Below are 230,686 nucleotides of genomic sequence, written 5' to 3' on the forward strand. Positions count from 1 at the left end.
AGGAGTTCCGGAGCATGTCCCTCGCGGTCTAGGGCTGTATCCTAATTAACAACGTCCAACAAACGGGGCGCAGTTCACTGCAGTGCCGGGATTTTTATTTTCTGACTTGGGTTATCTTCTGACGCGTTGGGGGAGCTCGTCGATGGCGCGGCTCATGCCCAGCATGGTGTTGTAGGGATTGGTGGCTTCGACCATTGGGTCGATAAGTTGCAGGATGTTCATGACTGCGAAAAGCGAGTCGGTGTGTGGGGATGGGTGGCACGTCCGGTTTGCGGGGCACAATGGAACCTATGACTGAAGCTGAAAACACCAAACCAGAACTTCCTGAGAATGTTCGCGTGCGCTTCTGCCCGTCTCCGACCGGCATTCCGCACGTCGGCATGGTCCGTACCGCACTGTTCAACTGGGCTGAGGCCCGCCACACCAAGGGCACGTTCGTGTTCCGTATTGAAGATACGGACGCCCAGCGTGACTCCGAGGAAAGCTACAACCAGATCATCGAAGCCCTGAATTGGCTGGGTATCGACTGGGATGAGGGCATCAACGTGGGCGGTCCCGACGGTCCGTACCGTCAGTCCGAGCGCGGCGACATCTACAAGGACGTCGCAGCCAAGTTGCTCGAAGCCGGCTATGCGTACGAATCCTTCTCCACTCCGGAAGAAATCGAAGCCCGCAACGTGGCTGCAGGCCGTCCGAAGGCATTCGGCTACGACGGTTACGACCGCAATCTCACCGAAGAGCAGAAGGCCGCGTTCCGCGCCGAAGGCCGCAAGCCGGCACTGCGCATCCGCATGCCCGACGAGGATATCGCGTTCGACGATCTGATCCGTGGCCGCATCGAGTTCAAGGCCGGTTCCGTGTCGGATTACGTGATCGTGCGTCCGAACGGCGATCCGCTGTACACGCTGACCAATCCGGTCGACGACGCCATGATGAACATCAACGTGGTGCTGCGCGGCGAGGATCTGTTGAGCTCGACCCCGCGTCAGATCGTGCTCTACCGTTACCTGATCGAGTTGGGTGTGGCTAAGGAAATGCCGCTGTTCGGCCACATGCCGTACGTGATGGGCCAGGGCAACAAGAAGCTTTCCAAGCGCGATCCGGAATCCAACCTGTTTCTGCACCGCGACAACGGTTTCATTCGCGAGGGCCTGTTGAACTATCTGGCACTGCTGGGCTGGTCCATCGCCGCCGACCGCGACGTGTTCTCCATGGAAGAGATGATCGAGAAGTTCGACGTGCGTGACGTCAAGGCCAATCCGGCCCGTTTCGACATCGACAAGGCCATTTCCATCAACGCCGAACACATTCGCATGCTCGAACCGCAGGACTTTCTGAACCGTGCCGTGCCGTATCTGAACCGTGACGGCGTGGTTTCCGCTGATTCCTGGGATGCGCTGACCGACCGTGAGCGCGAAGTGCTGTCCGCTTCCGTGAAACTCGTGCAGCCGCGCGTGCGCCTGCTGGGCGAGGTTGCGGGCATGGTCGGCTCGCTGCTCTCCACCGAGGGCTATATCGAGCCTGACGACGATGCCAAGAAGCAGTTGAAGGATTCCGCTCCGGCGGTGCTCGACGCTGCTATTGCCGCGCTTTCCGCTGTCGATGAGGCTGATTGGAAGACCGACTTCCTGCATGAGACGCTGAACAAGGCGCTGATTGAGGATGGCGGTTACAAGCCGCGTCTGGCATTCGGCCCTGTGCGCGTAGCCATGAGCGGCCGTCGTGTGTCTCCGCCGCTGTTCGAATCCATGGAGATCGTCGGCAAGGAGATCACCGTCGCTCGCCTGCAGGGTTTGCGCGAGCACCTGTGATGTGCTGATTCGTGCGTTTGCATGATTGCATGACTATTGACCCGCTGGAATGTTTTGTTCCAGCGGGTTTTGTTGTTCTTGGGATGATGTTCAAAAATGGTGGAAAATGGCGCGACACGCCGTGACTTGCGTACTCATGCGGATTCGCGTATATTTATCACTCGTTGCGGTTCACGGCTTAGCTGAGAATCACAGCAATAACTCAAGCCCCCGTCGTCTAGCGGTCTAGGACTACGCCCTCTCACGGCGCCAACACCGGTTCAAATCCGGTCGGGGGTACGACGGACAACTTTTCGAAGTTGCCACGCCTGCCAAATTGGGATGTGGTGTAATTGGCAACACAGCTGATTCTGGTTCAGCCATTCTTGGTTCGAGTCCAGGCATCCCAGCCAATGACCCTCGCAGATGCGAGGGTTTTTTGTTTTTCACAAGTATGTCTGCCAGTACAGCATAGTTCACGAAAATTGCACTACCCTAGGAAACATGACTGAATTGCAGAACGCAGCAAAAGCCGCGGCCACGCGACCGCGCATCCAACCGGCGGAAGAAGGCGACAATCGCCCGCTTTCCGTATCCGCGCGACTGGGACGACTGCAATTCCACCAATCCGGCAAATTCCGGGTTTTGCAGCTTACCGACATTCAAGACGGGCCGAAAGTCAGCAAAGACACCGTCAAACTCATCGAAGCGTCGCTGGACGCCACACGGCCGGACATTGTTATCTTCACCGGCAATCAGATCGCAGGATACGATCCCGCATACGCGCAAACCACACGTAAACGCCGGTGGAGCGCGTCTGCCGAAACTGCGCGCGAGACCTCCTCATCCAAGTCCTCCGAGGCGTCCGAACGTTTCGAAGCCGCATTAGAACGCACCCGCACATCCGTGCGCGCCACCATCGAACAGCTCGTGCATCCGCTCGTCGACCGTAGCATTCCGTGGGCGGTGACCTTCGGCAATCATGATTTTCAGTGCGGGTTGGGCAATGCGGAAATCGAAAGCATTTGCAGGGAATTTCCCGGATGCCTGAATCCTGATCCTACGGGAGAAGAGAGCAACGCTGAAAGCGCAGATTCTGCGGAAATCGTGGATTCCGCGAAAGGTACGGATTCTGCGCGACTTCAGGCGGAGCAATATTTGCCGAGCCAACGCGTGTTTGCCTGCGAGTCGGGAACATTCGCGTTGCCGGTTTCCGACGTGGATCGTACGACGTCCGTGCTTGGCCTGGTATTGCTGGATTCAGGCGATTATGCACATTCCGGCGGGTACGGAAGTCCGTCCGCGGAGGCGTTGCGATTCCTTGCCAAAGTGCCGGGAATGATGGCCGCGCAATCGCAGGAACAGGTAGGATCGCACGAAACCGCGCAATCTCAGGAACAGGCGGTGCCGTGCATGGTATTTCAACATTTTCCGGTGCAACAGTATTACCAACTGTTGAAGCCGGCTGCGGCGAATGCGGCACGCGCGATCGAAGGCTACCGCAATTTCGCCGGAAAACACTACGTTTTGGACGAGGAGAAAACGCTTCCCGGCAGTTATTTGGGGGAGGGCATCAGCTGTCCCGATGCAGACAGTGGCGAATTTGCGATTTTGGAACAATACGGGTATTTCGCGATTTCCGCGGGGCATGATCACCGCAATGCGTTCGTTGGAACGGTACCTGTTCCGCAAAATTCCGATGATGCGCGGACGGTGAAGGTTTTGCCGAAGACGATTGACGGGCTGATGATGATCGCGTCGCCCACCAGCGGTTTCGGATCGTACGGTCCGGTGCCGCAGAAGAGGGCCGCACGTCTGATCGAGTTCGACATTCGACATCCGTACGAGCCGCGCACACAGCTACTGGAATACGGCGAATTGGTAGGCAAGCCGAGCGCGGGCAAGGCGTACGCATACGGTATGACCAGCGAGTCGAAGCCCGAATCCGAAGGTGTGGACCTGCTGCATAGGTCAACCTGGTGGAGCAAACTGCTGTCCTGGCTGCGCAAGTAAACGGCAATCGCGGCAAATGAAAACCGCAAATGAAAACCGTGCCTTGCATGCGTTGCAAAGCACGGTCGAAAAGCTTGCGAAGCCGTACGGTCATAAGACCGTAACTGCCTGTCAGCGGCCGGAAGAAGCCTTAATCAGGGCGTCAGTCAAATATTTGCCGGCAGCCATGACCAGCGGGGCGTAACGGCGTCCGGGATTGGATCCCATACGACCGTCCGGGCCGGAAATCGAAATTGCGGCAATCACCTGACCGGAAGCATTGCGAATCGGCGCGGAAATCGAGCATACGCCCTCATCGCGTTCGTTCACGGATTCGGCCCAACCGCGCTTGCGTACGGCGGTAAGTTTGGCCGCGGTGAACTTGGCGTGACGCAACCCCTGATGCAGACGTTCGGAATCCTCCCAAGCCAGCAGAATCTGGGCTGCGGAACCGGCCTCCATCGACAGCATCGCACCAACCGGAATGGAATCGCGCAAACCGGACGCGCGCTCCACAGCGGCAATGCATACGCGCATATCGCCCTGACGGCGGTAAATCTGCGCGGATTCGCCGGTACGATCCAGCAACGTCTGCAAAATCGGCGCGGCTGCGGTCAGCAAACGATCCTCGCCGGCAGCTGCGGCCAATTCCGCAAAACGCGATCCAAGAACGAAACGACCATGCTGATCACGCAACACAAAACGGTGGCGTTCCAACGCAATCGCCAGTCGATGCGCGGTCGGTCGGGCCAAGCCCGTCGAGGAAACCAGCTGCCCGAGCGTTGCCGGGCCGGATTCGAGCGCGTCAAGGATCTTGACGGTCTTGTCAAGCACACCCACACCGGAATGAATCTCGTTGCTTTGAGAAGACATCGTGCGGTGGTTTTCAGCTTGAAGCTCAGTCTCATTCGACTGCGATTCAGGCATGGCGGTGCTTGTATTCGAAGAAGTCATAAGAGGGATTATGCCATCTCACATATTGAAATGCAAAATGTACGCAATGTCGGACTGCGGTAAAGCAGAAATTTTTTAATTCTTACTCGGTAATGGAAAAGTTGGGAAAATGTTGAATTATCAACGATTATGTTGGCGCGTGCGGGGAAGTGTGGGGAAGTATGTCGCATTTCGCGTGTTTTGAGCGTGAATTGACATGAACTCAACGCATACATGATACGTGCGTTGCGTGCAAGTATCTCATATACCGGCATAGACACATTCGAACCAGACTCAAACACCATAGGCTTGTAGCACGAATAATGCGGGTTGGCAATACCCGCGAGGAAAAGTGAGGAAACTCGAGGAGGTCCCGCAATGGGAACGACATTGGCCGAGAAGGTCTGGGCCGATCATTTGGTACGCAAGGGCAGCGAGGGGGCTCCCGACTTGCTGTACATTGATCTGATGCTCATGCACGAAGTCACCAGTCCGCAGGCGTTCGAAGGCTTGCGACTGGCCGGACGCAAGCCGCGTCACCTTGACCAGCTGATCGCAACGGAAGATCACAACACTCCGACTGCCAACATCGACCGCCCGAATCCGGATGAGATCTCCGCACTGCAGCTGAGCACGCTCGAAAAGAACTGCAAGGATTTCGGCGTACGTCTGTGCCCGCTGGGAGACGCCGATCAGGGCGTGGTGCACGCGTTCGCGCCGGTGCTGGGTCTGACGCAGCCGGGCATGACGATCGTGTGCGGCGATTCGCACACTTCCACGCACGGCGCGTTCGGTGCCATGGCCATCGGCATCGGCACCTCCGAAGTCGAACATGTTATGGCAACGCAGACCCTGAGCCTGAAGCCGTTCAAGACCATGGCCGTGAATATCGAAGGTGAACTGCCGAAGGGTGTCACCGCAAAAGACATTATCCTTGCGATCATCGCAAAGATCGGCACCGGCGGCGGCCAAGGGCACGTTATCGAATATCGCGGCGAAGCCATCAAAAAACTGTCGATGGACGCACGCATGACCATCTGCAACATGTCAATTGAAGCAGGCGCCCGCGCCGGCATGATCGCACCGGACGAAGTGACGTTCGAATACCTGAAAGGACGCCCGCACGCACCGGAAGGCGAAATGTGGGACAAGGCCGTCGAATACTGGAAGACGCTGAAAACCGACGACGACGCCGTGTTCGACAAGGAAGTGACCATCAAGGCTGAAGACCTCGAACCGTACGTGACTTGGGGCACCAATCCGGGCCAGGGCATCAAAATCTCTGGCGTGGTGCCGGATCCGGCCTCGTTCAATGACGAAACCGAGCGTACTGCGGCCGAGCGTGCCATCGCCTACATGGGCTTGACGCCGGGCATGCGCATCAAAGACATTGCCGTGGATACCGTGTTCATCGGCTCCTGCACCAACGGACGCCTTGAAGATCTGCGCGTGGCCGCCTCCATTATGAAGGGGCATCACAAGGCCGAAAACATTCACCGCGTGCTCGTGGTGCCGGCCTCCTCTCGCGTGCGTTTGCAGGCGGAAAAGGAAGGACTCGACAAGATATTCAAGGACTTCGGTGCCGAATGGCGTAACGCCGGCTGCTCCATGTGCCTGGGCATGAACCCCGACAAGATGGTGGCTCGCGAACGTTCCATTTCCACGTCGAACCGCAACTTCGAAGGCCGTCAGGGCAAGGGGTCGCGCACGCACTTGGCATCGCCGGCAGTCGCCGCAGCAACCGCCATCCGCGGTACCATCTCGTCTCCGGCCGACCTGTGAATCCTAGGAAATCCCTGTTTTTCGGATTCCGGAAAATCGTAGGTGATGTCGAATCTTGAGAATTATTGATCTGAAGAAGTTTCGAATCCTTGATAAATCCGGAATCCTTGAAAAACTTGATTTTCTGGCATCCTGTGAATCGTAAATCGAAAGAAATGTTGAAATGGAAAAACTGACTACTCTTACCGGCGTGGCCGTGCCGCTTCGCCGCTCCAACGTCGATACCGACCAGATTATTCCCGCCGTGTTTTTGAAGCGCGTGCAGAAGTCCGGTTTTGACGACGCGCTGTTCTACGCATGGCGTCGCGATCCGGAATTCGTGCTCAACCAGCCGGAATACAAACAGGGCAAGATTCTCGTGGCCGGGCCGGATTTCGGCATCGGCTCTTCGCGTGAACATGCCGTGTGGGCGCTGCACGATTACGGTTTCCGCGTGGTGATTTCGTCTCGTTTCGCCGACATTTTCTACGGCAACACCGCAAAGAACGGCGTGCTGGCTGCGATTATGCCGCAGGAATCCGTTGAGCTGCTGTGGAAGCTGCTCGACGAGGAGCCGGGCCGTGAAATGACCGTGAGTCTGGAAGATCGCACGGTGACGTGCGGCGACGTGACGCTGCCGTTCGAGGTGAACGACTACACCCGTTGGCGCTTGATGAACGGCTACGACGATATCGATCTGACGTTGCAGTATGAAGACGATATCGTGGCATACGAGAAGATGCGTGCCGAAAAGTTCCCGTTCAAGCCGAAGACGCTGCCGGTCAAGCGCGAACCGGAGCAGACGATCGCTTCCGCACGCGAAGGCGAATACCCGGATTGGCAGGGTCCGCTTGCCGATCGCGGCATTATCTGAGTTGGCGTCTGGCTAGCTGCGCGGGCTGTTTGTGCGGGGTGATTCCTCCAGTGGGTGGAAGGATCACCCCGCTTGCGTTGTTGCGCGGGCTGTTTGCGGGAGGATTCCTCCAGTGGGTGGAGGTTTTGGGACTTTGAGACGGTCCGTAGCGGGAGGATTCTTCCAGTGGGTGGATGTTTTTGGACGATTGGGGGACTCATATTGTCCGGATTCCTCCAGTGACTGGAGGAATTGGGACGTCGGGATTGCCGATTATGTGAGATTTGCGCGGGTTTTGCATATAAGACGCGCTATGGTGGGCTTATTGGTTTGCGCTTTCGTAGCTTTCGGAGAGAAATATGAGTCAGGGTTTCGCGCCGTTTTATGATGTCAATCGCACGTATGAAGACAATTATTTGCAAGGGCCGTTTGGCGCGTTTGCCGAAGCGCTGAAGGCTGATTCGTCTGATTCTGCAGATTCGGTCGCTCCTGTTGCTGTGTCTGCGTCCAATTCTTCCAGTGAAGATCAGACTGCCCATGTTGTTCAGGCTCAAGCTCAGGAATTCCTTGGTTTTCGTGTGAATCTGCCGTTCGGCATTCCGGCAGGTCCGCTGCTGAACGAGCGTTTCACTACGGCTGCCTTCCGTATGGGTTTCGATTTGGCCGTGTATAAGACGGTTCGCTCCCGCGCATGGGGCTGCAATGCGTTCCCGAACGTGCTTGCCGTGCATCCGAGGAATGCTGACGGTTCACTGGTTCCCGGCAGTGCCGAACTTGACGAGGGTGTGCTTGCCGACACCCGCTATGAGCTTCCGATTTCGATTTCCAACAGTTTCGGCGTTCCCTCCCGTGATCCGGACGAGTGGCAGCCGGATATGCAAAAGGCGATCGCGGCGGCCGGCGATGGTCAGCTGCTGGTGCCGAGCTTCCAAGGTTCCCGCGTGGAAGGCATGGATCGCGAGGCATACATTGCCGATCACGTCACCACCGCGCATTTGGTTGCCGAAACTGGCGCTGGCCTGATGGAAATGAACACCAGTTGCCCGAATGAGGGGCATAATCGTCTGCTGTGCCACGATCCGCATTTGGTTGGCGAGATTACGGAAGCGGTGAAGAACGAAATCGGCGATCGTCCGCTGATTGTGAAGCTCGCATACATTCCGAACGATGCCGATCTGGAGATCATGGTGCGGGAAACCGCCGGTCATGGTGCGGTGCAGGGCTTTTCCACGATCAACACGATTTCCGCGAAACTGGTGGATGCGAACGGCAATCAGGCGTTGCCTGGTGCGGGTCGTGACCGTTCGGGCGTGTGCGGCAATGCGATTCGTGGCGCCGGTCTCGATATGGTCGGCCGTTTGAGTGCGATTCGTGAGAAGTTGGGGCTTGATTTTGCGATCGTCGGCGTGGGCGGTGTGATTCGTCCGGAAGATTACAAGGCGTACCGTGAGGCTGGTGCGAACGCGGTGATGAGTGCCACGGGTGCCATGTGGAACGCTCATCTGGCTCAAGACATTAAAGCTTCGTTGTGATCGTTGTGATTACGGCTCCATCTGTGGCTGATTTGTGATTTGGCGTCCATTCTTCCCAGTGACTGGAGGTTTTTGGACGCTGAGGTGCGGTTTGGCGGGGTGATTGTTCCAGCGACTGGGGAAATCTTCCCGCTGAGATGGCTGTTTGTGGGTGGAATGTTCCAGTGACTGGAAGTTTTGGACGAAAGTCGAACGAAATTGGGAGACACTGCGCTAAACGCGGCATTTCACGAGCCCACTACATGCCTTATGGCAAACTGAAGGTTAGTGTGTTTCAAGCTTGAACCGTGTAAGGGAAGCGAAAGAGGTTGAGCGTGTCTGACAATAACAACGACATTCTGCACGTCGAAGGTGGCAAGCCGCTGAACGGCACCATCAAGGTGCGTGGCGCGAAGAACTTCGTGAGCAAGGCCATGGTGGCGGCGCTGCTCGCCCCGGGCACGTCCGTGTTGAAGAATGTTCCGGAGATTCGCGACGTGCATGTGGTCTCCGATCTGCTGCGCCTGCATGGCGTGGACGTTACGGTGGACGGCGATCATGGCGTGGTCACGATCGACGCCACGAATGTACAGCTTGCTGACGTGGCCGACGTGGATACGCTGTCCGGCTCGTCGCGCATTCCGATCCTGTTCTCCGGTCCGCTGCTGCACCGTTTGGGTGAAGCGTTCATTCCGGCTCTCGGCGGATGCAATATCGGCGGTCGTCCGATTGATTTCCATCTGGAAACGTTGCGCAAGTTGGGTGCCAATGTCGATAAGGAACATAAGGACGGCATTCATATCACCGCTCCGAACGGTTTGCATGGCGCGAAGATTCATCTGCCGTACCCGTCGGTAGGCGCTACCGAGCAGACGTTGCTTGCCGCAGTGCTTGCGGAAGGCAAGACGGAGCTTTCCGGCGCTGCCACCGAACCTGAGATCATGGATTTGGTGTGCGTGCTGCAGAAGATGGGTGCGATTATTTCCGTGGATGTGGATCGTACGTTCCGCATCGAAGGTGTGAAGGAGTTGAAAGGTTACACGCACACCTCGCTGACCGACCGCATCGAGGCCGCTTCTTGGGCTTCCGCGGCATTGGCCACGCATGGCGACATTTTTGTCAAGGGTGCCACGCAGCCTGAAATGATGACGTTCCTGAACGTGTTCCGCAAGATCGGTGGTGAGTTCGACATCACCGATAACGGCATTCGTTTCTGGCATCCGGGCGGCGATTTGAAGCCGGTCGCAATCGAAACTGATGTGCATCCGGGCTTCATGACCGACTGGCAGCAGCCGCTGGTGGTGGCGTTGACGCAGGCGAAGGGCCTGTCGATCGTACACGAAACGGTGTATGAGAATCGTTTCGGTTTCACGAAGCCACTGGTGCAGATGGGTGCCACGATTCAGCTGTATCGCGAATGCCTTGGATCGTTGCCGTGCCGTTTCCAGCAGCGCAATTACAAGCATTCCGCGGTCATTTTCGGACCGACCCCGTTGACCGGCCGCGATATTGACGTGCCGGATCTGCGCGGTGGCTTCAGCCATCTGATCGCCGCATTGACGGCGAAGGGTCCGTCCAACGTGCAGGGCATTTCGCTGATTGACCGCGGTTACGCTGATTTCCGTGGCAAGCTCGAAGCTCTCGGCGCAGATTTCGACTGATTTGTTGCCTGTTTTATCGCTGATATAGCTTGATTGGCTTGGTAAGGCCGGTGTTCACAACAGTGGACACCGGCTTTTTGCTTACATGTTGTCGTTGCTCGTTCTCAAAGAGCATAGTAATTCAGTGTACAAATTGTTGCGCTTAATTTAGGGAGAAGACATGGTGATCTTCTCTAAGCCGTCCACCTCCGTCATCGGTCCGACGGCCCGATTGCCTACCCTGCAGGCTCTAGTGACATGAACTTCGAGCCGGAAGTGGCTGTGGTCATCAGCCGCGTGGCGAAGAATGTCACCGTCGAAAACGCTATGTATTACATGCTCGGTTGCACCTGCGTCACCGATGTGACGTTGCGTGACCTGCAAGGCCTCGACCCATGTGGACGCGCGTCAAGGGCTTCGACACTTCCGGCTCGCTCGGCCCGTGGATTGTAACGTGCGACGGCCTCAACTGGCGAGGTACCAAGATTTCGTTCACGCTGAACGGTGAGGCCGTGCCGGTGGCATCCGGCACCAACCGCGAACATGATCCACGGCATTCCGGAGCAGATCGCCGCGATTTCGTCGTTTGCCACGTTGCTGCCGGGCGACGTTATTCTGACCGGCACGTCGAACGCGTCCGGGCACTTGGGGCCGGGCGACGAAGCGGTGGTAGCCGTGGAAGGCATCGGCGCTCTGCGCAACGTTGTGGTGCGTGCATGAGTTCGGCACCTGCATCATGTGGGATGTACCATCCGATTCGCGCTGCTGCCGTACGCGATTTTGCGCGTACGAAAAGCCGCACCCGCGATTAATCGAATCCGGGTTTCCCGGACCGGCGATCGGGGTGCGGCTTGTAAGCGCGGAACGCCCGCGGCATCGTCAAGCGTTGTCCTTGCTTCCGAGCTGGCACTCGAGAAGGTTGACGATTCGCGCATGTTCCTTTTCGTCAATCTTCACGGTGAATAGGAACACGAGCAGACTGACGACAATGAACGCGAGAGGTGTGTAGAAGGCGAACGTCTTGAAAGTCTGAATATCATGCGCGGTCATGTCGGCCGCGGTGGCGGTGTTGAGCATGCCGGCGGACACCGCCACGAATCCGACGATGCCGTTGGAGAGGGCGCCCGCAATCTTGTCAAGCATGGGCCTGACGGAGAGGATTACCGCCTCGTTGCGCTTGCCGGTTTTCAACTGACCATATTCCACAGTGTCAGTCATAGTGAGGATGGCCGTGGTTTGTATCAGAGTTGACGGCAGGTAGAATAGCACGAGTGCGATGATGACGGCGGTCAGATTCGTGGAGGCGAGGATAAACACCAGATACGCCGCGATCATCAGACCCATGCCGGTGATGAACAGGTAACGGCGCGGAATGAATTTGTTGATCACAGGGTACAGTGGTGTGATCAACAGACCAGTGACGACGGGGATGATTCCTGCAATGGAGAATGCCGCTGGCTTGTCGAGTACGAATTTGAACAGATAGAACAGCACGCCTGCTGTCGCGACGTTCGCCACGGCATAGAACACGTAGGACAGGGCGACCCATAGCAATTGATCGTTCTTCGCCAGCGCCGCGAAGGCCTGAAGAGGGTTGCCGTTATCTTGGGCCTTGGCGCGCAGCGCACTCTGGCGTTCCCGGGTACCGAACGCGCCGGACATGGCCGAAATGATGGCGAGCATGGCGACGATGAGCGCAAGGGCGGTCCAGCCGCTCTGGTTCTGTTCGTTTCTGCCGGTGAACTGCATGCTGAAATAGGTGACCACGGGTACCACGATGACCGTCAGCCCGTTAAAGCCGAGGGAGGCTCCGAACGAGCCGAGGGAAGTGTACAGCGCCCTCTCCTGTGAATCTTCGGACAGTGCGGGAATCATGCCCCAGAACGAGATGTCACGCAGGGAATAGAACACGTCGAGGATAATGAACACCGCAATGAACAGAACGATAAACCATGTCTGATTCACGTTGACGAAACCGAACAATCCGGTGAACACCATGAACAGAAGGATCGCGCTGACAAGGCCTCCGATAAATTGCCAAGGGCGAAACCTGCCGATTCGGGTGTTGGTGTTATCGATAAGGTTGCCGAGCAGTGGGTCGATGAAGATCTCTCCGATGCGGATGATCACAATGGCTCCGGTGATAATGCCAACGAGCTTGGTCGCGATGTCTTTATCCACTCCGGCGAAAAGGGCGGAAGTGACGTATACCACGAAATAGGTGCTCATCATGTTGTAGAAGACAGCTTGGCCAAAACCACTGAAGGTGTAGGCCATCCGCTGTCCAAGTATGTGCTTTGGCTTCATGTCCGTTGAGGATGCTGAATGAGACATAGGTATCCCTTCGTAAGGTGAGGAGTATTCAACCGGTGCACCCGCGGTGCGACGTTGCAGATTGCAGGTGCGGAGGATCGGATGAGGTGGAATCGGATTGGCGTTATGCGCCAAGCAGTGCGGCGAAGCGGGGGGCCAGCAATGCGGCCATGCGGTTGTAGCCCTGCTGGTTGGGGTGGATGGAATTGCCAAAAAGTTCGCGCCTCTGATTGATATTGCGAGCATAATCGATGAAATGCCAGCCGTTCACCCGGCACATGCGGCGGTATGCTTCATTGAGCAGATCGATGCCGTGATTGATCTCCACAATGTCTTCCAACGTGAAGCGTTCGCGGAAAATTGGTTCCTCAACTGCGAATTGCAGCACGGAAAGCACCGCTACTGCCGGATGCTGCTCGGATAGGCCGAGTGCTTCGTCCATGAGGTCCTCGAAACGAGAGACCACAGGTTTCACCGTTTCCTCCGTGCGTGCATTCTCCAAGTCGACGTCGTTGGTGCCAAGCCCCACCACGATCAAATCCGCGTCGGGAAGATGCAGCTTCGCCATTTCCCACTCCGGGTATGTGCGGTAGTCCACGGTGCTTGCACCATCATGGCCAAACCCTTGAACATCAATGTTCAGTATGGCACCCACCGTTTCCGGCCATGGGTGCGACACGTGGTACCCCAGTCCGGTGTCCCCGTGGGTAATGCTGTCTCCGAGACATACGACGTGTGCCATGGAGGAGGGCATGTGGATGTCGTTGATTTTGGTTTCGTGTGTGGAGGTCATGAGATCATTCTCCCTGTTCCAGTTTCCCCCGACTTCGACGTCGGGCCTTCGTCTCGCGGTCCATGGTGGCCGCTGACGATATGGTATGCCCTCGCGCTTGTTGTTTTCGTGGCATCTCGGTTTCAATATTTATGAAATCTTGGCTTTGCTGGGCTTTCAGGATTGGAACGGCTGGGATAGTTCTGCACGATATTGCGATGGGGATTTGCCGTTCGCTCGTTTAAAAGCGGCGCAGAACATGCTTTGGCTGTGGAAGCCGCAGTCGGCGCTGATGGCGCCCACCGGCAGCGTCGTGGTGTGCAGCAGGAACTTGCCTCGTTCGAGCCTCGCATTGAGTATGTACTGATGTGGCGTGGTCCCGGTGCGTTCCTTGAAGCGTTTGGAGAAATAGTATTTGTCGATACAGAACACCGTCGCGAGGGAATCCAGTGAGAGGTCGTCATTCAGGTGTGCCGTGATGTACGGCAGCGACCGGTCGATGACGTTCAGGGCGTCGCCGTGCGGGCCGCTCGACTTGCCTGCGGACGCAAGTGAAGCCAACACACCATCGATGTGATGCGATAGTTCGGCCTCCCTTGCCCCTCTTCCCGCTTTGAGCATGTCGAAAATGGCGTGCATCTCGTGGAGACCATGTCCGCTTCTCCCAACGTCGATGATGTTACCGGAGCGTTCCACGATGTATTCGTACATGTTTCTCGCCGCCGGCCCGTCATAGTGGAGCCAGATATCCTGGCAGGATTCATCAGTGGAGAAGCGATGTGGCTCATAGCAGTCGACGATAAGGAATTGGCCTTCATGCGCAATGGCGTCGACGTCCGCGAAACGGATGCGGAATGATCCTTCGCTGATGTAGGCGATGAGGAAGTTGTTCATCGGGGCTCGGCTCAATCTGTACCCGGGCATAAAATCGCCAAGCCCAACGCGATGGGGATAGTACATGCAGTTGCGCATCTTCGGTGTGGCGGAGTAGAGGAAATACTCTGAGCGGCATGAGATCATGTTTGCTTCAGTGAGGTGCATTTCCGCCTCCCGGTCTCGGATGCGAGGGGTTTGTGGGTCGAAGTGTGCGTAGATGCGACGAACGCGGCGCATGGGAATGGTTGGGCCGTTGATTGCCTGCCGGGCTCTCCGGATTCATGATAGCGCGTGCCGTTAACGATCCAGGACTCCCGTAATCGTGCGGCTTTCGTCTGATATGACGGGCGGATTCTAGGGGCGGTTGCAACACCTGTTGTGTGCCGCTTGGTTGGTGTGTTGATGAGTTCGAGGATTTTCCCGCTGGGTTTCATGTATTCGAGGGTTTTGCGTGGCCGGATCGCAGCGCGTTGTTCAGTTCGCGGCCCAGTTCGCCCTTGCCTTGGATGTAGATCGTTTGGTAGATGGTTTCCGTGCATGCGTGCATGTCTTCAGTATCGGGGAAGTCCATGTCCAGTCGGTGGCTGATCTATTCGGGTCTCCAATGTTGTTTGACGCCGGCTTTAATCTCGTCTCATAGTCGCGTGCCTGGTCATGCCTTGCGTGTCTTGGGTCGTTTGAATCGGTCCGCTGACGTTTGTTGAGTACAGTGGGGCTCGTATTCGCCGGTGACGCGGTTATGGTTGGCGCGTATTTTACGGCTGACCGTGGATGGCTCCCGGTCCAGTAGGAGTGCGATGGCTCGTATCGAGTCACCGGCCTTGAGCCTGTCGGCGATCAGAATGCGTTTGGCCTGGTCGAGGTAGCATTATGTAGTTTGGTGGGTTTGTTCACGGGTGAACGGTACCAGTCCACGCTCGGCTTTTCATTGCACCCAGTGGCGCGCGTGTGCTCGTTGCGCCATACCTTGCCGGTGCGTTTGGACACGTCCACGGCGCGGGCGGCCTGTGTGAAGTTCAGTCTCGCGTTCAACGATGCCACGTACCGTTCGCGTCTCGTCCGACACATCTCGCCACGCGTTGGATACGACACGCCATCGAACACCCAGCGGCCATCGGCGGCCCGTCTCGTCTCGTCGCCCACTTGATTCTCCCGGAAATCGACCAAGTGTTGCAATGATCACTAGACCCCATCCTCTCCTCACAGACACAGGCAGTTAGGGAGGGGTGAGCTGAAAGGCGGCGACGCAAATGAAGCAGTGTCGTCCAATCTCATAAAGACGGAAAACGGCGGAACGGGTGGAAGGTGAATCGGCCCCTGGTTCCGCCTTTTCATATATTCGCTTCGTATATTCCGCGTTTTTTGTATTTCGTGTGTGCGTCGTGCATGAGCGCAATCGCCCCAACCAAGCGGAATGGGTGGTGGCAGAATGGAACGCATGGCATCCAAAGGAAAACCCTCGCCGCGTTCCGCGGTCAAACCGTTAAGCGACGAACAGGTCGCAAAGCTCGCACAGCATCACCATCTCGTTGATCCAACCCATGATTTTCCATGCGGGCCACGCAAAGCCAACACCGCGGAAATCGAAGCGCAGAATCCGAAAGCGACCCACCGACTGCTCACCGGATGCGACATCGTATTCCGTAATCGCACCAAACTCAAGGCGTGGGGCATCGAACATGTGCCGGAAACCGGTCCATTCATCACCGCGGCCACGCACGTCACCATGTTCGACGTGTTCGTGCCCATGATCTCCATATTCCACCAAGGCCGCCGCCCGCGTTATATGGCCAAAGCCGAAATGGCCTCGTGGCCGCTGATTGGCAAATGGTTCCAGCTGGTAGGCATGCAGCCCGTGCAACGACGTGCTGGCAAGGCGAAAGCCATCGAGGAGACCTCCGTGGAAATCCTCACCTCCGGCCGACCCCTAACCGTATGGCCGGAAGGCACGGTAACGCGCGACCCGCAGAAATGGCCGATGAGCATGAAAAACGGCGTGGGTGTGATCGCACTTGAGGCCTCACGCCGACTCGGCTATCAGATTCCGCTGTATTGCGCGGTAACGTGGGGTGCGGCAAGCATCAACCATTGGTGGCCGTGGCCGCGTAAAAACGTGGTCATGTGCTACGATGAGGCGCTTGATTATGCGGATCTGCTCGCCGATTGCGATTCCTGGGGTGAGGAAGTGCCGGAAGATCTCGCCAACGAACTCACTCGACGCATTCGCGTACGCATGACCGAAGTCATGGCCGAAATCCGCGGCGAACAAGCCCCCGACGGATATTGGGATTATCGCACGATGAGCCGAGTGAAGGACTGAATCGAAAAAAGACCGAACACTCGATTGCTGAAATGAAGTAATCGAAATACTGCCGGCCGATTGCGCGTACGTGTTGCGCGTATTGCGGTATGCATCGCGGTGTGCGTAGCCGGCGGTAGCATAAGGAAAGCAATTTTTGAGCCAAGACTCCGGACTATGAATGGTGCCTGGAGCAATGCAAGGAGCAAATATGACGAACGTGACGGTACTGGGCGCAGGAGCTTGGGGAACCGCTTTCGGTCAGGTGCTTGCCGATGCAGGCAACAATGTGACCATGTGGGCCATCGAACCGGAGATCGTGGAAGGCATTCGTGACCACCATCACAACGGTGTTCGCCTGCCCAGCGTGAAAGTGCTGCCAAGCAACATGACTGCCACCGGCGACCGTGCCGAAGCCGTAGCCAACGCCGACATTATCATCGTGGCCATCGCGGCGCAGTTCGCACGCGTCGCGCTCGCCGAATTCAAAGAGCTCATTCCCGAAACCGCGCTCGTGGCATCCCTGATGAAAGGCATTGAACGCACTACCGGCAAGCGCATGGACGAAGTCGTTATGGAAACGCTCGACCTGCCGGCCGACCGCTTCGCCGCCATTTCCGGACCGAACCTGAGCAAGCAGATCGCCGACCGCGAGCCGGCCGCAACCGTGGTTGCCTGCGAAAATCTCGACAATGCACGCAAGATCGCAGCCGCCTGCACCACCGACTATTTCCGTGCGTTCGTAACCCGCGACGTAATCGGCTTGGAAATGTGCGGATCGCTGAAGAACGTGGTCGCGCTGGCTGTGGGCATGGCCCGCGGCGCCGGCTACGGCGAAAACACCGCCGCCATGATCGAAACCCGCGGTCTGGCCGAATTGACCGCCCTGGGAGAGGCGGCAGGCGCCGATCCGAAGACGTTCGCCGGTTTGGCGGGCGTGGGCGACCTGATCGCCACCTGCGGATCCCCGTTGAGCCGCAACTACACGTTCGGCTCCAACCTGGGCAAGGGCCTGAGCGTTGAGGAAGCCACCAAGGTGAGCAACGGCGTGGCCGAAGGCGTGCCGACCACCGATGCGGTAGTGGCGCTCGGCAAGCAGTATGGCGTGCCCACGCCGCTCGCCACCGCCATGAGCCACGTGCTTTCCGATGGCATCTCCTGCGCGCAAATGCTGTCCGAACTTTTCGGCGAAGGCATCAGCGAAGAATAATCTTTCCGCAATATCGCAATTGCAAATAAGACCGCACTTTCAGGTGCGGTCTTTTTATTTTTTCGAGACATGCGATTGCGTAAAACGTCAATCGGAATTTGTTAATCGTCAATCGCCATATATTCGGCAATAATAGTAAATCTGTATAAAAATAGTCTAATCGTAATTAGTCTAATCGTAATTAGACAAAGCGCTTAAGCTCGGTTTTTCAGGCTGCAATCGCATCATTCCAACGTTTGATTCCGTATTCTATGATTCATGAAAATAGGACATGAGCGACGGGCGTGTGTAATCATGGTTCGTCGCGTGTGGCTGTGGGGTGCGGTTTGTATACTGAACTGCGATATTGCGAACGTGCGATATCGCAGGCGAACAGTAGTGCAAACCGGCGCGATATTGCGAGAACAAACAGTATTGACAGACGGTATTGGGCGCGTGTGCGTTCAACGGACCAATTTATGGAGCATAAGACAAAGATGGCAAAACAGCGCATTGTGGTGATGTATGGCGGCAAAGCCGACGAGCATTCGATTTCCTGCATCTCTGCGGCGGGCGTGTTGCGCGCGTTGGATACTGACAAGTTCGAAGCCATTGAGGTGGGAATTACCAAGAACGGCGAGTGGATCGTAGACGGCGAGGATCCGCGCAAGTGGAACATGAGCGAAGGTATGCCGACGGTGGAGAAGACGGATTCCTCCAAAGATGTGGTGCTGGATGTGGCACTCGGTCAGGATGGTTTCTTCGCTCGTGAAGATGACGGCACGTTGACTTCGCTTGGCCACGTGGACGCCGTGCTTCCGGTATTGCATGGTCCGTACGGTGAGGATGGCACGATTCAGGGCCTGTTCGAAATGATGAACGTGCCGTACGTTGGCTGCGGTGTGCTCGCTTCCGCCGCGTGCATGGACAAGCATTATACGAAGGTTTTGCTGGCTGCGGCCGGTATTTCCGTGGCTCCCGGCATCACGTTGGATGCGCGCGATTATGATGCCGCTTCCGAATTCGCCGCAGACGCGGACGAGATGCTTGCCGCGGTGCAACAGGCCGGATTGCAGTACCCGCTGTTCGTGAAGCCGTCCCGCGCCGGTTCCAGCTTCGGTGTGACCAAGGTCGAACATGAGGGCGATGCGGCCGAGCTTGCCGCCGCCGTGTTCGAAGCGTCCCACCATGATTGGCGTGTGCTCGTGGAACAGGGAATCGACGCACGCGAAATCGAATGCGCCGTGCTCTGCCCGAAGGCCGGCGAGGCTCCGCAGGCCAGCTGGCCGGGCGAAATCGTGCTTGACAAGCGTGCCGAGGGCGACGACCAGTTCTATGATTTCGACAGCAAATACATGAACTCCGACGCAAGCCATGTGGAAGTGCCCGCAAGTCTGCCGGAAGAAACCCTGAACCGTGTGCGCGAAACCGCCAAAAAAGCGTTCATCGCGGTCGACGGCACCGGCCTGAGCCGCGTCGATACCTTCGTGACGGCCGACGGCGAAGTGATGGTCAACGAAATCAACACCATGCCGGGCTTCACCCCGATTTCCATGTATCCCAAGGCATGGGAGGCGACCGGCGTGAACTACACCGACCTGATCACCATGCTGATCGAAGGCGTGCTGCGCTGATTTCGAGTGTGTGGCGGATCCGCGCCCGATCGTAGTGCTCGCCATGTGATCCTTTTCGTTGCGGACGCTTATGGCGACGGTCGTGAGATTGTAAGCTGATATTCAGCATTCCTGTACTAAGGTGCTGAGTATCAGCATTTTCATATATGCACTTCCGTGCACGTCGTCGCAAAGGCAGATATGACGTTTCCGCAGTACCCCCAATATCCGCAGCGGCCGCAACAACCGCAGCCGCGGCAGAATCCGCAACAACCATCCCAATATCAGCAATATCCGCAACAACCGCAGTATCCGCAGCCGCAAGCCAATCCTTATGAACTTTGGCTCAGGCGCGTGAAAAGCGTGTTCTCCCGCATCGGCGGAAGCATGTGCCTGATGGTGGTGATCTGGTATGCGCTTGCAACGGTGCTTTCCAGCGTGCTCTATCAGGTACTGCACACCACGAATCTGCCGAATTGGGCGGCGTATGTGGCATCGGATGTCCCTTTGTATCTCGTGGCCATGCCGCTCGCGGTACTGATCATGGGCAAATCGTCGGTCATTGCAACACGCAAGTTCGACATGAAACCGAGCCAATTCTTCAAACTGCTGGTCATGTGCTTCCCGCTCATGTATGCGGGCAGCCTTATCGGCAATATGCTGTCGTCGCTGCTCTCCGGAGGCAACGCCAGCAATTCGGTAAGTGACCTGGCCATGCAATTCGACGTGTGGAACGTGGTGTTCCTCGTGATTCTCGGACCGTTGTTCGAAGAATGGATCTTCCGCAAGGAACTCATCAGCCGCACGCGCAAATACGGCGAAAAAACCGCGATTGTGTTCTCCTCGCTGTTCTTTGGCTTGGTGCACATGAACCTGTTCCAATTCTTCTACGCATTCGCATTGGGGCTTGTGTTCGGCTACGTGTACGTGCGTACCAGCAAACTGCGTTATTCGGTGGTCATGCACATGTTCGTCAACTTCATGGGCGGTGTGGTCGCGCCGTGGGTGGTGAAGAACATTGACATCGACAGCCTGATGAACGTGCTGACAAGTGCGGAAAACGGCGACGGAACGGCCATGATGCAGTGGATAGATCAGAATGCGACGGGAATGATGATATTCGGCATCTATATGCTGCTGTATTACGGTCTGATCATTGCGGGTGTCGTGCTGCTTATTCGTGAACGTAAGAATTTTGAATTCTATACCGCGCCCGAAGAATTGCCTCGCGGCGTTCGCACGGGCACGGCAATAATGAACGTCGGTGTAATTACTTACATTGTAGTGACGGTTATTATTACGGCAATCAATCTAATGATGTAATAATTTCAGCATAAAAAAGTGCCGCATGTGGAATACTGCATGCGGCACTTTTTATGTATGGGCCAATCGCGATTTCCTCTGTTCGCGAGGAGATCACGATTCCTCGTTAATGGCGCGATTCTCAAGAAAATCAGCATTGGCGATGGAACGTGCCACGACGTTGATCATGTCGGAAAGTAACAATCCCGGCTTGGCAAACGCGCACACTTCGGCATTGATGCCGTAAGGGGAGTAGCCGGTCAGCCTCACTTTCGGAGGGAAGCGCGGATCAGCCAAATCGGCGGTGTCGCGCTGCACGGCCTCCACCACCTGACGGGTCATCTCGTCGATGTCAGTGCCGGCCTTGGCGGTGAACGGCACACGAACCATCATCTCATTGGACGGATTGAGTTTTTCCAGCGACGCGGTGTTCAGAATCGAATTCGGAATGATTTTGATATTGCCGTTGCGCTCGCGCACCACGGTCTGACGCCAGTTGATGTCTTCGACCACGCCATCGGTGCCCGCAACGTTTACCAGATCGCCCGGCTGGATCACACGGCCAAGCATCAGACCGAAACCGCCGATGATGTTCGCGATCGTATCTTTCATACCGAGCGACACCGCAAGACCGCCGATGCCGAGCGCGGTGAAAATCGTGGTCGGATTAATGCCGAACACAGGCTGCAGCACAGTGCCCACAGCCAACGTCCACACCACCGCACGCAGAATATTGATGAAAATCGAAGCGTTCGGCACTTGCGAACGGTCCAGCACCTTGCTCACGATTCGGGTGAGCAGTTTGTCGATAACGGCCGCGAGTACTGCGATGACAATCAGCAGAATGATTTTTCCGGAATTGGTTCTCAGCCAATCCACAACAATTCCAATCGGTTCCATGGTGTTCTGGAGCGTCCCTTCATAAGTTCGATTCGCAAGTATTACTGGTGCGCGACTTGCGTTCACTGCACCTGCGATGTGTGTTCGCAACTTGCGTTCGCACATATCCTACAGTGTGTGGCTGAGTCGGTTTGAGCGTGGGCGTGCGGGGAGCGCGTGCGAACATTTGGGGGAATGCGCGTGGTGACATGTGGTCGGAACTGCGGACGGGCTAGAGTTGAGGCATGGGCAATGTTGTGGATTATGTGCGCCGCGAGTTTCGCGGGTTCGGCGAATTGGCGTTCAGCAATGTCGATTCCCTGGTGCTTTCCGAGCTTTCCTACATGCGATTGCTGGGTTTGGTTCCGGCATTCGGCGAGGCCAAGTCGGTGGCGACCGTGCCGATCCGTGAATTGCTGCGCGCCGAAAGCTACGATGAGATGTTTGTTTCGAATTCCTCTGAAATGAACGATTATCGGCTTTCGATACTGCGTGCGGTTTGCGAATCGCCGCGATTCCGCGGGTTGCGGGTGGGGGAGTATGCCGAACGTTTGGATGAGGGCGAGCAGCAGCAATTCGCTGCGATGACTTTCGATTTGGGTGCTGATTTCGGCTTATATGTTGCATTCCGTGGCACTGATGGCACGCTCGTCGGTTGGAAAGAGGATTTCAATATGGCGGTGCGCTGCCCAGTGCCGTCGCAAGAATCGGCATATCGATATGCGGACTCAATTTTGGATAGGACGGAACGTTTCCTTTCGGCGAAGGAATCGCCCGGCATTATGCTCGGCGGGCATTCCAAAGGCGGCAACATGGCGGTATATGCGGCCATGCAAATCACGCAAAGCGATATTGAAGCGACCAACGAGCGTGCGCAACGGCTCGGACTGCTGCCGGCGCTCGGCGGAAGCGTGCCGGGACGCAACTGCAGAATCTCCCGCATTTTCTCGCATGATGGGCCTGGAATGTCTCAAGTCATGGTGCATAGCCGCGCATATCAGGCAATCGCGGCACGAATCGACAAAACCGTGCCGGAATCCTCCATCATCGGCATGCTGTTGCAATCGCAAATCAAACCAACCTTCGTCAAAGCCGACGCCATAAGCATTCTGCAGCATATGGGATCGAGCTGGCAGGTGACGCAATCCGGCGAATTCGAGCGGGCAGGCGAGTTGACAAGCGGTGCGCAACTCATCGGCAAAACCATCGACGGATGGTTCGACCGCGTAAACCAGGAACAGCGCGAGCGGGCCATCAACCAGATATACGACATCTTCGCAGCAGCAGGGTACGGTAATATCGCTGATTTGGTGGCGAATTGGACGGATTCGCTGCCGAAAATCGTGGCGGCCGCCAGGGGCACCGACGTTGAAACGCGCGAGCTCATCAAAGATGTGCTCAAGGCGATTCCGGCCAGCGCAGCGAAAGTCGCTGTCGGTGAACTGCGCAACGACAAGGAGGGGGATGCGTGATGGGCAACATTATTGACTATGCGCGCACGGAAACGCGCAGTTTCGAAGCATTGCCATTCCGCGAAGCCGACGCATTGGTGTTGGCGCAGCTTTCGTACGACGAAGTACCGGAATGCGTGCTGCTATTGGACGATTTGGTGGCGAAATACGGTACGTTGCAGGCGCGTGCGAAACAATTCGACATTCGGCGTCCGATCGCATCGTTGCGTATGTTGCGCAAGCCCCCGTTTGGCGGTGTGACGATTGCGCGTGCCGATGACGAGCTGAACCACGACAAGCCCGTGGCCGACCATGATGTGGAGAACGTAGGATTGGTCGATCCGCAGGTGACGCACGACTTCTACCATGCTGTGGCGGCGAATCCGCGGTTTTCCGACGTTGAGATGAGTGCGTACTGCGAGCAGTTCGATGGTGGTGCGCAAACGCAGTTCGCGGCGGTGACTTTCCGGCTGCCGTCGGGAACGCTGGTTGTGGCGTTTCGAGGCACCGATGATTCGCTGGTCGGATGGAAGGAAGACTTCAACATGGCCTTCCAATACCCGGTTCCAGCACAGGTTTCCGCAGCTGAATACCTGAAAAAAGTCGCCTCGCTGTGGGATGGGCCGATACTGCTGACTGGTCACTCCAAAGGCGGTAATCTGGCCGTATATGCGGCCATGAACGCCGAAGACGAGATCAAGGGTCGAATTGAACGCATCTACTCGCTCGACGGGCCGGGTTTCCCCGAGGAAGTGGTGAAAAGCTTCGAATATGCGAGCGTGAGCGATCGCATTGTGAAAATCGTGCCGGACTCCTCGGTGGTGGGCATGGTGCTGGAAACCCCCGAACGTTGTGTGGTGGTGAAATCCGACGTGGATGGCATCATGCAGCATTTCGCCTTCTCGTGGCAGATGCACGGGGGTGAATTCGCCAAGGCCGAAGACGTGGCCGATAGTTCCGTGGTGTTCAACAAGTCACTGAACGGCTGGCTTGCGGGACTTTCCAAAGAACAGCGAGAGCATGCGGTCGACGCGCTGTTCTCCGTGCTCGAGGCTTCCGGAGCGGGCAGTATTTCCGCGATTGTGGCGGCCGGGCCAAAGGTGATTCCCGAAATGCTCGGCACATATGTTGGCTTGAGCGGTGAGGATCGACGCAACATCAATCAGGCGCTGGTGATTCTGTTGCAGGCGGCGCTCGCGCGCAACCCGAAGGTGCAACGCAAGTAGGGCGCGGGCGGGTGCCGTGGGTGGCGTGCATATGCGACGTGCGTGACGTGCGCGACGTAAGTATGGTACTGCCGGCTGCGTTGTATTTGTAAATTCGTATGCGACATTCGGTGAAAAATGGTCTAGACAACTTGTACAATAAAACGTGGTTATGAGGCAACGTGACTAATTATCAGGGGGTACTGATGCCACGACCACGTAGGGATTCGGAAATCCTGCCAGCGAAAGATCGTCTTGAAAACGCTTTCTGGGAGCTGCTTTCGGAACGCGAGTACAACAAAATCACTGTCACCGACATCGTGCGCACGGCGGACGTGAATCGCAATTCCTTCTACTACCATTTCTCCGGATTACCGGAACTGGCCGATTCCGCCATTCTGCACGCCGTCGAAAACACGCCAATGCCGGGTGTGCCAGGGCGAGATTTCGATCCTGACACCGAATGGCGCAAGCACGTCACCGCGCTGATGCGTGACCCCGAACAGCGCCAGCGTCTCGACCGATTGGCATTGCTTGCCGGTCCGCACAGCTCACCGGAACTCGTTTCGTCGCTGAAAGAATTCGGGCGTTTGACCATGATTTCCGTGCTTGGACTGGATGCGGACCATCTCGATCTGAAAACCGATCTTATGCTCGACTTCACTGTCGGAGGTATGTTGGCGGTGTTGCAGCGCTGGCCGAAGTTGCATGAGAAACTGCCACTCGACACCGTATTCAACGAGGACGTCGCCGTGCTTGCGGCGGGCATGTTCATGTCGATGTCAAAAGCGGACATGTTTGAATATTGGCGCAGAATCTTCAGCAACGGTTTCGTGCCCGGCATGGAGGCCGCGCAGCGCAATCGACTGAGGGAAGCCGGGGAAGTCGAGGAAGCTAAAAGGACTGTCGAATAATACCGTTACATGACACCCTGCCCGCGATTGTGACAAAGCAGTGGTAGAAACGAAAGTGTTGCACGTTCGCCGCCATGAGGTGAATTCGCGATTGACTGACTGAATTGAGCCGGGCGCGGGCGTGCATGATATATGCGTCAGAAGTACGACAGTACGACAGGGAGGTTGTTCATGATCAACGAAGCCTACAAGGCCATGCTTGGCGGAAAGTCCGTGATCCGCGAGCTGAGTGAATACGCGACCGCGCGTGGCGCCGAAATCGGCTACGAGAATGTGTTCGACTATTCGCTGGGCAATCCAAGCGTGCCCTGCCCGCAAAGCTTCACCGACGAAATGATCGCCCTGTATAAGGATGCGGAACCGGTCGCACTGCACGGATACTCGCCGTCGCTGGGTATTACCTCAGTGCGCACGGCCATTGCGGAAAGCCTCAACCGCCGCTTCGACATGGACTATACGGCCGACTACATCTTCCCGACCACGGGTGCGGCCGGAGCACTGGCCCACGCGCTGCGCGTGGTGACCAAACCGGGCGACGAAGTTATCACGTTTGCCCCATACTTTCCGGAATACCAGCCGTACGTCAACGGAACCGGCGCGCACCTGACCGTAGTGCCGGCCGACACCGAAAACTTCCAGATCAATTTCGACGCATTCGAACAGGCGTTGAACCCGGAAACCGCAGCGGTGCTCATCAATACGCCGAACAATCCTTCCGGAGCCGTCTATTCCGCCGAAACGCTGACTCGACTGGCTGAAATACTGCGGGCCAAGCAGATTGAATACGGGCATGACATCTTCCTGATCTCCGACGAACCGTACCGCGAAATCGTATTCGACGGGGGTGTGCAGCCGTATCCGAGCAAGTTCTACGACAACACGCTTTCGTGCTACTCGTACTCCAAGTCGCTGTCGCTGCCGGGCGAGCGCATCGGCTATGTGGCGGTGAACCCGCGTGCCACCGACGCCGAACTGATCGTGCCCATGTGCGGCCAAGTCAGCCGCGGAACCGGACACAACTGCCCAGGATCCAGCGTGCAGCTGGCCGTGGCCAAGGTGGTGGATGAGACCAGCGACCTTTCCGTGTACGAAAAGAACATGAACCTCTTGTACGACGCGCTGGTACGCCTCGGATTCGACGTAGTACGACCGGGCGGTACGTTCTACATTTTCCCGAAGGCGCTTGAGGAGGATGCGAACGAGTTCTGCATGAAAGCCAAGGACTACGACCTGATTCTCGTTCCGTCCGACAGTTTTGGCGTGCCCGGCTACTTCCGCATGGCGTACTGCATCGACACGGAGAAGGTGGAGCGTTCCATCGCCGCGCTCGAAAAGTTTGTGCACGAAGTCTACGGCCGCTGAGTTCCTGACTGGAACCTCTGACTGGAGCAATCCGGACGCAAATATGCTAAGGGGCGTGTATCTGCCTTATATATGGCAGATACACGCCCCTGTTCGGAGCTATCTCGCTTATATATGGCAGTTCGGTTGGCTAAAACCTGCCAAATCGTGCCCTCGAAGTGCTGTTTCGCCGAGAGCGTCTGCCATGTATAAGCGAAATAGGCGTTCTTAAGCTGTGTGGAGTGTCCGTTTCTGCAGAATCGGACACTCATGGGCTGGTTTTGGGTGTTTGGATGTCCGATTCTGGTGAATCGGACACATTTGGACCGGTGGATGGTGGATTAGGAGGCCTGGGTTGCGGTTTGGGCTGCCGCGGTTGCGGCCACGGTTGCCGCATAGGCGTTCAGCGCTTCGATGGCACGGTCGATCATTTCGTCGACGCTGCCTTCGATGGAAATTTCCACGCCGTTCTCTTCGGAGGCGAGCGGCTCAAGAATGGCGAACTGGCTTGGCAGTAGCGCGGGTGGCATGAAATGTCCCTTGCGTTCGCTGAGCCTCTGCTGAATGAGCTCGTGGCTGCCGTTGAGATGAATGAAGAATGTGGGCACGTCTTTGGCGAGCACCTCGCGGTAGCTGCGCTTCAACGCGGAGCTGGACACCACGGTGTTTTCGTCGAGCGCCTCGCGTGCCACCATCCAGGAGTTGATGACGTTCAGCCATGGCCAGCGGTCCTCATCGGTGAGTGGAATGCCGGCTGACATTTTGTCGATATTCGCTTGCGGGTGGAAGTCGTCGCCTTCCGCGTACACGTATCCGAGTCGTTCGTGGATAGCTTCTGCGACGGTGGATTTGCCACATCCTGCAACGCCCATCACCACTACGTGAATGCTCATGTTGCTCTCCTTGCTGTTGACGATCCTGTGCCGCTTCGCACCAGGAATAAGACTACTATAAACCATAAAAGTAGTATCAGTCAAATAAAAAGTACTACGAATTGGAAAAATCGTGTGACTTGCTATGCTGGAGATAGTGCAAAATAGCGGTAAATCACGCAATCGTAGATATACGATCATCTGCGATTTGTGATTGCCGTGCATGTCGCAGAATATGTGAAACATACCGTGAAACAAAGCAGGCATGTTATGGAGTGAGCGAGGGAGGAACGGTCGATGGCTGAAGACACGGTAATCGCAGAAAATGCCGGCGGTGAACTGATGCAGGATTCGGTGAGCCGAACGCTTGCCATCGAAATGCTCGACGGCGTGTGGAAGGCTGGCGAAAGCCTTACGTTGGAAGACCTGCAAAGTCGTTTCGGTATTTCCAGAACCGTGGCGCGAGAAGTCGCGAAAACACTTGAATCCATGAACGCGGTACTTGTCAAACGTCGCATCGGACTTGTCGCACGCCCATTCGGCGAATGGCAGGCGCTCAACCATCAGGTGATCGAATGGCGTCTCCACTCCACGCAACGCGAGCAGCAGCTGTCATCCCTCACCGAACTGCGGCTAGCGGTCGAACCGGCTGCAGCGGCTTCCGCTGCACGTCTTGCCCCCATCGACGTCAAGGCGAAATTCCCCGTGTATGCGGCGAAAATGCGGCAGATCGCCGAATCCAACAAGGAAGGCGAAGCCGGACTTGCGCAATTCCATGATCTCGACGTGGAATTCCATACGTTGATCCTGCATGAAAGCGGCAATGAGCTGTTCGCCGCGCTTTCCGACACCATCGCCACCGTGCTGCGCGGACGCGTGGAACTCGGCAAATACCCGATGAAGCCGAAGCCTGACGCGCTCGACGCACATGATGCCGTAGCCGACGCAATCGCCAAGGGAGAGCCTGAACGTGCGCGCAGCGCCATGCTTGACATCGTCGACGAAGTGGCACGTGCCCTCAACTTTTTCTGATTTTCGAATCAGCATTGCTTTTCCCCGTAGACCCTGAAGAAGATTGCAATTGCGATTACTATGCGATCGACTCTTGCCATGCATGACTTTTCAGACGTGAGGCGACATCGGAAATACGACATGAAGGCGGCTGGTTGCCGAAAAACAGACAGAAGTTAAACGGCGAAACTACTTGCGGGTGGGGTCTTTTTGCACCAGGAGGAAGATGAGGGCAACGATCAGCAGGATTGCGATTGAAAGCACGCCTACAGAGGCGTTGCCGGTCAGCGAAGTGGTGGTCGCAACAAGGAAGGTGCCGATAATCGAAGCGGTTTTGCCGAAAATATCGTAGAAACCGTAATATTCATTGGCACGATTCTTTGGAATGATCTTGCCATAATACGAGCGAGACAACGCCTGAATGCCACCTTGGAACAAGCCGACAAGAATCGCAAGAATCCAGAATTCCGTAGCGGAACGCAAGAAGAACGCGGCAAACAGCACAATGCAGATATAAGCGATCACGGCGGTGGCGATCATGGTTTTTGCGCCAAAACGCCCAGCCAGCTTACCGTACGCGATCGCGCTCGGGAATGCCACGAACTGCGTGACCAGCAGTGCCATTACCAGATGCGTGGAGTCGATGCCCAACTGCGTACCGTATGAGGTGCTCATGGAAATCACCGTGTTCACCGCGTCGATATAGAAGAAGAACGCGATCATGAACATCCACAGCGGCTTGTTGCGACGGATCGCGCGGAACGTGGTGCGAAGTTCGTGGAATGTGCCGCGAATCGCCTTGCCGGCCTGGTTCGCGGTAGCGCGGTAATGCACCTGCTTATAGCTGGTGAGCAGCGGAATGGTGAACGCAACCCACCACAATGCGGTGATTACGAACGAAGCGCGCGTGCATGCCACCGTGGACCATCCGAACAACGACGGACCGCCGAAAATCAGCGCTATGCAGGCAATGAACGGAATCGTGGAGCCAATATAGCCCCATGCGAAACCATGCGAGGACACGCGGTCCATACGCTCATTCGACGTGATATCGACCAGCATGGAATCGTAGAACGTGAGCGAACCGTTCAGTCCGACCGTGGCGAGAATGCACACCACCAAGAAAACGAGCCAGCTGAGCGGCAGCGCCATCGCACAGCAGGCGACCACGCCCGTCAGGAAGAATCCGGTGAAGAACTTTACCTTCATGCCCTGCACGTCGGCCATGGATCCGAGCACAGGCATCATCACCGCGATGATCAGCGATGCGATGGTTTGCGCGTACCCCCATGTCGACACGATATTCGATTGGCCGGCGGACTGCAGCAGCGAGTTCGCGTAGATTGGCACGACGGCGGTCGATAGCATTACGAATGCGGAATTGCCGACATCGTAGACGATCCACTTTTTTTCGCGTGTGGTGAGTTTTTCGTTGGGTTCTGGCAGATTTTCTGCAGATGTTGCAGACGTTGCAGACGTTGTGGGCGCGGAAGTTGCGGCAGGCGCAGTTGTGGGCGCTGTTGCGCGTTCAGACATGATTGTTGACTCTTTCGAATAAACCGTCAATTCACTGTTGTATACACTACAGTTCATCTTAAATGGACGTAAGGGATGCGCTCTGCCGTTACGTATGAACAATGCATGAACATTGCGACTGATGTGTGATTGATGTCCAGTTTTTTGAACAAGCGCCATGATTCCGGGGAATCCAAGGCGATTTCTATCCACAGGTCTGCAATCTGGTTTGCGATTGGCTGGGGCTGGTTGTATAGTTGAGAAGTTGTGTGTTCTGCCATGCATTCAGTTGCATGGTGTCGAACGCGCAGACTTGCAAGTCAATAGTAATTTATAGGGAGTCCATTATGGCAGCTCGTTGCGCAGTGTGCGGCAAGGGACCGCAGACCGGTTTCACCGTTTCGCACTCACATATTCGCAATAAGCGCACCTTCCGCCCGAACCTGCAGCCGGTTCGCACCACCATCGACGGCGAGAACGTTCGCGTTCGCGTTTGCGTCAAGTGCATCAAGGCTGGCAAGGTTCAGCGCGTTGAAGCGTGAATCGCGAAATAACAGCTTGAAACCCCGGTAGACCGCTGGTCGCCGGGGTTTTGCTTTATGCGCCCAGGTCGTGAGTGTCCGGATTGTTCCAGTGGGTGGAGGTTTTGGGACGTTGGCAGGGCTCTGGGTGTCCGGATTGTTCCAGTCGGTGGGGAATTTTGCCCGCTGAAGCCGCATCTGTCGGCATAACTGGGGAGAATGGTGCATTATGAGCACCACACTGGAAACGCCGATTTCATCAATCGAAAGCAACCGCCGCAGAGTTGGTGCGCTGAAATCGCTTGGCGTGGTGTCCGTAGGCGACGCCCTGAGCTACTATCCGTTCCGCGTGACCGATCCCATTCCAGCGCACGCACTGCACGAGGCGAAAATCGGGGAAAAAATGGCATTCGCAGCGCACGTGCTCGAAACGCGTGTTTTCCCCATGGCTCGTCGTGGCTTCCGCCTGATCGCAACAGTCACCGACGACGATTCCGCAGCCCGTCGCAACACCCCAAAATCGTTGGCGTCACTGGTTTTCTTCTCATATCGCAAATCGTATGTCGATTGGGTGCAGCGCAAATTGCACACGGGAGCGCTGCTGGTCGTCGCAGGCGAGCCAAGCGTGTATGACAATCGTTTGCAATTCACGCATCCCGATCTGCTTACCATCAATCCCGTGCAATCGCAGGCAGAAAGCGGGGAATGGAATGACGGTTTCGGCGATCCTGCAAATCCACCGCTTGGTAATCTGAAATACGATGCGCAAACTGTTGATGAAGCATTGAAACGAGTCTGCCGTCCGCGACCGGTATATCATGCGAATTCCAGGATTTCCAGCGAACATATTCACGAATCGGTATTGAAATACATGGATGCGTTGCGTGGAAGCGAATATTTGGCGGCGCCAACGGCAAGTAATTCCTCAGATAATATCGCGCAAGAAGGGGAGTTTGACGCTCCTCAAGTAAATCGTGAAGTGCAGATTAAAGCGTTGTCCGTCGCTATTCCCGACATTATTCCGGAAGATTTTCGCGAGGAATATGGGCTTATGCATCGCGCTGAAGCATTCATGGCGATTCATGATCCGGTCGATCGCAAGAATTTCGACAACGCCCTGCAAACGTTGCGATACGAGGAAGCGCTGATCTGCCAGACCGCACTCGTCAAAACACGCGACGCATCACGCAAAAACAAGGCGACCGCATGTTCCGCAACGCGGTTGAAAGACGACTTCATTGCCTCACTGCCGTTTGCTCTGACGAGCGGTCAAAGGCAGGTTATTGCCGATATTTCCGCCGATATGACGCGCGACTACCCCATGCAACGATTGCTGCAGGGCGAGGTTGGATCCGGCAAAACCGTGGTCGCGGTCGCAGCCATGATGCAGGCTGTGGGATCGGGCGGGCAGGCCGTGCTTGTAGCGCCAACGCAGGTTCTTGCCGAGCAGCATTATGCGAGCATTTCCAAAATGGTGGCGAAACTGACGGATGCAGACGATAAAACGGCTTCCGAAATCCGGGAAAATACGGCGCCAACTCAAGTGTCAGCAATCCAACAAACCGGGGAATCCGCACAAAAAACTATCAACAATAATGCTGTGGATAAAGGTGTACAACCCGCCGATCTGTTTGAGATAGCCCAAATTTCCAATGTGGATAACTCGAATAACGACGATTTGATTACATTGCGAAGTGAGCAATCGCATATTTCAAATACGCAAAAAAAGGGTATTCCAAGCAAAGGAAACGATATATTCGGCACAAAAGATGGGGAGATTCCCGTATTTCTTCTTACGGGAAGCATGCGACTGGCCGAACGCCGTCGCGTACTTGCCGCAGCCGCATCGGGCATGCCCTGCATCGTCGTGGCGACGCACGCCGCATTTTCCAAGAATTTCCAGGCACCGAACCTCACACTGGCGGTAATCGACGAACAGCATCGCTTCGGTGTGGAGCAGCGCGAATCGTTGAATTCCAAGGGGACTACTGCGCCGCATCTGCTGGTCATGACGGCCACGCCGATTCCGCGCACCGCAGCCATGACCTGGTTCGGTGATCTTGATATTTCCGCGCTGACTGAACTTCCTGGCGGCCGCAGGCCAATTCGCACATTCGTGGTGCCGGAAAGCAATGCGTCGCTGATGAGCGAAATGTTCGCCCTGATCCGTAAACGCATTGACGCGGGGGAACGCGCCTACGTGGTCTGCCCGCGCATCGACGATGATTCCGAAAATGCGGACGACGCGTTGGCGGCGTCGGCTGCTTCGGATTCGAAAACCGCAGGCTCGCCGGTTCCCGCCTTTGACGAGGCATACGATCTTGGCGAAGACGACGACCAGCGTGCGCAACGCCCCCCGTTGCATTCCGTCGCAGAAATCGTGGAGCGTCTGCAATCGTTGCCGCAATTCGAAGGCATTCGATTCGCAACATTGACCGGGCGCGACGATGACACCACAAAATCGCAGGTTATGGCCGATTTTGAAGCCGGCATAACGCCGATTCTGGTAGCGACCACGGTAATCGAGGTCGGCGTGGACGTGGCGAAAGCCAGTTGCATCGTGATTTTCGACGCAGATCGGTACGGACTTTCGCAATTGCACCAGTTGCGAGGGCGCGTTGGCCGTGGTGGTACTGATTCGGGGGCTTTTCTGATTTCGCGTGCGCCTGCGGACAGTGATGCCGCCCGCCGTCTTGACGTGATTCAGGGCACGTTGGATGGTGCCGAAATCGCACAGGCCGATTTGGAATTCCGTGGAGCCGGCGACGTGCTCGGAGATGCGCAATCCGGCGGGAAAACGGGATTGAAGCTGCTGCGCGTGGTCAAGGATGTGAAGATCATCGAACAGGCACGGGCCGAGGCCACGCAGCTTGTTGCGGCCGATCCCGATTTGCTTGGATTTGTGCAGTTGGCTGGAGCGGTATTGGATTTCACGCGCGGCAACGAAATGTTCCTGACCAGCAATTAGTTTGGCACGCCTAAAAGAGCCGGACACACCTAAATTAAGCCCGCCACGCTAGAGTAGTGCGTATGCGCGTAATTTCAGGACGATTCAAAGGTGTGGCATTGACCACGCCGAAGTCGGGTACCCGACCGACTACAGATCGCACCAAAGAGGCGATTTTCTCGCACCTTGATTCGTGGGGAGTGTTGGACGATGCCCGCGTGCTCGATTTGTTTGCAGGAACCGGCGCTTTGGGCATCGAAGCATTGAGCCGTGGCGCGCGAGAGCTGGTGGCGGTGGAATCCTCCGCTCCGGCGGCCGCATTGATCGCGCAGACGCTGACCGCGTTGAAGCATAACCGTTCGTGGGAACATGGCATGAGCGCCCGCGTGGTGAAGGCCCGCGCGGAAAAATACGCGTCTTCGGCTTCGGCCGTTGAACCGTTCGACATGGTGTTCATCGACCCGCCGTACGCCTTCGAAACGAATGATTGCAACCAGCTGCTCGCCGATCTTGCCAGCCGTGAACTGACTTCCAGCAACACGGTGATCATGCTGGAACGATCCACCCGTTCCGAAGCTCCCGCGGCCCCCGCAAACTGGGAAATCACCGATCGGCGCGACTATGGCGAAACTGCCGTCTACTACATTGAACCCAGCGAGCCAATCTCCGATAAAGGTCAGCACTGATCGCAAGAAAAACTTGCGATCATTCCGCGTAAAACAAACGTTTGAAAGCTAGCGTTTGCGCGGGTGAGCGGCGGAAACCTCCCAACCGAGCGCCATCAGCGTCTTGCGATCGGCTTTGTCGAGTTTGGTGCAATCCAGCGCTTCGATCAGATCCGGACGCAACTCGTCGGTTTTCTGGAGCGCCTCATCACGGCGGAAACGATCCACTTTCGCATGATTGCCGGAAAGCAACACGTCCGGAACCTTGATGCCACGCCATTCGGCAGGCTTCGTGTACTGGCGATGCTCCAACAGCGCGTTCTCGCCCGTATACGATTCCTCAACAATCGATTCTGCATTGCCCATAAAACCGGGCAGCAGTCGCGTAATTGCCTCCAACATGACCGAAACCGCGACTTCGCCGCCGTTCAACACATAATCGCCAATCGAATACTCGCGCACATCAATGCCTTGCGCACGGTAATACTGCGGAATACGCGCGTCATACCCCTCGTAACGGCCGCAGCCGAACAGCAGATGATCGGCATGACTCAATTCCGTCGCATCCTGCTGTGTGAACAGTGGGGCGGAAGGATTCGGAAAAATCAACACAGGACCTGCGGAAGATTGTGCAATATTCGTTTTTTCGGAATCGTCGGATTTTGCGGGAACTGCAACAGTTGCAGAATTGCCAGAATCGCACGTATCGTAAGTATCGCAAGAAACTGCAGAATCCTCAATATTTTCCGTATTCTCAACTACCGCCGGCTCAAGCTGCAGCAGCTCGTCGAGGCACTCGCTCCACACTTCCGGCTTCATCACCATGCCTGCGCCACCGCCAACTGGAGTGTCATCGACGGAATGATGCACGTCGTGCGTCCAGTCGCGCAAATTATGGGCGGTCACTTCCACAAGACCTTTCGCCTGCGCTTTGCCGAGCAGACTGAGGTTCAGCACTTCGAAATATTCCGGGAAAACGGACACGATATCAATCTTCATAATGGTTCCAGAATACCGGTATGTCTGCCAAATAGCAGAAAACAAAAGGTGGGCATGGAAATCCAATGCCCACCTGATAAGTAATTGCGATCACAGTCCCGGAATAAGGCCTCCGGGCGGATCGAGGGTCAGATAGCCCTCTTCAAGGTCGATGTCTGGCACGAGCTCGTCCACAAACGGCACGAGCGCGCTGTTCTCAACCACAACGCCGTCGGCATCCTTCACCGGATTGGCGAGACGAATCTTCAGCAGCCATTGGGCTACTTCTATCACGTCAACGACTTTGCCTACCACCATGCCCGGTTCAAGGCCAAGCATATTGTTTTCAGCCAGTCGCGCCTCAAGGCCAATAAGGTCTTTCGGATACCATTCGTCGGCTTCAAGCATGTCTTCCGGATCGTCCGCCTCGCCATACAGCACAATGCCGTTGGCCGCTTCGGACTGGTCGCGGTTGTCAATGCCTTCGAACTTGATGATCCAACGGTTTTTGAAGGTACGGGAGTGTTCTACCACGTACTCTTCTTCGCCGTCTTTCGTATACAACACAGCACCGGGAGCGAACCGGTATTCCGGTTCGTCCGTATAGATCTGCACGGTGACTTCGCCTTTGAGTCCCTGCGCACGCCCGATACGACAGACCCTCAGCAGCTCGGGCTGTTGAGGGTCGTCAGAATGCATATCACGCACCACGCTAGGATCTCACCTGCGCACGTCCATGATGTCGACGCGCACCTTGTGGTCGGCCAGTGCCTGTACCACGGTGCGAATCGCATTTGCCGTGCGTCCGCTGCGTCCGATGACGCGACCGATGTCTTCCGGGTTGACGCGCACGCGAATGAGTTCGCCGCGCGCGTTCTCATGGGACTTCACTGAAACATCGTCGGGGAAATCGACGATGTTCTTAATCAGATGTTCCACAGCCTGGGCGAGCATGATCACTCAGCTTCCGCAGCCGGCTCTTCGGCCGGAGCTTCCTCGGTAGCGGCGGCTTCGGCTTCAGCCTTGGCCTTGGCATCAGCTTCGGACTTTGCAGCCTTCAGCTTCTGAGCCTGAGCCTCAACGGCCTCAACGCGAGCGGCGGCATCCGGGCCAGCCTCAACGGTCTTCAGAGTGCCTTCAGCACCTTCAAGGCCCTTGAACTTCTGCCAGTCGCCGGTGATCTTCAGCAGGTGCAGCACCTGTTCGGTCGGCTGGGCGCCGACGCCGAGCCAGTACTGAGCGCGCTCGGAATCGATGACGATGGTCGAAGGCTGGGTGTTCGGGTTGTAGGTACCGATCTCTTCGATGGCGCGGCCATCACGCTTGGTACGGGAATCCATGATCACCACGCGGTAGAACGCGTAGAACTTCTTACCCATGCGCTTCAGACGAATCTTGGTTGCCAAAATGGCTCTCCTTGTATAACTAGGGGTGTGCGTTTCGTTTTCTGTGTGGGGCACGGAATCCGAAACCCACGTGTTCCTCACGTCACGCGATAGTTAGAGGGCCTCGCGCGCGCGAATAACTTGCCAATTATAACCGTGAGGTACGGACGGATGGGGCTTAGGACGTTTCCCGAGCTGCGCGACTTTTCGAATCCATGCAAAACCGGGAAGTCGTTTGTCTGATTCTGCGGAAACGGTCAATTATGCGGCGAATATAATGCCTTGAATGACCGAATCGGCAGAATCGGACATTGTTGTGGCATTCGTGAGATGTTTGCGTGGGTCTACATGGCGGAATCGTCGGAATCAGGCAGGCTGGCTACACTTGGAGGTTCCGAGTTTGCGTATATCCGTTCGGAGTGAACGGTTTGCATAGGGGGAGTTGCCTGAATGATTATCGCGCTTTGGATTGCGTTGATTATTTGCGTTGTGTGGATTGCGCTTGGTGAGATGCCGGCTGGTTGGGATGGTCATCTGCCGTTGCCGTACCTGATTGCGTTGATTCCGTTGCTGTGGATTCCGACGCTTGTGATTACCGTCGCCGGTTTCGCGTTGCATGAGCCGGCTCTCGGAGGAGTCGCCGCGGTGGTCTGTCTTGCGTCGCTGCTGCGCAAAATCGCATATTGGATGGAAAATCTCAATTCTCCCAATACTGCACAGAGAGTTGCCGAAAAACTTGCGAACAATCGTGAAACATCTCGTGAAACAGGCAATGAAGCTGTTGTGGAATCTGCGAGGCATGGCCGTTTCCGTGTGATGACGTTGAACTGCCGATTTGGTCGCGCTAACGCCGCGGCAATCGTCAGTGCGGTCAAAAAGCACGATATTGCGGTACTTGCATTGCAGGAATTGACGGACGATCTGGTTGCGCAATTGGATGCTGCGGGATTGTCTGATTTGCTTCCGTACCGTCAGTTGGGGGAGAACAAGGAAACGGATAATGGCGGATTCAATGGTGTGTGGATTCGCATTGAACCAAGCGACATGTCTCCGGTCACTGCGGTGATTCCCGCGGCCGATGTGCCGGGTGTGTGCTTCCCGATCGATTCGATGCGTGGCATCACGTTTGTTTCCGCACATCCGAAGTCGCCGATGCGTGGATGCAAGGAATGGTCGGCGGGCATCATCGGCTTGGGGGAATTGGCGACCACGCAGAAGCGGGACGATATCACCGTTGTGTTGGGTGATTTGAATTCCGGTACCGATCATCCAAGCTTCCGCAAGCTGCTGGAGGCGGGATTCAAGGATGCTGCCTTGTGCGAGGCGAAGGGCCGTCATGCCACGTTCCCGTCATGGCTGCCGTGGCCGCGCATCATTCTCGATCATGTGCTTTTCACCAAGGGATTGGACGCGTCTGATGTGCGTTCGTTCTGCGTTGAAGGCAGCGATCATCTTGCGCTTGTTGCCACGCTGACTTTGAAGTCAGTTAATGGCGATTTTGCGGTAGTCGATTCAGTTGAAAACAACTGATTGGAGTACGCAAAAGGGGATGTGATTCGTATTGAACCACATCCCCTTTTTACGTTGCTGTTTTTTGTGCCGCTTGCTTTAGTGCAGCAAGCCGGACAGTCCGCCACCAAAGTTCGGCGGCAGCTCACCGGCATCGCCCATCATGTCTTGCAATCCGGCAGGAAGCGCAGGATTCTGCGGCTTCTTGGCAAAAGCGGAACCACCGGAAGACTTACCGTCGGAGTTCTTACCGGCAAGCTTGTCGCGCAATGCCTTCTCTTCAGCCTCGCGCTTCATCGGATTTCCGGACTTGCTCTTCTTCTTGCCCTTTTTGCCTTTGCCCTTGCCTTTGCCGCCGCCCATGGCAGGACCGCCAAAGCCAGACATACCAGCGCCAACTTTGTTGCTCATACGCTTCATCATCTTTGCAGCCTGCTCGAAACGCTGCAACAGCGCGTTCACCTGCGAAACGGTCACGCCGGAACCGTAAGCAATACGAGCGCGACGAGAACCGTCAATAATCGAAGGGTCACGACGTTCCGCAGGAGTCATCGAACGAATAATGGCCTCAGTACGATCGATTTCCTTCTCATCGAACTGTTCAAGTTCCTTACGATGCGCAGCCATACCCGGAATCATGCCAAGCAGATTCTTCATCGGACCAAGCTTGCGCACCTGCTGCAGCTGATCGAGGAAATCATCCAAACCAAAGGAACCATCGGAAATCTTGACAGCGGCCTTACGAGCCTCTTCCTCATCGAACTGCTTCTGCGCCTGCTCGATCAGGGTAAGAATATCGCCCATATCGAGAATACGGGAAGCCATACGATCCGGGTGGAAAACCTCGAAATCCTTCAGACCTTCGCCAGTGGAAGCGAACAGAATCGGCTTGCCGGTAACGGAGGCGACCGAAAGCGCGGCACCGCCACGGGCATCGCCATCAAGCTTCGAAAGCACCACGCCGGTGAAGTCCACGCCCTCATCGAACGCCTTCGCCGTCTGTACGGCATCCTGACCGATCATCGCGTCGATTACGAACAGGATTTCGTTCGGCTGCACGGCATCGCGAATATCGCGAGCCTGCTTCATCAGCTCTTCGTCAACGCCGAGACGGCCTGCGGTATCGATGATGACCGTGTCGTACAGCTTCTGCTTGGCCAACGCAACAGCGTCACGCGCCACCTTCACCGGATCGCCGGTAGTCAGACCCGGGGAAGCGACGGCTTCGCCACCGTCGGACTGCACACCCTTTTCCGGAGCGTACACGGGTACGCCTGCACGCTCGCCAACCACCTGCAGCTGCGTCACTGCGTTCGGACGCTGCAAATCGGCTGCGACCAACAGCGGAGTATGGCCGGAATCCTTCAACCAGTAGCCGAGTTTGCCTGCGAGGGTGGTTTTACCAGCACCCTGAAGACCGGCGAGCATGATGATGGTCGGCGGATTCTTGGCAAAATTCAGCGGGCGGTCAACGCCAGCGCCAAGCACGGCCGTCAACTCTTCGTTGACGATCTTCACGACCTGCTGGGCCGGATTCAGTGCCTGGGAAACCTCGGTGCCGAGCGCACGCTCGCGGATTCGGCCGGTGAAGGAACGCACCACGTCGAGCGCCACATCGGCGTCGAGCAGCGCACGGCGGATTTCGCGGATCGTACCGTCGATATCAGCCTCGGAAAGCTTGCCTTTGCTCTTCAAATGCTTGAACGCAGTCGAGAGCCTATCTGTCAAAGAACTAAATGCTGCCATAATGTTCCTCAGTCTAGCCGTCCCGCGGGAAATTTCGCATCGGCGTTCGGGCTGTCAATAGTGTAGACTTGCATATATGCAAGCCGATGAACTGTTACGAGAGCTTATGAAGAACGCCGGTCTGAATGCGGCGGATTTTTCGCGTGCTTCGAACATGGCTGAATCCGTTGTTTCGAGAACGTTGAGTGGCAAAACCGTTCCCACCCTCAATAAGGTTGATGCTGCGGCGCGTACTTTGGGATATGAGCTGACGCTTTCCCCCTTGGAGCGTGCGACTGTTCGCGTAATCGGCCCTGCAATGAGTGATCTCATGCAGTCGATCCAGCAGTATTCGGGAACGGAAGAGCAATGGACCCGTGTTTCAGCTGGAATGCGCAATCTGATGGAATTTCCTGATGATGAGCCTGCCGATTTTAAGAAAGTCACTAAGGGGATGGACGTGCATTGGCAGGCCTTTATGGCTGGGCTCTATGACTATCAGCACTGGAGTAAAGGGAACGTGTCCCCTCAATCGCTGAAACTTGATGCCGAGTGGACCCCGTTGCGAAAGATTTATCGGTCCGCCACGCCTCCGGATGAGTTCTTTGCATGGTACAACGTAATCATTCCGCGAGGTGAACTGCTATGGAAATGACCAGACAAAAACTGATGCAGCTTCTTAATGAGCTGATTGAAGAGTGTCATACTCGCGGAATCGAAGGAACTATCGCCATTTATGGCGGGACCGCGATGGTCTACTACGTTCCGGAATTGCGGACTACACAAGATGTCGATTCCATGTTCCGTCCTTTTTCTGAAATTCAAAGCGCGGCAGAAGTTGTCGGGAATCGTAATAATGCGCCAAATAATTGGCTTAATATGCAAATCCATGATGTTATGCCGCCCATAGGGGATGACAATCCGGAAGTAAAGATAGATTTAGGAATGACTTTTAGGTTTCTGATATGAAATTGGCCGGTCTGGAGTAGACCGGCCAACGTTCCTCTAAAAGAAGACGGAGAGGATTATTTGAGAGTCCAAGTAGAACCTTGGGGGGTGTCTTCGATGGTGATTCCGGCGGCGCCCAAGGCGTCACGGATGGCGTCGGCGCGGGCGAAATCCTTGGCCTTGCGGGCTTCGGCACGTTCTTCCAACTGTTCGGAAACCAAGCGGTCAAGCGCGGTGTGCTCAGCGGAATCGGCACCAGCTCCGGCAGTGCCGCCGGCCGCACCCTCGCTTACCCACGGTTCCGCCAACGGATCCAGACCAAGCGTATCGAGCATCGCACGCACATTCACCAAAACAGTACGCACTTCACCTTTCGCAATATCCGAATCAACACGATCGGCAAGCTTCGAAAGCAACGTGTTACCGAAACGAATCGCAGTGAAAATCGCAGCGGAAGCGCCGGAAACATTAATATCGTCATTCAGCGCGGCAACGAAATCAGCCGGCAGATCATCGGCGGAAATCGAAACGATCTCCTCACGAGACGGCTGCTCGCCAACAGCGGCACCGGCACGTTCGATGAAATTCGACACACGATCGTACGCGGACTGCGCTTCGGCCAACGTTTGATCCGACCATTCCAGCATGGAACGATACTGTACGGAACCAAGCGCATAACGCACCACCCAAGCGGAATTTTGAGTCAAAACCGCAGGAACGGACAAGCCGTTGCCCAGCGACTTCGACATCTTCTCACCCTTGGCTGTAACCCACGCGGAATGCATCCAGCGAGCTGCCGAATCGTAGCCGGCAGCGCGAGTCTGCGCCATTTCGTTCTCATGGTGCGGGAAACGCAAATCCAGTCCGCCGCCATGAATGTCGAACATATCCTTCAAATAACGGTGGCTCATCGCCGAGCATTCAATATGCCAACCCGGGCGACCCGTGCCGAACGGAGTGTTCCAACGTGCGTCAAGCGGATCGGAATCCTTCGGAGCCTTCCACAATGCGAAATCACGTGGATCATGCTTGTCTTCCGACATGTCCGCAGGATCCACCGGATTGTACTTGTCGTTGCCCGCATTGTCGACAGACGGACCCATGGCATCGGCCACCTCGGAAGCAGCATCAGCCACAGCGGTCTGCTTCTGATGCGTCAACTCGCCATAGTGCGGCCAGCTGGCAACGTCGAAATACACGTTGCCGGTAGGATTGCCGTTCTCGTCAGTCACCACGTAGCCGTGGCCATTGTCGATGATCTGCTTGATCAGATCGATCATGTCGATCATGTGGCCGGTCGCACGCGGCTCATACGTAGGCGGCTCAACACCCAACGTGTTGTAAGCCTCGGTGAACTCGCGCTCGTAGATGTACGCACGTTCCCACCACTGCTGGCCGGCGGCCGAAGCCTTATCGAGAATCTTGTCGTCGATATCGGTGACATTGCGCACGAACGTGACCTTGTAGCCCAAACGCTCGAACCAGCGGCGCACCACGTCAAACGCGACAGCCGCACGAATATGGCCGATATGCGGCGAGCTTTGCACGGTGGCGCCACACACGTACATGCCGACCTGACCGGGCTTGATCGGCTTGAAATTCGACACGGCGTGCGATGCGGTGTCGTACAGCTTCAGATCGGCAGCGGCGCTCGCCACTGCGTCAACTGCGGTTGCGACGCTAGAAATGTTGATATTCTGCGGTTCTTGCGTGTTCGTCATAACCACGAGAGTATTGCCAGAATCGGACATGCATGCGAGATAAAAATGAACGTCAAAACGGTTTTTGTTGGATTTGTGAACATTGTTTACGTAGGTAATGCAACAATAGAACGTATGACGCAATCACAGGTGCTGATTTTGCAACACGTTCCGTGGGAGAAACCGGGACGCATTTTAGACAGTCTGGATGATTTGGGACTGCAGTATCAAATCATCAATGTGGCCAATCAGAAGAAACCGGATTTGCCTGATTTTGGCGAGGTTTCCGGCGTGGTGATCATGGGCGGTCCGATGGGTGCGCTCGACTACGACAAGTATCCGGGATTGAAGGCCGAGGCCAAGCTTGCGCGGGCTGCGGTTAGCGTTGGCAAGCCGGTGTTGGGCGTGTGCCTGGGGCATCAGATCATCGCCACCGCGCTGGGCGCAAAGCTCAAGTCGGGAGAGGCGCCGGAAATCGGTTTTGCGCCGATCAAACGCATTGACAAGCATGATTATTTTTCCATGTGGAACAAAACCGTGGACGTGCTGCACTGGCATAACGATGTGGTGACGCTGCCGGAGGGCGCGCAACCATTGGCGCGATCCGAGAAGACTAAGGTGCAGGCGTTCCGTTTTGGTTCCGCTCTGGGCATGCAGTTCCACTTGGAGGTTACCCCTACCTTGTTGGAGGAGTGGCTTGACGAATCAAGCATGGTCAAGGATTTGAAGGCTGCCGGTGGGTCGAAATCGCAGTTGCGGGAGGCGTTTGCCGAATATAATCCGCAATTGCAGCCGCTCGCGGATCAGGTGTTTTCAGGTTTTGCCGCCCGTTGCAATTCGTATGGGCAGGGTTTGGCTTAGGCGCAGCAAGGCTGATTTCCGAGTTGCGTGCGGTTCCGATCGCTGCGTAGCACTGGCGGCGATTCGCAAGTTGCGGCATTGACTGTAAGTTTGGGAGATGTTCCCGCTACATTGGTGACTTATGCCGACTTATGATTTGGGACTTGAACACGTTTCGCTTGCTTTTGCGACCAAGAATATTTTCAACGATGTAACGCAGGGTGTTTTTGAAGGCGACCGCATCGGCATCGTCGGTAAGAACGGCGACGGCAAGTCCACGTTGTTGCATTTGTTCAAAGGCACGCAGGAGCCGGATTCCGGCCGCGTGACCATTCGCGGCGGGCTCACGTTCGGCATGCTCGACCAGCGTGATCCGCTCGACGACAATGCCACCGTGCGCGAAGCTGCGCTCGAAGGCCGTGAAGACTACGAATGGGCCGCGGAAACCAAGTCGCGCGAAATCGTCGAAGCATTGCTTGGCGGCATCAGCTTGGAAGCGAAAATCGGTTCGCTTTCCGGCGGTCAGCGTCGCCGCGCCGATTTGGCACGCCTGCTGCTCAAGGATTGGGATATTCTCGCGCTCGACGAGCCCACGAACCATTTGGACGTGGTGACCATTCACTGGTTGGCGGAACATTTGAAAAACCGCTGGTCGGCCGGATCCGGCGCACTGCTGCTCGTCACCCACGATCGTTGGTTCCTCGACGAAGTGTGCGAATCCATGTGGGAGGTGCACGATGGCGAAATTGAGCCGTTCGAAGGCGGCTATTCCGCATACATGCTGCAGCGTGTGGAGCGTGATCGCCAAGCCGACGTGCGCGAAACGAAGCGTCGCAATCTGGCTCGTAAGGAACTTGCATGGCTTACCCGCGGCGCCCGCGCCCGTTCCACCAAGCAGAAATTCCATGTGAAGGCCGCGCGTGAGCTCATCGCCGACGTGCCTCCGGTGCGCAATACGCTGGAATTGAAGCAAATGGCCACATCCCGCTTGGGCAAGCAGGTGGTTGACCTGATCGACGTGACGCAGATTTTCGAACATGTGCAAGGCGAAGCCGATATCGATCCTGATGTTGCCGAAATGGAAGCGTCGGCATCACGCGTCGATGTGGTGCCGGCCATGTATGCCGAGCCGCAAGTGCATGGTTCCGTGGAAGTTGCCGTCGATGATCTGACTGATCCGCGATTGGTGGATGCCGGTGTTGCAGCGGCGCAAGTAGCTGCAGCTGCACAAAAATCGCAGGAAATTCAGGGATCGCAAGAAAACAATAATGATTCTGCAGAAGAAATTACTTCTGCAGCACAAAAAATTACTGTTACCGGTCGTAAGATTCTTGACGACGTGACATGGCTGATCGGGCCTGGCGATCGTTTTGGCATTGTCGGCGCGAACGGTGCCGGAAAATCGACGTTATTGAAGATTCTTGACGGCACGATCACCCCTACTGTAGGTCATGTGAATATCGGCAAAACCGTGAAATTCGCGGTGCTTTCACAGCGTCTCGACGAGTTGGAGAAGCTCGGTAAATACAAGATCAAGGAAGTGCTGAGCCGTTATAAGCCGAGCTATATCGTTGACGGTAAGGAAACGACGCCGGGGCAGATGATGGAGCGTCTCGGATTCGAGTCGGCGCAGCTGATGACGCCGATCAAAGACCTATCAGGTGGTCAGAAGCGCCGTATGCAGCTGCTGCTGATTTTGCTGGACGAGCCGAATGTGCTCATCATGGATGAGCCCGGCAACGATCTCGACACCGACATGCTTGCAGTTATGGAAGATCTGCTCGATACGTGGCCGGGCACGCTGATCGTGGTTTCGCACGACCGTTACCTGCTGGAACGCGTGACCGACCAACAGTTCGCGTTGATCGGCGGCAAAGTGCGTCACCTGCCCGGTGGCGTGCAGGATTATCTGGACATGACTGAGGCAATCAAGAACGGCAAGGATCCGTTTGCGGGCGAAAAGGCAGGTGCCGGCAAAGGCAAGAAGAGCGGTTCCGCTGGGGCTGGTGTTGCCGGTTCCACAACCGAAGACACCGCAGGTAACTCCGCAAGTGGGTCTGCAACTGCTGAAGCATCTTCTGCGCCTTCTACGCCGAAGCTTTCCGGCAAGGCCTTCCATGAAGCCTCCAAGCGCGTATCGGCAATCGAGCGTAAACTCGCCAAACTCGAAGAGCAGAAAGCCGATCTTGAACAGCAAATGGCTGCGCACGACCCCAGTGACTACGAGGGCTTAGGCAAGCTCAACGAACAGCTTCAGGCCGTCACCGACGAGTCCGAAGAACTCGAACTCGAATGGATGGAGCTTTCCGAACAGCTCGAGTAGCATTCGTATCGCCCGCGCCAATTACCGGACAGGGTGTGCATGTTGTGGCGGCGGCGTAGCTCCTCCAGCGTTTCCGGTGAATGTTGACCATTCGTGCGACAGTGATGCGTGGCATTCCATGTGCCAATGTCATATTCTTGTTATTGCAGGAAACCTTAGCTGTTCTTGCCGGAGAGACCAATGGAGGTGTCTTATGAATCAAGTGATGCGAAGAAGCGCCTGTTGCTTGTTGTCCACCTTGTTGCTGTGGTCATGCGTTGGCTGCACGAAAGCTGCACATGAAAGTTCCGGTGATGGCTCCGTACAGAGCAGCAGCGAGAATGATGATGCCGCAAAACAGGCATATAAAGCATTTACTGTGGACGCTCTGGACCGTGTCGCCGTCGATGATCTCAATAGCTCGGGCAAACTGGTTCTAGTGAACAAGCTGGGCGCGAAATCCGTGCGCGGCGATGATGCTATTCCATTTGCCAAAAAGATCGATGAAAACAATATGTATTATGTCGTCTCCATGTGCAAGCAGAAGACGCAGGCTCCTTATTCGTTTGTTCTCTACAAAGATGGACAGCCATACACCCTAACCACTAGGGAGGGCTGTACACCTAACGGAATAGAAACGATCTCTCTTCCGGCGAAGAATTTCCCAGATGCCACCTCATTGTCCATTATCAATATCGGCAATACGGATCTTGTTGTTTCCGTATATGAAGTAAAGGAGCACCATCATGAATAAAAGGAAAAAGCAATTGCAGCAATTACCGGTGTTATATTAGCTGGCTCTCTGGCGTTCCTCTCGGCTCCTGCGCAAGCGGTGCAAAATACTGGCATTGCGCCTACTTCTTGTCCGGAAATCGGCCATCACCAGTCTGTTTCTAACAAAAGTCGTATATTCAGCGTTTTCCAACCAGTAGGGGTGTGGATTCTTGTGTTTTCAAACAAAAAGGGCTTTCCCGGGGGAGGGGAAAGCCCTTGGAAGTGGAGTGATGAGGCAATTTAGCGGCCGGTGATTTCGGAACCGATCACCTTTTCGCTCAGCGCCTTCGGACCTCGCGTCACGGCGACCGCACCGGAACGAACCAGCTCGATAACGCCGTAATGCTCCAAAAGCCCCAGCAGTGCGTCGATCTTGCCTTCGGCACCGGTGGCCTCGATGGTCAACGACTCCGGATTCACATCGACCACGCGCACGCGGAACAGGCGCACGATCTCAAGCACGTCGGAACGGTTGGATTCGTCGGCAGCCACCTTGATAAGCACCAGTTCGCGCTCCACAGTGGTGTCCGGATCCAAATCCACGATTTTCAACACGTGCAGCAGCTTGTTAAGCTGCTTGATGATCTGCTCGAGCGGCACTTCATCCACATCGGCGGTCACCGTGACACGCGAGATGTCAGGGCGCTCGGTGGGGGAGACGGACAGCGAGTTGATGTTGAACGCACGACGGGCAAACAGGCCAGCGATACGCGCCAGCACGCCCGGACGATTCTCTACGAGCACAGAAAGCGTATGGCGCTTGGAACCCGGCTGAGATGCAGGATACATTGGTAGACCCTTTCTTACTACTTACCCGATACTCGTTTACTCGTTGTCGGCAACAGCATTCGGACGCTGCAGCGGCTTGATTCCGGGCATATACGTGACATTGTCGTTGGAGTCGCCAGCTGCGACCATCGGCCACACCATGGCGTCCTTCCATACGCGGAAGTCGATAAGCACCGGACGATCGTTGATTTCGTTGGCTTTCTTGATCGCTTCGACGGCTTCTTCTTCCGTGAACGCACGCATGCCGACGCAACCATATGCTTCGGCAAGCTTCACGAAATCAGGAACATCCACGATTTCCGGCGCATTCTCGCCATCCATCAGATTGGTGGCGGAATAATGCTCGCCGTAGAACAGGGTCTGCCACTGGCGAACCATGCCATATACGGAATTGTTCAGCAGCGCGATCTTGACCGGCGTGCGGTCGTGGAATGCGGCTGCCAGCTCTTCAGACGTCATCTGGAAGGAACCGTCGCCGTCGATCAGCCACACCGGCTTTTCGCCCTCATGGAAACGTTCGGAACCGACACGAGCGCCGATGGCGGCCGGCAGTCCGTAGCCCATGGTGCCAAGGCCGCCGGAGCTCAGCCAAGAATGCGGTTTCTCGAAATCGATGAGCTGCGTGGCCCACATCTGATGCTGGCCCACACCGGTAACCCAAATCGTGTCAGGATCAGCCAGGTCGGAAAGCTGCTTGATGACCCACTGCGGGGCGAGTGAACCATCGGTCGGCTCGTCCCACTTGATCGGGTACTTTTCACGCCAATCATTGATGATTTCCCACCAATGCGAAGTGTCAGGCTTGCCATGCACAGCCTGTTCGCGCTTGATTTCTGGAATGAGATCCTTCAGCACGGTTGCCACATCGCCAACAATCGGCACGTCCGGCTGACGGTTCTTGCCGATTTCCGCCGGATCGATATCAATGTGAATCACACGTGCACCCGGAGCGAAAGCGTCAAGCTTGCCGGTCACACGATCGTCGAAACGAGCGCCGATCGCAACAAGCAGATCGCAACGCTGCACGGCGCCGGTAGCGGCAATCGTGCCATGCATGCCAAGCATGCCGAGCACCTGCGGATCGGAATCAGGCACAACACCGCGTGCGGGCAGCGTAGTGACAATCGGAGCGTTCGTGACTTCCGCCAGTTCCTGCACGAACTTGCCGGCATCGGAACGTGCCGCACCGCCGCCCACATACAGCACCGGACGGTACGACTGCTCGAACAGCTTCGCAGCGTCGGAAAGCACACGGCCGTGCGCTTTCGTAGTGGGGTTGTAGCCGGGCAGAATCATGCGCTGCGGCCACGAATAGTACATATCGCCGGTCTGCGCGGTCTTGGTGACGTCAACCACCACCGGGCCGGGGCGGCCGGAACGTGCCACATAGTGCGCTTCAGCCAGCACGCGTGGAATATCCTGTGCACGCGTGACCAGATAGGAATGCTTGACCACCGGGTAGGTTGCGCCGACGATATCGGCTTCCTGGAAAGCGTCGGTACCAATGGCGTTCACGCCGACCTGGCCGGTGATGACCACCATCGGCACGGAATCCATGTTCGCGTCAGCGATCGGGGTGATCATGTTCGTGGCGCCCGGGCCGGACGTGACGATGCACACGCCGACCTGGCCGGTCGATACGGCATAGCCTTCAGCCGCGTGGCCTGCGGCCTGTTCGTGGCGCATCAGCACAAAACGGAAACCGGTCTCATCATTGATCGCATCGTAAACCGGCAGAATCGCACCGCCTGGAACGCCGAAAACATCCTTGACGCCCAGATCTTCCAGCGAACGTACCAGCGCTTCGGCGCCGGTCATCTTCTCGCCGTCAACAATGGTCTGCTTTTCAGTGGTTGCGGCTGCTTTGGGCATGCCGCTGAATGCCTGCAGAGGCGTAGGTAACACCATGTTCCCTCTCATGTTCGTTCGTGGAACTCTCTTACAGGGGTATGCTTCCGCGTTTCGGTGCACGCAATCAGCCGAACCCCATCATCGGAAAGCGGCGCAATCGCTTGTGGCGACTTGCGAATCGCAATCCTTCGCTAATAATCAGTCTATGCTATCGGCTGACAGGAGAATATGCCGGATTCGTGCCATATTCTGGCGCTTTGCGTTCCACGGTGGTATGAGAGGGTGGATTCGTAGCTGTTTTGTCCGCTTGCGACTACTTATTGTCGTTGCTGTCGTTGCCGTTGTTGCCGTGCTTGTGATGATGTTTGCGATGCTTACGGACGTTTTGTGCTTCAGACTTGCGATTATCCAGCGCCTTCCAACCTTCTTCAGCTGCGGCGAGTTGCGCCTTGCGTTTGCTGGTGCCTGTGCCGGTGCTGATGATTTCGTCGCTTTCGCCCAGCATGACGTTCGCGGTGAACACTTGCGCATATTCCGGACCGGAAACCGACATCTGGTAGCGCGGCTCGCCGAAACCCATTCCATGCGCTTTGACGGTAAGCGAGGTTTTCCAATCGAGGGCAGGGCCTTCCGTGGCGACTTCCGCAAGCGTTTCGTCAACAAGATGATGCACAACGCGACGTGCCTCGTCAATGCCGTGCTGAATGAACGTTGCACCGATCAACGATTCGACGATATCGCACAAAATCGAGCTCTTATCGGCGCCGCCCTGATCGCTTTCGCCATGACCGAGCAGAATGTACGGGCCCGCATGTAGCTTTTCGCGGGCGATTTTGCTTAGGGATTCCTCGGAAACGGCTTTCGCTCGCATTTTCGCAAGCTGACCCTCGTTCATGTCGGGGTGCGCCTTGTAGAGGGTTTCCGTGGAAACGAGCTCAAGCACGGCATCACCGAGGAATTCCAAACGTTCGTAGTTTTTCGCGCCAGGATTCTCATGCGAGAAGGAGCGGTGGGTGAGCGCTTCGACCAGCAGGTCGGGTTCGAGCGTGGTGCCAAGCGCCTCAAGCAGCGCGTTGGCGGTCACCTCGCCTTCGGAAACGGCTGATGCGTCGATGTTGTTCTTGGTCATATTCGTCCTCGGTTTCGTAGTGGGTATGGGGCGGCGAAGCTCGCCGCACGGTTTCGGGACGTTGCGTACGTGGCAAAATGCCAGCGAATCTGGCCGATTGCTATGCAAACAACGATCTCGTTCAGTTTACTCTCTGCCCACGCCTAGGCGGAATAGGGCGGAAGCAGGGCAGGAAATAGGAAAGGGACAAGCGGAAAGGGACAAGTGGAAAAGAATGGGAATGAGACGGGTATGGCCGTGCTCTCAGCCTGAATCCGGCCTGAGATATGCAAAAACCCTGCCACCCGTCGATGGCAGGGTTCTCATGCTTTATGCCGTTACTCGGCAGCCACTCACTTGGTGTGGATGGAGCGGACAGCCTCGCGGTACACGCGGCCGCGGTAGGCGCCGCAGCTCGGGCAGGCCATGTGCGGCAGCGCCGGAGCGCCACAGTTCGGGCAGGTAACGGTCTGGGCGGCCTTGGCCTTCCAGTTTGCGCGGCGAGAATGAGTATTCGCGCGCGAGGTCTTGTACTTAGGCAGTGCCATTGTGTTTCCTCTGTTTCGTTCGAACGATTGAGCTTAAGCGTTCAGTATCTTAACTTGTGCTCCGTACAAACTGCAAAACTCGATCAGAAACCCATGTAAAAACCAAGTAAAATCAGCCTTGCCTGTACCCTGCTCGTATCCCGCCTGACTCCTAGTTGCACTAGGCCGAGCCTTTATTCGTTGCCTTTCAGCTGGGCCTTCAACCCCTCCAAAGCGGCGAAACGAATATCGGTCACATCATGATGATGGTCCGGTTCCTCGTTCAAATCGGCGCCGCACTGCGAGCACAATCCCAAGCAATCCGGTTTGCACAACGGCTGCAGCGGCAGTTCCTCAACCAACGTGTCACGCAGTAAAGCCTCGATGTCGGCCCAGGAGCCGCCTTCAAGCAGCGGATACGAATCCTCCGACTCGTCTTCGCCGGCAATAATGTCGACTTCCTCTTCCTTGGCGCAGCCCTTGCCGTTTTTGCCGCCCTTACCGGATGCAACGTTTGCGGACTTGTCTTCATAGGGGAAGAACGAGGTGACGTTCACCGTCCAATCGCGCTTGATCGGTTTCAGGCAACGGGTGCATTCCGCATGCACGGGGGCGCTGATGCGGGCGTTGAAAATCAAGCCGTCAACAATCGAATCAAACGATCCGACAACAGTAACGTCAGCACCCTCTTCAACGCCGACGATCTCATCGCCGATGCCGCTCGGCGCGGGGAAAGTCGCGTCGATCTCCTTGCTTTGCCCGGCTCGTGAAGCGACCTGCGCCACGGAAATCGCCCACGGGGAATCTTCGATACGTGCCATGTTCAGCCTTCCATTCAGCTTTCCGGATAGTCGTTTACGTCAAGATGCGGCACATGCGTGCTCGCTTCGCGCTGGCGATCATACAGTACGTTCAATCCCGCCTGCACGTCGTTGCCAAGCTTGCCGAGCTGCTGTTGCAGCGTTTCCATCACCGTGGTGCAGTACTTGTCGGCTCCCTGCGTGAGATGGTCGGCCCTGGCTTGCGCCTGGTCGAGAATAGCACGTGCCTTCTGCCGTGCGATCTCGGTCACATTTTCCTGACCGGCGAGGAACTGCGCCTGTTCGTTGGCCTCACGTATAGTGTCGGCCGCACGCGATTGCGCGGATGACACGATGACGTTGGCTTGCGTCTGAGCGCTTTCCAAGCGTCGTTCCGATTCGCGCATCAATGCCGAGGCGCGTTCCAGCTGCACCGGCATCATTCTCTTCAACTGGTCGAGCTGTTCGGTGAACTCGTCACGGTCCACGCGCACGGTGCCGGGGGAGAACAGTATCGGTTTTGCCTCATCCAACGCCGATTCGAGCTTGTCGATGATGTCATACACGGTGGTGAACTCGTCACGGCTCAGATTGCCGGAATCCGTCAAAGGCGCGTCCGGGTCGAACGTGGTGCGCAAATCTGGCAAATCAGACATGGCGATCACCGGTCGCTGCGACGTCGTGTCATCGTCGACGCCGTCCGCAAGCGGATCGTAGCTCGTGGTCTTTTCACCCATCATGCCCTCTTTTCATTGTTGAGCGCTTCGCCGAGCAGCGGAATCACGCAATCGGGCACCATGCCAGTCACATCGCCGCCGTGGCGAGCCACATCTTTCACTATCGAACTAGAAATATGTTCCAAATCAGGTGCCGCCGGCAAAAACAGCGTTTCCACATCGGCAAGCTTGCGATTGACCAACGCCATACCCAACTCGGCCTCATAATCGCCATTCTGGCGAAGACCCTTCACAATAACCGTCGCGCCGACCTTTTTGCAATAGTCGGTAATCAGTCCGGTTGTTGAAGAAACCTTGATATTGCGGCAATTCCGCTTTTCAAGCGCCTTACGGATGATCTCAACGCGGGTCTCTTCGGAAAACATCGGTGTTTTCGCCGCGTTCACCGCCACCACGACATGCACTTCATCGAAAAAACGCGCGCAACGTTCGATGACGTCCAAATGTCCGGCGGTTACTGGGTCGTACGACCCGGGGCAAACTGCAATTGTCATAGCCTCAAGCGTACCGCGGTTGCGTGAAATTACGCGAAGTGTCGGCGAATATGTGGGTTTTCATGGCTATGATGGAGGCAGTGGTGCCGCGGTTGCGGCGTATTTGAGGAGTTGATTATGGCATTTTCGATGTTTGGAGATCGCGACGGCTTCATTGACGAGGCTGATCCGGTCTCGCCGCTTTCCAATCCGGATGCTGGTACCGGCACTGCGGTGCTGGAACGTCCCGAAGAGGAGACGAAGCTGGATGATGGCGGCAATGGTGATGCGGATCGTTTCGCACATTATGTGTCGCGCGATCGCATTGCCGAGTCCCGTCGCACCGGCCGACCGGTGGTGGCGTTGTGCGGCAAGGTGTGGGTGCCGAAGCGTGATCCTTCGCAGTTCCCGGTATGCCCGGATTGCAAGCGCATCTACGACGAAATGATGAACTCCGACTTCTGATCGTTTTTCTCGTCGTATGGTGATGTTGGAATTTCACTGAAATTTCCGAAGATTGCCGAACGTGATTACATATAAAAAATCTGCCGAGATGGTCTCTGTGTCGAAGTTATTTTCGATAATTCAGATTGTCTCGGCAGATTTTTATTGCTGTTGTATTTTATTGTCGGCTTGCTTTTTTGAAATATCCGCGCTTAGCGCAGCGAGATTTCGTCGATGCGACGCAGTTCCTCATCGCTGAACGTGGTGTTCTTCAACGCGCCGATATTGTCGAGCAACTGCTGCGGGCGGGACGCGCCGACAAGCACGGAGGTCACGTAACCGTCGTGCAGCAGCCATGCGAGCGCCATTTCGGCAAGCGTCTGACCACGTTCGGCGGCAAGGTCGTTCAGATCGCGGATTTGCTGCAGACGTTCCGGCGTCAACGCGCTTTCCTGCAAGAATCGGCCGTCATGTGCGATGCGGCTGTCTGCGGGCACGCCGTTGAGGTAACGGTTCGTGAGCAGGCCCTGTTCGAGCGGTGAGAACGTGATGAGGCCTTTGCCGAGCTTTTTGGCGGTTTCCTTCAGTCCGTTGCGTTCCACAGTGCGGTCAAAAATGTTGTAACGGTTCTGGTTGATGATGAACGGCACATGCAGTTCGTCAAGGATCGCGGTGGCTTTTTCGAGCGTCGGACCGTCGTAGTTGCTCAAGCCAACATATAGCGCTTTGCCGCTTTGCACGGCGGTTGCCAGTGCGCCCATGGTTTCTTCGAGCGGTGTGGAGGAATCCATGTGGTGATGGTAGAAAATGTCGACGTAGTCGAGGCCGAGACGTTCGAGGCTCTGATCGAGAGAGGCGAGCAGATATTTGCGGCTGCCGAGATCGCCATAGGGGCCGAGCCACATTTCGTAGCCGGCTTTGGTGCTGATGATCAGTTCGTCGCGATGATGATGGAAATATTCGTGCAGCAGACGGCCGCAGTTCTTCTCGGCGCTGCCCGGTTCGGGACCGTAATTGTTGGCGAGGTCGAAATGCGTGATGCCGTTGTCGAATGCGGTGAACACAATGTCACGCATGGTGGCGTATGGCGTAATATCGCCGAAATTATGCCAAAAACCGAGTGAAACCGCTGGGAGTTTCAGACCGCTTGTGCCTACATGGTTGTAGGTCATGGAGTCGTATCGGGTGGGTGACGGCGTGTAGACGGTGGTCGGTTCGAGCATTGTTCCTCCTTGAAGACTCTGCGCATTTCGCTGTGCGCCGTGCTGCTTGAGTTGGCGCATATCGTGAGTTTGTCGACGATACTATCGTCGCACTTCAAGTAAACTTGAATGCAAATATCGTCGATAGTGTGTTTTTCGATGATTGTCGTTCGCAGGAAATCGCAGGAAACTGCCGATATGGCAATCGCAAGAAATCGCACAATCGCAGAAAACGTAGAAATGAGACGGGAAGATGGCAACATATACGATTCGTGAGGTTGCACAACGATTCCATGTGCAGACGTCAACCTTGCGCTATTACGAGGATCAGGGGCTGCTGTGCAATGTGGAACGCGACGATGCTGGGCGGCGCGTGTACACCGACGCGCATATTGGGCGGCTCAAGGCGATCGCCTGTTTCAAGCATGCGGGCATGAGCATCGATGAGCTCAGGCGCTTCTTCGCATACGAAAAAGACGAGCGCGCACATATCGCGGACATGTTGGAATTGTTGGAATCGCGGCATCAGGCGATTTTGGAGCAGCGGGCCGCGCTGGAAGAAGCGTATATGCATGTGTTGCGCAAACTGCACTTGTATCGCGATATTCAGCGCAGTATCGAAACCGGCGGGCCGCACCCGGATTGGGCGAATTACGATGGCAAGGATTTTCGAGCCGACGATCGGTGAGGATTGGCGACGGTTGGTGAAGATCGGTGCCGTCCGGCGGCGTCCGGTTGGCGAAGGCCAAAACGGTGAGGTTCGGTGACGTCCGGTGAAAATCAGCAAACAAAAGGTGCGGAACCGTAAACTACGGTTCCGCACCTGATAGCAATTGTTGCGTCTTGTCTTGCGGCGGCTTGTTCGAGTTGCGGCGGCTTGTTCGACCCCGCGTCGGCCTTGCTTCTCTTACTTCAGCAAGGTGGCTACGGACGGCAGCAGAGCACGCAAGGCCTTGCCGCGGTGGGAAATGGCGTTCTTTTCGGCCGGTTCCATCTGTGCGGACGTGAGTTTCTCGCCGGCTTCGATGGCGCGGGCGGGCTGATCGTCGGGCACGAACAGCGGGTCATATCCGAAACCATGCTCGCCATGAGGCTCATGCAGCAGCACACCCGGCATTTCGCCGGTTTTCACAGTCTCGCTGCCAATCGCATAACGGCCGTTTGCACCGGCGCCAGCTTCGGTTTCCGGCATCACCAGCGCGGCCGCGCAACGGAAACGCGCAGTACGCTTGGCGTCCGGAATGTCGGCCATCTGCGCGAGCAGCAGCGCATTATTGGCTTTGTCGTCGCCATGCCTGCCTGCCCAACGTGCGGAAAGAATGCCGGGAGCATTGCCCATCACGTCCACAATCAGGCCGGAATCGTCGGCAATCGCCGGGCAGCCTGTGCGCGCGGCCACGTCACGGGCCTTGATCAGCGCGTTCTCTTGGAAGGTCACGCCGTCTTCCACCGGATCCGGCAGATTCAGCGAACCGGCGGAAACCAGCTCCACCCGAGCCGCGTCCGCACCTAGGCAATCTTCCAGAATGCGATTGATTTCAGCGAGTTTGCCTTCGTTATGGGTTGCGACGATGATTCTCACGTTCCGATTCCTTTCGTTGCTTCGTTGATGTCAGCTTGCCTGACATGCGTCTGACGTGCCTGGCCGACGGTCGGCCTGCGGAGGCCAGCCTACAGTCGGATTGCGTTCGGCTTGCGGCCGTTTCAGTCCTGTGCGAGCGCGGCCTGCTGCGCGGCCTGCAGTTCCTTGTTGCCCTTTTCCGCCAGATCAAGCAGCACGTTAAGCTCGGTGCGGTTGAACGGGCGATGCTCCGCGGTGCCCTGAATCTCAATGAATTCGCCGGAGCCGGTCATGGCCACGTTCATGTCGGTCATAGCCTTGCTGTCTTCGATATACGGCAGATCAAGCATCGGCTTGCCGTCGATTACGCCCACGGACACGGCGGAAACGCTGTCTTTGATCACGCGGTCGGCAGACTTGATGTGCTTGTGCTTCTCGGCCCAATGCATGGCGTCCACGAGCGCCACATATGCGCCGGTGATCGATGCGGTTCGGGTGCCGCCGTCAGCCTGCAGCACGTCGCAGTCGATCTGCACCTGGTTTTCGCCGAGCGCCTTCATGTCGACCACGCCACGCAGGCAGCGTCCGATCAGTCGGCTGATCTCGTGCGTGCGTCCGCCGATCTTGCCGCGCACAGATTCGCGATCAGTGCGGTCTGCGGTGGCTCGCGGCAGCATCGCATATTCTGCGGTGACCCAGCCCAGGCCGGAGTCCTTGCGCCAACGAGGCACGCCTGCGGTGAACGTAGCCGTGCACATCACGCGTGTATTGCCGCATTCCACAAGCACGGACCCCTCCGGAACGTCTGTGAAATGACGGGTGATACGCACCGGACGCAGCTCATCCACCTTACGTCCGTCCGCGCGAATTATCGTCTGCCCGTCCAACATGTCTTTAATCGCTACCATCGCTGATTTCTCTGCTTTCGATTGATTACACGATCAACAATCGCTTGTATTTTCCGAAAAAACAGTATCACCAGCCGAAAACCCATCTTGAGGTGCGTGAATCGTTCGTAATTGTCTTGCGATCATTTTGCGTCGTTTTCCGCGTTTATCTCACGTAATACAGGCATTCAAGCACGTATGATGGAGTGAAAACCTGTGCTTGGCCACAGTGAGGCCTACGCTCATGGTCAGTTTCACCAAAAGTCAGAAAGGCTTTGGAAATGCTGGATTATTCACCTGCGCTCATGACCGACATGTACGAATACACCATGCTTGACGCGTGTCTGAGGGACGGCACCGCCAATCGCAAGTGCGTATTCGAAATTTTCACCCGTCACCTGCCGATTGGCCGCCACTACGGAGTAGCCGCCGGGCAAGGACGCATTCTTGACGCGCTTGAAAACTTTCATCTTGACGATAATGATCTGAAATTCCTTGCAGATCGCAAGGTGGTGGGCCCTGAAACCATCAAATGGCTTGAGAATTTTCATTTCTCCGGTTCAATCAAGGGCTATCGCGAAGGTGAGATGTTCTTTCCGAATTCGCCGATTCTGCAAGTCGAAGGCACGTTCGGCGAGTGCACGCTGCTGGAAACGCTGCTGCTGAGCATTTTGAATTACGATTCCGCGGTTGCGTCGGCGGCGTCCCGCATGGTCAGCGCCGCGAAGGACCGCCCGTGCATGGATATGGGCGGTCGCCGAACGAACGAGTGGGCCGCCGTTGCCGCAGCCCGCGCCGCCGTAGTGGGCGGTTTCAAAGGTACGGCCAATCTGCTGGCCGCGCAAATGTATGGCTTGAAGGCCATTGGCACGGCTGCGCACTGCTTCACGCTAGTGCACGATGACGAGCGGAGCGCGTTCGAATCGCAGATCGCCGCGCTTGGCAAGAACACCACGCTGCTGGTCGACACGTACAACATTGAAGAGGCTGTGAAGACGGCGGTTGAAGTGGCCGGCCCAGAATTGGGCGGCGTGCGCATCGATTCCGGCGACTTGGCGTCGCTGGCGCAGCGTGTGCGTAACCAGCTGGACGCGCTGGGAGCCACCAATACGAAGATCACCGTCACCAACGATTTGGACGAGTATGCGCTCGCATCGCTGCAGACTGCGCCGGTCGATTCGTATGGCGTGGGCACCATGCTCGTCACCGGATCGGGCGCTCCGACCTGCGCGATGGTGTACAAGCTGACCGAACGCGAAAATTCCGCTGGCGACATGCAGCCGGTGGCCAAGAAGTCGAAAGACAAGGCCACGGTTCCGGGACGCAAGCTCGCCTTCCGCTCGTACGAATATTCGCTGGCCGACTGCGAACATGTGATTTCCGGATCCGAAAAGCAGCTTGCCTCCTATCAGCCGGAAGAAGGCTGGAAGGATCTGCTGGTCGACTATGTGACCGACGGCGAAATCAACTCCGACTATCAGGGGCACGAAGCCATCGTCAACGCGCATAATTATCGTGCTCAGGCACTGGCCGAACTGCCAATCGGCGCGCAAAGCCTCATGAAGGGCGATCCGGTGATCCCCACCGAAATCACAGTCCTTTGACTCGTGCTACCATCATGCTGGTTGCGTACGGCAATCAATCTCGTAATCAACCAGCATGAAGGGGTAGGATTACATGCGAGCATTTTCTCTGGTTACGTTGAGTCCGGAGGCGTTTGACGATTTTTCCGCACACCACCCGGACGGCAACTTCCAGCAAACCTCCGCTGCAGGCCGTCTGCGTGCCGCCCAAGGAATCGAAGTGGAATATCTTGGCGTTCAAGAAAACGGCAAAATCGTTGCGGGATCGCTGTTCGAAACGCATCGCAGCCGCCTTTCCACATTCAGTGTGGTGCATGACGGACCATTGTGCGACTATCGTGATCGCGAATTGACCGAATACTTCATGACCCAGCTGAAGCAGCATGCGAAGGCGAAAGGTTCCGCACAGATGGAAATCGTGCCGGAAATGCCATACTGCCTGCATGATTCGCGCGGCGGTGAACTGCCAGCTGACCAAGGTGGTGCTCCTGCTGAGGATGCCGTGGAAACGTTGAAAAACCTCGGCTTCATACATGACGGCTTCACGATCGGCTACACCGCAGTGCCGCGCTGGCGCTACTTGAAAGACCTGACTGGCATTACCGACGAAAAGTCACTGCTCAAGTCGTATGACAAGCGCACGCAGTGGAGCGTGAAACGTGCCGCATCCATGGGCGTGCATGTGCGCGAACTGGGTGAAGACGAGCTGCAGGTGTTTGCCGACATCGAGCAGGCCACCGCCGAACGTCGCAATTTCGAATATCGCGGTGAAGCGTACTTCCGCAAGTTCAAACAAGCCTATGGCAGCAAAGCTCACTTCATGGTGGCGCAGATTCACATCGGCGAATACATTGCCGACATGGAATCCAAGCGTGATGTCTTGCAGAAGAAGGTCGATACGCTGCAGTCCAAATACGATGAGCATCCGACCACCAAAACGGGACGTCAGCTAGGGGAGGAGTCCCGCAACCTTGCGGCGGCGGAAAAGCGTTTGGCTGAAGCGGCCGAGTATGCCAAAGATGGTGACGTGCTTCCGGCGGCGGCCTCCCTGTTCGTGGAACATGCGCGTGAAACGGTGTATCTGTTCTCTGGCAGCGTGGAGAAGTACAAGCCGTTCTACGCTTCCGCGCTTGTGCAACATGACGCCATGCTGCACCTGTGCGTGGAGCGTGGCGTGACCCGCTACAACTTCTACGGCATCGACGGCGTATTCGATGATCCGAACAGCGAAGGCCGTGGCGTGCTCGAATTCAAGCAAGGCTTCAACGGGTATGTTGAGGAACTTATGGGTTCGTTCGTGCTTCCCGTGCGCCCGTTGGCGTTCAAGTTCAAGACTGTCGTACGCAAACTCCTTCGCCGCTAGCTCGTCATTCGCATGGAGGTCTCTGGGCGCGGACTTATAAGCGCGCGAGGGTTATGTGAACGTGGTTGACGGCGGCTGCAGGTCAGACTAGGTTATCTCCCTTGGGAAATGGGGCTTTTAGCCGGTTTGAATAATGAAAGGCAGCGCGGATCATGGTGCGAGAAATGGATGTGAGTGAGGAACAAGAGCGAGAATCGTCTGAATGGAATGTGCGTGAGCTGAGCGCCGATGAATTTGATGCGCTTTCTGCTGCGAGCGAGTACGACGGATTCCAGCAGACTTCCGAAATGGCGGTTTTGGCGCAATCTGAAGGCATGCAGACGCAATACGTTGGATTGGTGGATTCGCACGATGCTCCGGTGGCGGGAGCGTTGGTGGCCTTTTCACAAGGGCGTTTCGGCATGGAAGGTTCGTTGTGGCTTGGCCCGTTGTGCAATGGGAATGACAGCGAGCGGATGACCGCGTTGACCGACGGTTTGCGCGAGGTTGCCGAACGGGTTCACGCCATCAGTCTGACGTGCTGGCCCAACCAAGTGTATTGCGTTCGTGATTCGCAAGGCAAGGCTGTGACCGAACCCAATGATGCGATGGTGCGGGAGTACGAGCGGCTGGGTTGGAAGCATGCTGGCTTCACCCGTGGGTACGATGCCCTGATGAACCGTTGGAATTACGTCAAGGACCTGAGTGAGTTCTCGGACGCCGGCGGACTGCTCGCTTCGTATGCGAAGAACACACGTCGTAACGTCAAGATCGCGCGGAACAGCGGCGTGGAGGTTCGACGCCTGAATCGCAGAGAGTTGAATGTGTTCCACGATATTTGCGAGCTGAGTAGCGAACGCCAGCATTTCGCCAACCGTAGCCTTGATTATTTCGAACGCGTATATGATGCGTTTGGAGACAAGGCCGAATTCATGGTGGCGGAAGTGCATCTTGACCGCTATTTGCAGTCCTGGGAAGAAAAGCTGGCGAAGTTCTCGAAAGACGTGGAACGCTTGGAGCGTTCGCTTGAGCATACGAAGTACCCGGATGATGTGCGCAAGAAGCTCGATACGGCTCAGAAGAATGTGGAGTCCGCACGACGCCGCATTGAGGATGCGAACGAGCGCATCGCTCGTGATGGCGAAGTGGTACCGGTCGCCGTAGGTCTGTTCATGTGGCATGAGCGCGAGCTGGTGTATTTCTCCAGCGGATCTGACGATCGTTACGCCAAGTTCTACGCGCCCACCGCCTTGCAGCATGAGATGATGTCGCGTTGTTTGGAACGCGGAGTGACGCGGTACAACTTCTATGGCATTTCGGGTGTATTCGACGATCCGGAAGACGATGGACGTGGCGTGTTGGAGTTTAAGCAGGGCTTCAACGGCTATGTGGAGGAGTTGCCGGGCGAATTCACGCTTCCTGTGAGCAAGCTGCGCTACGGCGTGAACGATTTGGCCCACAAACTCCTTCGCCGCTAGCTCGGGGGTGCTGGGGCTGCTTGGCGCGACGCGGATTTGCGCGGGGTGAGTTTTTCTGATACGCTTTGTGTCCTGTGCGCGGATGGCGTGTGCTTACCGGGCATTGCCACTTTAGCTCAGTCGGTAGAGCGGCTCACTCGTAATGAGCAGGTCGACAGTTCGATTCTGTCAAGTGGCTCCAGTGCCCTAGATGTGAAAGCATCTAGGGTTTTGCATATCAGGAGCATTTCGCTCCGGTATGGCTACTTGCGCGAGTGGCGGAATTGGTAGACGCGCAGGATTTAGGTTCCTGTGTCTTTGACGTGTGGGTTCAAGTCCCATCTCGCGCACTTTCAGAAAATGGCGGCAGCCTGCCTGTTCTTGGCCATCGCAGACCATTCAATAAGCCTTTTTGAGAACATTTTGAGAACATTTCGCACGTTTGCGTCCCGATTCTTCCAGTGACTGGGGGATTTGGGACGTTGGGGAGCCTGCGAGCGGGTGGATTGTTCCAGTGGGTGGGGAATCAGGACGTTGAGAGGCGCGCAAGCGGGAGGATTGTTCCACTCACTGGGGGATTCGGTGCGCTGAGGGGCTTGTTGGCGGGATGATTCCTCCAGTGAGTGGATGTTTTTCCCGCTGGGGTGGCTTTGGGCGGGTGGATTCTTCCAGTGGGTGGGAAATTAGGGCGCGGCAGGGAGTCGGCTTGGTGGCGGGGGATGCTCCTAAGATGACTGTGGGTAGGAAGAGGAAGAGAAGCTTAAGGATTAGGGGGAGTGTTGTGTCTGCACTGATTCAGCCTGTTGCGTTGCTGCTGATTATCCTTGCCGGATATTTGTTCAAGCGTGCCGGTCTGTTCAAGGATCGCGATTATCGCATTATGCAGACCGCTATTTTCAATTTGGTGCTGCCGGGTGCGATCGTCTATTCGTTTGCTACGAATCCGCATGATTCCAGCCTGTTGCTGATTTCGCTGTTCGGCCTGATCGTTGCGTTCATTCCGCCGGTCGTGGTTTTCCTGACGTCCCGCCATCGTCCGGTGCAGGATCGCGCGTTCATGATGTTGAATGGCTCCGGCTTCAACGTTGGCTGCTTCTGTTTCCCCGTAGTGCAGGCTTTTCTTGGCACAGGCGCGATCGTGCCCGCCGCCATGTTCGACATTGGCAATTGCGTGATGGTTGCCGCCGGCACGAATGTGATGACGCAAACGCTGTTGCATATCAAGCCTGGCACGCCGCTTATCGAGCAGTATCAGGGCAATGCGCCCACGCTCCCGCATGTGAAGCTGAAAGACAAGGATGCCAAGTGTCTTGCCCGCAAGGCTTTGGCCCGCAATGTGTTCAAGGGGTTCTTCGGCTCGGTTCCGTTCGATACGTACTTGGTGATGATTATTCTCACGCTCGTTAACGTGAAGATTCCTGACATTATCGCCACGCTTGTGCAGCCGCTTTCGAACGCGAATTCGTTCTGCGCGATGCTGATGGTGGGCATGCTTATGGATTTGCCGTCTGGCAGGCAGGATGTGTTGAAGCTTCTCAAGGTGATTGGTTGGCGACTGCCGTTCGGTATTGCGTTTGCCGCTGCGGCTTGGCTGCTGCTTCCGTTCAGTGCTGAGATTCGTGAGACGGCCGCCATGTGCTGTCTGGCGCCGATTGCCGTGTTTTCCACGCTGTTTACCGACAAGGTGCTTGGCAATGCGAAGCTTGCTGGTTTTACGCTGTCGATTACTGCGATTATCAGTTTGCTGATGATGACCGGCGCTCACTTCTTGTTCGTCGCGCTCGCATGAGAGCGGCAAGAAGATTTTTACCGGGGCCCATGCTGAGCGCTTTGGTCTGGTCGGGTTCTGCGGTGGGGATTTGGTGCCGACGTACGGTCGATTGCGTAGAAGTGTGACGAAGGCTTACGGCGGAACTGTGCATACGATTTCAGTAAGCGTCAAAAGTATGCTTGGCGAAGATGGAAGTGGTCGGAACCGCGCTATATTGCGAATCCTAGCGAATGTGTTAACTCGGGAAACATTTTTGTGTTGTTCTGTCTTATTTTGTGAGTATCTTGTGAGGTGAAGAGATACGGAATGCGACGTACGGAAATCTACGAAGATCCGTAGCTTGTTCCGCTTCATAGTGATGATGAAAGGACCTAATACCATGGCCATCAATCCTCCTGTTGACGCCACCAAGACCCCGGAGTGGGCCGCACTGCAGAAGCACTACGATGAGCTGCAGTCCGAAGGCATCAGCCTCAAGCAGTGGTTCGCCGATGACGCCGAGCGCGTCGAGAAGCTGAGCTTCGATGCGGGCGACCTGCACTTCGACCTATCCAAGAACCTGATCAAGCCGGAAACCCTGCAGCTGTTCGCGGACCTCGCCAAGGCCGTCAAGCTCGACGAGCGCACCAAGGCCATGTACACCGGCGTGCACATCAACAACACCGAAGACCGTGCCGTGCTGCACACCGCACTGCGCCGCCCGGCCGAAGACGAAGGCAAGTACATCGTTGACGGACAGGACACCGTCAAGGACGTGCGCGAAGTGCTCGGCCGCATCTACGCCTTCGCAGACAAGGTTCGCTCCGGCGAATGGACCGGCGTTTCCGGCAAGAAGATCGAAACCGTGGTCAACATCGGCATCGGCGGTTCCGACCTGGGTCCCGTCATGGTGTACGAAGCGCTGAAGCCGTACGCTGACGCAGGCATCTCCGCACGCTACATTTCCAACATCGACCCGAACGATTTGGCTGAAAAGACCAAGGGCCTCGACCCGGAGACCACTCTGTTCATCGTTGTTTCCAAGACCTTCACCACCTTGGAAACCCTGACCAACGCTCGTGAAGCCCGCACCTGGCTGCTCGACGCCCTCAAGGCTGCCGGCGCAGTCGACGGCTCCGACGAGAAGAACGCCGAAGCCATCAAGAAGCACTTCGTCGCCGTCTCCACCAACCTGGAGAAGGTCGCCGAGTTCGGCATCGACCCGGCCAACGCCTTCGGCTTCTGGAACTGGGTTGGCGGCCGCTACTCCGTGGACGCCGCCGTCGGCACCTCCCTCGCTGTGGTGTTCGGACCGGAACGTTTCGAAGAGTTCCTGCACGGCTTCCACGAGATCGACGAATACTTCGCCAACACCCCGTTCGAGAAGAACGTGGTCGTGCTGCTCGGCATGCTGAACGTGTGGTACCGCAACTTCTTCAAGGTCGCCTCCCACGCCGTGCTGCCGTACGACCAGTACCTGCACCGCTTCCCGGCCTACCTGCAGCAGCTGACCATGGAATCCAACGGCAAGTCCGTGCGTTGGGACGGCACCCCGGTCACCTCCGAAACCGGCGAAATCTTCTGGGGCGAGCCGGGCACCAACGGCCAGCACGCCTTCTACCAGCTGATCCACCAGGGCACCCAGCTGATCCCGGCCGACTTCATCGCGTTCGTGAACACCCCGAACCCGACCAAGGACGGCGATCAGGACGTGCACGAGCTGTTCCTCGGCAACTACTTCGCACAGACCAAGGCTCTGGCCTTCGGCAAGACCGCTGACGAAGTGCGCGCAGAAGGCACTCCGGAAGAGATCGTTCCGGCCCGCGTGTTCACCGGCAACCGCCCGACCACCTCCATCTTCGGTGTGGCACTGACCCCGTTCGCACTCGGCGAGCTCATCGCCCTGTACGAGCACATCACCTTCGTTGAAGGCACCGTGTGGGGCCTGGACTCCTACGATCAGTGGGGCGTTGAGCTGGGCAAGCAGCTCGCCAAGCAGATCACCCCGGCCATCTCCCAGGATGACGAGGCTCTGGCTGCTCAGGACGCTTCCACCCAGTCCCTGATCCAGTTCTACCGCGCAAATCGCAAGTTCTGATTTCTAGGGAAACCGGAACGCTGCGTTCAGCGACATGCATAGCGCCGTAGCGCAATAACTTCCAAAGGGCTCTGCATTTCAGTGCAGAGCCCTTTTCATTACCCCTGAATCATCATTTTCAAATATCCAAGTTTTGCATTTCGTGCGAAATCAGCACCATGAAGTTCTGCATATCGTACATGGAAGTAGCGTTTTCCGCAGAAAATAGCCATTCTTTAAATAATCAATCATCAAGAACTTTTGCGGCGAGTTTTGGACGGCATGAGGTCTGGTGGATGAGGTATTTTTGAGTATTGCTATGCCGGGACTCAGGACGCCGCATAATCCTGAATCCCTTCGGGTCCAGCCGAAAACGATCGCAAGATTGAGTGGAATATTGCACGAACGCAAGTTGCCGCGATTTTCGGCGGATTGGCAATCCTTCGCAGGCAGACCTGCGAAGAACATACCAGGCAGAACGATTTTGCGAAAATCGTGAAGCCCTTACCTGTGCGCTGATATGCGGCGGCGACTCGAGGAAACACAATGGTTAACGCTATTGAGGCATTTGACGCCAAGCACATGAAGCCGGCCGAGGAAATTCCGGCATTCCGTCCGGGTGACACCGTTGAAGTCAACGTGAAGATCCAGGAAGGCAACAACTCCCGTATTCAGGCCTTCACCGGCGTTGTGATCGCTCGTCAGGGCGGCGGCGTTCGTGAAACCTTCGTTGTGCGCAAGATCAGCTTCGGCACCGGTGTGGAGCGCCGCTTCCCGCTGCACTCCCCGGTCATCGACTCCATCAAGCTGGTCCGCAAGGGCCGCGTGCGTCGCGCCAAGCTGTACTACCTGCGCAACCTGCGCGGTAAGGCCGCTCGTATCGCCGAGCGCCGCGACAACTCCGAGAAGTGAGTTTCAAACGCAAATAAAGCGTGAAATTGGCCCTCAGCCTTACGGCAGGAGGGCCTTTTGCTATTCTTAGCCGCTATGATAAGGGTCAGTGTGCAAACCGGACGATAAAGGAATCATGTATGAAGCATGCCGAAGAAAAAAACAATAGCGGCGAAAGCTTTGGCTTGCGCGACACCCTGGTTTGGTGCGGAATTCCTGTTATCGTCGTGCTGCTGATACGTGTTTTCCTGATCGGATTCTACGTGATTCCTTCCGAATCCATGATGAACACCATCGAACCAGGCGACCGAGTGATCACCTCGAAACTCACCCCGAAAGTCTTCGACCTGAAACGCGGCGACGTGGTGGTGTTCAAAGACCCCGACCACTGGCTGCAGCAGGAAGACAACAGCAAATTCGGCGGCGACTACCTCATCAAACGACTCATCGGACTGCCAGGAGACACCGTAGCTTGCGAAGGGCCGGGCAAGCCGATCACCGTCAATGGCGTGGCGATTGGCGAAAGCTCATACATTCGCCCAGGCGTGGACCCCAGCTCATTCGCGTTCAGTGTGACCGTGACCGAAGGACACGTGTTCGTTATGGGCGACAATCGCGCCAATTCCGCCGATTCTCGCTACCATCAGAACGATTCCTCACATGGACTCGTGCCTATTTCCGACGTAGTGGGTGTTGGACTCGCGAGATATTGGCCATTGAACCGCATCAGCGGACTCGATTCGCACCATGAAGTGTTCGCCGACGTTCCGGAAGGAGGCTCGGCGGTCTGATGGCGGTTTCCGTAATTCCCACATTGGATTTGGAACGCGCTATTGCCGAACAGGGCTACGATGTGATCGTCGGCTTTGACGAGGTAGGGCGTGGATCTCTCGCAGGGCCGGTAATGGTTGGTGCGGCTGCGATTTGGGCGCGTGACTTGGATGGGTCGGCTGGAGCTTCGCAAGGAGACTCGCAGGAATCTTCGCCTCTGGAAGTGCCGAAAGGCGTGGCCGACTCCAAAATGCTGACCGAACACAAACGCGAAGCCATCTTCGACGAACTCGAACAATGGTGCGCCGCATGGGCGGTCGGAGCAGCCTCCAATACGGAAATCGACGAATGGGGTATTTCGTACGCACTCGGCGTGGCGGCACTGCGGGCGCTCGCCGAAGCGGAACGCAAGCTTGGCATTGGCGGGAGTGGATCTGCTGGAATTGCAGGATCTTCTGAATCATCGGAAGCATTGAATAATCTGAAAATCGGCGCGATTCTTGACGGTCCGAACGACTACATCACCAAAGCACTCAACACCTTCGACGCACCCGACGTGCCAATTCCGGCGGACGTGACCTGCAAAGTCAAAGGCGACCGGCATTGCGCGACCGTGGCGACGGCGGCCGTCATCGCCAAAGTCACACGAGACCGACTCATGGTCAAACTCGCCGCGCAGCCGCAATATGCGCCTTACGAATGGGCCAACAACAAAGGCTACGGATCGGCGGCCCACCGCGAAGCCATCGCCGAACATGGACCCAGCGACCTGCACCGCCTTTCCTGGCACCTCGTCTGACATACGGCATCTCATCCGCAGTCCGCGATTACGCTAATCCTTGCGGATGATGCATGCCGGAAGGAAACCTGTAAGTTCATCCCGCCGTCTGATGGCCGGCACCAATCCGTTTCCGTACCGTAGGAAACATGGAACACATACTTCAGGCGACCGATCTGGTCATGGATTATTCGACCCAACAGGCGACACCAAACGCCACACACATGCTGGCGCTCAATCACGTGGATTTCGGCATCCAGGCAGGCGAAAGCATCGCGGTCATGGGACCGTCCGGTTCCGGCAAATCGACGTTACTGCACGCACTCGCCGGCATCATCACCCCGACAGCCGGCAATGTGATGTTTCGCGGTGCCAACCTGGCGCGGCTGAGCGACGCTGACCGTACCAAACTGCGCCGCAGCGCCTTCGGTTTCGTCTTCCAATCCGGACAGCTGCTGCCGGAACTGCCGGCCATCGAAAACATCGCGTTGCCGATGATGCTGGGCGGCGCAAGCTACCAGCAGGCCACCGACACGGCCATGCTATGGCTGGAACGATTGGGATTGCGCCAGCTCGCGCAACAACGTCCCGGCGAAATGAGCGGCGGCCAGATGCAGCGCATCGCCATCGCACGTGCGCTCGCCGCGCAGCCGGCAGTCATCTTCGCCGATGAACCGACCGGCGCGCTCGACCAGGCCACCGGCCACGAAATCATGAGCATTCTCATGCGGACCGCACAACAGACCGGCGCGGCCGTGGTCGTGGTGACGCACGATTCGAACGTGGCCGCATTCTGCGATGCCACCGTTACCCTGCGTGACGGCAGGCTGAGCTCGCCGCAGCAATCCCAGCCTACCGCCGGAGGCGCACGATGAACATGTTCCGATTATGGCGATTGTTCCACCGCTCCGGCACCCGCGGCACATCCGGCCGCACCTCTGCGCTGGCCATCGTTGCCTTCGCATCCGCCACCGCCGTCTTCCTAACCGTGCTCGGAGGCCTGCATGGCTTCATCTGGCGGGCCTCCGCCGACCACACGTTCGGTTGCATGATCGATTCCAACAAGTGCGCGCCCGGTACATACGAAACATGGTCCAAAGCCCTGGCGCACGCCGACAAGCTCGTTGCCACGGTCGGCGACGGCCATTGGACGGCCGACCAGGCCACAGCCGTCATGAACACCTATTCCGACGGCTATGTGATGCTCGCCGCATTCGCCAGTCTGCTACTCATCGTGCCGTTCGTGGCGCTCGCCGGCTCGGCGGCCCGTCTCGCGGCCTCCCGCAGGGACGCACGTCTCGCCGCACTGCGACTTGCGGGCGCCACCACCGCGCAGGTCACGAAACTCACCGCGCTCGATGCGGGTGGCCAGGCTCTGCTTGGCGCGCTGGTTGGCATGGCCGGCTACTTCGCGCTGATACCGGCGATCATGCTGCTCGACTTCCAAAACCAGCATTTCACCTTCGAACAGTTGTGGGTGGGACTGCCTGCCCTGGCGGCTGTGACCGTCGGAGTCACGCTGCTTGCCTTGGTCTCCGCGCTGGTCGCCCTACGCCGCGTGTCCATCACCCCGCTTGGCGTGATGCAACGTACCGGACAACCCATGCCGTCCGCATGGCGCGCACTGATTTTTCTTGCCGTGTTGGCCGTAGGCTACCTGCTGCTCAACAGCATCTCCGCATTCGCGCACTTGGGTCAGATGGTGGTCTACGCCATCATCTTCGGCGTCTTCTTCCTCGGCTTCGCCATGGTGAACGTCGTCGGTACCTGGGTGGTGGCGATGCGCGCCAGATCGCGTGCGAAACACCCGAAGGACGCGGCCACTATGATTGCCATGCGCCGTATCCTCGACAATCCCAAGCGTGCTTGGCGCAACGTGTCCGGTGTGGCGCTCGCTGTGTTCATCGCGGGGATGACGTCGGTGTGCGGATTGCTCGCCACCGGAATCGGAGGCAACCACGACCCGTTCGACCCATCTATGCTGTACATGCGCGATATAGCGATGGGTGGTTTCCTGACGCTCGCCTTTGCCGCGGTGCTCGCCGCCGTCAGTTCCGGCGTGATGCAGACGGGCAACGTCTACGACCAGGCCGACGAGTACCGCATGCTTGCGTTGGAAGGCACGGATGAGGCGACGCTCGACAAGGCACGCATGATGGAAGTGATCACCCCGCTCAACACGGTGATGGCCGTTTCGTTGGGGTGCTCGGTGTTGTTGCTGTTTCCGATTCTGGCAACGTCGTTGCTCAATCCGGCTTCGTTGCTTACGTTGGCCGCGGGAATCGGCTTGTGTTATGCGCTGATGGTGCTCGGAGGGTGTGCCGCGAATCATGCGGCGCACGAGCTCGGTCATGCCGGCTACCGTACGGACGATTGATGGCCTCGCCGCGGCGGTCGTGGATACCGCGGCAAGGACTGGCGAGGTCAGCCGAGCAGCACCGCGATGATTGCGATGAAGATCGGTGAGGTCAGTGTCGAGAAGAGAATGCCGTCGCGTGCGAACGAGAGACCCACGTTGTACCGCGCCGCGTAGTTATAGACGTTCTGCCCGGTCGGCAGGGCGGCGAGCACCACGCACGCGTACAATGTGGCGCCGCGGAAGCCCATCACGAAATACGACAGCAGGAACGCGATGATTGGCATCACGATGTTCTTCAACGCCGCTACCGTGAACACCGCGGGAATGTTCGACTTGTCCTGCAGCGGCTTCGTGCCGTGCAACGACATGCCGAATGCCATCAGAATCATTGGCACTGCGGAATCGCCGATCATGTCGATCGGATCGTAAATACAGTCCGGCACCACGAAATGACCGGCTTTTGCGGAAATCGCGGATACGGCGATGCCCAGCAGCGAACCGATAAGCAGCGGCTGATGCAGCGGCTGCTTCAGAATCTCCCTCGTGGAGACCTTGCCTTTGGTGGTCACATCGAGCACGGTCAGGCCGATCGGTGTGAACACCGCCTGTTGCATGACCAGAATCGGCGCGACCAAAGCGGGATTGCCCAGAATGTATGTGGCGATCGGCAGACCGATGTTGTTGGAGTTCAGATACAGCGAATTCAACGCGCCGATGGTGGCATCCGCCGCCTTCAGATGGAAGAACAGCCTATTGAGGATCAGAAACACCAATCCGACCAGCACGGCCGAGAAGAACGCCACGACAATGGAGGAGTGGAATATCTCGAAGATTCTCTCCTTGGACAGGATGGCGAACATCAGGCACGGGCTCGATACGAAAAAGCTGAACCTGTTGAGTACCATCTGCGCGGTAGGTCCGCCTATGCGCATGCGCGCGGCCACGTAACCGGTGCCGATGACGATGCCAATGACGCAGAAGCCTTCCAATGCGCTTAACAGACCCAGCATGACAATCTTCCTTTCGCTCTCGGCCGTTGGTTTGGCCGCTATCCAGTGTTGCACCATGCATATGGATAACATCCGACCCGTCTCAAAAGCGTTGTTGAACGGCGATGTCGGTTCCGGTGGTGCTGGATAATGGACGGTATGAACGAACTTGAGATTGGATTTTCCGCTTCCGCCACCAGGCAGGAGCAGCTGAACGGGCTGATGGAACAGATCATGGGCTCCTATTCCGTGAGCGACGACGAAGGCCCTCTGACCGATGCCGTCGAAGTGTTTCTGAACAAACAGCAGCATCTGACAGTGCGCAGGCATGGCGATACGCTGGTTGCGTCCACGAATTTCGGACGTGAACGCCGCGTGATTCTCGCCGGGCATCTCGACACGGTGCCGGTGATCGACAATTTTCCGCCGCGATGGCTGGAACCAGGTGATCCGCTGATTCGCGAGGATGTTGCCGACGGCCATGAGCATGAGCGCGTGATATGGGGGCGTGGCGCCACCGATATGAAGGGTTCCGACGCGGTGATGCTCTATTTGGCGGCCACATTGACGGATGCGGAATACGATCTGACATACGTGTTCTACGATCACGAAGAGGTTGCTGCCGAACAGAACGGCCTGCGTAAGGTGGTTGAGGCGCATCCTGATTGGATTTCCGGCGATTTTGCGATTATTGGCGAGCCGACCGATTGCGGTATTGAGGGCGGTTGCAATGGCACGATGCGTTTCGACGTGATCACGCACGGCATTGCGGCACATTCGGCACGCGCGTGGATGGGCAGGAACGCCATTCATGCGGCCGCAGAGATTCTGAACCGGCTGAACGCGTATGAGAATCGTGCGATCGAAGTGGATGGCCTCGCGTACCAGGAGGGGCTAAATGCCACGCTGATTTCAGGCGGCAAAGGCACGAATGTGATCCCCGACGAATGCCGCGTGCACGTCAACTACCGTTTCGCACCGGACAAATCACTGGCTGAGGCGAAGGCGCTGATGATTGGCGCGGATGCCGGTGCGGAATTGGGCAACGGCGAGCATGTTGCCACGGGCGGCGTGTTCGAAGGCTTCGGCATTGAAATGAAGGACGAGTCGCCTTCCGCGCGCCCGGGGCTGACGTCGCCGCTCGCGCAGTCGCTGGTGGAATTGGTGCGCGAGCGCACTGGGCGTGAGCCTCTGGCCAAGCTTGGCTGGACGGATGTGGCGCGATTCTCGATGCTGGGCATTCCCGCAGTGAATCTAGGCGCGGGCAGTCCGTTGCTGGCACACAAGCACGACGAGCAGCTGCCGGAATCGGATTTGCTGTTGATGACCAATCTGCTTGAAGACTGGCTAAAGTAGCCGTTTCGTGACTGACGGCTGTCTGCTTGACTTGCTGATTTTGCTTGCTTTGGATTGAAATAATCAGAGATAATCAGATTTCTGCATTTGCTGTCTGCGCAAGTCTCGTCCCGTGTCTGCACAAGTCGGGAATAAGGCCTGATTGTGACTTGTGCAGACGGGAAATGCAGGTTGCGCAGGTGCAGATTGTGACTTGTGCAGACGAGGACTGGGATTTGCGGACGGGGAACGTGGGAGTCGGAAAATTTCCCGTCATGTCATGTTCCGTTATTTTTTGTGCCATACTTATAGACGGTGGTTCTGCAAATCACCAATGCATCCGATGGCGTTGATCCCCTCGCGTGAAATTCATGTGTGCCCGCGAGCGCCGGTGTCCGCCGTCGCATGATGAAGACTTTTGACGGAAGTTGCTTCCTACGGGCGCCATGATGCGCGGCCACGGTGAGAGCGTGGTGTGAGAACCGTATGAGGCCTAAGCATGGACGGCGCGATTGCAGCGTGCCGTCGAGGAGTCATTGTGCCTGATATCAATGAGGGCTTCGATCAGGTCGAAGCCGCGGCATCGCCTGAGCATGCCGTGAATGTTGTGAAATTCGAATCGTCCCAGTCCGATTCTGCGCCGCGTCGCCGTCGTGGCGGTCGTCGTGTGGTGCGTGGGGTTGGAGCTGCCGGCGCGTCTTTGGAATTGAAGGTCGAGGAGCATGCCGCGACCCCGCTGTTCGAAGAGCCGAAGTTACCGGTTGCGCAGCCTGTGCATGGTGTTGGCGACGACGCTGTTTCCAGTGATGATGGCGATTCCGATGTCGTGTCTCGCCCGTCTCGTCGCCGTCGTCGTTCGGCCCAGTTCGACGATGATGTTCGTGAGATTGCCGATGAGCAGTCGACACATACTCGTCGCCGCCGCGCGGTGCAGGTCGAGGATGAGCGTGATGAGGATCGTCCTCGTCGTCGCCGTCGTTCCGTTGAAGATGCGGATGAGTATGGCGAGATGCCTCGTCGTCGCCGTCGCAGTGCCGTCGATGATTCCCGCGATGAGGAATCGTATGAAGAACGTGCGCTTGATGCGGTCGATATGTTGCCGGAAGGCCATGAGGTCCGTCATAATCCGCGTCCGATGATGTCGCTGCTGTTCCAGGAGCCGGTTTTGCCGTCTGCTGCGGATTCTCGTGACGGGTCCGATGACGATCGTGACGATTCCCGTGAATCTCGCAATGATCGCAATATGCGGGATCATGACGATGCGCAGGATGAGGACCGTCCGACCCGTCGCCGTCGCCGTCGTAATCGTGACGTTGCCGACGAAGAGCGTTCCGAAGGCAATCGCAGTGAACGCAACGATCGTGACAATCGTAATGATGATGCGGAAAACGATGAGGAAGGCGGATCTCGCAAGTCCCGTCGTTCCCGTCGTTTGAACGCGCAGGAACGTCGGGCTGCGGCCGAGGTCGAGCAGATTGAAGAGGATTTGATCCTCGACGATATCACGTACGCGCCTATCGACGACGAAACACGTGGCAATCGTGGTGACGATGATGATGACGAGCAGCCGACGCGCACCCGTCGTCGCCGTCGTGGTCGTGGCAATCGTGAGGAAGCTGACGAACAGCAGCAGGAGAACGTCGAAGGTGAGTCTCGCCGTCGCCGTGAGGAGGATGACGAGGAAGAGGGCACGGTGACCCGTCGCCGTCGCCGTCGCCGTGGCGGCGCGAAGACCGAGGAGCAGGAGGAGCCGCTCGTACGCCGTTCCCGTAAGCAGCAGTACATCGACGAGATTACCGATGTCGAGGGTTCGACCCGACTTGAGGCCAAGAAGCAGCGTCGCCGTGACAATCGCCGCGAACGTAGCCGCCAAAGCCAGCTCATGGAACAGGATTTCCTGGCTCGCCGCGAGCATGTGGACCGTCTGATGGTGGTGCGCGAGCGCGAACGCCACACGCAGATCTCCGTGATCGAAGACAATGTGCTTGTCGAACATTACGTGTCCGACATTCAGGAAGTCGCCACCGTGGGCAACATCTATCTTGGCCGCGTGCAGAACGTGTTGCCGAGCATGGAGGCCGCGTTCGTCGACATCGGTCAGGCTCGTAACGGCGTGCTGTATGCGGGCGAGGTGAACTGGGATTCCGCACGTTTGGAAGGCCAGCCTCGCCGCATCGAACTCGCGTTCAAGTCGGGAGACCCTGTGCTTGTGCAGGTCACCAAGGATCCGATTGGGCACAAGGGCGCACGACTGACCTCGCAGGTGACTCTCGCGGGCCGTTTCCTGGTGCTCGTGCCGTCCGGTGGCATGACGGGCGTGAGCCGCAAGCTTAGCGAGCGCGAGCGTTCCCGCCTCAAGAACATCGTGTCGAAGGTAGCTCCGAAAGACATGGGCGTGATCATTCGTACCGCTGCAGAAGGCGCTTCCGAAGAGGCGATCACCAAGGATCTCGAAAGCTTGGTGCGCCAGTGGGAACGCATCACCGCCAAGCGTGACGAATTCCTGCATGGCAAGCGTCCGAAGCTGCTGCAAGGCGAACCGGACGTGGCGATCCGCGTGGTGCGAGACATCTTCAACGATGACTTCTCCAAGATGATTGTTGAAGGTGAGCGCGTGTACGGCCGTATCGAGGAATACCTCGACACCATGGCTCCCGACTTGAAAGACAAGCTTGAAAAGTGGGATCCGGCCGAACATGAAGGCAAAGACGTGTTCGACAAGTGGCAGATCGACTCCCAGCTGCGCAAGGGCATGGAACGTCAGGTCTACCTGCCGTCGGGCGGCTCGATCGTGATCGACCGCACCGAAGCCATGACCACCATCGATGTGAACACCGGCCGTTTCATCGGCCGCGGCAAGAGCCTTGAGGAGACGGTGACCCGTTGCAACCTCGAAGCTTCCGAAGAGATCGCACGTCAGCTGCGCCTGCGTGACATCGGCGGTATGGTGATGATCGACTTCGTCGACATGGTCATGCCGGCCAACCGTGATCTGGTGTTGCGCAGACTGGTGGAATGCCTGGCCCGCGACCGTACCAAGCATCAGGTGGCCGAAGTCACCTCGCTTGGCCTGGTGCAGATGACGCGAAAGCGCATCGGACAGGGCTTGGTGGAGGCCTTCTCCGAGGAATGCCCGACCTGCAAGGGTCGCGGATTCATTCTTCACGACGAGCCAACCGTGTCCGCGGATTATGACGATCCGTACGCCCTGAAGGGCGGTGACCCGTTCGTCAAAACCAACAAGCATGGTCACGGCACGGACGTGCAGGTGCCGAAAGGCTCCTCGCCGGACGTGAAGGCCAAACTCGCGCAGATCGCGGCGGCGGCTGTAGCAGCCAACAATGCGGAACTGGGCGAGGAGATATAGAAGAATAAATGATTATTCCGGTCTGTCAACCTGACACGCCGGGAACAGACTTGCGGTTGTACGCGGGTATGTGTAGATTAGATTGCTGGTGTCTGGCCGCGAGGCTCGAACGTGCCGGGCAGTAAGCTTTCCAAGTTAATAAAGGAACGGATATGTACGCGATTGTGAAGGCCGGCGGCCATCAGGAAAAGGTTGAGGTCGGTGACGTCATCTACGTCAACCGTCTCGAGGCTAAGAAGGGCGAAACCGTGGAATTCCCGGTTGCTCTCGTTGTGGACGGCTCCAAGGTTGTCCTCGGCGCCAAGGATCTCGCCAACGTCAGCGTCAAGGCTGAGGTTGTCAACGATGAGGCCAAGGGTCCGAAGATCAGCATCATGAAGTATAAGAACAAGACCGGCGTTGCTCGTCGCAAGGGCCATCGCCAGCAGCTGACCGCTGTCAAGATCACGGCTATCGCCTGATTGACGCAGGGTTAGAGTCAAGGACCGAAAGGAACAGACATGGCACATAAGAAGGGCGCGTCCAGCTCGCGCAACGGTCGCGATTCAAACGCGCAATACCTCGGTGTGAAGAAGTTCGGCGGCGAAGCTGTCGTGGCCGGCAACATCATCGTTCGTCAGCGTGGCACTAAGTTCCACCCGGGCGAGAACGTCGGCATGGGCAAGGACCACACCCTGTTCGCCCTCAAGGACGGCAGCGTGCAGTTCGGCGTTCGTCGTGACCGCAAGGTCGTCGACGTGATCGCCGCCTGAGATACGCGCAATCAACGCTTATAAGATAAAGCCGCGCCCGTTGTGGACGCGGCTTTTCTTTATTTTGATGATCGCTGAGGATTGTTTTCCTCCAGTCCGTCCCAAACGTCACGTAACGTTGCATGCAGAACATGCATGCAGACTTGCGAACGGACAATAAATCGGACCGTTTCGAACAAACGATTAAGGTAGATACATGAGTGATTTCGTCGATCGCGTGACCGTCCATGTGAAGGGCGGCGACGGCGGCAACGGTTCCGCCGGCATCCGTAGAGAAAAATACAAGCCGTTGGCAGGCCCGAACGGCGGCAACGGCGGTGACGGTGGTTCCGTGATCTTCATGGCCGACCAGAACGCCAACAGCCTGCTCGATTACCGTTTCATGCCCCACCGTGAGGCTGGAAGCGGCACCATGGGCTTGGGAGATACCAAAGACGGTTCCAAAGGTGCCGATCTGATTCTGCCAGTTCCCGTGGGCACCGTGATTTTCGAAGCCAAAGGGCCGCAAGGCAAGCCCAAGCATCCGGGCGAACAGCTCGCCGATCTGCGCCACGCCGGAGACAAGTTCGTAGTGGCGGCCGGCGGCAACGGCGGCCTTGGCAACGCCGCACTGGCCAACCGCACACGTCGTGCTCCAGGCTTCGCGCTCTTGGGTGAGCCGGGTGAGGAACGAGATGTCATCCTCGAACTCAAATCCATCGCCGACGTGGCTTTGGTGGGCTTCCCGTCCGCAGGCAAATCCAGTCTGATCGCCGCCATGAGCTCCGCCAAGCCGAAAATCGCCGACTACCCGTTCACCACACTCGTGCCGAATCTTGGCGTGGTCATGGCGGGAGACATGCGTTACACCATCGCCGACGTGCCAGGCTTGATTCCGGGAGCCTCGCAAGGCAAAGGCCTCGGCCTTGAATTCCTGCGCCACATCGAACGCACCGAAATCATCGCCCACGTAATCGACTGTGCCACGCTGGAACCCGACCGTGATCCGATGAGCGACTACAAGGCGCTCGAACACGAACTGGCCGAATATGCAGACAAGCTGGAACTGCCATTGGGCGCGATCCCAATCCCCGAACGCCCCCGCATCATCATCCTCAACAAGGTCGATATGCCGGAAGCCAAGGAATTGGCTGAATTCGTCAAACCGGAATTCGAAAAACTCGGCCTCAACGTGTATGTCATCTCCACTGCATCCCATGAAGGTTTGAAAGAACTCAACTGGGCGTTGGCAGCCATGGTCTCCGACATGCGCAAGGAAGTCGCCAAACGCGAACAGGCCGAAGAAGAGGCGCGTGTGGTCATCAAGCCGCTTGAAGAGCCTCGCAATCGTCGCCGTCGCAACGACGAAGGCGGCACCGCGCTTGACTTCACCGTGGAACGCAAGGAAGCCGGCAACGGCGACGTCTGGTATGAAGTGCTTGGCACCAAGCCGGAACGTTGGGTCATGCAAACCAACTTCGACAACGACGAAGCGGTCGGCTACTTGGCAGACCGCCTCGCCAAGCTCGGCGTTGAAGACGAACTGCGCAACAAGGGCGCCAAGCCGGGTGACGAAGTACGCATCGGCAAGGGTGCGCGAGCCGTGGAATTTGATTGGGATCCGACCATTGCGGCAGGTGCGGAAATGCTCGACGGCGCCCAGCTTGGCGCACGAGGAGTCGACCTGCGACTGCAGGAACAGGACGGCCGTTCTCAGCGCCGCACCAACGCGGAACGCCGCCGCCAATACCACGAAATGATGGACGCACGCCAGGCCGTGCGCGAAGCCATGATGGCCGAGCGCAAGGCCGGACACTGGGCCGATCCTTCCGTGGATGACGACCGACACGACGAAACCAGCCTCTTCGGACGCGGCGAAACCACCGAATCCGAAAACGTGGAACAATAGAAGCAGCAATACGCCCGCTGATGTGCCGATCGGCATATCAGCGGGTTTTCTTTTCGGCCATTCGAACGCCTGGAGGAACCATGAACACGCCATCGCAAGCCCAAGTGCGCCGAGCCATCGCCGAAGCGCAAACCATCGTGGTGAAAGTGGGATCCAGCTCGCTGACCAAGCCAAGCGGCCACCTCGATCCGGAACGGCTCAACGCGCTCGTGGCGGCCATCGCACGCGTACGACTCATGGGCGGGCGCGTGGTGCTCGTCTCCTCCGGCGCCATTGCAGCCGGATTCGGCCCCCTTGGCTTTGAAGCGCGACCAACCGATGTGGCTGACCAGCAGGCATGCGCGGCCGTAGGCCAAGGCCTGCTCATGGCACAATACGAAAACGCCTTCGCGCGCTACGGACTGCGCGTCGGGCAGATCCTCATCACCGTATCCGACACCATCGCGCCACAACAATACCGCAACGTACGACGCACTCTCGAAAGACTGCTCGACCTGGGCGCGGTGCCAATCATCAACGAAAACGACTCGCTCGCATCCAACGAAATCCGATTCGGAGACAACGACCGCCTCTCCGCATTGATCGCCAACATCGTTGTCGCCGACGCCCTCGTACTCCTCACCGACGTGGACGCACTCTACACGGCACCCCCAAGCGAACCCGGATCGAAACGCATCAGCTACGTACCGAACGTGGAAGACGCGCTCGCCAACGTGCAGGTCGGCGGCACAGGATCAAATGTGGGCACCGGCGGCATGGTCACCAAAATGGAAGCAGCCCGCGTGGCGGCAGTTTCCGGCATTCCCGCAGTGCTCACCTGCGCGTCGAACGCAGGCCCGGCCATGATGGGAGACCCGGTCGGCACCGCATTCGCACCAATCAACGACCGTGGCTCTTCGCGCCGCCTATGGATTGGCTTCGCGGCCCACCCGCAAGGTACTCTGGTGGCCGACGCGGGCGCATCCAACGCGGTGCGTGGGGGAGCGGCCAGTCTGCTCGCAGCCGGAGTGCTCGAAGTGAAGGGCAATTTCGCCGCCGGAGACGCGGTATGGATCGACAATGAAGCGGGAGAGCATCTCGCAAAAGGCCTCGTAGGATTCGACTCCGAAGAGATCCCGCAAATGCTCGGCCGTAATACCGCCCAGCTCAAGCGTTTTCTCGGCGAAGAATACGCCCACCCCCTAGTTCACCGCGACAATCTTGTCTTAGTCTAAAAAATTTATCTGCCAGTCCCTGCCGGACACCAGATGCAGGAAAGAAAAAGGAAGCAGAACAATCGATCAAAATGTGCCGAAGGCTGTTGTTTTTCGGGTGGGAGAGTTAGCATGGCAAGCATGACTATGGCTGACTGGCAGACTCTTTCCGAACGTATTAACCACGTGGCTCCGAGCGCTACTCTGGCCGTTGATTCCAAAGCGAAAGCGATGAAAGCCGAAGGAATCGACGTCATTGGATTTGGCGCGGGCGAGCCGAATTTCCCGACTCCGGCTCCGATCGTCGCGGCTGCGGCCGAAGCGGTGCAGGATCCGAAAAACTATCGTTACACTCCAACGGCAGGTTTGCCGGAACTGCGTAAGGCAATCGCAGAAAAAACGTTGCGCGATTCCGGTTACGAAGTCGATCCGAACCAGGTTATCGTAACCAACGGCGGCAAGCAGGCCGTGTATTCGGCATTCCAAATCCTGCTTGACGAAGGCGACGAAGTCATCATTCCGACGCCGTATTGGACGAGCTATCCGGAAGCGGTGAAACTGGCCGGAGGCGTGCCTGTCGAAGTGTTCGCCGGCGCCGACCGCAATTTCGAACCAAGTCTTGAAGATCTCGAACAAGCGCGTACCGAACGTACGAAAGCCATCATCGTGAACACGCCGAACAATCCGACGGGTGCCGTGTGGAAGCCGGAAACCGTCAAAGCGATCGGTGAATGGGCTGTGGAACATCATGTGTGGGTGATTTCCGACGAAATCTATGAGCATCTCAACTACGATGGCGCAAAAACCACGTATGTCGGCGCTGCAGTGCCCGAAGTGCGTGGTCAGCTGCTGGTGCTCAACGGCGTGGCCAAAACGTATGCCATGCCCGGCTGGCGTGTCGGCTGGATGATCGCTCCCCTCGACGTGGCCAAGGCCGCGTCCAAGCTGCAGGGGCATATGACGTCCAACGTGAACAATATCTCCCAGCGCGCCGCAATCGCGGCCGTATCCGGCTCGCTCGATGCCGTGTACGAGATGCGCGAGGCTTTCGACAAGCGCCGTCAGACCATCGTCGCCGCGCTGAACGATATCGAGGGTGTGAACTGCCCGACTCCGACCGGTGCATTCTATGCGTTCGCCGATGTGAGCGCCCTGCTGAACAAGCCACTCGGTACAAGCAAGGCCTCCTATGCGAGCACGTCCGAGCTGGCTGCGGCATTGCTTGACGAAGGCCATGTGGCAGCCGTGCCAGGTGAAGCGTTCGGTGCTTCCGGCTACCTGCGATTCTCGTATGCGCTTGCCGACGACGATTTGGTCGAGGGCATGAAACGCATGAAGCAGTGGGTCGAAGCCTGATACTGACCTGACTGAAACTTTTCGTACGATTCGCACCACGGTGACATGCCGGGTGCGAATCTTTTTTTCGTTGGAAAATAGCGGTTTTGAAAGGTTTCTTCAAAAACCGGTTGGACTAAGTCGCAAATACCCGCTATTATTTCGACTTGGCAGTTTTGCCGCTTACTTCTTGCGTGGTTTTTCGCATAAAATCCTCGCCAGCAAGTAGAAACGGCAGAGTACACCTAGGGAAGTGGCGCAATTGGTAGCGCAACGGTCTCCAAAACCGTAGGTTGTGGGTTCGAGTCCCGCCTTCCCTGCCAAGCTTCTTGCAACAAGCTCAGCGGAGGATTATTATGGCGAAGGCAGAGAATAGCGAAAAGGCCATTAAGCCGAACATCTTCATGCGAATTGGCTTGTTCATCAAACAGATTATCGACGAACTCCGCAAGGTCGTGACCCCGACCAGCAAAGAGCTGTTCTTCTGGGCACTCGCCGTGTTCATCTTCGTGCTGCTCCTGATGGCACTGGTCACCGGCATGGACTTCGGTCTGGGCAAGCTGACCCTGTGGATCTTCGGCTGATCAACAACTTGAAGGTGAAACTGCATGACTGACGAAGTGTTTTCCGACAACCTCGATGAGGCTCCCGAAGCTGATCTCGAGGCCGTGGCCGCCGTTGAGGCGCTACCGGCCGAAGGTGAAAGCGTTCAGGAAACTGCCGATGAGACCGTTGAGGCAGAGCCGACTGCTGAAGTCGCTTCCGACGAGTCCGAAGAGGGCGAGGAAGACGACGAGCAGGATGCCGGCGCCAAGGCCGTCGAAGACTTCTCCAACAGCCTGCGCACCCTCGAGGGCAAATGGTATGTGCTGCACACCTATTCCGGCTATGAGAAGCGCGTGAAGACCAACGTCGAATCCCGTGTGGCGAGCTTCGGCATGGAAGACAAGATCTTCCAGATCGAAGTGCCGATGGAAGAGGTCGAAAAGCACACTGAAAAGGGCAAGAAGGTCATCACCCGCGTGCGTGTTCCCGGCTACGTGCTGATTCGCATGCTTCCGGATGAGAACGCCCGTCGTATCGTTCGCGAGACCGAAGGCGTTACCGGCTTCGTCGGCCCAACCAAGGAACCGGCGCCGCTGAGCCGCAAGGAAGTCGTTTCCATGATGGCTCCGATGATTGCTTCCGAAGCGCTCAAGAAGGCTGGCGACAAGCCAGCCGCCAACAAGAAGCGCGTCCTCGAAGTCTCCTACGCAGTTGGCGATCAGGTCACCGTTACCGACGGTCCGTTCACCACCATGGCAGCTGTCGTTTCCGACGTTGAGCCCACCACCCAGAAGCTCACCGTGCTCGTGTCCATCTTCGGTCGTGACACGCCGGTGGAGTTGGGCTTCAACCAGGTAGAGAAACTAGCCTGAATTTAATAATGGAGCGTTAGCTGCGCTGAGCCGTTAAGCAGACAATCCAGTGGACAGTCTGTAGGCGGAGTGAGCAGCTTGCCGTGAAGGCGCACGCATTATTGAATTTCAGTAAGTAATAAGGATTTTGAAAGACCCCGCAATGTGCGGGGTCTTTTTTTGTCTGGGGGAAGTGGGCATAATAGGAAGGCTTGTGTCTGGAGGGTTTGGCGTGCCTGAATGAGGGTACGGAATCCGCTAGCACAGCACAGCAATATACGTTGCGGAAGGAACCGGACGCGGGAGACCTACTCCGGTGCCGCTACCACCGCTTCTACAGAAAGAAGAACCATACAATGGCTCCTAAGAAGAAAGTCTCGGCGCTTCTCAAGCTCCAGATTCAGGCTGGCAAGGCCAACCCGGCCCCGCCGCTGGGCCCGGCACTGGGTTCCCATGGCGTGAACATCATGGACTTCTGCAAGCAGTACAACGCTGCCACGCAGGACAAGATGGGCCAGGTCATCCCTGTTGAGATCACCGTTTTCGAAGATCGTTCCTTCACCTTCATTCTGAAGACCCCGCCGGCGGCAGCTCTGCTGAAGAAGGCTGCGGGCATCCAGAAGGGTACCGAAAACCCGCTGACCCACAAGGTCGGCTCCGTCACCAAGGCCCAGGTCCGTGAGATCGCCGAAATCAAGATGGCTGATCTGTCCGCACGCGACGTCGAAGCCGGCATGAAGATCATCGAGGGCACCGCCCGCTCGATGGGTATCACGGTTACCGACTGAGAGGAGAGGGACAAATGGTAAAGCGTTCCAAGAAGTACCGCGAAGCTTCTGAGAAGATCGATCGCAACAATCTTTACACCGCCAACGAAGCCATCGCTCTCGTCAAGAGCATGCCGGAGTACAAGTTCGATCAGACCGTTGAGGCCGTGCTGCGCCTGAACGTCGATCCGCGCAAGGCCGACCAGCTGGTCCGTGGTTCCGTCAACCTGCCGAACGGCACCGGTAAGACCGCCAAGGTCCTCGTGTTCGCCCGTGGCCCGAAGGCCACCGAGGCTCTCGAGGCTGGCGCCGACATCGTCGGTGACGATGATCTCGTGCAGAAGGTCGCCGACGGCTTCCTTGACTTCGATTCCGTGGTGGCTACCCCGGACATGATGGGCAAGGTCGGCCGCCTCGGCCGCGTGCTCGGTCCGCGTGGCCTCATGCCGAACCCGAAGACCGGCACCGTGACCATGGATGTCACCAAGGCCATCAAGGACATCAAGGGCGGCAAGGTCGACTTCCGCGTCGACAAGAACGGCAACCTGAGCTTCCTCATCGGCAAGCTCTCCTTCACCGAGCAGGCTCTCGACGAGAACTTCAAGGCTGTTGCCGACGAAATCAAGCGTCTGAAGCCGTCTACCGTGAAGGGCCGCTACGTCACCAAGGCGACCATCACCTCCACGATGAACCCGGGCGTCCCGGTTGATCCGACGGTCATCGCCTGAGCAATATAGCTTGCAAATAGCTTCTATATAGCTTGCAAAAGACCCGCATCCTGCCTCAACGCGAGATGCGGGTCTTTTCGTATATATCTTGTGATTATCCATCTCATTTAATAAATAATGATTCTGCAATCGCTGAATATCAAGGAATTTCAATGAAACTAGATATCAGACAGATATTAAAAACAGAAAAGTAATTTCAACGATCGCGCATACGGCCGATTGCAAGCGCGGTCGTCAACACGTATGCGTCGCGCGGATCGGTCGCATCCCAACCAGTCGTTTCCGCGGCACGCTTCAAACGATAGCGCACCGTATTCGGATGCACGTTCAAATCCTTCGCGGTGTTCTCCAAAGAACTGCCGTTCCTCAAAAACGTGGAAACCGTCACAAAAGTCGGATCGTCGGGATTATCGCCATGAAGCACCCGATACACGTTCTGATACAGCTCCTCACGAGCGTAGTCATCGCCCAAAAGTGCCCTCTCAGGCAGCAATTCGTCGGCACGCAATGGGCGGGACGGCGAAGCCAAAGCGGGAGCGGCCTGCAACGAGAACAAGGTTTCACGCAACACATGCGAGGCGCCGATGACACCGGAACGTACCGGACTCAAATACACCGGCTCATCCTCGCTGAACGCGGAAATGACAGACGTGCACGTCACCTCGGCGGTGGCGGCCCCCATCTGGCAGACCAGCACCAGCAGAAAACTGCCGTACGTGCCGACGATCGCGTGCTCCCCACCCAAATCACGCACCGCATTGCGCGCGACAAGCGAAGCCGAGGCGGGACTTACCTTCGGTGTGCCGCCAATCGCAAAGCAATCGAAATTTCCGCGCCATCCGAGCACATTCATCAACGAGGCGACGCGATCATCCGTAAGATTCGTCATCAGGCATTCGAAAGCGAGCCGCTCGATAGTTGAATCGTCGGTGTGCCCTGCCAGAAGGTCGAGAATGTCTGCCTGATCGGAGTTCATAAGTGTCAAGTGTAGCCGCCTATCCAACGAATCGCTGAACAGGCGGTGACAACAAGGTGAGGCTCATTCGGGGAGTGCCGCTATTATGCCGCTTATGAGCGAAGTCAAAAAAACCGGAAAGCGTGGCGAAAAGGTCGGCACATTCCTCAGCTGGACGCTGGCCGTGCTGGCATGCCTGTGGGTGGCGTGGTGTTGCGCCATCGGGCCGTTGTATTGGTTCGGTGGCGGACTTTCCGACTTCGGCTGGCTGAACGTGCTGTATTTGGCGGTCGCTTTCGCAGTATGGTTTTCGATTGTCGTCGCGCTGGTCAGATTCGGACGCGGCCGTCGCGTGCTTCCGCGATATTTCGTACGTCGGCATGAAAGACTATGCGACGAGATCGCAGGAACGCCCACCACTGTGCTTGGCATTATGTTGCGACACCTGCATGACGTCGCGCACAGTCGCCCAGGGCGTGCCCTTCATGCGATGATCGTATGGTTTGGGCGCAAACTTACGCGTTGCACCGACTGCTGGTGGAAACTCATGCTGGTGTTCGTGACCGGCTGGCTGTGGGTGCCTACCACGCTATTGGCCGCATTCGGCGCCGACATACGTTCGCAAATCCGAGAATTCAGCTGGGCGTTGAACCAGTGGACGGGTCTGAAGCAGCCGTATATAGGCTTCTTCTCGTTCGTGCCCATGGATATCTACCCGACCGCGCATTACATGTGGCCGGATAATCCTACGTACCTGACCGACCAGCATAACGTTGTGCTCACCGTGTTCTACGGCGCGGTGGCGTCGGTTTCCCGCTATTTCACCGACTCCAACGATGCGGGCATTGTGGTGCTCGCCGCATTGCAATGGCTATTCGCCGCATTCTGCTGTTCGGCGACCGCCAACCGATTCTTCAACCTGCCGTGGCGCAGGCTGGGCGTCGGCACATTCGACTTCTCGCATCCGGAACGCCACGATTGCTGGAATATGCGCGATTACACGCATCCCGAAGCGGGCGTTGTGGCACGTCCTTCCAGACTGCGTGCCGGTGCGAAAACCCGATTCGTGATACTTCTGTTCTTCATGGTGTGCCCTCTTGCGGTGTTCGCCACGATTTCCCTGACGAAATCGCCGTTGTTCGCTTTCGCATTCGTATGGTGGTTCGGCGTGTGGTACGAACTGCATATGACGCACATCAAAGCGCTGCCTACCATCAACGGCAAACCGACTCGTCTGCGCAAACGCTCGATCATGGCGTTCACCATCTCAAGCTGCGTGATGCTCGTCAGTGCGAAATACGCGTGGTACATCATTCTCTTCGCTCTGATCCTGGCGCTCATCAATGATCGAAAGCGTTGGAAAACCTATCTTGTGACATTGCTGCTGCCGATCATCCTCATTCATGGCGGCATCATATTCCTCACCAACACGGGTGCCATCATCGGCGGCGACCCGATCGAAAGCCGGGGTATCCAACTGCAGCAGATCGCGCGCGTCGCCAAATACAATCCAAAAGGCATTCCGGCGGACGCGGCGAAAAAGCTCGACCCCATCTTCAACCTCGACCAAATGGCCGAAGCATACTCCCAGCAGGACGCCGACCCGGTGAAATCCTCCGGCATCCAATCGAAAAAAGTCAGCTACAAGTGGCGTACCGTCACCGAAGACGACATGAAGAACTTCAACGAGGCATGGCTTGAAATCGTCGTCGCGAATCCCGTGATTGCGCTCGACGCGTTTTTCGCGGAGTGTTTCGGCTATTTCGACGTGACCGACATGCCGTACGTGTCGATGGACTACTACGTGAACAACGATTACGTGCAGAGCGGCAATGCGTGGATCCACCTGTATAACCATGATTGGCGCGATGCGGTGGCCGGTTTCGCCAAAGGATGGGGCAATATTCCCGTGATCGGCTGGGTGACGCACGGCAACCTGTACGTAACGCTGATGCTGCTGGTCGGCGCCGCCGAAGTGGTGCTGCGACGGTGGCGCTCGCTGTCGTGGCATTTGCCTTTGCTGCTGCTCATGGGAGTGATGATCACCGCTCCGGCCAACAATTTCGAACGGCATATGCTACCGGTCGCGTTCGTGTTCGGTTTCGTATGTCTGCAATTCTGGCGCGAGTCGCGTAATGCGCGGCAGACGGTCAAGGCGAACGTGGTCAGCGAACATGAGGCCAGCCAAGTGCGGCAGGACGAATAGCAGCTGCATGGTTGTTGCGTTGGCTGTTGCGTTGCGTCGAACATGCCACAGTAGATAAGGAGTAATGATGACGATTTTGGATTCGGCAGTGGTTATGCCGCGTACTTGTGCTGTGGCGGATCAGGTGCTGTTGCTCGACACCGTGGGATCCACGAATACGTATGCCGCGGATTTGGTGCACGAGGGATTGCTGTTCGGTGTGCACGGCGTGAATGGTGCGAGTAGCGCGAATGGCGTGAATGCAGGGAAGTCTGCGAGGAGCGGGCATGAAATCGTGGTCATTGCGGCGAATAAGCAGACGGCCGGGCGCGGGCGGCTCGACCATACGTGGACGAGCGTGCCCGGCGAGTCGTTCATCGTGTCGCTGGTGGTAAGCGTGCCCGTTTCGATTATGCGCGATTCGTCCGTCAATGGTTGGCTGCAGATGATCGCCGGCTGCGAGATGCGTGAGGCGATTGTTGGTGCGGTACGCGATTGCGGCGGCGGCTTTGACGAGAATATCGAGGATATTGCATTGAAATGGCCGAACGATATTTTCGTGGATGGACAGAAACTCGGTGGCATGCTCGCCGAAATGGTGCCGATTGCGGGTTGCGAGGATCGCGTCGCCATTGTGATCGGCGTCGGCTTGAACCTTGCCGTCGCACAGGAGCGGTTGCCGATAGACAAGGCCACGTCGTTGCAGTTGATTGCGCACGATCTGCCGGATGTTGCCGTTATGCGCGATGCGATCGCCGCACGTTGGGTGCGAGGCTTGCGCTCGCGGTTGGCTGATTTTGAGGAGGATTCCCATCGTGAGGCTGTGCGTGCCAGAGAGGCCATGATTCCGATCTGCTGGACGCTTGGCAAGTCTTGCGAAGCGCATTTCGTGGACGGAACCACCCTGCGGGGCAAGGCCGTCGCCTTAAACGACGACGCCTCCCTGACCATTGAGGATCAGGAAGGCGTGTTGCATCAGGTCAGCACGGCCGATGTGGGCGTGTTCGGCAAGTGAGAAAACGTTCGTAACGCGTTCTATTCACTTCAGCTTGGCAAGACCTGCTACCACGGCGGAAGCGATGACGGCCTTGACCGCGTCGCCGGCAATGAATCCCATGGAAGCTACCGCAACGATCGGCAGCGCAACGCCGGTAATGGCGGACTGTACGATGAAACCAAGTAGATAGTCAAGTACAATGCAGCCGGCGACGCAGGCGAACAGATAACGTGCGGCGGTCAGTGCACCGTGCTTCAGCGAATCGGTGCGGGCCTCGCCCTTGAGCAGCGAGGTGACGACGGCCGCCGGCAGGAAGCCGATCAGGAAGCCAGCGCTCGGGCCGACCAATGCCATGGTGGAAGCGCCGCCTGCGAACACCGGCAGACCGACCGCGCCTGCCGCCAGATACATGAGCATCGCGGTGCCGGCCTGCTTCCACGGCAGCATCAGCGCGGCCAGCATCACCACAAACGTCTGCAGGGTGATTGGCACGGGCGTGCCCGGAATCGGCACGGCGCCGGCCGCGGAAGCCGCCCACATGAGCACGGCGAACAGTGCGGGCTTGAGCACGGATCCAAGAGTGCCGCTGGTAGCGGTTTTCAGTGTGGTCTTGAGCGTCAGCATTGCGTTACGCACGATAATTCTCCTTGAATTTGATTGCATTACTGTTGATGAATCGACGATTATTGGCAGCCGAAATGACGGCGATCGCAAAAGTGACGAAAATGCAGGATTTGTCAACTTATGCCCCCAATCGTAGGCTTGCTGAGTTTCGGTAACGTTTGTGGAGCCTTACAAAAAGTTTGCGTGTCTTTTGTGGGAAACGAGTTCGCGATTTTTCGTTCGTTTGGCCAAACTTGACGTTATGCCTAAAAATGTCAACAAACTTTTGGTGGCGAATCGCGGCGAAATCGCGCTTCGCGTAGTGCGCACCGCACGCGAGATGGGGATTCCCACGGTTGCGGTGTACGCGGAACAGGATCGCCATGCGCAATATGTGCAGATGGCTGACGACGCATATCTGCTTTCCGGAGATACATACAAAGACACGTATCTCAACGAGGATCTGCTGATCGACATTCTGCAGCGCAGCGGTGCCGACGCAGTGCATCCCGGCTACGGATTCCTTTCCGAAGTCGCTACATTCGCACAGAAAGTGATCGACGCGGGCGCGGCTTGGGTTGGTCCCAATCCGAAAGCCCTCGTGGATTTGGGAGATAAGATCACCGCACGTCGTGTGGCGACTTTTGCAAAAGTTCCGCCGGTTCCCGGCATTTCCCAGTCAATTTCCGACATGCGATTGCTGCTTGATTTCGCACACACGCACGGTTATCCGCTGATGCTCAAGCGTACCGATGGCGGCGGTGGTCGAGGCATCACGCTGGTACGTAATGATGATGAGCTGCGCGGCTTCTACATGAATCATGACGCTCTGCAGGGCGGTGATTTGAACGAATATTTCGTGGAACGATTCATCGACAAGGGACGTCACGTCGAAACGCAGTGCGGTCGTGATTCGCACGGCAACTTCACCGTGTATTCCACGCGCGACTGCTCCGTGCAGCGCCGCAATCAGAAGCTTGTTGAAGAGGCTCCGGCACCGTTCCTTCCCTCCGAGGTGACCGACCAGCTGGAAGCCTACTCCCGCCGACTGTTCGAAGCGGTCGATTACGAAGGCCTTGGCACCTGCGAATTCATGGTGACCGAACAAGGCAAAGTGTACTTCCTGGAAGTCAATCCTCGCCTGCAGGTTGAGCATACCGTCAGCGAGGAGGTTTGCGGACTCGACTTGGTGCGCGAGCAGCTGACCATCGCCAACGGCGGGGAATTGACCGTGAATCATCCGCTTCGTGGACACAGTTTCGAATTGCGTCTGACCTGCGAAGATCCGGCAAAGAACCTTGCGCCAAGCTCCGGCACGCTGACTTCTCTGCGTTGGCCGTCCGGGCCGGGCATCCGTGTGGATTCCGGCGTGGTCGAAGGCGACACCATCTCGCCGAAATTCGATTCGATGATGGGCAAACTCGTGGTCACCGCTTCCGACCGCGCAGCGGCCGTGGCACGTGTGCGCCGAGCATTGAGCGAACTGAAAGTGGAAGGCGTGCCGACTCCGGCAAGCCTGTTCGAACAGATCTTCAATGACGACGAATTCACCGCCGAACACGGTGTCGCATACGATGCCAGCACCAAATGGCTGGAACGCAAGTACCTCAACAAAGCAGCCGCATCGTCCCAAGGCGGGCAGCCGGCATCCGTGTCTGGCGCGACGGGCTCTCTTGACGTCGACAAGAAGGAATCCAGCGAAACCTTCGTTATCGAAGTCAACAATCGCCGAGTGTCGCTGACCGTGCCGAACGACATCGTCGCCAACCTGACGGGCGGTGCCAAAGCGCGTGACGCGAAACGTGCCATCCAGCCTCTGCGCGGTCAGGGACTGCATCATGCGCAGAAAAAACAGCAAAGCGACGACGGCCAATCCGGTGTGATCGCAAGCCCGATGCAGGCCGTCGTGACGCGCGTCAACGTGGCCGAAGGCCAGCAGGTGGCCAAGGGCGACCTGCTCGTCGTACTCGAATCCATGAAGATGGAAAACTACGTGTACGCGCCGGTCAAGGGCGTCGTCACCAAGATTTTCGTGGGGCCTGCGGCGGGCGTGGAAGCCGGCGAAACATTGATGACCATCGATGTGACCGGAGCGAGTGGCGCGAGCGGTAACGGGAAGCAAACTGACGGAACCGCTGTTGGCGACACTGTGGAAGGGGGTGAGTGATGACTGATATCATCGCAAGCCCGGCCGTTAAAGAAGCCGTGAAAATCGTGATGGAACAGCAGGAGCGACTCGGCAAAAACTCAGCCGAAGCCGTCTCCGCGGCCGACATGCCGGGCGCGTCCCAGCCAATCCGCGCATCCGTACTGCGAGCGGCGCAACTTGCGCACGAAGCGGAAGACCATGCACGCAATCGCCAGCACGTCAAAGGCAAGCTGACGGCGCGCGAACGTCTCGATCTGCTGCTCGACACCGGTTCTTTTGAAGAGATCGGACGATTCTGCGGCGGCGACATCAACGGTGGTCGTGCGGGAGCGGCGGTCATCACCGGTTTCGGCGAAGTGTTCGGGCGCAAAGTCGCCGTCTATGCGCAGGACTTCTCCGTGCGCGGCGGCACGCTAGGCGTTGCGGAAGGCCGCAAGATCTGCCGATTGATGGACAAGGCGCTCGACCTGAAGGTGCCAATCATCGCGCTCATCGATTCGGGCGGCGCCCGCATTCAGGAAGGCGTAGCCGCACTGACGCAATACGGGCATCTGTTCCGTAAAACCTGTGACGCCAGCGGTTTCGTACCGCAGCTTTCGCTGATTCTCGGCCCTTGCGCGGGCGGAGCCGTGTACTGCCCGGCGCTGACCGACCTGATCATCATGACCCGCGAGAACTCCAACATGTTCGTCACCGGTCCTGACGTAGTCAAAGCGGCCACCGGCGAAGTGATCAGCATGGACGATCTCGGTGGCGGCTATGTGCACAACGCCACCTCCGGAGTGGCACACTATTTGGGCGAAGACGAAGCCGACGCGATCGACTACGCGCGAACCGTGCTCGCCTACCTGCCATCCAACTCCGACCTGCAGCCGCCCACCTACGCGTACGCCGCAACCCGCGCCGACCGTGACGTGTCCAAACGACTCGCCACCATCGTGCCCGACAACGATCGCCAGCCATACGACGTGCTCGACGTGATCCGCTGCATCGTGGACTACGGCGAATTCGTGCAGGTGCACGAGCTGTTCGCATGCTCCGCAGTGGTGGGATTCGCCTGCGTGAACGGGCATCCGGTCGGCATTGTGGCCAACCAGCCGAACGTCAACGCGGGCATCCTCGACGTGGATTCCTCCGAAAAAGTGGCACGATTCGTGCGTTTGTGCGATGCGTTCAACCTGCCGGTCGTCACCTTGGTGGACACCCCCGGATACAAGCCGGGAGCCGAACAGGAACATGCGGGCATCATCCGCCGCGGTGCGAAAGTGATCTACGCCTACGCCAACGCGCAAGTGCCGCTGGTCACCGTGATCCTGCGAAAAGCCTTCGGCGGTGCCTACATCGTAATGGGATCCAAAGCCATTGGAGCCGACCTCAACTACGCTTGGCCATCCAGCCAAATCGCAGTGCTCGGCGCGGCCGGAGCGGTGAACATCATCCACCGCAAAGACCTGCAGAAAGCCAAAGACTCAGGCAAAGACGTCGAAGCGCTCCGGGCCAAATACGTGGCCGATTACGAACGCACCACCGTCAACGCGAATCTTTCGCTGGAAATGGGTGAAATCGACGCCATGATCGACCCCGAGCAAACGCGAGAAACCATCATCGAATCGCTCAAACTGCTCTCCAGCAAGAAGCGCGTGCGTAAAACCACCAAACACCATGGCAACCAGCCATTGTGACAGGTGCAAAGTGCGCGGATGAATCGTAAGCAAACGTAAACGCAAGAATCAATCGCTAGAACACATCGCAAGATTTTTAAAACAAGTAAGGAACATCATGAATACTTTTTTTCTTGATCGACTGAACGGTGAGCCGCACGCGCTTGCCTTCGCCGGACAATCCACCCCATGGCCGGTGGCGCTCGCCGACCAAAGCGCCAATCCAATGCTCAGCGAAGCGCTGCACGCCCATGTCGACGCAGCCCAGGCGCTGCTGTACCCGGTGGCAGCCGACCTGCTCGCCACCACCGGCCGCCCGGTCGACCTGTTCGGATTCGAACCGAATCCGGCGCGACTCGGCGCTGCCGCGGCGGCTTCCGCCAGCGTCCCTGGCATTGCGCTCGCCCAGTTGGGTGCGCTGCTTGACGCTACTTCTCTCGGCTACAATCCCGCCGTTGCCAAGCCGGTGGCCGTGCTCGGCCACTCCCAGGGCGTGCTCGCCGTGCACATGGTGCAGGCGATCGTTGAAGCAGGTTCCGTTGAGGCGGCTTCCGTACAAATCGATGAAATTCTTGCGATTGCCACGCTGATCGGTGTTGCCGGCACCCGTCAGGCACGTCAGCTTGGTCTTGCCGCACGTCACGGCGAAGCCACGCCGATGCTGTCGGTCAAAGACATCACCCGCGCGCAGGTGGACGCGCTGATCGAGCGTGTTTCCGGCGCTCGCGGCCCGATCGCAGTGGCCGTCACCAATTCCGCCACGCATTATGTGCTCTCCGGCTACCCGGAGGACCTGGCCGCGTTCGGCGTGGAAGTGGCCAAGGAACACAAGCACCAAGCCAAGCTGCGCGAAGAGAAGGTGCGTGGCGGTCGCGTGTTCGAACCGGTGCTCGAATACCTTGACGTAACCCTGCCGTTCCACAGCCCGCTTATGGCCGAGGCTGTTTCACAGGCTGTTTCATGGGCGGAATCCTGCGGAATCAACGTCGACCACGCTCACGAGCTTGCTGCCGAAGTGCTGCTCAACCATGTGGATTGGGCCGCCCGCGTGCGCGCGCTCATGAAATCCACCGATCCAAGCGCCCTGTGGGTGCTGGATTTCGGTCCGGGAACCACCGTCGGCAAGCTGTTCTCCACCGTTGCCCAAGGCACTGGTGTTGGCGTGGTGGAAGCCTCCACCGTGGCCGATCGTGGCACGCTCTCCACGTTGGAAACCCTGCCTGAGCGCACCCAGAACTGGACCCGCTTCGCACCAAGCATCATCCACACTTCCGCCGGAGACAAGGTGCGTACCGCATTCACCGAACTGACCGGCAAGGCTCCGGTACTGCTCGCCGGCATGACCCCGACCACCGTGGAACCGGAAATCGTGGCAGCGGCCGCCAACGCCGGCTACTGGGCAGAACTCGCAGGCGGCGGCCAGGTGACCGCCAGCGTGTTCGACCGTCATGTCGCCAAGCTGGAAGAAGAGCTTGAAGAAGGCCGTACCGTTGAGTTCAACGCAATGTTCATGGACCGCTACCTGTGGAACCTGCAGTTCGGATCCCAGCGCATCGTGCCGAAGAAGCGTGCCAGCGGCACCCCGATCGACGGCGTGGTCGTGTCTGCAGGCATTCCGGAACTTGACGAGGCCGTGGAACTCATTCACAATCTCAACGCCGACGGATTCCCGTATGTGAGCTTCAAGCCGGGCACCGTCGACCAGATTCGCCAGGTGGTGCGCATCGCCAAGGCTGTTGCTCCGGTCAAGGTGCTCATCGAAGTTGAAGGCGGCTCCGCAGGTGGCCACCATTCGTGGGAATCATTGGACGATCTGCTGCTGAGCACCTATGCCGAAGTACGTGAACAGACCAATCTGGTGCTTGTGGTCGGCGGCGGTATCGGCACGCCGGAACGCGGCGCCGACTACATCACCGGCGAATGGTCCGCAGAGTACGGCCGTCCGCTCATGCCAGTGGATGGCGTGCTCGTTGGCACTGCCGTGATGACCGCCAAGGAAGCGCACACCAGCCCTGAAGTCAAGCAGATGCTTGTCAACACTCCGGGTATTCCCGCCAAGGGAGCCGACGGCGATCCGTTCGCTCCGTTGGGCGAGCAGTGGGTGCCGAGCGGCCAAGCCAAGGGCGGCGTCACTTCCGGCCTGAGCCATCTGCATGCCGACATCTACGAGCTGGAAAACTCTTCCGCACGTTGCGGACGCCTGCTGGTGCGCGTGATGAAGCATCCGGAAGAGCTGGAAAGCCGCCGCGAGGAAATCATCGAAGCGTTGAACGCCACCGCAAAGCCGTATTTCGGCGACCTGAAGGCCATGACATATCTCGCATGGGCGCAGCGTTTCGCCGATCTCGCCTTCCCGTGGGTCGACGAAACCTACGCCGATCGCTTCCTGCACTTGCTGCAGCGTATTGAAGCCCGCGTCACCACGCAGGAAAGCGGCGAATTCGTATCGCTGTTCGCATCCCGCGCCGATGTGGAAGCCGATCCGCATGCGGCCATCGCCAAGCTTGCCGAAGCCTATCCGCAAGCCGACGAACTGACCGTCACCCCGATGGATGAAGCCTGGTTCCCGGTGCTCGTGCGTGAATACCCGAAGCCAATGCCGTTCGTGCCCGTCATCGACAACGACCTGCTGCGTTGGTGGGGCCAGGATCAGCTGTGGCAGTCCGAAGACTCCCGTTACTCCGCCGATTCCGTGCGCATTATTCCTGGTCCGATCTCCGTTGCGGGCATCACCACCGTTGACGAACCTGTAGCCGACATTCTTGGACGCTTCGAAGCGGCCATGGTCAAGCGCGTTTCCGCAGAATCGCCAAGCGCGGACAAAACTGCGTTCGCACAGCTCGGAGCGGCATCTTCCGCAGAAGAATTCATTCGCAAATCCCCGAACATCTCGTGGGTGGGCCATCTCATGGCCAACCCGGCGTACGGCACCGCCAACGGCGACGCCAACTACGAGATCCGCAAGGTGGCCGTTGAAGGCAGCGTCGAAAAGTACGACCTCGACATCCATCTCGACACCTTCTGGGACAACGATCCGGACGGCGGCGCCTCCAAGCACGCCGTACGCGACATCGTCATTCCGCTGAACGTCGACGGCAACGAATCCGGCCTGTTCCCGGTCGTGGACCGCGACCGTCTGCCGGAGCACGTCTACCGCATGCTCGCCGACACCGCGGGCATCGGCAACACCGCCATCACCGGCGACAAGCTCACCGCCATGCCGCAGATCGAGGAAGTGTCCGACAAGACCGCCTTCCCGTTCGGCCAGGCGCATGCCAGCTACACGCTGTCGGCCAACCTCGGTTTCGACCATGAGGCCGCCACCGGCGGCGCGCTGCCGAGCGACCTTGTGCCGTCCCGCATCGCCCCGGACGCGCTCGTCGGACCGGCTTGGCCCGCCATCTACGCGGCCCTCGGCTCCGTGTACGTCAACGGCTTCCCGGTCATCGAAGGCCTGCTCAACGCCGTGCATCTCGACCACCTCATCGAACTCGAGGTGAGCGAGGACGAGCTGCTGAAGCACACCGGCGAGCGCATCGAGCTCACCAGCTGGGCCGACGATTACTTCGAATCCGCTTCCGGCCGTGTGGTGACCATCCACGTCACGCACACCGCTCAGGACGGTACGCTGCTTGCCAACGAAACCGAGCGTTTCGCCATCCGCGGCCGCGCGTACTCCGACGCGCTGCCGCCGGAAGCGCCCGACTATGGTGGAATCGAAGCCGAAATCGAAAGCACTCCGCGCCGACTGCTGCGCCGCGTCAAGGTGACCGCTCCACACGAGATGACCGCTTTCGCCCGTACTTCCGGCGATTTCAACCCGATTCACACCTCTCATCGCGGTGCCGCCGTCTCCGGTCTCGCCGCGCCGCTCGTGCACGGCATGTGGCTGTCCGCCACCGCCCAGTACGCGGTGCAGGCGCTCGACGAGAAGGGCGCGCATTACGAGATCGCAGGCTGGACGTACAACATGTACGGCATGGTGCAGCTCGACGACGAGGTGGAGATCTCCATCGAACGCGTCGGCCGTGTGGCCCACGCCGGCATGGTGCTGGAAGTGACCAGCCGCATCGACGGCAATATCGTGTCCCGTGGCACCGCCATCGTGCGTGCGCCGAAGTCCGCCTTCGTCTACCCGGGCCAGGGCATACAGCAGCAGGGTATGGTGCTCGACGAGCGTGCCAAGTCCCCGGCCGCACGAGACGTGTGGAAGCGCGCCGACAAGGTGACCCGCGAGAAGCTTGGATTCTCGATCCTTGCCGTCGTACGCGACAATCCGAAGGAACTGACCGCCAACGGCGTGACCTACCGCCATCCGGAAGGCCTGCTCAACCTGACCCAGTTCACGCAGGTGGCGCTCGCCACCGTGGCATTCGCCCAGACCGCACGTCTGCGCGAAGCCGGCGCCGACATTTGGCCCGCTTATTTCGCAGGCCACTCGCTGGGCGAATACAACGCGCTGAGCTCCTTCGCCAACGTGATTCCGCTGGAAACCGTGATCGAACTCGTGTTCCACCGCGGCTCCACCATGCATCACCTCATTCCGCGCGATGAGAAGGGCCGTTCCAACTACCGTATGGGTGCGTTGCGTCCGAACCAGTTCGGTGTGGGCGATGACGGCGTGCGCGAGTACGTCGAATCCGTGTCGAAGGCTTCCGGCGAGTTCCTGCAAATCGTGAACTACAACCTGGCGGGCCAGCAGTATGCCGTGGCAGGCACCATCGCCGGTCTAAAGGCGCTGAAGGCCGATTCCGCCCGCCGTGTGGCCGAATATGGCGGCAAGCCCGCGTTCATGCTGGTGCCGGGCATCGATGTGCCGTTCCATTCCACGCTGCTACGCAAGGGTGTGCCGGAATTCCGTGACAAGCTCGACGCACTCCTGCCTCAGACCATCGATTACCGTGGCCGTCTGGTCGGACGCTATATTCCGAACCTGGTTGCGGCGCCGTTCGAAATGACGAAGGAATTCGCGGCCAAGATTCTCGAAGTCGTGCCGTCCGAGCGCATTCAGGCCGCTTTGGATGATCCGCAGATTTGGGATTCCTATGCTGCTGATGATCAGAAGCTTGGTCGTTTGCTGCTTACGGAACTGCTGTCTTGGCAGTTCGCTTCTCCGGTGCGTTGGATCGAGACGCAGGCTCTGCTGTTCGGTTCCGCCGAGCAGGGCGGTCTTGGTGTGGAAGAGTATGTGGAGGTTGGTCTTGGCAATGCTCCGACGCTCGCCAATCTGGGGTCCAAGACGTTGCGTCTGCCGCAGTTTGCCGGTCGCGATGTGACGGTGTACAACGTTGGTCGCGATGAAGGCCGCGTATACATGACCGATTCCGATTCGCTGGTTCCGGAAGAAGATGCTGACGATTCTGCAGTTGCGACTTCTGCCTCTTCTGCGGCTGCTGCTCCGGCTGTTGCCTCGGCTCCTGCAGCTGCTCCTGCTGCTGTTGCGGAAGTTCCGGTTGCTGCAGCTCCCGCCGGTGCTCCGTCTGGCGCTGCTGTCGCGGATATTCCATTCAAGGCATCCGATGCGATTGCCACATTGCTGGCTTACTCGGCTAAGGTTCGCCCCGATCAGATCGGTGAAAGCGATACCACCGATACGCTGACCAATGGTGTGTCTTCTCGCCGTAATCAGCTGCTTATGGACATCAGTTCCGAACTGGGTGTGGCTTCCGTGGATGGCGCTGCCGAGGCGACGGTCAAGGCACTGAGCGCTCTGGTCAACAAGGTCGCTCCGAACTACAAGGCGTTCGGTCCGGTGCTGTCTGACATTGTGCGCGACCGTGTGCGTGGCATGTTCGGCGCCGCCGGTGTGAAGCTCGGCCAAATCACTAAGCGTGTGACCGACATTTGGCAGCTTGGCGAAGGCTGGGCCAGCCATGTGGTGGCTGCTCTCGTGCTCGAAACCCGTGAAGGCGCAAGCTCCCGCGGTGGCGATCTTGCCTCCCTGAGCACTGACGCGGCTTCCAATGCGGCCGCAGCCAATGCGCTGATCGATGCGGCCGTGCAGAAGGTTGCCGCCGATAAGGGCATCACCGTTGCCATGCCGAGCGCTGGTGGTGCCGCCGGTGGCGCAGTTGTCGATTCCGCTGCTTTGGACGCATTCGCGGCCAAGGTGACCGGCGCCGATGGCGTGCTCGCCTCCACCGCGAAGTTCGTGCTGAACCAGCTGGGCGTTGCCGCTCCGGTTGCCGAAGACGCAACCGACGAGAATGCCGCTGTTGTGGCCGCGGTCGAAGCTGAACTTGGCGCCGACTGGCCGAAGCAGGTCGAACCTCGTTTCGACGAGCGCAAGGCCATTCTGTTCGACGATCGTTGGGCTTCCGCACGTGAGGATCTGGCACGCGCCTACTACAACAACGACGAATCCGCGTTGAACGGCAGCTTCATCGGTCTTGGTGAGACCATTGCCGACGAAGCCGCCTGGTATGCAGACAAGAGCGATAGTGCGGATCTGAAGGCTGCTTTCAAGCGTGTTGCCGACGAAGCCGTTCAGAACGCTTCCGAATCGGCGGAAACCAGCCGTTTCGCTGGAGATATCGCCGTGGTGACGGGTGTTGCCCCGAATTCCATCGCAGCGCAGGTGGTCAACGGCCTGCTTGCCGGTGGTGCCACCGTGGTTGCCACCTCGCACAGCTTCAAGCCGAGCGTGAAGGCGTGGGCTAAGCAGACCTACCGTGAGCATGCGGCGGGCGATGCCAAGCTGTGGCTGGTTCCTGCGAACCTCTCGAGTTACCGTGACGTGGACGCGTTGGTCGCTTGGGTTGGCAATGTGCAGAAGAAGACTTCCGGTGCGACCACCACGATTCTCAAGCCTGCTTACGAGCCGAGCCTGTTCTTCCCGTTCGCGGCTCCGCCGGTGCATGGCAGCCTCGCTGATTCCGGCGAGCTGTTCGAATCTCAGGCTCGCCTCATGCTGTGGGGTGTTGAGCGTGCGATTGCCGGACTTGCGAAGATCGGTGCCGACACTGATGTGCAGCATAAGTTGCATGTGGTGTTGCCGGGCTCTCCGAACCGCGGTATTTTCGGCGGAGATGGTGCTTACGGCGAGGTGAAGAGCGCATTTGATGCGATTGTGAACCGTGCTCGTGCTGAAAAGGTGTGGTCGAGCCGTGTGACCTTCGCCCATCCGAAGATCGGTTGGGTGCGTGGCACCGGCCTGATGGGCGGCAATGATCCGCTGGTCGAAGTGGTGGAACGTCACGGTCTGAAGACTTACTCCACCGCCGAAATCGCGGTTGAACTGCTGAACCTCTCCACCCGCGAATCCCGTATCGAAGCGGCCAAGGCTCCGCTCGACGTGGATCTGACCGGCGGACTCGGTAACGAGCCGATCGATATCAAGGCACTGCGTGCGGAAGCCATGGAAGACGCGGCTCAGGCGGAAGCGGCGAATGCCAAGAACGCAATCGCAGGCAACGAATCCGATACTGCGGTCAAGACGCTCATCAAGGCGCTGCCAAGCCCGCGTGCTCCGCGTCAGGCCAAGGTCGATCTTGCCGATTGGCAGAACGTCAGCGCACGTCCGGAAGACGAAATCGTCATCGTGTCCGTGGGTGAACTTGGCCCATGGGGCTCCGGCCGCACCCGCTTCGAAGCCGAACTCGGCATCCATTCCGACGGCCAAGTGGATCTGTCTGCCGGCGCGGTGCTCGAACTGGCGTGGAACATGGGCTTGCTGGCGTGGAACGACAGTCCCAAGCCGGGCTGGTACGACGTTGACGGCAACCTCGTGCCTGAGGAGGATATCGCGGAACGCTACCATGACGAGGTTGTGGCCCGCTCCGGCGTGCGTCCGTTCGATGAAGGCATGGGCAACGACTATAAGGACGGCACCGACGAGGAAGAGGCCGAGGTGTTCCTTGACCACGATGTGACCTTCTCGGTTCCGACTCGTGAGATCGCCGAAGAGTACGTCAAGCTCGACGAAGCCCACACCAGCTTCGCGGCCGATGTCGAATCCGGTGAATGGAACGTCACCCGCCATGCTGGCTCCATGATTCGCGTGCCTCGTCGCGCGGCAATGACCCGCACGGTCGGCGGCCAGTTCCCGAAGGGCTTCGACCCGGTCAAGTGGGGCATTCCGGCTTCCATGGTCGGCGACGTCGACAAGATCGCCCTGTGGAACATCGTCACCACGGTTGATGCCTACCTGTCCGCAGGCTTCACGCCGACCGAAATCCTCGAAGCGGTGCATCCGTCGATGGTCGCCTCCACGCAGGGTACCGGTTTCGGCGGCATGGCCTCTATGCGCAAGCTCTACCTGGATCGCTTCCTCAACCACGAGATCCCGACCGACATCCTGCAGGAAGCCCTGCCGAACGTCGTCGCGGCGCACGTGATGCAGTCTTACATCGGCGGTTACGGCAACATGATCCAGCCGGTTTCCGCCTGCGCCACCGCCGCCGTCTCCCTTGAGGAAGGCGCCGACAAGATCGCGCTCGGCAAGGCCGACTTCGTGGTCACCGGCGCAATCGACGACATCGGCGTCGAATCCGTGATCGGCTTCGGTAACATGAACGCCACCGCCAACTCCGAGGAGATGTACGCCAAGGGCATCGACGCGCGATTCTTCTCCCGTGCGAACGACCGTCGTCGCGGCGGATTCGTGGAATCCCAGGGTGGCGGCACCATTCTGCTGACCCGTGGCGATATCGCGTTGAAGCTCGGCCTGCCGGTTGCCGGCGTGATCGGATTCGTGCACTCCTACGCCGACGGCGCGCACACTTCCATCCCGGCTCCGGGCTTGGGCGCGCTTGCAGCGGGCATGGGCGGCAAGGATTCCAAGCTGGTGCGCGATCTGGCCCGTCTCGGCGTCACTCCGGACGACATCGCCGTGGTTTCCAAGCACGATACGTCTACCAACGCCAACGATCCGAACGAATCCGAACTGCACAACACGTTGGCCCACGCCATTGGCCGTGCTGACGGCAACCCGCTGTTCGTGATCTCGCAGAAGACGCTTACCGGCCATGCCAAGGGCGGTGCCTGCATCTTCCAGGTCAACGGTCTGACCCAGCTGTTCAAGTCCGGTGTGATCCCGGCCAATGCCGCCCTTGACTGCGTTGATCCGAAGCTCATGCGCGACGACCACATGGTCTGGCTGCGCGAGCCGCTGAAGGTCGGCTCCGTTAAGGCAGGCCTGGCCACGTCGCTCGGTTTCGGTCACGTATCCGGCTTCGCTGCGATCGTCAATCCGGGCGCATTTGAAGCTGCGGTGGCCAACACCGCGGGCGTCGAGGCGCTGAATGCATGGCGTGATCGCGCCAACGAGCGTCTGGCCGCTGGTCAGCGTCGCCTTGAGGAAGGCATGATGGGACGCGCCGCGCTCTACGAGCCGATCGACAACCGTCGCTTCCATGAAGATGGCCGCGGCTACAACGCGCACGAAGTGGAGAAGGCCATGCTGCTCGATCCTAACGCGCGTCTGAGCGCCTCCGGCTACTTCGAAGCCTGATCCCCGCGTCTGAGCGCCTGAAATTTCTGGCGCTCAGCGCACGATTATCAATCCCGTATCTGTCGCAATCTCAGCATTTCGCGGCAGATACGGGATTTTCATATTCTTGAATCACCTTACTGCCCGTCTGCACAACTCCCGTTCCATGTCTGCACAGTGCGGACGACAGAGGATGAAGCGCTTAAGTATGATGGTATCCTTGCATGAAAACGAAGTGTCGCCCGCCTGTTTTGCGGAAGTCGACATGGCTCGTTTCTTCCTGAAAACTTTCGAAAGGCTGGAAAATGCTGGGTTTGGGGCATGACGTCGTGGATGTGCCTGCGTTCGCCGAGCAACTGGGCGAACCTGGGTCGCGCATGCGAAACCTGTTCTCCGCGCGCGAGCTATGGCAGACCGCTCAACGGGCGCGGGTCAAGCGGGATGGCGAGGCGGTGCATCTTGCGGCCCGCTGGGCGGGCAAGGAGGCCTTCCTCAAGGCGTGGTGCGAGGCGATTTCGTGTAGGGCGAAAGGAGATGGCGACATTGCATATCCGTACACGCTTGACGATTTTCCTTGGTCGCGCATCGAAATACTTGACGATTCCCACGGCGTGCCCCACGTCATGCTCTCACCCGAGGTGCGATGCAAGTTGCGGCAATCGTTGGGGTTGCCGGTTGACGGGGATGGCCAATCGTGCGAAATGCATATTTCCATCAGCCATGACGGAGCTGTTGCATCCGCGGTGGTGACAATAGAAGCGTGAATGGCGATTGCGCAATCGCGGGCAATCGCACAATAACCAGTAATTTCGTCAATCGATTGACATTGGTCGTCAAAACGCCTCGAACCGGTTTGATAAAACCGTTGATTCACGTTACACTTGTGCCAGCATCGCAGCAATGAAAGCAGTGAAACCCAATACTCATAACAACGAGGTTCCCTGAGAAGAGGAGTAGAGGAATGGCACGTTCCAAGTCCGACCAAGCGTTTGACGAGCGCATCGCGAAGAACAGCGAAGAACTGCGCGAACTATTGACGGATCTGTATGGGGAACAGGCCGAAGAAGCCTTCCAAAACCTCACCGAGTTGATGAAGGCGTCGCATGCGGCACGCCCCGCCGATCTGAAACGCCTCGACACCAAGCGTCTCGCCGATCCGGAATGGTACAAGCGCGGCAACATGTTCGGCATGACCATGTATACCGACCTATTCGCCGGAGATCTAAAGAAACTCGCAGGCAAGGTGCCGTACCTGAAAGAGCAGAAGCTCACGTATCTGCACCTTATGCCACTGCTGAAAATGCCGCATCCGCAGAACGACGGCGGTTATGCGGTGGAAGATTTCGACACCGTCGATCCGTCGCTCGGTACGAATGAAGACCTCGCGGCGCTCACCAAAAAACTGCGTGCGGCCGGCATCAGCCTGTGCCTCGACTTCGTGATGAACCACACCGCATCCAGCCATCGTTGGGCTAAGGCGGCCCAAGCGGGCGATCCGAAATATCAGGATTACTACTACTGCTACGACGACCGCACCATTCCCGACCAGTACGACGCCGTGGTGCCGGAAGTCTTCCCGGCCACTGCCCCCGGCAACTTCACCTGGAACGAACAGATGCACAAGTGGGTGCTCACCTCGTTCTACCCGTTCCAGTGGGATCTGAACTACCGCAACCCGAACGTGCTCGTGTCGGTGCTCTCCAGCGTGCTCGGCCTCGCCAACCTTGGCGTCGAAGTGTTCCGCATCGACGCGGTGCCTTACATCTGGAAGGAACTCGGCACCAACTGCCGTAACCTGCCGCAAGTGCACACCATCGTACGCATGTTGCGCATCGTGCTCGAATGCGTCTGCCCGGCAGTAGTGCTGAAGGGCGAAGTGGTGATGGCCCCCAAGGAGCTCGCCGCCTACTTCGGTACGCCGGAAAAGCCGGAGTGCCACATGCTCTACAACGTGTCGATCATGGTGAATCTGTGGAGTGCGCTTGCCAGTGGGGACGTGCGCCTACTCAAAGACCAGCTCGACAAGCTGAACGCGCTGCCGGAGAACTGCTGGTTCGTCAACTACCTGCGCTGTCATGACGACATCGGCTGGGGCTTGGACGAGCCGATGGAGGAGAGCCTCGGCATCGACCCGCTCAAGCACAAGGAATTCCTGTACCACTTCTACGAGGGCTCGGTGCCTGGCAGCTGGGCCATGGGCGAGCTGTACAACTACGACGAGGCGTCGAAGGATGCGCGCAGCTGCGGCACCACGGCCAGTCTGTGCGGTGTGGAACGCGCTCTGATCACGCATGACAAGCCGTTGCTCGACATTTCGATGAAACGCGATTTGATGATGCATTCCGCCATGTCGTTCCTGCGTGGCTTCCCCATGTTGAGCTGCGGCGACGAAATCGTGCAGCTCAACGGCTGGGAATACAAGGAAGATCCTGACCGCGTCGAGGATTCGCGTAATCTGCATCGCAGTCCCTTCAATTGGGAGAATGCGGCCAAGCGCAAGCAGACTGGCACCCTGCAGAAGCAGATGTGGGACGGATTGAAGAGCGTTCGTGAGATGCGCGACGATCCCGCTTTCGCGCCCGAAGCGTGGGTCACCACTTGGGACGCGCATAATGATGCGGTTCTTGCGGTGGTGCGCCATGTTGAAGGACGCACTGTTCTCGGATTGTTCAATTTCTCGTCCGCGCGTCAGATCGCACGTCTTGATTCGGATGGCGACATCGTGCTTCCCGCTGAGGTCGCGTTGGAACCGTACCAGGTTTGCGTGGTCGAAAAATAATTATTGCGATTTCGACTTGCGATTGTTGAGGGAATGTGTATAATAGCTCGAGTCGTTTCGTGTTGACTTCGGTCGGCATAGACGGTGCGCGGATGTAGCTCAATGGTAGAGCCTCAGTCTTCCAAACTGATTACGCGGGTTCGATTCCCGTCATCCGCTCCACACAATCGTTAGAGAAGAAGAAAGGCGTGCTTAATGGCACGCCTTTTGCATACCTGCCGTGCGATTGCTTCGACGACTGGGTATGCTGGACGTGTCGTGACAGCGGCGTGACGGTCGCAGCAGGCGGTAATCGCAATACAACGGAGCGGGTATGGCACAAACGCAAGGCAACAAGGTGACGGAAGTCGTCGACGGCGTGATCGAACAGGTCGACGTTTCCAAGCATCCGACGGCGTCCATTGAAGCGTCTGATCTTTCCTTGGCCGACATCGAGCGTCGTAAATCGCATCCGGCACACTGGGCGCTGTTCATCGCGCTGGTGCTGGTGGCTCTGATCGTGCCCTACTGGTGGGGACGTTTTCTCGCGGTCAAGGATGCGGCTTGGATTGTCGACAACCTCGGTTTCCTTGATCCCAAGGGTGTTGCGTTGATTTCGTGGACCGTCACCATCATGGCGATGACCGGCTTGGGATTGATGGTCGCCGATGTGAAGAAATGGCTGTGGGGTACGGTTTTTGTGGTGGGACTCGCCGCCGAGCAGTTCGTTGCCGGCATGTGCCTGCTGAGCTTCAACTTCTGGAACGCCACTTATGTGATGTATGGCGATTCCTCGGGGCTTGCCAACGCCGCGAATCTTGGCATTATCGCGGCCGGATGCGGTGTCGCCGTCTACGCGGTGCTGTGGGTTGGACTGCTGGTCTGCATCAAAAAGGAATCGAAATTCAATGTGCTTACGCGCAGTTGGGCGTCGTTTTTGCTGTTTTTCGTAATTGAGAGCATTTCGCTCGCGGTGGTGCTGTTCGGCGGGCTGCTGAACGTGGTCTGAAGCGTCGCTTGCGGCATGGTCTGATTTGGTCTGCCCCTCGTGTATGATTTCCCTTTGGCGTATTTCGCCCGCGGATAGAGAGCGCGTCGGTATTGGACCGGCAGCACCGCGCAGCAACATAAGGAGGATGCCGTGGCACTTACGGCTGAGGAAAAGCAGGAAATCATCAAGACTTACGCTACCCACGAGGGTGACACCGGCTCCCCGGAGGTCCAGGTTGCTCTGCTGACCAAGCGTATCGCTGATCTGACCGAGCACCTCAAGGAGCACAAGCATGATCACCACTCCCGTCGTGGTCTGCTGCTGATGGTCGGCGATCGTCGTCGTATGCTTGATTACCTCAAGCGCGTTGACATCAACCGTTACCGCTCCCTGATCGAGCGTCTGGGTCTGCGCCGATAGTTAAATTCTTTCGCCCGAATGCCTTCCTTGGCGTTCGGGCGTTTTTGCATGACAGCCGCGTTGAGGAAAAGACAGTTTGAAAGCCCAAGGTTTAGGGCGCATGAGGTCTAGAATCTAAAGATGAGGAAGCGACGAAGGTAACGTCGCGTCACGCATGCAGAAATCGGTTGGAGTCCGCTGAAGAGGACTGCCGATAGTTGGTAAAAGAAAAGAAAAAAAGGAGGAACCCTATGGAGGGTCCCGAAATCAAGGCTGTTGAAGCCGTAATCGATAATGGTTCATTCGGTAAGCGCACGTTGCGCTTCGAGACTGGTCGTCTCGCCCAGCAGGCGGATGGTGCCGTCGCCGCCTATCTTGACGATGATTCGATGATTCTGTCGACCACCACCGCCGGTTCCAGCCCGAAGGAGAACTACGACTTCTTCCCGCTTACCGTGGACGTGGAAGAGAAGATGTACGCCGCCGGCAAGATTCCGGGATCGTTCTTCCGCCGTGAAGGCCGCCCGAGCTCCGAAGCTATTCTCGCTTGCCGTATCATCGACCGACCGCTGCGCCCGCTGTTCCCGCACACGCTGCGCAACGAAGTGCAGGTTGTGGAAACCGTGCTCGCCGTCAACCCGGACGATGCTTACGATGTTATTGCTCTGAACGCTGCTTCCGCTTCCACCATGATTTCCGGTCTGCCGTTCGAGGGTCCGGTTTCCGGCGTTCGTCTGGCTCTGATCGACGGTCAGTGGGTCGCTTTCCCGCGTTGGAGCGAGCGTGAGCGCGCCGTGTTCGAAATCGTGGTTGCCGGCCGCGTGGTGGAGAACGGCGATGTTGCCATCGCTATGATCGAAGCTGGCGCAGGTAAGAACGCCTGGCACCTCATCTACGACGAAGGCCAGACCAAGCCGGACGAGGAAGTCGTTGCCGGTGGTCTTGAAGCCGCCAAGCCGTTCATCAAGGTGATCTGCGAGGCTCAGGCCGAACTCAAGAACATCGCTGCGAAGGAAACCAAGGAATTCCAGCTCTTCCCGGAGTACACCGAAGATCTGTACAACCGCATCGACGAAATCGCCCACGCTGATCTCGACGAGGCTCTCTCCATTGCCGAGAAGCTGCCGCGTCAGGATCGCATTCATGAGATCAAGGAAGGCGTCAAAGCCACTCTCGCCGGTGAATTCACCGACATGGACGATGCCGAAAAGGAAAAGGAGATCGGCAATGCGTTCAAGGAGCTGCAGCGCCAGATCGTGCGTCGCCGCATCCTAACCCAGGATTACCGCATCGACGGCCGTGGTCTGCGCGACATCCGCACCCTGTCCGCTGAAGTGGACATCGTTCCGCGCGTGCACGGTTCCGCACTGTTCCAGCGTGGCGAAACCCAGATTCTGGGCGTCACCACCCTGAACATGCTCAAGATGGAACAGCAGATCGACGCACTGTCCGGTCCGCAGTCCAAGCGTTACATGCACAACTATGAGATGCCGCCGTACTCCACCGGTGAGACCGGCCGTGTCGGCTCCCCGAAGCGTCGTGAAATCGGTCACGGTGCTCTGGCCGAGAAGGCTCTCGTGCCTGTGATGCCGAGCCGTGAAGAGTTCCCGTACGCCATCCGTCAGGTCTCCGAAGCCATTGGTTCCAACGGTTCCACCTCCATGGGTTCCGTGTGCGCCTCCACCCTGTCGTTGCTCGCCGCAGGCGTGCCGCTGAAGGCTCCGGTTGCCGGCATCGCCATGGGCCTCGTGTCCGGTGATGTTGACGGCCAGCACATCTTCAAGACCCTGACCGATATTCTCGGTGCCGAAGACGCATTCGGCGATATGGACTTCAAGGTCGCAGGCACTTCCGAATTCATCACCGCCCTGCAGCTTGACACCAAGCTCGACGGCATTCCGGCAGACATTCTTGCCTCCGCTCTGCAGCAGGCCAAGGAAGCCCGCACCACCATTCTCGAAGTCATCAACGAGTGCATCGACGGCCCGGCCGAGATGAGCCCGTATGCTCCGCGCATCATCACCACCACCGTTCCGGTCGACAAGATCGGCGAGGTCATCGGCCCGAAGGGCAAGATGATCAACCAGATCCAGGAAGAGACCGGTGCGGAAATCGCCATTGAAGATGACGGTACCGTGTTCATCTCCTCCGAGGGTGGCGACGGCGCTGAAAAGGCCAAGCAGATCATCGACCAGATTGCCAACCCGCACGTTCCTGAAGCCGGCGAAACCTACAACGGTAAGGTTGTGAAGACCACCTCCTTCGGTGCCTTCGTGAACCTGACCCCGGGCACCGACGGCCTGCTGCACATCTCCCAGATCCGTAATCTGGCCAACGGCGAGCGTATCGACGCCGTCGAAGACGTGCTCAAGGAAGGCGACACCGTTGAGGTGGTCGTGCAGGGCGTTGACGATCGTGGCAAGATCTCCCTGGCCATTCCGGGCTACGAAGATCAGGAATCTTCCGCTCCGCGTCGTGAGCGTTCCGATCGCGATGACCGTCGCGGCAGCCGTGGCCGTCGCGATGACCGTCGCGATGACCGTCGTGATGACCGTCGTTCCGATCGTGACGATCGTGATTATGATGATCGTCCGCGTCGTCGTCGTTCCGATCGTGACGATGACCGCGACTACGATGATCGTCCGCGCCGTCGTCGTTCCGACCGCGATGACCGTGATTATGATCGTGATGACCGTCGTTCCGATCGTGACGATCGTGATTATGATGATCGTCCGCGTCGCCGTCGTTCCGATCGTGACGATCGTGATTATGATCGTGATGATCGTCGTTCCGACCGTCGCCGCAGCAGCCGCCGCGACGACCGCAATCCGCGTTACGCAGCCGATGAGAACTACGACGAGTACCGTGCCGATCGCGAAGAGCGTTCTGAGCGTCCTCGCCGCCGCGTCCGCCGCGACTTCGATCCGTTCGAAGACTGACGTCCTCAAGAGGATCCCTCGCAGCATAACTGCATAACTGATTGACTGAAGTGCCCTGTGCCGAAAGGTGCGGGGCACTTTTCGTTTCGTGCAGAATGTATGAAAATGAGATACGGGGGCAGGGGTTTTGTCATAACATGCCTAGGTGCATGCAAGAATGGTTTGAAGAGTCATTAACGAAGGAGTCATCATGGTCGTTGGCATCATCATTGCCGTCGTCGTTGTTCTCATCGTGCTTTGGGCCGTTAGCGCCTACAACGGGCTGGTCACACTGCGCAATCGTGTGAAGAACGGCTGGGCGCAGATCGATGTGCAGCTCAAGCAGCGTGCCGATCTTATTCCGAATCTGGTGGAAACGGTCAAAGGTTATGCGGCCCACGAATCCCAAGTGTTCACGCAGGTCACGCAGGCCCGTGCCGGCGTGGTGCAGGCCGCGCAAAGCGGTGACGTGGCGCAGCGCATCGCCGCGGAAAACCAGCTGAGCCGCGCGCTCATGAATCTGCAGGTTGTATCCGAAAACTATCCGCAGCTGCAAGCAAATACGAATTTCATGGATCTGCAGAGTCAGCTGAAATCGTTGGAAGAGAAAATCGCTTACGCACGCCAGTTCTACAACGATGTCGTGCAGAAGTACAATACCCGGATTGAAGTCGTGCCAACCAACATCATCGCAGGACTGTTCCATTTCGAACAGGCCCCCTACTTCCAGGTGGACGAAGCGGATCGTCAGGTTCCGCAAGTCAAGTTCTGACATGCACGTAAAGCCCCGTCCGATAACGATGGGGTTTTACTGTTCAGTTCGACTTGTACGGCCGTCTGTTGTACGGACATCTGAGAGAAGAAGGAATGAGAAAGAGGGATCATGGCGGCCAAACAATACGCATCACGAGGAGTGCGCAGCGTTTTTATCGCGATTGCCGCCACCATCGGCGTTGTGGCGATCATGTTGCTGGCAATAGCGCTGGATGATGGCAGCGCCGACTTAAGCTACAAAACGCTCGACTACGATGTGCAGGTGCAAAGCAATGGCGATTTGAAGGTCACCCAGCATATCGACATGAAACTCGCTGACCGCAGCGATGACGACGGCGATCATCCGTGGAAGCAGCTGTACCAGCAGTACATGCTGAAGGAAAGCGATCTGACCAATATCACCGATATCAGTGTGCGCAATGCGACAACGGGGGAAACCTATCAGCAGGGCGATATCGCAATCCCAAGCAGCTACAGCACCGGCGAATGGAATCAAGAACATGCGAAGCAGTGGTATATCGCCGATGTTTCGCAAGGTGACAGCAATCCGCAACCGTTCGATCCAGCAAAAGACGGTCTTGTTGCCGGCAATACCGACGATCGTTCCAAGAAGATCGAAATCGGATGGAACATTCCCGTCACCACGTCGGCAAGCAGCATGAAATTCGACATCACCATGACCATGCAGGGCGTGACCACCGCCTATCAAGACGTGGCCACGTTCCAATGGGAGCCGTTCGGCGCGAACAATCAGATTCCCATCGGCAAAGTCACCGGCACCATCACGTTCCCGAACGACATCACAGCAGATAATTCATGGGCTTGGCTGCACACCGAACGCACGTCAACCACTGAACGTGGTGATAAAGGGTCGTTGCAGTTCACCGTGCACGACGTTCGTGCCGGCGACTATGTTGACGTGGTCGCCATGTTCGATGTCGATGCGACCAGCGGTGTGGCACGCACTCGTGATACCACCATCAAAAACGGCATCATGAAAAGCGAGGCCCGACAGGAGCGGCAGTGGCGTGATCAGCAGCGCAAAAAAGCGCGTATCCGCTTGATCACGTGGATCGCCATCGCTGTGATCGGCCTGGTGTTGTGTGTGATCGCCGTTGCGCTTGCATTGCGCAGTTTCAATCGTTCGCAATACCACGGTGACATCGAGTATTGGCGTGACGAGCCGGAAATGAGTCCTGCCAGTGCTGCGGAGTTGCTGCATATGGTCGCCGACAAGCATTCGAAGACATTGTCGAGCAGAAAAATGTCGGCTTCCGTGCTCTCGCTCGCTTCGCGTGGAGCGATCGCCATCTACCCGGGTGTGGCCGCCATGTATCAGGGCATTGATATGAGCCAAGCGAACAATGCCGATATTGCACGGCTGATCGCCAACGATCCCGCTCGAACCCGCGATGTGGGCAAAACCAGCACGGTGGTGATACTTCCCGTGGTGTTTGACAACGTGCAATCGTTGCGGTTGTGCCCGAGCGAGCAGGCTGCGCTCGACTTGCTGGTGACGGCGTCCGAACGCATCGGCTCTCCGGTGTTCGATTTGGATCAGATGAACGAGAATTTCTCCGATTGGGAGAACGGTTACAAGCTTCAGGAGAAGTTCACGAATACGTGCGACAATGAATTCGCCATGCTGGGTGCCACGTCGATATGCGGTGGGGGAGCGTTTGCCGCGGGCATTTGCGCTGTGATGCTGGCATTCCTGTCCATGCTGTATTTCGGAGCCATCGGCAATCTTGCGTTGCTCGCGGTAATTTCCGTGCCGATGATGTTCGCATCCGTGTTTGCGTTGAGCTACCTCAAATTGAAGGGGCTTACCGATAATGGGCAGTATCTTGCTGGCCAGGTGCTCGGATTGAAGCATTATATGGAGGATTTCAGTGAATTCAAGGATCGCGGTGTGGCCGATATGACGTTGTGGGGCCGGTACATGGTGTATGCCACCGCGTTCGGCATTTCCGAAAAGGCGATGAAGCAGATGTTGAAGGCGTATCCGCAATTGGCTGATCCGAATTGGCTTGATGCCAACGCTTCCGATTCGTTGCTCTACTGGAGTTACCGTTCATGGTATTTCAACCATCGTTACGCCGGTCCTGCTTCGGTTGAGACGAATTCGATGGATTTCTCGCAATTCAGCGCCAATTTTGGTGATATTGGCGCGCAGTTGGAATCAGGTTTCGCGGATATTCAATCGACGATTTCGGCGGCGTCTCCGTCCGGAAGTTTCAATGGTTCCGGCGGCAGTTTCTCCGGTGGCGGTTTCGGCGGTTCGTCCGGCGGTTCCGGTGGCGGTAGCTTCGGCGGTCGCTGACCTGCGGCATTACGCGCATGTTTGGTGGGTTTGCTGTCTGCTGAGGCGAGTCGGCTGGTAAGGTTGCATTCGGAAAGACACTCTGTACGTTGTTGAAGGAGATCGGGATGGCTTTGTTCCGTAATCTTGGACCGTTCCACACCACGGCCATCGGCCATGGCGAAATGCCATTGACCATTGAAAACAATCGTGGTCACGATGTCGGTATCGAAACATTGCACGCCTCGTTGGATGCCGGATGCCGTCACATCGACACCGCTTGGGCGTACTACACGCCGGGCGAAGAGGAACAGACCGGCGAAAAGCTGGTGCGTGAGGCGCTTGACTCGTGGAAGGGCCCGCGTGAGGAAGTCACCGTGGCCACCAAGGTGGGCTTGCGCCGCGCTTGGGAGGGTGACAAGCCGGTTTGGCCACGAGACGGCAAGCCGGAGCATCTGATCGAATACGGCAAGCAGTCCGCGATGGCGCTTGGCGTTGACAGCATCGATCTGCTTTACCTGCACCGTCATGATCCGGAAGTGCCGTACAACGAGTCCTGCGAAGGCATCAAGGCGTTGCTCGATCAGGGTGTGGCCCAGTGGGCGGGCGTTTCCAACGTGAGCATCGAACAGTTGAAGATCGCGCAGGAGATCCTCGGTGACAAGCTTGTGGCCGTGCAGAACCAGTATTCTCCGATTCATCTGGACACCCAGGACACGCTTGACTATTGCGCCGAGCAGGGTCTGGCATTCGTGTGCTGGAGTCCGTTGGGCGGTTATCGTCACCCGTATGACGAGCACCTGTTCGATCCGTTCCGCGAGGTGGCTGAAGCCCGTGGCGTGAGCTATCAGCGTGTGGTGCTCGCTTGGGAGCTGGCCAAGGGCGACCATATGTTCGTGATTCCCGGCGCTCACCGACCGGAAACCATTCTTGATTCCCTCAAGGCCGACGAGCTTGAACTCACCGAAGAGGAACTTGCCAAACTCGGCTGAGTGCCATATTCGCAACGATTTGCATAAAGGCGTCCGTCTTATCGATGGACGCCTTTGTTTTCCGCATGTGTTTTTCCATGCATGTATTTCCCGGATGCGGCAGAAGTGTCCCGTGAATAGTTGAGAATATAGAGCGACAAAATCGAGCAAGAGGAACAAGCGTGCAAAGAAGAAACAAGCCTGAAGTATTGGCTCCAGCAGGCAATCTGCGAGGACTGAAAACCGCCGTCGATTACGGTGCGGACGCCGTTTATTGCGGGGGCAAGGCGTTTGGCATGCGTTCGGCGCCGAAGAACCTGAGCTTGGAGGATTTCGAGGAAGGTTCCCGTTACGCGCATGAGCGTGGCGCTCGCGTGTACGTGACCTGCAATGTGCTTCCACGCAACAATGAAGTCGAAGCGATGCGCGAATACATTGGCCAGCTCAAAGACACCGGCGTGGATGCGCTGATCGTTTCCGACATTGGCGTGATGCTTATGGCTCGTGAAGTGGCGCCGAATCTGGAACTGCATGTGAGTACACAGGCCGGGGTCACCAACTATCAGGCGGCGAACGCCTTCTACCAGCTGGGCGCACGCCGTGTGGTGCTTGCCCGCGAAATGGATCTGCAGGCCGTGCGAGACATTCGCGCACGCATTCCCGACGATCTTGACATCGAATGCTTCGTGCATGGCGCGATGTGCATGGCGTTCTCCGGTCGTTGTCTGTTCTCCAACTATCTGACCGGACGTGACGGCAATCATGGTGAATGTGCGCAACCGTGCCGCTGGAAGTATTCCATCGTCGAAGAAAAGCGACCCGGCCAGTATTTTCCGATAGAACAGACCAAGGAAGGCGCGTATCTGTTCAATTCGCAGGATATGAACATGCTTGCGCATATCGACGATCTGCTTGATTCGGGCGCTACCAGTCTGAAAATCGAAGGTCGTTCCAAGAGTGCCTACTATATTGCGGCGATGACGAACGCTTACAAGACCGCCGTTGACGCTTATATGGTGCAGCGCGGTTTTGAAGACGAGGATGGCACTGTGCTGAAGCCGTTCCACGATCGTGTGATTCGTCCGTCCGATCCGGATTACGGCAAGCCGGAAATCACGGATTCGATTATGGAACATGCGGATGGCGCGTTCGCGGGGAAGCCGGATATTGCAGCCGTTCCTATTACGTCTGCTGGCGAACCCGATGATCTGAGCTATCACGCCCGCAGTACAAGGCGTAAGTCGAACACGGCTGCCGAAATTCTGCCGAAAGGCTGGTATCACGCCGGAGTGCGCCCCGCGGAGCATGTGTCTTTGCCTGACTGGCTGCTGGACGAGCCAGACAAGGTGGCACACCGCGACTATTCCACCGGCTTCTATTATCCGGAACACAAAGTGCAGCAAAGCACCGATCGTTCCGCGTATTTCCGCGCATGGCTGGTGGTCGGCGAAGTGCTTTCGTGGAGTCCGGAAGACGGCGGTCGCGTGACCATTATGAGCCGTAACAAGATCGAAGCCGGCCAGGAGGTTGAATTCGTGCTTCCGGGTGCGGCGCCGCTCGCTTATACCATTCCGGCCGGCGGATTCCGCGACGCGGAAGGTCACTGGGTTGAAGCCATCAACAATCCGGCGCATGTGTTCTCCATGCCATGTCCGCAGGAAGTGCCGGTGAACGCTGCCATCCGATCGCGCACCAAAAAGCCGACGCTCAAAGCGGAATAATTGCGAAAAATATCGTGTAGACGCAGAAAATCATCAGAAATTAGTTGAAATAATCGTAGAACAATCAAGGAAAACAGAAAAATGACCGACAAGCAGTATGATGACGCGATTCTTGACAGCAATGCGATCGACCCGACCGACGTGGACGGCAATCCGATTCCGGTGACCATTCCGATCATGCTTGCGCCGGGCGTCAAAGTCGTGTACACCACGCGACTTGGCGGTACCAGCGAAGGCGACTATGCGCACTGCAATCTCGGTGGTAAAAGCGGCGATGATCCGAACCATGTGCTCGCCAATCGCGTGGCGCTCTCCAATGCCATCAATGCGAAACTGAGCTTGGTCAGCCAGGTGCATTCCGGCATTGCCGTCGATGTGGACGAATCGTTCGTAATGAACCGTCCGTTCGGCTTCGACGTGTCCGGCAGCAAGGGTGAAAACGCCCAGCAGATGACCGAAACCGCGGATGAGCCGGCAGTGGTCGAGGCCGACGGCCAGGTGACCGCGCAGAAGAACGTGGCGCTCGGCATGTTCGCGGCCGACTGCCTGCCGGTGCTCATGGCCGATGCGGAAGCCGGTGTGATCGGTGCCGCGCATTGCGGTCGTCGTGGCCTGCAGAACGGTGTGATCGGCGCCACCATCGAGAAGATGGTGGCCAAGGGAGCCAAGCCGGAACGTATTGTCGCCACGCTCGGTCCGTGCATCTGCGGCGACTGCTACGAGGTTGGCGGAGACATTGCCGACGAATTCGACGCGCAGTTCCCGGGAACCTTCACACTGAGCCGTTTCGGCCAGCCGGGCATCGATATTGCGGCCGCTGCGCTACAGGAGCTTGCCAAGGCCGGAATTCCAGCCGACAATGTCATGTCTTCTCGCCCCCGCGTCAACGCGGCCACCCAGTATCTTTCCGAAGATGAGGAATTGGCGGAAATCTGCCAATCCGATGGCGAAGGTGAACCGCAGCTCGCGGAACGTTTTAAGAAAATCCGCCGTAGCCTGTGCACGCTGGAAAATCCGCTCTGGTTCTCGCATCGCCGTGCCACCATCGCAGGCAAAGCTCACGAAGGCCGTATGCTTGCGCTGATCGTACGCGAATAGTGGGAGAGCGACGCGCTGTTGCGGATTGCGTGCAGAACGTGAGGCAAAGCGCGTTGCAAACCGATTCGGGGGTTTACGGTGGGATGTATGAGTGAGAGAGAGCAGATGCAGGAACAGAAGATGCCGGTTGTGGCCGTGGTGTTGGCGGCCGGTTTCGGCACGCGATTCGATGAGAACAATCCCAAACAGTTGGTCTCGGTGGAAGATAAACCGATCGTCTGCTGGAGCATTGAGGCGTTCGAGTGCAACGATCGCGTGAGCGACATCATCGTCGTGGTCAACGAGCGTGTCGGCAACATGGTGAACATGCTGATCGACGAAGCCGGCTATACCAAGGTACGTGCGGTGATTCCGGGTGGCTCCGAGCGTGTGGACAGCACCCGCGCCGCGCTTGACCTGCTCAAGCAGGCGGGCATTCCCGATGGTGCGAAGATCCTCATCCACGATTCCGTGCGACCGTTCGTCGAACAGCAATCCATCGACGGCTGCATCGACAGTCTCGATCAGTTCAACGCGGCGACCGTGGCATACGCGTCCACCGACACGATTCTGCTGACCGAAGATCTTGGAGAGCGTAAGGTGGTGCGCTCCGTGCCCGATCGTACGAACGCATTCCGCGCGCAAACTCCGCAGGCCTTCCGTTTCGGCACCATTACCAAGGCTTACGAGCTTGCCACCGCCGATCCGGACTTCCACCCGACCGACGACACCCGCGTGGTGGTGGACTATCTGCCAAACGAGCCGGTCGCCATTGTCGCCGGATCCGAAACGAATCTCAAAATCACCACACAGGCCGACATGCCGATCGCCGAGAACATCGCGCGCAGCCTCGACCCGGAACACGCCAAACAAGAAGCGAAAGCACGCATGCACGCGGTGTTCGCCGAAGCGTTCTCGCAAATGCATAAGCACTGATCGTAAACGAACCTACCTTTCGACCACGTACACTGGAACACATGCAGCAGATCAACATCGTCATCTCAGGTTTCACCCCGTACGACGGCATCGACGTGAATCCGGCCGTACTTGTTCCTGCGGCGCTCGCCGAATATTGGAATGATCCATCTCAATCCGTGGCGTTGTCCGACGATCTTCTGCAGGATGTTTCCATTAGCGTGACGACGGTGACACTTCCGGTCAGTTTCGCCAACGCCTGGCCCATGCTGTTGAACGCCATCGAACAGGCGAATCCTGACATTGTTATCGCCACCGGTTTGAAGCGTTCTGCCCGTGGCGTGCTGTTGGAACGATGCGCCACGAATCTGATGGACGCGGCCAAGCCTGACGCCGACAATGTGATTCCGCCTCGCCGTCCGATCAATCCGGAAGGCCCGGCTGCATATTGGACGCGTTTGCCGTTGCGTTCGATTCTGCGCGATTTCGCCAAACATGAGATTCCCGCCGCATTGAGCTCGGATGCGGGCACGTTCGTCTGCAATTCGCTGTTCTACCATCTGCTTGACTGGTCGGCAGCGCAGGAAAAGCGCATTCTGTCGGGTTTCGTAAGCCTGCCGATCGTCAACGAGCAGCCGCATCCGCAACATGGACTGTCGATTGCGCAGCAAATCACCGCAGGCAACGATGTGATCCGCGAATCGGTGCGTTATTTTCTGCAGCCATCCTCAAGTGAGATCCTGCTCGGCTGAACGGCGTCGGCGTTTCCTCGAACGATTTCTGTGCTCTCTGTGAGAATTATGCAACTGCCGTGTGCCGAACGTTTTTCCTGCGCTAAAGTTCAAGACGGACAGGCGCGGGCAAGATGCGCGATGGAAGGGAATTCGTGAAAGGAATACCATGGTTGAGCAGTTCCCAATCGTGTTGAGGGGGTATGACAAGGAAAGGGTCGATGAGGCGTTCGCTTCGGCTCAGGAGACGGTGAACCGTCTGCGTGAGCAGGTCAAGACCGACGATCAGACCATCCTTGAACTGCAGGCACAGCTGCAGGAAGAGAAAAACAAGAAAGCCAACCCGAATTCGTTCGCATCTCTGGGCGCTAATGCGCAGCAGATGCTCGCCAGCGCGGAACAGACCAGCGCCGAGCTGCTTGACCGTGCCAAAAAAGACGCTTCCGCGGCACGTGCCACGGTGCAGCTGCAAGCCGAAACCCTGCTGAACAATGCCAAGCTCGACGCCAAGCGTATTCTCGACGAGGCTAACGCCAAGGCCGAAGCGGTGCTGTCGAAGGCCAATAATGATGCCGACACGTTGAAGTCCAACGCCCAGCGCGAAGCGGACCAGCTGCGTGGCGAAGCGCAGAAGGCCGTGGTGGCGCAACGCCAGACCGTCGACCTGGAATTGACGAACTCCCGTGAGGAGCACGACAAGCGTCTCGCATCGGAGCGCGCCACGCAAGAGCGTGAGCTCTCCGATCTGCGCGCCGAAGCCACCGAGCAGATCGCGGCGCAGCGCAAGAACGCTAATGACGAGATCAACCGCATGAAAAGCGAGACCAACGACCAGATCGAATCCGCGTTGGCCGAAGCCAACAAGAAGCTGGCCGACGTGCGTGAACAGGTGTCCAAGATGATGACGGACGCGCAGCGACGTGCCTCGGAAATCACGGATACCGCCAAAGCCAAGGCGCAGGAGATCACCGACGAGGCCGAAGTGCATCGCACCAAGACCATCAGCCAGGTCAATGCCGAGGTGGAGCAGATCCGCGCCGATATTTCCGCCCAGCAGGATGAGGCTACGAAGAAGGTCAACGAGCTGCTCGCCGACCTGAACGAACGCCGTGAAACCGCCAAGAAGCAGTCCGACGAGCTGATTTCCGAAGCCCAGCATACGCGCGATGAGGCCGAGGCATACGCTTCCGACAAGCGAGACGCCGCCGACAAGCAGGCTGCCAGCATTCTCAAGCAGGCCACCGAAGAGGCCGACGAGCAGATCAACGAGCGTCGTGAGGCAGCCAAGAGCGAATTGGAAGGCGTGCAGAAGCGCATCGCCGACCTGCAGACCCGCGAAGCGCAGATCACGCAGCGTGTCAGCGAACTGCGTGCCATGTTTGCCAACGCGTTCTCCGGTTTCGGTGCGAACGGCCTGTCCGTGGTCAATTCCATCGACGGCGAACAGCATGATTCCGCAGCTGAAGCTGAAACTCCGGAAGAATCGTACGACGAGGGCGAGCCCGTTGAGAACGAACCGGAAGTGACCTTCGACGAAGACGTTGTCTCCGACGAACAGCAGAATAATGACGACTTTGAAGAACCGTCCGAAGACGAGCAGTCTGACCAGGGCGAGGAAGCACAGGAGGAGCAGAACAATGACTGACATCACGCCGTTGAGCGCTGATGCATTGGCAACGCTGGTTGAGGATTTCGAAGCCAGCGACCACAACCGTATGGCCATGAACGCGGTCACCGCGGCGGGTATCAACAAGGTGGCGCGCAACTATGACCGCGCCCGCCTCATGCAGCGCAGATTCTCCACCATTGTCGACAATGGCACCGCCACCCATCAGGATCGTTCCGGCCGTTGCTGGCTATTCAGCTCGCTGAACGTGGCCCGCTTCGTGGCCAAGAAGAACATGGGTCTGAAGGAGTTCGAGTTCTCCCAGAACTATGCCATGTACTACGACAAGCTTGAGCGCGTCAACTACTTCCTGCAGGACGTGGCCGAACTTGTGAAGGCCGGCGAACCGTCCGACTCCCGTCTGATTCAGCATCTGCTCGCCGACGTGATGGGCGACGGCGGTCAGTGGACCATGGCCATGAACGTGTACAAGAAGTACGGTGCCGTTCCGAAGGATCTGTTCCCGGAAACCGAATCCTCCAAGAACACCGGCGAAATGAACGTGCAATTGCGTCGCCTGCTGCATACCGCCGTCGCGCACATGTATGCCGATCCGGCTTCGATTGACTCGGTGATCGCCGAAGCGACCGCCGCCGGCCACCGCATTCTGACGATTCACTTGGGCGAGCCGCCGAAGAGCTTCGACTGGGAGTGGACCGACAAGGACGGCGAGTTCCACCGCGATGGTGAGATCACGCCTGTGGAATTCTGGCAGAAGTACGTCGGTTCCGCCGATTTGGAAAGCTACGTGTGCCTGGTCGACGATCCTCGTCAGGAGCATGCGAAGGGCAAGAAGATCGGTATCGAGCACTTGGGTAATGTGGCCGGGGGAGACCCGACCGAATACCTGAACGTGCCGAACCAGTTCATGAAGGATTGCGTGCGTCAGATTCTCGAAGAGCAGGGTATTCCAGTATGGTTCGGTGCCGACTGCCACCCGATGATGGATCGTGAAAACGGCGCTTGGGCTACTGATCTGTTTGAATACGGCAAGGTGTATGGCGTCGACTTCGATCTGAACAAGGAAGATCGCGTGCGTTTCGCCGATTCCGCAATGAACCATGCCATGGCGTTCGTCGGTGTGGACGTGGCCGAAGACGGCACGACCACCCGTCGTTGGCGCGTGGAGAACTCCTGGGGAGACAAGATCGCAGACAAGGGTTACTTCACCATGAGCGACGACTGGTTTACCGAATACGTGTACGAGGTCGCTGTGCCGAAGGCGCTGCTCCCTGCCGAATATCAGGCCGCTCTTGACGAGCCGGCCACCATGCTCCCCGCATGGGACCCGATGGGCGCGTTGGCTATGTAGCGTGCGAAGCGCGCGTAGCCAACACGCGCCGAGCGTTAAGCGAGAGCCCAGTGGGCTCTCGTAGCGAGGAGAAAACGCCGACAGGCGTTTTCATTTAGATTTAGCCCGGGTCAACCAGCCCGGGTTTTTCTTTTGTCTTTCCCACGTCACCCCCACCCATTCCACCATGCAGTCGTCCATCCCCATATTCCGTCCCCATCCGTTAAGGTAACGACGGTGGCGCTATCGCGCTACGCAAGCATAATGATGCAGGGGAGGAGCAGAAGAGATGTCAGGTCTTCGCGGTCCAGATAGTTCGAGGGATGCACAATTGTTGGATAACGCTGTGTTTCCGGAGACCGTGGATGTCAATATTCGACAGTTGGACCCGATTCCTGCTCCTCGATATTTTCTAAAGGAAATCCCGCTTACCGACGAGATGAGCGATCTGGTGTTGAAGTCCCGTCAGGAAATTCGCGATGTGCTGAACGGCAAAGACGATCGTCTGCTCGTCATCGTCGGTCCCTGCTCGATTCATGATCCGAAAGCCGCGCACGAATACGCCGCAAAGCTCGCGGCCGTCAAAAAAGAGCTGGAAGACCAGCTGGTCATCGTGATGCGCGTGTATTTCGAAAAGCCGCGCACCACCATCGGGTGGAAGGGACTGATCAACGATCCTGATCTCGACGGCCAGTTCAACATTCGCAAGGGCATGTGGCTTGCACGCAAGGTGCTGGCCGATGTGCTGAGCCTTGGACTCCCGGCAGCCACGGAATGGCTGGACCCGATCACCCCGCAGTACATCTGCGACCTGATCAGCTGGGGTGCGATCGGCGCTCGCAACACCGAAAGCCAAGTGCATCGCGAGCTCGCGTCGGGCATGTCGATGCCAATCGGCTTCAAGAACGCCACCGACGGTTCGATCAAGCCGGCAGCCGACTCCTGCTTCGCGGCCGCCTTCGAGCATCATTTCCTGTCCATCAATCTTGACGGACGTGTGATTTCCGCCGAAACCAAGGGCAATCCCGATTGCCACCTGGTGTTGCGCGGCTCCTCGCACGGCCCGAACTACGATACCGAATCCGTGGCGAAGGCGTTGGCCGATCTGAAGGTTTCCAAGGCGTCCGGCCCGAGCGAACACGGTCTTGTCATCGACGCGGCGCACGGCAACTGCGGCAAGGACGAAGTGCGCGAAGCTGAAGTGATCGAAAACATCGCCTCCCGCATCGCAGCAGGCGAACAGGGCATCAGCGGCATCATGATGGAAAGCTTCCTGAAAGCCGGCAATCAGAAGCCCGCTCCGCTCGACCAGCTCGAGTACGGCAAATCCATCACCGACGCCTGCGTGCCGTGGGAACGTACCGAACAGTTGCTGCGAACGCTTGCCGAAGCGGTCGAAAGCCGCCGCAAGCTTGCCGAATAATCGCGAATAAGCGTAAATAAGCTAAATAGAAAACCGTGCAAAAACCGCGTAATCTGCGTGATCGCACGGTTTTTGCATTGTGATTGCTATTCTTGGGAAAGATAGTGATTTGGAAAGATAGTGATTTCCAAGGAGAGCAGTGAGATGCAGCAGCAGCTGAACACGCCTGAAGAGCTTCGTGCCATCCGTCAGGCCATGGATGAAGGTAAGAATCCGCTGGTGGTTACGGATGTGCCACGATGGGAAGATCAGGTTGGCATCAGCCGCATTGTAAACCGCCGAGTGCTTGAATTTGAGGTGCTTCCCACACCGGCGCAAGTGTTGGGCGATCTGCCGCTCAGCGATCAGGCTCAGGAAATCGTCGCCTATTCTCGAGATGAGATTCGCGCCTGCCTATATGGTCAGGATGATCGATTGCTGGTGATTGTAGGCCCATGTTCCGTGCATGATCCTGCGGCAGCGCTCGACTACGCCCGTCGTTTGGCCGCGTTGAAAGACGAGTTGGCCGGCGAATTGCTGATTGTGATGCGCGTGTATTTCGAAAAGCCGCGTACCACAGTCGGTTGGAAGGGCCTGATTAACGATCCCGACATCGACGGCAGCTGCAATATCAAGAAAGGCTTGCTGTTGGCCCGCCGTACACTGCTTGGCGTATTGGACGCCGGTTTGGCTACGGCCACGGAATTCCTGGAACCAACCAGCCCGCAGTACATTTCCGATGCGGTCAGCTGGGGTGCGATCGGCGCTCGCAACACCGAAAGCCAAGTGCACCGTCAGCTCGCTTCGGGCATGTCGATGCCGATTGGCTTCAAGAACGCCACCGATGGTTCCATCAAAGCGCCGACCGATTCATGTTTTGCTTCGGCTCAACAGCACACGTTCTTCGGTGTCGATCACATGGGTCGCGCGGCCGTGGTCAAAACGCTCGGCAACCCCGACTGCCATGTGGTGTTGCGTGGTTCGAGCAGCGGCCCGAACTATGACTCCGAATCCGTGGCGAACGCCATGAAGCTGATCCGTGAGGAAATGCCAGCTGAATCCGCGGCCGCGCACGGCCTGATCGTGGACTGTTCGCATGGCAATTCCGGCAAAGACGAGCATCGTCAGGCCGAAGTGGTGCGCAATATCGCAAGTCGCATCGCCGACGGTGAAGAAGGCATCGCCGGCATCATGATGGAAAGCTTCATCGAAGGTGGCAGCCAAAAACCGGCGCCGCTTGCCGAACTGACTTACGGTCAATCCATCACCGACAAATGCTTGAGCTGGCAGACCACGGAACAGCTGCTGCGCGAACTTGCGCAAGCCGTGGGCAAGCGCCGCTGGAAGTGAGCGAAGCAAAAATAAGCGAAATCGAGCGAAAAGCGTGAAGCAATCGAAAGGAACGGACGTATGAGCACAATCGCCATCATCGGCGCCATGGACGAGGAAGTTGCCAATATCGCATCCGCATTGAGCGACATCACCGTAACGGAGGAAGCCGGCGTCAGTGTGACGCGCGGCGCCATCGAAACCAACAAGGGCACGCGCGTCAACGTTGCGGCAACGGTTGGCGGCATGGGCACCGTCAATATCGCCGCCACTACGCAGCATCTCATCGACGCAGACCAGCCTGACGCCGTGATCTTCTCCGGCATTGCAGGCAATCTCAACACGCATTTGCACATCAACGACGTGGTGCTTGGTGGTACGCTGCGCTACCTCGACACTGACATGCGTCTCGTCGGCCAATGGAAGCCAGGCACTGCGGATCAGCCGGTGGAGGAATTCCACTCCGACGGCCGTCTGATTGAAGTCGCCGATAAAGTGCTGACCGATCTGAATGTGCATCACATTACCGGCATCATCGCCACCGGCAACTATTTCGTGGATGATCCGAAGAAAGTGGAGCTGGTGATTCGCGAAACCGGTGCGGACGCGGTTGAAATGGAAGGCGCTGCAGTGGCGCATGTCGCGGCACGCAATGACCTGCCCGTGCTGGTCATTCGCGCGTTGAGCGACAATGCCGACACGGATTACGTGGAATTCAAGGAATTCGACATTTCAGAATATGCCGACACTGCGGCGAAAATCGCAGTGAACATCGTCAAGCGCATGTAGTCGCAACACGGCCCGTCCAGCGCGTCGACTGCTGGACGGGCCGTCTCATATTTCGATATGGCGAATCTCATGAAAGTGAACTGCAGGGAAACTTCCGATGGCGTAAGGGAATCACGTACGGAAATCGCTTTTCGGAACCGCTACTGTTGAAGAAGAATGACGGATTATCGGAAGGTTAACGTATGACGCTGGAGCACGTGGCGATGGCGATTGTGGTTGTCGCCGTCGCTGTGGTCGCCTTTCTGCTGGGGCGTGCCCGGGGCGTGCAGCTCAGGGAGGATGAGATCGATCCGAACGATCCAAGCCTGTTCGGCGCGCAGAAAAACATGTCGCTGTTCGGTCCGCGTGTGCCTGTGCAGTCCACGGAACGTCAGCTTATTGCCGTCATGCCGGAGGCGTTGATCGTCGTCGATTCGCTGGCATCGGTCAAATATGTGTCCCCGGGCGCGCAATGTTTCGGCATTGTTGAAGACCGTGCGGTGACGCTTGCCGAAATCCGCGATATTCTGCGATTGGTGTCGACCGACAGCGTGGTGCGTGAGCGTGAATTGTCGATTCCGTTGGATCGCGCCGCCCGTGCGGCCGCGAAGAACACCGACGGCAAGGGCATTGAGGCAGGCAAGTTCCGTCCTTCCGACACGCTGTATCTGCATGTGCGCGTCGGTCAGATTTCCGATGATCTGTTTGCGATTTTCATTTCCGACATGAGCGAGCAGCGTCGTTTCGAAATCATGCGTCGTGATTTCGTGACGAACGTTTCGCATGAATTGAAAACCCCGGCAGGTGCGATTTCCCTGCTTGCCGAAACGATTGGCGATGCTGCAGATGATCCCGATATGGTGAAGTATTTCGCTGGTCGTGTGTCCAAGGAATCCGAACGATTGACGGAATTGGTACATCGCTTGATCGACTTGCAGAAGGCGCAAAGCGCGGCTGCGGTGCTGAATGCGGAACGGCTTTCCGTGCTTGCGTTGGTACGCGAGGCGATCGTCGAAAACCAAGTGAAGGCCGAATCGAAGCATATCAATCTGGTGCTTTCGTTGAATGGCAAGCAGAAGCTGGTGCACGTCGAGGGTGCCGTAAACGCTGTCGATGAGGATGATGTGTTCATCAACGCCGACCATGAAACCATCAAAACCGCGGTGAAGAATCTGGTGGAGAACGCCGTCAACTATTCTCCGGACCACACTACCGTCGCGGTCGGTGTCGGCAGTGGCGATGGCAAGGTCGCAATTCGTGTCGTCGATCAGGGCATCGGCATTCCGGAATCCTCGCTGGACCGTATTTTCGAGCGATTCTACCGTGTCGATCCCGCGCGCTCCCGCGAAACAGGGGGTACAGGATTGGGTTTGGCCATCACCAAACATTGCGTGCAGGATTGCGGAGGCACTATCGCCGTGTGGTCGCGTGAGGGTGAAGGTTCGACCTTCACCATCACTTTGCCCCAGGCACAATCGGAGCAAGACGAGAAATCTGCGAAATCTGAAACCGCGGAAATTAGTGAATCAGAGCAGCTTCCAATCGAATAATTCAAGAAAAACGAATAATTCAAGAAAATAACCAAATCAGTCAACGTTCCAATCAACAAGAGCACACAGAGGAGAAGCATTGATGACGCGCATTCTGATCGTCGAGGACGAGGAATCGTATCGAGAGCCGCTGGTTTACCAGCTCACCCGCGAAGGGTACGACGTGTCCGCCGCGGCCACCGGTGAGGAAGGACTGGAACTTTTCACCAAAGGCGGCATCGATCTGGTGCTGCTCGATCTGATGCTGCCCGGGCTCGACGGCACCGCGCTATGCCGCAGAATTCGTGAACAAAGCCGTGTGCCGATCATCATGCTCACCGCGAAAAGCGCGGAAATCGACAAGGTGGTCGGTTTGGAAATCGGCGCGGACGACTACATCACCAAGCCGTATTCGTTCCGCGAGCTGCTGGCGCGGGTGCGTGCGGTGCTGCGACGTAACCAGATGGTGGCCGACGCGACGGAAACCTCCGATGGCGATATTCCGCTGATCTGCGGCGACATTTCCATGAAGATCGGCCAGCATGAGGTGATGGTGCGCGGAGAGAACGTGTTCTTCCCGCTGAAGGAATTCGAGCTTCTCGAATATCTCATGCAGAACAAGGGACGTGTGATGACCCGCCACCAGCTGATCGACCGCATTTGGGGGTCCGATTACGTTGGCGATACCAAGACGTTGGATGTGCACGTCAAGCGTGTCCGCTCCAAAATCGAGGAGGATCCGGCGCATCCGAAATATCTGACCACCGTGCGTGGTTTGGGCTACAAAATCGACGTTCCTGCGGAATAAAGCGAAAATATCGCGATGGCTGAAAATATATATTATAAAATGCTGCGATTCCAGTAATCATCGCAAGTTGCCGAAGTGTTGATTATCGATTAATAACTGAATGTAAAACCGTTGCATCGCAGTGGTCGCCGAAGATCGGTGAATGGAAATGACGAAAACGTCCGAAGTGTCGTAGAGTGTTCATCTTCCGTTCACCGATTTTGGTTATGCAGGCCCCAAACCACCAATAGGCTTGACATTGTCATGAAGAACGATGGCGACAACAGAACATGAAATATCAGAAACATGCGCCATCAGAAGGTTGACAGAGGGAAAAGAATAATGCGTAATTCCATTCTCGTACGTTCCATTGCAGCTGTGTCCGGCATTGTGATGCTGGCTTCCGTCGCGGCTTGCGGCGACAACACTGCTTCCACCACTGATTCTTCAGCCAGTACCAACACCAAGACCACCGAGACCGTGTCCGGCAACTTCTCCGGCGCTGGAGCTTCCTCCCAGCAGGCTGCTGTGGAAGCTTGGATCGCCGGCTTCCAGGGCACCAACCCGGATGCCAAGGTCGCTTACAACCCGTCTGGTTCCGGCGCTGGCGTTTCCACCTTCCTGACCGGCGCCACCGCATGGGCCGGCTCCGATGCCTCCCTGTCCGATGACGAGGTCGAGCAGTCCAAGAGCGTATGCGCTTCCGGCAACGCCTTCGACATCCCGGTCTACATCTCCCCGATCGCAGTGGTCTTCAACCTCAACGGCATCTCCGGCAAGGGCAAGACCCTGAACATGGACGCCGACACCATCGCCAAGATCTTCGACGGCAAGATCACCAAGTGGAACGATGACGCCATCAAGCAGCAGAACCCGAAGGTTGACCTGCCTGATCTCGACATCACCGTGGTGCACCGCTCCGACAAGTCCGGCACCACCAAGAACTTCCTGAGCTACGTCAAGGATGCCGCTGGCGACGCTTGGAGCTATGAGCCTGGCGAGAACTGGCCGAACGAGGTTGGTCAGGGCGCCAAGGGCACCTCCGGCGTGATCTCCACCGTGCAGCAGGCTGACGGCACCATCGGCTACGCCGACGCTTCCCAGGCTGGCGAGCTCGGCACCGTTGCAGTGAAGATCGGCAACGATTACGTGCCGTTCTCCGCTGAAGCCGCCGCCAAGGTCGTGGACGCCTCCCCGCTCGACGAATCCGCCACCGGCGACAACCGTGTAGTCGTCAAGCTCGACCACAACACCACCGAGGCCGGCGCCTACCCAATCGTGCTTGTCTCCTACGACATCGCCTGCCCGGCATACAAGGATGCCAACACCGCCAAGTTCGTCAAGTCCTGGCTCACCTACGTGGTCAGCGACGAAGGCCAGAAGACCGCTGCTTCCGCAGCAGGCTCCGCCCCGCTGTCCGACACCATGCGCCAGAAGGTCCTCAAGTCCATCGACGCCATCGAAACCAAGTGAGCTTTGATACAGTAAGCGATAAGCTCTCGGTGAACGGCAACTGACCGTCTGTTTCAGGCCGCAGCCGCAACATGAAAGCGGGTGCGGCCTGAAACGGTACCTGTAGATGAAACGGAAATCGTAACCATCGAACGTCATCATCGCCAGTCATCGAACGTCATCGTAGACCTGTTCAAGCAATCGCAAGTTAAGGAGAACCCGTGAGTTCGCAAAGCAAAACGGCACAGCAGCCGGTAAGCGGCAAAAACGCGGACAAGGTGTTCAAGGGCGTGGCCTACGCCTGCGGCATCCTGATCCTCGTGGTGCTTGCCGCCGTCGCGCTGTTCCTGCTGTTCCGCGCATGGCCGTTGATCGGCGGCGATCAGCAGGCCAATAGCGAAACCATCAGCAACTTCACCGGCGGCAAGGCCTCCAGCTTCTGGAGCTACGTCGGACCGTTGCTGTTCGGCACCGTGCTGATCTCCGCGCTGGCACTGTTGATTTCCTTCTTCGTGTCGGTCGGCATCGCACTGTTCATCTCGCACTACGCGCCGAAGAAGCTCGCCACCGCCTTGAGCTATGTGGTCGATCTGCTTGCCGCAATCCCGTCCGTTATCTACGGTCTGTGGGGCGGCTTGGTGCTGGTGCCCGCCATCTACCCGTTCTGGAATTGGGTGGCCAAGTATCTTGGCTGGATTCCGCTGTTCGCAGGTCCTGCCGCCAATCCTTCCCGTACCGTCGCCACCGTGGCCGTGGTGCTCGCAGTCATGATTCTGCCGATCATCACCTCCATGTCTCGCGATATCTTCCTGCAGACCCCGCGCCTTCAGGAAGAGGCCGCGCTCGCATTGGGTGCCACTCGTTGGGAAATGGTCAAGCTCGCGGTGCTGCCGTTCGGCAAGTCTGGTGTGGTGTCCGCTTCGATGTTGGGCTTGGGCCGTGCTCTTGGCGAAACTATGGCCGTGCTCATGATCCTGTCTCCGGGCCTCAACTACTCCATCAAGCTGCTGCAGGCCTCGCAGAACCAGACGATCGCAGCCAACATCGCCGCGCAGTATCCGGAAGCCAACAATCTCGGCGTGTCCGTGCTGATCGGCACCGGCCTGGTGCTGTTCCTCATTACTTTCGTGGTGAATTTCATCGCCCGTAAGCTTACCGAGAAAGCGAGTGTGTGATGACCGCAGTGAATGACAACGCTTCTCCGATGGACGGTGCCCCCGTCATCGATTTCGACAAGTTCAAGCCGACCCGTTCCTTTACCGCTGCACGTAAGCGTAAGGATCTCGCGATGCGCGTGCTGATCGCGCTTGCGTTCATTGTGGCGCTGATTCCGCTGTTCTCGGTGCTGATCACCACCATAATCAACGGTGTCAAGAGGCTGAATCTCAACTTCCTGAGCTATAACATGACCGGCGTGGTCGGCGGCAATCCGACACCGTCCGGTGGTTACGGCGGTATTCAGCACGCCATCATCGGTACGTTGGAAATCACGTTCGGTGCTATGGTCATTTCCATTCCGATCGGTCTGATGTGCGCCGTGTACCTGGTTGAATATTCCAACCGTGGCAAGTTGGCTCGCGTCATCACACTGCTGGTCGACGTGATGAGCGGTATTCCGTCCATCGTCGCCGGTTTGTTCGCGTTCTCGATGTTCGTGATTCTGATTGGACCTGGCACCATCAACGGTTTCGAAGGTTCCGTGGCATTGTCGTTGCTGATGCTGCCGACCGTGGTCAAGTCTTCCGAGGAAATGCTGAAGATCGTACCTCACGATTTGCGTGAAGCGTCGTACGCTTTGGGTGTTACCAAGCAGCGCACGATTACGAAGATCGTGTTGCGTACCGCTTTGCCGGGCATTGTTTCGGGTGCGATTCTCGCCGTCGCCCGTGTGATTGGTGAGACCGCTCCGTTGCTGATGACCGCAGGCTATATCGCTTCCACGAATGTCAACCTCTTCTCCGGCCAGATGACCACCCTTCCGGTGTACGTCTACCAGGAGTACTCCAAGCTCAACGCGAACTGCCCGGCTTCGGCCGACGCTTCTTGCGTGACCACCATCCCGATGGAACGCGCATGGGCTGCGGCTCTCGTGCTGATCCTCATCGTGCTTATCCTCAACCTTATCGGTCGACTCGTGGCGAAGATCTTCGCAGTCAAGTCGGAACGATGAGCGGTAGTCTTACATACAGAAACAACATATAAGGAACCAAAATGGGACAACGTATTGATGTCAATCATCTGAACATCTACTACGGCGACTTCCTGGCCGTTGAAGATGTGAACATCAACATCGAAGCCAACAAGGTCACCGCTTTCATCGGACCTTCCGGCTGTGGCAAGTCCACGGTGCTGCGCACGCTCGACCGTATGCACGAGATCATTCCGGGCGCCCACTGCGAAGGCGAGGTGCTGCTGGAAGGCAAGAACCTGTACGACAAGGACATCGACCCGGTTGCCGTGCGCCGCGATGTCGGCATGGTGTTCCAGCGCGCGAACCCGTTCCCGACCATGTCCATCCGCGAGAACGTGCTCGCCGGCGTGAAGCTCAACAACCGTAAGATTTCGAAGTCCGATGCGGACGATCTGGTCGAGTGGGCTCTGCGTGGCGCCAACCTGTGGAACGAGGTCAAGGATCGTCTTGATAATCCGGGCATCGGCCTTTCCGGTGGCCAGCAGCAGCGTCTGTGCATCGCCCGCGCCGTGGCCGTGCACCCGCAGGTGCTGCTGATGGACGAGCCGTGCTCCGCTCTTGACCCGATTTCGACGCTGGCTGTCGAGGATCTGATCAACGAGCTGAAGAACGACTACACCATCGTGATCGTGACGCACAACATGCAGCAGGCTGCTCGTATTGCCGATTACACCGCCTTCTTCAACCTGAAAGCCGTCGGCCAGCCGGGTCACCTCGAGTATTTCACCGACACGACCACCATGTTCAATAACCCCCAGAACGAAGAAGCCGAGCGTTACGTATCGGGACGCTTTGGCTGATCGGCAAAGCCGATCTGCCAAAGCGTAGCGTCGGTCCAGTGGACCGACGCAAGCGAGCTTTAGCGAGCCAGCGGATTGTGCTTCGCTTTGCGAAGCTCCTTAATTGCACGCGGCTGATCGGCAAAGCCGATCTGCCAAAGCGTAGCGTCGGTCCGGTGCGACGCCGTTAAGCAAACAGTCCGGTGGGCTGTTTGTAGGCGGCGCCGAGGTGCGACAGCATCGAGGCAGGGAATAGTGCCTTGCCTTGGTAGGCGACGCCGTTAAGCAAACAGTCCAGTGGGCTGTTTGTAGGCGGCGCCGAGGTGCGACAGCATCGAGGCAGGAAATAGTGCCTTGCCTTGGCAGGGCTCCTTTTCCTGCGAGCTTGCACGCTTTGGCTGATCGGCAGATCATCTCTTACTCCCGCTTGCGGGGAATTGTCGTACGAATGTGCGGTCGAAAGCGGTTACTTCGCTAACCATTTCGATTCCGTTCGTGGCGGCCGTTCCCTGAGCGGGAGTTTTTGTATGTGATGCTTGATCACGACACGCCCTATTGATAATGATTCTCAATTTAGGTTATGATGGCGTTGTATCACGTTAGGGAGGATCTATCATGCACCGTATTGCGAGAATTGCGATTGCCGCACTTGCTTCTGTAGGAATGCTTGCGTCGGTTGCTGCGTGCGGAAGAGGCCAATTAACATCCGAAAAAAACGGAACCATCGAAGTGGTCGCTTCCGTGAATCAGTGGGGTACCGTGGCGAAAACCTTGGGCGGTGGCAACGTCAACGTAACCAGCATCATCAATTCCACCAATGTGGATGCGCATGATTACGAGCCAACGACGTCGGATATCGCCAAACTGCAGAAAGCGCAAGTCATCATCGTCAATGGAGCCGGCTACGACGCATGGGCGGTCAAAGCGGCGCAATCCGCCAACGCAACCATCGTCAATGCCGCTGCAGTCGGCGGGGTGAATGACGGCGAAAATCCGCATGTTTGGTTCTCCGCCGATGTGCGCAAGGCAGTGGCACAGGCGATCACCGAAGCGTACGAACAGGCCGACGCCGCGAAAAAGAGTGATTTCGACAAGCTGCACGATCAGTGGAAATCTGAAGAAAACAACGTCGAAAGCAAAATCGCCGAAGTGAAACAGAAATCGGATGGATTGGCGTACGCGGCAACGGAATCCGTGGCAAGCTATCTGGCGGAAGACATGGGTTTGACCGACGCAACGCCAAGCGGGTACGCGCGAGCCACAGCGAACGAAAGCGAGCCGACGCCAACGGATATCAGGCAGTTCGCCGACGCATTGAAATCAGGTGAAATCAAACTGTTGATCGTCAATACGCAGGAGGAAAGCGAGCTGACGGGCAAAATCACGAATGCCGCGAAATCCGCAAACGTGCCCATGGTTGAACTGACCGAGCAAATGCCGGAACAATACGATTCCTTGACGGCCTGGATGGAAAGTCTGGTTGACGCCTTCTCGCAAGCCATCGCGTAAGTCAGTTCAATAAAAAGTAATACAACAAACAAGCGATACAACAATAGGGGCGACTCCGCAGTGAGAGCGGAATCGCCCCTATTTCATTTGCCGAATTTAAATTTATTTACTGAACCAGTAATTTCGGCTGGTGGTCAGGTTGAACCTGACGTTCAGAACTACAGGATCGCGGTGATGACGAAGTCCAGAATGAACAGCAGAGACACGATCCAGATCACCGGATGCACTTCCTTGGCCTTGCCCTTGCAGGTCTTGATCAGGCAGTAGGTGATGAAGCCGCCGGCGATGCCGTAGGAGATGGAGTAGCTGAACGCCATGAACACGGAGGCGAAGAACGCCGGGACGGCCTCGGAGATATCGCTCCAGTCGATTTCCTTCAGCGAGGATGCCATCATGCAACCCACCACCACGAGCACGCCTGCGGTTGCGGCGGATGGAATGGCGGAGATGACCGGGGAGAGGAAGGCCGACAGGGCGAAGCAGATGGCCACGATCACGGAGGTCAGGCCGGTGCGGCCGCCGGCTGCGATACCTGCGGAGGATTCCACATACGTGGTGGTATTGGAGGTGCCGCAGATGGCGCCGATGGAAGTTGCGATCGAATCGGCGAACAGCGCCTTGTCCATCTTGGAGGAGAAGCCGGAACCATTTTCGAGGGCTTCCTCGTCTTCCGCGGAGAAGATGCCGGTGCGGCGGCCGGTGCCGATGAACGTGCCGATGGTGTCGAAGGTGTCAGACATGGAGAATGCGAAGATCGTCAGCAGAATGATCGGCAGCTTCGACACGTCGGAGAACAGAGCGGGGAAGCCCTCGGCGCTGAAGATCGCACCAAAAGTCTGCGGCAGCTGGGCGAAGGTGTCGCCGATGGAGATGGAGTTGGCCATGGTGGTCTGACCCATCGGAATGCCGACGATGGCGGTGACCGCGATGGCGATCAGCATGCCGCCGCGCACCTTGAGCACGGTGAGAATGATGGCGAGGAACAAGCCGATGATGAACAGCCAGATGGTCGGATTGTTCATGACAGCAAGGCCCGGGGTCGCCTGCACGGTGTCGCCGTTCTTGGCATCGGCCTTGGTGGTGAAGGTGAAGAAGCCGACGTTCAGGAAGCCGACATAGGCCACGAACAGGCCGATGCCGCCGCCGATGGCGTTCTGCAGCACTTCCGGAATGGCCTGGATGATGATCTTACGAATCTTGGTGACGGTGATCAGAATGTTGATCAGGCCGCACAGGAACACCATGCACAGGGTCTGCTGCCAGGTGAAGCCGAGACCGAAGCAAACGGTGTAGGTGAAGAACGCGTTGAGGCCCATGCCGGCGGCCTGAGCGTACGGAACGTTGGCGAACAGGCCCATGACGAGCGTGCCCGCAATGGCTGCGATGATGGTTGCGAGGAACACGCCACCCCACGGCATACCGGTCTGCGACAGGATCTGCGGGTTGACGATGATGATATATGACATTGCGAAGAACGTGGTCAGACCGGCCATGACCTCAGTGGACACGGTGGTGCCGTTCTCCTTCAGATGGAAGAATTTTTCCATTTTCTCTATCTCTATCTCTTGGGTTGGTAGGAACGTTCCGGCTGGTGCGCGGCGCGTTCCGGCGAGAATTGCGACTCGCCTCATGGAATCGTGGGATTCCAAACAAGGCCTAACCGTAACACCTGAGTAAGTCATGAGGATTCGTGAAGTGCGACACGCCCGAATGATCGTAAGTCCAAGCATGGCCGTAGGTTATTCATCTGTAAACCACAGACCGTTGGTTGGGGCGCATAAGCGCTCACGAAGTTTGGTTCGCCAAGCCAACGCAGGTTGAAGAACATACGCCCACCAAGGGCTTTCCGCTTAGCGGTCGAATGTTGCTCTGCCTGCGTGCAGGGCTTTTTTATTGCCCGGCGAAACGTTCCTGCTTCACAGTCAATGGTTGACTAAGGAAGGAACGCCATGAAGAGGCCCGAAAAGGAAGCGGTGGTCGCCCAGCTTACGGATAAGTTCCGTGAAGCTGACGCTATCTACCTGACCGAGTACCGCGGGCTTACCGTTCCGCAGATCTCTGAACTGCGCGAAAAGCTAGGCCGCGATACTTCCTACACTGTGGCTAAGAACACGCTGGTCCGCATCGCAGCCAAGGAAGCTGGCATCGAAGGTCTCGATGAGATCCTCGCCGGCCCGACCGCTGTAACCTTCGTGAAGGGTGACTTCATCGAAGCTGCGAAGACCCTGCGTGACTTCGCCAAGACCAATAAGGCACTGATCATCAAGGGCGGCTTTGCTGATGGCACCGTCTACGATGCTGAAGGCGCCAAGAAGCTGGCAGACCTCAAGTCTCGCCCGCAGCTGCTCGCCGAGTTCGCCGGCGACATCAAGGCTACGATGTCCAAGGCCGCGTACCTGTTCAACGCTCTGCCGACCAAGGCTGTGCGTACGATCGATGCGCTCCGCGAGAAGCAGGAAAAGGCCGCCTGATTTCATTGCGGTTAGCCGCGTGAATGATAGTGACCATAAAAGAAAAAAATAATTGTTTTAGGTGGCGGTCACCTCTTCAATCAAACCGTCGCCAAGAATGAAAGGAAGCCATTATGGCTAAGTACACCAACGATGAGCTGCTCGAAGCTTTCGGTGAGATGACCCTGGTTGAGCTCTCCGAGTTCGTCAAGGCTTTCGAAGAGAAGTTCGACGTCGAGGCTGCCGCTCCGGCTGCTGTCGCCGTTGCCGCTCCGGGCGCTGCTGCTCCGGCTGAGGAAGAGAAGGACGAGTTCGACGTCATCCTCTCCGCCGTTGGCGACAAGAAGATCCAGGTCATCAAGGCCGTCCGCGCTATCACCTCCCTGGGTCTGGCTGAGGCCAAGGCTCTGGTCGACGGCGCTCCGAAGGCTGTCCTGGAGAAGGCCAAGAAGGAAGACGCTGAGAAGGCTAAGTCCCAGCTCGAAGAAGCCGGCGCTACCGTCGAGCTCAAGTGATTCGCGCGGCTTGAAGCCGCATATCACGATTTTGAGTAGAAACCCCGTTCGCCACAAGGCGGCGGGGTTTCCGCATATTCACGGGATTTTCTTTCGCTGACAATCCAATAAAACCCGATTTGAGCGTGAACGCTTCCATATCGTGCCATACAATGGGGGAAATAGGCGAAAGTTGTCAATTAATCGCGTCATAATCCCGAAATACGTGGCAAGGCATGACACAATGGCAAAGAGTGTTGTGTGTGAAAGGAAGGCCGACAACGGTGAGCGAAGATCAACGAACGGCGCAGCAGTGGACCGTCAAGGTTGATGGAACCGAACTCAAGAAGCTGGGCAGCGGCGAAAGCGTGGAAATCGGCCGCAAGCCGTTACGCCCTCTGGTGGATGATGGATTCGCGCGCCTCGACATTATGGATGCAAACAAATCCATGTCGAAACGGCATGCCATTTTTTCAGTCGATGCGCAGGGCAATGCTTCCGTGCGCGATCTCAAGTCGACCAATGGTTCGTTCGTGGTGGCCGATAATGGTCAATTGATGCGTCTGCCGGCGGATGAAGATTTCAGACTGCCGTTCGCGCCGATGACGCTGCAGTTCGGCGACGTGCGCGTCACCTTCGAGCACGGCAGCGAGCACGCCGTTCCCGAAACCGAAAACAATGCGTCCGCTCCGGTCTCCAACCTGTTCTCCTACGCGGTGTCCGACGAGGTGCCGCAGGAGCCTGATGCGGCGGATATGTCAGTCGATGATATTCTCAACCTGCGTGCCGGCGAGCCGACCGCATTGTTCAACGCGCGTAATGTTGCCAATCGCGTCAATTTCATGCAACGTGCCGAGCATCAGTCTTTTGCTCCCGTACGTTCCAACGAGCCAGATTATGGAGATCTGCCATCCGTTTCGCTGGTGCAGCATAACGTGGTCGCAGACAATACTCCGCGCGACCTGTTCGCGGATGCCGTGGCGGAACAGCATGCCGCGGAAGAGGCCGCCAAGAAGAACGCTGCGGAAAACGAAAATGAAGCGAATCAGCCGGAATTCGTGCAGGAAACCGCATTGCCGACTCGAACCGCAACAGGCAACGAAACCAAGCATGACACGATTCCCGTGAGCAAGCTGTTCAGCGCGCGTCCAAGCAAGCCGATTATCGTGGCGTTGCCGGCTGAAGAAAACAATATGCCGGAACATATGCCGGAACAACAGACGGAGACATCGCGCGAGCAGTCCAACGACGAAATAGTGGAACAGGCTGCCACGGTTGCGCAACAGACAAACGAAACTCCAAGCCAGGAGGAAACAGCGCCGCAGCAGGCCGATGATGAGCGTTTCAGACCACATGCTGCACAATCGCAGGTTGCGGATGAACCGTCGCCGGACGAAACCAGCGTGTTCAAGCCCACTTTCGAACCCGGATCAGTGTTCGACCGTGTTTCCAAGGGCGAGCTCGCCAAGCAGGAGCAGACCATCGAAGTTGACGGGATGACTTCGGACGATGCCAAGCGCACCGACGATTTCACCGTGCAGTTCGAGATGGCGCGTCATCCGGAACTGCTGCCATTCCTTGCCATGAACCCGTCGCTGTATGACGATCTGTATGCATGGCTGGGCGCATTGGGTAATACAGACATCGACGCGGCCCTGTCACATAATCCGGGGTATGCGGAATACCGTAAAGCGGTAGGGAAGTGAGCCAACACATGAGCGAAAGCAATGAGAACGTCACTGAGCTGGATCGTATTCGTGGGTGGCGTGAGAAGTACCGTCTTGGCCTATCGCCGTCGCCGCTTGAGGATGTGACGCAGCTGAGCGCCCAGCTTGATATGACGCACGCGCACCCGTCCGGCATCGCACAGCTGTTCGCCAGCGGGCATGTTCAGCTCAATTCCTTGTTCCGTGACAACGGCATGTTGCGCGCCGCTGGTCGTCGCGTGGAACGTGTGCTTGACGACCGTGAGGCGAAAAGCCGCGTCAGCGGCGTGGGTGAATTGTCTTTGGTAGTCGGCGTGGCCATCTGGAAGGGCAATCAGATGCCGGTGCTCATGTACCCGGTCGAAGTGCGCAAAGAGGGCCGCAATATCGAAAACGGCACGGTGATCGCATTCACAGGGCGTGTGCGTCTGAACGCGGCTTTCGCGGCCGTGCTGCGTGAGAACAACGTCGTATTGGATGAGGCCAAGCTGTTTGACGGTTCGAACTATGAGAGCGGCACGCCAGAGACGTCCGCGGTGTTCGCGGCCATTACGGATCGTGCGGCCAACGCGTTCCCCGATTTCGAGATTGAACGGCACATTATTCTCGGGTGCTTTATGGATCCGGCGTCGCAGATGCTGGTGGAAAGCCAGAAGATCATCGATCAGTTGGCTCAAGGCCCGACCGGCAATACCGCTTTGGACGCTTTGGCTGGAGACAGGGCCGCCGCGGAAGCATTGGAGGGGGCTGAGATTCCGGAATACAGTCCGTTCGATGCCGATCCGCATGGCGAGTATGAGGTCGGCGATATCGACAATACCGTCCGATACGCTTCGCAGCTTGCGTCCGCGGGCCATTCGCTGTTTGTGGATAGCCCGATTGCCAACAATACCGCCGAGCAGGCTGCCGCGATCGCGTCCCGTTGCGTGATGAACGGACGTTCCGTGCTTTATGTGCCGTGCGTGACCGATCAGAAACGTCGATTTGTGCAGTCCGTTGCCGCGAATGAGATGAGCGGACAGTTGTTGGATATCGCCGATGATGGTGCCAATGCGGCGATTGATCGTCAGTTGATTGCCGCGGTCGGCTTCCAATCGGGTGTTGCTTCGTCCCGTTTTGATCAGATTGCCGATGAATTGGTTGGTGTGCGCTCCCGTTTGACCCGTTATCTGGGTGATCTTCACGGCGTGAGCCCGGAGTGGGGCGTATCCGCCTACCAGACGATTCAGAATCTCGCGCAGATCGCGGCGCTACCCACCCATCCGACCACGCACGTGCGTTTGAGCAAGCAGACCGCGCATTCCATTGCAGACAAGATCGAGGATTGGGCTGCGAAACTGCAGCGTGCGGGTGAACTTGGAGAATACACCATCACGGAGAACGATACCGCATGGTACAAGGCTTCGCTGTATTCCGAAGAGGAAGCGGTGAGCGCATACCAGCGTGTGGTCGAACTGTTGCGCAAGGTGCTGCCCGCCACCCGTGAGCAGGTGGCCAGCACGGTGCAGACCTGCGGATTCCCGATTCCAACGACCGCGCAGGAGTGGGGCCGTCAGGTCATGGTGCTGAAGAACCTGCGACGAGTGCTTGACGTATTTCAGCCGGAAATCTTCGAACGTGACATCGCATCCATGATCGAGGCGACCAAGCCGAAGGCCGAACGCAAGGCCGAAGGCAGTTCCATGGGATTCTGGGAGCGTCGCCGCCACATCAAGGAAGCCAAGGGCATGCTGCGCGTCGGCGCACAGGTGGAGAACCTGCACGAGGCGTTGCTTGTGGTATCCAAGCAGGCCGATCAGTGGCATATGTTCGTGCCTCATGGCGGTTGGCCAGTACTGCCCGCCAAGCTGGACGATATCATCGAAACGCAAGAGAATCTCAATCGTGACATGACCGCGTTGAATGCGGTGCTTGCCACAACCCCGCAGGGAGGCAATCTCGAAACCGTTGATTTCAACCAGGTCGAAGAGCGTTTGAAGGCCCTGTATGACGACAAGCAGGCGCTCGACAATCTGCCGGAGCGCGCTCGCTTGGAACGTGACTTCCACTCGGTCGGTCTTGACGAGCTGGTTGAGGATCTGAACAATCGTGGTATTCCCAACGATGCCGTTGCAGGAGAGCTGCAGTTGGCATGGTGGACCACGGCGTTCGAGGATATTGTGAAATCCTCCGCCATCATCTCCAACCAAGATGGTTCGGCATTGCAGAGCGCTGCGGAACGCTTTGCCCAAGTCGACGTGGAGCACGTGCGTTCGGTCGGGCCGATGGTGGCGCAGGAATCCATGCGTCGCCTATGCGACATGCTGTTCTCGCGTACGCAGGAAGCCAATCTGCTGCATACCATGCTTGCCGGCTCCCGTAATGTTTCGTTGAATCGCCTGCACAAGGAGCATCCGCAGATTCTCGCAGCGGCGAAACCGATTCTTGTTGCGACGCCCGCCACGCTAGCGGCGATTACCGATCCGGCGCCGTTGGCTGACGTCGTCATCATCGATGCGGCCTCGCATATCCAGTCCATCGAATTGCTGAGCATCATTAGCCGTGCCAAGCAGGTGGTGGTGATCGCACATCGTGAAACGGTCACATCCGATGGTCTGAAGCGTCTTATTGCGCTGCTGCCGAGCGTGAAAATCGCCAATCGTCCTGTTCGACGCGCTCCGAAACTCAATGCGTTCCTGGAATCGGAAGGCTACGGTTCCGTACCTTTCGACGTGGCAAAAGAAGGCGCACAAGGCGAGATCGCCTACCATTTCGTGGCTGACGCCAACGGTGTGCCGGTCATCACTTCGGGGTTGGTGGAAAGCAGCCAGCAGGAGATCGACGAGGTGATCAGGCTGATCACCAAGCGTGCCGCCGGTTTTACCATTGTGCCCGCATCATACATGCTTACAGTGGTGACGCTTACGCATACGTTCCGCACCCGACTGGGGGCAGAGCTCAAGGCCATCGCCAACAAGAACAAGGCCATGGGCATGTTCCTTCGCCATGTGCGCATCGTGGACATTTCCGACGTGGCCGGTGCGCATGCCACTGACGCGATTCTTGCGATGTGCTATGCGAAAACCTCCCATGGGCGACTGCTGCAGCAGTTCGGAGCGTTGGAATCCGAAGGCGGGCGAGGCATGTTGTTGGACGCATTGGCCGTGCCGGACCGCCATCTTGACATCGTGTCCGCGTTCTCGTCGTCCGACATGGACGACGAACGTCTGCACCAGGCCGGTCCGAAGATGCTGAAGACCGTGCTTCGTTGGGCGGAGCAGCTTGATGACAGCGTGGTGCGTCCCGCCGTCAAGATGACCGGCTCGAACGTGCTTCTCAACGATCTTGCCGATCGCATTCGAGCCCGTGGACTGAATGTGGCCGTCGATTATGGTTTCGACAATGGATCCAAGCTGCCGCTAGTGGTCGGTCTGAACGACAAGCCGTTCGCGTTGGCGGTGCTCACCGACGACGCGCAATTCATGGGATTGCAGTCCACCAGGGAACGTCACCGCGTGCTTTTGCAGAACATCGAATCGCTTGGCTGGTCCGTTATGACCGTGTGGAGCGTCGGCGCGTTCGTGAATCCAGACAAGGAAGTGGACCGCATCGTGGCACGCTTGAGCGACCTGTATCAGGAGGTCAGATGATCGTCCAGATGAGCGTCGACGAGCATTCTCCGCAGGAGTCTTCCCAGGAAACCGACCAGTCTGCCGTTCGCGTGGTGTCCGGCTATTGCGCCACTCGCCGAACGGCACGCAAGCACAAGCGTGTGGTCCGCCAGGGCACGGAGCTGTTCGATGCGGACGGCGTTAAGCTCGAACCGTCCGATGTGCTCACCGAACGTCAGCGCAATGCGGACGACGACAAGCGTATTCTGGGCGAATTGCCGCCGCATTGGGGCGTGTTCTCCGAGCGGGGACACTGACATTCGCCTGGGATTCGCCTCGCTGTCATCACGAACTGACGATGGCGATAATCGCGCTGTATTCTTGGGCCTGCAGAACGGTCGCCGCTTCATGAGGAGGCATGGCAAACACCGCAAGGGTGTTGCCGTCCGCATCGCGCGAGGGTTTTGCGGTCAGGATCGCGCCCGAGCATAGTTCGCGCAATGTCACGGCATCCGTATCCGGTGATGTTTCCGGTGTCGCCTCGCCGAATATCGTGGCGCTGGAAAGCGTCACGATATCGCCAAGCGACAGATTGTCGGCGGAACTCGCCAATCGCACTTCGATCGCCGTGTATCCTTCGGGAACAACGGGAGAGGCACGCGCCATGGTCGACGTGACGATGCCGCCTTCCGCAACGTCCACTTGGGCGATTAGCCCGACGGCATCGTCGCAATCCTGGAAAACGTTACGTAAGGCCTCGTCATACGGAAGATCGCGCAATGCGAGCGAATCCGCGGTAATCACGCTGCCTTTCGCAATGGTCTGCGCGGCGATGACAACCGGTTGCGTGGAAATCGTCAATCGCACGCACTGCAGGGCTGCGAACATGGCAAGTCCGGCACAGACCGCGGCGAGCAGCCGGTGCAATCGCGCGTTCCTTCGTCGCCGATAGGGCGCAGTCCGCGTGCCGTCGGTCGTTCGCCTGCCATCCGTGCCCTGCAGACGTTGCAACAAATCATGGAAAAAGGTCACCATGCATGCATGATGACCTTACGAATAGTTGTTGCGCAAGCCGGATCAAGGGTTGTGGTCGGAGGATGTGAGTTATCCACAGGCTTCGGCATGTCGCCTTGTTTTCCAAGGGGTTGAGCTTGTTTGAATTATGTGATTGAGCTCACTTGGATTTATCGGTGCGGTAGAAACCAGATCCCTTGAATTCGATTGGCGGCGCGGAATACACCTTATGGACCTGTTCCTCGCCACATTCGGGGCAGATGGTGATCGGATCGTCGGTGAACGACTGCTGCTCGGTGAAATCGTAGTTGCAGTTCTTGCAACGGTAATGATAAGTAGGCAAAGTATCCTCGCTTCAACCAGATTCTCAAATTTCTTAACGGGACATATCCTAGTACGCTCCCTGAGACGGCCGCATGAACGTCTTATTCACGAATGGTTTATTGGCGAACCTCCGTGAATCCATTCGGCGTAAGTACTCCGTTGACGGGAATGTCGTGCGCCTCATGCGGCACTGGCTCGTCGGTCGGCTCCCAAGGCCAGCAGACCGCCACCACGCGCGCTCCGATTGCACGGTATTCAAGCGCCCGGTCGTACCATCCTCCGCCGCGCCCCAAACGGAATCCCTCATGATCGACGGCAAAAGCGGGAACGATGATCAGTCCAGCGTCTTTCAACGCTTCGGGCCCACATGCGCTGTTGCTGGGTTCCTGCGGACGATGCGTGTTGATGGAGCCGTCGCTGTTGGTCTGATCGTGCAGATCGTGGATGCTGTCAAGCTCGCTCCAACCAATATCCGTGCCTTTTCCAAGCCGTGGAACGAGTATGCGGCAGTTCGAATCGAAAAGCGTCTGCAGCATCGGTGTCATCGACATTTCGCTGCCCATGGATGCGAATGCGGCCACCGTGGTGAATGAATGGATGAGATTCGCCTGCCGTGCCTGTTCGGCCAGTTTTCTGCCGGCTTCCAGCCGTTCCTCAGGGTTCGTCCGTTTTCTTCTTGCGATTGCGGTCTTGCGCCATTGCCTTTTCAGCTCGCGTTGTGCTAAGGCTTCGTCACGCGTGCCGTCGCCTGCGACATCGGTTTGCATATTCGGGGTCATATCGCATGTTCTACCACGGGATGGTTGCGCGAAAACGAAAATGTTATGCGCATGGCAGAATGAAGGCGTGACGATTTTGCAATCTTTGCGCGGCATGATGCGTTCGGAATCCAATACCATCGATGTTCCGCGTTTCATCCAATCGCATGGGCTTCACGTTCCCATAATTCTGCGGCCGCTGACCTTCGACGACTGCGATGAATGGAACGACGTCCGTTGGCGTAATGACGACTGGCTGAAGCCGTGGGAATCCGGAGACCCGTTGCATGGCGCGTCGATGTCGTTCAATGAGTGGGTGCGCGCGATGCGGCGCAACGAGCGAAACGGTACCGGAGTGGTGTTCGCCATCGAGCATCATGGGCGTATCGTCGGCCAGATTTCGTTGGGAGCGATCTGCTATGGCGCCATGCGTACTGGCGTGGTCGGCTACTGGATCGACGAGCGTTGCGCAGGTCGTGGATATGCTCCTATGGCCGTCGCGTTGTTGGCTGATTGGGCGATGTTCGACCCCTCCGGACCGCAATTGCATCGTATGGAAATCGACCTGCTTCCCGAAAACGAGCGTTCCCGCAAGGTCGCGCTCAAGGTGGGAGCATGTTATGAGGGTGTGCGCAAATCGTACATGTTCGTCAACGGGCAATGGCGTGATCATGAATCGTATGCGCTGCTGCCGGAGTGCGCACCAAACGGTTTCACCGCACGGTTGATGGGCGAGTGAGTCGTTGGAGAGGTTCGACACGCACTTTCGACGAACATGTTCGAGACACGCGGGGGCGTGTGCCCCGGAGAATGTCGGAATGTCTCCTATTCTTGTGAGTTATGGGTTATGAATCGTTAAGCACGGTTGTGGTGCTTGCGATTGTGATTATTCTCATGGCTTTCTGGCTGCCCAAACGGACGGTCAAAGGCATGAAGCGGGTAATCGAGCACCGAGAGGACCGCTTTTCGCCGTCGCTGCATCTGGTGGATGCCGACAGTGGAACGCGATTCTCCGATGAGACCGCCGCAAAGGCGAAAGGGGCAATAATGCAGTCCAACGAGACGCATGAGGGCAAGCTGACCGACGAAAGGATTGCGCATGTCCGTGCCCTTCGTCGTGCCGCGATCCGCAGAAGGCGGATTATTGTTGTCTCGATGCTGGTGATCACAATCGCCGTGTTGGTGTGCGCGTTTGTGTTGCATTTCAGTCCGTCGTTCGCTTTGATTCCCGCCGCGTTGCTTGCCGGAGTGCTCGCTTTGGGGGTGAGGGCCGCCAAGCAGGCCGCAGCGTGGGAGCACAAGGTCGCCAAGTATCGTTCCAAGATGAGGAAGCGGGCTATGGCGGAGCGCAAGCGTGCCCAGGAGGAGCAGGCGGAACGTGCTCGTTTGCAGGCGCAGGAGCTTGCTGAAATTCGTAGGATTGCCGAATCTCAAGTGCCGACCGATGTCATGCCGGAAGGTGAGATTCGTCAGGCGATCGATCGTGGCAAGGCCGACCGTGATGCCGCCGTAAGCAAGCGCAAGGAGGAATCCGAAGCGAAATCCGCTGCGGAACCGAACGTTGTGGATGCGCAGGTCGTGTCGGATAAGAAGAACGGTCTGTCCATCCACGATGAGCGTGATGAAATCGCCAAAGCCGAGGGCGCGGATGCATACGATACGGATTCGTCCGCCGTGGCCGGTGCGTCGCAGGATCTGATTTCGTTTTCGCTGGGCGCGCCGCGTAATGGCAATGATATCGCGCCAGCCGCTCCGGAAAGCATGGAGATCAAATCCACCCGTCAGGTGGCCAAGGCTGTGCCTCCGGCTGAGAGTGCGGTTTCCGACAATGTCGAGCCGTTGATTGTGCCTTCCGACGCGATGAGCAGCATGGATGCCGACGAGGCGGCCGCCCGCGTGGAGGCCGGCGTTCATCTGCAGGACGTGGATGCCGTGGGATTCCACGACTCCGAGGTCAGCGCCGACGTTGAGGCTCCCAGCGTCACCTCCGATTCCTTGGGCGTGGGTTTGGCGTCCATCATGGCCCGTCGTGGGGCGTGACGGAGGGAAGCGAACGCGCGAAACGCACGAAACGTGCAAACAAGCGTAAAGAACATCAGCCTGAAACCGTATGGTTTCAGGCTCTTTTCGTAGATTTAGCTCTCGGCGTTAGCACTCGAGTTGGCAGAGTGCTAATAATCGCGCTAGGATATGTTTCAGCGCGAAAGGACGACGCCGTAAGTGATCGTCAGCCTCTTGCAAGCGGGTCCCGGCGCGGTAAGTAACGATTTCTCTTAGAAAGAGGAGGTCCACAGTGTCGATCTCACTCACACCGTTGGAAGACAAGATCATCGTCAAGCAGGCGGAAGCCGAAACCCAGACCGCATCCGGTCTGTTCATTCCGGACAATGCCAAGGAGAAGCCGCAGCAGGGTGAAGTCCTGGCTGTTGGCCCGGGCCGTCGTAACGATGCCGGCGAGCGCATTCCGGTCGACGTCAAGGTCGGCGATAAGGTGCTGTACTCCAAGTATGGCGGCACCGAGGTGCACTATCAGGGTGAGGATTACCTGATCGTTTCCTCCCGCGATATTCTGGCCATTCTCGGCTGAGCGTAGCGCGTAGCTGTTTGAAGACCCCGTCAGCGGACGATTGGTGAACAATCGTTGCGGTGACGGGGTCTTTTTTACCTTCAAGCACTCGAAGTTTCTGCAATGGGATGCGTGTCGGCCGTCCAGGTGTGCAAGGTGTGCGATTGTCTGCGCAATGGCGATTGCGATATCGACGATGATTCTGCGCATCGCATGCCTCGAAGGTTGGTTTGACGCTGCGTGCGCTGTTCCCGACATCGCTGTTTAGTCGGTCCAGGGAGGAGGGCCGGAAGAAAAACTCATGATTTTTCCTTCCGGAAAGTTTTTTCGTGAGGATTTGCCCTGATTTGCGCACATATGCGGCTGATAGCTATGAAACGTTGGAATTCCAACGATTGTGAGCATTTCTGGTTTCCGCGACACGCCGTATTTGCGTTAATCGCATGGTCTGTGGCATACTAAACGGGTTGCCGGTTCGGGTTCAACCAAACAGGCAGCACGGCGGATTTCCCAAGCGGTCAAAGGGAACTGACTGTAAATCAGTCGCCTCGTGCTTCAGTGGTTCGAATCCACTATCCGCCACGCCTCGATAGCTCAGTGGTAGAGCACTTCCTTGGTAAGGAAGAGGTCGTGAGTCCGATTCTCACTCGAGGCTCTCATGGCGGGATAGCTCAGCTGGCTAGAGCGTACGACTCATAATCGTAAGGTCAAGAGTTCGAGTCTCTTTCTCGCTACAAAGGTCGACGGAACGTCGGCATAGCAACGAACCACAAGAGGTGAACTTAGATGGCAAGCAAGAGCGCCGACATTCGTCCGGGCATCACGCTGGCATGCACCGAGTGCAAGGAGCGTAACTACATCACGACGAAGAACCGCCGTAATACGCCGGATCGTCTTGAGCTGAAGAAGTTCTGCTCCCGCTGCGGCAAGCAGACCGTGCATCGCGAGACCCGCTGAACGAGTTCAAAGCTTTCAACCCGACCAATTGGTCGGGTTTTTTGTTTTTTCCGAAACCCTCTTAGCACTTTTCCAACTGCCTTCCCCGCACGCTAAGCTAATCACCATGACCAATTTCGCAGATCTCACCACTATCGCCGTAGGCGGACCAATTGCATCCTTTATCGAACCGACTTCGCGTGTCGGCGTTATCGAAGCCGTCGAGGATGCCGACGTCAAAGGCTTGCCGTTGTGCGTGATCGGAGGCGGATCCAACATGCTCGTGGCCGACACGCCGTTCAATGGCGTCGTGGTGCGTGATGCGCGACGCGCCGTAAGCGTGCTTGATGAGGCAGCGCCTGCCGAAAACGACGAAAAAATCGTGCATGTCAACGCCGAAGCCGGCTGCAATTGGGATGATTTCGTTGACTACTGCGTCGGACTTGGCTTGGAAGGCGTGGAAGGACTTTCCGGAATTCCAGGCACCGTCGGCGCGTCGGTGGTGCAGAATATCGGCGCATACGGCCAGGAGGTCGCATCCAGCGTCGAAAGCGTGGAAGTCTGGGACCGCAAAGACAAGCAGATCAAAGAGCTCACCAATCAGGAACTGCATTTCGGGTACCGTATGAGTGCGCTCAAAGCCAGCATGTACAGCGCTCCGGCAACGCCTGCGGCCGACTTCTTCCCGACACCGCGCTACGTGGTGCTGTCCGTAACCTTCGCGCTGCATCACAGCGCAACCGGCGTGGTAGGATACGGGCAGCTTGCCAAGGCATTGGGCGTGGAAGTGGGCGAACGCATGTCGACAACGGATATTCGTCACGCGGTATTGAAAGTACGTGCCTCCAAGGGCATGCTTGAGGATTCCCACCGTTACCTGACCGAGGCCATGCGCGGCACCAAAAAAAGCGAACTGGTCGCCATTGCCCATAATGCGCAACGCACACAGGCAGGCAATGACGAACCCGACTACAATCGCCATAGCTGCGGCAGCTTCTTCATGAATCCAATTCTGAGCGAAGAGCAGGCGGCCAGACTTCCCGAAGACGCGCCTCGATTCAGTGCGACCCTGCCGGATGGCACACCAGGAGTCAAAACATCCGCAGCATGGCTTATCGATCATGCAGGCTTCCATAAAGGCTACAAAACCAGCGAAAACGCTACTGCGGGGCTGTCCACCATGCATACGCTGGCATTGACCAACCGAGGAGGAGCTTCGGCAGCCGACATCGTGAAACTTGCCAAAACCGTGCAGGATGGTGTCGAACAGACGTACGGCATCCGTCTCGTTCCGGAACCGGTCGTCATCGGCATGAGCCTCAAGTAAACGTAAGAACGAAGGGAGAAGGGAAACATGATGAACGTATTACGTAAGAAATCCGTCGAACAGACATTGGCGGAAACGGGGGAGTCGGGGCGCTCCCTGAAACGAGACCTGACCTGGTGGGATCTGGCCATTATGGGCGTGGCAGTGGCCGTCGGCGCGGGCATCTTCTCCATCGGCGCCCAGGCGGCAGCCTTCCATGCGGGCCCAGCCGTGATCATCAGCTTCCTCATCGCCGGCGTGGTATGCGGTGCGGCCGTAATGTGCTACGCCGAATTCGCGTCCATGATTCCGGTTGCGGGATCTGCCTACACCTTCACCTACACCACTGTCGGTGAGATCGTCGCATGGGTGATCGGCTGGGATCTGATCCTTGAAATGCTGATGGCAGGCTCCGTCGTATCCAAATATTGGGGCGTTTATCTCAACGATTTCTTCCGACTTGTCGGATGGAACATCAATACCAACGTCACCTTCGGATCATTTAATTTCGATTTCGCGCCAATCATCGTCGTGGCCTTCTTCACGACACTCTTGGTATGCGGCACGAAAATCGGCGCACGCGTAGACGGCGCGCTCACTATACTGAAAATCGCCATCGTGCTATTCGTCGTGATCGTCGGCTTCTTCTACGTCAAAGCCGAAAACTTCACCCCATTCATCCCACCGAGCGAACCGGCAGCCACCACCGGATCAGGCTTGACCGCAACCATGGAACAGCCATTATGGCAGTGGGTCACCGGCATGACCCCCAGCATCTACGGCATCACCGGCATCATTTCCGGCGCGGCCCTCGTGTTCTTCGCGTTCCTCGGCTTCGATGTGGTCGCCACCACCTCCGAGGAAACCATCAACCCGAAGAAGAACGTTCCGCTGGGCATCGGCGTGGGCATGGGACTGATCATCGTGCTCTACACCCTCGTCGCCATCGTCACCACCGGCATGGTCTCCTACAAAGACCTCGCCAAGCAGAAAGACCCGTCGCTCGCCACAGCATTCGAAATGGTCGGCGCTGACTGGGCCGCCAAAATCATCAGTTTTGGCATTGTGATCGGTCTGGCCACCGTGGTCATGGTGCTGCTGCTCGGCCTGACCCGCGTGGTGTTCGCCATGAGCCGAGACGGCCTGCTGCCGCGCCCGCTCAGTCACACAGGCAAGCACGGCACTCCAGTACGTCTGCAGATTGCCGTCGGCGTGCTCATGGCACTCATCGCAGCCAGCTGCAACGTCAGCATCCTTGCCGACATGGTGAACATCGGCACACTGTCGGCATTCACCCTTGTTTCCATCTCTATTCCGATCATGCGCAAGAAGCGCCCCGATCTGAAGCGAGTCTTCAAAATCCCCGGCAATCCATGGGTCCCTATCCTCATCGCGCTCGCCAACATCTGGCTCATGCTCAACCTGAGCGTGCTCACCTGGATTCGATTCGTGGTCTGGCTTGCGGTCGGCTTCTGCATCTACTTCGGCTACGGCTACCGCCACGCCCGACTCGGCACGGGAGAGCTGGAAGTTGACAATCAAGAGTAATCTTGAGCGGTAAGTGTTAAGGAGGTAACCATGCCATACGTTGTCGCTCAGCCGTGCGTCGATGTCAAAGACAAGGCCTGCGTGGACGAATGCCCGGTCGATTGCATCTACGAGGGCTCCCGTTCCCTGTATATCAATCCGAACGAATGCGTGGATTGCGGCGCATGCGAACCGGTGTGTCCGACCGAAGCCATCTTCTATGAAGATGATCTGCCAGACGAGTGGGCCTGGTACAAGGATGCCGCAGTCAGCTTCTTCGCTGAAGTCGGCGATATGGGCGGCGCTTCCGCAGCCGGTCCGATCGGCAAGGATCCGGGGCAGGTAGCTGCTCTGCCGCCGCAAAATCAGTGATTGGCATTTGAACGCGGCCTTTTCCCGTTGGAAGAGGCCGCATATTTTGTTTATAGAGGGTTATTAAGGAGTTTTCACGATGGGCTTTCATGAGTTTTCTTCGCCATACGATTGGTCGCGTATCGCAGCATACAAGCGCACGGCAAAAGCCGCGTTCGGAGGCATGATCGACCTGTCCGTGGGGTCTCCCGTCGATCCCGTGCCCGATTCGGTGCGCAAGGCGCTCGCAGTGGCGGCGAATGATCCGAATGCGTATGGATATCCGGTTACTGCAGGTACTGCCGATCTGCGTGCTGCGATTGCTGAATGGTTTTCGGTGACCCGCAATGTTGATTTGCAGGCGATTCATGCTGATGTGGTGCCTACCGTTGGTTCCAAAGAGGGCGTTGCGTTGATGGCGTCGCTGTTGCATTTCGGCGAGAATGATGTTGTGGTGCAGCCGAAGGTTTCGTATCCGACGTATGAGATCGGCACGCAGTTGGCTGGGGCGCAGGTGCTTAAGGTCGACGATGTGGCTGATGTCGCGTCGTGGCGCAATGTGCCTGGAGTCAAAGCGGTGTGGGTGAATTCCCCTTGCAATCCGACGGGCGAGGTGTATTCGGCTGAGCAGATGGCTGGCATTGTCGCAGCTGCGCGTGAGATCGGCGCGGTGGTGCTTTCCGACGAATGCTATGCGCTGATGCAGTGGAGGGACGCCGTGAATGGTGCTGAAGGTGATGCTGATTCTCTTGCGTCGACGCCGTGCGCGCTGCGTGACGATGTGTGTTTGGGCTCCGCAGAGGGCGTGCTGGTGCTTTATTCGTTGAGTAAGCAGAGCAATATGGCTGGGTATCGTACCGCGTTCATTGCCGGAGATGAGTCTTTGATTGCGTCGATGAGTGCATATCGCAAGCAGATTGGTCAGATTATTCCCGGTCCGGTGCAGGCTGCGATGGCTGCCGGATTGCGTGATCTGGAATCCGTCAAAGTTCAGCATGCGCGCTATCGGGAACGTCTCGGCGTGTTGGTGGGCGCGTTGCGTGCTTACGGATACTGTACCGACATGCCGGAAGGTGCGTTGTATGTGTGGGTGAGAGCCAAGTCGGGCGATTGCTGGACCGATATGGAACAGCTTGCCAAAATCGGCATCATCGCCAGCCCCGGCGAGTTCTACGGTGCGCCGGAATATCTGCGCTTCTCCGCCACCGCCAGCGACGGGGCGATCGCTTCCGCCGCTGAACGCTTGGCGCGCTAAAGCCAATACGCAAAAGGGCTTCCAGCGATCGCTGGAAGCCCTTACCTGCGGAGTCAGAGGGATTCGAACCCTCGAGCCGCTAAAAACGACTAACACCTTAGCAGGGTGCCCCTATCGGCCACTCAGGCATGACTCCACTGTTTTACCGTTTTCGCGGCGCAACAGCATGTAACTATACCATCTATCTGTGAGCGAAACACCATATCTCGAAAAAAAGATGGAAGAACGTTGGAGCATCAAGGAAAAATCCGTGATGTATGCATGTGTGCCGTATGGAATCGCAACTGTCGACACGCCGGTTTCATAAGATAAACTGCGATATTCGAACATTTGTTTCAACAGAACATGAAAACAGCTATCATGGAATCATGAGTACCGCACCGAGAATCGCAGCAGCCAAACGTGACTGGGGTCATGACGAGGCTGGATGCACGGTGCTGCATATCGACATGGACGCCTTCTACGCATCTTTGGAGGTGGCCAGGCATCCGGAATATCGCGGCAAGCCGGTGATCATCGGCGTGGGCAATCGTTCGGTGGTGTCTGCGGCCAGCTATGAGGCGCGGCAATACGGCATCAACTCGGCCATGGCAAGTTCCAGGGCTCAAAAGCTATGCCCGAACGGAATTTTCCTTCCGGTCGACATGCGCTACTATCGCGCGATGTCGCATCGCATTTTCAAGGAAGTGTTCAGCCGGATTACCGACCGCATCGAACAGGTATCGGTCGACGAATGCTATATGGACGTTTCCGGAGCGTTGCTGCAGTGGGGCAGTCCCAGTGCCATTGGGGCGTGGATACGTGAACAGGTGGCCTTGCGCTACAACATCACCTGTTCCGTCGGCATCGCGGCGAACAAGCTGGTCGCCAAAATGGCATCCACCAATGCCAAGCCCAACGGCATGTTGATGATTCCCGTGGCGCGGCATGCACAATTCGTGCAGATGATGCCATTGCGTGGCATTCCCGGCATCGGACCTTCTCTGGAAAAGCGTCTGAACGCGTGGGGCGTCAACTCGGTCGCCGACCTTGCATGCATGAGTCTCGAATCTCTGGAACAGGCCACCGGATCTGCTCTTTCCGCACACGGCCTGTATCAGGCGGCCCGAGGCCTGGACGATAGGCCCGTCGTGCCATACACGCAGGAAAAATCGATTGGCGCGGAACGCACCTTCGATGCGGATACGCAAGACATGCGGCAGGTGTGCTCCATGCTCCGCTGGTGTTGCGATGACGTGGCCACGTCTTTGCGCAGGAGGGGTTTCCTCGCTCGTAAAGTCATGGTCAAACTTCGGTTTCCGGATTTGAGCTACGCAACAAAAGGGCACACACTGGGCTGTCCTACGGATGCGGCAAGCGTGCTCTACCCGCAATGTGCCAATCTGCTGCTCTCCATGATGGGCATGGCTCCGGAGTCTGCGCATGCCATTTCCCTTACGCGCCCCGTGCGTTTGGCGGGAATGAGCGCCAGTGGGCTTGTACTTGCTGAAGAAGCTGTGATTCAGCCTTCGCTGGATGATCTACTCGAAGAAAACGAAGTCGAACAGCGTGCTGAAATCTCCGGCGGCAGCGCCCAGGCGCAGACGCATTCGGCGCGTTTGCGTGGCGCGGAGGCGGCGCTTGATGCGGTGCGTCGAAAATACGGTAACAATATCGCCAGCTTCGGGGTGTAGAAGCAAGGGCATATCCGTTATTCTTGAAGTGATGAGTTGAGAAGGTCCAGAGGAAGGCAGGGGTGCCATGAAATACAGGAAAGAGGCGGTACACGCGACCAATCCGGAAGTGCTTGCGGCCGGCCGTCGCAAACTTGTGTTTGCGGCATTGGCGGTGCTTGCCGTCGTGCTTGTGGCGGGAACTTGGCTGTTGGTACATAGTCTTCAACCGAAGCAGAACGATGCTGCCGTGAAGCCGGAGACGGCGGTAAGCCAGCCGAAAACGGTTGAAAAGAAGCAAGCGACTGAGCCTGCGGAGCATCATGGCAATTCTCCGGATTGCCCCGACACCGACTGCATCGCCATGCTTGTCAACGGAGATCTGCTGTTCCATGAGGGATTGTGGAACCAGTATGCCAGCGCCAACACCGCGGCCGCCGACGGCACCGCATTCGATTTCACCGGTCTGTTCGAGCCGATGCGCAAGTATATCGAAGCTTCCGACATCGCCGTATGTGAGTTCGAAACACCTATCGCACAACGTGGCGGTCCATATTCCGCCTATCCGATTTTCAATATTCCTCCGGAAGTGGCCGACGCCGCGAAAAACGTGGGGTATCGCGCTTGCACGCATGCGTCGAATCATTCCTGGGACCAAGGTGCTGACGGCATCGCGCGCTTGTGGGACACACTTGATCAGGATGGCATCGCCCAGACCGGCTCCTATAAAACCGAAGAGGATTCGTATAAGCCGTTGGTCATCGATTCGCCTACCGGTGGCGGCAAGCTTGGTCTGATTGCGGGAACCGTGTCGTTGAACGCGCAGACGCCTGACTACGACTGGCGTGTGGATCGCCTTCGCGAATCCGGAGATCCGAACCATCAGGCCGATATCGACAAGGCCGTGGCCAAGGCGAAGGCCGCTCGGGAACAAGGCGCCGACGTGGTGGCCATGGCCATGCATTCCGTGCAGGAATACTTGGATTACGCCGATTCCTGGCAGCAGGAGGAAGCGCACGAGCTAGCTGATACGGGTGCATTTGATGTGATCTATGGTGCCGGTTGCCATTGCGCGCAGCCGATCGAGAACTATAACGGCACTTGGATCATCTACGGTTTGGGCAATGCCGTAACCGAATCGGCCAATACGGCAGACACCATCGTAAACAACCAGGGTGTGACCGCGCGTATTCAATTCGCAGGCAAAAAAGGTGTGGCGGGCTCGTGGCGCGTCAACCGTATCGACTGGGTGCCCAGCGCCAATGAGACGCAAGGCAAATACCAATGGTGTTCGCTGGCAAGCGACCATCCGGACGGCACCTGTTGGGATGAAACGCAAGACGCGAATGTGCGCCAACGCATCTGGGACGTGCTCTACTCCATGGGCGCCGACCAAAACGTGGTCAAGGAATGGAATATAACCGCAGAGCGGGCAAGTTCATCTGGTGAATAGTTTTCCGTGGCACAATATGCCTCGTACCGTTGGTTGAAAACGTGGAAGAACCGCTTGAACGTACAGTGTGAGGTGAAAGACATGGATGAAATCTACGAAACCCAGCCGGAACGCACCGATCTGCCGCTGGTGGTTATGCCTGTCATCATCGAATCGATGATCGAACCGTTCGAAAAGCACTTCGAGCTGTTCAAAGACATTGCCCGCGTACGCATGTACAGGGATTTCACGCTCGATGAAGACACCATCGTCGCGCGTTGCGCCGAAGCCGACGCCATCATGGTGGTCGGATTCCACTGCACCGACTCAATCCTCGACCGTCTGAACGCCAAATGCTACGCTTTCGGCGGCACCGGCGTGGCCAGCTACATCAATCTAGACAAAGCAAAGGAACGTGGCATCCGCGTATGCAACGTGGTGCACTACGGCGACCATGCCGTAGCCGAACACACCATCGCACTGCTCATGGAACTCGCCAGGCAGGTCGGCAAGCTCGACAGGCAAGTCAAAGAAGGCAACTGGGGTGGTGCCGACGGCTACGAACTGTACGGTAAGAAGCTTGGCATCATCGGCCTTGGAGGTATCGGCCAAACCGTGGCGCGTATCGCCGGAGCGTTCGGTATGAACGTGTCCGCATGGAACTCCCACGTTCCCGAGCGGGTGTTCACCGATCTGAACGTCACTCCGGTTGACGACATGAACGAACTGATTGCCGGATCTGACGTGGTGTCCATCCACCTGCCGTTGTTGGACTCCACAAAAGGCATCGTCACCGCACAAAACCTTGAAGCCTTGAAACCGGAAACCATGTTCATCAACACGGCTCGCGCGGAAATCATCGAGCCGGGCGCGTTGCTCTCCAGACTCCAGCGCGGCGACATTCCTGCGGCACTTGACGTGTTTGACCATGAGCCGCTCGCTGTCGACGATCCGCTGTGCTCGATTCCAGGCATCATTCTCACCCCACACACCGCCTGGCGTACCGACGGCGCATATGTGGGCATCACCGAACAGGTGGTCCAATCGGTCGCTGCTTACTTTAAGGGCGAGGATTTCAACGTCGTCGTGTGAGCGATCGTACGAAGCGGTATAAGAAAAACGTACGGACGGTCGGCGTGATTAGGTAGGTTGAAAGACATGCAGACCATACTCGATTCCGCCGATCAGCCCGCACATGATGCGTTCGTCGAGAAGAAATCGGAATTCATTGGCGACGCCTGTCATATCGATTCCTTGGATGAGGCGATCGCGTTTGTGCAGATGATTCGCGATCAGCATCCGAAAGCCCGTCATGTTGCCTATGCTGCGGTGTGCGGCGGTTCCGACGGTCGTTTGGCCGAACGTATGAGCGATGACGGCGAGCCGTCGGGTACGGCCGGCAAGCCGATTCTCGACGTGCTGCGCGCCAACGAGATGACGGATTGCGCGGTTGCCGTCACCCGGTATTTCGGTGGGATCCTATTGGGTTCCGGTGGCCTGATCCGTGCATATTCCACGGGCGCGTCCATTGCCGTCAAAGCGGCGACCAAAGCGAAAATCGTGCCGTGTAGCGAATATCAGGTAACGCTCGACTACTCACAATTGGGCAGTTTTCAGAATCTTCTCGCCTCGGTGCAGGGTGAGCAGGCGGACGCGCAGTATACCGATCGCATCGTATTGGCGGTTGTCGTGCCGCAGGAGCAATCGCAGCAATTCGAATCGCGTGTGGTTGAAACGTTCAATGCAACCGTGACTCCGCAAAAAACGGGAACTTCCAATCGTCCGGTGAAAATGTGAATCCCGGAAGGCAATGGCGTAAGGTGGAAACTATGACCGATGCTGAAATCAAGCAAGACGGCAATGCCGAGAACGAATCCGCACAATCGCAAGACCAGAAGATTCCTTTGGATTTCGAGCCTCTGACCGCGACCTACGAGCGTTTGCGGCATTCCACGGATGCCGCTGAACTGAGTGAATTCGCGCGCCGGCCATTGCCTGACCGTTCCGAACAGGCTGCGTTCTCGCGCGCCACGGCACTGCTGGAGGCTGTCGCAGGCAATGCACATACGCCGTTGGAAGATCGTGTTTTCCTTGCGGAAACCATGCCGTTTCCGAATATTCTCGTTAAACTGTCCACCGACGAATCCACTGAGGTGCGCAAAGCCGTTGCCGGCAATGCCAATGATAAGAATTGGCTAGTGGGGCGTCTCACCAAGGATGAGTCCCTCGAAGTGCGCGATGTCGCGTTGCGCAACAAGCGGACATCTTGGAAGATGAGGCTCGAAGGCGCGCAGGATCCGGATATGGATTCGCGAACCCTTGATTTTTTGGGATCCTTGGGAACCGAGATCGAGCCGAATGCTCCGGCGGTGCTCGCTTCCATGGTGCGCAGGGCCGTTGCGTTGAACCCGAATGCATCCGATCAGATGCTGGAAAAACTTGCGCAGGATGCGTCGGGAGAAGTGAAAAGGGCTGCTGAAAAGCGTCTTTCGGAAAAATAGTTGCATACGTTGTCATGTTGTGAGATTCTTGCGCGTGGTGTGTGTGATTGGGGCATAGACTGTTGCTTATGACAGAACAGACCGAAAATGCAACGCGTCTAGCCCGTCCGCTCATTCGTCTGGCAAAGTTGGTGGGTGTCGCTACCAGTTATGTCGGTATGAGCCGTGATTACCACGAAATCGAAGACGATGTTCTTGTGGCGGTGCTCAAGGCGCTTGGAATCGACGCTTCCAACGATGATGCAATCGAACAGTCCATCGCCGCCATTCAGCGTGAACGTAACATCCGAATCATTCCTCCGACCGTGCTGCACATTGTCGGTAAGAAAAGCAAGATAGAGGTTCATGGCGGCGCGCTTGACGTTCCCGAAGCTTCCATCACGTTGGAAGATGGCGAGACGTATGCCGGCAAAATCGAGCATGAGGGCGGCAACGGTGCCGCGGTCGAGGTCGATGGCGGATTTGTGTGCACATCGTACCTGGTGCTTCCGGAAGACCTTCCCGAGGGATATCACACCCTTGAGGTCACCGTGGGCGGCAAGACGGAGTCTGCAACCGTTATCAGTGCTCCGGAGAAGATCGAACTGCTCGACGAGATGAAGGAAGGCTCCCTGTGGGGCTGGATGAGCCAGCTCTATTCCATCCGTTCCAGCGGTTCTTGGGGAATCGGCGATTATGAGGATCTGAAGGCCCTGCTCGTCGAATCCAAGAAGAAGACTGGTGCCGACTTCATGCTGATCAACCCGCTGCATGCCGCCGAGCCGGTGCCGCCGATCGAGCCGTCTCCGTATCTGCCGATTTCGCGCCGTTTCATCAACTTCAGCTATATTCGTCCGGAATCCATGCCGGAATATGCCGCGCTTTCGCCGGAAGACAAGGCGAAGGTCGACGCGCTGCACGAGCAGGTCGAGCCCCTCAACGGCGATGCGCAGGTTTTGGACCGTGAAACGATGTGGCGCACCAAGATGCAGGCGTTGTGGATCATCTACAAAGCAGGTCTTTCTGTACAGCGTCAAGCTGAGTTCGACCGGTATCTCGCCGAAGTGGGCGATGAGATCGAATCCTATGCCACGTGGTGCCTGTGCTACGACAAGTGGGGCGCCTCCAATGGCAGTGACGACGATTGGGTGCGTAAATACAATCGTGATTCCGAAGAGGTCGCGCAGCTTCGCGCGCAGTATCCTGACACGCTCGAATTCTACCGTTGGCTCGAATGGATCGCCACCGAGCAGCTGCATGCGGCCCAGCAGGCGGCTCGTGACGCAGGCATGAAGATCGGCATCATCGCCGACATGGCGGTGGGCGTGCACCCGGCCGGTTCCGACGTGTGGTGGAATCCTGAACGTTTCGCCAAGGGTGCCACGGTCGGCGCCCCGCCAGACATGTTCAACCAGCAGGGTCAGGATTGGAGTCAGCCGCCGCTGAACCCGATCGCCCTTGATCAGACCGGTTACAAGGTGTACCGAGACATGGTGCATGGCATGTTCTCCAATGCGGGCGCGGTGCGTATCGACCATATTCTTGGCTTGTTCCGCTTGTGGTGGATTCCGGAAGGCAAGAAGGCCATGGACGGCACCTACGTGCATTACGATTCTGACATCATGCTCGGCATTCTCGCGCTGGAAGCGTCTCGCGCCGGTGGCGTGGTCGTGGGCGAGGATCTTGGCGTGGTTCCGGCTTATGTGTCCAAGTCGCTGTCCGAGCACGGCATTCTCGGTTGCGCAGTGGAATGGTTCGAACAGTTCGACGGTGTGTTCCGTGCGCCGAAGGATTGGCGTCCGTATGCGCTGGCTTCCGTCAACACGCACGATTTGCCTCCGGCGGCAGGCTACTTGGAGTATGGGCATGTCAAGCTTCGCGAGCAGTTGGGATTGTTGTCCGGTCCGGTCGAGGAATTCCAGAAGTCCGCGGAAGCCGAGCATCACGCCATGCTGAACATGCTTGTCAAGGAAGGCTATCTTGACGCTGACGTGCTGGAAGACGAGCTTGCCAACGAAAACGAAATCGTCGACGCCCTGTACCGCGGTCTTAAGGGATCGCCATGCAAGCTGATGGCAGCATCCATCGTCGATGCGGTCGGTGAAAAGCGCACGCAGAACCAGCCGGGAACCAGCAACGAGTATCCGAATTGGCGTATTCCCCTGGCTGACGGAGATGGCAATGTCGTGCCGCTGGAAGAGTTGTTCGGCAATGCTCGACTGCAGGAGATCGCGGCGATTATGCGCGGCTGATCGCATTTGGCAGCAGCTTTTAGATATATAAAACCGGCGATATGAAACGGAACGTCCGTTTGTGTATCGCCGGTTTTTCGCTGCTGTGCAAAAAGGGGTATTTTGCGCTGATTTTGCTATGCGATGTGTCGCAAATGTCAAGGCTGGCGATATACTAGTAGATTGTTGTGTTTCCCTACGGGGTCCTTCAAAGCGCTTTTCCCACTCGCCATCGAGGACTTTCAGGGAGCCCACGGATAATGAGACCTGAAAACGGCATCATTCCGCGCTTAACCAACGCATTGATGTTGATGGAAGGTCCGGAACACAATATATAGAAAAGGTACATCGTGAAAACTTTCACTCCGAAGCCAGCTGATCTGACTCACGACTGGTACGTTATCGACGCCACCGACGTGGTGCTCGGCCGTCTCGCTTCCCAGGCAGCCATCCTGCTGCGTGGCAAGAACAAGCCGACCTACGCTCCGCACGCCGATTCCGGCAACCACGTGATCATTCTCAACGCCGATAAGATCGCTCTGACCGGCAACAAGTTGGGCAAGGAACTGTACATGCACTCCGGTCGTCCGGGTGGCCTGCGTCGCGATAGCTACGGCAAGCTGCTCAAGACTAACCCTGAGCGCATCATCAAGTCCGCTATCAAGGGCATGCTGCCGAAGAATCGTCTGGCCAAGGTCCAGCTGGATCGCCTCCACATCATCTGTGGCACCGAGCATCCGTACGCTGGCCAGAAGCCGCAGGTTTTCGAGATCGCTCAGGTCTCGCAGCAGGCTAAGTGAACCGAAGGGAGATAAGAAACATGGCTGAAAACACCAACGACTCCGCGGTTCTCGAGACCGAAGAGGAGCTCACCTCGTACACCACCGAAACCAACGCTGGCGCTGGCACCGGTACTTCCGCTATCGCTCCGGGCTACGGCACCGGTCGTCGCAAGGAAGCCGTCGCTCGTGTTCGTCTGGTTCCGGGCACTGGCAAGTGGACCATCAACGGTCGCACTCTGGAAGAGTACTTCCCGGCCAAGCTGCTGCAGCGTGAGGTCAACTCCCCGATCGTGCTTCTCAAGCTCGAAGGCAAGTTCGACGCTATCGTCCTCGTTGACGGTGGCGGCACCACCGGCCAGGCTGGCGCAATCCGTCTGGGCGTTGCCCGCGCTTTGAACGCCATTGATCGTGATGCGAACCGCGCAGCCCTGAAGAAGGCTGGCTTCCTGACCCGCGACGCTCGCGTCGTGGAACGCAAGAAGGCCGGTCTGCACAAGGCACGTCGCGCTCCGCAGTTCTCGAAGCGCTAAAGCTTTACGGCTTATACGAAACCCCTCGGAAATTCGTTTTCCGAGGGGTTTCTTGGTATTTGAGCGATTCAAGCAGCTCTTGATGGAATCAAGCGGTCGGCATCTGCTTCATCGCACTGATACTCAACGCCGGAAGCGTCCACAATGTCGGATCGTCTTCCGACAATCCATCGTCGGCGGATTGCAGATTTGCTTCATCGTCTTGCGTCTGCCAGTACATCATATTGATGCGGTGCAGATGATTGCGCAATCTGCCTGCCGGCTTGTTTTCCGACTCCTCGTCGAATTCCGACACCCGTTCGATGGACGTTCCCAAACCGGGATATTCTCCAACAATCTCAGCCGAGGACCAGACCATCTCCCATTCAATGCCTTTCGGAAGATGGAAACGCGTAACTTCGTCAGATCCATTGATCAGAATTAGCAGGGTCGGCTCGTCGGGGGAGAGCAGCTGCATGGCGAACGAGCGTACGGAAGGATTCGTCCAATCCGAATCGTTCGGCATCTGCCCGTCCGGAAGATACCAATGCACGCGATCGGATTTCTTCAGTAAACCGATTTCGCTCAGGCGAGTGAAGAAATCCTCATGATTGTACAAATCGAGGGATTTCCGCAATGTGATCAAGCGTGACATTAGATTGAATTGCTTCAATTCCGGCGTTTGCTCGGTGCTGTACAGCCAATCCCAATCAAGCCATGTAGTGTCGTTGTCTTGCGTGTAGGCGTTGTTGTTGCCGTTTTGCGAATTGCCGAATTCGTCGCCGGCGAGCAGCATTGGCGTGCCCAACGACAGTAGGAGCGTGCCCAGCAGGTTCATGATGGCGCGCTGGCGCTGCCGTACGATGATTGGGTTGCTGCTGGGGCCCTCGTGGCCGAAATTGACGGAATGGTTGTCGTTTGTTCCGTCGTGGTTGTTTTCGCCGTTGGCCTCGTTGTGTTTGCTCTTGTACATGGTCAGGTCGGCGGTGGTGAAGCCGTCGTGGCAGGCCACATAGTTCACGGAGGCGGTCGAACCGCGGCCGGGGTCGGTGGCGAACAGGTCGGAGGATCCACATAGTCGTGTGGCCATGTCTTGCATGGTCATTTCGCCGTGTTCGCCGCCGCGCGCGCGATTCACATCGGTCAGCCAGAATTTGCGTGTGCAATCGCGGAAACGGTCGTTCCATTCCGCGAAAGGAATGCCGAATTCGCCGGTACGCCAGCCGTTCGGGCCGCAATCCCATGGTTCCATGATCATTTTGAGATTGCCGAGCAGCATGTCGGAGCGCAAAGCGTACAGGAATGGATGGTAGCGGGTGAATTCACCGTCGAGACGTGCAAGCGTCGCCGCGAGATCGAATCGGAATCCGTCGATGCCAATGCGTTTGGCCCAATAGCGCAACGAATCCACGGCGAACGTGGTGACGTGCGTGTTGGTGAAATCAAGCGTATTGCCGCAGCCGGTGGTATCGTACAGGCGACTCATCTTGTCTTTGGTGCGTCGATAGTACGACAGATTGTCAAGTCCACGCCAACATACGGTCGGTCCTTCCGGTCCGGATTCGCAGGTGTGGTTGTAGACCACGTCCATAATCACTTCGAAACCGGCCTCGTGCAATGCGCGCACCATGTCAATGACTTCCTGGCGTACGGCGGCGGCGCCGGCCTCCTGCGAGCGTTTGGTGGCATATGAGGCTTCCGGTGCGAAATAGCCAAGCGTCGAATAACCCCAATAGTTGACGCGTCCACGTTCCTGCAGGAAGAGTTCGGACTGTTTGGCTTGGATCGGCAGCAGTTCGATGGAGGTGACTCCTAGATCCTGCAGGTAGGAAAGCGTCGCCGGATGCGCCAATCCTGCATAGGTGCCGCGAAGTTCTTTGGGCAGCCATGGCGCATTGGCGGTGAAGCCTTTGACATGCAGCTCGTAAATCACGGTTTTGCTCCATGGCACATGCGGATGCGACGGTTCGCCATCATGCTTGTTGGCAGCGCGGTCGTCTATGGCTACGGAAACGGGAACATGGCCTACGGAATCGATGGTGCTCATCGGTCCGAATGGTGATCCTTTGACTTTGCCGTTCGCGATTTCGCATTTGTAGGAGAATGCTCCGGGGTTGAGGTCTATTGATCCTTCGATGCCTTTGGCATAGGGGTCGAGCAGCAGCTTGTAGGGGTTGAAGCTCACGCCGCGGTCAGGGTCCCAAGGGCCGTTGACGCGGTAGCCGTATTGCATGCCATCCCATGCGTGGGGGATATGCACGTACCACAAGCCATAATTGGGGCCGTCCATGCGAAACAGCGTTTCACGCAGGTTGAGCGAGGGAATGCGTCTGGTGCAGACGCGTTGCTTCATCGCCTGGTCGATGAAGGTGAGTCCCGGCTCGTTGAACAGACGGACTGCATCGGCATAAAAGGCACTTGGTTGATCGAGGGGTTCAAGAACGCAGAACCATACCTGATCGGCGGTTTCGGAGCGGACGATGGCGTCGGCGCCACCGTCATCGGTGAAGTAGAGACCTGGTCGGGTTGCGTAGCGGTGCAAAGGTGGGTTCTTCATAACCTCATTCTAAACACTTTGAAATTATCTGTTGGCTTGCTATGTCGAGGCTGTCGACGCTCGTGCCGGTCTGATCCAGCCGTGAGCTTGAACTCGAGCAGGTGCAGGACTTCCTCGACGGCAAAAATCGCCACCGCTTCCAAGGCTGTCGTCAAAATCGGTGCCTGACGTTGTTTATTCGTCCTGAACAGCCTGGAATTAGCAAAAAAGTGTCACAATATGACGGTAAATGCGCCGCTGACATCGCCGCATAGCGCATATCCTAATCACAAAAGGGAAAACAATCGTATTCATCGTTATCAGGAGGTAATTTTATGACGAAAGCAATGTCTGAATTCACTACCGATCTGCAGCATTCCGGCATGCCGGCGAAGGATCTCGACGAAACCATCGAATTCTATACGAAGAAGCTTGGTTTCGAATTGGCCGGACTGTTCCATAACGGCGAAAACCGTTGCGCATTCCTGCGTTACGGCCATCTGACCATCGAAACATGGGAGGGTGATCCGGCTCCGCTGACTACTGGTGCCATTAATCATTGGGCATTCGACACTCCCGACATCGAAGCCGCATTCGACAACGCGAAGAAACTCGGACTGAATTTCAAAGATAACGAAATCCAGCATATCGACAGCTTCTGGGAGCACGGCATTCGTTACTTCAATGTGTACGGACCGAACGGCGAAACCATCGAATTCTGCCAGATTGTCAAATAACTATCATTAGATGAGTACCGTCAAATAATCGCTGAAAACAAATACAGCAAGCGAAGCAGGCGGAAGAAAACAAAGAAGCGTGCGCTGAACCTTATATACGGGTTCGGCAACACGCTTCTTTTGTTATGCAATCGATGCGATTAATGCGATTAATATGTGCGCAAAAGCGGTCACATATCGCATAATTCGCGTACGTAAGGCTCCACAAAGCGCAATGCCGCGCCGATAATGTCTTGATGGTCGAGCGCCATCCCCTTGCGCAGGGTGAAATCCGTGGTGCCGAATGGCGTATGTTCTACCACGCGTTCGCGTAGTCCGGCCATATCGTCATCGTCGAGATATTGTGCTGCCTCACCGCTGATAATCACGTCGCCGGCCAATACCGAGCGAATATTCGTTACCGCCAGCGCCACATAATCCAGCCATTGCGAGAATCGTTTGCGGTGCTCCTGCTCGCCTTGTTCCAACACCGAGAAGAAGCCGGGCAGGCTTTCGCCGTCCTCCATCAGCGTTTCCGGCGAGCAGTAGGTGTCCATGCATCCCAATTGCCCGCAATAGCAAGGGTTTCCGCCTGGAATCAGCGTCATATGTTCGATTGAGCCATTGCATTGGTTTGGCCCTTGGTAGAGCGATCCGTCCACGATGACCGCGCCTCCTGGGCGTCGTTCGAGGTAGATGCAGACGGCATCCTTCAGATTGTGGTCGAACCAAAGTTCCGCCATGGCAGAAGCGTCGAAATCGTGAATCATCAGCGACGGATAGTTGAGGCCGTGGCTGAGTTCGCTGAGTTTCAGGCCGGTGTTGTTCATGATTTTGCCGAAGGTGATCGACTGCCCGTCTACCGATACGATGCCTTGCATGCAGAAGGCCACGCCTAGCACCGTGCTGCCTTGTTTCGCCAGTTCCTGCGCGAAACCGTTGATGATGCCGTTCATGCGCTGGTAGTAGGCGTCGTTGTTGCGATAGGGGAGTGTGCGCTGTCTGGTGGCCACGGATTTGCCGTTCAGATCAATGGCGATGGCCGTGATTCGTGTGGTTTGGATTCGCACGCCGATAGCCACACTGGAGTGTGCCGCGAATTCGTAGATTTGCGCTTTGCGTCCACCGGTGGATTGCTGCATCTCGCCTTTGACGATGAGCCCGTCGGCCTCCATGGCGCGCAGATTCTGCGTGATGGTTGGCAGGCTGAGCCCTAATTCGTGTTCGAACATCTGCTTGGTGGCTGAACCTTGGGTATAGATGAACGCGGTCATGGCCTTGAGATTGGCTTCTTTGACTGATAGGGCGGATTGGGCTTTCACTGGTTGATCCTTCCTGCGCAACTTCTTTTTCAAGACTACTTCATAAAAGTCCTTTCCTTATGTTTCGTGTTGGTCTGAGATATCAGGTATTGCAAAAAAGTATCAAAAATAGCTGTGCATAAAGGATTTTCTGCCACTTTTCTGCGTCGAAAATATGTTTATCAACAAAAAAGTTGAGACGGTGACAACGACGTTCTACCAAGAAAAGAGACATGTTATGAAGATAGGTCTGCCGCGCACGCTATTGGCCGGCTTGGTCGCCATAGCGGTGTTCATGACTGGCGATGGCTTTGAATTGACTTTTTTGTCCAAATACATCGTGGACCAGGGATTCAGTTCTTCACAATCGTCGCTGATGTTCACCATGTACGGGCTGATGGCTGCGCTTGCTGGCTGGGCGTCCGGTGTGCTAGCTGAAATGTTCGGTGCCAAACGCATCATGCTTATCGGCGCGAGCGCCTGGGTCGTTTTGCACCTGCTGTTCGTCGGTGTGGCGCTGCCGAGCGGCGTCTATCTGCTGATGCTAGGCGTGTATGCGTTGCGAGGTGTTGGCTACCCGCTGTTCATTTACTCGTTCGTGGTGTTGATGGCGCAAACCATCGATCCCGCCAAGCTCGCGTCGGCCATGGGGTGGTTTTGGGCCGCCTACTCGTTCGGCATTGGCGTATTCGGCGCATATTTGCCGAGTTTCACCATTCCGCTGGTGGGGGAGTACTACTCGCTGTGGCTTTCGTTGCCGTTCTCTATAGCTGGACTGCTGATTTGCCTGCTGCTGGTGCCGAAAAGCAAGGGTGCTGACACCTCTTCCATGAGCAATGCCGACAAGCTGCGCGAGCTTAGTCGAGGAGCCACCATTCTGGTGCATAATCGCCAAATTGCATTGGCTGCGGTGGTGCGTGTGATCTGCAATCTGACGTTGTATGGCTTTCCCGTCATCATGCCGCTCTACTTAGCTACTACCAACAATGGTGGCGGAGCTTGGTTTGAGGTTTCGCAATGGAGTCAGATTTGGGGATTCCAGTTTGTGGTCACCATTTTTGGCAATGTGTTCTGGGGTCGTATGGGCGATTCGTATGGTTGGATGAGGCAAATGCGCTGGTTTGGCTGCTGGTTCTGTGTGATCGGCACGCTGGGCATGTATTACATTCCGCAGTTTTTCGGGGCGAATATGGTGCTTATGTGCGCTGATGCGGTTGTTCTTGGATTGGGAATTTCCGCTTTCGTTCCTATGGGAGCCGTGTTTCCCGCGTTGGCACCGGAACATAAGGGTGCTGCGATTTCCGCGCATAATCTCGCTTCCGGCCTGACCACGTTTTTCGGTCCGCTGATTGCGACGGTGCTGATTTCCACTGTCGGATTCGGCGGCGTGTGCTGGACGTATGCGATCTGTTATGCGATCGGATCGTTGGCCACGTTCGGCATTCATCCTCATCAACCCGGATTTGACGATCGCGGCCATCGCATTGTCACGATCGGACGTAACTAATCGCAATTGAATATCAATTGCTCAAGCATCATCATTTTTCTCAAAAAAACCATTATCCACAAAGGAGAATAATCATGAAGGCAGTCGTTCTCGAAGAGCAGGGCGTCATCAATGTGCGTGAGGTACCTGACGCCCCCGCACTTGGTCTGGGCGAGCTGAAGATCGCGCCGCATACTGTTGGTGTGTGCGGTTCCGATCTGCACTATTACACGCATGGTCGCGTGGGTAAATATGTGGTGAAGCAGCCGATGATTCTCGGTCATGAGGCTTCCGGCACGGTGGTTGAGGTCGGTTCTGGCGTCGAAGGCTTCAAGGTGGGCGATCGTGTGGCCATGGAGCCCGGTATTCCGGATATGAGTTCGCGTGCCAGCAAACTGGGCATGTATAACGTCGATCCTGCGGTGCGTTTCTTTGCCACTCCGCCGATTGATGGCTGCCTGTGTGAAACGGTGAACCATCCTGCGGCGTTCACCTACAAGCTGCCCGACAATGTGAGCTTCGGTGAGGGTGCGCTGCTTGAACCGTTGGCTGTGGGCATGTGGTCCGCCACCAAGGCTCGTATCAAGCCGGGCGATGTCTGCGTGGTCACTGGATCGGGCACGGTTGGCATGCTGACTGCGTCGTGTGCGTTGGCGGGTGGCGCTTCTAAGGTGCTGATTTCCGATGTGTCGGCAATCAAACTGGCGATTGCGGCCCAGATTCCAGGTATTATTCCGGTGGATCTCACCAAGGAGGATCTGGTGGAGCGCGTCCGAGAGGAAACGGGCGGTTGGGGCGCTGATGTGGCTTTCGAATGCTCGGGCTCGCCGAAGTCATACGAGACATTCTGGAAGCTGATTGCTCCCGGTGGCGCTGCCGTTATCGTTGGCATTCCGGTCAATCCGGTGGCTATCGACATTACGGAACTGCAGGCTACCGAGGTGCGCATTGAAAATATCTTCCGTTATGCCAATGTGTATCAGAAGGCCATTGACCTCGTGGCTAACGGTAAACTGAATCTGAAGCCATTCATCACCGACACCTATGCGATGGAGGATGCCAAGGCGGCGTTCGATCGCATGGCTGAGGGGCGTCCTGGAGACATCAAGCTGCAGATTACCGTGAATAACGACTGACGTTACGCACGTTACGGAACGACGAAAGGGGTCTGTGTCATGGGTGTTGTTGTCCAAGCCAATGATAATCGGCATGGGAAGGCGGCTTTGGCTCAGGCCTCTTTTGGTGGATTCGTGTCGAAAGGTGGAAGTTCGAACGATTCCGGCGTATTGGAGATCATTGTGCCGGACGCGCAGGCTTCGGTGCGTTGGACGAAGCATGGCTACCCAAGCTCGCTGGCGAAATGGCATTATCATCCTCATATTGAAATTCATCTGATTCGGGAAGGTACCGGATTGATGATGGCGGGCAATGCCGTTGTTCCGTATGAGGCCGGGCAGGTTGCGCTGATAGGTTCGAACCTTCCGCATAATTGGGTGTCCGACATCGTTCCGGGGGAGCGGCTTCGTCAGCGTGATGTGGTGTGCCATGTGCGTCCGGAAACCATGCGTCTGCTGATGTCTGGATTTCCGGAAACGTCTGGTTTTGCAATGGTGTTGAAACGTGCGGGGCAGGCGTTGGTGCTGAGTGGTGAATCCGCTCGTCAGGCCGGTTCGATTCTGGAAAGCATGGAGGAACATAGTCTTGCTTGCCGTGTTAGTGATCTGATTCGTGTGTTGGATGTGTTCGCGCATGCCCCCGCAGATGAATCCTATACGGTGGTTGCGTCCGGATACGATCCGGCTGTATGTAGTGGTGCGGAAAGTGTGGTCAATGATGCCATTGAGTACATTTCATCGCATCTGAGCGGTGAAATTAGCATGGATTTGGCCGCCCGCCAGGCCGGAATGAGCGTTTCGGCTTTCTCTCGTCTGTTCAAAAGGGCTGCAGGAATAGGGTTTTCGGATTTTGTTCGACGATTGCGTATTGGGCATGCATGCAGATTGCTGACGACCACGAATCAAAGCGTCGCTTCGATTCGTCGCGCTTGCGGATATGGTAACGCTTCGAATTTCAATCGTCGCTTCTTTGAAGAAACAGGCGAAACTCCTACTGGCTGGCGGAAAAAATACATTGGACGAACAAGATAAATAAACCGACTTTGTAAAAGTTTGATATGATTGATATCATATAGAAAATACTTTTATAAAAGATATGGAGGTGAGACTTGAGAAAGTGTGTGTGATTCATGATAAAAAGCAACAAAAACGCTCAAAATGATGTTTTTAAGGCTTTTTGATTTCATAAAAGAACGCGATCTAAACATTAAAAGAACAGAAGATAACATTTCTTTTGCGACACGACACAGTGGAACATCATATTGCATACTCACTAAAGTGTGTCCTGGGTCACAAAAGACCAGCAATGCGTCCATTCGCTTCGAGGTGGATGGAATAACGGGAAACTACTTTGCAACCCCCAAAGAATCGAGGAGGACTTCAAGTGGCAGACGCAAAGAAGGAAGAGCCGACCAAGCCGACTCCGGAAGAGAAGCTCGCCGCAGCCGAGGCTGAGGTCGACGCTCTGGTCAAGAAGGGCCTGAAGGCTCTTGACGATTTCGAAAAGCTCGATCAGAAGCAGGTTGACCGTATCGTCGCCAAGGCTTCCGTCGCAGCACTGAACAAGCATCTGGTGCTCGCCAAGATGGCCGTTGAGGAAACCGGCCGTGGTCTGGTGGAAGACAAGGCCACCAAGAACATCTTCGCCTGCGAGCACGTCACCAATTATTTGGCCGGCCAGAAGACCGTCGGCATCATTCGTGAAGACGACGTCATGGGCATCGACGAGATCGCCGAACCGGTCGGCGTCGTCGCCGGCGTGACCCCGGTCACCAACCCAACCTCCACCGCCATCTTCAAGTCGCTGATCGCACTGAAGACCCGCTGCCCGATCATCTTCGGCTTCCACCCGGGCGCACAGAAGTGCTCCGTCGAAGCCGCCAAGATCGTGCGCGACGCAGCCATCGAGGCAGGCGCTCCTGAGAACTGTATCCAGTGGATCGAGCACCCGTCCATCGAAGCCACCGGCGCCCTGATGAAGCATGACGGTATCGCCACCATCCTCGCCACCGGTGGCCCGGGCATGGTCAAGGCCGCATACTCCTCCGGCAAGCCAGCCCTCGGCGTCGGCGCTGGCAACGCTCCGGCATATGTCGACAAGAACGTCGACATCGTGCGCGCCGCCAATGATCTGGTGCTCTCCAAGCACTTCGATTACGGCATGATCTGCGCCACCGAGCAGGCCATCATCGCCGACAAGGAAGTCTACGCCCCGCTGATCAAGGAACTTAAGCGCCGCAAGGCCTACTTCGTGAACGACGAAGAGAAGGCCAAGCTCGAGCAGTACATGTTCGGCTGCACCGCATACTCCGGTCAGACCCCGAAGCTCAACTCCGTGGTGCCGGGCAAGTCCCCGCAGTACATCGCCAAGGCCGCAGGCTTTGAGATTCCGGAAGACGCCACCATTCTTGCCGCCGAGTGCAAGGAAGTCGGCGAGAACGAGCCGCTGACCATGGAGAAGCTCGCTCCGGTCCAGGCCGTGCTGAAGTCCGACAACAAGGAACAGGCCTTCGAAATGTGCGAGGCTATGCTCAAGCATGGCGCAGGCCACACCGCAGCCATCCACACCAACGATCAGGCTCTGGTCCGCGAATACGGCCAGCGCATGCACGCATGCCGCATCATCTGGAACTCTCCGAGCTCCCTCGGCGGCGTGGGTGATATCTACAACGCCATCGCACCGTCGCTGACCCTCGGTTGCGGCTCCTACGGCGGCAACTCCGTGTCCGGCAACGTCCAGGCAGTCAACCTTCTCAACATCAAGCGCATCGCTCGGAGGAACAACAACATGCAGTGGTTCAAGATTCCGGCCAAGACCTACTTCGAGCCGAACGCCATCAAGTACCTGCGCGACATGTACGGCATCGAAAAGGCCGTCATCGTGTGCGATAAGGTCATGGAGCAGCTTGGCGTGGTCGACAAGATCATCGACCAGCTGCGTGCACGTTCCAACCGCGTGACCTTCCGCATCATCGACTACGTCGAGCCGGAGCCGAGCGTCGAAACCGTCGAGCGCGGCGCCACCATGATGCGTGAGGAGTTCGAACCGGACACCATCATCGCCGTCGGCGGTGGTTCCCCGATGGACGCCTCCAAGATCATGTGGCTGCTGTATGAGCACCCGGAAATCTCCTTCTCCGATGTGCGTGAGAAGTTCTTCGACATCCGCAAGCGCGCCTTCAAGATCCCGCCGCTGGGCAAGAAGGCCAAGCTCGTGTGCATCCCGACTTCCTCCGGCACCGGTTCCGAAGTCACGCCGTTTGCTGTGATCACCGATCACAAGACCGGCTACAAGTACCCGATCACCGATTACGCGCTGACTCCGTCCGTCGCCATCGTCGATCCGGTGCTGGCACGCACCCAGCCGCGCAAGCTCGCATCCGATGCCGGCTTCGACGCCCTGACCCACTCCTTCGAAGCTTACGTCTCCGTCTATGCCAACGATTTCACCGATGGCATGGCGCTGCACGCAGCCAAGCTGATCTGGGACAACCTCGCCGAGTCCGTCAACGGCGAGCCGGGTGAAGACAAGATCAAGGCCCAGGAGAAGATGCACAACGCCGCCACTATGGCCGGCATGGCATTCGGCTCCGCGTTCCTCGGCATGTGCCACGGCATGGCCCACACCATCGGTGCTCTGTGCCACGTCGCCCACGGTCGTACCAACTCCATCCTGCTGCCGTACGTCATCCGCTACAACGGCTCCATCCCGGAGGAACCGACCAGTTGGCCGAAGTACAATAAGTACATCGCTCCGGAACGCTATCAGGAGATCGCCAAGAACCTTGGTGTGAACCCGGGCAAGACTCCGGAAGAGGGCGTTGAGAACCTGGCCAAGGCCGTCGAGGACTACCGCGACAACAAGCTCGGCATGAACAAGAGCTTCCAGGAGTGCGGTGTGGACGAGGACTACTTCTGGTCCATCCTTGACCAGATTGGCATGCGTGCTTACGAGGATCAGTGCGCTCCGGCAAATCCGCGTATCCCGCAGATCGAGGATATGAAGGATATCGCCATCGCCGCATACTACGGCGTCAGCCAGGCCGAAGGACACAAGCTGCGCGTCCAGCGCCAGGGCGAGGCTGCCACGGAAGAAGCTTCCGAGCGCGCGTGAGTCGTTTCATGTATAGGTCACCAATATTGACCTATACATAAGGTGCTTGCGCTACATCGATAGACACCATTGATAACGAGGAATTTGGTTGGATTCGTTCAACCGGGTTCCTCGTTTCTCTATGTATATGGAAAAGCATTTTCGAATGATACCGGAATGACGATCAGTTACGTTCGGCACTTCGATTCGGGGTCTGCAACAGGACTTCTGACCGCGACACGCGAGGATTTCTTAAGACTACCCCTGATGCTTAAATAAAGAAGTTGCCTGATTTTAGGGCTCGCAAATTGGAATTAAAAAAGCGAGCGTGGCACAGTGATCACGAGAGTGAAAACTGCATGGCTGCGCACTGATGTGGTATGGCCACGGAACTTCCACGGTTCCGGGAGGTCTTCTGCGCCGGTGCCCTTTGAGAAGCAGGCTGGTAAACAGTAACTAACGAATCGCTAGAAAGGGCGGAAGGCAATGGCGGGACAGAAAATCCGCATCAGGCTTAAGTCCTATGACCATGAGGTCATCGACCAATCGGCGAAGAAGATCGTCGAAACGGTGACGAACGCGGGCGCAACTGTGGTTGGCCCGGTTCCGCTCCCGACCGAGAAGAACGTGTTTGTCGTTATCCGTTCTCCTCACAAGTACAAGGATTCTCGCGAGCATTTCGAGATGCGCACTCATAAGCGTCTCATCGACATTGTGGACCCGACCCCGAAGGCCGTGGATTCCCTTATGCACATTGATCTGCCCGCAGATGTGAACATCGAGATCAAGCTGTAAGGGAGGAGGGAACCATTATGTCTAATCGCACTGCACTGCTGGGCAAGAAGCTCGGCATGTCTCAGGTCTGGGACGAGAACGGTTTCTTCGTTCCTGTGACCCTCGTTGACGTCTCCACTAACGTGGTGACCGCTGTCAAGTCCGAAGAGTCCGACGGCTACAAGGCTGTTCAGCTTGGCTACGGCCAGGTTGACCCGACCAAGGTGACTAAGCCGCTCGCCGGCCACTTCGCCAAGGCTGGCGTCACCCCGCGTCGTCACCTCGCTGAGGTCCGCACCGATAACGCCGAAGAGTTCGAGCCGGGTCAGGAGCTGACCGCTGAGCTGTTCCCGGAGGGCACCCTGGTCGACGTGACCGGTACCACCAAGGGCAAGGGCTTCGCAGGCACCATCAAGCGCTGGGGCTTCAAGTCCTATCGTCGTACCCACGGTTCTCACAAGAACGAGCGCCGTCCTGGCTCTGTTGGCGCATGCGCCACCCCGAGCCGTATCCTCAAGGGCAAGCGTATGGCTGGCCGCATGGGTCATGTAACCAACACCACGCTGAACCTCACCATCGTTTCGTCGGATGTTGAGAACGGCGTGCTCGCCATCAAGGGCGCCATCCCGGGCCCGAAGGGCAGCATCGTTCTCGTCCGTTCGGCAGTGAAGGGAGCCTGATAAATCATGGCAAACGTTACTCTGAACGTTACCGATAACCAGGGCAATGCAACCGGAACCGTCGAGGCTCCGGCTGAGATCTTCGGCTTCTCCGCCGAAGAAGTCCAGTCCCGTATCCCGCTGATCCACCAGGTTGTGGTGGCCCAGCGCGCCGCTGCTCGTCAGGGCACCCACGCCACCAAGACCCGTGGCATGGTTTCCGGCGGTGGCCGTAAGCCGTGGAAGCAGAAGGGCACCGGTCGTGCTCGTCAGGGCTCCATCCGTGCACCGCAGTGGTACCACGGCGGCACCGTGTTCGGTCCGCAGCCGCGCGACTACTCCCAGCGCACCCCGAAGAAGATGAAGGCCGCTGCTCTCAAGTACGTGCTTTCCGATCGCGCCAACGCAGGTCGCTTGGCAGTCGTGGACTTCGGTGTTTCCGAAGCCCCGTCCACCAAGGCCGCTGTTGCCGCTCTTACCCCGGTGACCGAGAACAAGTTCACCACCGTGGTGCTCTCTCGCGAGAATGTGAACGAATGGCTTTCCGTTCGTAACATCCCGACCGTTCACCCGATCTTCGCCGATCAGCTCAACACGTACGACGTGGTCACCGCTCAGTACGTGGTCTTCTCCAAGGAAGGCTTCGATGCTTTCCTCGCTGCGAAGGCTGAGCCGGCTGCAAAGGAGGCCTGATTTTCATGGTCGCTATTCACAAGCCCGCACACGACATCATCCTCAAGCCTGTCGTTTCTGAGAAGAGCTACGCTCTGTCTGATCGCGGTCAGTACACCTTCGTGGTGGCTCCGAACGCGAACAAGGTTCAGATCAAGCAGGCAATCGAAGAGATCTTCAATGTCAAGGTGACGAACGTCAACACCCTCAACCGCGCTGGCAAGCGTCAGCGCACCCGCAACGGTTTCGGCCAGCGTGTCAATCAGAAGCGCGCCATCGTGACCGTCGCCGAGGGCCAGACGATCGACATCTTCGGTAACTGAAGGCTAGCCGAGAAAAGTTAAAGGAAGAACTAGATTATGGCTATCCGCGTTTATAAGCCGACGACTGCAGGCCGCCGTAACGCGTCCGTCTCGGACTTCTCCGAGCTCACGCGTTCCACGCCTGAGAAGTCGCTGGTTCGCAAACTCAGCAAGACTGGCGGTCGTAACTCTTACGGCCGTATGACCTCCCGCCATCGTGGCGGCGGTCACAAGCGCCAGTACCGTCTCATCGACTTCAAGCGTTGGGACAAGGACGGCGTGCCGGCAACGGTCGCTCACATCGAGTACGACCCGAACCGTTCCGCTCGCATCGCACTGCTGCACTACGCAGATGGTGAGAAGCGCTACATCATCGCTCCGGAAGGCATCAAGCAGGGTGACGTCATCGAGACCGGCGCCAAGGCTGATATCAAGCCGGGAAACAACCTGCCGCTGCGCAACATCCCGACTGGTACCGTTGTGCACGCGATTGAGCTTCGCCCGCTGGGCGGCGCCAAGATCGCCCGTTCCGCAGGTGCTTCCGTGCAGCTCGTTGCCAAGGATGGCGCTTACGCCCAGCTGCGTATGCCGTCCGGCGAAATCCGCAACGTGGACGCTCGCTGCCGCGCAACCATCGGTGAGGTCGGCAATTCCGATCACGCCAACATCCAGCTCGGTAAGGCAGGTCGTGCACGTTGGATGGGCAAGCGCCCGATCACCCGTGGTGAATCCATGAACCCTGTCGATCACCCGCACGGCGGTCGTACCCGCGGTGGCAAGCCGCCGGTTTCTCCGTGGGGCAAGGGCGAGGTTCGTACCCGCCGTCCGAAGAAGGCTTCGAACAAGATGATTGTTCGTCGTCGCCCGAATGGTAAGAACCGTAAGTAAGGGAGTGTCGAGTAGATGACTCGTAGCATCAAGAAGGGCCCCTTCGTCGACGCCCACCTGCAGAAGAAAGTCGACGAGCAGAACGAGAAGGGTACGCACAACGTCATCAAGACGTGGTCCCGTCGTTCGATGATCACCCCTGATTTCATCGGACACACCTTCGCCGTTCACGATGGCCGCAAGCATGTTCCGGTGTTCGTCACCGAATCCATGGTTGGCCACAAGCTCGGTGAGTTCGCCCCGACCAAGACCTTCAAGGGTCATGTGAAGGACGACAAGAAGGCACGCCGCTAAAGGAGAGTAAGGACACATGGAAGCTAAAGCAATCGCTCGTCACGTCCGCGTGACGCCGCGCAAGGCTCGCCGTATGGTCGACCTCATCCGAGGCAAGAAGGCGACCGAAGCCATCACCATTCTGAAGTTCGCTCCGCAGGACGCATCCCTTCCGGTGCGTAAGGTCCTGGAGAGCGCCATCGCGAACGCTCGCGTGAAGGCCGACAAGGCCGGTGAGCCGTTCCGCGAGAACGACCTGGTCGTGAAGGAGACCTATGTGGACGAAGGCGTGACGCTCAAGCGTTTCCGCGCTCGTGCACAGGGCCGTGCCGCTCGTATCAACAAGCGCACCAGCCATATCACGGTCGTCGTCGCTAACAAGGAAGGAAACCGCTAAAGATGGGTCAGAAGATCAATCCGTTTGGCTACCGCCTGGGAATCACTGAGAACCATCGTTCCAAGTGGTTCTCCGATTCCAACAAGGTCGGCGAACGCTACCGCGACTTCGTTCTCGAAGATGACGTCATCCGCAAGGCCATGAGCAAGGATCTCGAGCGCGCGGGCGTGTCCCGTATCGTCATCGAGCGTACCCGCGACCGCGTGCGTGTGGACATCCACACTGCTCGCCCGGGCATCGTCATCGGCCGCCGTGGTGCTGAAGCTGAGCGCGTTCGCGCCAAGCTTGAGAAGCTCACTGGCAAGCAGGTCCAGCTCAACATCTTCGAAGTGAAGAACGCAGCACTGGACGCCCAGCTCGTCGCACAGGGCATCGCTGAGCAGCTCACCAACCGTGTGACCTTCCGTCGCGCGATGCGTAAGGCCCAGCAGGATGCCATGCGTGCAGGCGCTAAGGGTATTCGTATCAAGCTCTCCGGTCGCCTTGGCGGTGCCGAAATGAGCCGTTCCGAGTTCTATCGCGAGGGTCGCGTTCCGCTGCAGACCCTGCGCGCCCTCATTGATTACGGCTTCTTCGAGGCCAAGACCACTTACGGCCGCATCGGCGTGAAGGTCTGGATCTACAAGGGCGATATGACCGAGCGTGAGTTCGAAGAGCAGCAGGCACAGCAGGGCAACAACCGTCAGGGCCGTCGCGGCGATCGCCGTCCGCGTCGTGGCCAGCGCAACGCTGCCCCGCAGCAGAACGCAGCAGCAGAGGCTCCGGCCGCAGCTGAGGCACCTGCCGCAACGGAAACGAAGGAGTGAGCTGAGAAATGCTTATCCCAAAGAGAACCAAGTATCGTAAGCAGCACCGTCCGGTCCGCCGTGGCATGTCCAAGGGCGGAAACGAGATCGCATTCGGCGATTTCGGTATCCAGGCTCTGGCTCCAGCTTATGTGACCAACCGCCAGATCGAGGCCGCTCGTATCGCCATGACCCGCTACATCAAGCGTGGTGGCCGCGTGTGGATCACGATCTTCCCGGATCGTCCGCTGACCAAGAAGCCGCTCGGCACCCGAATGGGTTCCGGTAAGGGTACTCCGGAATTCTGGATCGCTAACGTCCACCCGGGTCGCGTCATGTTCGAGATCGGTGGCGTGTCCGAGGATGTCGCTCGCGAGGCTCTGCGCCGCGCAATCGACAAGCTCCCTATGAAGTGCCGTGTTATTGCTCGTGAAGGCGGTGACATCTGATGGCAGTCGGAACTGCAGACTACACCATGAAGAATCTGAACGAGAAGACCAACGAGGAGATCGAGGGCTTCCTCAAGAAGTCCAAGGAAGAGCTGTTCAACCTGCGCTTCCAGTCCGCGACCGGTCAGCTCGAAAACACCGCCCGCCTCAAGGCGGTCAAGCACGACATCGCCAGGATGTACACCGTCCTGCGCGAGCGTGAGCTCGGCATCAGCCAGGCCCCCGAGGCGACCGAAACGAAAGCTGAGGAGAAGTAATGGCTGAAGAGCGTAACTTCCGCAAGGTTCGTCGCGGTTACGTCGTGTCCGATAAGATGGACAAGACGATTTCCGTCGAGCTCGAGCAGCGTTCGACCCACCCGCTGTACGGCAAGGTCGTGCGTTCCACTCGTACGGTCAAGGTCCATGATGAACACAACGAGGCTCACATTGGCGACCTCGTGAGTATTATGGAGACTCGGCCCCTGAGCAAGACCAAGCGTTGGCGTCTCGATAGCATCATCGAGCGCGCTAAGTAAATAAGTTCGGCAAGGCTCCGTGAGTCACCCCGCCTGCTTCAAGCAGGCAGGCGGGGTGCTTGGGGAGAACCAGCTCGGCTAAGGAGAATCAATGATTCAGCAGGAAACGCGGCTTCATGTCGCCGACAACACGGGTGCGAAGGAACTCCTCGCCATCCGAGTGCTCGGCGGATCGAAGCGACGCTATGCCGGCATCGGCGACGTGATCGTCGCCTCCGTCAAGGACGCCATCCCTGGCGGGTCGGTCAAGAAGGGCGACGTCGTCAAGGCTGTCGTCGTCCGCACCGTCAAGGAGCACCGTCGTGTGGACGGCTCCTACATTAAGTTCGACGAGAACGCCGCCGTCATTCTCGGCTCTGGCCGTGAACCGAAGGGCACTCGTATCTTCGGACCGGTCGGTCGTGAACTGCGCGACAAGCGCTTCATGAAGATCGTGTCCCTCGCCCCGGAGGTGATCTGACATGGCAGCCAAGATTAAGAGCGGCGACCTGGTCAAGGTCATCCGCGGCAAGGATCGCGGCAAGGAAGGCACCGTCAAGCAGGTGCTCAAGGACGATCGTCTGATCGTTGAAGGCGTGCAGATCGTCAAGAAGCACGTTCGCGCCACGCAGCAGGGCCAGCAGGCCGGCATCGTGGCTGTCGAGGCTCCGATTCATCGCTCCAACGTGATGGTCATCGATCCGGAGACCAAGCAGCCGACCCGCGTGCGCATCGTCGAAAAGGAAGAGGCTCGCGACGGCAAGGTGAAGACCGTGCGTGTGCGTGTTGCCAAGAAGTCCGGAAAGGAGCTGGCATGACCGATACCACTGTCGAAGCGCCGGCAACTCCGCGCTTGAAGCAGAAGTACAACGAGCAGATTGTGCCGGAGCTGGAGAAGGAATTCCACTACTCCAACCCGATGCAGGTCGCTCGCGTTCAGAAGGTCGTCGTCTCCATGGGCGTTGGCGCCGCTGCTCGCGACTCCAAGCTCATCGAAGGCGCCGTCAAGGACCTCACCCTGATCACCGGCCAGAAGCCGAAGATCACCAAGGCTAAGAAGTCCGTCGCACAGTTCCACCTGCGCGAAGGCCAGGCCATCGGCGCTTACGTCACCCTGCGTGGCGAGCGTATGTGGGAGTTCCTGGATCGCCTTCTGACCATGGCTCTGCCGCGTATCCGCGATTTCCGTGGCATCAACGGTGACCAGTTCGACGGCCAAGGCAACTACAACTTTGGTCTCACCGAGCAGTCCATGTTCCACGAGATCGATCCGGATTCGATCGATCACCAGCGCGGTATGGACATCACCGTGGTGACCAGCACCAAGGACGACAAGGAAGCTCGCGTGCTCCTGAAGCACCTCGGCTTCCCCTTCAAGGAGAACTGATATGGCAAAAACCGCTCTTAAGAACAAGGCGGCCGCTAAGCCGAAGTTCAAGGTGCGCGCTTATACGCGTTGCCAGGTCTGCGGTCGTCCTCACTCCGTCTACCGCAAGTTCGGCCTTTGCCGCATCTGCCTTCGTGAGAAGGCCCACCGCGGCGAGCTGCCCGGCGTTACGAAGTCCAGTTGGTAAATAACGACGCTGAAGGTCCGCGGCCCAATCGCTGAAAAGCGTGCGGGCGGCGGAAACCACGGCGAGAAAGGGCAATAAGCCCAAATGACAATGACAGATCCGATCGCAGACATGCTTACGCGTCTGCGTAATGCGAGCGCGGCAAAGCACGAAACCGTGGATATGCCGTACTCCAAGTTCAAGGCGAACATCGCCGAGATTCTGAAGCGCGAAGGCTACATCAAGGACTTCACCGCTAAGGAAGCCAAGGTCGGCCAGACTCTCGAGGTCACCCTCAAGTATGGTCCGAACGGCGAGCGTTCCATCCAGGGCATCAAGCGCATCTCCAAGCCGGGCCTGCGTCGTTACGCAAAGTCCGATGCTCTGCCGATGCCGCTCGGTGGTCTTGGCATCGCAATCATCTCGACTAGCTCGGGACTGCTGACCCAGAAGGAATGCCTCGACCGAGGCATCGGCGGCGAAATCGTCGCTTTCGTTTGGTGAGAAAGGAGAGCTGAAACATGGCATCGCATATTGGTAAGCTCCCCGTCACCATTCCTGCTGGCGTGGAAGTTAAGATCGACGGTCAGTCCTTCACCGCCAAGGGCGTTAAGGGCACTGACTCCTACGAGATTCCGGAAGGCATCACCGCTCAGGTCGAAGGCAACGAGATCATCCTCGTCCCGGCTGACGATCTGCGTCCGACCCGTGCAAAGCACGGCCTGGCTCGTTCCATCGTGGCGAGCATGGTCAAGGGCGTGCACGAAGGCTATGCCAAGACCTTGGATATCGTCGGCACCGGTTACCGTGCTCAGGCGAAGGGTAAGGGTATCGAGTTCTCCCTCGGTTATTCCCACACCATCACCGTTGAGCCGCCGGAAGGCATCGAGTTCGAACTGCCGAACCCGAACCAGGTGATCGTCAAGGGTATCGACAAGCAGGCTGTCGGCCAGTGCGCCGCAAACATCCGCAAGCTTCGCGCTCCGGAACCCTACAAGGGCAAGGGCATCAAGTACTCGGATGAACGCATCCTGCGCAAGGCTGGAAAGGCTGGTAAGTAATGAGCGTCCAGATTTTCGGTAAGGGCAAGAAGGTCGCGCTCCAGCGCCGTCACGCTCGTCTGCGCAAGCGCATCAGCGGTACCCCGGAGCTCCCGCGTCTGGTGGTTACCCGTTCCAACCGTCACATGGTTGCCCAGATCATTGACGACACCAAGGGCATCACCTTGGTGAGCGAATCCACTCTGATGAGCGATTTCGCTGGTTTCGAGGGCACCAAGACCGAAGCCGCCAAGAAGGTCGGCGAACTGATTGCCAAGAAGGCTCAGGACGCAGGCATCACCGCGGTTGTGTTCGATCGTGGCGGCAACAAGTATCATGGCCGCGTCGCAGCTGTCGCTGAAGGCGCCCGCGAGGGAGGTCTGGCACTGTGAGCGACAACGAAAAGGAAACCCAAGTGGCTGAAGAAACTCAGAACACTCAGGCTGCTGCTGAGGCTACCAACGAGGATCGCAAGTCCCGTCGTGGCCAGCGTGGCGAGGGTCGTCGTGGCGAGCGTCGCAATCGTCGTGAGGAATCTCACGAGAACGAGTTGCTCGATCGCGTGGTGACCATCAACCGTGTGTCCAAGACCCACAAGGGTGGTCGTACGTTCAGCTTCGCCGCCCTCGTGGTGGTTGGCGACGGCAACGGCACCGTGGGTGTCGGCTACGGCAAGTCCCGTGAGGTCCCGGCTGCAATCGCCAAGGGCCAGCTGGATGCCAAGAAGCACATGTTCACCGTTCCGCGCATCAAGGGCACCGTCACCCACCCGGTGATCGGTCATGATGCAGCAGGTACCGTGCTCCTGCGCCCGGCTGCTCCGGGTACCGGCGTTATCGCCGGCGGTGCAGTCCGCGCCGTCATGGAATGCGCTGGCATCACCGACGTCCTGACCAAGTCGATGGGCTCCGCCACCGCCGTCAACGTGGTGCGCGCAACTGTCGACGCTCTCAAGAAGCTCGAAGAGCCGGAAGAGATCGCAGCTCGTCGTGGCATGTCCCTCGAAGAGGTGGCTCCTGACTCCCTGCTGCGTGCTCGCGCCGAAGGCATCGCCGAGGCTCGCAAGGCCCGTGAAGAAGCACAGGCCAAGGCCGCTCAGAAGGACGGTGAGTGATGACTAACCTGAACATCAAGCTGCACCACGGTCTGGTGAACTCCACTCCGAAGCAGCGTGCTGCGGCTCAGACTCTGGGCCTGAACAAGATTGGCAAGACCGTGACTCGTGAGGACACCCCGGCCCTTCGTGGCCAGCTGATGGTTCTCCGTCACCTGGTCACCGTTGAGGAGGCTGACTGATTATGGCAGATATTCTGCAGATGCATGACCTGAAGCCGGCTCCGGGCGCCAAGAAGGATCGCATTCGCGTCGGTCGTGGTGAAGGCTCCAAGGGTAAGACCTCGGGCCGTGGCGACAAGGGCACCAAGAAGCGCTACCAGGTTCGCCCGGGCTTCGAAGGTGGCCAGCTGCCGCTGTACATGCGCCTTCCGAAGCTGCGTGGCTTCAAGAGCCCGTTCAAGAAGGAGTATCAGGTCGTCAACGTCGCAGCTCTTGCGGAACTGTTCCCGCAGGGTGGCGAGATTACCGTTGCTGATCTGGTTGCCAAGGGTGCCGTGCGTGACGGCTACCCGGTCAAGGTCCTGGGCGACGGCGAGGTTTCGGCTGCCTACACCATTAAGGGTGTCAAGGCTTCCGCTTCCGCCAAGTCCAAGATTGAGGCTGCCGGCGGCTCCATCTCCGAGGACTGATTCCACGGAATGTAGCTGACTTAAGCTCGTGAGTGAGGCTTCTCCCGCTGGGGCGGGGGAAGCCTCATTTCGTTTTTCGATCCAGTACGGGGAACGAAAAACAATGCCCAGAAATCTAATAAAAAACCAGCAAAGGATGGAACACTCCACGTGTAGGTAGACGCCGTACGCTAGACTCGACCGGTAGAGTCTGTTTTTTGCATGGGTGCGCAGGCGCGCACGTCGATGGAAGGAATCCCAGGTGAGGACGTTAATCCAGGCCTTGAAAACCAAGGAGTTGAGGAACAAGATCCTCTTCACTCTTGGCATCATCATCATTTATCGTATTGGCTCGTTCATTCCGACCCCAGGTGTCGACTACAAGGTGGTCCAGGAGTGCGTCGGCTCGATGAACAGCACCTCCGAGAACTTCATTAGTCTGGTGAACCTCTTCTCCGGCGGCGCAATGCTGCAGCTGTCGATCTTCGCACTGGGTGTCATGCCGTACATCACGGCATCCATCGTCATCCAGCTGCTCCGCGTGGTCATTCCTCGCTTTGAGGCGCTGCATAAGGAAGGCCAGTCTGGCGAAGCCAAGCTGACCCAGTACACTCGCTACCTGACCATTGGCCTCGCTGTGCTGCAGTCCACCACCATTCTGGTGACCGCCCGCTCCGGCGCCCTGTTTAACTACCAGTGCTCCCAGGTCGTGCCTGACGGTTCCGTCTGGAACCTCGTGGTCATGGTGCTGATCATGACCGGTGGTACGGGCCTGATCATGTGGATGGCCGAATTGATCACCGATAAGGGTCTTGGCCAGGGTATGTCCATCCTTATCTTCATGTCCATCTGCTCCGGCTTCCTGCCGCAGTTGTGGGAGATCGGTTGGGGTACCAAAGGCACCGATGGCAATTGGGGGAAGTTTGCCGCGGTCGTCGGCGTGCTGTTGGTCATCATGATTCTCGTCATCTATGTCGAGCTTTCCCAGCGCCGTATTCCGGTGCAGTACACCCGTCGTATGATTGGCCGCAAGATGTACGGCGGATCCTCCACCTATCTGCCGCTGAAGATCAATATGAGCGGCGTTATCCCGCCGATCTTCGCGTCCTCCATTCTGGCCATTCCGACCCTGATCGCACAGTTCGGCAATTCCAGCCAGTCCTGGGTCAAGTGGATCAACTCCAACCTGGCCAACACCACTTCCGTGTGGTACATCGCACTATACGCGCTGATGATCGTGTTCTTCTGCTTCTTCTACACGGAAATCACCTTCAACCCGGACGAGACCGCAGACAACATGAAGCAGTATGGCGGCTTCATTCCGGGCATCCGCGCAGGCAGCGCCACCAGCCGTTATCTGAGCTACGTGATGAACAGGCTCAACACCGTCGGCGCCGTGTACCTGCTATTCGTGGCGCTTATTCCGACCGTGCTCATCATGGCGCTTGACCTCAACACCAAGTTGCCGTTCGGCGGCACCACCATCCTGATCATCGCAGGCGTCGGCCTCGACACCCTGCGTCAGGCCAAGGCTCAGACCGAACAGTTCCAGTACGCTGGATTCCTGTTCGAGAGCACTGACCACAAGGAAGGCAAGTAAAGCCTTGAAATCGTGATACCGTTTCGGCATGAGGCGGTATCACGATTTTTTATATAAACAATCGAGAATCAGAAAGCCTCGAAAGAGGCCAAATGAAACGGAGAACAATATGCGACTGCTGATCATGGGACCTCAGGGCGTCGGCAAGGGCACTCAGGCTGCTCTGCTGAGCGAACACTACGGTATTCCGGCAATCTCCACCGGCGATATCTTCCGCTACAACATCAAGAACAAGACTGAGCTTGGCGTTGAGGCGCTGAAATACATCGATAAGGGCGAACTGGTTCCTGACGAGCTGACCAACAAGATCGTCAAGGATCGCTTGGCCATGGACGATGCCAAGAACGGTTGGATTCTCGATGGCTACCCGCGCAACGCCTCCCAGGTCGAAGCGCTGGATGCCATCCTTGCCGATCTGAACACTCCGCTGGACGCCGTGGTGGCTCTCGACGCCGACCATGACGTGCTTATGGAGCGCATGAAGAAGCGCGCCGAGATCGAAGGACGCTCCGACGACACTCCGGAAGCAATCGCCAAGCGCCTCGACGTGTATGCCAAGGAAACCGCTCCGCTGCTGGCAACCTACGAAGAGCGTGGCCTGCTGAAGACCTTCAACGGCGTCGGTTCCATCGAAGAGATCCAGTCCACCATCGTGGCTGAACTCGGCTGAAATAGCTAAAATAGCTGAGGATTGGGCTGATTCGAATCATATGCATAGATAAGAAAGCCCAATAAAATACCATAAGTCGATCAAAAACGGGAATTGCGACACGCCGAACGTGCCGTAATTCCCGTTTTCGTGTATTCTTGCAAGTTGGTGTGTCTTCGGGCACTCATAGTAATCGCCAAAGAACGGAACGAGGCTCATGGCTAAAGACGGTGTGATTGAAGTCGAAGGACAGGTAGTGGAAGCACTGCCGAACGCGATGTTCCGCGTTGAACTCGAGAACAAGCATATCGTGCTCGCAACCATCTCGGGCAAGATGAGGAAGAACTACATCCGCATTCTGCCGCAGGATCGTGTTGTGCTTGAAATGAGCCCCTACGATCTGAACCGCGGCCGTATTACGTACCGTTACAAGTAAGGTACATAAGCAAAGGAAAACCATGAAGGTCAGCCCTAGTGTGAAGAGGATCTGCGAGAATTGCCGCGTGATCCGTCGTCACGGCCGCGTCATGGTGATCTGCGTCAACCCGCGCCACAAGCAGCGTCAGGGCTGAGAGTAGATCCAGCGGCACAATAAGTACAGGCGCTGAGTCACAGATCGCGCAAGCGATATGAACCCCGGGTACGCAGGCCCGGGCCGGGAAACCGGACGACTCGGTGCAAGACCTGCGGAAAACAGAAGGAATCGCAATGGCACGTCTTGCCGGAGTCGACATCCCCAATGAGAAGCGCATCGAGATCGCCCTCACCTACATCTTTGGTGTGGGTCGCACTCGTGCCAAGGAAACGCTTGCCGCGACCGGTATCAACCCGGATATTCGCGTCAAGGATCTGACGGATGAGCAGCTGATCACGCTGCGTGACTACCTCGAGGGTAACTATAAGATCGAGGGTGATCTGCGTCGTGAAATCGATGCGGATATCCGTCGTAAGATTCAGATCAACTGCTACCAAGGCCAGCGTCACCGTAAGGGACTTCCTGTGCGCGGTCAGCGCACCAAGACCAATGCGCGCACCCGCAAGGGACCGAAGCGTACGGTCGCCGGAAAGAAGAAGGCCACCAAGTAATCGGTGGCTGTCAGTTCAGACCACGAGACGTAAGTTTCATCGCCTGAACAAAAAAGCAAATTCGTTATTAGGAAACGAGGGTCAATGGCAGCTCAAAAGCAAGCCGCGCGCAAGCCGCGTCGCCGCGACCGTAAGTCGGTCCCGGTTGGGCAGGCGCACATCAAGTCCACTTTCAACAACACCATCATTTCGATCACCGACCCGTCCGGCGCAGTTGTGTCCTGGGCGTCCGGTGGCGATGTCGGCTTCAAGGGCTCCCGTAAGTCTACGCCGTACGCCGCTGGCATGGCCGCTGAATCCGCAGCCCGCAAGGCTATGGAGCACGGTCTGAAGAAGGTCGACGTGTTCGTAAAGGGTCCGGGTTCCGGTCGTGAAACCGCTATCCGTTCCCTGCAGTCCGCCGGACTCGAAGTCGGTTCCATTACCGACGTCACCCCGCAGGCACACAACGGCGTTCGTCCTCCGAAGCGCCGTCGCGTCTGAGCACTAGAAAAAATCATCAATCCAACGCCGCTTATGGCCGGTGAGTGCACCACCGGCCTGAAGCTGAAAGGATAACCACAGTGCTTATCGCACAGCGTCCGACACTTACCGAGGAATCTCTCAACCCTCAGCGTTCCCGCTTCACCATCGAGCCTCTCGAGCCTGGTTTCGGTTACACGCTTGGCAACTCGCTGCGCCGCACCCTCCTGAGCTCCATCCCTGGAGCGGCTGTGACTTCGGTGCGTATCTCCGGCGTCCCGCACGAGTTCACCACTCTGCCGGGTGTTGAAGAGGACGTTACCGAGATCCTGCTGAACATCAAGGGCATCGTGCTCACCAGCGAATACGATGAGCCGGTTGTCATGTATCTGCGCAAGAGCGGCAAGGGCGAGGCCACCGCGGGTGACATCACCCCTCCGGCCGGCGTCACCATCGCCAACCCGGATATGCATATCGCAACCCTCGCGGAAGATGGGGAACTCGAAATCGAGTTCACCGTCGAGCGTGGTCGTGGTTATGTGCCTGCCCAGATGAACAAGCAGGATAACGCCGAGATCGGTCGTATTCCGGTCGACTCGATTTACTCCCCGGTGCTCAAGGTGAGCTATCGTGTGGAAGCCACCCGCGTTGAACAGCGCACTGACTTCGACAAGCTCATCCTGGACGTGGAGACCAAGCCGGCAATCTCCCCGCGCGATGCAGTCGCATCCGCAGGCTCCACCTTGGTGGAGCTCTTCGGCCTGTGCCGCGAGCTCAATACCCAGGCTGAGGGCGTCGAAGTTGGACCTGCCCCGGTGGCAGAGGAAACCAACCCGGAGATGGCCGTTCCGATCGAGGATCTCAACCTCACCCAGCGCAGCTACAACTGCCTGAAGCGTGAAGGCATCCACACGATCGGCGAGCTGGTCGCCCACACTGAGCAGGATCTGCTCGACATCCGCAATTTCGGTATGAAGTCCATCGACGAAGTCAAGGAAAAGCTCCAGTCCTTGGGTCTGGCTCTCAAGGCTTCCCCGCTGGGCAACTTCGATACCAACAACCTCGAAGGTGGCACTTTCTTCTCGCCGGAAGACGAGTGATTCGCCGCTTTTGACCTAACCGCTTCGTCGGATTCGGATGTTCGGGCGACTGCCCACCTGAATCCGACGGGGCTTTCAAGGAGAAACAATGCCTACACCAAAGAAGGGTCCGCGTCTGGCCTCCAGCCCGGCTCATGAGCGTCTTATGCTCGCGAACATGGCTACCAGCCTGTTCCAGCGCGGCCGCATCACCACCACCCTGCCGAAGGCCAAGCGCCTTCGTCCGCTGGCTGAGCGCCTGATCACGCTCGCCAAGCGTGGTGATCTGCACAGCCGCCGTCGCGTGATGCGTGTCATCCGCAACAAGTCCGTCGTGCACAAGCTGTTCACCGAGATCGCCGAGCAGATGGAGCAGCGTGAGGGTGGCTACACCCGCATCGTTAAGATCGCTCCGCGTCGCGGCGATGCCGCTCCGGCAGCCGTCATCGAGCTCGTCACCGAGCCGGTGAGCCCGAAGCAGGCTGTGGTCAAGGAAGCCGAAGCTGCAACCAAGGTTGCCGCTGAAGAAGCTCCGGTTGTCGAAGAGGCACCGGTTGAGGCTCCGGAAGCCACCGCAGAGAACGCCGAGTGATTGGCATCAAGCAGGCTTGACTAGCTGATACAGAAGGCTGGGAATCGAAAGGTTTCCAGCCTTTTTGTTATGTGTTGTTATGTGTTGCCATGTGTTGTTATGCGCCTTTTGTTATGCTCATTGCCGTGAGATTACGTATCGACTTGGCATATGACGGCACCGATTTTTACGGATGGGCGAAACAGCCTGACATGCGCACCGTGCAAGGTGAGATCGAACGGGTGCTGCATACCATTCTGCGGGTGCCGGAAGGCGACGACGACGAGCCGTTGCGCCTGACCGTCGCAGGTCGTACCGATACCGGCGTGCACGCGTCGCACCAAGTTTGCCATCTCGATATCAATGAAGAGACACTTGCACGTTGCGTCGGGCATATGCAGGTCGAACCGGCGATGGCGTTGACGCGACGACTGCAACGCATGCTGCCGAACGATATTGCCATTCGTTCCATCAAAGAGGCTTCTAAAGGATTCGACGCACGTTTTTCCGCGCTGGAACGCACCTACGTATATCGCATTGCCGACCGATCAAGCGAAATCGATCCACGTACCAGAAATTGCGTGCTTCATATCGACGATGATCTCGACATCGAAGCCATGAACAAGGCTGCTGAAATGACGATCGGTCTGCATGATTTCGGCTCGTTCGCAACTCCCAATCCGGGAGGAACCACCATACGCGAGGTCAAAACCGCGTATTGGAGGCGCATACCGCAGCATCCGCTTATCGACGACGGAGCCACCATGGGGGAGCGGTACCGAACGCCCGCCTTGGAATCGGGACTGCTCTGCTTCACCATCGTCGCCGACGCATTCGCACGCAATATGGTGCGTTCGTTGGTTAACGGTTGCGTACAGGTCGGTATCGGCAAACGTTCCTTGGATTGGTTCGCCGGAAAAATGGTGACGCCGTTGCGTGAAGGCAGCACCGGCCCGATCGCTCCGCAAGGATTGACGCTCGAACATATCGAATATCCGAAAGACGACCAGTTGGCGATTCGTGCCGAAGCGATTCGTGCGAAGCGCACTTTGTAAGAGCACATACTGTATAGCAGCACAGAAGATCGCACTATACGATCGCACCAGATATCGCATCGCAAAACTGCATCAAGCAATCGCAAGAAAAACGGAAAACGAGATATAGTTCGAAAAGAACACGAGAATCATGCGAAATGCCATGACGACGTTACGTCGTTCTCACGAGTCCGTGACCGAGACGCAATCGTAATAATTCGTTGCATTTTAGGGTAATCGAACGCCAGTACGTCTTCTATCGAGGATTGAGCGGCCTTAAGACGGGCATGCATTTTCAGGGGTAGAAGAAGTGTGCGACGATGAATGAAGGCATAAAAGTTGCAAATCGCCTGAAGCAATAACCTTGGTTCCTATGTGCTCCTACGTGCCACAGGGCCGTAAGCAATAAAAAAACCGAAGCGCCATTGCTCCGGTTTTTCTGCTTGCGGATAAGGCGAGATTCGAACTCGCGGAGGGGGTTGCCCTCACACGCTTTCGAGGCGTGCTCCTTAGACCGCTCGGACACTTATCCACTGCGCCGCTTGAAAACAAGCAACTTTATTATTTTGCCACAGCTTTGGCGATTGTCAAATCCGGCTATGAGATTTTTGCGATGTCCGCGATTGTTCGGCGTGTCTTGGCTGCATGGATGATGCGTCACGTTGTCAGGCTCGTGGTTGCGTGGGTATCGCGTGAACTGTTGCGTGGATTGGCGCATGTGTTGATGTGTGTTGATGTGCGCTATTCGAACAGTGCCTCGTCGAATGATGGATAGCCCCATGTGAGAGCCAGATCCACACGGTCGGCGATCATGCTGGTAAGTACGCCCAGAGACTGTTGCCTTGAATCATCCGAAGAGTTTTCTGCGGTCATGCGGGATTGTGCTGAGTCACCTGTCGAATTCGAGCTTGATGCGACGGCCGCGATTTCGCTGCGCGCGCAATTCATTTCAATGACGGCGTCGGTCGGTGCGAACAATCCAGTTGTGGAATCCACCATGGTGTTGGGATTGGCGAGCAGTTGCGTGACATCATATGTTTTCGCACGATCGTCTTTGGCTCCGGAGAAAGAAATCAGTCGCTGCGAAGTTGTTTTATGACGATCGCTGATATCGAGCGTCGCATGTCCGACGGAACGTGCCGCGAAAACCCCCATCGCAAATCCTGCCTGATCTTCCGCAACGGACATGGCGGAAAGCGAATCCGCGTCAATATCAAACGAATCGATGCCGTCACAACGCGACAGCGTGGGCTGTGCGATGTTGATCGCAAGTCGCGCCGCCATCAAACGGGCAGTGTGACGGGCCTGCGCGCTACGCAACGTGCCGTCGGCGAACCGTGCAGGGCAGTAGGCAGCGGTGTTCGCCCAATCTGAAATCGCCTCCTGTGCGGCGAGATAGCGCATGACGATATGGCGTGACTTGTCTGCCATGATATCGGCGTTGGCAGTCGCGTCGGCATATGCCTTCTCGCAAGGACTTGGCTGCTGTTCCGCTTCGGCGCGGCCAGAGATTCGGGGTGCGGAGCAGGCGGTCAGAGACGCTACAAGCAAGCCTATGCATGCCAAGACGCAGACGCGTCTTGAGGTCGACGAGACCGAGGGGAAAAGAGGGGAACGTGTCTGCATGAAATATTAGACTAATAGTCGACTGTGACCATTGGGCCGAGCGCTCGGAATAACTTCATATAGGAGGTCTTGGAAGTATGGAACTGGACCTGGCAGGAATGCACCAGCTCGCAGCTGGGCAGGGAATCGATCCCGAGACGCTGGATGCCGCACTCTCGGAAGCGTTGCGACTGGCATATCTGAAAACGCCGCACGCGGCGAAGCATGCTCGTGTGGAGCTTGATCCGCGTGCCGGAAGCTTTACTGTTTGGGCTCAGGATGAGATTCCGGTCGAACCGACCGAGGATAATCCTTACCCTGCGCCGACTCTGGGCGAGGAATATGATGACACTCCGCGTGACTTTGGCCGCTTGGCCGCAGCCACCGCGCGTCAGGTCATCGGCCAGCTGTTCCGCAAGGCCGAGGACGACAAGGTGTTCGGCGCGTTCTCAGGGCAGAAAGGCAAGCTGATCACCGGTATCGTGCAGCAGGATGTGAAGGATACCTCCAATGTGCACGTGGCCGTTGGCGATGTCGAAGCGTTGCTGCCCCGCCGTGAGCAGGTGCCGGGAGAACGTTACCGCCACGGTGAGCGCATTCGCGTATATGTGGTGAATGTTGCACGTGGTCTCAAGGGACCGGAAATCGTAGTGTCCCGCTCCCATCCGGAGCTGGTTCGCCGCCTGTTCGAGCGTGAGGTTCCGGAACTGGTTTCCGGCGCCGTGTCGATTATGGCCATTGCTCGTGAGGCCGGCGCCCGCACCAAGATCGCGGTACGAGCTAATACCGAAGGCGTCAATCCGAAGGGTGCCCTGATCGGCCCCGGCGGCGCTCGCGTGCGTGCGGTGATGGAGAATCTCGGACCGGAAAAGATTGATATCGTCGACTGGTCTGCCGATCCGGCGAAGTTCGTCGCTGCGGCGCTGTCTCCGGCGGTCGCCACCGGTGTGCAGGTGATCAGCGAGAAGAACCAGACCGCAATCGCCTTCATCCATGATGATCAGCTGTCTCTTGCCATCGGCAAGGAAGGCCAGAACGCACGTTTGGCCGCCAAACTGACCGGATGGAAGATCGGCATCGAATCCGCCGAGGCACACGCCAAGAAGATGGCCGAAGCGCAGGCTTCGACCAGCGAGGAAACCGCCGAATAACCAACACTTTCAGCAACGGCAAGCCCGTGGGGATTCAATCCACGGGCTTGAGTATGCTGGACTCGATAATCCAAAGCGTGGGGGTTCATGCCGTCATGCCCAGGGAAAAGACGAGGTATCACGAACATGGTTGCACGATGAGAAGGAACAAGCTCGCCGTGAATCAGTAGCGGTCGCGCTCGTATGCGCGCGGCCCAAGATAGGAGAAATTGAGTGCCGAAAGCACGCGTATATGAACTTGCCAAGGAACTTGGCGTTGACAGCAAGACTGTTTTGAACAAACTTGAGGCGATGGGCGAATTTGTGAAGTCTGCATCGTCCACCGTTGAACCTCCGGTTGCCCGTAAGCTGAGGAATGCTTTCGCTTCCAACGCGAAGGGCAACGCATCCGAATCCAAGAAGCCTGCGGCTCCGGCCAAGAAGCCGGCTGCCCCCGCAGCTTCGCCCACTCCTGCGCCTCGCGCCACCCCGGCTGCTCCCGCGGCATCCGCGGCAAAGCCTTCCGCTCCAAAGCCGGCACGTCCTACCGCATCCAAGTCCGAAGCTCCGAAGCCCGGGCAGCGTATGCCTCGTCCGGGTGATTCCCGCCAGCATGGCAATCGCGCCAACGGCAACGCCCCACGTCCGCAGGGCGAACGCCATCAGGGCGGCAAGCCAGCTCCGGTTCCGGGACCTCGCGCACAGCGCAACAATACCAATGCTTCGCAGGGCGGCAATGGCAACAATGCCGCCAATGGTGCGAAGCCGCACACTCCGGGTCCGCGTCCGGGCAACAATCCGTTCAGCCGCAAGCAGGGCATGCACACCCCAACACCGGGTGACATTCCGCGTCCGCATCCGATGAACCGTCCGAACGCCAACAACAATGGCGAAGGCCGTCGTGGCGGCCGCCCGGGGCAGGGTGGCGGCCAGCGTGGTGGTTTCCGCGGTCGTCCGGGTCAGGGCGCCGGTGCGAAGCCGGGCCAGTGGGGCCAGCATCGTCCGGGGCAGGGTGGCGGCCAGCGCCCTGCAGGCGGTGGCAACCGTTTCGGTGGCGGTTCCAATGCCAACGGCGGCGGTTTCCAGGGCGGTAATAGCGCTCCGAGCAACGGTCCAGCACGCGGCGGCGGTCGCGGTCGCGGCGGTGCTGCAGGCGCATTCGGACGTCAGGGCGGCAAGTCCTCGAAGGCCCGTAAGAATCGTCTGGCAAAGCGTCAGGAATTCCAGGAGATGAAGGCCCCGGTCATCGGCGGCGTGCGCATTCCTACTGGCAACGGCCAGACCGTTCGTCTGCGTCAGGGCGCATCCCTCGCCGATTTGGCCGAAAAGATCAACGTCAATCCGGCTGCTTTGGTCACCGTGCTCTTCCATCTTGGTGAGATGGCCACGGCAACCCAATCCTTGGACGAGTCCACCTTCCAGATCCTCGGCGAGGAAATCGGCTGGGATATCAAGATCGTGTCTGCCGAAGAGGAAGACAAGGAGCTGCTGCAGCAGTTCGACATCGACTTGGATGAGGAAGAACTGCAGGAGGATGAGGATCTGAAGCCGCGTCCGCCGGTCGTTACCGTGATGGGCCACGTCGATCATGGTAAGACCCGACTGCTCGACACCATCCGCCGTACCAACGTCATCGCACGTGAGGCCGGTGGCATCACCCAGCGTATCGGTGCATACCAGGTGACCGTCGATCTTGAGGGCGAACCGCGTAAGATCACGTTCCTTGATACCCCAGGCCACGAAGCCTTCACCGCCATGCGTGCCCGTGGCGCCGAGCTCACCGACGTCGCGATTCTTGTGGTCGCGGCGGATGACGGCGTGATGCCGCAGACCGTGGAAGCCATCAACCACGCGCAGGCAGCCAACGTGCCGATCGTGGTAGCCGTCAATAAGATCGATAAGCCGGGAGCGAACCCCGACAAGGTCCGCGGCCAGCTCACCGAATACGGTCTCGTGCCGGAAGAATACGGTGGCAGCACCATGTTCGTCGACATTTCCGCCAAGCAGGGCACCAATGTCGACAAGCTGCTCGAAGCCGTGCTTCTTACCGCCGATGCTGAGCTTGATCTGCGTGCCAACCCGGATATGGACGCTCGCGGTGCCACCGTGGAAGCTCGACTCGACAAGGGCCGTGGTGCCGTGGCGACCGTGCTTGTTCAGTCCGGTACGCTGCACATCGGCGACTCCATCGTCGCTGGCACCTCCTACGGACGTGTCCGCGCCATGCTTGACGAGAACGGCAACCATATGAAGGAAGCCGCGCCGTCCACTCCGGTGCAGGTGCTTGGCTTGACCTCCGTGCCGACCGCAGGCGACCTGTTCCTGGTGGCCTCCGACGACCGTACCGCACGCCAGATCGCCGAGAAGCGTCAGGCCACCGAACGTGCCGCCCAGCTGGCCAAGCGTCGCAAGGTCGTGTCTCTGGAAAGCCTCAAGGAGCAGTTCGCCAAGTCCGAAGTCGACATGCTCAACATCGTCATCAAGGGCGATTCCTCCGGTTCTGTCGAAGCGCTGGAAGATTCCTTGATGAAGATCGAAGTGTCCGACGAGGTCGGCATCCAGGTGATCCACCGCGGCGTCGGCGCCATCACCCAGAACGACGTCAACCTGGCTACCGTCGACAAGGCCGTCATTATCGGCTTCAACGTTCGCCCGAACCGTCAGGTGGCGGATCTGGCCGAACGTGAAGGCGTGGAAATCAAGTACTACTCGATCATCTACAAGGCCATCGAAGACATCGAGGCATCCCTCAAGGGCATGCTCAAGCCGGAATTCGAAGAGGTCGTCACCTCCCACTCCGAGATCCGCGAAATCTTCCGTTCCTCCAAGTTCGGCAACATCGCGGGTGTCATGGTGCAGGACGGCGAAGTCAAGCGCGGTACGAAGTGCCGTATTCTGCGCAACGGCATCGCAACCGTCAACGATCTTGAGATCTCCTCGCTGCGTCGTTTCAAGGACGACGTCACTTCCGTCAAGGAAGGTTACGAAGCGGGTATCAACCTCGGTTCGTTCAACGATATCGAGCTTGGCGATATTATCGAGACTTTCGAAATGCAGGAAATCGAACGTAAGTAGCCGATTGACTCGAACCAGCGATCGATAACAGGAAAGGAACGCCCACAGCTGACATACGGCTGCGGGCGTTCCGCAATACAACAAGAACTTATTTCAAGAACTAAGCTGATACATTTATCTGATTGAAGGACGATAATGGCAGGAACCAATCCTCGCGCCGCCCGTATCGCGGCGTTGATCCAACGTGTGATCGCATCCTCCATGGAGGCGCAGCTGCACGACAAGCGTCTCGCAAACGTGACCATCACCGAAGTGCGTGTGACCAATGATCTGCAGATCGCCAAGGTCTACTGGACCCAGCTTGGCCGTGAAGGACACGAGCAGGGTGAACGTCGCCGCGCACAGCAGGCGTTGAACCAGGCCAAAGGCCGTCTGCGTTCCCTCGTGGGCACTAAGGCCGGCTTACGCCTGACTCCGCAGCTCGAATTCGTGTTTGACGAGGTGCCAGGCGAAGCACATGAGATCGAAGATATTCTCGCCATCGCGCGCAAGCGTGACGAAGAGCTCGCCAAGACCCGCGAAACCGCGCAGTATGCGGGCGAGGCCGATCCGTACAAGCATCCGGAAGAGGATGTTGACGATGATTTCGACGATGACGACGTCGAAGTCGAAGATTGGGACGATGACGAAGAAGCCTGAACATTCCGGTCTGCTGGTCATCGACAAGCCGCAGGGCGTCACCAGCCATGACGTGGTCGCGGCCGTACGCGGCGCCCTGCATATGAAGCGAGTCGGGCATGCGGGCACGCTCGATCCGATGGCCACCGGCGTGCTGGTGGTCGGATTCGGCAATGCCACGCGACTGCTCAACTACATTGTCGACCATAACAAAACGTACGAGGCCACCATTCGCCTTGGGCAGCGCACCACCACGGACGATGCCGAAGGCGAGTTGCTGCCGGGGGAGCGGACAGCGAGCTTTCCCTCGCGTCAAGCTGTGGAACAGCTGATCGCAGAACGGTTCACCGGGCGCATCGAACAGGTACCGAACGTCTACTCCGCCATTAAGGTCAACGGCCATCGCGCTTACGATCTGGCGCGCGAAGGCAAGGACGTGGAGCTTAAGGCACGCCCTGTGACCATCGAAGAGTTCAACGTGCGGCAGGCGCGTTACGGCTACACGCATAGCGATCATGCCGGCGCGGAACTTGCTGGCGCAATCGTGGACGAGACGGCAGGCGATGGATGGATTGCCGACACCGCACTGCATGAAGACATGCAGCCCGTTATGGAACTCGACGTGACCGTGACCTGTTCCGCAGGTACCTACATTCGCGCGCTCGCACGCGATTTAGGTGAGGAACTCGGGTTGGGAGGCCATCTGACGATGTTGAGACGCACGCGCGTCGGCAGATTCTCGGTGGATATGCCCAACGTCATGAGCGCCCACGCTGAATCCAAAACATTCACCAATCGTGAAGGCACGGAAGTGACGCGCAATCGTGCGGTACTTGACGATGCCGATCATGCGCTCGATCATGCGCTAGATCCCGTGGCCAGTGCCGCGGCTTCCATGAGTATGCTGGCCGTCAGCGAGCAGGAGGCGGCCGACTTGCGTTTCGGACGCAGAATCGCACATGACATACATACGACCACGGCGGCGTACGTTGAGAAAACCAACGATTTGGTCGCCATCCTTGAACGTGCGAAACGTGGTGAGGCCAAACCGGTCGCGGTATTCAACTGAACCATCCAATCAGACTACAGACACGAATCCATACACAAGAAGGACATGATGAAGACAATCACGCTCACGCCTGATGCCAGTGGCATGGTGGATTGGCCTACACTGAGCAACGATAAGAAATCCGTGGTGACCATCGGTTCGTTCGATGGCATGCATCAGGGCCATCAGGCGGTGATTCGCCGCGTGGTGGAAGTCGCCAAGAAGGAACAGTCCTTCTCCGTGGTGGTGCTGTTCGATCCACGCCCCGCTTTGGTACACGGTTATGCGGCGAAGAACGGTGGTCAGGAGCCGCCGACCGGTATGGCTGACACGCAAGCGCTCACCAGCATGCAGGAGCGTCTTCGCACCATCAACAAGCTGGGAGTGGATTACACGCTCATCGTGCACTACACACTGGCATTCGCGGCGAAATCATACCGATTCTTCCTCGGTCAGATGGTCGGCAAGCTGGGTATGCGCGCCTTGGTGCTCGGTTCCGACGCGGCCATGGGTGCGAATCGCGCCGGAGACGTGAAAGCCATTGAGGATCTCGCGCTCGCTACTGGTGTGTTCCAGCTTGAAGTGGTTGATGATCGAGGTCCCGGAGAGACCCGCGTGCCAGCCAATGCCCAACCGGTTACGCCGACCGGCCATGGCGAGCCGGCAGACCCGCTGGAAGGCGCTTCCAAGGCGGAACGCCGCGCATGGAGCAAGAAGAACCAAGCCAAGCTCGTGCGTGTGTGGAGTTCCACGAATGTGCGTTACCTGCTTGGCCGGGGACGCATCAAGGACGCCGATGCGATTCTGGGGCATCCGCACGCCGTGGAAGGCATTGTGGTGCACGGCGAGGAGCGTGGACGCACCATTGGATTCCCGACGGCGAATTTGAGTGACAATGTTGCCGGTTATCTGCCGGTTGACGGCGTGTATGCGGGTTGGCTCGTTGATTTGGGAGCGAAGACTACGGAGAGCGACCATGCGGAAGCGGCGTCCGATGGTATTTCGCAACAGTTTGACTCGTCTTTCGTTGACGCCCGCCTTGCCGATCATTCGCCATATCGTTGGCCCGCTGCGATTTCCATTGGCACCAAGCCGACCTTCAACGAGGCGACCGGCATGAATGAGCGTGTGGTCGAGGCCTACGCCATCACCGACGATTGGCTTGATTTGTACGATCATCAGGTGCGTGTGGAATTCGTAGGATTCCTGCGTCCTCAAATCAAATTCGATTCTGCGCAGGATCTGGTCGACGAGCTGAAGCGCAATGTCGAGGAGACCAAGCGAATTACTGCCTGATACTAATCGCAGCAATAATCGCAATAATAATCACGATAATGACAGTGATTAGTGAATGCTGGTATTTTCGATAAATTCGTATCAGTATTCAAAAAATAGCGGGGTTCTTACGTGAGAATCTACGTAAGAACCCTACTAATATAGTGTTATATAATTATGGAATTACCATAAGATTAATTGCGGAAATGAGAGAAGAATTCCTTTGTTTCCGGATCTTGCGATTCATCCATGACCTCATGTGCGAAGCTCATTTCATGGGTCGTCATAAGGATCGTGGTGCCCTGCTCTTTGAGTTCGGCCACCATGTTCAGCACCTCGCCCACCAGCATCGGGCCAAGCGCCTTTCCTTAATCCGTCTTCTCTGCCCACGCATTGCGTTGCAGCTGCATAAGCATAATGTATATGCTTCGCGTGTACACATGCGAAAACGGTATGTAGGGTGTGCTATCGCAACATGGCGTCAAGCGCATCCTGCAATGTGTCGACCTGAACGATCGACAATCCGGGAATCGCGATTTCCCTACGTAATGTTGGCACTACAGCGGTGGTGAAGCCAAGACGGGCCGCCTCTCGCAACCGGTATTCCAATCGCGGCACCGGACGCACCTGCCCGGTCAGCGAGATCTCACCGACCGCACATGTGGTGCGACTGATCGCCTTCGATTTCGCGGCGCTCGCCAACGCGCCCACAATCGCCAGATCGCAGCCCGGCTCGCGCGCCTGACCGCCGGCGATCGTGGAAATATACAGGTCGTTTGCCAGAAGATTGACGTTGCCATGCCGGTACAGCACCGCCACCAGCATGGCGATGCGGTTCGCGTCCACGCCATTCGCGGCACGTCTCGGCGTCGGCAGCACGGATTTGGTGACGAGCGACTGCACTTCGATGGGAAGACTGCGATGCCCATCCAATGTGAATGTCACGCACGTGCCCTCCACCGGAGTGGGATTGGCGGAATTGGAAGACGACAGAAAAAGCCCCGACGGGTCCGTCACCTCTTCGATGCCTTCGCCGCTCATATCGAAACAGCCGACCTCATCGGTGGGTCCGAAACGATTCTTCACCGCGCGCAGCATGCGAAGCGCGGTTTCGGCATCCCCTTCGAACTGGCAGACCACATCGACGAGATGTTCCAACGTGCGTGGGCCGGCAATTGAGCCGTCTTTGGTGACATGACCGACTAATAATACCGGAATATCAAGCGTTTTGGCGGTGTCGATCAGCGCGCTCGCCACTTCGCGCACCTGCGTCGACCCTCCAGAAATGCCGTCGACTTCCTGCGAGACGATGGTCTGTGCGGAATCGACGATGGCCAGCGCAGGCTTGTTTTGCTCGATCAGTCCAAGCACGGTCGACAGGTCGGTGGTGGCGGCCAGTAGCAGATTCGGCTCGACTGCGCCTATTCGTGAGGCCCGCATGCGCACCTGCGCTTGCGATTCCTCACCGGAAATATACAGCACCGTGTTGCGTTCCGGTTGTGCCGCGCAAAGACGGGCCACGTTGCCGGCGGTTTCCAGCAGCAGCGTCGATTTGCCGATGCCCGGTTCACCTGCGATGAGCGTTACGGAGCCGGGTACAATGCCGCCGCCGAGTATGCGGTTGAATTCCGTGAAACCCGTGCTGATTCTGGAAATGTTTTCCGTGCCGATTTCCGTGATGGGCTTCGCGGCGGAAGCAGGCACCGCATGTGATTGCGTGCGCGATGTGCGCCCGGGGGCTGCGGTGCGTTTCGAAGCGGCGGGACGGGCCTCATGAAATTCCTCGATGGTGCCCCACTGGCCGCATTCGGGGCATCGGCCCAGCCATTTCGGGCCGTTCCAGCCGCATTCGGAACATACAAATTGCGAGGACGTCTTTGCCATACCGCCGACAATACGGATATTTTGAGACAAGTGTTCGCCGCGATGTTAAGGGGGGTGTTGATGCGGGAGTGCTGCGTGATTGCGTATCCCGGCTTTGAGCGTCTTACGGATGTGAAAGAATAACAGCCATGTCTAATACGCAAACTTCCTCTTCCCATGGCAAGCTGATTGTGGCTGTCGTTGCCGCCGCTTTGGTGGTTGTACTCGCTTTGGTATCCGCTTTTATTTGGCCCGGCTGGGCGTTGAACAGGGGTGACGAGGCGGGATCCCAAGGCGCCACTACCTCTCAGGGAGCGTCGCAGGATGCCTCTGAGCCGACTACGCCGTCCATCGACGCGGTGGCTTTGCCGGATGGTGCCAGCGAACTGCTGAAGGCCATGCCTGATTCCGTACTGAATTTCGCACGTACCAAGGCCGATGCCAGCACTTCCTGGAGTGGCGCGTCTCCGGTTGAGGAGTACACGTTGACGTATTCAACTGGCACGGACGGTCAGGAAGTCACTCTTGAAGTGGCGCAGTGGTCCCAAGACGAGGATGCGCAAAGCCAGTACGACAATCTGACCGGCGCCATGACCGGCAAGGAGCTGGGCAGCGGCAATGTGAAGGTTTCCGGCGAGGCTACCGGCTCCTACAGTGCCAAAACCGATCCGAACGATGAGACCAAGGCCATTGCCGTCTGGCGTAACGATACCGTGGTGTTCCAAGCCACTGGTGCCAAGGATTCGGTGCAGCGCTTCTACCAGCAGTTTCCGCTGTGACATTTGGTGGTCGGATACTAGACTCGCATGATGCACGCATAATTCTGTCGTGTCCTATGAGGGTTGTGGTTGATCTGATTTTCCAATAAGAAGGTGCGTGCTTCCACCATGTGAATGCGGTTGTGCGCGTTCGTCCCCGAAGCAGTGTAGTATTGGGCAAGTTGCAAACTTTTACCCTTTGAGTTTAAGAACGGAGGCTGAGATGGGCTCGGTCATCAAGAAGCGCCGCAAGCGCATGAGCAAGAAGAAGCACCGCAAACTGCTTCGTAAGACTCGCCACCAGCGCAAGTAGTCTTCAGGCGCGGTTGAAGCGTCGCTTAAACAAAATCCCGCATATCTTTTCTGATATGCGGGATTTTTGCATATCTCAAGGAAATAAACGAAAATCACGAAAACGAAGTCACAGGCAAAATGCAACATCAAAGTCAATAAATGCAAATGAGGCTGTGCGTTCGATGTGAACGCACAGCCTCATAAGGGTTCGCGGAACTTCCTCTACTGCTCTAATCTCACTTGTTGGAGTTGGTGAGCACGCGCGGGCCGTTCGGATCGCCTACGATGACCTGATCCACCATGTGCAGGAACAGGCCGTGCTCCACCACGCCGACGGTGTTGATGAGGTCTTCGGCCAGAGCTTCCGGGTGTTCGATGCATTCGAGGTGCAGGTCGACCACGTAGTTGTTTTCGTCGGTACGCACCGGATGGCCTTCGGCGTCGAGGCGAAGCACCGGCTTGTAGCCGCGGGATTCGAACTTCTTGACGACCTGGCCCGCGCCGAACGGAATCACCTCGACCGGCAGCGGGAACTTGCCGATGGTGTCGACGACCTTGGATTCGTCCACGATCCACACGATCTTGTTGGAGTTGGTGGCCACGATCTTCTCCCACAGCAGGGCAGCGCCGCCGCCCTTGATACCGTTGAAGTTCTTGTCGACCTCGTCGGCGCCGTCAATGGTCACGTCGATGTGATCAACGTCATCGATGTCGACGATCTTGATGCCGTAGCCTTCGGCCTGCTCCTGGGTGCGGCGAGAAGTGGTCACGCCGGTGAACTCCAGGCCTTCCTCCTGCACGCGGCGACCGAGCTCGTCGACCAGGAAACGCACGGTCGAGCCGGTGCCCAGACCTGCGATCATGCCGTTCTGAATCAGCTTGGCAGCTTCGATGCCGGCTGCTTTCTTCAATGCGTCCTGCTGTGCCTTGTCCATGATCCTCCTTCGATATGGGGTTAAGACCGTCTCCATATTATCGGATGTGTTGATTTTTGTACGTTTGTCGACATGTCTTGGCCGATGATGTGCAATCAATTGCTGGCAAATGTTTTCACGAGGTGTTTCACGCGCTTTTTTTGGATGGGGATATGGGTTTCGGTGTGCGATTCCGCTAATTGTGTTTGACTGCGAACGGCGCGTCCTCCAATACCAGTGTGCCATCGCCCTGCACATACCCTTCCACCGCGATGTAGCCGCAAATACGGCGGAGTCCGCCGTCGAACGTCGGACTGGAATTTGGCGGGGGAGTGAAACGAATGGTGCCCGACACCGACAGTCCCGAAGGGCTTTTCCGGCGTGGTTGCTGGGATTGTTGCGGTTGCGTCGCCGATTGTGGTGCGCCTGCTTGCGATTCCTGTGTTTCTGGTGATTTCAGGGAGTCGACGATTTCATCAGACTGCGTCGCCGATTGCTCGGATTGCGTTGGCTGCGCCGTTCCGTCGGATGCATTTTCTGCGTCTTCACGCGGGAAATAATCCGTTTTGATCAGCATTTCCGCATACGATTTGTGCGGTGCAGTGGTGTCGGATGGCGTGGAGTCGGACGTCGCGGTGTCGGATGGCGTGGAGTCGGATGCGGTCGTGGCAAGCACGGTGGTCGGTTCCAGCATTTTGTCGGATTCTGCCGTCATTCCGTTTGGGGGCAACGGCAACGTCGCCTCGTCGGGTGCGGGGTATCCTTCGGACTCCACCAGCATGTCCGCTATGGAACGCGGCCGCGGTTCCGGATCGGACACGTCCATCAGAACGTCGGTCGGAGAACCGCCGGCGGATTCGCCCTGTCCACGTCCGATATGGTATTCGTCCGAAGTGATTTTGCCGTCGAGCAGCATCTGAGCATCGTCGGGAACATCGGTGCCTTGCGAGTATTCGGAAGCCAGCAGCGATTGCCAGCCCTCCAAAGGAAGATATCCTTCGCGAACCTTCGAACGGCAATCGCCGGCATAAGTGCGCGCAAGCTCATCCACCTTCTCGTTGCCCGCATTGCCGGCATGGCCCTTGACCCATACGAATTTCACCGATCCAGGACGTTTGGAAATCTCGGCGTCGATTGCGCGAATCAAATCCGCGTTCTTCACCGGCTTCTTCTGCGAGTTCTTCCAGCCGTTCTTCTTCCAGCCATGTACCCACGTGGTGGAACAGTTGATCGCATACTGCGAATCGGTTTCGATCACCAACGGTTCGGAACCGGGATGCGCGCGCAACGCCTCCAGCACCGCGCACAGTTCGCCGATCTGGTTGGTGCCGTTCGTTGCTCCACCGGCGTCGCAATCACCTTCATGGTGGTGTCCCGGCTTGCCGCCCGTCGCGAGTTCGTGATCGGCCCAACCCCAACCCATCGGACCATTCGGATTACCCAAAGCGGAACCGTCTGTAGAAACCGTAATCGTCATGTCTCTACCCTACGAAAGCCGCAAGACGCCTATCATACGGAGCGAATCGCGTCTGACGGGCGAACAGTCAGTCATCCAAACACAGCATGACGGAAGTGCGGAACGGTGTGCCGTCATAATCGAACGACGTCGTGCCGTGATGCCGTTTGCATGGCTTCGTTTGAAATATTCCGTGCACATGACGGCCATCGGTTGGCGTTCGGCGTCATAGTCTTCGACGATGGCGATGCGCATTGTTCACCTCCCATGCAGATTTCCCATGCAGATTGGCGGGGCCTCTGGGCTGAGCGTTGCGTCGTCATCAGTCAAGCGGAATGCGAAGCGGGGCAGTAGGAAGACGGTCGCGTGCGCTTCATGCCAGAATTTGACGTTTCATGCCATATTGCGATTCGTATTTGGTTGATTTGTATTTGGCTGGATATGCGAGAAGCCCACCTTCTTCTCGAAAAGAAGGCGGGCTTCCCGATGGATTTTACGAATGATTGGCGAACGGCTGGATTATGCCGATTCGACGATTATCACTCGGCCAAGGCTTTGTCCACGACTTCGGTGGCTTCGGCGAGCACCTTGTCAAGAGCCTCCGGGGATTCGAAGGACTCAGCGTACACCTTGTAGATGTTTTCGGTGCCGGACGGGCGTGCCGCGAACCAGTTGTTCTCGGTGGTGACCTTCAGGCCTCCGATCTTGGCGTTGTTGCCCGGAGCCTCGGTGAGTTTGGCGGTGATGTTTTCGCCGGCCAGCGTGGTGGCAGCAACGTCGTCGCCGGAAAGCTTGGCGAACTTCTGCTTCTGCTCCAGCGTGGTAGGCGTGTCGATACGCTTGTACCAGCTTTCGCCGAAGCGCTCCACCTGCTCCTGATGCAGCTGTGCCGGGTTCTTGCCGGTCTTGGCGGTGATTTCCGCAGCCAGCAGATCAGGGATCAGACCGTCCTTATCGGTGGTCCACACGCGGCCGTCCTTGCGCAGGAAGCTCATGCCGGAGCTCTCTTCGCCGCCGAAGGCGACTTCACCCTTGAACAGCGGATCAACGAACCACTTGAAGCCGACCGGAACCTCAACGAGCTTGGCGTCGATGGAAGCGGCCACGCGGTCGATCAGGGAGGAGGAGACCAGCGTCTTGCCGATGCCGGCGCCTTCCGGCCAGCCCGGGCGATTGCCGCCGAACAGATACTCCACGCACACGGCGATGTAGTGGTTCGGATTCATGACGCCCCAGTTCGGGCATACGATGCCGTGGCGGTCGGCATCCGGATCGGTGCCGCCGACCAGATCGTACTTGTCCCAAGCGCCGTTGTTGAGGGAGTCCACGAGGCCCTTCATTGCGTACGGTGAACTCGGATCCATGCGAATCTTGCCGTCGTGGTCGATGGTCATGAAGCTCCAGGTCGGGTCGACCTGCGGGCGCACCACGTCGATGGTCAGGTTGAACTTCTCGTTCATCAGCGGCCAGTAGTTGACGGAAGCGCCGCCGAGCGGGTCGATGCCCAGGCGCACGCCGGAGGAACGGATTGCGTCGAAGTCGATGACGTTCTCCAGATCGGCGACATAGTGCTCACGGAAGTCGAAACGTTCGACCAGGTCGGACTTGACGGCCTGCTCGAACGGAACACGCTTGATGTTCTTGAAATCGCCGAGCAATTCGTTGGCGCGGTCGGCGATGGCGTTGGTGACGTCCGCCGGAGCCGGGCCGCCGGTGACCGGGTCATACTTGAAGCCGCCATCGGTCGGCGGGTTGTGCGACGGGGTCACGACGATGCCGTCGGCCAGACCTTCGCCGGTGAAGCGCTGGGTACCGTCAGCTGCGCGGTTGTGGGTCAGGATGGCCTGAGACACAACCGGGGTCGGGGTGAAGTCGTCGCGCGAATCGATGCGCACGGTCACGCCGTTGGCGACGAGCACTTCGATGGCGGTCTTCCAAGCCGGCTCGGACAGGGCGTGGGTGTCGCGGCCGATATACAGCGGGCCGGTCACGCCGGCCTTTTTGCGGTATTCGGCGATGGCCTGGGTGATGGCGACGATGTGGGCCTCGTTGAACGAGGTCTTCAGGGACGATCCGCGGTGGCCGGAGGTGCCGAAGGAGACACGCTGCTCGGGAACGTTGGGGTCGGGGACGACGTCATAGTACTTGCCGATGACCTCGTTGACATTGATTAAATCTGCTGGGGTGGCGGGCATTCCCGCATTGTTTGCAACCATAGCCACTATTCTGCCACGCTTTTGCTGCGAATGTGCGTAATTGTCCCATTATGTGCGATGAATACGTTGTCTATTTATTGCATGCTCAGATATAAATATAAGTATTTTCGATAATGATGGATTGTGCTTTCGGTCGATTTGCGCAATGTCAGATGATGGTGTATAGTTCCATGCTATTCGACTGAAGCAGGGTTGCTAGTCAACATAATGACGCAAGACCTGAGATGTGGTTTAACTATAGTCATATCTCAGGTCTTTTTTGTTGCCCGAAGCAGTGTTGCTCGGATCGAATCGGTTGTAAGGGAAAGAAAGGAAAACAGGATGGCTGACTCACTCGCAGCGCAGATCATCGCTGCAATCGGTGGTCATGAAAACGTTCGCAGTCTGACGCATTGTGCCACTCGACTGCGCTTTGAATTGGTCGATGCATCCAAGGTCGATCAGAACAGTCTCGAGCACATGCAAGGCGTGCTCGGTGCGGTACCGCAGAGCGGTGACCGTTTTCAGGTAGTAATCGGCGGTGGCGTTGCCACCGTGTACGAAAACATCATGCATCTGCCCGAAATGGCCAGTGTCGGCGGTACCTCCGCATCCGGCGATGGTCAGAAGAGCAATGCCGACGTTAAGGCCGAAGCCCGTTCCAAGGCCCGCGGCAAGGTGGCCTGGCTGGACTCCTTCTTCGAGTATCTCGCCGATTCTTTCCGCCCGATTCTGGGCGTGCTGCTCGGCGCTTCCATCATCATCGCGCTGATCAACCTGCTTATTTCGCTGGACGTCATTCCGAATGACGAAGCCTCCGCGGGCTGGGTGTTCGTGAAAGCCATCTGGAAGGGTGTATTCTACTTCCTGCCGATCATGGTCGCCTACAACGCAGCCAAGAAGCTCAAGGTCGACCCATGGCTGGGTGGTGCCATCATGGCCATCCTCATGACCCCGCAGTTCACCGGCTTGATGGACGCCAAGACCACCACGTGCGTGGAGAATGCCGCGCTGGGCACTAAGTCTTGCACGGCCAGCATATTCGGTCTGCCGATGGCATTGAGCGACTATTCCGGCAACGTGTTCGTGCCGCTGCTCATGGCTGCCGTACTTGCTCTCGTCTACCACGGGCTGAAGAGGATCATCCCCGAAAGCGTCCAGCTGGTCTTTGTGCCGTTCTTCTGCCTGATCATCGTTGGCGCACTGACCGCCTTCATCATCGGTCCGATTGGCGTGTGGGTCGGCAACGGTCTCGGCGTCGGCTTGGCCTGGATGAACACCCATGCTCCGTTCATCTTCGCCATCATCATTCCGATGCTGTACCCGTTCCTCGTACCGCTCGGTTTGCACTGGCCGCTCAACGCCCTGATGCTCATGAACATCCAGACTCTCGGTTACGACTTCATCCAAGGCCCGATGGGCGTGTGGAACTTCGCCTGCTTCGGCGCTACGGCTGGTGTGCTCTTCCTTGCTGTGCGTGACAAGGACAAGGACATGCGCCAGACCGCTCTGGGTGCGCTCGCGGCCGGCCTGCTCGGTGGCGTTTCCGAACCGTCCCTGTACGGCATTCACCTGCGTTACAAGCTCATCTACAAGCGCATGCTGGTGGGCTGCGGTCTCGGTGGCGTCGTCATCGCCATCCTTGGTTGGCTCTTCCCGTCCGTCACCGCCGCCGGCCAGACCGTGCATGGCGTGACCACCACTGCCTTCGCATTCACCTCGTTGCTGACCATTCCGGTCTTCAATCAGATGTGGGTGTATGCAGTGTCCATCGCCGTGTCCTTCCTCACCTCCTTCCTGCTGATCATCACCTTCGACTACCGCACTCCGGAGCAGAAGGCTGAAGTGCTGGCCCGCAAGTCCGCCAATCAGAAGGACGCTGTCTCGTCGGTCGAAGCCAAGGGCGCCGCTCCGGCTGCTGCCACTGCGACTGCCACTGCTGCCGCTACCAAGACCGAAGCCCCGGCTGCTGCTGCCGCCACCGACGAAGTGAACGCTCCGGTCGCAGGCCATGTGATCTCCCTGGACGAAACCGGCGATCCGGTGTTTGCATCCCGCGCACTAGGCGAAGGCGTCGGCATCCAGCCGGCAGACAGCACTGTCGTAGCGCCGGTATCCGGCGTGCTGCAGACTGTCGCCGAAACCGGTCACGCATTTGGCATCAAAACCGATGATGGCGTGGAAGTGCTCGTGCACGTCGGCATCGACACGGTGAAGATGAACGGCGAAGGCTTCGATGTGAAGGTCAAGGCCAACGAACACGTGAACGCGGGGGACACCCTCGTTGTCGTCGACTTTGATAAGGTTAAGGAAGCTGGATACAGCACCACCACATTGATGACGGTGCTGAACACAGTGGCCTTCGCGTCCGTCACGCCAAAGACCGGCGTCGACGTCAAGGCCGGTGAGTCGGTGATCGACATTCAGCGCTGACCAATCGCATAGTCGGAAGGGACCGGCATGGACGTTCTTCGCGTATTCAACAATAATGTCGTACTGGCAAAAGACGGCAATGGTGAGGTGATTCTCACTGGTCGCGGCATAGGCTTCCAAGCCAAGCCCGGCCAGCATGTTGACGACGCGAAGATCGTCCGTCGGTTCGTTCCCGCAGATGGCAAGGATCCCGACCATATGGCCCAACAGGTGGCCGGGATCCCGCCCGAAATCATTCGTCTCGTTACGGACGCCATGAACCGCACAGGTCTGAAGGAACAGGCTGACAGGCAGCCTGCATTGGTTCTGGCGTTATCCGACCATGTTTGCGGTGCGATTCGTCGATCGCAAAACAAGCAAACAATCGAATATCCACTGGAAGCCGAAGTGCGTTCGCTCTACGCGAGTGAATACGCCAAAGGCAAAGCTCTGGTCGATGCGATGAACACGTACCTGGGCGGCGCCCTGCCGGATTGTGAAGCTGTGGCTTTGGCCTTGCATCTGGTCAATGCAGGCTTCTCCACCGGAGATCTTTCCGCCACATACACCATGACCGGCGTCATCCAGCAAATGCTGACGGTCATCGAAGGCTATTACGGTATCAACCTTGACCAGCGCAGCGTCAATGTGGCGCGTTTCATTACGCATCTGCGCTATCTTTTTGTGCGCATCCACCAACATGAACAGCTTGATGACGAGCCTGAACCAATCGTGGAATCCATCAAAACCTCATATCCGAAAGCATCGGATTGCGCGAACAAACTCGCGATCATCATCAAAATGCGACTGAATGCAAGTCTTTCGCAAGCGGAAATCGCCTATCTCACCTTGCATATCGCACGAGTGACTTCTCATGCGGCGGAATCGCATGAGAATGACAATATCAATGCATAACCTGCATAAAATGCATAATCATCGTAATAAATAATTATTGATAATTACGATTAATAGTTACTGATTTACATTGGCAGTATTGGCTTCGTGCGCTTCCGGCACGCGCACGCACAACGACTTACGTTCCACGCTGAAACGAATATGCTGCGTTTCGGGAAGCATATCGCCGTCAACCTGCGCCAAAACAGGCTTCTCCAACTTGATTTCCGCGCTGACGCCCTGAATCTGGTCAACCGTGGAATTCGTGGAAAGCGGACTCTGCTGTGCCTTGCCGGTAATCGTCTGATGCAGCACATCGCCAAACAGATTCGCCCAACCGATCAAACCGCCGGACGTGTCAATAATCTCATAATCGAGGATGCCATCATCGTATACGGCGTCGGGCATGAGTGAAAACACCGGAATCTGACCGCAATTGCCAGCCATGAACGTGCGGAACGTCAGTCCGTGCGTGGTGTGCGTGCTGCCATCCGCGCTGGTGATGGTCACGTCTCCCTTGTACTTCGGGGCGAACAGATTCTTCACGCCCGACACGAAATAGGCGAGCCAGCTGATGTTCTTCTTCAACTCAGGATCGGTGTCATCGATCATCACCGCATCGAATCCGATACCTGCGATAATAAGGAACGCATGGCCATGATCGGCGGTTTCATCATCGAGCAACGTCAAACGGCCGACATCCACCAAACGCGAGCCGTGAGACGTTGCAACGGTCAACGCCGCATCGATATCATCCACGGGAATGCCCATATTGCGGGCAAACAGATTGCCGGTGCCAATAGGGATGATGCCCAGCGCGTGGCCGGTTCCCGAAAGCGCGCTCGCCACCGTGCGCACCGTGCCGTCGCCGCCAACCGCGACCACTACATCGGCGCCATGCTCCAACGCTTCTAACGCGCAGGCGCGACCATCCTTATCAAGCTGTGTTTCGATATATTCGATCTGCGTAAGATGCTTCGCTTCGCAGAACTCCTGAATATGCTGTTTGCGCTGTTCCGCTTGGGGCTTTGACGGATTGATCACGAACGCATAGTGCACCTGATCGTCGTCGCGCTTGTCGAGCTGCTTGGCAAGCCTACGGCGCTTATATTCGCGCACCGCGAAAAAGACGGACGTGCACACCGCTGCGACCGCAAGAACGACAATCACAATGATAACTGGCATAGGCATGTCACCTATTGTTCACGTAAGACGCGAAAAAAGCGAATCAAGCACGATTTATTCGACGATTCCTGCACGTTGTATGCAAAAACGAGAGGCTTGCGGCGAGTGTCGGCTTTCGGCACTAGTCTAGGAATCATGCTTGATATCCAATTCATTCGTGAACATGCTGACGTTGTTAAGGAATCCCAGCGCAAGCGTGGCGAATCGGTCGAACTGGTCGACGAGGTGCTGCGCTCTGACGAGGTTCGTCGTTCCTCTCTGAAGGAATTTGAGGCTGCACGTGCGCAGCAGAAGGAAATTGGCAAGAAGGTCGCCGCGGCTCCGGCCGACGAAAAGGCCAAGTTGATTGCCGAAACCAAGGAACTCTCCCAGAAGGTTTCCGAATACAAGGCCGCAGCGGACGCCGCAGCCGAAAAGTACACCACCGCCATGTGGAAGCTCTCCAACGTGGTTGAGCCGGAAGCTCCGGAAGGCGGCGAAGACGATTACGTGGTGGTCAAGAAGGTTGGCCAGATCCGTGATTTCGCAGCTGAAGGTTTCGAACCGAAGGACCACCTGACCCTCGGTCGCGGCGTTGCCGGCATTGATATGGAACGTGGCGTGAAGGTCGGCGGTTCCCGCTTCTACTTCCTGCGCGGCCAGGTGGCCCGCATGCAGATAGCCATGCTCACCATGGCTGTGGACCAGGCCGAGGAGCATGGCTTCACGCTGGCCATCACCCCGACGTTGGTGCGTCCGGAAGTGATGCGCGGCACCGGCTTCCTCAACTCCCACGCCGACGAAATCTACCGTCTGCGTGAACCTGACGAGCAGTACTTGGTCGGTACCTCCGAAGTGGCGCTCGCAGGTATGCACGAGAACGAGATTCTCGACCTGTCCAACGGTCCGCTGCGCTACTGCGGCTGGAGCTCCTGCTACCGCCGTGAAGCCGGCGCCGCTGGCAAGGATACTTCCGGCATCATCCGCGTGCACCAGTTCGACAAGGTGGAGATGTTCGTCTACACCAAGCAGGAGGACTCCTACAAGGAGCATGAGCACCTGCTGGCCATGGAACAGGAGATGCTCGGCAAGGTTGAGGTGCCGTACCGCATTATCGACACCGCTGCTGGCGATCTGGGCTCCTCCGCGGCTCGTAAGTTCGACTGCGAGGCTTGGGTTCCGACCCAGGGCCGCTACCGCGAGCTGACCTCCACCTCCAACTGCACCGAATACCAGGCGCGTCGTCTGAACATTCGCGAACGTATGGAAGATGGCGGTACCCGCGCCGTTTCCACGCTGAACGGTACGTTGGCCACCACCCGTTGGCTGGTTGCTATCCTCGAGAACCACCAGCAGAAAGACGGCTCCATTGTCATCCCGCAGGCCATGCGTGCCTACATGGGTGGCAAGGAAGTCATCGAGCCTACCAAGTGGGAAGCCTGATAGAGTTTGGGTTTGCTTGGCAGAGTCTGATAGCTTGGATTGCTCGGTTGAGTTTGGCGACTCGGGTTTGTTTATCGGTTCCACTGAGTTGCTCAGCTGCTGAACTGTCGAAGCGGACTTCTGAAATGCGAAATACGGAAGTCTGAGGATGTCTGGCATTTGGCACTTGCCGATTTCTGGCTTTTCTGGCTTATGGGAAGGGACTCGCGGTTGAGCGGGTCCCTTCTTTTTTGTTTTTACCGCATTCTTCCTTTATTCTTGCTCGCTTTCTTCCCCTCGTTCTTTGGGTTGTGCTATATTAGCGTTTCGTGCGTGATGCACATGGGTAGGTGTCTGAGCGGTCTAAAGAGACGGTCTTGAAAACCGTTGAGGTGCAAGCCTCCGCGAGTTCGAATCTCGCCTTACCCGCCTACAAGGCTTACTGAGAGCGCTCTAAGCACCCGGTAAGCCTTTTTGTTGCTGCAATCCGGGTAAACTCCACCCAAGTTCGGCTCAGCACCGTCCAAGTCTTAATTCTTCCATCCACTGGAACAATCTTCCCGCTAGGGAGCGCGTGAAAGTCCGTATTCTTCCATTCACTGGAACAATCTCCCCGCTGACGGTCCTGTGAGCGTACCGATTCTTCCAGTGGGTGGAGGATTTGGGACGCTGGAAGAAAACGCGTCGATACTGGAGAAAACCGCGGATTCGGTCTTTCTTTTGTCCGAAAGACACAGCTTTGATGCGGATGGGGAGCTTGTGGAATATGTTCGATCATTTCTTGATCCGAGCCATTTCACCATGCATGTCACTGTTGGAGAAAGGAGTTTGCGTTGAGTTTGCAGGTGAGAGAACGGGCTATGGGGGCCATGGCTGGGCTTGCGTTGGGCGATGCGTTGGGAATGCCTACGCAAAGCATGTCGGCCGAGCAGATTCGCCGGTATTACGGTGGTCCGATCACGAAGCTTATGAATGCCGTGCCGCAGCAGCCGATCGCGCCGAATATGAAAGCCGGTGCCGTCACCGATGACACGGAACAGGCTTTTGTGCTCGCACAGCGACTTATCGACGATAACGGCTGCATTGATAACAGCCGATATGCTCACGATTTGCTGCAATGGGAAGCCACGATGAAGGCCAAGGGATCGCTTGACCTGCTGGGACCTTCCACCAAAGCCGCGCTGCAAAAACTCACCGAAGGCGTAAGTCCGGAAGAGACCGGCCGGTTCGGCACCACCAACGGCGGTGCAATGCGCGCCACTCCCGTGGGTGTCGCATTCCGCCCGGGCCAAGCGCTCGCCGACGCTGCCTGGCAATCCTGTGTGGTGACGCATAACACGGTGCAGGGCATTGAGGCAACCACTTTGGTGGCTGCGGCGGTGAGCTTTGCCATTGAAGGAGAACGTGACTTTTTGCACCTCGCGGTGGAATTCGTGCAGAAGCTTCCGCAGCGTGGCAATTGGTCAGCAAAGGCCTCGGTGCTTGCGCGTGTGCAGTATTTCATGAATTGGGCCGAAACTGATGGATGCAGGCTCAATGATGACGAATTCGCTGCTGTGCTGCAGCGGGATTGCGGTACCAGCGTGGAGTCGAACGAGTCCGTGGCCGCCGCTTTCGCCATTGCGACGCGTTTTTTTGACGATCCCACGCATGCTTTGTGTTTCGCGGCTTCTGTTGGTGGCGACACTGACACCATTGCGGCTATTGCGGGTGCGATGCTGGGTGCGTGGCATGGTGTGCAAGGTTTCGACGAAACCATGCTTGATCGGGTGCTTTCGCAACTTGATGAAGATAGTCACCTTGATTTGGTCGGCACTGTCACGTCGCTAAGCGCGTTACGTGATGATAGTGCGCTTAATGATGCAAATATCGTTTGATCTGCAGGATCCGTAGTTGGTGAAACTATGGCGGAAGTGCGAAAGGCATTGCAATGACTGGAAAAGTTATTTCTCTTGGGCAGGTTATTGTCGATCTGACCATGAATGTGGACGCGGTGCCGCGTGCGGGTGAAGATGTGTTCGCCGGCAATGTGCAAACGCAGGTTGGTGCCAGCTTCAACACGCTGTATGCCGTTCGCCGTATGGGTGTTCAGGCATCTCATGCTGGTGTGATTGGTACGGGGCCATGGGCTTCGCAGATTCTGCAAACGTTGGAAAATCAAGGAATTCAGCATGTTGGCAAGCGGGATGCCGTTCGCGATTCGGGATTTTGCGTGGCGTTGACCGATGCGAATGCTGAACGGACGTTCATTTCGACGAGAGGTGCGGAAGCGTATGGCAGTGCCGATGCGTTTGATTCCGTGAATCCAGAAAAGCAGGATGTCGTGCATGTGAGTGGATATACGTTGGTGCATCGCACGGCGGACGCACTGCTTGCCTTTGCGAAAAGAACGACTGAACATCGTGAGTTCACTGCGGTATTCGATCCTTCTCCGATGATCGCGACGGTTGATGATGACGTTTTTCGCGCGATGCTCGCATATCGTCCGATATGGTCGTGCAATGAACGTGAGGCAATGTTGATTGCACGACGTTTGGCGGCGCTCGATAATGGTAATTCTTGCGATTGCAAGGTTTCGCAAGATATTTTGCAAGAGATTGAGAACGCGAATGTCAATGAAGAGACGGTTGCGTGGCTGTGCGATCGATTGCGATCTTCTGTAATCGTTCGCGTGGGTGCAGATGGTGCGTGGTTGGCGATTCCCGGTGGCGAAGTGCTGCGAATTCCAGGTTTTCCAATGAAGGCGGTGGATACCAATGGCGCCGGTGATTGTCACACAGGTGTGCTGTGCGCCCTGCTGTGCGAAGGCGTGCCGTTGAAGGATGCTGTACGTTGCGCCAATGCCGCTTCGGCGTTGGCTGTGACGCGGCGAGGGCCAGCTACCTGCCCTGATCGAAAGGAGGTTGAGCGGCTTCTGGGAGGATCGTTCTAAGACTTATAGTACAAATGACTATAAGTGGTTATATCATGTGCACAATTGCGCTGATGTGGCGTGCATATAGCCTGCCCGCAGTGTCGCACGGCAGATTCAAGGAGATTAGTTTCACATGAGCAATGAGAAAGGAACCCTCTCCATCGAGGAGCAGGGCATCGACACCATATCCGAAGAGGAGCGTAAGGGCACGCCGGCCAGCCTGTTCTGGCCTTGGTTCGCCGCCAACATCTCCATGTTCGCCATGTCGTACGGTGCGTGGGCGCTTGGCTTCGGCATTTCATTCTGGCAGGCCACCGCCATGACCATCATCGGTGTGGTCGTCTCGTTCCTGCTGGTCGGCATCATTTCCATCGCAGGCAAACGCGGCAACGCGCCCACCATGGTGCTCACCCGCGCCACGTTCGGCGTGGAAGGTGCCAAAGTGCCGGCGGCGTTGAGCTGGATCGCAACATTGGGCTGGGAGATTTCACTGACCACCACCGCTGTGCTGGCGCTATCAAGCACCATCGAAAAACTCGGTTGGGGCTCTGGCGCCGCGCCCAAGATCATCTCCACCATTGTGGTGGTAGGCCTTGTGGTGGTCGCAGGTATTTTCGGATACGACCTGATTATGCGCTGCCAGCAGGTCATCACCATCGTGACCGGTGTGATCACCGTCGGCTTCTTCATTCTCGGCTGGGGACATATCGACTTTTCCGCCATTAACTCGGTTCCTGCGGGATCATTGCCGGCCATGCTCGGCTGCTGCTTCTTCGTGATGACCGGCTTTGGCTTGGGCTGGGTGAACATCGCTGCCGATTACTCGCGCTATCTGCCACGCAAGTCCTCTAATGGCGGCATTGTGTTCTGGACCACGTTCGGTGCGTCCATCGCCAATGTGTTCCTGATTTTCTACGGTCTGCTGCTGGCTGTTTCCAATGCCGATATGGCTGAAAACGTTGGAAATGATCCGATTGGCGCCATTGCTTCCATTCTGCCGACCTGGTACTTGATTCCGTACACCATTGTGGCCGTGCTCGGTTTGATGTCCGGCTCCATTATGGACAATTATTCCAACGGGCTTGCGCTGCTGTCGTTCGGTGTGAAGCTGCCGCGTACCGTGGCGGCCGCGTTCACCGCGGCGCTGACCGTGCTTGGCGTGGTCTATGTAACCTTCTTCTCCGATACGTTCATCGGCCCGTTCCAAGGCTTCCTGACCACCCTCGGTGTGCCGATGGCCGTATGGGCCGGCATGTTCGTGGCTGACGTGATTATTCGCAAGAAGGACTACAGCACTGCGGATCTGTACGATTCGAAGGGTCGCTACGGCGCGTGGAACGGCAAGTCTTTTGCCATTCTCATCGTTGGTACCGTGCTCGGCTGGGGGTTGGTGGTCAACACTGCTGCCAGCTGGCTGAACTGGCAGGGTTATCTGCTGTTCCTCATCGGAGGCAAGGACGGTAGTTGGGCCGCCGCCAACCTCGGCGTCATCGTCGCATTGGTCGTTGGCCTTGCGGGCTCATTGATTTTCCAGCGCGGTGATATCGCCAAGCAGGAAGCCGATTTGCCGGTTTCGGAAGCATGAGTTGCTTATTGCGATAATACAAGGAAAGGAAAAGCCATGATCGCAGAAGATGAATGGCTGGTGGTCATCGATAGGCAGCGGGTCTTCGCGGAAAGCGAATGGTCTACATGGGCTTGCCCGGACAGCTCCTATCACACTACTGATGAAGCGTTCGCACGACTTGCCAAAGCGTTCGGCGATCGCGTGGTCTACACGCGATATGTCGCCCCGCAGCCGCCGCAAAACGCTTGGATCGACTATTTCAAGGACTGGCCGCAGTTTTTGGTCGCTCCGGACGACCCGATGTACGACCTCACCGCGGATACCGCGGAATTGGCGCAAGGCCATGCAGTGGTCAGTTGCGACACCTTCGGCAAGTGGGGAAGCGTGCTGAGCGAAGCCATCAAAGGCGCTAAGAAGATTACCGTATGTGGTGTCGCCACCGATTGCTGCGTGCTCACCACCGTGCTCGCCGCGGCTGACAATGGTGTAGCGGTACGCGTTGCTGCTGACGCTTGTGCAGGCAGTTCGCCAGAAAACCATCAGATGGCATTGAGCACCATGGCATTGTTCACGCCGCTGGTCACCGTTACCGACACTGACACTATTCTGAAGTAAAAAACACTACAAGCAAGCCATTTTCCACGGGGCCTACTGAAGTTTTTCAGTAAGTCCCGTTTATGCATATTGCAGCAAAACGGACTTTCAAAGCGTTCGAAAGTCCTGATTCTCCAGTGAGCGGGGGAATGCTCCGTTGGAACTTCCGTTGGTGCTTTTTGGCGCTTTTGTTGGGTCGAATAGGGTGAGATGGGATGAAAGGGAAGGCGGATTATTATACGATGCGGCGGTCGGCGGCCCAGCGGGTGAGTTCGGTTCGATTGGACAGCTGCAGTTTGCGTAGTACGGAACTGACGTGCGTTTCCACGGTTTTGATGGAAATGAACAGTTCTGCAGCCACTTCCTTATACGTGTAGCCGCGTGCGATCAGACGCATGACTTCCTGCTCACGGTTCGACAGGCGGTCCAGCTCGTCATCGTGGATCGGTCCGCTCGCCGAGCCGCCCATGCCTGCCGGTGAGCCATTTTGGAAGGCGGAGAGCACGAATCCCGCCAATTTCGGCGAAAACACGGCATACCCCTCATGTACTTGCTTGATGGAAGAAATCAAATCATCGCCGGAAATCGTCTTCGTTACATAGCCTTGCGCTCCGGCACGAATCACCGATCCAACATCCTGCGGCGAATCGGACACCGACAATGCCAGAAATACGGTATTGGGGGAGTAGACGCGCGATTTCATGAGGATTTCGGCACCACCGCCACCCTCTCCGCCGGGAACATGCACATCAAGAAGCACCACGTCCGGTTTCGTTTGGGCGATCATCGCCACCGAACCCTCAACGTCCGCGGCCTGCCCGACGATGTTGAAATGTGGCTGCAGCGTTGCGATCACGCCCGCCCGGAACATTTCATGATCGTCGACGATGGCGATTCGGATCTGCTGTTCCTGCTCGTTCATTGCTGTTCCTCCGTTGGCATATTCACGTTCGTTGACATATTCGTGCTCACGTTTGCATGCGCGGTTGCATTCGCATCTGCGCTCGCGTTTGGTGTCGTGCCTGTGGGAGCGGCTGCGATTGGCATATGCATGCGCACCTCCGTGCCCCATTGCGGTCTCGATACGATCTCCACTGTACCGCCACGACGTTTGATTCGTCCGATAATCGATTCACGAATGCCAAGGCGATTTGCAGGAATCGCATTCACGTCAAATCCGTTGCCATGGTCGCGTACGAATACTTCCACCAATTTGCTGCTTGCCTCGCAGTAGACGGAAATCGGCTCGCCTCCATGCGTCACCGCATTGATAAGCGCCTGTTGCGTGGCATCAAGCAGCGCATCGGTTTGCGCGCTTGGACGTGCGTCGCCCACCGTCACCACTTCGATCGGCTTGCCATGCGTGTCTTCCACATGTGCGGCGATCTCTTTCAAACCGGCGTTCACGGAACGGTCAGACGTGGTGCGTTCCTGATACAGCCATTCACGCAATTCGCGTTCCTGCGAGCGTGCGAGCGAAAACACCGTCTGCTGATCATCGGCATGCAACTGAATCAGCGCCAACGTTTGCAGTACTCCATCATGCAGATGTGCGGTCATGTCGGCACGTTCCTCTTCGCGTTCCTTCAACGCGCGTTCCGTACCCAAATCGCGAATCAGTGCCATAATCCATGGCACAATCGCAAGCAATGCGCCAATCAGCAGTGCCAAACCGGCGCACAGTATGCGAATCATGGAAAACGCGTCAAAATGCATGCAGGAACTGACATACAAAGCGTATGCGGCGAAAATAATCGCAATACCGCCAAGCATCGTCCATAACTGACCTTCTTCGGCATTGAAACGCAACCAGGAGACGCCGATGCCGACCAGACCAAGCAGCAGGGGCACAATCAGAGTGCGTTCAACACCGCCTGCAAACATGACGAAACAGATGGAAAGCAGCATCAGACCAGCTAATGCAAGCAAAGCGGGTTTTGGTGCTTTCTTCAGTGTCTGTGAAAGGTTTTCGCTGGAAGATTGCGTATCGCCATGCGTTCCGTCGTTGCATGCAGTCGTATCTTCAAAAGATGGTGGTTGCGGGTGCGGACCATCTTGCGTAGCTGTAAAAGATTGATATTCCGGGGAAACAGGATATGTTCCGTACGGCATGTTGCCTCTGGAAAGCGGTGCCTGCCATGGTGAACGCTTGCCTGCGATAATGTACGCCTGCTGGACTGGATCACCCACGGGCAGCGCCATCCACAGGAAAATATAGGCGATCAGTCCCGCACCGAACAGACATGTGGTGGCGAGGAAAAACAGGCGCACCCATAGCACGGCAATGCCCAAATGCATGCTGATCGCCTTGCACACGCCAGCTCCCATGCGTCCGTATGAAGGGCGCATCAACGGCAGTTTGGCCGGTTGCGTCGGCATGGGACGTCCCTCATGCAGGGCCTGGTCGCAGCGGTAGCGCATATATACGGCGCTCGCCTGGTCGTACTGGCTTTGCGTGTACCACGGTTTTCCTAAGGATTTCATACTTCTATTGTGCCCTGTGGGGGACGCTGTTTCAGGGCATTCATATAGTGTTCAGGGCAGATTCAGGGTGTTCCCCGATACATGTGGCATGCGCGAGTTGCTGTAATGGAACCATGAGCAATGCAAACAATGGTCCGCTGGGCGATCGCGGCAACGCAGGGCCGCAGCCTTCTGCTGGACAACCGTATCATCGGCAGCCTGCGTACGGTTCGCCGCAACCTTCCCGCGGTGGCCGTTTCTTCGCGTGGATTCGTTCCAGCCAGGTCAAGCGTGGACATGACCGTTGGATTGGCGGCGTGTGCGATGGCATAGCACGTCGTCTTGGTTGGAATACCACGTTGGTTCGTGCGCTTATGGTGGTTGCCACACTCTTTTTCGGCGCGGGTGCCGCGTTCTATGGCCTGGCGTGGTTTGTGCTGCCGGATGAGCGCGACAATCAGATTCTTGCTGAGGATTTGATTAACGGCAAGTGGGATTGGAATTGCATTGGCGCGCTGTTGTGCTGCCTTGTTGCCATCTGTTTGCCGGGGGCAGGATGGTTTGCTTTCGCATTGGCCGCGTTGGTGCTGTGGCTTCTGCTCAATAGGCAGATTTATGCGCCGAATGTTCCTCCAAATCAGTGGCAGCAGCCCCCGTATGGTCAGGCTCCGTACGGTCAACCGCAATATGGTCAGCCTCAATATGGAAGTCCTTCGTACGGACAGCCGGTGCCTCCTGCATCGCCGTCTCCAGCGCAATCGAATCCTTATACTCAGCCGATGCAGACGAGCGGCGCATATAACGGGGTGGCCAACACGGCTTCGTCACCGGAATCGCAATCGCATCAGCCCCAACGCCTTCAGCCTCAACAGCCTCCATATCATGCCTACCAACAGCAGGTCAATGGTCCGGCCGCTTTTGCCACGGCCAATGTTCCTCCAACATTCACCGCTCCGGCGGCCCCGGTAGCGCAGGCGCCTACGTCGCCAAGATATGGACGTCGCAAGCCAGCCGGTCCGCTGCTGGTGTTGGTGATGTCCGGTCTTGCGATGATCGCATGCGCACTATGCGTATGGTGCATTATGACGTACGGCGTTCAAGGCGGGCAGCGGGGCACCGAATACACGTTGCAGGCATGCGCGGCATTCGTCGGTGGCATCTGTCTGGTGACGGGAATCGTTATTATCGCGCTCGGATTCGCGGGCAGAAGAACGGGAGGATTGCATCCTCTGACATGGATATCCATATTCATGTCGTTGGTCATGGTGATGGCTTTGGCGGGTTATTCGCTGCTCAGCTATCGGATTAACACGGGCATTCCCTTATCCTACAAGAGGGTCAATGTGTCGGGAATGATCACCATGGGTTCCACCGCCAGTGAAATGAGCGAATACGAGCAGGGCATCGTCGCGCAAGGCAATGATTACGCCACCGACGTGCTGCATATCGACTTAAGCGATTACGCGAAAAACAACGGTCCGCACAAAGTGGATCTTCAGGATGGCACACAGGGCACGACTTCCTGCCCTACAGGAACGTTGAATGTGGTGGCCTCAAGCGCACAGGTCGTGGTGACCTTGCCGAACGGCTGCTGGTGGGCGTTCGGGGCTGACGGTAATTTCTACAACATCACCGATTTCGTCGGCAGTTCGGACGGGCTCACGTTGGATTCCGGCAATATCTATGTCTCGCTTATGGGCAACGATTCCACGAAATCGGTAGTGAAAAAGCGTGCGCTGGGAACTTACGATCGGAGTTGCGGCTCGTACGGAGACGAATCCGGCATCGAGGATTTCGATGATGAGACCGATACGGAAGATGGCATGGATACCGGCGCCGATTCCACTAGGACCGATTCCCCCTTCAAAGACGGGAATGTAGATAAGGCCTACCGCGAAATCTACGACAATCATCAATATTGGCCGTGCTTCACCGATGATGGCAAGGCTCCGGTCATGCCAACCGGACTGCAGATCAATACTATGGCAACGGTCGGCGGCAGCGTCGCGGTGCAGTATGCGTCCGACAACACATTGGGCAAAGCGGGAAAGGAGTGACCATGAGCGACGACAAGACCCAGGAAATGCCGGTCATGGCTGATGCCGGAGATATGCCTACCGAAACGTTGCATACCGTGGATGCGCAGTCCACGTATGACCAGTCGCAGCGCAGTGGGCGTGCAACGCAGGATGATAAGCCGCGCGTGGAATCCGTTCCAGCGCAAAGCGTTCCGACCTATACCGCTTCGGCAGCCGGCGCGAATAGAGGGCGCAAGAATCGGCAGATTGGAGACGACATCATCAGACCTTCCGGAAGAAGCGGTTCGACCATCGCGCTCGGCGTGTTCACGTGCTTCATGGGGGTGGTGACGCTGCTTTGCGGCATGCATGTGCCAATGAATCTCTGGTGGTGGGCCAGCGATCCGAAACAGTTCTTCGTATTCCTGCTCGGAGGCATCGGCGTGCTGCTTATCGCCGTCGCCGTGATCTGGGCGATAGTCAGCGCGGTGCGTTCAAACCGATCCAAGAATGGAGGGGATGCGGACAGCGACGATCCATTCGACGCTCCCCATAGCTCGGATGCCACGGCCTTTTCGACTGATTCGGATAAGTCACCGGTTTCGGAACGATCGTGAGAATCAGCTGAATAGCCCCTGATATCAGCCGCACCAACGAAATCGAGGCTGACATCGCAAACAAATACGTGACCACCATGGCATGACCAAATCCAACACTTGCTTTTCCATCTTGACGTTGGATTTTGGTCGTACCATGGTGGTCATTTTTATGGTGATGTACGGGGCTTACTGCAGTTTTCAGTAATTGTCACGGTGTGTTTTCACTGTGTTTACTGTGCGGCCTCAGCCTGTGCCAAGTCCTCGAATCCAGCCAAACGAACCGTATTACGAATCGTCTCTTCGGTGAGATTACGCTGCTCATGCCGCAAACGCTCCACAAAGTCGCGGTATAACGCCACAGTACGGTCGGAATAGGTGCCCAATTCGCCGCGCAGATACGTTTCGAATGACGTGGTCTCTGGCGTATCTTCGACAGTGGTCAGCACGCGCATCGCCTCGCCAAGATGAGGAAAACGCTCACGAAAATCACGCGCCCACGACACCTGAACTGTTATGATGCCTTCCTGCAAGGCGTTGCGATCCGCGGAAATCCGGGGAATATACGGCGCAATGTTTGCACAATACTCCTGTGGATATGTGGATTGCATCATGCGACCATACTTTTCCGTCACCAAATTACGTCCAACACGGTCGGCTTCCTGCAGGTCCGACCGGTAACTGCGCAGCAATTCTTCCGGCCACGTCATGAACTGACTGGCACGCATCTGATGGAACATCGGCCAATTGCCTTGGCAGGACGCGCGACCGCCCTCATTGTTAGTTTGCTGAAACTGATTCCATTCCAGTTTGATAATGGATTCAACAATATTCGTTGTATTGGAAGCATCCATTGCATCTGGAATTACGGTGTCGTTCATATGTTTTCGATTCTTGATTTTGTCTGACTATTGTTCTGATTCGCAATGCTTGCGATGGATTTTTGATTGTAGGCACGTCACAGGCTGTGCAGACAACTCGCGTCGGACTTGATATGGTTCTCAACATACGGCCGCTGCCATTCCACAAACGTTTCGTGGGATTCGGTCAATCCCTCCCGCAGCAATTCATCCACAACATCACTGCAGATGCGCTCAACAGTGGCGATAATGTGCTTTGCCGCAGGCTTCGCACCCTTGCCGCCCTCACCGAAACCGACACCACCGAAACATGCGGCGGAACTCAATCGCAATATGTCTTCCAACTGTTCGCACACGCCGGCCAGCCTTGTTGCCATACGGCGGCTCAGCTTGCGTAATGCCGCAAACTGCCACTTGTAATACGGCAAATACCCAACGCTCACCGGCTCATTGATCAGAAACACCAACGAGGCCGTGGCATTCACAAACTCATGAATGCTCAACATCGCTGCAGCGCCATCGCCACGTTGCAACATGCGTGGCAGATTGTATTGCCCAGCCTGAGCCATCATGCCCAAACGTTGGGAAATCAAGGAAAGTCGAACATCTTCCGGCATGAACTTAAACCCCTGCCGAGTTTTGGAAAACACCCCCAACGGGTCGGCGAAGACCTGACCGTTTGTGGCAGTGGCCAACGTATCTTCCTGCAAACTTAGCCAAGATGCAACATCGTTCTGTGCCGGAGCCTCACGAAACAGCGTGATCCGCTCGAAGAAATCACCGATACGAAACACGCCATCACGGCGGAACTCGCCTTGCGCACGCGGCGTAAGTGGCGATTGAGATGCGGAAAGAGCGTCGGAATTAGCCGAACCATGCCCTGCAAAATGCGGCTTGCCCTGCTCGTCAACAGTGAAATCGCGACTCAACGCATCGTAATCAGCCTGCAATTGCTCGCCAATCGCATCATAATCCTCTTCGGTAAGCCACAGGCAGAAACGCGGCGCGAAATCATGATCGCGCGACAACTCATCGTCGAAACCGAAACATTCCGAACCATAACCGACCAAACCTGCGGCAATCCGCCCCTGATATGCCGAATATGCGCCGGCAACCAACGGTTTGCCGAGATCATTCCAGAATGCGCGAGACAAAGCAAGTCTTGAAATATGGTGAGAAATCGCAGGAATCGAAGATGCGCCGGATTCTGCCATACAGTGCGGTTCACTTGATTGCTGATATTCGCTTGATTCCGGTGAATGCTGAGATTCCAAGGATTCTTGCGATTCTTGATATTCTTGCGATTCCCGCGTCTTATGCGATAACGACATGTGCTTATGCAACGCCTGTTTTGCCACTTCAAGATTGACTGCAGTCGTGTGATAGTAGTCGGTGTTGCGTCCGTAGCATTCCTCAATCACGCTCAACGCATGTTCATAGCCGGAAACCGCGTCTTGCAGGCAGCCGGCCATATAGCATGCCTGCGCATAGCCGGCCAGTGCCGAAGCATAATGCGCACTATGTTCCAAATGCCCGGTACGGTAGATTGTCAACGCTTTCTGGGCGTGCTGCATGGCGTCGCCCGCCCAATGCCGGTCCATCTGCAGGAGCAGCAACGCGAGATTGGTGTGCGTGGAGGCAACGTCGATATCGGCGCTCGCATCGGGGGAGGACTGCTCCAACAGTTCCAGCGCCTGTTCCAGCTCGCGCTTCGCCTGATTGAGACGACCGGTTTCGCTGTACAGCATGGACATGTTGTTGTGCAGCGCGGCCAGTCGTCGGTCGGTGGGGGAGAAGGCGGACGTGGCCGCGTCAAGCGCCTGACGGTACAGCTGTTCGGCCTCCTCGTACTGGCCTGCGGCTCGCATGCCCGTGGCCGCGTTGATCAGCGTCGTAGCCCACGCCTGCGGGTCGATTTCCTGAAGATGCAAATGATCCGCAATGCTTAACGATTCGCGGATAATCGGCAGATTGTCGGTATGGCGACCTTGCGAACGGTAAAACCCCATCGTTTCGTTCAACACCGTCAGCAAACCGGCGTCATCATGACTGTGTTCGGCTTCGGTTCGTGCCTTCTGCAGATACGGTTCAGCCTGTTCAGGAGCCTTATGCGCATCGAAAATCGCATCAAGACCACGCAAAAATCGTTGTACATCAAATGTTGCGCAACCGTCATCGCAATTATTCATATTCAGATTGACATCACTGTCTGCCATCGCAATCCCTTCATCGGTGACTTCCATCATCTCCCGAACTGCAGACGGCATCGCAGACGGCGAAACAACGAAAGATGGGGACATTCGATACGTCGTAAAAAGAACAACGGGATATCTCAGCATAATAATTGTGATGAGATATCCCGTTACATAACATAAATAATCGAAATAACTGACTGTCGAATGTCAGACGTGCACTTTGCGCAGGCGCTTCATAGCGCCCGTATGTGTTTCGTAACGACGCGAATACGTGACCAGCATGATCACTGCAATCAACGCGATCGGAGCGCCGGCCAAACCGGTGTAATGGTAGTTCATGGCGGTTGCGGTCAACGCGGCGCCGCCAACGATCGAACCAACCGCATTGCCGAAATTGAACGCGATCTGTACGGCTGCACCCGCAATCAGCTCGCCGCCGCCTTCACCGGCCTGCACCATCAACAACTGCTGCGGAGACGAGTTGAAAAACAGTGCGAAACCAAGCATGAACGTCAACAATGCAGTCGTAACGAGATTGCCGGGAACGAAAAACACCAACAGCAAACCAACCGTGGCAATAGCCTGCGAAAGACCAGCAGTGGCACCTGGCTTCCACAAATCAGTCAAACGGCCGCCAGCAATACCGCCAAGCACCATGCCGAAACCAGCAAGCACCATTAACAGGGGAACCATCGAGGAATTCCATCCACCGACCTTTTGCAGCCACGGCGAAATGTAGCTCCACCAGCAGAAAATACCGGAATTACCGCAGAACACCGCCATGAGAATAAACCACGGACCGGCGTGGGTGAGGAAACGGAACTGCCCTTTAATGCCAGCGTCCTTGATCGGCGCGACGAACGGCACCCACGCAATCACCAACACCATCGTCATCAACGCCCAAGCGGCAAGAATCGCAAACGCCAAACGCCACGACAGCATTTCCGAAAGCAATGTGCCTGCAGGCACACCCAACATATTGGCAACCGTCTGACCCGTCACCATCATCGACACGGACTGTGCTTCCTTGCCTTTATCGGCCAAAGTCTTGGCAATCAGCGTGGCCGTACCGAAAAACGCGCCATGCGGCAAGCCCGAAATGAAACGAGCCGCCAGCAACATGGGGGAATTGAACGAAACCGCGCTCAACGTATTGCCGACCAGCGCGATGATCATGAACAGAATAATGAGATTCTTCGGCGGTACCTTACGGCCGAACACCAGAATCAGCGTGCCCACGCACACGCCGATCGCATATGCGGAAATATAATGGCCTGCCGCAGGAATGCTGACCTGCATGGCGGCGGCTGTCTGGGGCAGAATGCCCATCATCACGAATTCTGCGGCACCAAGAATAAAGGCGCCGGAAGCCAAAGCCAGAATGCTTCTTTTCACAGTCTCTCCTCCATGAATGTGAAGCGTGTTGGTGTGCGCGATTGTTTACGCGCTTTTTTGATTTTTCAGGTGGTTGCGTCTCGCATATGCTGTTTTGCACCGCTGATGCGCTGGAAATAAAAAAGGCGGAACCGAAGTTCCGCCTTAAGTTGTCGGGCTGGCGGGATTTGAACCCGCGGCCTCTTCGTCCCGAACGAAGCGCGCTACCAAGCTGCGCTACAGCCCGTTTTGCAACAGTTGGAAATATTACACGATTGCTTAGGTAATGCAAATACGGCGTGTCGCGTGTGGTGTAGTGGCTTCTCGGTACACTGTGGGCTTATGAGTGAGACCATCGAATCGCAAGAAAATCAGAATGAAGAGGCTGCCGTTCCCGCTATGACCACGGTGGAACGTGCCGAAATGCTGCTGCAGCAGGATGCGGCTATCTACGCCAAGATCAATGACGGCGCTACCCTGGATGAAGCCGTTGATCCGGGCAATAAGGAATTCGGCCCGCTGGCGCATCCGGAGCAGGTGCAGATGCGCGTGGCCAAGCGTGCCATGATGCTTAAGGACGGCATTCAGCCGTACCCGGTGACTCTCGACGTCACCGCCACCATTGAAGAGGTTCGCGCCAAGTATGACGGCAAGCTTGAAGCCGGAGATGAAACCGAAGACGTGGTCGGCATCGCCGGTCGCGTACTCTTCCTGCGTAACGCCGGTGGCTTGTGCTTCGTGCAGCTTTCCGCTGGCGATGGCACCAAGATTCAGGGCATGATTTCCAAGAAGGAGATCGGCGCTGATTCCCTTAAGCAGTTCAAGCAGCTGGTTGACTTGGGTGACCACCTGTTCATCAAGGGTCGTGTGATTGCCTCCAAGACCGGCGAACTGTCCGTGTTCGCCACCGAATGGGCTATTGCCGCCAAGGCATTGCAGCCGCTGCCGGCCCTGCACAAGGACCTGAACGAGGATACCCGCACCCGCAAGCCGTACATCGGCATGATCGCCGATGAGAAGATGCGTAATATGGTGCGCAACCGTTCCAAGGCCGTCGCCTCCCTGCGAAAGACCTTCGCCGATCATGACTTCCTCGAGGTTGAGACCCCGATGCTGCAGACCGTGCACGGTGGTGCCGCCGCACGTCCGTTCACCACGCATATGAACGCGTTCGACCTTGACCTGTACCTGCGTATCGCGCCGGAACTGTTCCTCAAGCGCTGCCTAGTCGGCGGCATCGACCGCGTGTTCGAGATCAACCGTGACTTCCGTAACGAAGGCGTTGACGCCACTCACGCTCCGGAATTTACCATGGTTGAGGCCTATCAGGCTTACGGCAACTACGACACCATCGGCGCGCTCGTCAAGCAGCTCGTGCAAGACACCGCCATGGACGTGTTCGGCACCCACAAGGTGACGTTGCTCGACGGTTCCGAATACGATTTCGGAGGCGAATGGAAGACCATCAGCATGTATGATTCCCTCTCCGAAGCACTTGGCGAGGAAATCGTGCCGAATGGCGGCCCGGACAATCCGGGCACTTCCGTGGAACATCTCGGTGCCATTGCCGACAAGCTTGGCGTGGAACGCGACGATGTGGAGAACCACGGCAAGCTCGTCGAACACCTGTGGGAGCACTTCTACGAAGACAAGCTGTTCGAGCCGACCTTCGTGCGCGACTTCCCGGTCGAAACCTCCCCGCTGGTCAAGGGCCACCGTTCCAAGCCGGGAGTGGTCGAAAAGTGGGATCTGTATGTGCGTGGCTTCGAGCTGGCCACCGGCTACTCCGAATTGAACGATCCGGTTGTGCAGCGTGAACGTTTCGTGGCCCAGGCCAAGGATGCGCTCGCCGGCGACGAAGAGGCCTGCGATATCGATGAGGACTTCCTCGAGGCGCTCGGCGTGGGCATGCCTCCGGCAGGCGGCATGGGCATGGGCATCGATCGACTGTTGATTGCCCTGACCGGCGCCACCATCCGCGAAACCATCACCTTCCCGCTGGTGAAGCCGCTGAATTAAGGCAAAGCCTTAATTCAAAATCGGCTTCACGCGAGGCTGAAAAGAGAACAGTCCAGTGGACTGTTCTCCAGCCGGAGCCATCCTTATAAAATTGCCGCTGAATTAAGGCGAAGCCTTAATTCATATTGGCTTCACGTGAAGGCGGATCAAGAGAACAGCCCTGTGGGCTGTTCTCCCGCCGTAACCTTCCTTTTCAGTTGAAGCCGCTGAATTAAGGCGAAGCACAGTTCGCAATAAACTTGATACGGACTGAAAGGGCTGACGACCTACTCGGCCGTCAGCCCCTTCTGTTTTTGGCTGGCGGCGGGTCCGCGTGCGAATCAAAAACATGATGAGCGGCCTCCGCCGTCCGAGTAGCCGCCGATTAAGAATGACGATGGTAAATTCGAATCCATATGGCTCACTCAACAATGGGGACGTCAGGAAAACTGGACCGCACATAGAATGGTGTCCATGCAAATATCGACTTGGATTCGTGGCGCTCGCCCTCAAACGCTGCCGCTGGGTCTTGCCCCGGTTCTGGTCGGCGTTGCCGCCAGTTGGCGGTGGGAGGCTTTGGGTGGCCTGCGGTCGTGCCCAGCTTTTCCGGGAAGATTGCTGGAAGAGCATGATGCTGGTGATGTACTGGGGTATTGTGCGTTTTCTCGGCCGTGGTTTGCGGTCGTTGCGATGTTGTGCGCCGTGGTGGCGGTCGGTCTGCAGATTGCTGTGAATTATCTCAACGATTATGCCGATGGTGTACGCGGCACGGACGCCCGACGAGGCAGTGACGCCGCGGGACCTCGGCGGTTGGTCGCTTCCGGAGTGGATCCCAGTCACGTGTTGCTGGCTGCCGCGGTCGCTGCTTTAGCCGCCTGTGCCGCCGGACTGGTCGCTGTCGTCATAACTGGTCGCTGGTGGCTGATAGCGCTTGGCGTAACCTGTCTGGTGGCGGCCTGGGGATATACCAACGGTCGGCATCCTTACGGATATCGGGGTCTGGGCGAACTTGCGGCATTCGTATTCTTCGGGTTGGTTCCAGCCCTCGGCACGCAGTATGCGCTAAGCGGGTCGATCACCGTGACGGGGGTGGCCGGTTCGGTGATCTGCGGCCTGCTGTCCGTCAGCGTCATGATGGTGAATAACCTGCGCGATCTCGAAGATGACGCCGCGCACGGCAAGCGCACGCTGATGGTGCGCATCGGCAGTGGGAAGGGCAAATGCTGGTGCATGCGTGCGCTGGGATGGGCTGCTGGTCTGACGGTGGTTTTCGCCATGCCATTATCGGTGTATGCCAAACTTCTGGATCTGCTCATAAAGCTGCCTGCGGAGGTGGATCGCGACCGTTCATGCACGGAATATGGCATATGCGGTGACTGGTCGTGGGGAAACGCCGATTGGATGAGCCTTGCGGCGTTCGTATCCATCGCAGGGTGTGTGGCGATTGCTACTCGTGCCGTCGCGGCCGTCCGGCATGACCAGTGGCATCGGGCGTTGCCATTGTGCTCGATGACCTCGTTGGTCGCAGCCGGCGCGTTCGTGCTCAATGCCTGTCAGGCCGGTTTCATGGCGTAGCTGCATCCTGCATTTACGATTTCGTCATTGAGCACCGGCGATTGCCTGATGATGCAAACGGCATGCAACAGAATGAAAATTGTTGCATGAACGTAACCAAATAATCGTCATCGACGGTTGTGTTGGGCGTGCTAGGCGGTAGACTGGCAGGTATGACTTACAAACTAGTACTGCTCCGTCATGGACAGAGCGCATGGAATAAAACCAATCAGTTCACCGGCTGGGTCGACGTCCCGCTGACCGAGCAGGGTGTCGAGGAAGCCAAGAACGGCGGCCGCCTGCTCAAGGAGAAGAACGTCCTTCCGGATATCGTTTTCACCTCGATGCTGCGTCGTGCCATCAACACCGCCAACGTGGCTCTGGATGAGGCAGATCGTCTGTGGATTCCGGTCAAGCGCAGCTGGCGTCTGAACGAGCGTCACTACGGCGCTCTGCAGGGCAAGAACAAGACCGAGATTCGTCAGGAATACGGCGACGAGAAGTTCATGCTGTGGCGTCGTTCTTACGCTACCCCGCCGCCGGAAATCGATCCGAACGACGAGTACGCGCAGAACAATGATCCGCGCTACACCGGCGATCCGGTTCCGGAAGCTGAGTGCCTGGCCGATGTGGTCAAGCGCGTTGAGCCGTACTTCAAGTCCGACATCGAGCCGGAGCTGAAGGCTGGCAAGACCGTTCTGATCGCCGCTCACGGCAACTCCCTGCGCGCCATTGTGAAGATGCTTGACAACCTCTCCGAAGAGGAGATCGCCAAGGTCAACATTCCGACCGCAATGCCGCTGCTGTACGAGCTGGACGAGAACTTCAAGCCGATCAAGCCGCGTGGCGAGTACCTGGATCCGGAGGCCGCCGCCGCCGGTGCCGCCGCTGTCGCCGCTCAGGGCCAGAAGTGAGTTTGTTGCGATTGATACGCAGGTAGTCGCGTTCAATCGCACGGAACGTATATGAAAAGGTGGAAATCCACAGTACGTGGGTTTCCACCTTTTCATATACGTTGCCTTTGTTGGGCTATTGCATCCGTCTGCCGTATGGAATACGGAACATGAGATGTGCGGCAGGTCAATCGCAATCGGCTCAGATCACACCGTATTCCTTAAGTAACATCGGAATATCGGTGGAATCGAGCTTCTTCAGAATCTGTTTCAGCACGGTCTTTTCAATGGGGTTGAGTTTCATGTCGGTAATCGGCTTGCCGTCACGCAGCATCACCGTGGCGTTGAGCAGATTACGCACGTCGTAGACCGAACCCCACACTTCGGGCACGCCACGATCCACGTCGCACAGCGTGTACACTGCTTCCATACCGGTGCGCATCGAATACTCGGTGGTGAAGATCGTGTCGCGCGGGGTTTCGGCGAACTGTCCGAGGAATGCGAAATTCACGGCACCATCAGGTACCACATCAGGGCGGTCGCCGGCGGAACGTGGCATGAAGAACGCATCGATGTATGGCATCATCACCGGCACGGTGTTCGCATGATTCGTGGCGAGATCCTTGATCTTGTCGGTCGGCACGCCCATATGGTAGAGCCATTCCTCGCAGATCTCCTCGCCCGTGCATTCCTGCATCGTCTTCTTCACGTAATTGCCCGGCTTGTCGGGGAATAGGCCGTACACCCATATGCTCAGCTGATCCTTCGGCTGTTCGCGGAATTGCTGTTGACGGTTCAGCGTCCAGCTCATAAGCCAATTGGAATCCTCGACGGTCACAATGCCGCCGGTCACCACATGGCCGGTGAACGGGTCTCGCTTGCAGATTTTCTGAATATACGGCGGAATCTCCATGTCAAGCGTGGTAACGGTGGCACTCATCCACTTCGAATGCTCCGGATCGCCGCAGAATACGTCCGGGTGGCCGAAACTCGGGTCTTGCTTGGCGATGCGACGCCACATATCCCAGCCGCCGCCGGGCTTGATCTCCGGAGCCCATGCGGCTGCTTCGGTCTGCGAGCCTATGGTCGAATTCTCCACGCAACCACCGTTAGTGATGAATACCAGATCGTTTTCGCCCAAGTCAATGCTTCGCGCGGTGCCATCCGCCTCGGTCAAGTCGATGCGCGTGGCCATTTTCTTGGTTGGTGAGCTATACGGATTGCGTACGAACACACCGGATTCAGCCTGCTTCTTCAAAATCGTGTCTTGACCGGTGCCTGTATGCTGCCGAACTGGACCCATACCACCGCCAATCTTGAAATCGACATTCTCCACTTTCGCGTTGTAGTGGAACTGCACGCCGAATCCTTCCAAATACTTGATCATCGGCAGAATCATCGACTCATACTGGTTGTAACGGGTAAAACGCAACGCACTGAAGTCTGGCAATCCGCCAATATGATGAATGTATCGACGGATATACAGCTTCATTTCCAACGCACTATGCCAATTTTCAAAGGCGAACATAGTGCGCCAGTACATCCAGAAATTCGAATTGAAAACCTCATCGTCGAAATAATCAGAAATTTTCTTGCCGTACAGTTCCTCATTCGGCGTGAAGAACAATTTCATGATCTCCATCGAGGCTTTGTCTGACAGATTGAATTTGCCGTTCGTGCCTGCGTCAACGCCGCGCGCTTTTGTGGAGCGGCAGAGTGAGAAGTTGGGATCTTCCTTGTTCAGCCAGTAATACTCGTCAAGTACGGAAACGCCTTCCGTTTCGATGGATGGAATGGAACGGAACATGTCCCACATCACTTCGAAATGGTTGTCCATTTCACGGCCGCCGCGCATCACATAGCCGACGCCGGGAATATTTGCGCCATCGCAGGCGCCTCCCGGAACCGCGTCCTTTTCGAATACGTGAATGTGGCTGCCCGGCATTTGCGCGTCTCGCACCAGGTAGCAGGCTGCGGTGAGTGCGGCCAAGCCGGTGCCGATGATGTACGCGTTCTTGCTGTCCATGCCTTCGGGCTTCTTCGGTCGGGCGAATGCTTCGTAATTGCCGTTGGAATAATACATGACTGCCTCCTTTGGATGTCACTGCACATATTGTGCCGCGACATTGCGTAAAAGTATATGGGCAAAAAATAGACAGATTGTTTAATTTTTCTTACGGCTTGACGAAAGTGAAATAATGCGGGAGATAGTGCTTGACGATTCGTGCTGAAAGATTGCAAAAACAAAACAAGAAGGCGGCTTCAGTGGGGAACGGAAGCCGCCTTCTCAAAAGGAAGATGAAAAAGAAGATCGCAAGAAAAAATCAGGCGATGTCGGTGTCTTCGTCGCGGGTCGGCTCCTTGGACGGGTCGAAACCGGAGACGATGTACACCACGCGGCGAGCCGCGGACACGGCGTGATCGCCAAGACGCTCCATGAAGCGGCCGATCAGCACCACGTCGATGAGCTGCTGGTTGGTGCCGGACCAATCCGCGGACTGAGCCAGTTCAAAGGTCTTCTTGTGCAGTTCGTCGAGCTTGTCGTCGTTGGTGATGATCTGTTCGGCGGTCTTGGTGTCGCGGTCAGACAGCATGGCCACGGTCTGGTCGGCGACGTCGTTCAGGAACGCCTGCATTTCGGCGAACAGCGTCTGGGCTTCGGGCGGCAGCGGGGAAGCCGGGTAGGTGCGGCGGGCGGCTTCGGCGATGTGACGAGCCAGATCGCCCATA

Annotated in this window: 194 protein-coding genes, 13 tRNA genes and 6 pseudogenes (1 of these 213 cut by a window edge); 163 read left to right on the forward strand and 50 right to left on the reverse strand. The window is 57.3% G+C overall.

Going from position 1 to position 230,686, the window contains the following annotated elements:
* The first annotated feature begins 290 nt into the window (after positions 1 to 290).
* From gltX to WMO36_RS00020, 4 genes are all read left to right on the forward strand, one after another.
* Positions 291 to 1,811, forward strand: coding sequence for a glutamate--tRNA ligase (gene gltX / locus WMO36_RS00005; RefSeq protein ID WP_349076352.1), 1,521 nt, complete (start codon positions 291 to 293; stop codon positions 1,809 to 1,811).
* A 206-nt stretch (positions 1,812 to 2,017) separates the two neighbouring features.
* Positions 2,018 to 2,090: transfer RNA gene (locus WMO36_RS00010), tRNA-Glu, on the forward strand.
* A 38-nt stretch (positions 2,091 to 2,128) separates the two neighbouring features.
* Positions 2,129 to 2,203 (forward strand) — tRNA-Gln (locus WMO36_RS00015).
* A 91-nt stretch (positions 2,204 to 2,294) separates the two neighbouring features.
* Positions 2,295 to 3,803 (forward strand): metallophosphoesterase family protein, encoded by a 1,509-nt coding sequence (locus WMO36_RS00020; protein WP_349076354.1) that lies wholly within the window; start codon positions 2,295 to 2,297, stop codon positions 3,801 to 3,803.
* A 111-nt stretch (positions 3,804 to 3,914) separates the two neighbouring features.
* Here WMO36_RS00020 and WMO36_RS00025 read toward each other — a convergent pair whose 3' ends face one another.
* Positions 3,915 to 4,655 (reverse strand): IclR family transcriptional regulator, encoded by a 741-nt coding sequence (locus WMO36_RS00025; protein WP_143253530.1) that lies wholly within the window; start codon positions 4,653 to 4,655, stop codon positions 3,915 to 3,917.
* Between the two features lie 438 nt (positions 4,656 to 5,093).
* On the opposite strand from WMO36_RS00025, the gene leuC reads away from it, so the two are divergent.
* From leuC to WMO36_RS00050, 5 genes and pseudogenes are all read left to right on the forward strand, one after another.
* Positions 5,094 to 6,497 (forward strand): 3-isopropylmalate dehydratase large subunit, encoded by a 1,404-nt coding sequence (gene leuC / locus WMO36_RS00030; protein WP_349076356.1) that lies wholly within the window; start codon positions 5,094 to 5,096, stop codon positions 6,495 to 6,497.
* A 163-nt stretch (positions 6,498 to 6,660) separates the two neighbouring features.
* Positions 6,661 to 7,350: a 3-isopropylmalate dehydratase small subunit gene (gene leuD, locus WMO36_RS00035; RefSeq protein WP_144090179.1), complete on the forward strand. Its 690-nt coding sequence runs from the start codon at positions 6,661 to 6,663 to the stop codon at positions 7,348 to 7,350.
* A gap of 338 nt (positions 7,351 to 7,688) precedes the next feature.
* Complete coding sequence (locus WMO36_RS00040) at positions 7,689 to 8,861, forward strand: beta/alpha barrel domain-containing protein (RefSeq protein ID WP_144164436.1); 1,173 nt, start codon at positions 7,689 to 7,691, stop codon at positions 8,859 to 8,861.
* Between the two features lie 314 nt (positions 8,862 to 9,175).
* Positions 9,176 to 10,501, forward strand: coding sequence for a UDP-N-acetylglucosamine 1-carboxyvinyltransferase (gene murA, locus WMO36_RS00045; RefSeq protein WP_099571058.1), 1,326 nt, complete (start codon positions 9,176 to 9,178; stop codon positions 10,499 to 10,501).
* A gap of 154 nt (positions 10,502 to 10,655) precedes the next feature.
* Positions 10,656 to 11,200: pseudogene (locus WMO36_RS00050) on the forward strand (fumarylacetoacetate hydrolase family protein); the annotation flags it as partial.
* Between the two features lie 159 nt (positions 11,201 to 11,359).
* Here the strand turns inward: WMO36_RS00050 and WMO36_RS00055 are convergent.
* From WMO36_RS00055 to WMO36_RS00070, 4 genes and pseudogenes are all read right to left on the reverse strand, one after another.
* Positions 11,360 to 12,814, reverse strand: a complete 1,455-nt coding sequence (locus WMO36_RS00055) for a glycoside-pentoside-hexuronide (GPH):cation symporter (RefSeq protein WP_154034828.1) — start codon at positions 12,812 to 12,814, stop codon at positions 11,360 to 11,362.
* 103 nt (positions 12,815 to 12,917) lie between these two features.
* A complete protein-coding gene (locus WMO36_RS00060; protein ID WP_154034827.1) occupies positions 12,918 to 13,586 on the reverse strand; it encodes an SGNH/GDSL hydrolase family protein in 669 nt (222 codons plus the stop codon).
* A 156-nt stretch (positions 13,587 to 13,742) separates the two neighbouring features.
* Positions 13,743 to 14,489, reverse strand: a complete 747-nt coding sequence (locus WMO36_RS00065; protein ID WP_187324882.1) for an AraC family transcriptional regulator — start codon at positions 14,487 to 14,489, stop codon at positions 13,743 to 13,745.
* Between the two features lie 406 nt (positions 14,490 to 14,895).
* A pseudogene (locus WMO36_RS00070) lies at positions 14,896 to 15,509 on the reverse strand (transposase); the annotation flags it as partial.
* Between the two features lie 370 nt (positions 15,510 to 15,879).
* Between WMO36_RS00070 and WMO36_RS00075 the strand changes: the two are divergent.
* The 4 genes from WMO36_RS00075 to WMO36_RS00090 all read left to right on the forward strand — a co-directional run bounded on the left by WMO36_RS00075 (position 15,880) and on the right by WMO36_RS00090 (position 20,865).
* Positions 15,880 to 16,761, forward strand: coding sequence for a lysophospholipid acyltransferase family protein (locus WMO36_RS00075; protein ID WP_144164438.1), 882 nt, complete (start codon positions 15,880 to 15,882; stop codon positions 16,759 to 16,761).
* Positions 16,762 to 16,951: 190 nt separating this feature from the next.
* Complete coding sequence (locus tag WMO36_RS00080; protein WP_099571056.1) at positions 16,952 to 17,950, forward strand: NAD(P)H-dependent glycerol-3-phosphate dehydrogenase; 999 nt, start codon at positions 16,952 to 16,954, stop codon at positions 17,948 to 17,950.
* A 476-nt stretch (positions 17,951 to 18,426) separates the two neighbouring features.
* The gene (locus WMO36_RS00085) at positions 18,427 to 19,563 is read left to right on the forward strand and encodes a D-alanine--D-alanine ligase family protein (protein ID WP_099571055.1); all 1,137 of its coding nucleotides are present in this window, start codon (positions 18,427 to 18,429) and stop codon (positions 19,561 to 19,563) included.
* Positions 19,564 to 19,743: 180 nt separating this feature from the next.
* Positions 19,744 to 20,865 carry a CPBP family intramembrane glutamic endopeptidase gene (locus WMO36_RS00090; RefSeq protein WP_099571054.1) on the forward strand — a complete coding sequence of 374 codons (1,122 nt, stop codon included), beginning with the start codon at positions 19,744 to 19,746 and terminating at the stop codon, positions 20,863 to 20,865.
* Between the two features lie 93 nt (positions 20,866 to 20,958).
* Here the strand turns inward: WMO36_RS00090 and WMO36_RS00095 are convergent, their stop codons facing one another.
* Complete coding sequence (locus WMO36_RS00095) at positions 20,959 to 21,744, reverse strand: mechanosensitive ion channel family protein (RefSeq protein ID WP_144164444.1); 786 nt, start codon at positions 21,742 to 21,744, stop codon at positions 20,959 to 20,961.
* A gap of 224 nt (positions 21,745 to 21,968) precedes the next feature.
* Between WMO36_RS00095 and WMO36_RS00100 the strand changes: the two genes are divergently transcribed.
* The 4 genes from WMO36_RS00100 to WMO36_RS00115 all read left to right on the forward strand — a co-directional run bounded on the left by WMO36_RS00100 (position 21,969) and on the right by WMO36_RS00115 (position 26,655).
* A complete protein-coding gene (locus WMO36_RS00100) occupies positions 21,969 to 23,195 on the forward strand; it encodes an Mbeg1-like protein (RefSeq protein ID WP_271724489.1) in 1,227 nt (408 codons plus the stop codon).
* The gene (locus tag WMO36_RS00105; protein ID WP_144164448.1) at positions 23,195 to 24,400 is read left to right on the forward strand and encodes a DUF2974 domain-containing protein; all 1,206 of its coding nucleotides are present in this window, start codon (positions 23,195 to 23,197) and stop codon (positions 24,398 to 24,400) included. Before WMO36_RS00100 ends, WMO36_RS00105 begins: the two co-directional genes overlap by 1 nt.
* 185 nt (positions 24,401 to 24,585) lie before the next feature.
* Positions 24,586 to 25,293 carry a TetR/AcrR family transcriptional regulator gene (locus WMO36_RS00110; RefSeq protein ID WP_349076528.1) on the forward strand — a complete coding sequence of 236 codons (708 nt, stop codon included), beginning with the start codon at positions 24,586 to 24,588 and terminating at the stop codon, positions 25,291 to 25,293.
* 171 nt (positions 25,294 to 25,464) lie between these two features.
* Positions 25,465 to 26,655, forward strand: coding sequence for a pyridoxal phosphate-dependent aminotransferase (locus WMO36_RS00115; RefSeq protein ID WP_144164452.1), 1,191 nt, complete (start codon positions 25,465 to 25,467; stop codon positions 26,653 to 26,655).
* Between the two features lie 320 nt (positions 26,656 to 26,975).
* Here WMO36_RS00115 and WMO36_RS00120 read toward each other — a convergent pair whose 3' ends face one another.
* Entirely contained in the window at positions 26,976 to 27,527 is a 552-nt protein-coding gene (locus WMO36_RS00120) for a gluconokinase (RefSeq protein ID WP_349076363.1), read from the reverse strand.
* A gap of 276 nt (positions 27,528 to 27,803) precedes the next feature.
* Between WMO36_RS00120 and WMO36_RS00125 the strand changes: the two genes are divergently transcribed.
* Positions 27,804 to 28,538, forward strand: coding sequence for a FadR/GntR family transcriptional regulator (locus WMO36_RS00125; RefSeq protein ID WP_099571045.1), 735 nt, complete (start codon positions 27,804 to 27,806; stop codon positions 28,536 to 28,538).
* A 168-nt stretch (positions 28,539 to 28,706) separates the two neighbouring features.
* Here WMO36_RS00125 and WMO36_RS00130 read toward each other — a convergent pair whose 3' ends face one another.
* Complete coding sequence (locus WMO36_RS00130; RefSeq protein WP_349076366.1) at positions 28,707 to 30,053, reverse strand: MFS transporter; 1,347 nt, start codon at positions 30,051 to 30,053, stop codon at positions 28,707 to 28,709.
* A 326-nt stretch (positions 30,054 to 30,379) separates the two neighbouring features.
* On the opposite strand from WMO36_RS00130, the gene rpmB reads away from it, so the two are divergent.
* The 3 genes from rpmB to rsmD all read left to right on the forward strand — a co-directional run bounded on the left by rpmB (position 30,380) and on the right by rsmD (position 34,186).
* Entirely contained in the window at positions 30,380 to 30,574 is a 195-nt protein-coding gene (gene rpmB / locus WMO36_RS00135; protein WP_003807649.1) for a 50S ribosomal protein L28, read from the forward strand.
* Between the two features lie 208 nt (positions 30,575 to 30,782).
* Positions 30,783 to 33,521, forward strand: a complete 2,739-nt coding sequence (locus WMO36_RS00140) for an ATP-dependent DNA helicase RecG (protein ID WP_349076368.1) — start codon at positions 30,783 to 30,785, stop codon at positions 33,519 to 33,521.
* 56 nt (positions 33,522 to 33,577) lie between these two features.
* Positions 33,578 to 34,186 carry a 16S rRNA (guanine(966)-N(2))-methyltransferase RsmD gene (gene rsmD, locus WMO36_RS00145; RefSeq protein ID WP_294446473.1) on the forward strand — a complete coding sequence of 203 codons (609 nt, stop codon included), beginning with the start codon at positions 33,578 to 33,580 and terminating at the stop codon, positions 34,184 to 34,186.
* Between the two features lie 48 nt (positions 34,187 to 34,234).
* Here the strand turns inward: rsmD and trmD are convergent, their stop codons facing one another.
* The 4 genes from trmD to rpsP all read right to left on the reverse strand — a co-directional run bounded on the left by trmD (position 34,235) and on the right by rpsP (position 36,549).
* Positions 34,235 to 35,164 (reverse strand): tRNA (guanosine(37)-N1)-methyltransferase TrmD, encoded by a 930-nt coding sequence (trmD, locus tag WMO36_RS00150; protein ID WP_144090205.1) that lies wholly within the window; start codon positions 35,162 to 35,164, stop codon positions 34,235 to 34,237.
* Positions 35,165 to 35,254: 90 nt separating this feature from the next.
* The gene (gene rimM, locus WMO36_RS00155; protein ID WP_180753359.1) at positions 35,255 to 35,842 is read right to left on the reverse strand and encodes a ribosome maturation factor RimM; all 588 of its coding nucleotides are present in this window, start codon (positions 35,840 to 35,842) and stop codon (positions 35,255 to 35,257) included.
* Between the two features lie 21 nt (positions 35,843 to 35,863).
* Positions 35,864 to 36,097, reverse strand: a complete 234-nt coding sequence (locus WMO36_RS00160) for an RNA-binding protein (RefSeq protein ID WP_003811858.1) — start codon at positions 36,095 to 36,097, stop codon at positions 35,864 to 35,866.
* A gap of 2 nt (positions 36,098 to 36,099) precedes the next feature.
* On the reverse strand, positions 36,100 to 36,549 hold the full coding sequence (rpsP, locus tag WMO36_RS00165; protein WP_099594900.1) for a 30S ribosomal protein S16: 450 nt from the start codon (positions 36,547 to 36,549) through the stop codon (positions 36,100 to 36,102).
* Between the two features lie 429 nt (positions 36,550 to 36,978).
* Between rpsP and WMO36_RS00170 the strand changes: the two genes are divergently transcribed.
* Complete coding sequence (locus WMO36_RS00170; RefSeq protein ID WP_144090206.1) at positions 36,979 to 38,058, forward strand: endonuclease/exonuclease/phosphatase family protein; 1,080 nt, start codon at positions 36,979 to 36,981, stop codon at positions 38,056 to 38,058.
* Between the two features lie 78 nt (positions 38,059 to 38,136).
* Here the strand turns inward: WMO36_RS00170 and ffh are convergent, their stop codons facing one another.
* Complete coding sequence (gene ffh, locus WMO36_RS00175) at positions 38,137 to 39,783, reverse strand: signal recognition particle protein (RefSeq protein ID WP_144090207.1); 1,647 nt, start codon at positions 39,781 to 39,783, stop codon at positions 38,137 to 38,139.
* Between the two features lie 76 nt (positions 39,784 to 39,859).
* On the opposite strand from ffh, the gene WMO36_RS00180 reads away from it, so the two are divergent.
* Both WMO36_RS00180 and WMO36_RS00185 read left to right on the forward strand, forming a co-directional pair.
* A complete protein-coding gene (locus WMO36_RS00180) occupies positions 39,860 to 40,417 on the forward strand; it encodes a helix-turn-helix domain-containing protein (protein ID WP_143433053.1) in 558 nt (185 codons plus the stop codon).
* The gene (locus tag WMO36_RS00185) at positions 40,408 to 40,731 is read left to right on the forward strand and encodes a hypothetical protein (protein WP_349076372.1); all 324 of its coding nucleotides are present in this window, start codon (positions 40,408 to 40,410) and stop codon (positions 40,729 to 40,731) included. The genes WMO36_RS00180 and WMO36_RS00185 overlap by 10 nt, the downstream gene beginning before the upstream one ends.
* A gap of 56 nt (positions 40,732 to 40,787) precedes the next feature.
* Here WMO36_RS00185 and cysS read toward each other — a convergent pair whose 3' ends face one another.
* On the reverse strand, positions 40,788 to 42,431 hold the full coding sequence (gene cysS, locus WMO36_RS00190; protein ID WP_291788815.1) for a cysteine--tRNA ligase: 1,644 nt from the start codon (positions 42,429 to 42,431) through the stop codon (positions 40,788 to 40,790).
* 114 nt (positions 42,432 to 42,545) lie between these two features.
* Between cysS and WMO36_RS00195 the strand changes: the two genes are divergently transcribed.
* The 4 genes and pseudogenes from WMO36_RS00195 to WMO36_RS00205 all read left to right on the forward strand — a co-directional run bounded on the left by WMO36_RS00195 (position 42,546) and on the right by WMO36_RS00205 (position 46,306).
* Complete coding sequence (locus WMO36_RS00195; protein ID WP_250778926.1) at positions 42,546 to 43,271, forward strand: type 1 glutamine amidotransferase; 726 nt, start codon at positions 42,546 to 42,548, stop codon at positions 43,269 to 43,271.
* A 121-nt stretch (positions 43,272 to 43,392) separates the two neighbouring features.
* Positions 43,393 to 44,451, forward strand: a pseudogene (locus tag WMO36_RS08335) (ABC-F family ATP-binding cassette domain-containing protein); the annotation flags it as partial.
* Between the two features lie 81 nt (positions 44,452 to 44,532).
* Positions 44,533 to 45,573 (forward strand): annotated as a pseudogene (locus tag WMO36_RS08340) (ATP-binding cassette domain-containing protein); the annotation flags it as partial.
* Between the two features lie 193 nt (positions 45,574 to 45,766).
* Positions 45,767 to 46,306 carry a hypothetical protein gene (locus WMO36_RS00205; protein WP_349076376.1) on the forward strand — a complete coding sequence of 180 codons (540 nt, stop codon included), beginning with the start codon at positions 45,767 to 45,769 and terminating at the stop codon, positions 46,304 to 46,306.
* 260 nt (positions 46,307 to 46,566) lie between these two features.
* Here the strand turns inward: WMO36_RS00205 and ilvN are convergent, their stop codons facing one another.
* From ilvN to coaD, 7 genes are all read right to left on the reverse strand, one after another.
* Entirely contained in the window at positions 46,567 to 47,115 is a 549-nt protein-coding gene (gene ilvN, locus WMO36_RS00210; protein WP_144090212.1) for an acetolactate synthase small subunit, read from the reverse strand.
* A gap of 36 nt (positions 47,116 to 47,151) precedes the next feature.
* Positions 47,152 to 49,023, reverse strand: a complete 1,872-nt coding sequence (locus tag WMO36_RS00215; protein WP_099571034.1) for an acetolactate synthase large subunit — start codon at positions 49,021 to 49,023, stop codon at positions 47,152 to 47,154.
* Positions 49,024 to 49,279: 256 nt separating this feature from the next.
* Positions 49,280 to 50,095, reverse strand: a complete 816-nt coding sequence (rnc, locus tag WMO36_RS00220; protein WP_099571032.1) for a ribonuclease III — start codon at positions 50,093 to 50,095, stop codon at positions 49,280 to 49,282.
* 332 nt (positions 50,096 to 50,427) lie between these two features.
* Positions 50,428 to 50,622, reverse strand: a complete 195-nt coding sequence (rpmF, locus tag WMO36_RS00225; protein WP_004220165.1) for a 50S ribosomal protein L32 — start codon at positions 50,620 to 50,622, stop codon at positions 50,428 to 50,430.
* A 173-nt stretch (positions 50,623 to 50,795) separates the two neighbouring features.
* Positions 50,796 to 51,422: a YceD family protein gene (locus WMO36_RS00230; RefSeq protein WP_349076378.1), complete on the reverse strand. Its 627-nt coding sequence runs from the start codon at positions 51,420 to 51,422 to the stop codon at positions 50,796 to 50,798.
* A 14-nt stretch (positions 51,423 to 51,436) separates the two neighbouring features.
* On the reverse strand, positions 51,437 to 52,141 hold the full coding sequence (locus tag WMO36_RS00235; protein WP_349076380.1) for an ATP synthase subunit B family protein: 705 nt from the start codon (positions 52,139 to 52,141) through the stop codon (positions 51,437 to 51,439).
* Positions 52,138 to 52,632, reverse strand: a complete 495-nt coding sequence (gene coaD, locus WMO36_RS00240; protein WP_039196906.1) for a pantetheine-phosphate adenylyltransferase — start codon at positions 52,630 to 52,632, stop codon at positions 52,138 to 52,140. The genes WMO36_RS00235 and coaD overlap by 4 nt, the downstream gene beginning before the upstream one ends.
* A gap of 117 nt (positions 52,633 to 52,749) precedes the next feature.
* Here coaD and WMO36_RS00245 point away from each other — a divergent pair, with 117 nt between their 5' ends.
* Positions 52,750 to 53,076 carry a DUF3039 domain-containing protein gene (locus WMO36_RS00245; RefSeq protein ID WP_180753358.1) on the forward strand — a complete coding sequence of 109 codons (327 nt, stop codon included), beginning with the start codon at positions 52,750 to 52,752 and terminating at the stop codon, positions 53,074 to 53,076.
* Positions 53,077 to 53,267: 191 nt separating this feature from the next.
* On the opposite strand, the gene WMO36_RS00250 is transcribed toward WMO36_RS00245, so the two are convergent.
* The gene (locus tag WMO36_RS00250) at positions 53,268 to 54,278 is read right to left on the reverse strand and encodes an aldo/keto reductase (protein ID WP_302694809.1); all 1,011 of its coding nucleotides are present in this window, start codon (positions 54,276 to 54,278) and stop codon (positions 53,268 to 53,270) included.
* Between the two features lie 232 nt (positions 54,279 to 54,510).
* Between WMO36_RS00250 and WMO36_RS00255 the strand changes: the two genes are divergently transcribed.
* Entirely contained in the window at positions 54,511 to 54,945 is a 435-nt protein-coding gene (locus WMO36_RS00255; RefSeq protein WP_099571028.1) for a MerR family transcriptional regulator, read from the forward strand.
* Positions 54,946 to 55,164: 219 nt separating this feature from the next.
* On the opposite strand, the gene WMO36_RS00260 is transcribed toward WMO36_RS00255, so the two are convergent.
* Entirely contained in the window at positions 55,165 to 55,839 is a 675-nt protein-coding gene (locus WMO36_RS00260) for a non-canonical purine NTP pyrophosphatase (RefSeq protein WP_144090619.1), read from the reverse strand.
* A 122-nt stretch (positions 55,840 to 55,961) separates the two neighbouring features.
* Complete coding sequence (gene rph, locus WMO36_RS00265; protein ID WP_099594884.1) at positions 55,962 to 56,726, reverse strand: ribonuclease PH; 765 nt, start codon at positions 56,724 to 56,726, stop codon at positions 55,962 to 55,964.
* Between the two features lie 260 nt (positions 56,727 to 56,986).
* Between rph and WMO36_RS00270 the strand changes: the two genes are divergently transcribed.
* The 12 genes and pseudogenes from WMO36_RS00270 (at position 56,987) to WMO36_RS00325 (ending at position 69,731) form a co-directional block, all read left to right on the forward strand.
* Positions 56,987 to 58,309, forward strand: coding sequence for a nicotinate phosphoribosyltransferase (locus WMO36_RS00270; protein ID WP_099571025.1), 1,323 nt, complete (start codon positions 56,987 to 56,989; stop codon positions 58,307 to 58,309).
* Positions 58,310 to 58,382: 73 nt separating this feature from the next.
* Positions 58,383 to 59,651: an aminoacyltransferase gene (locus WMO36_RS00275; RefSeq protein WP_099571024.1), complete on the forward strand. Its 1,269-nt coding sequence runs from the start codon at positions 58,383 to 58,385 to the stop codon at positions 59,649 to 59,651.
* Between the two features lie 152 nt (positions 59,652 to 59,803).
* Positions 59,804 to 61,108 (forward strand): aminoacyltransferase, encoded by a 1,305-nt coding sequence (locus WMO36_RS00280; RefSeq protein ID WP_349076385.1) that lies wholly within the window; start codon positions 59,804 to 59,806, stop codon positions 61,106 to 61,108.
* Between the two features lie 105 nt (positions 61,109 to 61,213).
* A tRNA-Thr gene (locus WMO36_RS00285) sits at positions 61,214 to 61,289 on the forward strand.
* 67 nt (positions 61,290 to 61,356) lie between these two features.
* Positions 61,357 to 61,437 (forward strand) — tRNA-Leu (locus WMO36_RS00290).
* A 431-nt stretch (positions 61,438 to 61,868) separates the two neighbouring features.
* Positions 61,869 to 62,876, forward strand: a complete 1,008-nt coding sequence (locus WMO36_RS00295; RefSeq protein WP_099571023.1) for an AEC family transporter — start codon at positions 61,869 to 61,871, stop codon at positions 62,874 to 62,876.
* Between the two features lie 361 nt (positions 62,877 to 63,237).
* On the forward strand, positions 63,238 to 64,935 hold the full coding sequence (gene pgi, locus WMO36_RS00300; protein WP_003836153.1) for a glucose-6-phosphate isomerase: 1,698 nt from the start codon (positions 63,238 to 63,240) through the stop codon (positions 64,933 to 64,935).
* Positions 64,936 to 65,460: 525 nt separating this feature from the next.
* Entirely contained in the window at positions 65,461 to 65,826 is a 366-nt protein-coding gene (rplS, locus tag WMO36_RS00305) for a 50S ribosomal protein L19 (RefSeq protein ID WP_099571022.1), read from the forward strand.
* 119 nt (positions 65,827 to 65,945) lie between these two features.
* Positions 65,946 to 66,596, forward strand: a complete 651-nt coding sequence (lepB, locus tag WMO36_RS00310; protein ID WP_291785797.1) for a signal peptidase I — start codon at positions 65,946 to 65,948, stop codon at positions 66,594 to 66,596.
* Positions 66,596 to 67,375 carry a ribonuclease HII gene (gene rnhB / locus WMO36_RS00315; protein ID WP_099571020.1) on the forward strand — a complete coding sequence of 260 codons (780 nt, stop codon included), beginning with the start codon at positions 66,596 to 66,598 and terminating at the stop codon, positions 67,373 to 67,375. Before lepB ends, rnhB begins: the two co-directional genes overlap by 1 nt.
* Before the next feature lie 161 nt (positions 67,376 to 67,536).
* Positions 67,537 to 68,226 (forward strand): annotated as a pseudogene (locus tag WMO36_RS00320) (ABC transporter ATP-binding protein); the annotation flags it as partial.
* Positions 68,226 to 69,731, forward strand: a complete 1,506-nt coding sequence (locus tag WMO36_RS00325) for an ABC transporter permease family protein (protein ID WP_271724501.1) — start codon at positions 68,226 to 68,228, stop codon at positions 69,729 to 69,731. The pseudogene WMO36_RS00320 and the gene WMO36_RS00325, both read left to right, overlap by 1 nt.
* Before the next feature lie 47 nt (positions 69,732 to 69,778).
* Here WMO36_RS00325 and WMO36_RS00330 read toward each other — a convergent pair whose 3' ends face one another.
* Positions 69,779 to 70,723 carry an AEC family transporter gene (locus tag WMO36_RS00330; RefSeq protein ID WP_065437693.1) on the reverse strand — a complete coding sequence of 315 codons (945 nt, stop codon included), beginning with the start codon at positions 70,721 to 70,723 and terminating at the stop codon, positions 69,779 to 69,781.
* A 138-nt stretch (positions 70,724 to 70,861) separates the two neighbouring features.
* On the opposite strand from WMO36_RS00330, the gene dapE reads away from it, so the two are divergent.
* The 12 genes from dapE (at position 70,862) to rplA (ending at position 83,464) form a co-directional block, all read left to right on the forward strand.
* The gene (gene dapE, locus WMO36_RS00335) at positions 70,862 to 72,058 is read left to right on the forward strand and encodes a succinyl-diaminopimelate desuccinylase (protein ID WP_435374308.1); all 1,197 of its coding nucleotides are present in this window, start codon (positions 70,862 to 70,864) and stop codon (positions 72,056 to 72,058) included.
* A 478-nt stretch (positions 72,059 to 72,536) separates the two neighbouring features.
* Positions 72,537 to 75,404 carry an Rne/Rng family ribonuclease gene (locus WMO36_RS00340; RefSeq protein WP_427277593.1) on the forward strand — a complete coding sequence of 956 codons (2,868 nt, stop codon included), beginning with the start codon at positions 72,537 to 72,539 and terminating at the stop codon, positions 75,402 to 75,404.
* Positions 75,405 to 75,556: 152 nt separating this feature from the next.
* Entirely contained in the window at positions 75,557 to 75,865 is a 309-nt protein-coding gene (gene rplU / locus WMO36_RS00345; RefSeq protein ID WP_003836136.1) for a 50S ribosomal protein L21, read from the forward strand.
* Between the two features lie 39 nt (positions 75,866 to 75,904).
* Entirely contained in the window at positions 75,905 to 76,156 is a 252-nt protein-coding gene (gene rpmA, locus WMO36_RS00350) for a 50S ribosomal protein L27 (protein ID WP_099571017.1), read from the forward strand.
* A gap of 196 nt (positions 76,157 to 76,352) precedes the next feature.
* Positions 76,353 to 78,044 (forward strand): GTPase ObgE, encoded by a 1,692-nt coding sequence (gene obgE / locus WMO36_RS00355; RefSeq protein WP_099571016.1) that lies wholly within the window; start codon positions 76,353 to 76,355, stop codon positions 78,042 to 78,044.
* An 80-nt stretch (positions 78,045 to 78,124) separates the two neighbouring features.
* Complete coding sequence (proB, locus tag WMO36_RS00360) at positions 78,125 to 79,258, forward strand: glutamate 5-kinase (RefSeq protein ID WP_144170929.1); 1,134 nt, start codon at positions 78,125 to 78,127, stop codon at positions 79,256 to 79,258.
* 111 nt (positions 79,259 to 79,369) lie between these two features.
* The gene (locus WMO36_RS00365) at positions 79,370 to 80,593 is read left to right on the forward strand and encodes a pyridoxal phosphate-dependent aminotransferase (protein ID WP_349076394.1); all 1,224 of its coding nucleotides are present in this window, start codon (positions 79,370 to 79,372) and stop codon (positions 80,591 to 80,593) included.
* 226 nt (positions 80,594 to 80,819) lie between these two features.
* Positions 80,820 to 80,895: transfer RNA gene (locus WMO36_RS00370), tRNA-Trp, on the forward strand.
* 33 nt (positions 80,896 to 80,928) lie between these two features.
* Positions 80,929 to 81,156: a preprotein translocase subunit SecE gene (gene secE / locus WMO36_RS00375; RefSeq protein WP_144164485.1), complete on the forward strand. Its 228-nt coding sequence runs from the start codon at positions 80,929 to 80,931 to the stop codon at positions 81,154 to 81,156.
* Positions 81,157 to 81,180: 24 nt separating this feature from the next.
* Positions 81,181 to 81,990, forward strand: a complete 810-nt coding sequence (nusG, locus tag WMO36_RS00380) for a transcription termination/antitermination protein NusG (RefSeq protein ID WP_099594873.1) — start codon at positions 81,181 to 81,183, stop codon at positions 81,988 to 81,990.
* A 335-nt stretch (positions 81,991 to 82,325) separates the two neighbouring features.
* Entirely contained in the window at positions 82,326 to 82,757 is a 432-nt protein-coding gene (gene rplK, locus WMO36_RS00385; protein ID WP_022245020.1) for a 50S ribosomal protein L11, read from the forward strand.
* A gap of 14 nt (positions 82,758 to 82,771) precedes the next feature.
* Entirely contained in the window at positions 82,772 to 83,464 is a 693-nt protein-coding gene (gene rplA / locus WMO36_RS00390; protein WP_004220116.1) for a 50S ribosomal protein L1, read from the forward strand.
* A 196-nt stretch (positions 83,465 to 83,660) separates the two neighbouring features.
* On the opposite strand, the gene WMO36_RS00395 is transcribed toward rplA, so the two are convergent.
* On the reverse strand, positions 83,661 to 84,440 hold the full coding sequence (locus WMO36_RS00395; protein ID WP_099571011.1) for a PucR family transcriptional regulator: 780 nt from the start codon (positions 84,438 to 84,440) through the stop codon (positions 83,661 to 83,663).
* Positions 84,441 to 84,525: 85 nt separating this feature from the next.
* Between WMO36_RS00395 and WMO36_RS00400 the strand changes: the two genes are divergently transcribed.
* Positions 84,526 to 86,625, forward strand: coding sequence for a DUF6020 family protein (locus tag WMO36_RS00400; RefSeq protein ID WP_349076397.1), 2,100 nt, complete (start codon positions 84,526 to 84,528; stop codon positions 86,623 to 86,625).
* Positions 86,626 to 86,689: 64 nt separating this feature from the next.
* Positions 86,690 to 87,619 (forward strand): biotin--[acetyl-CoA-carboxylase] ligase, encoded by a 930-nt coding sequence (locus WMO36_RS00405; RefSeq protein WP_349076398.1) that lies wholly within the window; start codon positions 86,690 to 86,692, stop codon positions 87,617 to 87,619.
* Positions 87,620 to 87,643: 24 nt separating this feature from the next.
* On the opposite strand, the gene WMO36_RS00410 is transcribed toward WMO36_RS00405, so the two are convergent.
* Entirely contained in the window at positions 87,644 to 88,225 is a 582-nt protein-coding gene (locus WMO36_RS00410; protein ID WP_164519384.1) for a biotin transporter BioY, read from the reverse strand.
* A 241-nt stretch (positions 88,226 to 88,466) separates the two neighbouring features.
* Between WMO36_RS00410 and WMO36_RS00415 the strand changes: the two genes are divergently transcribed.
* From WMO36_RS00415 to WMO36_RS00550, 28 genes are all read left to right on the forward strand, one after another.
* The gene (locus WMO36_RS00415) at positions 88,467 to 90,371 is read left to right on the forward strand and encodes an ATP-binding protein (RefSeq protein ID WP_144164489.1); all 1,905 of its coding nucleotides are present in this window, start codon (positions 88,467 to 88,469) and stop codon (positions 90,369 to 90,371) included.
* 50 nt (positions 90,372 to 90,421) lie between these two features.
* On the forward strand, positions 90,422 to 92,035 hold the full coding sequence (locus tag WMO36_RS00420; RefSeq protein ID WP_260846023.1) for an acyl-CoA carboxylase subunit beta: 1,614 nt from the start codon (positions 90,422 to 90,424) through the stop codon (positions 92,033 to 92,035).
* 97 nt (positions 92,036 to 92,132) lie between these two features.
* Complete coding sequence (locus WMO36_RS00425; RefSeq protein WP_349076402.1) at positions 92,133 to 101,465, forward strand: fatty acid synthase subunit beta domain-containing protein; 9,333 nt, start codon at positions 92,133 to 92,135, stop codon at positions 101,463 to 101,465.
* Between the two features lie 284 nt (positions 101,466 to 101,749).
* Complete coding sequence (locus tag WMO36_RS00430; RefSeq protein ID WP_250778957.1) at positions 101,750 to 102,208, forward strand: holo-ACP synthase; 459 nt, start codon at positions 101,750 to 101,752, stop codon at positions 102,206 to 102,208.
* 197 nt (positions 102,209 to 102,405) lie between these two features.
* On the forward strand, positions 102,406 to 104,223 hold the full coding sequence (locus WMO36_RS00435) for an alpha-amylase family protein (protein ID WP_099571004.1): 1,818 nt from the start codon (positions 102,406 to 102,408) through the stop codon (positions 104,221 to 104,223).
* 88 nt (positions 104,224 to 104,311) lie between these two features.
* Positions 104,312 to 104,385, forward strand: a tRNA-Gly gene (locus tag WMO36_RS00440).
* Between the two features lie 151 nt (positions 104,386 to 104,536).
* Positions 104,537 to 105,211, forward strand: a complete 675-nt coding sequence (locus WMO36_RS00445) for a hypothetical protein (RefSeq protein ID WP_099571003.1) — start codon at positions 104,537 to 104,539, stop codon at positions 105,209 to 105,211.
* Between the two features lie 132 nt (positions 105,212 to 105,343).
* A complete protein-coding gene (rpsO, locus tag WMO36_RS00450) occupies positions 105,344 to 105,613 on the forward strand; it encodes a 30S ribosomal protein S15 (protein WP_003807806.1) in 270 nt (89 codons plus the stop codon).
* A gap of 230 nt (positions 105,614 to 105,843) precedes the next feature.
* Entirely contained in the window at positions 105,844 to 108,531 is a 2,688-nt protein-coding gene (locus WMO36_RS00455) for a polyribonucleotide nucleotidyltransferase (protein WP_099571002.1), read from the forward strand.
* A gap of 190 nt (positions 108,532 to 108,721) precedes the next feature.
* Positions 108,722 to 109,282 (forward strand): LemA family protein, encoded by a 561-nt coding sequence (locus WMO36_RS00460; RefSeq protein ID WP_099571001.1) that lies wholly within the window; start codon positions 108,722 to 108,724, stop codon positions 109,280 to 109,282.
* 111 nt (positions 109,283 to 109,393) lie between these two features.
* Positions 109,394 to 111,607 carry a DUF2207 domain-containing protein gene (locus tag WMO36_RS00465; RefSeq protein ID WP_349076407.1) on the forward strand — a complete coding sequence of 738 codons (2,214 nt, stop codon included), beginning with the start codon at positions 109,394 to 109,396 and terminating at the stop codon, positions 111,605 to 111,607.
* Between the two features lie 107 nt (positions 111,608 to 111,714).
* Positions 111,715 to 112,578 carry an aldo/keto reductase gene (locus tag WMO36_RS00470; protein ID WP_099570999.1) on the forward strand — a complete coding sequence of 288 codons (864 nt, stop codon included), beginning with the start codon at positions 111,715 to 111,717 and terminating at the stop codon, positions 112,576 to 112,578.
* Between the two features lie 161 nt (positions 112,579 to 112,739).
* On the forward strand, positions 112,740 to 114,278 hold the full coding sequence (locus WMO36_RS00475; RefSeq protein WP_144165152.1) for a peptidase U32 family protein: 1,539 nt from the start codon (positions 112,740 to 112,742) through the stop codon (positions 114,276 to 114,278).
* 81 nt (positions 114,279 to 114,359) lie between these two features.
* Positions 114,360 to 115,376 carry a purine nucleoside phosphorylase YfiH/LACC1 family protein gene (locus WMO36_RS00480; RefSeq protein WP_144170919.1) on the forward strand — a complete coding sequence of 339 codons (1,017 nt, stop codon included), beginning with the start codon at positions 114,360 to 114,362 and terminating at the stop codon, positions 115,374 to 115,376.
* Between the two features lie 87 nt (positions 115,377 to 115,463).
* Positions 115,464 to 116,291 carry an IspD/TarI family cytidylyltransferase gene (locus WMO36_RS00485; RefSeq protein ID WP_099570996.1) on the forward strand — a complete coding sequence of 276 codons (828 nt, stop codon included), beginning with the start codon at positions 115,464 to 115,466 and terminating at the stop codon, positions 116,289 to 116,291.
* 41 nt (positions 116,292 to 116,332) lie between these two features.
* Positions 116,333 to 117,022 (forward strand): pyroglutamyl-peptidase I, encoded by a 690-nt coding sequence (locus WMO36_RS00490; RefSeq protein WP_099570995.1) that lies wholly within the window; start codon positions 116,333 to 116,335, stop codon positions 117,020 to 117,022.
* Between the two features lie 148 nt (positions 117,023 to 117,170).
* Positions 117,171 to 118,646, forward strand: a complete 1,476-nt coding sequence (locus tag WMO36_RS00495) for a cell division protein (protein WP_144165146.1) — start codon at positions 117,171 to 117,173, stop codon at positions 118,644 to 118,646.
* The gene (locus WMO36_RS00500) at positions 118,639 to 119,979 is read left to right on the forward strand and encodes a C1 family peptidase (protein ID WP_270496818.1); all 1,341 of its coding nucleotides are present in this window, start codon (positions 118,639 to 118,641) and stop codon (positions 119,977 to 119,979) included. Before WMO36_RS00495 ends, WMO36_RS00500 begins: the two co-directional genes overlap by 8 nt.
* A gap of 268 nt (positions 119,980 to 120,247) precedes the next feature.
* Positions 120,248 to 121,381 (forward strand): 3-deoxy-7-phosphoheptulonate synthase, encoded by a 1,134-nt coding sequence (locus WMO36_RS00505; RefSeq protein WP_099570992.1) that lies wholly within the window; start codon positions 120,248 to 120,250, stop codon positions 121,379 to 121,381.
* A gap of 144 nt (positions 121,382 to 121,525) precedes the next feature.
* Complete coding sequence (locus WMO36_RS00510) at positions 121,526 to 122,710, forward strand: 3-deoxy-7-phosphoheptulonate synthase (RefSeq protein WP_099570991.1); 1,185 nt, start codon at positions 121,526 to 121,528, stop codon at positions 122,708 to 122,710.
* 60 nt (positions 122,711 to 122,770) lie between these two features.
* Positions 122,771 to 123,478 (forward strand): 5'-methylthioadenosine/S-adenosylhomocysteine nucleosidase, encoded by a 708-nt coding sequence (gene mtnN, locus WMO36_RS00515; protein WP_099570990.1) that lies wholly within the window; start codon positions 122,771 to 122,773, stop codon positions 123,476 to 123,478.
* 182 nt (positions 123,479 to 123,660) lie between these two features.
* A complete protein-coding gene (locus WMO36_RS00520) occupies positions 123,661 to 125,007 on the forward strand; it encodes a sensor histidine kinase (protein ID WP_099570989.1) in 1,347 nt (448 codons plus the stop codon).
* An 82-nt stretch (positions 125,008 to 125,089) separates the two neighbouring features.
* Positions 125,090 to 125,794, forward strand: coding sequence for a response regulator transcription factor (locus WMO36_RS00525; RefSeq protein ID WP_099570988.1), 705 nt, complete (start codon positions 125,090 to 125,092; stop codon positions 125,792 to 125,794).
* A gap of 321 nt (positions 125,795 to 126,115) precedes the next feature.
* On the forward strand, positions 126,116 to 127,246 hold the full coding sequence (pstS, locus tag WMO36_RS00530; RefSeq protein ID WP_271724511.1) for a phosphate ABC transporter substrate-binding protein PstS: 1,131 nt from the start codon (positions 126,116 to 126,118) through the stop codon (positions 127,244 to 127,246).
* 200 nt (positions 127,247 to 127,446) lie between these two features.
* Positions 127,447 to 128,400, forward strand: coding sequence for a phosphate ABC transporter permease subunit PstC (gene pstC, locus WMO36_RS00535; RefSeq protein ID WP_144165138.1), 954 nt, complete (start codon positions 127,447 to 127,449; stop codon positions 128,398 to 128,400).
* Entirely contained in the window at positions 128,400 to 129,395 is a 996-nt protein-coding gene (gene pstA / locus WMO36_RS00540; protein ID WP_186290995.1) for a phosphate ABC transporter permease PstA, read from the forward strand. The genes pstC and pstA overlap by 1 nt, the downstream gene beginning before the upstream one ends.
* Before the next feature lie 41 nt (positions 129,396 to 129,436).
* Entirely contained in the window at positions 129,437 to 130,216 is a 780-nt protein-coding gene (gene pstB, locus WMO36_RS00545) for a phosphate ABC transporter ATP-binding protein PstB (RefSeq protein ID WP_003836065.1), read from the forward strand.
* Positions 130,217 to 130,810: 594 nt separating this feature from the next.
* Positions 130,811 to 131,704 carry a metal ABC transporter solute-binding protein, Zn/Mn family gene (locus tag WMO36_RS00550; protein ID WP_349076414.1) on the forward strand — a complete coding sequence of 298 codons (894 nt, stop codon included), beginning with the start codon at positions 130,811 to 130,813 and terminating at the stop codon, positions 131,702 to 131,704.
* A 158-nt stretch (positions 131,705 to 131,862) separates the two neighbouring features.
* Here the strand turns inward: WMO36_RS00550 and WMO36_RS00555 are convergent, their stop codons facing one another.
* Complete coding sequence (locus WMO36_RS00555) at positions 131,863 to 133,251, reverse strand: NCS2 family permease (RefSeq protein WP_099570984.1); 1,389 nt, start codon at positions 133,249 to 133,251, stop codon at positions 131,863 to 131,865.
* Positions 133,252 to 133,653: 402 nt separating this feature from the next.
* Here WMO36_RS00555 and rplJ point away from each other — a divergent pair, with 402 nt between their 5' ends.
* The 5 genes from rplJ (at position 133,654) to WMO36_RS00580 (ending at position 140,261) form a co-directional block, all read left to right on the forward strand.
* Positions 133,654 to 134,175: a 50S ribosomal protein L10 gene (rplJ, locus tag WMO36_RS00560; protein ID WP_099570983.1), complete on the forward strand. Its 522-nt coding sequence runs from the start codon at positions 133,654 to 133,656 to the stop codon at positions 134,173 to 134,175.
* Between the two features lie 113 nt (positions 134,176 to 134,288).
* Positions 134,289 to 134,669, forward strand: a complete 381-nt coding sequence (rplL, locus tag WMO36_RS00565) for a 50S ribosomal protein L7/L12 (RefSeq protein WP_003836061.1) — start codon at positions 134,289 to 134,291, stop codon at positions 134,667 to 134,669.
* A 263-nt stretch (positions 134,670 to 134,932) separates the two neighbouring features.
* On the forward strand, positions 134,933 to 136,354 hold the full coding sequence (locus WMO36_RS00570) for an FHA domain-containing protein (protein ID WP_494324456.1): 1,422 nt from the start codon (positions 134,933 to 134,935) through the stop codon (positions 136,352 to 136,354).
* Positions 136,355 to 136,362: 8 nt separating this feature from the next.
* Positions 136,363 to 139,983: a helicase gene (locus WMO36_RS00575; RefSeq protein WP_099570982.1), complete on the forward strand. Its 3,621-nt coding sequence runs from the start codon at positions 136,363 to 136,365 to the stop codon at positions 139,981 to 139,983.
* 74 nt (positions 139,984 to 140,057) lie between these two features.
* The gene (locus WMO36_RS00580) at positions 140,058 to 140,261 is read left to right on the forward strand and encodes a hypothetical protein (protein ID WP_180753364.1); all 204 of its coding nucleotides are present in this window, start codon (positions 140,058 to 140,060) and stop codon (positions 140,259 to 140,261) included.
* 28 nt (positions 140,262 to 140,289) lie between these two features.
* Here WMO36_RS00580 and WMO36_RS00585 read toward each other — a convergent pair whose 3' ends face one another.
* The 3 genes from WMO36_RS00585 to WMO36_RS00595 all read right to left on the reverse strand — a co-directional run bounded on the left by WMO36_RS00585 (position 140,290) and on the right by WMO36_RS00595 (position 142,061).
* A complete protein-coding gene (locus tag WMO36_RS00585; protein ID WP_099570981.1) occupies positions 140,290 to 140,979 on the reverse strand; it encodes an SAF domain-containing protein in 690 nt (229 codons plus the stop codon).
* Between the two features lie 139 nt (positions 140,980 to 141,118).
* The gene (locus WMO36_RS00590) at positions 141,119 to 141,301 is read right to left on the reverse strand and encodes an FmdB family zinc ribbon protein (protein WP_099570980.1); all 183 of its coding nucleotides are present in this window, start codon (positions 141,299 to 141,301) and stop codon (positions 141,119 to 141,121) included.
* A 97-nt stretch (positions 141,302 to 141,398) separates the two neighbouring features.
* Positions 141,399 to 142,061 carry a 5-formyltetrahydrofolate cyclo-ligase gene (locus WMO36_RS00595; RefSeq protein ID WP_180753662.1) on the reverse strand — a complete coding sequence of 221 codons (663 nt, stop codon included), beginning with the start codon at positions 142,059 to 142,061 and terminating at the stop codon, positions 141,399 to 141,401.
* Between the two features lie 94 nt (positions 142,062 to 142,155).
* Between WMO36_RS00595 and WMO36_RS00600 the strand changes: the two genes are divergently transcribed.
* The 11 genes from WMO36_RS00600 to dapC all read left to right on the forward strand — a co-directional run bounded on the left by WMO36_RS00600 (position 142,156) and on the right by dapC (position 149,981).
* Positions 142,156 to 142,779 carry a GNAT family N-acetyltransferase gene (locus WMO36_RS00600; protein ID WP_099571171.1) on the forward strand — a complete coding sequence of 208 codons (624 nt, stop codon included), beginning with the start codon at positions 142,156 to 142,158 and terminating at the stop codon, positions 142,777 to 142,779.
* Between the two features lie 101 nt (positions 142,780 to 142,880).
* Complete coding sequence (locus tag WMO36_RS00605) at positions 142,881 to 144,080, forward strand: hypothetical protein (protein WP_099570979.1); 1,200 nt, start codon at positions 142,881 to 142,883, stop codon at positions 144,078 to 144,080.
* A 253-nt stretch (positions 144,081 to 144,333) separates the two neighbouring features.
* Complete coding sequence (gene groES / locus WMO36_RS00610) at positions 144,334 to 144,627, forward strand: co-chaperone GroES (RefSeq protein WP_099570978.1); 294 nt, start codon at positions 144,334 to 144,336, stop codon at positions 144,625 to 144,627.
* A gap of 479 nt (positions 144,628 to 145,106) precedes the next feature.
* Positions 145,107 to 145,188 (forward strand) — tRNA-Tyr (locus tag WMO36_RS00615).
* A 1-nt stretch (position 145,189) separates the two neighbouring features.
* Positions 145,190 to 145,261: transfer RNA gene (locus WMO36_RS00620), tRNA-Thr, on the forward strand.
* 5 nt (positions 145,262 to 145,266) lie between these two features.
* A tRNA-Met gene (locus WMO36_RS00625) sits at positions 145,267 to 145,340 on the forward strand.
* 52 nt (positions 145,341 to 145,392) lie between these two features.
* Positions 145,393 to 145,563, forward strand: a complete 171-nt coding sequence (gene rpmG / locus WMO36_RS00630; protein WP_003807891.1) for a 50S ribosomal protein L33 — start codon at positions 145,393 to 145,395, stop codon at positions 145,561 to 145,563.
* Positions 145,564 to 145,669: 106 nt separating this feature from the next.
* Positions 145,670 to 146,869, forward strand: a complete 1,200-nt coding sequence (locus tag WMO36_RS00635) for an FAD-binding protein (RefSeq protein WP_144165128.1) — start codon at positions 145,670 to 145,672, stop codon at positions 146,867 to 146,869.
* A 30-nt stretch (positions 146,870 to 146,899) separates the two neighbouring features.
* Positions 146,900 to 148,396 (forward strand): APC family permease, encoded by a 1,497-nt coding sequence (locus WMO36_RS00640; RefSeq protein ID WP_294450070.1) that lies wholly within the window; start codon positions 146,900 to 146,902, stop codon positions 148,394 to 148,396.
* Positions 148,397 to 148,426: 30 nt separating this feature from the next.
* Complete coding sequence (gene fdxA / locus WMO36_RS00645) at positions 148,427 to 148,747, forward strand: ferredoxin (protein WP_349076419.1); 321 nt, start codon at positions 148,427 to 148,429, stop codon at positions 148,745 to 148,747.
* Between the two features lie 79 nt (positions 148,748 to 148,826).
* Positions 148,827 to 149,981 (forward strand): succinyldiaminopimelate transaminase, encoded by a 1,155-nt coding sequence (dapC, locus tag WMO36_RS00650; protein WP_302694799.1) that lies wholly within the window; start codon positions 148,827 to 148,829, stop codon positions 149,979 to 149,981.
* 48 nt (positions 149,982 to 150,029) lie between these two features.
* Here the strand turns inward: dapC and WMO36_RS00655 are convergent.
* Positions 150,030 to 150,117, reverse strand: a tRNA-Ser gene (locus WMO36_RS00655).
* Between the two features lie 232 nt (positions 150,118 to 150,349).
* Here WMO36_RS00655 and dinB point away from each other — a divergent pair.
* The 8 genes from dinB (at position 150,350) to rpsI (ending at position 159,088) form a co-directional block, all read left to right on the forward strand.
* Positions 150,350 to 151,654: a DNA polymerase IV gene (gene dinB, locus WMO36_RS00660; RefSeq protein ID WP_144165124.1), complete on the forward strand. Its 1,305-nt coding sequence runs from the start codon at positions 150,350 to 150,352 to the stop codon at positions 151,652 to 151,654.
* A 67-nt stretch (positions 151,655 to 151,721) separates the two neighbouring features.
* Entirely contained in the window at positions 151,722 to 153,086 is a 1,365-nt protein-coding gene (locus WMO36_RS00665; protein WP_250778977.1) for a CapA family protein, read from the forward strand.
* Positions 153,087 to 153,167: 81 nt separating this feature from the next.
* Positions 153,168 to 154,157 (forward strand): D-2-hydroxyacid dehydrogenase family protein, encoded by a 990-nt coding sequence (locus WMO36_RS00670; protein WP_144170913.1) that lies wholly within the window; start codon positions 153,168 to 153,170, stop codon positions 154,155 to 154,157.
* A gap of 66 nt (positions 154,158 to 154,223) precedes the next feature.
* On the forward strand, positions 154,224 to 154,862 hold the full coding sequence (locus WMO36_RS00675; RefSeq protein WP_099571169.1) for a YigZ family protein: 639 nt from the start codon (positions 154,224 to 154,226) through the stop codon (positions 154,860 to 154,862).
* A 32-nt stretch (positions 154,863 to 154,894) separates the two neighbouring features.
* Entirely contained in the window at positions 154,895 to 155,566 is a 672-nt protein-coding gene (locus tag WMO36_RS00680; RefSeq protein WP_294450060.1) for an AbrB family transcriptional regulator, read from the forward strand.
* A gap of 68 nt (positions 155,567 to 155,634) precedes the next feature.
* Positions 155,635 to 157,797, forward strand: a complete 2,163-nt coding sequence (gene malQ, locus WMO36_RS00685) for a 4-alpha-glucanotransferase (protein WP_294450062.1) — start codon at positions 155,635 to 155,637, stop codon at positions 157,795 to 157,797.
* Between the two features lie 329 nt (positions 157,798 to 158,126).
* Positions 158,127 to 158,576 carry a 50S ribosomal protein L13 gene (gene rplM, locus WMO36_RS00690; protein WP_003836021.1) on the forward strand — a complete coding sequence of 150 codons (450 nt, stop codon included), beginning with the start codon at positions 158,127 to 158,129 and terminating at the stop codon, positions 158,574 to 158,576.
* A 20-nt stretch (positions 158,577 to 158,596) separates the two neighbouring features.
* Positions 158,597 to 159,088 carry a 30S ribosomal protein S9 gene (gene rpsI / locus WMO36_RS00695; RefSeq protein ID WP_099570970.1) on the forward strand — a complete coding sequence of 164 codons (492 nt, stop codon included), beginning with the start codon at positions 158,597 to 158,599 and terminating at the stop codon, positions 159,086 to 159,088.
* 88 nt (positions 159,089 to 159,176) lie between these two features.
* On the opposite strand, the gene glgX is transcribed toward rpsI, so the two are convergent.
* A complete protein-coding gene (gene glgX / locus WMO36_RS00700; protein WP_099570969.1) occupies positions 159,177 to 161,624 on the reverse strand; it encodes a glycogen debranching protein GlgX in 2,448 nt (815 codons plus the stop codon).
* A gap of 314 nt (positions 161,625 to 161,938) precedes the next feature.
* On the opposite strand from glgX, the gene WMO36_RS00705 reads away from it, so the two are divergent.
* Positions 161,939 to 162,340: a VOC family protein gene (locus WMO36_RS00705; protein WP_065435493.1), complete on the forward strand. Its 402-nt coding sequence runs from the start codon at positions 161,939 to 161,941 to the stop codon at positions 162,338 to 162,340.
* Between the two features lie 170 nt (positions 162,341 to 162,510).
* Here WMO36_RS00705 and WMO36_RS00710 read toward each other — a convergent pair whose 3' ends face one another.
* Positions 162,511 to 163,641, reverse strand: a complete 1,131-nt coding sequence (locus tag WMO36_RS00710; RefSeq protein ID WP_236824288.1) for an ROK family transcriptional regulator — start codon at positions 163,639 to 163,641, stop codon at positions 162,511 to 162,513.
* Between the two features lie 217 nt (positions 163,642 to 163,858).
* Between WMO36_RS00710 and WMO36_RS00715 the strand changes: the two genes are divergently transcribed.
* The 34 genes from WMO36_RS00715 (at position 163,859) to truA (ending at position 186,828) form a co-directional block, all read left to right on the forward strand.
* Positions 163,859 to 165,127: an MFS transporter gene (locus tag WMO36_RS00715; RefSeq protein WP_302694796.1), complete on the forward strand. Its 1,269-nt coding sequence runs from the start codon at positions 163,859 to 163,861 to the stop codon at positions 165,125 to 165,127.
* A 74-nt stretch (positions 165,128 to 165,201) separates the two neighbouring features.
* Positions 165,202 to 166,242: an NAD(P)-dependent alcohol dehydrogenase gene (locus WMO36_RS00720; protein ID WP_302694795.1), complete on the forward strand. Its 1,041-nt coding sequence runs from the start codon at positions 165,202 to 165,204 to the stop codon at positions 166,240 to 166,242.
* A 39-nt stretch (positions 166,243 to 166,281) separates the two neighbouring features.
* Positions 166,282 to 167,253 (forward strand): AraC family transcriptional regulator, encoded by a 972-nt coding sequence (locus WMO36_RS00725; protein WP_271724520.1) that lies wholly within the window; start codon positions 166,282 to 166,284, stop codon positions 167,251 to 167,253.
* 352 nt (positions 167,254 to 167,605) lie between these two features.
* A complete protein-coding gene (adhE, locus tag WMO36_RS00730; protein ID WP_099570964.1) occupies positions 167,606 to 170,335 on the forward strand; it encodes a bifunctional acetaldehyde-CoA/alcohol dehydrogenase in 2,730 nt (909 codons plus the stop codon).
* A 465-nt stretch (positions 170,336 to 170,800) separates the two neighbouring features.
* Positions 170,801 to 171,109 carry a 30S ribosomal protein S10 gene (rpsJ, locus tag WMO36_RS00735; RefSeq protein WP_003808013.1) on the forward strand — a complete coding sequence of 103 codons (309 nt, stop codon included), beginning with the start codon at positions 170,801 to 170,803 and terminating at the stop codon, positions 171,107 to 171,109.
* A 17-nt stretch (positions 171,110 to 171,126) separates the two neighbouring features.
* Complete coding sequence (gene rplC / locus WMO36_RS00740; protein WP_003836003.1) at positions 171,127 to 171,768, forward strand: 50S ribosomal protein L3; 642 nt, start codon at positions 171,127 to 171,129, stop codon at positions 171,766 to 171,768.
* Positions 171,769 to 171,774: 6 nt separating this feature from the next.
* Positions 171,775 to 172,440: a 50S ribosomal protein L4 gene (rplD, locus tag WMO36_RS00745; protein WP_099594829.1), complete on the forward strand. Its 666-nt coding sequence runs from the start codon at positions 171,775 to 171,777 to the stop codon at positions 172,438 to 172,440.
* Between the two features lie 5 nt (positions 172,441 to 172,445).
* The gene (gene rplW / locus WMO36_RS00750) at positions 172,446 to 172,742 is read left to right on the forward strand and encodes a 50S ribosomal protein L23 (protein ID WP_003808021.1); all 297 of its coding nucleotides are present in this window, start codon (positions 172,446 to 172,448) and stop codon (positions 172,740 to 172,742) included.
* Positions 172,743 to 172,778: 36 nt separating this feature from the next.
* On the forward strand, positions 172,779 to 173,609 hold the full coding sequence (gene rplB, locus WMO36_RS00755; protein WP_099570962.1) for a 50S ribosomal protein L2: 831 nt from the start codon (positions 172,779 to 172,781) through the stop codon (positions 173,607 to 173,609).
* A 15-nt stretch (positions 173,610 to 173,624) separates the two neighbouring features.
* Positions 173,625 to 173,903, forward strand: coding sequence for a 30S ribosomal protein S19 (gene rpsS, locus WMO36_RS00760; protein ID WP_003808025.1), 279 nt, complete (start codon positions 173,625 to 173,627; stop codon positions 173,901 to 173,903).
* 16 nt (positions 173,904 to 173,919) lie between these two features.
* On the forward strand, positions 173,920 to 174,279 hold the full coding sequence (gene rplV / locus WMO36_RS00765; protein ID WP_003808026.1) for a 50S ribosomal protein L22: 360 nt from the start codon (positions 173,920 to 173,922) through the stop codon (positions 174,277 to 174,279).
* 2 nt (positions 174,280 to 174,281) lie between these two features.
* Positions 174,282 to 175,085 (forward strand): 30S ribosomal protein S3, encoded by an 804-nt coding sequence (gene rpsC / locus WMO36_RS00770; protein WP_099570961.1) that lies wholly within the window; start codon positions 174,282 to 174,284, stop codon positions 175,083 to 175,085.
* 8 nt (positions 175,086 to 175,093) lie between these two features.
* Positions 175,094 to 175,513: a 50S ribosomal protein L16 gene (gene rplP / locus WMO36_RS00775; RefSeq protein ID WP_003835996.1), complete on the forward strand. Its 420-nt coding sequence runs from the start codon at positions 175,094 to 175,096 to the stop codon at positions 175,511 to 175,513.
* Positions 175,513 to 175,770 (forward strand): 50S ribosomal protein L29, encoded by a 258-nt coding sequence (rpmC, locus tag WMO36_RS00780; RefSeq protein ID WP_003835994.1) that lies wholly within the window; start codon positions 175,513 to 175,515, stop codon positions 175,768 to 175,770. The genes rplP and rpmC overlap by 1 nt, the downstream gene beginning before the upstream one ends.
* Positions 175,770 to 176,030 (forward strand): 30S ribosomal protein S17, encoded by a 261-nt coding sequence (gene rpsQ, locus WMO36_RS00785; protein WP_003808036.1) that lies wholly within the window; start codon positions 175,770 to 175,772, stop codon positions 176,028 to 176,030. The genes rpmC and rpsQ overlap by 1 nt, the downstream gene beginning before the upstream one ends.
* Positions 176,031 to 176,121: 91 nt before the next feature.
* Positions 176,122 to 176,490, forward strand: a complete 369-nt coding sequence (rplN, locus tag WMO36_RS00790) for a 50S ribosomal protein L14 (protein ID WP_003808038.1) — start codon at positions 176,122 to 176,124, stop codon at positions 176,488 to 176,490.
* A 1-nt stretch (position 176,491) separates the two neighbouring features.
* Complete coding sequence (rplX, locus tag WMO36_RS00795) at positions 176,492 to 176,827, forward strand: 50S ribosomal protein L24 (RefSeq protein WP_003808040.1); 336 nt, start codon at positions 176,492 to 176,494, stop codon at positions 176,825 to 176,827.
* Complete coding sequence (rplE, locus tag WMO36_RS00800; RefSeq protein ID WP_003808042.1) at positions 176,824 to 177,396, forward strand: 50S ribosomal protein L5; 573 nt, start codon at positions 176,824 to 176,826, stop codon at positions 177,394 to 177,396. The genes rplX and rplE overlap by 4 nt, the downstream gene beginning before the upstream one ends.
* Before the next feature lies 1 nt (position 177,397).
* Positions 177,398 to 177,583, forward strand: a complete 186-nt coding sequence (locus WMO36_RS00805) for a type Z 30S ribosomal protein S14 (RefSeq protein ID WP_003808046.1) — start codon at positions 177,398 to 177,400, stop codon at positions 177,581 to 177,583.
* Between the two features lie 84 nt (positions 177,584 to 177,667).
* Positions 177,668 to 178,066, forward strand: a complete 399-nt coding sequence (rpsH, locus tag WMO36_RS00810) for a 30S ribosomal protein S8 (protein WP_003808048.1) — start codon at positions 177,668 to 177,670, stop codon at positions 178,064 to 178,066.
* A 17-nt stretch (positions 178,067 to 178,083) separates the two neighbouring features.
* Positions 178,084 to 178,623 carry a 50S ribosomal protein L6 gene (gene rplF / locus WMO36_RS00815; RefSeq protein WP_099570960.1) on the forward strand — a complete coding sequence of 180 codons (540 nt, stop codon included), beginning with the start codon at positions 178,084 to 178,086 and terminating at the stop codon, positions 178,621 to 178,623.
* On the forward strand, positions 178,623 to 178,994 hold the full coding sequence (gene rplR, locus WMO36_RS00820; RefSeq protein ID WP_003835989.1) for a 50S ribosomal protein L18: 372 nt from the start codon (positions 178,623 to 178,625) through the stop codon (positions 178,992 to 178,994). Before rplF ends, rplR begins: the two co-directional genes overlap by 1 nt.
* The gene (gene rpsE / locus WMO36_RS00825) at positions 178,991 to 179,716 is read left to right on the forward strand and encodes a 30S ribosomal protein S5 (RefSeq protein WP_099570959.1); all 726 of its coding nucleotides are present in this window, start codon (positions 178,991 to 178,993) and stop codon (positions 179,714 to 179,716) included. Before rplR ends, rpsE begins: the two co-directional genes overlap by 4 nt.
* On the forward strand, positions 179,713 to 179,898 hold the full coding sequence (gene rpmD / locus WMO36_RS00830) for a 50S ribosomal protein L30 (protein ID WP_180753352.1): 186 nt from the start codon (positions 179,713 to 179,715) through the stop codon (positions 179,896 to 179,898). Before rpsE ends, rpmD begins: the two co-directional genes overlap by 4 nt.
* A 2-nt stretch (positions 179,899 to 179,900) precedes the next feature.
* Entirely contained in the window at positions 179,901 to 180,347 is a 447-nt protein-coding gene (rplO, locus tag WMO36_RS00835) for a 50S ribosomal protein L15 (RefSeq protein ID WP_003835984.1), read from the forward strand.
* 241 nt (positions 180,348 to 180,588) lie between these two features.
* Positions 180,589 to 181,926 carry a preprotein translocase subunit SecY gene (gene secY / locus WMO36_RS00840; RefSeq protein WP_099570957.1) on the forward strand — a complete coding sequence of 446 codons (1,338 nt, stop codon included), beginning with the start codon at positions 180,589 to 180,591 and terminating at the stop codon, positions 181,924 to 181,926.
* Positions 181,927 to 182,035: 109 nt separating this feature from the next.
* Positions 182,036 to 182,596, forward strand: a complete 561-nt coding sequence (locus WMO36_RS00845) for an adenylate kinase (protein ID WP_302146327.1) — start codon at positions 182,036 to 182,038, stop codon at positions 182,594 to 182,596.
* Between the two features lie 196 nt (positions 182,597 to 182,792).
* Positions 182,793 to 183,011, forward strand: coding sequence for a translation initiation factor IF-1 (gene infA / locus WMO36_RS00850; protein WP_003808114.1), 219 nt, complete (start codon positions 182,793 to 182,795; stop codon positions 183,009 to 183,011).
* Between the two features lie 22 nt (positions 183,012 to 183,033).
* Positions 183,034 to 183,147 (forward strand): 50S ribosomal protein L36, encoded by a 114-nt coding sequence (rpmJ, locus tag WMO36_RS00855; RefSeq protein WP_003808136.1) that lies wholly within the window; start codon positions 183,034 to 183,036, stop codon positions 183,145 to 183,147.
* A 136-nt stretch (positions 183,148 to 183,283) separates the two neighbouring features.
* On the forward strand, positions 183,284 to 183,661 hold the full coding sequence (rpsM, locus tag WMO36_RS00860; RefSeq protein ID WP_003808138.1) for a 30S ribosomal protein S13: 378 nt from the start codon (positions 183,284 to 183,286) through the stop codon (positions 183,659 to 183,661).
* An 84-nt stretch (positions 183,662 to 183,745) separates the two neighbouring features.
* Positions 183,746 to 184,144, forward strand: a complete 399-nt coding sequence (gene rpsK / locus WMO36_RS00865; RefSeq protein WP_003808141.1) for a 30S ribosomal protein S11 — start codon at positions 183,746 to 183,748, stop codon at positions 184,142 to 184,144.
* Positions 184,145 to 184,224: 80 nt separating this feature from the next.
* Positions 184,225 to 185,223, forward strand: coding sequence for a DNA-directed RNA polymerase subunit alpha (locus WMO36_RS00870; protein WP_003835980.1), 999 nt, complete (start codon positions 184,225 to 184,227; stop codon positions 185,221 to 185,223).
* A gap of 88 nt (positions 185,224 to 185,311) precedes the next feature.
* Positions 185,312 to 185,794 carry a 50S ribosomal protein L17 gene (gene rplQ / locus WMO36_RS00875; RefSeq protein ID WP_099570955.1) on the forward strand — a complete coding sequence of 161 codons (483 nt, stop codon included), beginning with the start codon at positions 185,312 to 185,314 and terminating at the stop codon, positions 185,792 to 185,794.
* Positions 185,795 to 185,907: 113 nt separating this feature from the next.
* Positions 185,908 to 186,828 (forward strand): tRNA pseudouridine(38-40) synthase TruA, encoded by a 921-nt coding sequence (gene truA, locus WMO36_RS00880; RefSeq protein ID WP_099570954.1) that lies wholly within the window; start codon positions 185,908 to 185,910, stop codon positions 186,826 to 186,828.
* A 425-nt stretch (positions 186,829 to 187,253) separates the two neighbouring features.
* On the opposite strand, the gene WMO36_RS00885 is transcribed toward truA, so the two are convergent.
* Both WMO36_RS00885 and WMO36_RS00890 read right to left on the reverse strand, forming a co-directional pair.
* Positions 187,254 to 187,339, reverse strand: a tRNA-Ser gene (locus WMO36_RS00885).
* 209 nt (positions 187,340 to 187,548) lie between these two features.
* Complete coding sequence (locus tag WMO36_RS00890) at positions 187,549 to 188,358, reverse strand: hypothetical protein (RefSeq protein WP_349076435.1); 810 nt, start codon at positions 188,356 to 188,358, stop codon at positions 187,549 to 187,551.
* A 152-nt stretch (positions 188,359 to 188,510) separates the two neighbouring features.
* Between WMO36_RS00890 and nusA the strand changes: the two genes are divergently transcribed.
* The 5 genes from nusA (at position 188,511) to ribF (ending at position 195,579) form a co-directional block, all read left to right on the forward strand.
* Positions 188,511 to 189,563 (forward strand): transcription termination factor NusA, encoded by a 1,053-nt coding sequence (gene nusA / locus WMO36_RS00895; RefSeq protein ID WP_099570951.1) that lies wholly within the window; start codon positions 188,511 to 188,513, stop codon positions 189,561 to 189,563.
* A 213-nt stretch (positions 189,564 to 189,776) separates the two neighbouring features.
* Positions 189,777 to 192,617 (forward strand): translation initiation factor IF-2, encoded by a 2,841-nt coding sequence (infB, locus tag WMO36_RS00900; protein WP_349076438.1) that lies wholly within the window; start codon positions 189,777 to 189,779, stop codon positions 192,615 to 192,617.
* A gap of 135 nt (positions 192,618 to 192,752) precedes the next feature.
* The gene (gene rbfA / locus WMO36_RS00905; protein ID WP_271724522.1) at positions 192,753 to 193,256 is read left to right on the forward strand and encodes a 30S ribosome-binding factor RbfA; all 504 of its coding nucleotides are present in this window, start codon (positions 192,753 to 192,755) and stop codon (positions 193,254 to 193,256) included.
* Entirely contained in the window at positions 193,240 to 194,304 is a 1,065-nt protein-coding gene (gene truB / locus WMO36_RS00910) for a tRNA pseudouridine(55) synthase TruB (protein WP_302146338.1), read from the forward strand. Before rbfA ends, truB begins: the two co-directional genes overlap by 17 nt.
* Before the next feature lie 48 nt (positions 194,305 to 194,352).
* Entirely contained in the window at positions 194,353 to 195,579 is a 1,227-nt protein-coding gene (ribF, locus tag WMO36_RS00915; protein ID WP_349076534.1) for a bifunctional riboflavin kinase/FMN adenylyltransferase, read from the forward strand.
* Positions 195,580 to 195,752: 173 nt separating this feature from the next.
* Here the strand turns inward: ribF and WMO36_RS00920 are convergent.
* A pseudogene (locus WMO36_RS00920) lies at positions 195,753 to 195,920 on the reverse strand (peptide ABC transporter ATP-binding protein); the annotation flags it as partial.
* Between the two features lie 103 nt (positions 195,921 to 196,023).
* Positions 196,024 to 197,442: a DNA repair protein RadA gene (radA, locus tag WMO36_RS00925; RefSeq protein WP_250778993.1), complete on the reverse strand. Its 1,419-nt coding sequence runs from the start codon at positions 197,440 to 197,442 to the stop codon at positions 196,024 to 196,026.
* A gap of 128 nt (positions 197,443 to 197,570) precedes the next feature.
* Between radA and WMO36_RS00930 the strand changes: the two genes are divergently transcribed.
* Entirely contained in the window at positions 197,571 to 198,200 is a 630-nt protein-coding gene (locus WMO36_RS00930) for a hypothetical protein (RefSeq protein ID WP_349076443.1), read from the forward strand.
* A 202-nt stretch (positions 198,201 to 198,402) separates the two neighbouring features.
* Positions 198,403 to 198,492, forward strand: a complete 90-nt coding sequence (locus WMO36_RS00935) for a 30S ribosomal protein bS22 (protein ID WP_004268639.1) — start codon at positions 198,403 to 198,405, stop codon at positions 198,490 to 198,492.
* 217 nt (positions 198,493 to 198,709) lie between these two features.
* On the opposite strand, the gene rpiA is transcribed toward WMO36_RS00935, so the two are convergent.
* The 3 genes from rpiA to pgm form a co-directional block, all read right to left on the reverse strand.
* The gene (rpiA, locus tag WMO36_RS00940; protein ID WP_316103901.1) at positions 198,710 to 199,408 is read right to left on the reverse strand and encodes a ribose-5-phosphate isomerase RpiA; all 699 of its coding nucleotides are present in this window, start codon (positions 199,406 to 199,408) and stop codon (positions 198,710 to 198,712) included.
* A gap of 175 nt (positions 199,409 to 199,583) precedes the next feature.
* A complete protein-coding gene (locus tag WMO36_RS00945) occupies positions 199,584 to 200,864 on the reverse strand; it encodes a ribonuclease H family protein (protein WP_271724524.1) in 1,281 nt (426 codons plus the stop codon).
* A 518-nt stretch (positions 200,865 to 201,382) separates the two neighbouring features.
* Positions 201,383 to 203,059, reverse strand: coding sequence for a phosphoglucomutase (alpha-D-glucose-1,6-bisphosphate-dependent) (gene pgm, locus WMO36_RS00950; RefSeq protein WP_302146347.1), 1,677 nt, complete (start codon positions 203,057 to 203,059; stop codon positions 201,383 to 201,385).
* 321 nt (positions 203,060 to 203,380) lie between these two features.
* On the opposite strand from pgm, the gene WMO36_RS00955 reads away from it, so the two are divergent.
* Together WMO36_RS00955 and WMO36_RS00960 are read left to right on the forward strand one after the other, a co-directional pair.
* Complete coding sequence (locus WMO36_RS00955; protein ID WP_349076447.1) at positions 203,381 to 205,471, forward strand: glucose PTS transporter subunit IIA; 2,091 nt, start codon at positions 203,381 to 203,383, stop codon at positions 205,469 to 205,471.
* A gap of 27 nt (positions 205,472 to 205,498) precedes the next feature.
* The gene (locus tag WMO36_RS00960) at positions 205,499 to 206,365 is read left to right on the forward strand and encodes a PRD domain-containing protein (protein WP_302146351.1); all 867 of its coding nucleotides are present in this window, start codon (positions 205,499 to 205,501) and stop codon (positions 206,363 to 206,365) included.
* A 57-nt stretch (positions 206,366 to 206,422) separates the two neighbouring features.
* Here WMO36_RS00960 and WMO36_RS00965 read toward each other — a convergent pair whose 3' ends face one another.
* Positions 206,423 to 207,535 carry a diacylglycerol/lipid kinase family protein gene (locus WMO36_RS00965; protein ID WP_271724528.1) on the reverse strand — a complete coding sequence of 371 codons (1,113 nt, stop codon included), beginning with the start codon at positions 207,533 to 207,535 and terminating at the stop codon, positions 206,423 to 206,425.
* 129 nt (positions 207,536 to 207,664) lie between these two features.
* Here WMO36_RS00965 and serS point away from each other — a divergent pair, with 129 nt between their 5' ends.
* The 6 genes from serS to WMO36_RS00995 all read left to right on the forward strand — a co-directional run bounded on the left by serS (position 207,665) and on the right by WMO36_RS00995 (position 214,026).
* Positions 207,665 to 208,951, forward strand: a complete 1,287-nt coding sequence (gene serS, locus WMO36_RS00970; protein WP_099570940.1) for a serine--tRNA ligase — start codon at positions 207,665 to 207,667, stop codon at positions 208,949 to 208,951.
* Between the two features lie 323 nt (positions 208,952 to 209,274).
* Positions 209,275 to 209,359 (forward strand) — tRNA-Ser (locus WMO36_RS00975).
* Between the two features lie 404 nt (positions 209,360 to 209,763).
* On the forward strand, positions 209,764 to 210,807 hold the full coding sequence (locus WMO36_RS00980) for an ADP-ribosylglycohydrolase family protein (protein WP_494324457.1): 1,044 nt from the start codon (positions 209,764 to 209,766) through the stop codon (positions 210,805 to 210,807).
* 53 nt (positions 210,808 to 210,860) lie between these two features.
* Entirely contained in the window at positions 210,861 to 211,862 is a 1,002-nt protein-coding gene (locus tag WMO36_RS00985) for a PfkB family carbohydrate kinase (RefSeq protein ID WP_250779006.1), read from the forward strand.
* Positions 211,863 to 211,977: 115 nt separating this feature from the next.
* Positions 211,978 to 213,429 (forward strand): purine-cytosine permease family protein, encoded by a 1,452-nt coding sequence (locus WMO36_RS00990; RefSeq protein WP_271724530.1) that lies wholly within the window; start codon positions 211,978 to 211,980, stop codon positions 213,427 to 213,429.
* A gap of 36 nt (positions 213,430 to 213,465) precedes the next feature.
* Positions 213,466 to 214,026: a cysteine hydrolase family protein gene (locus tag WMO36_RS00995; protein ID WP_099570936.1), complete on the forward strand. Its 561-nt coding sequence runs from the start codon at positions 213,466 to 213,468 to the stop codon at positions 214,024 to 214,026.
* Between the two features lie 214 nt (positions 214,027 to 214,240).
* Here the strand turns inward: WMO36_RS00995 and WMO36_RS01000 are convergent, their stop codons facing one another.
* Positions 214,241 to 214,927 carry a LuxR C-terminal-related transcriptional regulator gene (locus WMO36_RS01000; RefSeq protein WP_250779009.1) on the reverse strand — a complete coding sequence of 229 codons (687 nt, stop codon included), beginning with the start codon at positions 214,925 to 214,927 and terminating at the stop codon, positions 214,241 to 214,243.
* Positions 214,924 to 216,489: an ATP-binding protein gene (locus tag WMO36_RS01005; protein ID WP_349076451.1), complete on the reverse strand. Its 1,566-nt coding sequence runs from the start codon at positions 216,487 to 216,489 to the stop codon at positions 214,924 to 214,926. Before WMO36_RS01005 ends, WMO36_RS01000 begins: the two co-directional genes overlap by 4 nt.
* Before the next feature lie 113 nt (positions 216,490 to 216,602).
* Here WMO36_RS01005 and WMO36_RS01010 point away from each other — a divergent pair, with 113 nt between their 5' ends.
* On the forward strand, positions 216,603 to 218,525 hold the full coding sequence (locus WMO36_RS01010) for a PspC domain-containing protein (protein ID WP_144164879.1): 1,923 nt from the start codon (positions 216,603 to 216,605) through the stop codon (positions 218,523 to 218,525).
* 2 nt (positions 218,526 to 218,527) lie between these two features.
* Positions 218,528 to 219,103, forward strand: a complete 576-nt coding sequence (locus WMO36_RS01015) for a hypothetical protein (RefSeq protein ID WP_349076453.1) — start codon at positions 218,528 to 218,530, stop codon at positions 219,101 to 219,103.
* Between the two features lie 212 nt (positions 219,104 to 219,315).
* Here WMO36_RS01015 and WMO36_RS01020 read toward each other — a convergent pair whose 3' ends face one another.
* The 4 genes from WMO36_RS01020 to WMO36_RS01035 form a co-directional block, all read right to left on the reverse strand.
* Positions 219,316 to 219,963, reverse strand: a complete 648-nt coding sequence (locus tag WMO36_RS01020) for a DUF4125 family protein (protein ID WP_349076455.1) — start codon at positions 219,961 to 219,963, stop codon at positions 219,316 to 219,318.
* A gap of 77 nt (positions 219,964 to 220,040) precedes the next feature.
* Positions 220,041 to 222,158 (reverse strand): DUF4037 domain-containing protein, encoded by a 2,118-nt coding sequence (locus WMO36_RS01025; protein ID WP_349076457.1) that lies wholly within the window; start codon positions 222,156 to 222,158, stop codon positions 220,041 to 220,043.
* A 186-nt stretch (positions 222,159 to 222,344) separates the two neighbouring features.
* Positions 222,345 to 223,532, reverse strand: coding sequence for an MFS transporter (locus WMO36_RS01030; RefSeq protein WP_099570929.1), 1,188 nt, complete (start codon positions 223,530 to 223,532; stop codon positions 222,345 to 222,347).
* 152 nt (positions 223,533 to 223,684) lie between these two features.
* Positions 223,685 to 223,758: transfer RNA gene (locus WMO36_RS01035), tRNA-Pro, on the reverse strand.
* 95 nt (positions 223,759 to 223,853) lie between these two features.
* Between WMO36_RS01035 and lysS the strand changes: the two genes are divergently transcribed.
* The 3 genes from lysS (at position 223,854) to WMO36_RS01050 (ending at position 227,977) form a co-directional block, all read left to right on the forward strand.
* Positions 223,854 to 225,530: a lysine--tRNA ligase gene (gene lysS, locus WMO36_RS01040; RefSeq protein WP_004219939.1), complete on the forward strand. Its 1,677-nt coding sequence runs from the start codon at positions 223,854 to 223,856 to the stop codon at positions 225,528 to 225,530.
* A 453-nt stretch (positions 225,531 to 225,983) separates the two neighbouring features.
* Positions 225,984 to 227,084: a 1,4-dihydroxy-2-naphthoate octaprenyltransferase gene (gene menA, locus WMO36_RS01045; RefSeq protein ID WP_302694943.1), complete on the forward strand. Its 1,101-nt coding sequence runs from the start codon at positions 225,984 to 225,986 to the stop codon at positions 227,082 to 227,084.
* Between the two features lie 152 nt (positions 227,085 to 227,236).
* On the forward strand, positions 227,237 to 227,977 hold the full coding sequence (locus tag WMO36_RS01050; RefSeq protein WP_003808215.1) for a phosphoglyceromutase: 741 nt from the start codon (positions 227,237 to 227,239) through the stop codon (positions 227,975 to 227,977).
* A gap of 181 nt (positions 227,978 to 228,158) precedes the next feature.
* Here WMO36_RS01050 and WMO36_RS01055 read toward each other — a convergent pair whose 3' ends face one another.
* Positions 228,159 to 230,039, reverse strand: a complete 1,881-nt coding sequence (locus WMO36_RS01055) for an oleate hydratase (RefSeq protein WP_349076461.1) — start codon at positions 230,037 to 230,039, stop codon at positions 228,159 to 228,161.
* Between the two features lie 241 nt (positions 230,040 to 230,280).
* Positions 230,281 to 230,686: the 3' portion of a phosphate signaling complex protein PhoU gene (gene phoU, locus WMO36_RS01060; RefSeq protein WP_349076463.1), read on the reverse strand. The gene runs 275 nt beyond the window's last position; 406 of the gene's 681 nt are visible here — the last part of the coding sequence; the start codon falls outside the window, past its right edge — the gene reads right to left on this strand; the stop codon is at positions 230,281 to 230,283.

The sequence above is a fragment of the Bifidobacterium hominis genome, from assembly GCF_040095915.1.
GTDB classification, from domain to species: Bacteria; Actinomycetota; Actinomycetes; order Actinomycetales; family Bifidobacteriaceae; genus Bifidobacterium; species Bifidobacterium hominis.

Coding starts and splice junctions, on each gene's coding strand:
- WMO36_RS00080 (WP_099571056.1), top strand. CDS start 16,952: ATGACGAACGTGACGGTACTGGGCGCAGGAGCTTGGGGAACCGCTTTC.
- WMO36_RS00110 (WP_349076528.1), top strand. CDS start 24,586: ATGCCACGACCACGTAGGGATTCGGAAATCCTGCCAGCGAAAGATCGT.
- cysS (WP_291788815.1), bottom strand. CDS start 42,431: ATGACGAACACGCAAGAACCGCAGAATATCAACATTTCTAGCGTCGCA.
- WMO36_RS01000 (WP_250779009.1), bottom strand. CDS start 214,927: ATGAACGAGCAGGAACAGCAGATCCGAATCGCCATCGTCGACGATCAT.
- WMO36_RS00680 (WP_294450060.1), top strand. CDS start 154,895: ATGACCGATGCTGAAATCAAGCAAGACGGCAATGCCGAGAACGAATCC.
- WMO36_RS00985 (WP_250779006.1), top strand. CDS start 210,861: ATGACTGGAAAAGTTATTTCTCTTGGGCAGGTTATTGTCGATCTGACC.
- infA (WP_003808114.1), top strand. CDS start 182,793: ATGGCTAAAGACGGTGTGATTGAAGTCGAAGGACAGGTAGTGGAAGCA.
- WMO36_RS00020 (WP_349076354.1), top strand. CDS start 2,295: ATGACTGAATTGCAGAACGCAGCAAAAGCCGCGGCCACGCGACCGCGC.
- rpsI (WP_099570970.1), top strand. CDS start 158,597: ATGGCTGAAAACACCAACGACTCCGCGGTTCTCGAGACCGAAGAGGAG.
- leuD (WP_144090179.1), top strand. CDS start 6,661: ATGGAAAAACTGACTACTCTTACCGGCGTGGCCGTGCCGCTTCGCCGC.
- fdxA (WP_349076419.1), top strand. CDS start 148,427: ATGCCATACGTTGTCGCTCAGCCGTGCGTCGATGTCAAAGACAAGGCC.
- lepB (WP_291785797.1), top strand. CDS start 65,946: ATGAAGCATGCCGAAGAAAAAAACAATAGCGGCGAAAGCTTTGGCTTG.
- WMO36_RS00090 (WP_099571054.1), top strand. CDS start 19,744: ATGACGTTTCCGCAGTACCCCCAATATCCGCAGCGGCCGCAACAACCG.
- WMO36_RS00935 (WP_004268639.1), top strand. CDS start 198,403: ATGGGCTCGGTCATCAAGAAGCGCCGCAAGCGCATGAGCAAGAAGAAG.
- WMO36_RS00085 (WP_099571055.1), top strand. CDS start 18,427: ATGGCAAAACAGCGCATTGTGGTGATGTATGGCGGCAAAGCCGACGAG.
- WMO36_RS01055 (WP_349076461.1), bottom strand. CDS start 230,039: ATGTATTATTCCAACGGCAATTACGAAGCATTCGCCCGACCGAAGAAG.
- WMO36_RS00040 (WP_144164436.1), top strand. CDS start 7,689: ATGAGTCAGGGTTTCGCGCCGTTTTATGATGTCAATCGCACGTATGAA.
- glgX (WP_099570969.1), bottom strand. CDS start 161,624: ATGAAGAACCCACCTTTGCACCGCTACGCAACCCGACCAGGTCTCTAC.
- WMO36_RS00205 (WP_349076376.1), top strand. CDS start 45,767: ATGAATCAAGTGATGCGAAGAAGCGCCTGTTGCTTGTTGTCCACCTTG.
- truA (WP_099570954.1), top strand. CDS start 185,908: ATGCTCATTGCCGTGAGATTACGTATCGACTTGGCATATGACGGCACC.
- WMO36_RS00525 (WP_099570988.1), top strand. CDS start 125,090: ATGACGCGCATTCTGATCGTCGAGGACGAGGAATCGTATCGAGAGCCG.
- mtnN (WP_099570990.1), top strand. CDS start 122,771: ATGAGCACAATCGCCATCATCGGCGCCATGGACGAGGAAGTTGCCAAT.
- nusG (WP_099594873.1), top strand. CDS start 81,181: ATGACTGACGAAGTGTTTTCCGACAACCTCGATGAGGCTCCCGAAGCT.
- ffh (WP_144090207.1), bottom strand. CDS start 39,783: ATGGCAGCATTTAGTTCTTTGACAGATAGGCTCTCGACTGCGTTCAAG.
- WMO36_RS00365 (WP_349076394.1), top strand. CDS start 79,370: ATGGCAAGCATGACTATGGCTGACTGGCAGACTCTTTCCGAACGTATT.
- WMO36_RS00065 (WP_187324882.1), bottom strand. CDS start 14,489: ATGCCCGGGTACAGATTGAGCCGAGCCCCGATGAACAACTTCCTCATC.
- WMO36_RS00435 (WP_099571004.1), top strand. CDS start 102,406: ATGGCACGTTCCAAGTCCGACCAAGCGTTTGACGAGCGCATCGCGAAG.
- WMO36_RS00325 (WP_271724501.1), top strand. CDS start 68,226: ATGAACATGTTCCGATTATGGCGATTGTTCCACCGCTCCGGCACCCGC.
- WMO36_RS00055 (WP_154034828.1), bottom strand. CDS start 12,814: ATGTCTCATTCAGCATCCTCAACGGACATGAAGCCAAAGCACATACTT.
- WMO36_RS00990 (WP_271724530.1), top strand. CDS start 211,978: ATGAGCAATGAGAAAGGAACCCTCTCCATCGAGGAGCAGGGCATCGAC.
- malQ (WP_294450062.1), top strand. CDS start 155,635: ATGACAGAACAGACCGAAAATGCAACGCGTCTAGCCCGTCCGCTCATT.
- WMO36_RS00670 (WP_144170913.1), top strand. CDS start 153,168: ATGGATGAAATCTACGAAACCCAGCCGGAACGCACCGATCTGCCGCTG.
- rpmB (WP_003807649.1), top strand. CDS start 30,380: ATGGCAGCTCGTTGCGCAGTGTGCGGCAAGGGACCGCAGACCGGTTTC.
- WMO36_RS01010 (WP_144164879.1), top strand. CDS start 216,603: ATGAGCAATGCAAACAATGGTCCGCTGGGCGATCGCGGCAACGCAGGG.
- WMO36_RS00675 (WP_099571169.1), top strand. CDS start 154,224: ATGCAGACCATACTCGATTCCGCCGATCAGCCCGCACATGATGCGTTC.
- rpsQ (WP_003808036.1), top strand. CDS start 175,770: ATGGCTGAAGAGCGTAACTTCCGCAAGGTTCGTCGCGGTTACGTCGTG.
- rplX (WP_003808040.1), top strand. CDS start 176,492: ATGGCAGCCAAGATTAAGAGCGGCGACCTGGTCAAGGTCATCCGCGGC.
- WMO36_RS00275 (WP_099571024.1), top strand. CDS start 58,383: ATGCGAGCATTTTCTCTGGTTACGTTGAGTCCGGAGGCGTTTGACGAT.
- WMO36_RS00930 (WP_349076443.1), top strand. CDS start 197,571: ATGTCTAATACGCAAACTTCCTCTTCCCATGGCAAGCTGATTGTGGCT.
- ribF (WP_349076534.1), top strand. CDS start 194,353: ATGAAGACAATCACGCTCACGCCTGATGCCAGTGGCATGGTGGATTGG.
- menA (WP_302694943.1), top strand. CDS start 225,984: ATGCAAATATCGACTTGGATTCGTGGCGCTCGCCCTCAAACGCTGCCG.
- WMO36_RS00340 (WP_427277593.1), top strand. CDS start 72,537: ATGGACGGCGCGATTGCAGCGTGCCGTCGAGGAGTCATTGTGCCTGAT.
- WMO36_RS00140 (WP_349076368.1), top strand. CDS start 30,783: ATGAGCACCACACTGGAAACGCCGATTTCATCAATCGAAAGCAACCGC.
- rpmF (WP_004220165.1), bottom strand. CDS start 50,622: ATGGCACTGCCTAAGTACAAGACCTCGCGCGCGAATACTCATTCTCGC.
- WMO36_RS00605 (WP_099570979.1), top strand. CDS start 142,881: ATGGGTTATGAATCGTTAAGCACGGTTGTGGTGCTTGCGATTGTGATT.
- rpsJ (WP_003808013.1), top strand. CDS start 170,801: ATGGCGGGACAGAAAATCCGCATCAGGCTTAAGTCCTATGACCATGAG.
- WMO36_RS00060 (WP_154034827.1), bottom strand. CDS start 13,586: ATGACCTCCACACACGAAACCAAAATCAACGACATCCACATGCCCTCC.
- WMO36_RS00255 (WP_099571028.1), top strand. CDS start 54,511: ATGGCAACATATACGATTCGTGAGGTTGCACAACGATTCCATGTGCAG.
- pgi (WP_003836153.1), top strand. CDS start 63,238: ATGGCCATCAATCCTCCTGTTGACGCCACCAAGACCCCGGAGTGGGCC.
- rplP (WP_003835996.1), top strand. CDS start 175,094: ATGCTTATCCCAAAGAGAACCAAGTATCGTAAGCAGCACCGTCCGGTC.
- WMO36_RS00430 (WP_250778957.1), top strand. CDS start 101,750: ATGCTGGGTTTGGGGCATGACGTCGTGGATGTGCCTGCGTTCGCCGAG.
- secE (WP_144164485.1), top strand. CDS start 80,929: ATGGCGAAGGCAGAGAATAGCGAAAAGGCCATTAAGCCGAACATCTTC.
- rph (WP_099594884.1), bottom strand. CDS start 56,726: ATGGTAGCGATTAAAGACATGTTGGACGGGCAGACGATAATTCGCGCG.
- WMO36_RS00400 (WP_349076397.1), top strand. CDS start 84,526: ATGCCGCTTATGAGCGAAGTCAAAAAAACCGGAAAGCGTGGCGAAAAG.
- nusA (WP_099570951.1), top strand. CDS start 188,511: ATGGAACTGGACCTGGCAGGAATGCACCAGCTCGCAGCTGGGCAGGGA.
- WMO36_RS00490 (WP_099570995.1), top strand. CDS start 116,333: ATGCAGCAGATCAACATCGTCATCTCAGGTTTCACCCCGTACGACGGC.
- WMO36_RS01025 (WP_349076457.1), bottom strand. CDS start 222,158: ATGGCAGACAGTGATGTCAATCTGAATATGAATAATTGCGATGACGGT.
- WMO36_RS00330 (WP_065437693.1), bottom strand. CDS start 70,723: ATGCTGGGTCTGTTAAGCGCATTGGAAGGCTTCTGCGTCATTGGCATC.
- WMO36_RS00230 (WP_349076378.1), bottom strand. CDS start 51,422: ATGGCACGTATCGAAGATTCCCCGTGGGCGATTTCCGTGGCGCAGGTC.
- rimM (WP_180753359.1), bottom strand. CDS start 35,842: ATGCATTCTGACGACCCTCAACAGCCCGAGCTGCTGAGGGTCTGTCGT.
- WMO36_RS00235 (WP_349076380.1), bottom strand. CDS start 52,141: ATGATGGGTGAAAAGACCACGAGCTACGATCCGCTTGCGGACGGCGTC.
- rbfA (WP_271724522.1), top strand. CDS start 192,753: ATGGCAGGAACCAATCCTCGCGCCGCCCGTATCGCGGCGTTGATCCAA.
- WMO36_RS00180 (WP_143433053.1), top strand. CDS start 39,860: ATGCAAGCCGATGAACTGTTACGAGAGCTTATGAAGAACGCCGGTCTG.
- rpmC (WP_003835994.1), top strand. CDS start 175,513: ATGGCAGTCGGAACTGCAGACTACACCATGAAGAATCTGAACGAGAAG.
- rplD (WP_099594829.1), top strand. CDS start 171,775: ATGGCAAACGTTACTCTGAACGTTACCGATAACCAGGGCAATGCAACC.
- WMO36_RS00245 (WP_180753358.1), top strand. CDS start 52,750: ATGGCATTTTCGATGTTTGGAGATCGCGACGGCTTCATTGACGAGGCT.
- WMO36_RS00025 (WP_143253530.1), bottom strand. CDS start 4,655: ATGTCTTCTCAAAGCAACGAGATTCATTCCGGTGTGGGTGTGCTTGAC.
- lysS (WP_004219939.1), top strand. CDS start 223,854: ATGAGTGAGACCATCGAATCGCAAGAAAATCAGAATGAAGAGGCTGCC.
- WMO36_RS00845 (WP_302146327.1), top strand. CDS start 182,036: ATGCGACTGCTGATCATGGGACCTCAGGGCGTCGGCAAGGGCACTCAG.
- WMO36_RS00195 (WP_250778926.1), top strand. CDS start 42,546: ATGACGCAATCACAGGTGCTGATTTTGCAACACGTTCCGTGGGAGAAA.
- WMO36_RS00805 (WP_003808046.1), top strand. CDS start 177,398: ATGGCAAAAACCGCTCTTAAGAACAAGGCGGCCGCTAAGCCGAAGTTC.
- WMO36_RS00960 (WP_302146351.1), top strand. CDS start 205,499: ATGGACGTTCTTCGCGTATTCAACAATAATGTCGTACTGGCAAAAGAC.
- WMO36_RS00170 (WP_144090206.1), top strand. CDS start 36,979: ATGATTATCGCGCTTTGGATTGCGTTGATTATTTGCGTTGTGTGGATT.
- rpsK (WP_003808141.1), top strand. CDS start 183,746: ATGGCAGCTCAAAAGCAAGCCGCGCGCAAGCCGCGTCGCCGCGACCGT.
- WMO36_RS00510 (WP_099570991.1), top strand. CDS start 121,526: ATGCAGCAGCAGCTGAACACGCCTGAAGAGCTTCGTGCCATCCGTCAG.
- WMO36_RS00495 (WP_144165146.1), top strand. CDS start 117,171: ATGGTTGAGCAGTTCCCAATCGTGTTGAGGGGGTATGACAAGGAAAGG.
- WMO36_RS00595 (WP_180753662.1), bottom strand. CDS start 142,061: ATGACCCCGAATATGCAAACCGATGTCGCAGGCGACGGCACGCGTGAC.
- rplL (WP_003836061.1), top strand. CDS start 134,289: ATGGCTAAGTACACCAACGATGAGCTGCTCGAAGCTTTCGGTGAGATG.
- pstS (WP_271724511.1), top strand. CDS start 126,116: ATGCGTAATTCCATTCTCGTACGTTCCATTGCAGCTGTGTCCGGCATT.
- rpsH (WP_003808048.1), top strand. CDS start 177,668: ATGACAATGACAGATCCGATCGCAGACATGCTTACGCGTCTGCGTAAT.
- WMO36_RS00405 (WP_349076398.1), top strand. CDS start 86,690: ATGATGACGATTTTGGATTCGGCAGTGGTTATGCCGCGTACTTGTGCT.
- WMO36_RS00445 (WP_099571003.1), top strand. CDS start 104,537: ATGGCACAAACGCAAGGCAACAAGGTGACGGAAGTCGTCGACGGCGTG.
- leuC (WP_349076356.1), top strand. CDS start 5,094: ATGGGAACGACATTGGCCGAGAAGGTCTGGGCCGATCATTTGGTACGC.
- WMO36_RS00095 (WP_144164444.1), bottom strand. CDS start 21,744: ATGGAACCGATTGGAATTGTTGTGGATTGGCTGAGAACCAATTCCGGA.
- ilvN (WP_144090212.1), bottom strand. CDS start 47,115: ATGTATCCTGCATCTCAGCCGGGTTCCAAGCGCCATACGCTTTCTGTG.
- WMO36_RS00705 (WP_065435493.1), top strand. CDS start 161,939: ATGACGAAAGCAATGTCTGAATTCACTACCGATCTGCAGCATTCCGGC.
- rpmJ (WP_003808136.1), top strand. CDS start 183,034: ATGAAGGTCAGCCCTAGTGTGAAGAGGATCTGCGAGAATTGCCGCGTG.
- rnhB (WP_099571020.1), top strand. CDS start 66,596: ATGGCGGTTTCCGTAATTCCCACATTGGATTTGGAACGCGCTATTGCC.
- WMO36_RS00485 (WP_099570996.1), top strand. CDS start 115,464: ATGAGTGAGAGAGAGCAGATGCAGGAACAGAAGATGCCGGTTGTGGCC.
- WMO36_RS00665 (WP_250778977.1), top strand. CDS start 151,722: ATGAAATACAGGAAAGAGGCGGTACACGCGACCAATCCGGAAGTGCTT.
- rplU (WP_003836136.1), top strand. CDS start 75,557: ATGTACGCGATTGTGAAGGCCGGCGGCCATCAGGAAAAGGTTGAGGTC.
- WMO36_RS01015 (WP_349076453.1), top strand. CDS start 218,528: ATGAGCGACGACAAGACCCAGGAAATGCCGGTCATGGCTGATGCCGGA.
- rplR (WP_003835989.1), top strand. CDS start 178,623: ATGAGCGTCCAGATTTTCGGTAAGGGCAAGAAGGTCGCGCTCCAGCGC.
- WMO36_RS00120 (WP_349076363.1), bottom strand. CDS start 27,527: ATGAGCATTCACGTAGTGGTGATGGGCGTTGCAGGATGTGGCAAATCC.
- rplV (WP_003808026.1), top strand. CDS start 173,920: ATGGAAGCTAAAGCAATCGCTCGTCACGTCCGCGTGACGCCGCGCAAG.
- rnc (WP_099571032.1), bottom strand. CDS start 50,095: ATGACCAAGAACAACATCGACGCATCAGCCGTTTCCGAAGGCGAGGTG.
- rplK (WP_022245020.1), top strand. CDS start 82,326: ATGGCTCCTAAGAAGAAAGTCTCGGCGCTTCTCAAGCTCCAGATTCAG.
- WMO36_RS00725 (WP_271724520.1), top strand. CDS start 166,282: ATGGGTGTTGTTGTCCAAGCCAATGATAATCGGCATGGGAAGGCGGCT.
- WMO36_RS00125 (WP_099571045.1), top strand. CDS start 27,804: ATGGCTGAAGACACGGTAATCGCAGAAAATGCCGGCGGTGAACTGATG.
- rplA (WP_004220116.1), top strand. CDS start 82,772: ATGGTAAAGCGTTCCAAGAAGTACCGCGAAGCTTCTGAGAAGATCGAT.
- WMO36_RS00500 (WP_270496818.1), top strand. CDS start 118,639: ATGACTGACATCACGCCGTTGAGCGCTGATGCATTGGCAACGCTGGTT.
- WMO36_RS00720 (WP_302694795.1), top strand. CDS start 165,202: ATGAAGGCAGTCGTTCTCGAAGAGCAGGGCGTCATCAATGTGCGTGAG.
- rplF (WP_099570960.1), top strand. CDS start 178,084: ATGGCATCGCATATTGGTAAGCTCCCCGTCACCATTCCTGCTGGCGTG.
- WMO36_RS00105 (WP_144164448.1), top strand. CDS start 23,195: ATGGGCAACATTATTGACTATGCGCGCACGGAAACGCGCAGTTTCGAA.
- WMO36_RS00715 (WP_302694796.1), top strand. CDS start 163,859: ATGAAGATAGGTCTGCCGCGCACGCTATTGGCCGGCTTGGTCGCCATA.
- rplB (WP_099570962.1), top strand. CDS start 172,779: ATGGCTATCCGCGTTTATAAGCCGACGACTGCAGGCCGCCGTAACGCG.
- pstB (WP_003836065.1), top strand. CDS start 129,437: ATGGGACAACGTATTGATGTCAATCATCTGAACATCTACTACGGCGAC.
- rplO (WP_003835984.1), top strand. CDS start 179,901: ATGGCAGATATTCTGCAGATGCATGACCTGAAGCCGGCTCCGGGCGCC.
- WMO36_RS00575 (WP_099570982.1), top strand. CDS start 136,363: ATGAGCGAAAGCAATGAGAACGTCACTGAGCTGGATCGTATTCGTGGG.
- WMO36_RS01050 (WP_003808215.1), top strand. CDS start 227,237: ATGACTTACAAACTAGTACTGCTCCGTCATGGACAGAGCGCATGGAAT.
- obgE (WP_099571016.1), top strand. CDS start 76,353: ATGAGTGATTTCGTCGATCGCGTGACCGTCCATGTGAAGGGCGGCGAC.
- rplQ (WP_099570955.1), top strand. CDS start 185,312: ATGCCTACACCAAAGAAGGGTCCGCGTCTGGCCTCCAGCCCGGCTCAT.
- trmD (WP_144090205.1), bottom strand. CDS start 35,164: ATGAAGATTGATATCGTGTCCGTTTTCCCGGAATATTTCGAAGTGCTG.
- rplN (WP_003808038.1), top strand. CDS start 176,122: ATGATTCAGCAGGAAACGCGGCTTCATGTCGCCGACAACACGGGTGCG.
- WMO36_RS00555 (WP_099570984.1), bottom strand. CDS start 133,251: ATGGAAAAATTCTTCCATCTGAAGGAGAACGGCACCACCGTGTCCACT.
- WMO36_RS00215 (WP_099571034.1), bottom strand. CDS start 49,023: ATGGTGTTACCTACGCCTCTGCAGGCATTCAGCGGCATGCCCAAAGCA.
- WMO36_RS00395 (WP_099571011.1), bottom strand. CDS start 84,440: ATGAACTCCGATCAGGCAGACATTCTCGACCTTCTGGCAGGGCACACC.
- rplJ (WP_099570983.1), top strand. CDS start 133,654: ATGAAGAGGCCCGAAAAGGAAGCGGTGGTCGCCCAGCTTACGGATAAG.
- serS (WP_099570940.1), top strand. CDS start 207,665: ATGCTTGATATCCAATTCATTCGTGAACATGCTGACGTTGTTAAGGAA.
- rpmA (WP_099571017.1), top strand. CDS start 75,905: ATGGCACATAAGAAGGGCGCGTCCAGCTCGCGCAACGGTCGCGATTCA.
- WMO36_RS00250 (WP_302694809.1), bottom strand. CDS start 54,278: ATGCTCGAACCGACCACCGTCTACACGCCGTCACCCACCCGATACGAC.
- gltX (WP_349076352.1), top strand. CDS start 291: ATGACTGAAGCTGAAAACACCAAACCAGAACTTCCTGAGAATGTTCGC.
- rplC (WP_003836003.1), top strand. CDS start 171,127: ATGTCTAATCGCACTGCACTGCTGGGCAAGAAGCTCGGCATGTCTCAG.
- WMO36_RS00550 (WP_349076414.1), top strand. CDS start 130,811: ATGCACCGTATTGCGAGAATTGCGATTGCCGCACTTGCTTCTGTAGGA.
- WMO36_RS00460 (WP_099571001.1), top strand. CDS start 108,722: ATGGTCGTTGGCATCATCATTGCCGTCGTCGTTGTTCTCATCGTGCTT.
- WMO36_RS00470 (WP_099570999.1), top strand. CDS start 111,715: ATGGCTTTGTTCCGTAATCTTGGACCGTTCCACACCACGGCCATCGGC.
- truB (WP_302146338.1), top strand. CDS start 193,240: ATGACGAAGAAGCCTGAACATTCCGGTCTGCTGGTCATCGACAAGCCG.
- radA (WP_250778993.1), bottom strand. CDS start 197,442: ATGGCAAAGACGTCCTCGCAATTTGTATGTTCCGAATGCGGCTGGAAC.
- WMO36_RS00420 (WP_260846023.1), top strand. CDS start 90,422: ATGGAACAGCAGGAGCGACTCGGCAAAAACTCAGCCGAAGCCGTCTCC.
- rpiA (WP_316103901.1), bottom strand. CDS start 199,408: ATGGACAAGGCACAGCAGGACGCATTGAAGAAAGCAGCCGGCATCGAA.
- rpsC (WP_099570961.1), top strand. CDS start 174,282: ATGGGTCAGAAGATCAATCCGTTTGGCTACCGCCTGGGAATCACTGAG.
- WMO36_RS00075 (WP_144164438.1), top strand. CDS start 15,880: ATGGCATCCAAAGGAAAACCCTCGCCGCGTTCCGCGGTCAAACCGTTA.
- WMO36_RS00505 (WP_099570992.1), top strand. CDS start 120,248: ATGTCAGGTCTTCGCGGTCCAGATAGTTCGAGGGATGCACAATTGTTG.
- WMO36_RS00635 (WP_144165128.1), top strand. CDS start 145,670: ATGACCAATTTCGCAGATCTCACCACTATCGCCGTAGGCGGACCAATT.
- pgm (WP_302146347.1), bottom strand. CDS start 203,059: ATGGTTGCAAACAATGCGGGAATGCCCGCCACCCCAGCAGATTTAATC.
- WMO36_RS00455 (WP_099571002.1), top strand. CDS start 105,844: ATGGAGGGTCCCGAAATCAAGGCTGTTGAAGCCGTAATCGATAATGGT.
- rplW (WP_003808021.1), top strand. CDS start 172,446: ATGGTCGCTATTCACAAGCCCGCACACGACATCATCCTCAAGCCTGTC.
- WMO36_RS00415 (WP_144164489.1), top strand. CDS start 88,467: ATGCCTAAAAATGTCAACAAACTTTTGGTGGCGAATCGCGGCGAAATC.
- dapC (WP_302694799.1), top strand. CDS start 148,827: ATGGGCTTTCATGAGTTTTCTTCGCCATACGATTGGTCGCGTATCGCA.
- WMO36_RS00130 (WP_349076366.1), bottom strand. CDS start 30,053: ATGTCTGAACGCGCAACAGCGCCCACAACTGCGCCTGCCGCAACTTCC.
- rpmG (WP_003807891.1), top strand. CDS start 145,393: ATGGCAAGCAAGAGCGCCGACATTCGTCCGGGCATCACGCTGGCATGC.
- WMO36_RS00585 (WP_099570981.1), bottom strand. CDS start 140,979: ATGGTGACCTTTTTCCATGATTTGTTGCAACGTCTGCAGGGCACGGAT.
- WMO36_RS00640 (WP_294450070.1), top strand. CDS start 146,900: ATGAACGTATTACGTAAGAAATCCGTCGAACAGACATTGGCGGAAACG.
- rplE (WP_003808042.1), top strand. CDS start 176,824: ATGACCGATACCACTGTCGAAGCGCCGGCAACTCCGCGCTTGAAGCAG.
- rpsS (WP_003808025.1), top strand. CDS start 173,625: ATGACTCGTAGCATCAAGAAGGGCCCCTTCGTCGACGCCCACCTGCAG.
- WMO36_RS00965 (WP_271724528.1), bottom strand. CDS start 207,535: ATGCCTATGCCAGTTATCATTGTGATTGTCGTTCTTGCGGTCGCAGCG.
- WMO36_RS00520 (WP_099570989.1), top strand. CDS start 123,661: ATGACGCTGGAGCACGTGGCGATGGCGATTGTGGTTGTCGCCGTCGCT.
- WMO36_RS00410 (WP_164519384.1), bottom strand. CDS start 88,225: ATGCTGACGCTCAAGACCACACTGAAAACCGCTACCAGCGGCACTCTT.
- WMO36_RS00480 (WP_144170919.1), top strand. CDS start 114,360: ATGACCGACAAGCAGTATGATGACGCGATTCTTGACAGCAATGCGATC.
- WMO36_RS00160 (WP_003811858.1), bottom strand. CDS start 36,097: ATGCTCGCCCAGGCTGTGGAACATCTGATTAAGAACATCGTCGATTTC.
- WMO36_RS00955 (WP_349076447.1), top strand. CDS start 203,381: ATGGCTGACTCACTCGCAGCGCAGATCATCGCTGCAATCGGTGGTCAT.
- pstA (WP_186290995.1), top strand. CDS start 128,400: ATGACCGCAGTGAATGACAACGCTTCTCCGATGGACGGTGCCCCCGTC.
- WMO36_RS00995 (WP_099570936.1), top strand. CDS start 213,466: ATGATCGCAGAAGATGAATGGCTGGTGGTCATCGATAGGCAGCGGGTC.
- WMO36_RS00270 (WP_099571025.1), top strand. CDS start 56,987: ATGCTGGATTATTCACCTGCGCTCATGACCGACATGTACGAATACACC.
- proB (WP_144170929.1), top strand. CDS start 78,125: ATGAACACGCCATCGCAAGCCCAAGTGCGCCGAGCCATCGCCGAAGCG.
- WMO36_RS01005 (WP_349076451.1), bottom strand. CDS start 216,489: ATGAAATCCTTAGGAAAACCGTGGTACACGCAAAGCCAGTACGACCAG.
- rplS (WP_099571022.1), top strand. CDS start 65,461: ATGGTTAACGCTATTGAGGCATTTGACGCCAAGCACATGAAGCCGGCC.
- WMO36_RS00100 (WP_271724489.1), top strand. CDS start 21,969: ATGGGCAATGTTGTGGATTATGTGCGCCGCGAGTTTCGCGGGTTCGGC.
- dinB (WP_144165124.1), top strand. CDS start 150,350: ATGAGTACCGCACCGAGAATCGCAGCAGCCAAACGTGACTGGGGTCAT.
- WMO36_RS00115 (WP_144164452.1), top strand. CDS start 25,465: ATGATCAACGAAGCCTACAAGGCCATGCTTGGCGGAAAGTCCGTGATC.
- WMO36_RS00280 (WP_349076385.1), top strand. CDS start 59,804: ATGGTGCGAGAAATGGATGTGAGTGAGGAACAAGAGCGAGAATCGTCT.
- rpsM (WP_003808138.1), top strand. CDS start 183,284: ATGGCACGTCTTGCCGGAGTCGACATCCCCAATGAGAAGCGCATCGAG.
- WMO36_RS00465 (WP_349076407.1), top strand. CDS start 109,394: ATGGCGGCCAAACAATACGCATCACGAGGAGTGCGCAGCGTTTTTATC.
- dapE (WP_435374308.1), top strand. CDS start 70,862: ATGAACGAACTTGAGATTGGATTTTCCGCTTCCGCCACCAGGCAGGAG.
- WMO36_RS00425 (WP_349076402.1), top strand. CDS start 92,133: ATGAATACTTTTTTTCTTGATCGACTGAACGGTGAGCCGCACGCGCTT.
- coaD (WP_039196906.1), bottom strand. CDS start 52,632: ATGACAATTGCAGTTTGCCCCGGGTCGTACGACCCAGTAACCGCCGGA.
- WMO36_RS00600 (WP_099571171.1), top strand. CDS start 142,156: ATGATGCGTTCGGAATCCAATACCATCGATGTTCCGCGTTTCATCCAA.
- WMO36_RS00185 (WP_349076372.1), top strand. CDS start 40,408: ATGGAAATGACCAGACAAAAACTGATGCAGCTTCTTAATGAGCTGATT.
- WMO36_RS00945 (WP_271724524.1), bottom strand. CDS start 200,864: ATGACGATTACGGTTTCTACAGACGGTTCCGCTTTGGGTAATCCGAAT.
- WMO36_RS01020 (WP_349076455.1), bottom strand. CDS start 219,963: ATGAACGACACCGTAATTCCAGATGCAATGGATGCTTCCAATACAACG.